The sequence below is a fragment of the Micromonospora sp. NPDC047812 genome (genome assembly GCF_040704175.1).
Classification (GTDB): domain Bacteria; phylum Actinomycetota; class Actinomycetes; order Mycobacteriales; family Micromonosporaceae; genus Micromonospora.
Genome location: NZ_JBEYRY010000002.1, coordinates 454,325 through 681,695, shown reverse-complemented (window position 1 = coordinate 681,695; position 227,371 = coordinate 454,325). Strand labels below are relative to the sequence as shown.

Genomic DNA, 227,371 nt, shown 5'->3' with positions numbered 1-227,371 from the left:
TGGTATAAAAATACCGCACAGGGGAGAGGGAGGCTGTCGTGATCGAACTCAAGTCCGCCGAGGAGATCGACCGGATGGCGGTGACCGGCCAGTTCGTCGGCGAGCTGCTCGCCGAGCTGGGTGGTGTCGCCGCGGTCGGCGTGAACCTGATGGACCTCGAACACCACGCCCGCCGCCGGATCAAGGAGCGCGGGGCCGAATCCTGCTACTGGGACTACGCCCCTTCCTTCGGCCGCGGCCCGTTCCGCAACGTGCTGTGCCTGTCGGTCAACGACGCGGTGCTGCACGGCCTGCCGCACGACTATGTCCTGCGCGACGGTGACCTGCTCAGCATCGACATGGCGGTCGGCATCGACGGCTGGGTCGCCGACTCCGCGCTCTCCGTCGTCGTCGGCACCCCCGACCCGGCTGACCTGAAGCTGATCGAGGCCACCGAGGTCGCGCTGGAGGCCGCCATCACCTCCGCCCAGCCCGGCGGCCGCCTCGGCGACATCTCCGCCGCGATCGGCGAGGTCGCCCGCTCCTACGGCTACGGCGTCAACGCCGAGTTCGGTGGGCACGGCATCGGCCGCACCATGCACGAGGCCCCGCACGTGTCCAACGACGGCCGCCCTCGCCGCGGCCTGAAACTCGACCCCGGCCTCACCATCGCCATCGAGCCCTGGTTCTGCCGCTCCACCAACAAGATCAAGTTCGACAAGGACGGCTGGACGATCCGCTCCGCCGACGGCTCCCGCACCGCCCACTCCGAACACACGGTCGCCATCACGCCTTCCGGCCCCCGGGTCCTGACCCGCCGCCCCACTCAGGGCGTCACCTCGGCCGACCCCACCAGGAAGCCCGCCACAACCTCCTGACCCACCGCCCGCCCCGGGGCGGCCATGGGCGTGCGGAGGAGTTCGCCTCAGGGGTTCCGAGGACCGACGGAGCGGGCTGTCGCCGTCGCGTCCCGCCCCGATGCCGATACGGAAGACCGCACCGTGCCGAAGAAGACCGTCGTGGACAAGGTTCTGTGCTACGTGGTGCGGGAGGGACGGTTGCTCGTCTTCCGGCACACCGACTACAGCTACGAGGAGGTGGGCATCCAGGTGCCGGGCGGCAGCGTTCGCCCGGGTGAGGACCCGGTGGACGCGGCGCTACGCGAGGCCCGCGAGGAGACCGGGCTGACGGGCTTCACCGTCGTGCGCAAGCTCGGGGAGGTCGAGTACGACATCAGCCCGCTGCGATTCGAGGTCCAGCGTCGTCACGTCTTCGAGTTGGCGCTGCACGGGGTGACGCCCGAGCGGTGGGCGAGCCGGGAGGACCACGACGGCGAGCGGGAGCCCACCCGCTTCGAGTGTTTCTGGATACCGTTACGGGCCGCGCACGTCCTGCAGTCCGGCCAGGGCGTCCTCGTGGGCCGGTTGTTCGACTGACCAGGAATTCCGACAGCGGCAACCAGGGGACACAATGCGGGAAGACGAGATGCGGGACCTGGTCCGGCGCAGCCCGTGGCTGATGCGGGCGCTGGGCGTCGTTCGGGACTGCGGCCTGCCGGACGCCTGGATCGGCGCGGGCGCCGTCCGCGACCTGGTCTGGGGCGAGCGGTACGGCGACGGCTTCGACCCGTCGTCGGTGCGTGACGTCGACGTCGTCTTCCTCGACCCGGCGGACCTGACCCGCGACAACGACGACCGGGCCACCCGGCGGCTGGTGGCCGCCTGGCCGGACCTGCCGTGGGAGGCGAAGAACCAGGCCGCCGTGCACACCTGGTATCCCGCGAAGTTCGGCGGCGGCCCGGTGGCCCCGCTGCGCACCATCGCCGACGCGGTCGCCACCTGGCCCGAGTACGCCACCGCGGTGGCCGTACGCCTCGACGCGCACGACCAGATCGCGGTGTGCGCGCCGCACGGCCTCGACGACCTGCTCGACGGCGTGTGGCGGCGCAACCCGGCCAGGGTCAGCCCGGAGATCTCCCGGCGACGACTCGCCCGCCACCGCCCCGCCGAACGCTGGCCCGGCGTCCGCGTCGTGGCCTGAGCCGGCACTCGAAGCCCGCCGAGGCCTGCGACCCTGGGTCTGGAGCCGCTTCGTACCGAACCCGGTCCTCGTTCGTGTCACCCCACGCCTCGAACGCGTTCTCAGACCGCTCGAACCTCGGCGAGCCGCCGGACTGCGTACTCGTCGTCCCAGCAGACGGCGGCTTCCCACGCGGCCGACGCTTGCCCGGCGATGTCGAGCGTGCCGTCGTCGAGGCCGGCGGCGTTGTCGGGCAGCACGAGGTCGAGGTCGGGAACGTCGACGTGCGCCTCGTCCCAGTCGATCAGCGCGACCTGACCCGTGGTCATGCGGACGTTGCCAGGGTTGTTGGGATTGCCGTGGACGACGCATGTCTGACGTCCGGCGAGCCGCGCCCACGCTGCTCGGCATCGAGCAACGCTCTCAGGGGGCATCGCGCCGAGGTCGATCTTCGTCCCGGTCTCGGCGTGCAGGAGGTCGGTCGACGATCGCCAGCCCGGGCGCTGCGGCCAGCCCCGCGTCAGCCGGTGCAACTCGCGGAGCGTGCCGGCCACGCGACGCCAGTCGGCCCGGGTCTCGGGCGGTCCGCCATCCAGGTAGGTCATCACCACCAGACCGTCGGCGAACAGCCGGCCGTCCGTGGTCGGGATCGGGACCGGCACGGTCAGGCCCTCACGGTCGAGGTGTTGCAGGAGTGCTGTCTCCCACGCGAGATCAGCGTCGCTCCTGGTGCCGAGACGACCGACCGCGAGGTGCCCGTTGACGCGTACGCTCCACACGTCGTTGGCGACTCCGCCCGCGAGCGGTTCGATGCGAGCGACGCCTTCACCCCATTGCCCGAGTGCCTCCCACCCCATTGGCCACACCTTACGGCTTCCCCACATCACTGTTCCCGGCATGAGCAGTCCGCTGACTCGTCGATCTCGCAGGTGCGGCCCTGACTCTCGCTCGACGGCAGGAAAGGACGTCGTGCTCCTCGTCGAGGAGCTTCTCTCGAAGAATGTCTGCGTGCCCGCAATGCTGGGTGAGTTGGCACTGCCGGGCGTCAGCCGTAGTTGCGGCCGGCCAGTTCGATCAGGGCGAGCCGCGTGTCGTGGCAGTCCTCGGCGTTCGTCATCACGGCGACCGCTGTGCCCGACTCCGGCCAGGCGAACGAGAAGCAGCTGTAGCCGGTGTTCTGCCCGGTATGCCCAAAGCGCCCGTCGCCAAGTTCGGTGCCGAGACCAAACCCGCCGGGCACCTGCGGGGTCAGCATCTGTGCGGCCAGATCCTGCGGCAGTAGCGCGGATTCGCCGGCGGCGGCACGACAGATCTCCAGCTCCAGCCGCACCAGGTCCGCCGGGGTGCTCCACAGCCCGGCGCCGGCCATCTCCGGCTGCGTATGCCAGCCGCCGTGCACGGGGGTGCCGCCGCAGTGGCCGCGGGCCGCACGGTCCCGGTGCCCGTTCGGGAATTGCTGGTCGTAGCTGCTGTCCGCCATGCCCACCGGTTCCAGCACGAGCGTCGCCATCAGCTTGTCGAACGGCGTCGAAGTCACGTCGGTCAGGAGCTGCTGGAGAACGGCGTAGTGGCTGCCTGAATAGCGGAATCGAGTGCCCGGCGGCAGCTCGCGCCGGACCCTCGGCGTGTTGGCCGGTGGTTCACCCCGCAGAATCTGCTGTAGCGATGGCACGGGCTCGCCCGCGGCGTACCCGGGGAACCAGTTCTCGGTCAGGCCCGCGGTGTGGGCCAGAAGCTGGCGTACGGTTACCGTGCCGGTGCCCGGCAGCTGCCAGGCGGACAGGTAGGTGTTGACGTCGGTGTCGAGGTCGAGGGTGGCGTCGGCGACCAGCCGCAGCGTGCCGAACGCGGCGACGTGCTTGCTGATCGAGCACGCCGGGAACAGCAGGTCGTGACCGTCGGTCCAGACGTTACCGTCGAGCCGGCCGACGGCGATCCCGATGCCGGAAATTCGGTCGGTACCCGGAACCAGGTCCTGCCACTCCTCTTCGAATCCCATGACTCCGGAGTATGCCGTGGCCAGACCACACCGATGAGTTTCAGTAGTCGGGCCACCGCCTGGCCGCAATCGCCCCGAGGGCGCGACGGACTGTCTGAAAGATTGGTTACCGCTGGCTGCGCCCGTCCTTTCGTCGCAAGGCGCGGGAAGCGTCGTTGAGACTCAACCGCCGGCGCTGGGGCGCCCGAGCGTCTTCAGGTTGGGCAGCGACCGTTCCGCCGTCACCACTCCAGCAGCGCTGTACCCGACCAGGACCGGCGGGTCGACGTTCTCGTTGGCGAGATACCAGAAGAAGAACAGATCTTCGGCGCGGACGGCTGACCGTACAGTGCCGTCGGGCAGTCGCAGTTCCGCCCGTACCGCATTCCCGGCGGTCGTCCACATCGTGTGTATTCCCTGGCCGTCCGCCGACCCGCCCATGCTGCTGAATGACTCCTTTCCCTGGTCGCCGTCAGCACACTGCCCACCGGCAAGCGTGAAACTTGTCGGGGCTGGCCGGTCGAGGTCACCGGGTGGCTCGAACATCGGAGCGATGCAGGTGGTGCCGCCCTGGCCCTTGGCTGACCAGACGGTCAGTACAGTGCCGTCGGGGCCCGGTGCCTGGGCAACTCGTCGTGCTGTCTGGACGTCCACCACGCCGCCGGTTTCTGTAGCCCAGAACGACAACGGCTTGGTAAACGACTCAGGCAGCAATCCTCCGGCGGCGGCGACGCTCGCACCCGACACGACAAGCCCGGCGGTCAACGCGGCAGTGAGCACGACTCGTCGCCTGCGCGACCGTTGAGGTGCCTCCGGCGGTTCGGCGGCGGTGGCGATCAACAGACGCTCCAGCGCCGCTTTCCTCGCCGATGCAGGCCAGTGGTCTTCGATCGTGGTAACCGGCCTGAGTTTCTCCACGATGATCATCGTGTCACGTTCCGTGGTCATTTGGTGCCTCCTGTGAGTGGCAGTGGACGTTGGGCGGCGTCGGCGTGGGGCGGCGCATCCGGCTCGCCATCAACGCGTAGTCGCCGCCGCGCCCTGAACAGACGCACGTGGAACGCCGGGAGTGAGCAGCCCGCCACTCGCGCCGCCTGCTCCGGGGTCAAGCCGTCCCAGGTGATCAGCAGTAGCGCCTCCCGCTCCTTGGGGGTCAGCGCCGCCAACTGGGTCAGTACGGTTGCGCGCTCCGTGGCGAGAACGTCGGCGGCGGCCGCCGGCTCCGCGACCTGCCGCAACCGTTCCAGTTCGAGGGCCACCCGCGCCTGCCGGCGTCCTGACCGACGCAGGTTGGAGATGGTGTTGCGGGCGACCACGAGCAACCACGGCAAGGGTTCGTCCGGGACGCTGGCAAGCTTCCGCCATGCCACCAGGAACGTCTCCGACACCACATCCTGCGCCGAATCGGAGTCAACATGTCGCAACGCGTACGCCATCACCCGTGGCCCGTGCTCGGTCCACAGCGCCACGAATCGCTGTTCATACCGCTCAGCCGTGTGGTCTTCTCTCACACCACGTAGTGTCCGGCCACACTCCGGAACTTACGGCGACAAACTCCGAGAGGTTGAGCCGGTGCAGGCCCTCAGGACAGTGATCATGCGGCGTTCCCGGCGGCTCTGACGCTGTATCAATCGATAAGCCACCAACGCACTCTCTCGACATGTGCGGACGCTGGGGACCGCCATGGTCAGAATCGCGGGATAGAGCACCGGTTCCTAAACCGACGCTCCGTTTGTGTCTGCGAGACGACGACCTGCGGCTCCTTTCTCTCGGTGCCCCTGCCCCGGTCGCATGCGCGGGGCGCTGTGACCGCCTGCTTGAGATCAGCAGAAGGAAACCGCCCTGCTGTCGGACGCTGGATCGGTACCGGCCTGAGTCATGGGCTCTTCTCGGAGGGTGATCCGCTCAGCGGAGGCCGCCCGGCCCGACCAGGCCCGTTTCGTAGGCGACGATGACCAGTTGTGCCCGATCACGTACCGCCAGCTTGGTCAAGAGTCGCCCGACGTGTGTCTTGACGGTGGCGAGGCTGAGACCGAGGTGCCCGGCCAACTCCGCGTTGGACAGGCCCCGGCCGATCAGCATGAGCACTTCCCGTTCCCGTTCGGTCACGCCCTCCAGCCGTCGCGGCAGCGGCCGGGCCGGCTCAGGCCGACGTGCGAACTCGTCGATGAGCCGGCGGGTCACCGTCGGCGCGAGCAGCCCTTCGCCGGCGGCCACCACCCGGATGCCGGCCAGCAGTTCCGCCGGCGGGGTGTCCTTGAGCAGGAACCCACTGGCTCCGGCGCGCAGTGCCCCGTAGACGTACTCGTCCAGGTCGAACGTGGTCAGGATGACGACCCGGGTGCCGGTGGTGGCGGGGTGGCCACAGATCCGTCGGGTCGCCTCGATGCCGTCCATTTCTGGCATCCGTACGTCCATCAGCACCACGTCCGGCCGGTGCTCGGCGGTCAGCGCCACAGCCTCCACGCCGGTGCCCGCCTCACCGACTGTGGTGAAATCCGGGGTCGAATTGACCAACAGCCGGAAACTGCCGCGCAGCAGGGCCTGGTCGTCGGCGATCAGCACCCGGATCACGCGGCCACCCGGTAGGGCAGTCTGGCCGTCACTGCGTAGCCGCCGCCGGAGCGTGGCCCGGCGTGGAACTCGCCCCCGTGCAACGTCACCCGTTCCCGCATGCCGATCAGCCCGTGTCCCTCCCGGCCGATCAGGACCGGGCGGCGGCCGTCGTCGGTCACCTCGACCCTGACCTCGCGAGGCGTGACGGTCACCGTTGCCTGGCAGGCGGCCGGTGCCGCGTGTTTCACCACGTTGGTCACCGCCTCCTGCACGATCCGGTACACCGTCAGTCCTACCGACTCCGGGACTGCCTCGGTCGGTTCCTCCCGACGTACGTCGAGCCGTACGTCGACACCGCCGATCGCCGCCTGCTGGGCGAGCACGGGCAGCTCGTCCAGCCCGGGCATCGGGGCGTACGGGGTGCCCTCCCGCAGGACGCCGAGCACCCGGCGTACGTCGGTCAGCGCGTTGCGGCCGGTCTCCTCGATCACCCGCAGTGCGGCCCCCGCCTCCCGCGGGTCGGCCGCGGCGACGTGGTTGGCGACAGCCGCCTTCACCACGATGAGGCTCAGCGTGTGCGCGACGACGTCGTGCAGCTCGCGGGCCACCCGCAGTCGTTCCTCGGTGGCGGCCTGACGGACCAGTTGGTCACTCTGCCGGGTGGCGAGGGCGCGTCGCTCGCGGAGCAGCCAGCCGATCACCCAGGCGGGCGCGATCATGACGGCGGCGTAGACGACGGCACCGGCCCGTGACCACAGATCGCCTGCGGTCAGCACCAGCGCGACGCTCACCAAAGCGAGACAAGCGGCGGCACTGAGCAGCGACCGGCGCGTGGTCGTCGACACAGCCACCGTGTAGAAGGACAGACCGATGGCGACCGCCGGCGCGGCAGCGGCGAAGTTGGGGATTACGCCGGTGACCAGGGTTGCGGCGGTGCTGCCGCTGATCACGGCGGCGACGGGGATCGGCCACCGTCGCCGGACGGCCAACGGCAGCCCGAGGAACATCCCGACGAGCACGGACACCCAGAGCGGCTCGCGTACGCCACCGTGCAGCGGCGATTCCAGGGCCGCGTACGGGCAGAGCAGCCCGCCGACCGCCATGGCGAGCACGGCGTCCACGATGTACAGGTCCACCGGCCGCAGCCGCCGGGTCAGCAGGGAAGCGGTCACCTGCAAGACGGTATCGGCCAGCCGGGTCGGACGCGTCCACCCGCGGGCGGTCATCCCGGAGGACGACGTACCGGCGATTCAGGGCCATCGCCTCCACCCGGGGGAGGGCCGGAAAGTGTCCGCGCCGGCACGACGCGCGGCACCCCGCAACCGGGCACCGTGGCGGTCATGACCACACAAACGGTGACCCTGACGGGGCTGCGCGCGGTGTACGGCACCGGGACCCGGCGGGTGACAGCGCTCGACGGCGTGACGACCGGCTTCGCGAGCGGCACGTTCACGGCGGTGATGGGCCCCTCGGGTTCGGGGAAGTCCACCCTGCTGCACTGCGCGGCGGGGCTCGACAGCCCGACCGAGGGGATCGTCACGATCGACGGCATCCGCCTCGACGACCTGGGTGAGGACGAGCTGACCCGGCTGCGCCGCGATCGGATCGGGTTCGTGTTCCAGACGTTCAACCTGGTGTCCACGCTGACCGCGGCGCAGAACGTCGAGTTGCCGCTGCGCCTGGCCGGCCACCGCCCGCCGGCTCGGGACGTCGCCGCTGTGCTCGACGCGGTGGGGTTGGCTGACCGGGCTGGGCACCGGCCGAGTGAGCTGTCCGGCGGCGAGCAGCAGCGCGTCGCCGTGGCCCGCGCGTTGATCACTCGCCCGGCGGTGGTCTTCGCCGACGAGCCGACCGGGGCGCTGGACAGCGCGGCATCCCGACAGGTGCTCCGACTGCTGCGCGCACTCGTCGACGACCACGGGCAGACCGTCGTGATGGTGACCCACGATCCCGCCGCAGCCGCGTACGCCGATCGGGTCCTGCTGCTCGCCGACGGCCGCGTCGTCGACGAGCTGGACGGCGGGATCACCGCGGCGGTGGTCGCCGCCCGGATCGCCGAGTGTGAGGCCGGCCCGTCCCGGCACGCGGCGACGCCAGCGGGGCCGTCGTGTTGAGCATCCGGCGGTCGGTCAGCGCGTTCGTGGCCGTGGCCATCGGGGTCACGCTGGTCGCGGCGGCCACCCTGCTTCTCGCCTCCGGGCGCCCACAGGTGCCGGACCGGCTCGCGCGGGCGGCGGTCGTGGTGCAGAGCCCCGAAGCGGGCGCGTCGGCCGACTCGTTCGTGCCGACGCGGCCCTGGTCCGCCACCGCGACGGCGGGGCTCGTCGGCCGGCTGGCCGCCCTGCCCGGTGTCGCGGCGGCCGTGCCGGACCGGACCTTCTACGCGCAGCCCCTCGTCGACGGTCGACCCGCGGGCACCGATAACCGGCGGGAGGACGCCCACCAGGGGCACGGCTGGTCCAGTGCCCAGCTCGGTGGACTGCGCCTCACGGCCGGCGAGCCGCCCCGCAGGCCCGGCGAGGTGGTCGTGGACCGCGCGCTCGGGCTGCGCACCGGCGTGCCGGTCACCCTGCTGACGGCGGTGGGTTCGGAGTCGTACACCGTCACCGGTCTGGTCGACGGGCCCGGCGTCCATGTCGCTGACGAGGTGGCCGCCACGTTCGCGCCCGGCGTCCGGGCCATCGGGCTGGTGCTCGCGGCGGGCGCCGACCCCGAGCGGGTCGCCACGGCGGCTCGCGGAGTCGTCGGCGCGGACGGACGGGTCCTGACCGGCGACGCGCGTGGCGCGCTGGAGCCTCGCAACGACGCCCGCACCCGCTGGATCGGCATGCAGGTACTCACCGCCACGGCGGCCCTCGCCGGCTTTGTCACGGTGTTCGTGGTCGCCTCCACCTTCGCGTTCGCCATCGCGCAGCGCCGTCGTGAGCTGGGCCTGCTGCGCGCCGTCGGCGCCACCCCACGTCAGGTCCGCCGCATGGTGTACGGCGAGGCGCTTGTCGTCGGCGCCTCGGGCGGAATCAGCGGCCTGCTGGTGGGGGGAGGGCTTGCGCCGCTGCTGGGTCGGCTTCTCGTCGACGCCGGCTTCGAACCATCGACCTTCCGGGTTGGGTACGAGCACTGGCCGGTCGCGCTCTCGCTCGTCGCCGGGCCGGTGATCTCGCTGCTGGCCGTCTGGTCGGCCTCGCGCCGGGCGGCGCAGGTTCGACCCCTGGAGGCGTTGCGCGATGCGGCGGTGGAGCAGCGACCGATCGGGCGGCTGCGCATCGCCACCGGCGCGCTGCTCGTCGCGGCGGGGGTCGCGCTCAGCGTCGGGACGGCGACCGCCGACGAGGCCCGTGTCGCGGCGCAGTACGCCCTGTACGCGGTGATGGCTCTGGTGGCCGGTGCCACCGTGCTGGCACCGGCGGTCGTCGGCCCGGTGGTGCGGATGCTGCGGTTGCCGGTGCGTCGACCGGGTGGCGCGATCGGGATGCTGGTCCGGGCCGGGGCATTGACCGCGACCCGACGGACAGCTTCGATCGCCGCCCCGGTGCTGCTCACGGTCGCGTTCGCGGTGCTGGTCTCCGGGATGGTGCGCACCACCACGGCTGCCTACGCGGCAGGCCGGGCCGACAACGTGAACGCCGGCTGGATCGTCGTGCCCGACCGTGCACCGGGCCTGTCGGACCAGGCCGTCGCGGCGACCGGGGGCACCGCCCTCCTACCGACTACGGTCTTCGAGAGCGACCCGAACTCGCGGCCGGAGAACCGGCCACTGACCGCGCTCGGCGTGGACCCGGCGGGCTTCGCCGCCGCGAACCGGGCGCTCACCGTCGTCGCCGGCTCACTAGACGACCTGAGCGGCGGCGACGCGGTGGTTCTTCCCGCCTCGGCGAACCGGCAGCCGTCCGAGCCGTACGCGCTGGTCTTCCCCGATGGCGAGGTGGTGTCGCTGCGCGTCGTCGCGGTCGTCACCGACGACTCGATCCCCGGCGACCTGCTACTACCCCGGCACGTGGTGCGAGCGCACGACCCCTCGGCGCTCACCTCCGCGGTGTACGTCCAGGACCGGATCGATCCTCCCATCGGAGCGCGGATCGTCGACGTTTCCGCGTGGGCGGCCGAGGCGGACCGCGCCGAGGATCGCCTCGTCTGGCTCTTCACGCTGCTACTGATCGGTGTCTCGGCCGGCTACGGGGCGGTCGCGGTGGCGAACACGCTGCTGATGGCCGCCGCCGGCCGGGTGGCTGATCTGCGGCTGATCCGGCTGGCCGGAGCGACCCGGAGGCAGGTCATCTGGCTGGTCACGGCCGAGTCCACCCTGGTGGTGCTGATCGGCGCGCTGCTCGGAGGGGCTGTCGCGTTCGTCGGTCTGCTGAGCATCCGTGCCGGCCTCGCCGAGCAGGCCGGCGTACCGGTCGACCTGGTGGTGCCGTGGTCGGTGGTCGGCGGGGTGGTGGGGCTCTGCCTGCTGCTGGCGGTGCTGGCGAGCGCACTGCCGACCTGGCGGTCACTGCGTCACCGTCCCGCGCGGTCTCCCGTCGGCATCGTGGGGTGAACCCGTACCACCGCCCTCCCCGGTGGGCGGTCGCGCCGCTACCGCCCAGGGACGCGACCCGTGCACCAATATCCCGCTCTCTCAGTCACCGTGCTCCTTCCCCCGCTCGACTCAGGGAACCGATGCGCCCCAGGCCGCACACCGGGTCCGAGACGCCCGGCGGCGGGTGCGGCAGACTGGCGCTGCCGCGCCTGCAGGCCGGGAGTGGGGATGGCTGAATTGTGTTCCGCCGTGGCTGTGGCTGAGCTTCGAGGGATCGGGTCGAGGGTGCTCAGGAACGTGGCCAGTTCGCGTGGCCGGTCGGTGGGTGGGTGCGGGTAGGCGGCCAGCACCGCGTCGGCGACCGGCCGCAGCCATCGCCGCCGGACCCCGAGGACGAGCCCACCCTGGCCGACGAGATCGGCGCGGCGCCAGCCGTCGCCGGCGAGGAACGCGTCGGCGAGCGCGGTGGCCAGGGCGTGGATGGTGGTCACGGGCAGGCCGGTAGGGGTGGCAGCGTGTCCCGACGATGCCCGGTCGTACGGGTGCACAGGCTCGCGGAGCGTGCCGACGCACCTGTGGTGTGGTGCCGAGGTGAGTGTCGCGTCCCCGGGGTTACCCCGGAGAGACCATGACCGGACCCCGCGTGGGGGAGCGGCCTGGTCAGCTCGGGACACGCTGCCGTGGGAGCAGCGCAGAGAACGGAGACCGTCATCGGTGTCCGCGATGCTCGTGGCGCGGTGGAGAGAACCGTGCAGGGCTGGGTCTCGCTGTCGTGGGACAACGGGCGTGCCGGCCGGAGTGCGTCGCGACCGTACGGCGCTGTTGATCGGTCGGTAGGCGGTACCGGTGTCGGGTCGATCTCGGCGCGGACCTCGCCGTGCCTGCCGGGACACGCCGGTGACCCTGACGACGGCGGACCAGAGAATCTAGGCTGAAACGACTAGAAATTCTCGGCGGCGTGGAATACTCTTCTGCGAGTCGAGAGAGAAGGTTCGTCAAGACGCAGACGGGGCCGCCCGGCCGTGAGGTCACGACGGACGGCAAGTGGTGGGGTTCGTCCCGCCAGAACGGCAGTAGGAGCACGTCAGCCCCAACGTGTGATGCGCGATGGGGCACGCAGGTGGGGCCGAGGCTTGCTCAGGGCTCCAGCTGATGTTCGCCGCACGTGTCGGGGCCATGAAGTCGCGTGGGCTCCGGCGCCGGCGGACCGCAAGGTAAGAAGAAGCAGAGGAAAGGGAGGGCCGTACACCGTTGGATCGCCCGCCAGTAGCCCGTCATTCCAGGCTCGGCGGACACCGCAGTTTCCATCGAACGAGAGGTGGTCTCCGGTCACGCATATGCGATCCTCGCACCCGAAGCCTTCAGCGGCTGGTGCGGATACGACAAGCCGACGTTCCTGTCGGTAGATGGTGTTCTGACCCGTAACCCTGGGCCCCGGCGCGTGAGCGCCGGGGCCCTCGACGTGGAGGTGACATGGGGCGAAACCCCGATGACATGTTCGGCGACGAGAACACTCCGGCCTACACCATCGGCCAGGCCGCGGAGATGCTCGGCACCACGCAGGACTTCCTGCGCCGCCTGGACGAGGCGAAACTGATCAACCCGCACCGCTCTGCCGGTGGGCACCGCCGCTACTCCCGCTACCAGTTGCGTCTGGCCGCCCGGGCCCGCGAGATGGTGGATCAGGGCACCGCCCTGGAAGCCGCCTGCCGGATCATCATCTTGGAAGACCAGCTCGAGGAAGCCCTGCGGCAGAACGAGAAGCAGTAGCGTGGGCCGTGGCGGCAGACTAGCCGGCCCGCTCTCGGCTGAGGTCGTCGGGCGATGAGCCGGCCGCCCGCCAGAGCGAGAGTCCCCCGTCCCCGGCTCGGTCCTGGTAGCCCCGTACTCCTGCTTGTCGCACCTCTTCGCATCCCGGGCCATCGGCCGGGATTGTTGCTGTTCGTGACCGGCGGTCCGAGGCGGCCGTCGGCCGCCGGTGCTCGGGGCGCGGCGGGCCGGCGGCGTGTAGCGTCCGACCATGGGCAGCGGCGGGACGGACGACGTGGGTGCCGGATGGCGCACCGCTCGTGGCGCCGACGAAGCGGCGTTGTTGTCGGAAGAGATCACCGCTGCGCGGGTGACCGCGCTGCGACACGCGGTCGCCGCGGCAGCCCGTTCGGCGGGTCTGGTGGGCCACGGGCTGGAGGACTTCGTGTTGGCGGTGCACGAGCTGGTCACCAACGTGGTGCGCCATGGCGGGGGTAGCGGCGAGGTGCGTCTGTGGCAGCACGCTGACCTGCTGACCTGCCAGGTCAGCGACGACGGGCCTGGGTTGGGTGACGTAGACGTCGCCCTGCCGTCGCCGGGGGAGGTCGGCCACCGGGGACTGTGGCTGGCGCAGCAGCTCACCGAAGGACTGATGGTCGACAACTCCGGTCAGGGCACGACCGCCTCGGTGACGGCGCGGCTGCCGGCCCGATCGATCGTGAACGAGGGACGGTGACAGTGGCCACGGAGCAGACCTGGCAATGGCGTGTCGACGTCGGTGCCGCTCGCCGTGTCGTGGCGCTGTCGGGTGAGATTGACATGTCGGGCGCCGACCGGCTCGACGACCTGCTGCACGAGACGATCGCCCAGACCGCGACGGTGGAGGTGGACCTGGCGGGGTTGACCTTCATCGACTCCACCGTGCTCAGCACCCTGGTCGGCGCGTACCACCATGCGGCTGACCGGGGAGTGGATCTCACCCTGGTCAACGCCGCTGGGCAGGTTCGCCGGGTCCTCGACATGACCGGCATCATGCAGATGTTCGGCCGGGTGGCAGATCCGCCACCCGCCGCGATCTGAACTCGCGAGGCTGGGGTTTCGTCGCGAGGGCTGCCGGCGCGACGCTGGGACCGTGGGATGGTCAGCCGCGGCCTGTCGTGGGCTCAAGGAAGCGGACCATGAGTACGGTGGCGTCGTCCTGTAGTTGGTCGTCCTGGTAGGCGAGGATCGCGTGGACGAGACGCCGGGCGGTCTCTGGCAGCGGAAGTCCGTCGGCCAGGGCCCGGACGGTGAAGTCGACCAGCCGCTCGGTGCCGAACCGCGTCCCGTCGGCCGACCGGGCCTCGATGATGCCGTCGGTGTAGAAGAGCACGTCGTCGCCGGGTTCGAGGGCTTCCTCGACCACCACAGGAGGACGCCGGTCGCCCAGGGCCACCGGTAGGGCGGTGGGGGTGGGCAGGACGGTGGCGACCCTGCCGTGGCGGAGCACCAGCCCGCCCGGGTGTCCGGCGGAGATGGCCCGCAGCCGGCCGGTGCGTTGGTCGAGTTCGGCCAACACGCCGGTGATCAGCCCGCGTGGGTCGTGGTCACGCACCGCGGTGTCGATGTGGTGGTACGTCTCGACCAGGTCGAACCCGCCCCGGCGGGCGTTGCGATACGCGGCCAGGGCCAGGCTGGCGAGCATCACGGCGCGCAGCCCGCCACCGGAGCCGTGCCCGACGGCGTCGAACAGGGCGAGGTGGGCGGTGTCGCCGTTGACCGCGTAGTCGAAGGCGTCGCCACCCACGTCGTAGCAGGGCTCCAGGATCCCGCTGATGATCAGGTTGCCGGTGGAGAAGGTAAGCGGCGGAAGTTGGGCGCGCAGCATCTCGGCGGGCAGGCGCATCGGCTCCCGGCGGCGGACCTGCTCGATCGTGTCGCTGTAGTGCGATCGCGTGATCACCAGCTCGGCGAGCAGGGAGGCGACCGCCTCGAACGCGGCCACCGCGGAGTCAGACACGGCAGCTGCGGCGACCACCTTCGCGACGCCCACGCGCTCCAGACCGTTGAGCAGCGGCAACCACAACCGCGCACCGTCGTCCACGGGCCCGCCGAACGGGCGCAGCATGCTGAACGCCCGGCCGGCCAGGGTTCCCTCGATGGGCAGCGAGTCCCGACGCGGTGCGTCCGGACCGGGCAGGGCAAGCAGCTGACGCTGCTCGTGGTCGACCACATAGAGGATCATGTCGTCGGCGCCGAGCTGCCGGGCGGCCCGCCGTGCCATCCCCGGCAGGTCCTCAGGCCGGGCGTGGTGCGACTGCCGCAGCAGACCTCGCAGTGCGTCCCGCTCGCTCATGCCCACCGACCTTCGCCCCGCCCACGCGGGGCTGCCCGAGCGGTCAGAGTACGCGGGCGCTTCACCCATCCCGCACCAGTACGACACGGTGGCCTCACCCGGCGCACGTCGCCGGGTCACGCGAGGGGGATGCGGTGCCAGTCGCCGCCGACCGGACCGAGCAGGCCGTCGCTGGCCAGGCGGCGGCGCTCAGTAGTGGGGCCGCCATGGCTGTGATCGTTGAGTTCGGCGCGGAGGGTGTTGGCGAAGCCCTCGGCCGTGGCGAGTTGGTCGCGTAGGGCAGTCACGCGGGTTGTGGCGGCGGGTGTGGAACGTGGCAAGCCTGTCGAGCAGGTCGGCGCGGTCGGTGCCGGTTGCGGTGTTGAGGGTGTCGAGGACGGTGAGGAGGTCGCGCATCTCGTCGAGGGGAGCGGCGTCACCAAGGTGAGCGCGTCCACGATCGCCAGGCGCGCCGGGTTCGCCGAGCGCGGCGTGGATCCGGGCGCGCCTCCGCAGGGAAGCAGCTCAGTGGCCAGGTCCACTTCCCGCCATGGGATCGACGACGGATCATGTGCTACGGTAGCCGGGTTGCAGTTTTGATTTCCGTAGACGTTTTCCGGCGCCTGATGGGGCATCTGAAACCCATCCAGGCGCTTTTCGTTTTTCGTGTCGTTTCGACGCGGGTGATCAACGCGGCGGCGTAAGAGTCCGCACAGTGCGGTCTCTAACAGCCTGCGAAGGAGCAGACATGACTACAGGTACCGTGAAGTGGTTCAACGCCGACAAGGGCTTCGGCTTCATCAGCCCGGACGACGGCGGCGCCGACGTCTTCGCCCACTTCTCCGCGATCTCGGCGAGCGGCTTCCGCAGCCTCGACGAGAATCAGAAGGTGGAGTTCGACATCACCCAGGGCCAGAAGGGCCCGCAGGCGGAGAACATCCGCCCGCTCTGATCCACATTCTGTGAGCGGCGGCCCGACTGGTTCAGCGGGCCGCCGTTCGGCGTTTCATGCGCTCACCACGGCATCGCGAAACCGTCTGATCGGCAGAAGGCCGGTCATCTCGGCGTGGAGCCAGCTCAGCATTGCCCCCGTGTTCTCCTCCCTGAATCGATTCGGACCTCGGGCGCCAGCCTGCCAAGCATCCACCCTCATCCCTGACGAGCCGAATACCGCATCGCCGCCCTGACGGTCGAGGCACGTACGGTCGCGGTCAGGTGGAACACACCATGGTCGGACTCGACGCCTTACCTCCTGATGACTGTCAGACATTCGGGACCCGGGGTGCACGGCGCTACATCCTGAAGGGTTGTTGACTATGACAACGACCTACTCCGGTCCTGCGAGGCTGATCCTGAGCCCTTTTCATTGTGGGTAGCGGTTGGCTTCGACGTGGTGCAGCACGAGGATGGCCTGCACAATCGAGTGGCGCGGCGTGGGCAGCACCGCAGTTTGGTTAGGCTCTTCCAGGTGTCGAGGGTGGCGATGGCGCGTTCGCCGAGGGCACGGATCCGGGCCTGGGACCGGTTCACCGCTCTCTGACGTCGGGATAGCTGCGGCCGGTGGCGGTGCCGTTTGAACGGGGTGCGGACCGCGCCGCCCGCGCCTTGGTAGCCCTTGTCGGCGATGACCTGCACGTCCACACCGTGTCGTTTGTGCTTTCCAGAGTAGTAGGGGTTCTGGTCGGCGACCCGGTCGATCGGGATCAGGCTGCCGTCGAGGATCGCGTAGCCAGCCGCGCGGCGCAACGGGTGGCCTCGGTCAGGTTGTCGGCATGCGCGGCGAGCAGGTCGACGGCCTCGCGTCCGTACCGCCACGCGGTGCTCGTGCCGATCTCGAACCCGGCGGCGAGCCTGGCATAGGTGTCGCCGTTGCGCAGATGCGCCAGGGCCAGTAACGCCTGCCGGCCCGGATCGAGTCGCCGCCACCTGCAGCGACGTTCGTCGCGACGACTACGAATCAGGTTCGCGAGGTGGTTAGGGCGCGAGTGGACAGCGCAATCGCCGCAGGGTGAGACAGCAACGAGGGCTCCCTCTTGGGACATGGGTTGTGGTCGACTGCTGTCTTACCCGGAGCCTCACCTCACGCCTATGCCGGCCATTGCACAGCCACCGAACCAGCACCGTCACGACGGACACCGTGAGCAGGCGAGCACGTCACCTGCACGTCCGATTCACAGAGATCGTCGGGCGTCACCCCTGCTGTCCCTGACCCTAGGAGCCAGTGAATGCGCATCAGCATGGCGACGAGCGTCGGTTGTGCCGGCCAGTCGAACGAGGACTTCGTCGGCGCTGCTCCCGGCGCTGCGGTGCTGCTAGACGGCGCCGGCATCCCGGGATCCAAGTCGATCTGCTCTCATGGTGTCGCCTGGTATACGCACCGTCTCGGCGGCGCACTGCTTGGCCGGCTGTCGCGTGACGACGGGCGAGGTCTCGCGGAGATCCTCGCCGCCACGATCGTCGAGATAGCCGCCCATCATCGCGGCACCTGCGATATCACGAACCCCAGCAGCCCACAGGCGACCGTGGTGATTGTCCGTGCCCACCGGGGCCGCCTGGACTATCTCTTGCTCGCGGACTCCTTTCTCGTCCTCGACCAGGTCAGCGGCGGCCTCCAGGTCATCACCGACGAACGTGAGGTCACCACCAGACGCGTCTGCTCAGTGCCATTAGATGGCGTTCCAAGGGGAACGCCGGAGTACGAGCGCATCCGAGACTCCTGCGTCGAAGCGTTGCGCGCTCGCCGGAACCAGCCGGGCGGCTACTGGATCGCCAAAGATGATCCCCACGCGGCGGAGGAAGCGGTAACAGGCAGCCGGCCCCTCCATGACCTGAACGGCGTCGTGCTACTCAGCAATGGCGCCAGCCGCATCGTCAGCCCATACGGCCTTACCGACTGGCCCGGACTACTGGAACTGCTCAACGCCAACGGGCCGGCCGACATCATCCGTCGCGTCCGGCAGGCCGAAGCCCTCGCCGCCGAAGGCCCCGATGCTCCGATCCCTGACGACGCCACCGTTGCGCACTGCACCGACCTACCGCGTTCCGAGATCGCGGTAGGTCGGTGCAGCGAGAACTAGCCCCTGATGCCCGCTAAATGACGACCAGGATGGAAAAGGCTCCCTGGTCGACGGCGCCTACATCTCCGGCATGGCTTGCCTCAGTACCAACTAGCGCGGAGGACTCAACGGCTGGGGCGGCACGTTCCGTCCGGACGAGATCACGACAGACCTTCGCAACGCAGTCCAGGGGCTGCAATCGGAGCTGCCCTACGACCGGGTGGGGACAGTCGCCGTCACCGGCATACGCAAGCTACTCGCCACGCAGGTATTGATGTCGTTGGCAGGCTGCGGACGCACCCAGGAACCGTCAACTCTCTAGCCGCTGACCGAGCGTGCCGGGTGCGTTACGAGAGTGCGTGCAACGAACAGTCGTTCCTTCCCAGGAGAGTGCGCGCACCCGACTCTGTCGGCCCCGCCTGAAAATGACCCCGTGGTTCCGGCTGACTCGACCGTCGCCAGCCTTCGGGGTGTCACTCGCGGGTCAGGCCCGGTGGCAGCGCGTCCTCGTCGGGTCGAACCCGGCGGGCGTTGGCCAGGGGATCTCGTTGGAGGGTGTTGATCAGCGCTTCCGAGCCCCCGACGCAGGTCCAGGTGTCGTCCCAGAGTGCGGAGACCAGCCATGATCGGTCTGCGGGAAACAACAGGTCGGGTAGCGATCCGCGGGGGTGGCGCATGTGACCACCGGTCCGCCAGGTGAGGGCCTGCTCGGGGCCGGCCTCGACCAGCACGTACGGCCAGTTCCAGTAGAGCGACACCCTGGGGGCGTGGGGGAAGACGACGTCGTGGGCGCCGGTGTCGAGGTAGGCCAGCCACCACGGCTGGTTGGGGGTGTGCGTGATGAGGTCTTCCACCAGGGTGTGCTCGTAGGCGGCGGCCGTGACGTCGTCGGCCTGGTACGTGGTGGCGTAGGCGTCGAAGACCGGCGGGATGGCGGTGGTGATCGAGACGCCGGCAGTGGTGTGACCAGCGATCCAGCCCACGTCGGCGGCGGCGCCGATGCGCCAACTCCGCCCGTCCTTGCTGACCTGCACACCGCTATTCAAGCCGCTGCGGTGATGGTTGGCGTGAAAATCGCGCCGGTCGCGGGGCGGTCGGCGGCCTCCGTCATGGTCAGTCACACCGAGCTCTTGCCCGCTCGATATGGGGCTGACGCTCCCGGACCTCGCACAGCGGGTCCGAGATTTCCGGGGGCGGGTGCGGCAGGCTGGGGTCGTCGTGCCCACTGGGCCGGGGGTGGGGATGGCCTCTGTGTGTTCCGCCGTTTCTGTGGCTGACCTTCGAGGTGCCATCCACTCCCGTCGTCGCGGGTGGACGGGTTGAACGGGCGCGGCCCTGGTGGCCGTAGTTCCTGATGCCCGGGAGCGGTGGGTATGGCTGCGTGTGTTTCGCCGAGATCGCTTGGCTGAGACGGTAGGAGATGCCACCCGCCGCTTCGTCGTCTGCGAGATTCGGTAGACCGCTGATGGAGACCCGCGACCTGCGTTCGCATCGTTAGAAGGTGCCGGCAACCCGAATCCACAGACGAGGACCATCCGAGAAAAGAGGGTTGCCGCCGAGCCGCGCCTACTGCCGGCCGGCGGGTCCTAAGCCCCGGGGAGCGCACATTATGACCTTCGATGATGTGCGCGGCGTGTGCTCTCCAGCGGATGCCAACCCGGGTGAACCGGTGCCACGCGGGTCACCGCGGCCGACCGCCGGTCGCAAACCGGGGTTCGTGTGCTCGGGGTGTGGTCCTGGGCTGGGAGAACAGGGTTCCGGGTGACGTGGGTGAACGTGGGCCACTCCCTGCCACCCCAGGTGAACCCCCAGGTCGCTAGACTAGGCCCTCGCGCCCTCGTAGCTCAGGGGATAGAGCATCGGTTTCCTAAACCGTGTGTCGCAGGTTCGAATCCTGCCGGGGGCACCTCGAAGATCAGCGATAACGCCATCTGGCCTGCGGGTACGCTCTCGCGTCGATGGCCTGCCTTGCGCAGTGGTATGCCGCCCGAAGCCGCCGCTTGTCGATGTCCACGGACTATTCACGGATTGATCTTGGCCCGTGATGCGAGGTGTTCGTGCAGCTCACAGTCTGTATGCGGCACCGCTACACCCGTTCCGCGGGCGTTGCGTCGCGTGCTGGCGGGGGATTGGGGCCTGTCCAGTCGGCGCTACGACTCGACGAGACGCGCCGTGGGTGCCTTCGGGGAGCGCGGACGGAGCTTCGCTGCTGCTAGGTGGCCTTGGATGTGTTCGACGAAGCTAGGGGCGCCACCGTTGCTGAGACACCCGAGTAACTCCTCAACGCTCAGTTGGGGCTTCCCAGTCGAGCGGCCGGTCTCGGCGCTCTGCCGTTTGATGATGTCCACAACCGCCGACGGAGCCAGGTCGTACTGCAAGCATAGAAATCGGTCGGGTGCCAGTACTTCGATATGCAGGGGACCTACGGCGGCCTGCGGGAAGTGTCTCAGGTTGTTCGTCACGATGACGTCCGCTCGGCCTGCGACGGCGGCAGCTAGAACGTGCCGGTCACCCATGTCGTTCGTCATGCCCTCGATGAGGGACTCGTAGCCCGTGACCAAGGGCGTCACTGAACGCTTCGTTCATGCACGCGAACATCGCGTCAAGTCGCTCGGGGTCAACGCTCGGGCGTAGCCGCAGGATCGTTCGCCGCGTCTCTGCGAGGATGTCCTGGCTCCAAAGCGGACGGTAGAAGTCCGCCTCTGCGACCCGTAGGAGAGTGTCGCGGAGCGCGTTTGGAACCAGGACGTTCGCATCGAGCAGGACAGAGAACGGCACCAAGTGAGCCTAAGTGCTAGGGGTGCCTCTTGGAAGCTTCGGCTTCACGTTCTGTTGTCGTTGCCTTCCTCAAGGTCGTTAGCTGGTAGGTCATAGAGCCCCATGTCAAGGCTCTCTACCGTCATGCGTTGAAGTAGCTGCCGCCGTTCCTGCCGTCGCTGCTCTTGGTACTTGAGTACATCGGCAAGCTTGATCCGGCGGTGGCTGTTGGGTCGCTCATGCGGAATCTTCCCCTCGTCGAGCAGCTTGGTGAGGGTCGGCCGCGACACCCCCAGCATGTCTGCGGCTTGCTGCGTGGTAAGTGTTGTGTGTTGCGGCGCGATCGTGACGGCGTAGCCGTTGGCCAGGGCTTCAAGTGCCTTGACCAAGATGTCGTGCAGGCCGTCGGGCAGGGGTTTAGAGCTGGAGCCGTCTGCGCTTACCAGGCGTGCTCTTGCCTCGGGCACATCGTGGCCACGGTCGCGTAGGACCTGAAGGAGGTCTACGACTTCCGCGCTGTTGGCGGCATCGGGCAGGATCGTCTGCTCGTCCATGACGCGGGCTGCGGCTGTCATGGCGTTAGCATGCGTCTAATTCGCAAGAAACGCAACGTGATCTAGGGTTGCTGCTCGTCATGTTGGATTACTGACAAAACGGACGATTCTTCACAGGCTGCAACTCGGGATCTTCGCTTTTCATACATCGACGGCGGACCTGAGCAACCTTCTGAGCTGCGCTCACGCCTTAGACTCGTTCGGCGGTAAGTCAGCCGTCTGTAGGCGTTGGAGTTGCGCGGCCCTCAGTACTCTCATAAGCAGGGCCCTGACTTACGATCTGGTCAGAGCCGCCTCAATCCGCTGGTTCACTGTCGCCTCCTGGCCGTCGATGCACTTGGCGTACACCTTGAGCAGGACGTCGACGGAGTGCCCGGCACGGGCGGCGACGTCGGTTGCCGGAACACCGGAGTTCAGCCACAGCGACACCGCCGCGTGCCGCAGGTCGTACGGTCGCCCGGCTAGCGGGGACGCCACCTGTGCTGGAGTGAGCGCCAGCTCCCGCGCTGCCTTCCACACCCGTGAGTATGTCGACGCGGCCACCACGTTGCCCTTGTCGCTGCGGAACAGCCGACCGTCATCGGCGACGTCGAACCGGTCGACGTGCCGCCGCAGGATGCCCACCAGCTCCGGCGGGATCGGCACGATTCGGGACTCCGCCGCCGCCCGGTGCTTCAATCCGCGCCGGTCGTGGACCTCGCCGCTGTCGGTCCACCGCTTGCCCGCCTGGGGCCGGTTGTCGACCAGCGAGAGCCGGCCCCACCCGGTTGCCGGAAGGTGGCAGTCATGCTTGCGCAGCGCCAGCGCCTCACTCGGGCGGAGCGCCGCGAAGTACAGGCACGCGAAGAACGCGACCAGGCGCTCACCGCGGCCGACCTGACCCCGCTCGCCGATGTACGGTACCTAGCCGCCGAAGGCTTCGGCCATCAGGGCAAGCCGGTCCTGCGACGCGCCTGAGTGGCGTGGGCTATGTACGCCGAGGCAGACAGGTAGGCCGTTCCGTTGGCCCCAGTCGCTGTCGCCCCAGAACCGATGGCTCGCGTTCAGTAGCTCCCGCGCAACGTTGTCCTGTCGGTGCTTGGCTCCGACGGCGGTGACGGCTGATGTCACGACATCATGAGCCTCGGGTGGGATACCGGAATCGCCTGCGGCGGGAAGAAGCAGGAGGAGACGTTCGGCCGGGCCGTGCTTCGAGTTTGGTTGCCTCGCAGTCTTGACCAGCTCCGACCAGGAGAGCGCCGGCCCCTGGAAACCACCTTCTAGGGCCGCAGCGGTGATCGCCGTGTCAGACCCGGCCGGCTGAACCAGGTAGTCCCACCCCGAATCGCCGTCGAAGTTGCGGAAGAGGATGTGCAGGCGGTGGCCTCGGGCCAGATCCAGGGAGATGACGGGCCAGTTGTCGTGCTGATGCATCTCCTCCGCGTAGACCTCGACATCCGCTGGGTCGGCGTCAAAGGCCACCGCAGCGGCCCAGGAGCCGCCCGGCGCGAGTAGGAAGGCTGGCCAGAACAAGGGGTCATCCAGCGACGGCGTGGCGTCTACAAGAACCGACGTGTCAACTGGCGGTTGGAAGCCATCGAGGTAGCCACGGAGAGGCATCCGGCCATCCTCGCAGACCGTGGTGGTCACGCTGATCCACGTCGTGACCTCGTCCGCGTCGCAGAGCTGCTGCATTCGCACGTGCCCCCTACGTGCCCGTCGCTGTGGGAAACCACGGGGAACCTCGTTCAACCATGGGCTGCATGACCAGGAACGCGACGCCTTGACCTTGAGTCATGCCCGCGCCCCAGCGAGTTCCCAAGCTGATGGCTCGCCCGTCACTTCGCGCTGCGGGTCACCCTGCGGGCGGCCTCCGGCCGTCCTCGGGCACCCGCAGCGCACGACATCGGGCTTGGAGGGATCCGGAGCGAGAACCGTGCCAACCACGTGCCATAGGCCGGTGCCGTAGACGGTCGCCAGCGGGCAGGTACGGGCACCGCGACACCGCCGACGACCAGGCACTCCGGGCAGATCAGGTCACTGGATCACGACCTTCCAAACTGACGCTCCCGAGCTCAAGATCAGGCCGTTTCCAGGCCGTCAGGCCGTTTCCAGGCCGTCAAACGCCGACCAAAGTTGACCAAGAACGACCATCGATGCCGGACATAGAAGCAGCTCAGAGCCTTGACCACAGCTCTGAGCTGATGGGCGACGGACGAGTCGACCTGTACGCCCGATACTGGTCACCCCTTGGTGCCTCGTAGCGTCGCTGTATGAGTGGAGTTTCGGCGGCGTGGGGGCTGCTGGCTGTTGTACTGGTGGGTGGGCTTGCCGCCGCCGGGGTGCTGTTGCGTCGTCGCAGGCACGCGGCTCAGCCGCAGGACCATGCGGAAGTGATGCGGGCAGCGCGGGTTGCTGCCCGCCAGATCTCGCGAGACCGGCGTCGAACCCAACGCGGCACGCTCCGTGGCAAGGGTGGCGGAGGCGACACCAGTCTTTCGCACGACGCCGCATACGGTAGCGACGGCGGGACGTCGAGCGGCATCTGACACCGAAGGCCAGTGATCTGGCGGGCCATCGACGGGTCATATGCCGGGGTAAATGCAGGCCAACCGAGGTCACCAGGGACCATGTCGACCTGGTGAAACGCCGTACGACGGCCGGATCTTGTGCGATTCCCAAGCTGACAGTTCACCGTATAGGGCGCATGCGGACCGCCCTGCGGGCGGCCTCCGGCCGTCCTCGGGCGTCCGCAGCGCCAACGGCTGCAGCTCGGCAGGGACGGCCCGAACCCACGGACTATCCATGGACTGATCTTGGAAGAGCTGTCCTGGGCTTTGCCCGCAGCAGCAGGTCATGCGCTCAGTGCGGCCGTTGGCTGTACTCCATTCCTAAATCGTGTGTCGCAGGTTCGAATCCTGCCGGGGGCACCTCGAAGATCAGACAGAACGCCATCTGAGCAGCGGATACGCTTTCGCCGTCTACCCCACTCGGCCGAGGCGGGCCGGTCGGAGGGTGCCCAACTGCTGCCGGCGGAGCCCGACGACGGCGAGTGCGGCAACCTCAGAGTCGCCTGCGAGCAGGCGGCCGAGGCGGCCTTGCCCGCCCGGGACGACGTCGGTCCGCGCGGGGATTGATCGGCGGTCCCAGTGATCCGTTCGGCGCGTCCATCAGCTGGGCACTCGCCCTGGCCGGCGCCGAGGGTTCCCGTGCGCGGCTCGGCCCTCACAGCCGCTGCAGGTGACCGACGTCCGTGACCTCGTCGCATTCCTTCTGCGGGTCGGTCCTGGGTCGTTCAACGTGATGCCGCCGCCGATGGCCTTCGACCAGATGCTCGACACCTGCCGTCGGGTCGGTGGTGGACGGCGAACGTCAGGTGGAGCGGGACGAGAACGTCGACGACCTCGGCGGGTTCATCGTGCAACCCCGCGACGAGAGTGAAGACGGTGTGTTCCGGCTCTCCGGCGATCGGGCATGGCTGGCGGGCTAACGGCCCCGGAGGAAAGCGGCCCGGGGAGCGGAGTGTTGGTCGGCCAGCGGCCGCATCACGGCGACGCCGTGCGCTTTGCGGACGAGCTGGTACGTCCTCCGCGCCCCGGGCGGATCACCGACGACCGGAAGGAGTGCGCCGGGCGGTGCCCGACGAACTCCTTCCAGCGATCGGCGAGCGATGGCTCAGCTGAAGGTGTAGCAGTACAGCTGCACGTTGGCGGTGTAGTAGTAGTCGCTGACCTTCGTGCTGCTGCTGTAGGTCGTGCGGCAGTCGAGGTACGTGTTGAAGCCGCCCATCTGGGCCTTCCACTTGGCGTCGTTCTCCGCCGACCAGATGGCGAGCGAGGCGGAGGATCCCGAGCCGTAACCCGTGTACCAGCCGACTGCGTTGGCTCCAGCGTCGGCGGACGCGGGGGCCGAACCCGCCAGCAGGGACACCGCGGTCGCGCCGGTGACGGCGGTGGCAGCGAGGACCTTTCGGATCGCGCGCATTGAAGCTCCGTTCTGTTCGAAGGGATGCCCCGAGCCTGCCACGAGAATCAATCACTGTCAATTAGTCACGCCTGCTGTCGGCCCTTGTCGAATCGTTGGCAGGGCGCGATGGTTGTTTCGAGGATGTCGTCTGCCGGATCGGTCCAGGTAGACGGCTTGAATGGGCGTTCCATGCCGCGATCCAGGCGGTTGCATCGGCTTTCAGGTCGGCGAGACTGTGGTAGGCCTACCGACGTGGTTTGCGGTAGGTTGGTTCGCGGAACCAGTTCGACCAGAGGGGCGCCACGACGAGTAGCTCAGAGTGAAGTCCAGGTGAAGCTGGCGTTCTCAATGAGCCCCTGTCGGGGCGGCGGGTGTCAAGTGGGTGGCATGGCTGCCAGGCGTGACACGTAGTTCCAGCTCGGTCGGGGCCTGGTCGGTCGATGGTGCACAGGAAGCCAGTAACCCCTGGTGGTGGCGTGTGCGAGGGGTCTGGCCGATGGGTCACGCCCAACGCGGCGAACAGGTTGTCGGTGCCGCGGCGGACGTAGTCGGTGGTCACTGCCCGTCGAATTGGGTCAACCCTCGAGGGTGTGACCACGGGGCGGCGATGGACGATTCGTAATTGGTCCTTCGACCTGGCGCACCATGCCGTTGTTGGCCGCGATCTGCTTCCTCTTGAGGTGGTGATGGCGATCGGTGTGGAGGCGAGTTTGCCGGGTCGCGGTCAAGCCGCCCGTGGGCGTGGACCCTTTGCAGATTGATTTGTCCTGCTCGTCTCAGGCGCCTTCCGTAGCAGCAGGTGAGCGGCCCGTACGAGGCGTGCTTCGTCCTGTATTCCTGACCGGGCTGGTTGTCGCAGGTTCGGATCCTCGCCGGGCGCAGGTAATTGGCCAAGGCGCGACAGCGCTCGCCTCGAAAGGCTGGTTGCCACGCGCGCCTGCACTCCGTCGTCGTACCCGAATCGCGGCCCCGCGCGGCGCGGGGATCGAATCGGGAACCGGACGATGACACACGTCGACGCGGCCCACCTGGTGCCGCCGCTGCTGGAGATCGACACCTGGCTGCGCGCGTACGACATCGGGGTGAGCCGGTGACGACGCGACCGGCGGACGCCACCGGGTGGGCGGCACGCCTCCCGTCCCTACGCGGCGGACGCCGCGGAAGGCGCCGCCGCGATCGACCGGTACGACCCGTGGAGATAGAGCAGCGGCGCCTTCGCCGGATTCAGCGTGCCGTAGGAGACCGCCTCCCCGATGACCACCGAGTGGTCGCCCTGGTCGGAGAGGTCGCGTACCCGGCAGTCGAAGTAGGCCAGTCCCTCGCTGAACACGAGGCAGCCGGTGGCCGGCGCCCGGTGGACCCGGACGCCGGCGAACGCGGCCGCGCCGGAGGGCCGCCGGGCGTCGGCGAACCAACGGGCGACGTCCCGTTGGTCCGCTGCCAGCACCGTGACCGCGAAGATGCCGGAGTCGCGGATCTGGGTGAGCAGTCGACTCCGGTGCTTCAGGCAGGTCAGGACCAGGGTGGGGTGCAGCGAGACGGTGGTGAACGAGTTGACCGTCATCGCCAGCGGGATGTCGTCGTGCACGCTGCTGACGATGCCGACGCCGGTGGCGAAGGCCCCGGCGGTACGGCGGAACTCCACTGCCCGGTCCTGGTTGGTCATGTCGTCAGTCCTGACCCCAGACCAGGCAGAACGGGTGTCCCACCGGGTCGGCGTAGACCCGGAAGCCCTGGTTGCGGCCCCCGCCGCCGCGCAGCAGGGTGGCGCCCAGCCGGAGCACCGCCTGCTCGGCCTCCTGGATGTCGTCCACCTCCACGTCGAGGTGGGCTTGCTGCGGGAAGGTCGGATCCGGCCACTGCGGCGGCTGGTAGTCGGCGACGCTCTGGAAGCAGAGGCGGGGGTGCCCGTCCGCGCCCTTCAACGTCACCCAGTACCCGTCGCTGTCCGCCCACTCCAGGCCGGTCAGCTCGACGTAGAACTCCGCCAACTTCTCGGCGTCCGGACAGTCCAGCACCACCGAGTGCAGTCGACCGATCATCCGACCTCTCCCGTCATCGTCGTGTGCGCGATGACCGGCGCCCCCGGCCACCGCGTCAGTGAAGGTACTCGCCGAAGGTGGTGAAGTAGTCGATGGCACGCACGGGTGGCCCGGTCTCGGTGCAGACCTGGAGCAGCACCACCCCGCGGTCGTCGCCGTCGCCCGGCCCGCCGCTGGCGACGACCACGCCGCCGTAGTCGGCCTTGACGATCCGGCCGGGCGTGCCGCCGTGCGCCCGGGTCGGCCGGGTGGCGGCCTTGACCCACAGCCGGAACCCGCGGTGCGTCGTCCACGCGTTCACGAACGGGTCCGACTGGCCACGCACCAGGTTGCAGATCGTGGTGGCGCTGTCCCGCCAGTCGATGCGGGTGTCCTCGACCCCGATCCGGTGGTAGAACGACGCCCCCTCGGGCGGCTGCGGCTCGCCCCGGTGCCCCTCGGCGACCCGGTCCAACGCCTCCAGCGTGACCGGCACGTACTCCGCGAGGAGCCGTTCCAGGATCTGGCCGGCGGTGTCGTGCGGGCCGATCTTCACGCGGGCCTGGGTGATGACCGGTCCGGTGTCCAGCTCCTCCGCCATGTAGTGCACGGTGAGGCCGGTCTCCTCCTCGCCGTTGCGGATCGCCCAGTTGACGGCGCCGAACCCGGCGTACGCGGGCAGCAGCGCGTCGTGCGTGTTGACCGCGCCGCGCTCCGGGATCCGCAGCACCTCCACCGGCACCCGGGTCCGCCAGTTGGTGGAGACGATGAGCTCCGGTGCGAGTTCGCGCAGCTGCTCGTGCAGGTCGGGCTCGCGGGCGGTGGCCGAATAGCGCACCGGCAGCCCCAGGTCGGCCGCGGCCAGCTCCACGTCCGGCTCGCCGAGGCCGCTGAACTCGGCCCGGTGGGTGAGCACGAGCAGCACCTCGTGGTGCGGCGCGATGCCCCGCAGCACGGTGGCGCCCAGCTCGCCGTACCCGAAGAAGACGATCCTCACGGCTTCGCCGTCCCGTTGGCCCGCCCGGCCCGGAAGCGGACGGTGTTGACCCGCAGCCAGCCGGAGGAGTCCCGCTGGTCGAACACGTCGTCGGCCTCGAAGGTGGCGAACGCGGTGTCGTAGCGGCTGTGCGGGGAGCGGCGGCCGATCACCTGGACCGTGCCCCGGTGCACCCGCAGGATCGCGTCGCCGGTGACGTCCTGCTGGCTGAAGTCGATGGCGGTCTGCAACATCAGCCGCTCGGGGGCGAACCACAGGCCCCGGTAGACCAGGGCGGTGTACTTCGGCATCAGCTCCTCCTTGAGCTGTGCCACCTCGGGGTCGAGCACCAGCGACTCCACGGCCCGGTGGGCGTGCCAGAGCAGGCTGCCCGACGGCGCCTCGTAGATGTTGCGGGTCTTCATGCCGAAGATCCGGTTCTCCACGATGTCCAGCCGGCCGATGCCGTGCCGGCGGCCGATCTCGTCGAGCGTCTCCAGCACGGCGCTGGCCGACAGCGGCGTCCCGTTGACGCCGACCGGGTTGCCGCCCTGGAAGTGGATCTCGACGGTCTCGGGCTCGTCCGGGGTGTCGGCGAGGTCGCGCACCCGGAACAGCAGGCCCTCCGGCGCCGGCTGCGCCGGGTCCTCCAGCGCCTCGCCCTCGTACGAGGTGTGCAGCAGGTTGCTGTCGATGGAGTACGGCCGCTCGCCGCTGCTGAGGTCCAGCTCGATGCCGTGCCTGCCGGCGTAGGCGAGCAGGTCGCTGCGGGAGGCCAGGTCCCACTCCCGCCACGGGCTGATCACCGTGAGGTCGGGGCGCAGCGCGGCGAAGGTCATCTCGAAGCGGATCTGGTCGTTGCCCTTGCCGGTGGCGCCGTGCGCCACGGCGTCGGCGCCGACCTCCTCGGCCACCCGCACCTGCGCCGCGGCGATCAGCGGCCGGCCGATGGAGGACCCCATCAGGTACTGCCCCTCGTACAGGGCGTTGGCCCGGTACATGGGGAAGGCGTAGTCGCGGGCGAACTCCTCGCGCAGGTCGACCACCCGCACCTCGTCGGCGCCGAGCTTCTCGGCCTTGCGGGCGGCGGTGTCCAGCTCCTCGCCCTGCCCCAGGTCGGCGATGAAGGCGGTCAGCCGGCAGCGGTAGCGCTCCTTGAGCCAGACCAGGGCCACCGACGTGTCGAGCCCGCCGGAGAAGGCGAGCACGATGTGCTGGGGGGCGATGTTGTTCCGAGCAGACATGATGGTCACACCTCTCCGGCGGGCACGGTCGCCCACAGCTGGTCCATGGTTTCGTGGGTGAAGTCGCGGGTCAGGTCGGTCGTCGAGGCGTACCCCATGTTGATGATCTTGCGACGGCCCTGACGGACCGGGGCGACCCGGTGCAGCGTGGTGTTGGTCCGCATCAGGTACAGGTCGCCGGGGAACAGCTCCATCGAGTAGATCGGGCGGCTGACCAGCGCCCGGTTGATCTCCGGACGCTCCTTGTTCCAGGTGGTGCCGGGCACGCACTGGACGAAGCCGCCGTGCTCCACCGGCGGGCACTCGACCACCCAGACCAGCGCGAAGGTGAAGTCGTCCCAGTGCCAGCCGTGGGTGTCGCCGTCCTTCTCCAGGCAGGTGATGACGAACTGCTCCGGCTCGTACGGGCAGGGGTGCACCGGCTCGCCGGCCACCTCCGACAACACCCGCAGGATCGGCTCCGCGGTGTAGATCGCGTTGATCACGGTGCCCAGTTCGGCGATCTCGGCCCGGGTCACGTTGCGCATCCGGCGCGGCGTGTAGTCGGTCTCGGCGAACCGCAGGTCCCGGCGCGTGCCGGCCTTGTCGATCAGCTCGTTGACCTCGTCGGCGACGGCCTTCTTGACGGTGTCGGGGGCGACGAAGGAGACCTTCGCGTGCCCCAGGTAGGAGAAGTCGCGGCGGGCCGTGGCGATGTCGTCCGGCGCCACGTCGCGCTCCACGTGCTCCCGCAGTTCCTGGTACAAGACTCTCGAGTCGAACACGGATCCTCCTTGGTTAACCTCGCGCCGCCGCGACGCGTGCGAAATCGATGACGGCCGCCGCCACCTGCGTCACGGCGGCGGAATGCAACACTCCGAAGTGGTCGGTGCCGATCCGCTGGGACCGGGCCGTCCCGACCCGCGCCGCCCACTGGGCGAGCTGCGCGTCGAGCAGGTCCGCGCCGATCACCAGCGCGGGAGTGTCGACCGGGCCGTCGTGGACGTACTCGGCGCTGGCCCGGAGGTGGCGCTCGTAGCCGCGCCACCGGTGCGTCAGCAGCGCCGTCGGCACGGGCTGCCCGACGGCGGCCAGGCAGGCCGCGAGCGTGCCGATGGCCAGCCGCCCGTCGAAGCCGGCCGGCTCCGGGTCACCCGTCACCCGGGGTCTCGGGGCGTCCGGCTCCAGGTCGAGGGCCCGGTGGATGTTCTCGGTGAAGGTGTCGAAGCGGTGCCGGACCTCGTCGGCCGGCAGCTCGTACCCGACCGGCGGGGCGGAGTCCAGCAGCACCAGCGCCGAGCGTCGCCCGACCTGGTCGGCGGCCATCTGGTAGGCGACCTGACCGCCGAAGGACCAGCCGCCGAGCAGGTCCGGGACCAGCCCCGCCGCGTCCAGGTCGGCCCGGTACCGGCGGGCCAGCGCCGCCACCGTCGGCAGCTCCGCGCTGTCGCGGGAGGCGGTCACCCGCCAGTGCTCCGGCAGCTCCGCCAAGAGGTCCCGGTAGTCCTGCGGGCTGCCCCCGGCGCCGTGCACGAGGTGCAGGTGCGGCCCCAGGCCCGCCCGCAACTCCACCAGCGTCGACTCCGTCGCCACCGGCTGCGACCCGTTGCCCAGCAGGTCGACCAACCGGCGGGGGGTCGGCTCGCCCAGCCACCGTACGACGTCCACCGCCGGTCGCCCGTCGGCCGTCAGCGCGTCCACGAGGCGGAGGGCGCTCAGCGAGTTGCCGCCGGCGGCGAAGAAGTCGACGTCCGCGCCGCCCGGCGGGCCGCCGAGCACGTCGGTCCAGGCGGCGACGACGTGCCGCCAGTCCGCCGACTCGGGCAGCGGGCCGGCCGCCCGGTCGCGGTCCACGGCGGCGGGGGCCGCGCGGCCGGCACGGGCGCGGGTGGCGACGTCGAACGAGCCGACCGTACGCTGCGGCTCGGCGCCGCCGTCGGCCAGCACCGCGTCCAGGTCGTGCAGCAGGGCCAGCACGCTGCTCTCCCGGTAGCGCCCGGTGTGGTACTCGATCTCGGCGAGGTAGCCGCCGTCGGCCTCCCAGACGGACATCGCCAGGTCGGCCCGGGCGGCCCGGTTCGGGCTGGGCAGCAGCGTCGCCGGGACCGGGCCGAGCCGCAGGTCGGTGCCGATCGGGCCGAGGTAGCTCAGCAGCAGCGGGGCGGGGTCGCCCAGGGCGGTCCGGGTCCGTTCCGGCAGCGCCCCGAACACCACCGGGTACGGCACCGCCTGGTGGGTCAGCATCTGCCACATCCCGTCCCGCGCGGCGCCCACCACCCCGGCGACGGTGTCCGCCCCGGTGACCGTGGCGCGGGCCACGCAGAGGTTGGCGGTGTACCCGAGCAGCGCCTGGTCGCGGGCGGTCATCCGGTTCGCGGTCACCACACCCACCGCCACGTCCGGCCCGGCACCGGCCCGGGCGAGCACGATCTGCGCCGCGCCGAGGATGATCGCGAAGGGGGTGGCGAAGGTGGCCTTCGCCAGGGCGGCGATCCCGGCGCCCGCCTCGGCGCTGAAGCCGTAGCGCAGGATCGCACCGGGCGCGCCGCTGGCCACCTCGCCCGGCAGGTCGGGCTCCAGGGAGACGGAGGCGGCGCCGGCGAGCGCGTCGCGCCAGTACGTCAGGCTCTTGTCCCACCGGCCGTCCGCGCGGGCCGCGGCCTGCTCCCGCGCGTACGTGCTGAACGGCACCGGGTCGGCCGGGAAGCTCACGGCACGTCCCTCCCGCGCGGCCGCGTACGCCTCGGACAACTCGCCGACGAGCAGCTGGACCGCCCAACCGTCCAGCACCACGTGGTGCACGGTCAGCAGCACCTCGTGCCGGTCACCGACCCGGACCAGGGTGATCCGGGCCAGCGGTGCCGCCTCCGGTTCCATCGGCCCGGCGTGCACCTCCTCGGCGACGAGCCGCAGCAGGGTGCCCGGGTCGGCCGGTCCCGGGTCGTCCACCTCCACCCGGTGCAGGCCCACGACGATCCGGGGCGCCACCACCAGCGTGACGGCGTCCGCCTGCCGTACGACCGAGGTCCGCAACGCCTCGTGCCGGTCGACCATCGCCTGCCACGCGACGGCCAGCGCCGCCTCGTCGAGCGGCTGGTCGACGGCGAGCCGCCAGGTGAGGTGGTAGACGGACCGGTTGCGGGCCCGCTGGTGCACCCACCACAGGGCCTCCTGCATCGGGGTGGCCGGGACCGGGCCCGGGGCGGCCCCGGCGGGCTGCTCAGCCACGGGTGGCGAGCAGCTCGGAGGTCAACCGCTTGCGGTCGACCTTGTCCACCTCGGTCAGCGGGATCTCCGCCCGGTAGTGGAACGCCCGTGGCCGCATGTACGGGGGCAGGTGTCCCACCAGCCGGGTGAGGTCGTCGTCGGCCAGCGACGCTCCGGTGTAGACGGCGTGCAGGTCCAGCTCCCCGTCGTCGCCGGCCACGGTGAGCACCACGGCCTCCACCACGTCCGCGTGGGCGCGCAGCGCGGCCTCGATCTCGGCCAGCTCGACGCGGTTGCCGCGCACCTTCACCTGGTGGTCGATCCGGCCCTGGTGCACCAGCTCGCCGAACTCCCGGCGGACCCGGTCGCCCGTGCGGTACCAGTGCTCGGCGGTCAACGGCCCGGTGCCGTCGTAGAGCCGGCCCCGGTCGCCGTCGAAGGAGACGAACCGGCCCGCGTTCTCCGTCGGGTCCAGGTAACCGGGGAAGCGCTGCTCACCGCGGACGCACAGCTCGCCGTCGTCGCACGGGCGCAGGTCCTCGTCGAGCAGCACGTAGTCGAGGTGCGGGTAGATGTCCCCGATCGGCACCGACCGGTTCGACGACTCGATCCGGGCGGCCGGATCGGCGGGCACCTCGTACGCGGTGACGATGACCGTGGTCTCGGTGGGGCCGTAACAGTTGATCACGGCGGTGTTCGGCGCGGCGGCCGTCCAGTCGTTCACCTGCTCGATGGTCAGCGGCTCCCCGCCGAAGGAACTCAGCCGCAGGGTCGGCATGCTCTCCGGCGCCAGCGCCCGCAGCCGCTTGGCGAACGAGATCAGCGACGGTACGGACAACCAGTGCGTGAGCCGCTTCGTGTTGATGAAGCGCACCGGCGTCAGCACGTCGCCGCGCTGCGCCACGCACAGCGTGGCCCCGGTGCCCCACGCGCCGAACATCGCCAGGATCGAGCCGTCGAAGCACATCTCGAAGGTCTGCGAGACCCGCGACTCGGGCCGGAACCGGTACCTCTTGATCACCTCGGTCAGGAACGAGTCGACGTTGGCGTGGGTCGCCGGCACCCCCTTGGGCTTCCCGGTGGTGCCGCTGGTGAAGATGATGTACGCGAAGTCGTCGCGGCCCCGCTCCACCTCCGGCGGGACCTCCGCCGCGTCGCCCGGGGCGAGGAACCGGCGCCAGCCCTCACCGGTCAGGTCGAGGACCCGGACGGTGGTCTGCGCGCGGAACTCGGCCAGCCCGTCGCCGGAGGTGTCGTCGACCATGACGAGGTCGAGCCCCGCCTCGTCGGAGATGGCGAGGTTGCGGGCCGCCGGGTTGGCGGGGTTGAGCGGCACCACCGTCGCGCCCAGCCGCAGGGCGGCCAGGTAGGCGACGTAGCCGACGAGGCTGCGGGAGGTGAGCAGCCCGACCCGTCGGGGTGGCCGTCCCGGCGCGCGCTGCATGGCGGCCGACAACCGCTCGGCCGCGGCCCGCAACTCGGCGTAGGTCAGTGCGTCCGAGGCGACCTCGATCGCCACGTTGTCCGGGTGCAGCCGGGCTGACGTACGGAACCAGTCGTAGAGGGTACGGGTCTGCATCGCACATCCTTCACAAGGTCTGCCGGTGCGGGCGTTCCGCCGCCGGCGCTGGGGTGGTCGACCGGTCTCGTTCCAGGTGCCGCAGGTGGTCGAATGTGGTCCGCACCAGCGCGGACCGGGGGCGCCCCCGGCGGGCCGACTCCACCGCGAAGCGCAGGGCCCGGGGCAGGTCCGCCCAGGCCCGCGCCGCCTCGTCGTCGCCGAGGTGGCGGTACCGGAACGTCCGGTGCTGCGCGACGGCCCACAGGTCGTCCAGGTGCGCCCCGGCGGCCTGCGGGTGCGCGACGACGTGGTCGCAGAGGAACTCCAGGGCCGCGTCCTCGCCGAGCAGCCAGTCACCGGGCAGCTCCGGCTCGGTCCCGGCGCTGCCCGTACGGACCAGCCAGTGCGGGTGCCCGCCGGCCGGCGGGGGCGTCCAGAAGCCGAAGGCCAGCGCGTTGCGTCGGTCCTGTTCCGGGCGCCACGCCAGCGGCGGGGTCATCGCGGCGAGCAGCCCGGCGGTGCCGAGCCAGCCGGCGTACGGCTCCTGCTCGCCGGCGGGCAGCAGCCCGCTGAACCCGTCGACGACGTGCCAGTCGTCGCCGCGCCGGCCGTCGACCAGCAGCCAGTGCGGCGCGTGCGCGGTGCCGTCGGTCGAGGGGGACCAGGGCAGCGCCGCGTTGTCGGTGACCACCAGCACCCGGCCGTGGCGGCGCAGTTCCGCGTCGACGGAGTCGACGACGCCGTCGGCGGGGGCGGTGGCCCACGCCAGCCGGGTGCCGTCCGGCAGCCGGTCGAGCGGCACCCGGTGGTGGGAGAAGGCGAGCTGCCGCTCCGGCAGGTCCGTGCGCACCGCGACGCGTACCGAGTCGGCGAACCGGTTCGGGGTGTCGGCGAACTCGCCGGCCTGGTAGCCGGCCAGGTTGGCGGTGTAGCAGCTCAGCCCGGCGAAGCGGGGGTCCGGGGCGGTCATCGCGTACCCACCCCGTGCGCCACGCTCGCCGGGACGCGGCTGTGCCCGCGCAGGCTCACCCACCGCAGGTCGGCCCACCGGCCCGTCCGCCGCCCCGACGGCACTGGAATGGCCCAGGGCCGGCCGCCGAGGCCCGCGCCGGTCGCCTTCACGCACGCCTCCTGCACCGTCCAGATCCAGGCGAACTCGCGTACCCGGGCCGGCCCGGGCAGCCGGTCCAGGGCGGCGCGGACCGTCGGGGCGCAGCAGCGGCGCAGCAGCGCCCGCGCGGCCAGCCGTTCGGCGCGCGGCCCGGCGGGGAGGTCACCGACGGTCGCCAGGTCCGTCGGGGCCGGCGGAAGGTGGGCGAGGAGCCGCTGCTCGGCCACGGCCACCCGCACCCGGGCGCCCAGCCGCAGCCGGACGATGCCACGGTGGCGGCCCGTCGGGTCCCGGCGTGGCCGCGCCCGGCGGGCCAGCGCCGCCCGCTGCCGGGCCGTCACCACGGTCGGCTCCCGAGCAGGTCGGGCACGTGCTCGGCGATCCCGGCGAGCATCGCGCCGGTGGCGCCGCCGGCCGTGGCGAACATGCCGGCCGCGGCCCGCAGCTGCGCCAGCCCGCCCTCGGCGTACGCCTCCGCGCCGAGCAGGGCGGCGCACTCGCCGAGCACCACGTCCAGGCCCTGCGCCACCGAGACCTTCAGCAGCATGCTGGTCACCAGGGGCTCGGTGCTCACCCGGTGGGCGTCGCAGGCCGCCTGGATCCGCCAGGCCTCCACCACGCACCGGGCGAACCGCTCCCGGATCGCCGGGTTGTCCCAGGCCCGGCCGCCGCTGAGGGGACGGTCGACCAGCCGGCGGTGGGTGTCGGCGAGCACCCGCCGGCACATCGCGGCGGCCCACACGCCGCCCGCGAAGCGTTCCGTGGCGATGTGCCGGGCGAAGCTGACCATCCCCCGGCCGGGCCGGCCGACCAGGTACGACCGGTCCAGGCACACCTGGTCGAAGTGCAGGTCGCCCAGGGCGGCGCCGGAGAGCGGGGTGCCCCGGGTCGCGGACACCCGGACGCCGGGGGCGTCCGTGGGCACCAGCACCCACACGAAGCTGGTGAAGTGCCGCTGCGGGCGGTGCCGGGCCAGCACGAGCGCGTGCCCGGCGGTGCGGGCGTTGGTGATCCACCGCTTCCCGCCGTCGAGCACCAGCGACCGGTCGTCGAGGCGTACGGTCGTGCCGAGCTCCATCAGGTCGGAGCCGGCGCCGTCGCGGTCCGTCGCGGCCAGCGCGAGCGTCGCGCGACCGGCGACCGCGTCGAGGTACGCGGCCCGCACCGGCCCGTCCTCCGGCGCCGCGTCGACCTGTTCGCGCAGGACGGGCAGGGCGCTGGCGACCTGGACGCAGACCGACAGCACCACCCCGACCGGGCAGTGCGCGTCGAGGGTGCCGAGCAGCCCCGGCAGGTCGGCCGGCCCGAGGTCGCGCAGCAGGCCGTGCTCGCCGAGCGCCCGCCACACCGCGCGGGCGTCCCCGGGCGTCGCCAGCCCGCGCAGCGCCGCCCCGGTACGCGCGGCCACGTCGCCGCCGGGGTCGGGTGCCGCCGGGCCGGGCCCGGTGCGGGCCGTCGCCGGTGCCGTCCGCAGCTCAGGCAAGGTGCACCTGCCGGTCGCGCAGCGTCAGCGCCCCGTTGACCAGCAGCAGCCGGTCGTTGGCGTAGTTCAGCGAGGCCGAGCGGAGGTCCCGGAAGACCCGCTCCAGGTACAGCGGCGACGACCTGAGGTAGCCGTGCCGGAGACCGACCAGCTCCACCATCTCGTCGGCGGCGGCGAAGCACTGCTCGGCGGCGTGCACCTTCAGGGAGTTGACCAGCAGCTGGGTCGACGGGTCGGCCACGTCGGGGGTGCCCTCCACGGCGGCGACGGTGTGCCGCAGCAGGGCGTTGACCAGGTCGAGCCGGCCCCGGACCCGGGCCAGCCGGGTCAGCAGCAGCTCCGACGACGGATCGAACTGGCCCCGGCCGGCGTCGCGGATGTGGTGCAGGATCCGCGACAGCGCGCCGGTCGCCGCGCCGAGCCACGCCGCCGACCAGCCGATGTGCGCCAGCGGGCCGAAGGTGGGGGCGACGATCTCGCGGAACTTCCCGGGGGCGCCGATCACCTGGTCGGCCGGCACCCGCCCGGTCAGCCGCATCGGCACGCTCTGGGTGGCCCGCATGCCGAGCGGCTGCCAACCGCCGCGCACCTCCAGCGTGAGCTGGTCGCGGCGGGCGTACACCAGGGAGACCTGGCTCGGCGAGGTGGCGTCCGGCGCCAGCGTGGTGATGAGGTACGCGTCGGCGTGCCGGCCGCCGGTCACGATGGGGGCGTCCCGGTCGATGGTCAGCGTCCCGGCGTCCTGCCGGACCGTCGACTCCGAGCTGAGCAGGTGCCCGCCCTTGCCGCGCTCCGTGGTGACCGAGGCGAGGTAGACGTCGCCCTTGCCGAGCTCCGGCAGGAGCCGCGCGGCGAGCGGGCCGTCGGCGTGCCGGACCACCGCCACGACCTGCTGGCAGTGCATCGCGAAGATCAACGCGACGGACATGTCCACCCGGGCCAGCCGCAGCGTCACGTCGACGAGGTCGCCGAGCCCGCCGCCACCGCCGCCGTGCTCCGCCGGCACGAGCAGACCGAGCAGGCCCGTCGCCCGCATCGCGTCCAGCGCCGCCGTGGGGAACTCCGCCGTCTCGTCGGCGTGCTCCGCGTGCGCGGCGGCGGCGGCCAGCACCTCCTCCAGCGCGCCCTCGTGGCGGGTCGCGGTGCTCACGCCGCCCGTCCCCGCAGCGACTCGATGGTGCTCCACAGGCTGCCCGCGGTGGCGAAGGTGCTGTCGGTCAGCAGCTCGTCGGGCATGGACACGCCGTAGGTGTCCTCGATGGTGAACAGCAGCTCGATCGCGCGCATCGAGTCCAGGCCCAGTTCGTTGAGCGAGGCCTCGGCGGTGATGGGCTGCGTCCCCGCGTACTTGAGGAACGGCTTGAGCAGGTCCGGAAAAGCGGCGTCCATTGTCAGATCAACCCCTGTCGCTGCCGATGACGGTGTGCCGGGTGAGCTCCAGCCGGGTCACGCCGGTGATCCGGCCCCCGGCGACGGTGACCTCGACCGGCATGGGATGCGCGAGGAAGGCCACCAGGCTGGCGTAGAGGCCGTACGCGCCCACGTTGGGCACGGCGACCAGCTGGCCTGGGACCAGTGGCGGGAGAGCGGCGGCGCGGGCCCACGTGTCCAGCGGCGTGCACAGCGGCCCGGTGACGATGGTCCCGGGCACCGGCGCGCCGGCCGCCGCGTCCACGGTGACCAGGTCCGGCACGATCGGCGGCAGCCTGCGCAGCCCGGACATCCCGCCGAGGTGGTGGATGCCCGACTCCAGCACCACCACGGTGGCGCCCTGCGACCGCTTCACGTCCAGGACCCGGGTGACCAGCGTGCCGCAGGTGCCGACCAGGTACCGGCCGGACTCGAAGGCGACCCCCGGCCCGCGCTCCGGCCAGCCCGGGAAGGCGTCGCCCAGCAACGCCGTCAGCCGGTCCGCCAGCTTCGGCAGCTCCGGCCGGTCGCCGGCCCGCGCGAAGGGTGCCCCGAAGCCGCCGCCCAGGTCGATCAGCTCCGGCTGCGTCCCGGTCGCCGCGGCCAGCCGCCGCACGGTGTCGACGGACTGGGTGAACTGGGCGAGCAGGGCGTCCTCGCCGTCGACGTTGCTGCCCATGTAGAGGTGGAACCCGACCGGGGTCACGTTCCGGCGCGGCCCGAACAGGTCGGGCCGGTCCAGCACCCAGCGCACGTCCGCGCCGAACTGCGAGGCGACGCCGGTCATGGTGAGCCTCTGCCCGGGGGCCGGGGTGTCGTCGTTGATCCGCACCAGCGCGCGTACCTCGACGCCGTGCTGGCGGGCCACCCGGTCGAGCTGGTCCAGCCCGTACGGCGAGTCGACGGAGAAGAGCCCGACGCCGGCCCGTACGGCCTCGACCAGGTCGACGTCCCGCTTGCCCGGGCCGGTGTAGAGGACCTCGGCCGGATCGCAGCCGGCCGCCAGCGCGACGCGCAGCTCGCCGGGGGAGCAGACCTCGGCCCGGCACCCGGCGGCGGTCAGGTCGGCGACGACCGTCGGGTGCGGGTTGGCCTTGAGCGAGTAGAACAGCTCGGCGGGCGCGGGCAGGGCGGCGCGCAGCGCCGCGTACGAGCGGGCCAGCTCGTCCAGGTCGTAGAGGTACGCCGGGGTCTGCGGCGCGTCCGGCCGGTCGAAGAGTCCCGCGAGCTCAGACACGGGCGCGCTCCGTCCACATCCGGTACAGCTCCGCCCGGTCGACCTTGCCGTTGCGGGTCAGCGGGATCTCCGGCACGACCAGGCAGGTCCGGGGCGTCTTGATCTCGTCGAGTTCGGTGCGCAGCGCGGCGAGCACCTCCGGCGCGGTCAGCTCGGTCACCGCGAACAGGGTGGCCGAGTCGCCGCCGTCCTCGGCGCGGGGCGGCAGCACGGCGGCGGCCTGCACCTGCGGTATCCGGTACGCCGCCGCCTCGACCTCGGTGACGCTGACGCGGATGCCGTGTTCCTTGTAGATGTCGTCGCGCCGGCCGACGAAGTAGAGGTAGCCGTCAGCGTCGAGCCAGCCGTGGTCGCCCGTGCGCAGCTGGGGGAAGAGCCCCTCGACGCGGGGGAAGCGCTGCGCGGTCAGTTCCGGGCGACGCCAGTAGCCGGCCATCACGTGCGGGCCCCGGACCACGATCTCGCCGACGGTGCCGGGCGGCACCGGCGCGCCGTCCGCGTCCACGATCAGGATCTCGGTGCCCGGCAGGGCCCGCCCGGAGGCGCCGGGCCGGCGCAGGTCCTCGTCGACCGGCATGATCGCGGCACGCTTGCACTCGGTGAGCCCGAACATCAGCTGTACGCGCAGGGTGGGGATCCGGGCGCGCAGGTCGCGCAGGACCTCGGGCGGCATCGCCGCGCCGGTGTTGGTGAGCAGGCGCAGCGCGGGCGTGGCCGTGCCCGGGCGGGACAGCATCCGGGCCAGGCCACGGGCGAGCGCGGGCACCGCGGGCAGCACGGTCGCGGCGCTGTTCACCAGGTGCCGGGGCAGCGTCGGGCCGGTGTCGGCGGGGGAGGCCAGGTGCAGCCGGGCGCCGGCCAGCGTGCTGAGGAAGATCTGGTACATGCCGTAGTCGAAGGAGAGCGGCAGGGCGCACCACACGACGTCGTCGGCCCGGTAGGCGAGCTGGGAGGCGATGGCGCCGACGGCGAAGACCACCTGCGCGTGGGTGGACACCACCGCCTTCGGCATGCCGGTGCTGCCGGAGGTGTAGATGAGGCAGACCGGGTCGACGGCCAGCGGGGCCGCCGCCGGCTCGGCGTCCGGGCCGTCCCGTACGACGCCGCGCAGCTCCGCCGTGCCGACGGTCGGCACCCCGTGATCGGCGGCCACGGCCAGCGCCCGGGGGCTGTCGGTGACGAGCAGCGCCGGCTCCGCGTCGGTCAGCACGTGCGCCAGGGCGATCGCGGGGGACTGGTCGTTGACCACGCTGAACACGGCGCCCGCCCGGGAGCAGGCGTACAGCAGGGCGGGCAGCAGCGGGTCGGTGGGCAGGCAGACGACCACCCGCTCGCCCCGGCGGACACCCCGCCCGGCCAGCCAGCCGGCGAGCCGCCGGCTGGCGGCGTCCAGCTCGCCGTAGCTCTGGACCAGGTCCCCGTGCGCGATCGCCGGCGCGTCCGGGCGGGCGGTCGCGGTGCGGTCCAGCAGGTCGTGCAGCAGCCCGCTCACCGGCCCGACACCCCCTGCGTCGCCGGCCGGGCCCGCTCGAACACGGCGCCCAGCGAGTCGAGGTCGTGCAGGGCCGGGCCGGTAAGGTCGTCCGGGTCCAGCTCCACCCCCAGCCGGGCCTCCGCCCGCTCGATCACCTCGACCAGCCGGAACGAGTTGAAGCCCGACAGCGTCCGCAGGGGACGCCCGTCGACCGGCACCTCCGGGCCGACGCCGAGCACGGCGCGCACCTCGTCGGCCAGCACCGCGCGGATCCGGCCCGGGTCGGCGGCCGGCCCGTCCTGCGGCGGCGGCACCGGCCCGGCGTCGGCGAGGCGCCCGGCGAGCGCCACGTCGTCGCGCAGCAGGCCGGCGAGCTGGTCGAGGACGGGGGCGGGGAAGACGCCGCCCCGGCGGACCCGGCGCATCGCCACGTAGCTCTGACCGGCGAGGGCGAGCCAGGCGTCGGCGCGTTCGGTGGCCTCCCGCGCCGCGTCGGCGGTGTCCGGGGCGCCGGCCAGCCAGGCGGCGTGCAGGGCCCGGGAGCGGCCGAGCAGCCACACGTCGAGCACCAGCTGGGCCGCCGCCGCCGCCTCGCCCGCCCGCCGCCGGACCGCCGCCAGGTAGTCCTCGATCCGGTCGGCCTGGGCACGCAGCGCGGCGGCGTTGTCGCGCAGGACCGCCGCCCGGTCGAGCACCGGGGCACCCTCGGCGACGACGGTCATCGCGGTCGCGCGGGGCACCGCCGCGTCGAAGTCGGCGGCCGACATCCGCCACGTCCCCGGTCGCGCGTCGCCCCACTGGGTGGAGTTGTGGTAGCCGTCGACCACGACGCAGTGCTCGCCGGCCTCGACCAGCAGGAAGCTGTGCTCCATGTGCTGGTGGCCGGCGTAGGGCAGCCAGCTCATGGTGAACGTGTCGGCGACCACGTAGAGCGGCGAGTGCTCCGCGAGCAGCTCGCGCAGCCGCGCGCCGGGCACGTCGTCCCAGCGCCGGGCGACCCGCAGGCCGAGCAGGTCGGCCGCCTCGGCCAGCCGCTGGTCCACCGACGCGGTCACCGCCGGCGTCCCGGCGGGCCCCTCGGCGGCGTGGAAGCGCAGGGTGGCGCCGAGCGCCAGGTGCGCGCCGGGCCGGTAGGCCCGGTCGGCCAGCGCGGCCAGGTTCACCTGGACGCAGTCCAGCAGGTCGGCGCGGAGACCGGTCAGCACCGGCGTCCACTCCCGGCTGCGCGTCGGCACCGCAGGCACAGCGACCATGTCACGCCCTTCACGTCGGGTGGACCGCGCGGAGCGACGCCGTCGCCGCCCGCAACGCGTCCGCGTCGGCCGGCCGGTCCTCGGGCAGACCGGCGAGGAGCTTGTCGTACGCGGCCAGGTCGAGCAGGCCGTGCCCGCTGACGCAGACCAGCACCCCGTGCCGCGCCGGGTGCCCGGGTTCGTGCCCGGTCGCCACGCGGGCGGCGGCGGCCAGCGCGTGACCCGACTCCGGCGCGGGCAGCACCAGCTCGGTCAGGGCGAACGTCCGGCCGGCGGTCAGCGCCTCCCGTTGGCCCACCGCCAGCGCCGAGATCTGGTCCCGGTGCCGCATGGCGGAGACCAGCTTCGCCGCGCCGTGGAAGCGCAGCCCGGCCGAGTGCGACGCGGGGATCGCGTACCCGCTGCCGATCGTGTACATCGGCTCCATCGGGCCGGTGCCGGTGGAGTCGGTGTGGTCGTAGGCGTACACCCCCCGGGTCAGCTTCGGGGTGGCGCTGGACTCGGCCGCGATCAGGTCGGCGGGCACGTCCAGCTCGCCGGCCCGCCAGGCGGCGAAGAACGGCAGGGCCAGCCCGCCGAAGTTGCTGCCGGCGCCCACGCAGCCGACCACCGCGTCCACGGTGGCGTCGAGGGCGGCGAGCTGGTCGATCGACTCCAGGCCGATAACCGACTGGTGCAGGATGCTGTACGTCTCGCCGCTGCCGATGCAGAACGCCCGCTTGGGGTCCGCCCGGGCGTACTCGACGGCCTCGCCGATGGCCAGCGCGAGGCTGTTGCCCTGCCCCGGCCGCTCGGCGGCGGCCCGTCCCACCCCGGTCAGCGGGCTGGGGCTGGCGTGCAGCTCCGCGCCGTAGAGCCGCATCAGGCTGCCCCGGTACGGCTTGTCGCGCAGGCTCCCGCCGACCATGAAGACGGTGCAGGCCATGCCGAACGCGGCGCAGGCGGCGGCGAGGGCGCTGCCCCACTGCCCGGCGCCGGTGCCGGTGACCAGCTCCCGGAAGCCCGCGCGGTGGTAGTAGTGGGCCTGCGCCAGCGCGGTGTTGAACTTGTGGCTGCCGGAGATGTTGCCGCCCTCGTACTTGACGTAGATCGGGACGGTGGCCCCGATCTCGGCCTCGAAGCGTCGGGCCCGCCACAGCGGCGCCGGCCGGTAGGCCCGGTAGCGTTCGGCCACCGGCTCCGGGACGGGCCAGAACTCCCGGGCCGACACGCTCTGCCGGATCAGCTCCAGCGGCAGGGTCGCGGTCACCGGGCCACCGGTGTCCGCCGGCGTCACGTCCGCGGGCAGCTCGTAGCCGAGGTGCGGCAGGACGCTGCGCCAGGCCCGGGGTGTCTCGGTCACGACTCCTCCTTCACCACGTCGGCGACGACGTCGACCAGGTCCGCGACGGTCGTGAAGGTCCGCCCGGCGAAGATGTCGTCCGGCAGCGTCACGTCCAGCTCGTCCTCCAGCCGGACGAGCATGCCGAGGAAGCCCAGCGAGTTGACCCGCAGCAGGTCGCCGTTGAGGGGCTCGTGGTCGTCGACCGTGCCGGGGTCGACCGTGAGCCGGGACTCGCGTACGACCAGCCGTTTCACGGCCTCGTTGATCAGGGACCGGTCCGTCATGCCGCCTCCGTCCCGTCGCCGCGCAGCCTGCCCCCGGCGTCGACGACCCAGCTCCAGGTCAGCAGGGCGGACAGGTCGACGGGCCCGCGCACGTGCAGCCGGCCCGTGCTGATGGACAGCTCCGGTCCCAGCGCCATCGTCGGACCGTCGTGCAGGCGCAGGGAGCCGTTGACCACCAGCGCGGCGGCGTCCACCCTGGCCAGGAACCCGGCCACGACCGCCGGGTCGGCGGCCACCACGCCCTCGGTGTGCCGGGAGCCGAAGCGGCGGATGTGGGCCGCCGCCTCGTCGAGACCGGCGACGGGCCGGATGCCGACCGCGCGTTCCAGGAACTCGCGGCCGTCGTCGGCGGCGGTCAGCTCGGCCACCGGCGCCCCGGCGGGCACGGCGGCGGTCAGCCGGGGGTCGACCCGCAGCAGCCACGGCTCGGCCAGCCCGGCGCCGGCCCGCAGCAGGGCCCGGGTCAGCTCCTCGGCCACGTCGGTGTGGGCCAGCACCAGTTCGAGGGTGTTGCACGCGGTCGGCTCGCCCAATTTGCTGTCGAGTGCGATCCGGGCGGCCAGTTCCAGGTCGGCGCTGCGGTCGACGTAGAGGTGGTTGACGCCGCCGCCGCTGGCGATGACCGGGATGGTGGAGCTGGTCAGGCAGTAGTCAATCAGGGACGGGCTGCCCCGGGGGATCAGCACGTCGACCGCGTCGTGCCGCTTCAGCAGGGCCCGCACCAGCCGGCGGTCCGGGTCGGTGACGATCCGTACGGTGCCGGCGGGCAGCCCCGCGTCCTTGAGCGCCTGCCCGACGACGGCGGCGAGGGCCCGGTTGGTGGCCGCGATCTCCGACCCGCCGCGCAGGACGGCCACGTTGCCGACCGCCACCGGGAGCAGGGCGCCCTCCACGGTCACCGTCGGCCGCGCCTCGAAGATCATCAGTACCACGCCGAGCGGCTTGGGCAGCCGGCGTACGGTGGCGCCGTTGCCGGCCCGGTGCCCGGCGGCCGGCGCGGTCACCGCCGGCAGCGCCGCGCGGGTCCGGGCGATCAGGTCGACCAGCGCGTCGAGGTGGCGCTTGCCGAGCGCCAGGCGGTCCACCAGCTCGGGGCCGAGACCCGCCTCGGTGCCCCGGGCCACGTCGGTGGCGTTCGCCGCCAGGACGTCGGCCCAGCCGGAGGAGAGCCGGTCGGCGAGCGCCTCGCAGTACCTGTCGTAGCGCCCGTCGCCGGGCGAGGGCAGCTCGGCCCGCGCCCGCGTCGCGCCGTCCAGGATCTCGTCCACATCGGTCACCACATGAACTGCCCACCGTCCACGATCAGCTTCTGCCCGGTCAGGTATCCGCTCGCCGGCCCGACGAGGAACTCCAGGGCGTCGGCGATCTCCTCGGTGGTGCCGATGCGGCCCCGGGGGATCTCCGCGACCACCGCCGCCCGGGCGGCCGGGTCGTCCAGCCGGAACCGGGTCACCAGCTCGTCGGTCTCGGTCATGCCCGGGATCAGGCAGTTGACCCTGATCCGGGGCGCCAGCTCCAGCGCCAGGCACTTGGTGAGCTGGAGCAGGCCGGCCTTGCTGGCGCAGTAGTTCACGCCGTTGCGGCGGGGGCGGATGCCGGTGGTGGCCCCCACGTTGACGATCACGCCGTCGCGCTCGGCCGCCAGCATCGCCGGCGCGAACCCCCGAGTGAGGTGGAAGACGCCGGAGAGGTTGGTGTCCAGCACCCGCCGCCAGTCCTCGGTCGACATCTCCAGGAACGGCCGGTCGATGTTGATGCCCGCGTTGTTGACCAGCACGGTCGGCGGGCCGTGCTCCGCGAGGACCGTCCGCACGGCGGCGTCGACCGCGGCGGCGTCGCCGACGTCGAGCCGGACGGGGTGGAACGCGTCGCCGAGCTCGGCCGCCGCCGACGCCGCCGCGACGGCGTCACCCCGGTACGGCGCGACCACCCGGTGTCCCAGCTTCACCAGCCGGCGGCTGAAGGTGAGGCCGATGCCCCGGGTGCCGCCGCTGACCACCGCCAACGGGCTCATCGCCGCACCGCACCGGAGGCCCGGCCGAGGAACGGCGTCACCTCGTCGACCAGCTGCGGCAGGCGGTCGGGGTCGAAGACGTCGAAGTGCCCGGCGTCGAGCTGCCCGGCGCGCAGGTCCGGTGCGAGTTCCCGCCACCGGGCCGCGGCCTCCACCCGGAACCCGAACTCCTCGTCGGTGCACATCAGCATCAGCACCCGACCGGCGTAGGGCCGGTCGGCCCGGTAGTCCGCGAGGGCGGCGACCTGGGTGTCGAAGACCCGCCGGACCCGCTCGACGGTAGCCGGGTCGGGGCGCGGCCCGAGCATCCCGACGACGGTCTCGCGAACCCGGGCGTCCTCCTCGGCCGTGGCGTGGCGCGGCAGCGGCGTCGCGTCCACCAGCACCAGGTCGGGCAGGTGCCCCCGCTCGGCCAGCCGGACGCACAGTTCCCAGGCGACCGAGCCGCCGAGGGACCAGCCGAGGACGGCCGCCGGGACGGTCCCGTCCTCGTCCAGCGCCCGCGCCGCCGCGTCGGCCATCTCGGCGATGCTGAGGTCCGGCTCCTCGTCGGGCAGCAGGCCGGCCGCGCGTACCGCCGCGACGTTGTGGGTCCTGCCGATGGCCGCGGCGAGCCGCAGGTAGGGGTGCAGGCCGCCGCCGGCGCCCGGCAGCAGCACGCACGCCGGTCGGGCGCCCTTCCGCAGCAGGGGAACCAGCCGGCCGGGCAGCCTGGCCGTCACGGCGTCACCGCCGGGTCCTCGCCGCGCGCCGAGCGGACGAGCCCCGCCAGGGTGGCCACGGTGGGCGCGGCGAAGAAGTCGACCAGCGGCACCGCCACCCCGTAGCGCTCCTGCACCTCGGCGAGGGTGGTGAAGATGTTCAGCGAGTGGGCGCCGTACTCGATGAGCGGGCGGTCCGGCCGGATGCCCTCGACGTCGAGCACCCCGCCCCAGAGCCCGGCCAGCTCCCGCTCCAGGTCGTCGGCGTACGCGACCTCCGTGCTGTCCGCGCTCTGCTGCTCGACCAGCAGCTCGTCGGCGAGCCGCAGCAGGGCGTCGCGGTCGGTCTTGCCGGTCGGCGTGGTCGGGACCCGGTCGACCGGGAAGATCCACAGGGGACGCATGTAGACCGGCAGCGCCGTGGTCAGCCGTTGGCGGACCTGTTCCGGGTCGACGGTGGAGCCCGCGTCGGGACGGACGAACAGCCCGAGTTCCCGGTCGGCCCCGGAGCCCCGGACCACCGCCACCGACTGTCGGACGCCGTCGACCTGGTTCGCGACCGCCTCGATCTCGCCCAGCTCGATCCGGTATCCCCGGATCTTGACCTGGGTGTCCATCCGCCCCAGGAAGACCAGGTCGCCCCGGTCGTCGCGGACCACGAGGTCCCCGGTGCGGTACGCGGTCGCGTCGGGCGCGCCGGAGAACCTGTCGGGCACGAACCGTTCGGCAGTGATCTCGGGGTCGTTGATGTAGCCGTCGGCGGGGCAGTCCCCGCCGAGGAGCAGCTCGCCGGCGACGCCGGGCGGGGCGAGGTGGCCGGTGGCGTCGACCACGTACGCGCTCACCCCCGGGTACGGCTGGCCGATCGGCACGTGGGTCGGCCAGACCGCGTCCCGGTAGGACAGCCGGTGCGAGGTGACCGCGTGGGTCTCGGTGGGGCCGTACAGGTTGACCAGGGTGCAGTGCGGGTGGGCGAGGAAGAACTCGCGGATCTCGTCGTCGACGATGAGCTGTTCGCCGGAGACGCACAGGTAACGCAGCGCGGGCAACCGGGTGCCCCGGCCCGCGGCGGTCTGCACCAGGGGGCGCAGCGCCGCGACCGGCAGGTAGACGTGGGTCACCTCGGTCCGGGCGATCCGGCTGAGCACGGCCGTGAACATCCGCCGGTCGGCCGGCTCGCGGGAGACCACCGTCCCGCCCGCCGCCAGGGTCGGCAGGATCTCCTGGAAGGAGACGTCGAAGCCGAGCGGGGCGTACTGCAGGAAGCGGGTCTCGGCGTCCATGCCGAGGGCCGCGATCTGCCAGCTGGTGAGGTTGGCCAGTGGGCGGTGCCCCATCTGGACGCCCTTGGGCTGCCCGGTGGAGCCCGACGTGTACATGACGTAGATCGGGGCGTCGGGATCGGCCAGCGGTTCGGGCACCGGCTCCGTCGCGGCGGCCAGGTCCGCCACCGCGACCGTGGGCACGTCGGGCACCAGCGCCTCGCCGACGACGAACTCGCAGCCGGCCCGCCGGACCATGTACTCCAACCGCTCGGCGGGCAGGCCCGGATCCAGGGGGAGGTACGCCGCGCCCCGGCGGAGGATGGCCAGGATGGCGGTCACCGTGTCGCAGAGGGTCGTCGCGGCGAGGCCCACCACGGCCCGGGGACCGACGCCGTGCGCGGCGAGCCCGGCGCTGATCCGCTCGGCCTCGGCCAGCAACTGCCGGTAGTCGAGCCGGCGGGTCGGGTCCTCGATCGCCGGGGCGTCGGGGCGCCGCCGGGCCGCCGCCGTCACCCAGTCCCACGGCGTGTCGCCGGTCAGCGGGCTGGTCCAGCCGTCGGAGCGGACGCTGGCCGCGGCGGAGGCGTCGGCGAAGAGGTCACCGAGCCGGCGCGAGCCGTCCGAGACCGCCCCGCGTACGGCGTCGCGCAGCGAGGTGAGCAGCCCGTCGGCGACGACCGGTGCGATGAGCTGCCGGTCGTACTCGAGTTCGAGCAGCCACCGGCCGTCGACGGGCGTGGCGCCCAGCCAGAGGTCGAACTTGGCGGTGCCGTTGCCGGGCTCCAGGACCCGCAGCACGGCCCCGCCCGCCTCCGGCGTGAAGGTGTCCTGCATGGCGAGCATCGCCGAGAACAGCGGGTTGCGGTTGCTGGAGCGGTCGGGCCGTACGTCGGCGACGAGCCGGTTGAAGGTGACGTCGACGTTCGCGCGGCAGAAGTCGATGGACTCCCGGACCACCTTGCCCAGATGCTCGTCGACGGTGCGGCCCCACTCCACGTCGACGGTGACCGGCAGCGTGTTGACGAAGAAGCCGCCGAGGTCGAACGCGCCGATCGTGCGGCGGGCCATGAACGGGCTGCCGACCAGGACGCTGGACACGTTGCCGTGCCGGGCCAGCACGGTGCCGTAGACGCCGGAGAAGAAGACGAAGGGGGAGATCTCCAGCCGCCGGCAGGTCTCCGACAGCGCGGTCGTCTCGGCCTGGCTGAGGTACCAGCTGACCCGGTCGCCGGTGAACTCCGTCTGCGCGGCGCGGCCGGGCAGTGGGGCCAGCACCAGGGGTGGGACCTCCCGCAACCGGGCCGCCCACTCCCGGGACCGGTCGACGACGCGGTCGGAGGTGGCGGTGCGGTTCTGCGCGGCCAGCTCCTTGACGAAGGCCTTCTCGCGGGCGGCGCGCCGCTGCTCGATCTCCGCCCCGACGAGGCGGCCGGACAGCGCCTCCTCCAGGTCGTGCACCAGCGGCCCCATCGACACGCCGTCGAGGATGATGTGGTGGTCGCACATGAGGACGGCCACGCGGGGCTCGTCGACGCAGCGGACCACGGCGAAGCGGTACGCGGGGCCGTTGGCCAGGTCGAACTCGGGCCGGCCGATCCGCCGCTGTGCCGCGCCGACCGCCTCCTCGAAGTCGCGCAGCCGGGCCGTGACCCGTTCGAGCGGGAAGTCCTCCGGCCCCGGCGGCGGGGTGAGCCGCGCGTGCATCTCCGGGAGCAGCCCGAAGACCTGGCGCATCGCCGGCTGGACGGCGACCACCGTGGCCAGCGCGCGCTCGATCGTCTCGTCGGGGATCGACGGGTCGATGTCGAACCGGACGAGCTGGTTGTAGACGGCGCGGCCGGGCGAGCGTTCGTTGACGACCAGCAGCCCCTTCTGCGACTCGGTGATGGGCAGTCGCACCGGCCCGGTGTCCGTCGCGGGTTCCGTCCCGGCCGTCGTGGTCACCGTGCGCCTCCGGTCTCGGCTGCCAGGCCGCTCAGCTCGCGTAGCCACTGCTTGAGGTCGCCCACGGTGCGGAGGTCCACCAGGCGGGTGGCGTCGATCTCCGCGTCGTCGTCGTCGGCCAGCTCGACGGCGAGCCGCAGCAGGGACAGCGATTCGAGGCCGGCCTCCAGCAGGGGGGTCGAGTCGTCGAAGGCCACCGACGCGTACTTCGCGATCGTCGTGTCGAGGTCAGCTGGAGTCGTCATCCCTGCTTCCCGTTCACCTGAGGTCGGCCGCGCCGCAATGATCGGAAACCGGACGAGGAGCCGTTCGCCGATCGAGGTGGGGTCGACTGAATTTGCGCTTGGAAGTTCTACGGGTCCGAGCATCCCGGCGCCGATGTTTTCTCGATGTTCCCGGGATGGAATGTCGTTGGTCGCTGATTCGGTCGGCACCCCGGTGCCCCCGTCCGGCTCCGGCCGGGGCGGCGCAAAAAGGGCGCTGGCCAGTGGCGGAGGCCGGGAGGCGGTGCGCGGCGGGGCGGCAATGCCGCCGTAATCGCCCAGATGCGGCACGGGGCGACAGAAACGCCCCGTACGCATTATTCGGGGCGGTGATGGCCGGTCGTGGCCGCCGCCGAGGGGCCGGCCGAACCGCTGAGTGAGGATGGACACGTCCCCTTGGATGACCTATGGTGCAACCAGCGCAACGCAGAGTATTCCCATAAGGTCCGAAACGGACTTTCCGCGATTGTTGGAGCCGCCTGCCGATATACGTACGACCACCCTGCCAACGCGGACCCCGATGACCTGCCACTCCACTTCGCCCCGGCGACCAGCCCGATCGGAATTGTCGGGGACGACCGGGACAAAAGTGCGGGATCGGTCGCTCACCCGCTCGGCATTGCGTGTCAGCTAATTGACATGCGCGACCGGGGGAATGCGCCTTTATCGTTTGTCCGGGTGGTGTGCGTACTTCGCGGCAGAGTTCCCATTCACTTCTCCTAATTCAAGACCGTGCGAGGGATTGTCGTGGCCACAGCTCACACCACAGCGCAGGCGGATCCGCCCGGAGCCAGGCGAAACGAATGGATTCTGGTCATCTTCACGGGCACCACGAACATCGCCGACGCGGTGGCCCGGATCGCCCTCCCGCTGCTCGCCGCCCAGATCAGTCGGTCGCCCGTCGTGGTCACCGCCGTCGCGGCCATCATGAGCCTGCCGTGGTTGGTGGCCGCGCTGCACGTCGGGGTCTTCGTCGACCGGATGGACCGGCGGGCCCTGCTGATGGCCGCCGAGATCGCCCGGATGGTCTCCGTCGGCGCGCTCCTCGTCGCCGTGCTCGCCGCGAGCCCCACCCTGGCGCTGATCTACGCCGCCGCCCTGGTGATCGGCCTGGCCGACGTGGTGGCCGGAATCGCGGGAGCCTCCATCGTCCCGTCGGCCGTGCCGAAACACCGCTGGGAGACCGCCAACGCGCGGATCACCGCCCTGGAATACCTGTTCAACGGCTTCGCCGGGCAGCCGATCGGCGGCTTCCTGGTGGCGATCGGATTCGGCCTGGCGCTCGGCGTCACCGGCTTCGCGTACGTGGCCGGCGCGGTCCTGCTGCTCCTGCTGGTCGGCAACTTCAAGGTGGCCGCCGCCACCCGCAAGCGCTCGGTCAACGAGGACATCCGTGAGGGCATCCGGTTCCTCTGGCAGCACCGGCTGCTCCGGACGATGGCGTTGCTCATCGCGATCATGGCCGGCTGCTGGGCGGCGTGGCTCGCCCTCATCCCGGTCTACGCCGTCGGCGGCCCGCTCGGCCTCGACGAACGGCAGTACGGCTTCCTGCTCACCTGCCTCGGCGCGGGCGGGGTGATCGGCACCGTCATCGTCGGGCCGGTCAACCGGTGGATCGGCCGACGCTGGTCCATGTTCACCGACATCGTCGGCGCCTTCGCCCTCGTCGCGGCCCCCGCGCTGCTGCCCGCCGCGCCGTCCAGCGCCTGGGTCATCGGCGCCGCGGCGTTCGTCGCCGGTGCCGGCGGCACGATGTGGACGGTCAACTCCCGGTTCATCACGCAGTCGCTGGTGCCGGCCGACATGCTCGGCCGGTTCAGCGCCGCGAGCCGCCTCGTGGCCTGGGGCATGACCCCGGTCGCCGCGATCCTCGCCGGCATCCTCGCCCAGGTCTTCTCCTACCAGGTGGCGTTCGGCTTCTTCGCGGTGCTCTGCGTGCTGCTGATCTACCCGTTCTTCAAGGTGGTCACGGCGGAGCGGATCGCCGAGGTCGACGGCCCGGCCGCCGCGCCGGCGCCCGGCGGCCCGGACGGAAGCGGGGGCGCCGGCACCGCCGACGACGGCGGGGACCTGCCGGAGGCGGCGACCACCGGCGGCTCCCGGTGAGCGCGGACGGCCGGACCCTCTTCCAGGGGTTCACCGACGCCGTCCGCCGGCATCCCGACGCCCCGGCGCTGCGCGTCGCCGGGCACGAGCTGACGTACGTCGAACTCCTGGACCGGGTCGAGCGGCTGGCCACCCGGCTGGTCGCCCTGCACGGCCGCCCGCCCCGGGTCGTCGGCCTCTGCGCGTCGCGCAGCCTCGCGGCGTACGTCGGCTATCTCGCCACGCTGCGGCTGGCCGCGACCGTCGTGCCGCTCGGCCCCGACGCGCCGGCGGAACGGATCCGGCGGACCTGCGCCCACGCCGGGGTGGACGCCCTGCTCGCCGACGACGCGGGCCGGCGGGTGGCCGACGAGGCGGCCGGGCCGGCCGGCGTCCTGCACCTGCCCGACACCCTGGAGCAGCGCTGGTACGACGTGCCGGCCGAGCGGTGGACGGACGCGTACGCCGGCGGCCCCGACGACGTCGCCTACACCCTGTTCACCTCCGGATCCACCGGCATGCCCAAAGGGGTGCCGATCCGGCACCGCAACCTCACCCCGTACCTCGCGCACTGCGTGCGGGCCTACCAGGTGGGGCCGGGGTCGCGGCTGTCCCAGACCTTCGAGCTGACCTTCGACCCGTCGGTGTTCGACATGTTCGTCGCCTGGCTGTCCGGCGCGCTGCTGGTGGTCGCCGCGCCCGGCGACACCCTGGCTCCCGTCCGCTACGTCAACGACAACCGGATCACCCACTGGTTCTCCGTACCGTCGGTGATCTCCCTGGCCCGCCGCCTGCGCACCCTGCGGCCCGGGAGCATGCCGGGCCTGCGGTGGAGCCTGTTCGCCGGTGAGCAGCTCACCCTGGCCCAGGCGCGGGCGTGGGCGGACGCCGCGCCGGGCAGCACCCTGGAGAACCTGTACGGGCCCACCGAACTCACCGTCACCTGCACCCGCTACCAGCTTCCCGCCGATCCGGCGCGGTGGCCCCGCACCAGCAACGACACCGTGCCGATCGGGCGGATCCATCCGCACCTGGAGGGGGTCCTGCTGGCGGCCGACGGGGCCGCCGGAGACGACGGCGAACTCTGCGTGCGGGGCGGCCAGCGGTTCGACGGCTACCTCGACGCCGCGCAGAACCACGGCCGGTTCGTCGACCACGACGGGCACCGGACGCTCCCGGTCGACGGCCCGCCCGGCCCCCGGAGCTGGTACCGGACGGGCGACCGGGTCCGTCGGGAGGACGGCGAACTGGTCCACCTGGGCCGGCTCGATGACCAGGTCAAGATCCACGGCTACCGGATCGAGCTGGGCGAGATCGAGTCCGTCCTGCGCCGGCACCCGGGGGTGCACGACGTCGTCGTCCTGGCGCTGCCCGGTGCCGGAGGGGTCGAGCTGCACGCGCTCTACACCTGCGACACCGTGGCGGAGGCGGCCCTGGCGGCCCTGGTGGCCGACCACCTGCCGCCCTACATGGCGCCGGCGCGGTACCACCGGGTCGAGTTCTTCCCGGTCAACGCCAACGGCAAGGTCGACCGCCGGCGGCTGGCAGCGGACGTCGGACTGGTCTGAGCGGCACCGACTCCCACCACGCTCACGAATCGAGAGCAGAGATGCCCATCCCGCCGCAAGCACCGCCCGCCCGCCTGCGTTTCCGGTTGATGGGGCCGGTGGAGTTCCACGACGGCGTCCAGTGGCGGGGGATCGGCTCGGCGAAACAGCGCGCGTTGCTGGCGATGCTGCTGCTCAAGGCCGACCAGGTGGTGTCGCTCGAACAACTGGTGGCCGAACTCTGGGACGACAAGCCGCCGGCCTCGGCCAGCGGCCTCGTCGCCGGGTACGCGTGGCGGCTGCGCCGCGCCCTCAACGACCGCGACGGCCGCGTCCTGACCACCCGCAGTCCCGGCTACCGCCTGGTGGTCGCCCCCGAGACGATCGACATCGGCGAGTGCGAGCGGCTGATCAGGCAGGCCCACGCCGATCTCGCGGCCGGCCTGCCGGACGCCGCCGTCGAGGGATTCGACGCGGCGCTGGCGCTGTGGCGCGGCGCCCCGCTGGCCGACGTCCGGCCGACCCCACTGGTGATGGCCGAGGTGGCCCGCCTGGAGGAGACCCGGATCGCGACGGTCGAGGCCCGCATCGGCGCCGAGCTGGAGCTGGGCCGGCACGGCATGCTGCTGCCGGAACTCAAGGTGCTCGTCAGCCAGCATCCCCTGCGGGAGCGCCTGCACGCCCACCTGATGACCGCCCTGTACCGCGACGGCCAGCAGGCGGTCGCCCTGGGCGCGTACCGCGACCTGCGGCGGTTGCTGGTCGACGAGCTGGGCATCGAGCCCAGCGAGTCCCTGCGCGACCTGGAACAGCGGATCCTGCGCAACGATCCGGCGCTGCGGCTGCACCACCCCGGGGCCCGTCCACCCGTCCGGGTGGTCACGCCGAGCCCGCCGGCCTCCCGGTTCCCCGCCGACCCGGTGCCCCTGTACGGGCGGGGCTCCGAGCTGGGCCGGCTGGTCAGGGGCGTGCGGTCGGGGCGGCCGGGCGTGGTCCAGGGCCTGGCCGGCGCCGGCAAGACCGCCCTGGCGGTACGCGCCGCGCACGAGCTGGCCGCGGAGCATCCGGGCGGGTCGGTGTTCGTGCCCATGGACGGGGGGACACCCGACGGGCCGGCGGAGGCCGCCCGGGCGGTGCGCGTCCTGGCCGAGGCGCTCGGGCTGTCGTCGCCGACGGCCGACCACCCCGCGTCGGGCTGGTCGGCCCTGTTGACCGGCCGTCGGGTCCTGGTCGTCCTCGACGACGTGGCGACCGCCGCGCAGGTACGCGTCCTCGGGCCGGTGCCGGTCGGCAGCGCCCTGATCGTCACCTCGCGGTCCGGGATGACCACCCTCGACGGCGCCACCCGGGTCTCCGTCGGCTCCCTGGACACGGACGACGCGCTCGACATGCTCCGGTACCACCTCGGCGCCGAGCGGGTGGACGCCGAGCCCGAGGCGGCGCGCGCGCTCGTGGCGTGCTGTGACGCGCTGCCCCTGGCCCTGCGGATCGCGGCCGCCCGGCTGGCGACGCGGCAGAACTGGTCTCTCGCCGCCTTCGCCGCCCGGCTGGCCGATCCCGCCGCCCGGCTCGACGCCCTGGTCTGCGAGTCGATGACGATCCGGGACTGCCTCGCCGGCGCGGTGCGGGTGCTGACCCGGTACGGCGACGGCGACGGTGTGGCGCTGCGGGCCCTGCGGCTGCTGAGCCGACTGGACCGGGGCCTGGTCAGCGTGGCGAACCTCGCCGCGCTGTCGGGCCAGCCGATGGCCGTCGCCGAGGTCGCCGCCGAACGCCTGGTCGACGCGGGGCTCGCCGAGGCCCTGCCGGACGGCCGCTACCGCATCCCCCAGATCGTCCGGGCCCACGTGCGCGAACTGGGCCGCAGCCCGGAGTGCGACCAGGTCGTCGCCCTGCAGGGGCAGCATCCCAGCACGACCGCCCGACCGCGCCGGTGAGCCGACCCCCGAGCGGGCCCGCGGTGCGGCGGCCCGGCTGTCCGCGGCCCGGATGCCGGCGGCTGATCGGCGGCGGGCCGGCCGTCGGAGGGGCCGGTCAGGCGACGGCGATCGCCTCGATCTCGATGATCCACTCCGGGTCGAAGATCCCGGTGACGATCACCGTCAGGGCCGGACGGTGCGCGCCGAGCACCTCGTTGCGGACCTTGGTGTTGACGTCGGCGTGCCGGCGGTCGGCCAGGAACGTGGTGACCTTGACCAGATTGTCGACGTCCATGCCGGCGTCGGCGAGGACGGCCCGGATGTTGTCCCAGACCAGTCGGCACTGGGCCTCGGGGGTGGCCGGGACGTGGCCGTCCCGGGTCTGGGGGATCTGCCCGCTGATGAACAGCATCCGGCCGGCGGTCTGGACCTCCAGCGCGTTGTGGTAACCGCCCGTGGCCTCCGGCACCGACTCGGGGTTGATCGGCCTCATCTGCATGGTCTCGATCACGTGAAGTCCTTCCGATTGTCCGGGGGAATCCGGATTACGGACTGTGACCTTAGTCTAAAGGTCGTCCCGGGGGACCGAATCCCGGACGGACCGGGACCGCGTCCCGTCCGGGCTCCTTCTGGTACCCGGAGCGGGGTCTCGCCCAACCTCCCCGCGTGCGGTCGGCCCACTCGGCGAGGCCGGTGGTGTCGCCGGGGTCGTGTGCCAGCGCCGGCGACCGGGACCCCGATGGTGGTGCCGACCGTCCAGCGCCCCGCGAGGGTTGACCTGAAGCGGGATTGAGGTTGTCGGATGGGGGCATGCGCGCCATTCGGCTTCACGAGTTCGGTCCCCCCGAAAACCTGGTGCTCGACGACCTGCCCGACCTGACACCCGACCCCGGCCAGGTCCGGATCGCCGTGTCGGCCAGCGGCGTGCACCTGCTCGACACGACCCTGCGCCGGGGCGAGGCCGGCGGCCCGCTCCCGCTGCCCGACCTGCCCACCGTCCCCGGCCGGGAGGTCGCCGGCGTCGTCGACGGGCTGGGTGAGGGCGTGGACGGGGCGTGGCGCGGCAGACGGGTCGTCGCGCACCTGGGCATGGTGCCGGGCGGCTACGCCGAGCAGGCGGTCACCGCCGTCGGGTCGCTGTTCGCCGTACCGCCGGGGCTGACCGACGCCGAGGCGGTGGCCGCCGTCGGCACGGGCCGGACGGCCCTCGGGATCTTCGAGCTGGAACCGCCGACGGCGGACGACGTCGTCTTCGTGCCGTCGGCGGCCGGCGGGGTCGGCTGGCTGCTGGCGCAGGCCGCGCGGACGACCGGCGCCACCGTGGTGGCGGCGGCGCGCGGGGCCGACCGGACGGCGAAGCTGCGCGAGCTGGGCGCGGACCTCGTGGTGGACTACGGCCGCCCGGACTGGGCCGACGTGGTGCGGGACCGGGTCGGCGGCCTGAGCCTGGTGTACGACGGGGTGGGCGGCGCGGTCGGCCGGGCCGCCCTGGAGCTGACGAGGCCGGGCGGCCGGTTCATGATGTTCGGCTGGTCGGCGGGCGAGGCGACCCGGATCGGCACCGACGACCTCGTCGGCCGGGGCCTGACCGTGGGCTGGCTGGGGCAGCGGATGCGCGCCCTGCCCGGCGGCATCCCGGCGTTGGCCGCCCGGTCGCTGGAGCTGGCCGGGCAGGGCTGGTGGCGACCGCTGGTCTCGACCTACCCGCTGGCCGACGCCGCCACCGCGCACGCCGACCTGGAGGGGCGCCGGGCGCTCGGCAAGGTGGTGCTGACCCTGCCGCGCTGACGACAGGGGAGAGGGCCGGGTCGGCGGCCCGGTGGCCGGCGCGGGGCTCAGCCGGCCGGCCGGCGGGCCAACAGGTACGCGTGCGGCGTGCGCTCCTGTTGGAAGGGGTACGTCTCCGGCTCGCGCACCAGCCGGGCGCGTACGTCCAGCCCGGCCTCGGTCAGCAGTTCGGCGACCCGGTCCGGTCGCCGACGCCGGAAGCTGAGCGAGATCGACTGGCCGAACCCCTCGGTCAGGTGCAGCGGTTCGTCGCCGACCTGGAACGCCAGGACCAGGTGACCGCCGGGCGCCAACACGCGGCGGAGGTCGGCGAAGGCGGCCGGGAGCAGTTCGTCCGGGACGTGGATGGTCGAGTACCAGGCCACGACGCCGCTGAGCGAGGCGTCCGGCAGCTCCAGGTGGGGCATCGCGCCCACCTCGAAGCGCAGGTCGGGGTGGGCGCGGCGGGCGATCTCGACCATCCGTGGGGAGAGGTCGATGCCGAAGGCGTCCAGTCCGAGCCCGTGCAGGTACCCGGTGAGCCGACCGGGGCCGCAGCCGACGTCGGCGACGGGCCCGTTCCCGGCGGCGCGTACGAGGTCGGCGAAGCCGGTGAGGACCGCCCGGTCCCACGGCATGTCGGCCAGCGCGTCCTGGAACTGCTCGGCGTACTCGGCGGCCATGGCGTCGTAGGAGGCCCGGGTGTCGTGCAGGTGGTCCGGTTCGGTCACGCCCACGCACGCTACCGGTCCCGGGTCGGGCGGCGGACACCTCCTCGAACGCCCCGGGTGCGCCGGCGCGGCGTCCGTGCCGCACCGGTTCGGGGCCTCGGCCGGGGGTGCTCGCCGCCGCCCTGCGCGCCCTCGTACGGGCGGCACCGCCGGACGCAGCGGGATTCGTGTAACGAGATTCGTGCACAAGACGCTGCGCCGGCAGCCCGAGCGGATTCCCACCGGCGGGAATAGGCTCCGTCGTATCGGCGGCCAGCACGGCGATGGCCATCGCGTACCGGAGGTCGGACGCGGATCGAGGGGGCGCGTCCGACGCCGGTGTCGCCACCTCCCGTCGCGGCCCGGTCCGTCAGCTCGCCGGGAGCTGCTCGGCCTTCGTGACCACCCGGTCGATCAGACCGTACTCGCGGGCCTCCTCGGCGGTGAACCACCGGTCGCGGTCCCAGTCCCGCTGGATCTCCTCCAGGCTGCGCCCGCTGTGCCGCGCGATCAGCTCCTGCATGGTCCGCTTCACGTGCAGCATGTTCTCCGCCTGGATCCTGATGTCGGCGGCGGTGCCGCCCATCCCGCCGGACGGCTGGTGCATCATGATCCGCGAGTGGGGCAGCGCGAAACGCTTGCCGGCCGTGCCCGCGCAGAGCAGGAACTGCCCCATCGAGCCGGCGAAGCCGAGCGCCACCGTGGCCACGTCGTTGCGGACGAACCGCATCGTGTCGTAGACGGCCATGCCCGCGCTCACCGAGCCACCCGGCGAGTTGATGTAGAGCACGATGTCCCGCTCCGGGTCCTCGGCGGCGAGCAGCAGCATCTGGGCGCAGATCTGGTTCGCCGAGGCGTCGGTGACCTCCGTGCCGAGGAAGATGATCCGCTCCTTCAGCAGCCGGTCGAACACCTGGTCGCCGAAGGACGGCTGCCCGCCGTCCAACATCCGCACGTCGAGACCGATCATCGCGTCCGCCCTTCCGGCACTGCCGGCGGGCGACCGGAGGGCGCCCGGGGGACCGGCCCCTCCAGCCTGCGCGGAACGCCACCCACGGGGCCAATGATTCTGCCGGCGGCAGATCAGCCGACGGCAGAACCGGCCGGCCTAGACGACGGTCAATGCGCGCGCGCCCACCCGCGCCCGTCCGCAGCCCAGCGCGACGCGGGTACGCGGGCCGGAGTGGCCGTGCACGGCGGAGGTGGGCCGCCCGGCCTGGAGGGTCGTGCCGCCCGGGCGCGGAGCCAGGTGGAGCAGTGGGCCGCCGGCCCGGGGCGCGACCCGCGCGGCCGGGGTGGCGGCGTCGGGCCGGCCGACCTCCGCCCGCTCCAGCCGGGCCAGGCCGGCCCGGGGCGCGGCCGGGATGCGTGGCTCGACCCGACGCAGGTCGTCGCGCGCCTCCTCCAGCAGGTCGGACAGGTGGATGCCGAGCGCCCGGCAGATCGCCGCGAGCACCTCCGAGGAGGCCTCCTTGCGACCGCGTTCGACCTCGGAGAGGTAGGGCACGGACACTCCGGCGGCCTCGGCCACCTCGCGCAGCGTGCGGCCCTGCCGCAGCCGGAGCCGGCGCAGCACCCCGCCGATCACTCGTCGCAGCAACGACATGCGGGCCTCACTTTCGGGCTCGTCGTCCGGGGGACACCCATCATCATGCCCCCTGTCGGCCGCGCGGGTCGTCCCGTCGCGCCGCGCGTCGTGGGTGAGCCCACGTGCCCCGGGTCGACGGCCCCGCCGTGCAAGATCCGCGCAGGCCGCTATGTTGTGCTCGTGCAGGCGACGACCGGGCCGGGGAAGGCCCTCACGTGATCCACTTTCCCGCCCAGCGACGGGGCCCACTGAGCGCGCTGAGTCTCCGGCTGGCCGCCGCCATCGGCCTGGTCTTCGCCACCGTCGCCGTGGTCTACCTCGACCGGGACGGCTACCGCGACGTCAACGAGGACGCGCTGACCCTCCTCGACTGCTTCTACTACGCGGTGGTCACCCTCTCGACCACCGGCTACGGGGACATCACCCCGGTCAGCCAGACCGCCCGGCTGATCAACGTCGTCTACATCACGCCGGCCCGGGTGATCTTCCTGATCATCCTGGTCGGCACCACCCTGGAAGTGCTGACCGAGCAGTACCGCACCGGGCGCCGCCTGTCGCGGTGGAGGAGAGCCGTGAAGGACCACGTCATCATCTGCGGCTACGGCACGAAGGGCCGCAGCGCGGTCTCCGCCCTGCTGGAGAACGGTCTCGACAAGTCCCGGATCGTGGTGGTGGAGCGCAGCGGTCCGGCGCTGCGGCAGGCCACCTCGGCCGGCCTGGTGGCGATCGAGGGCTCGGCGACCCGCTCGTCGGTGCTCAACGAGGCGCACGTACGCAACGCCAAGGCGGTGATCATCGCGACCGACAGCGACGACGCCTCGGTGCTGGTGGCGTTGACCGTACGGCAGCTCACCGCCGGGCAGGTGCGGATCATCGCCGCCGCCCGGGAGGCGGAGAACGCCCCGCTGCTCAAGCAGAGCGGCGCCCACCACGTGATCGTCTCCTCGGCCACCGCCGGCCGGCTGCTGGGCCTGTCCACCTCGGCCCCGCCGCTGATCGACGTGGTGGAGGACCTGCTCACCCCCGGCCAGGGCATGGCGCTGGCAATGCGCTCCGCCGAGCGCTCCGAGGTGGGGCGCTCCCCCCGGGAGCTGGAATCGCTGGTCATCGCCCTGGTCCGGCGGGGCAAGGTGGTCACCCTGGCCGACAAGGCCGGCGCGGTCATCGAGACCGGCGACATGCTCGTGCACGTACGCGACGACCGCCCGCAGGCGACCGCAGCCTCCTGACCGGCGGCCCGCCCTGACTCGGGCGGGGGCCGATACTGGTGTCGGTGCTGGTGCTGGTGCTGGTGCTGGTGCTGGTGCTGGGCCGGTGTCGGTGCGGTCGCGATGCCTCGCCGGCGCAGGTGCCGGCTGCGGGTCTCCCGTGCGTCGGGCCCGGCGCCCGCCCCCGGTGCGGCACAACGGGACGCCGAGCGACATGCGCAGCACGCCCGTCGGGGCCGCGCGGTCACGCACAGTGTTCGATCCGCAGGTCCCCGCCCCATGTCCTCCGGACGCTTTGCTCTGCACTCTCGTGCGCACCGGTAACCGTGGGTGCCTGTTGCGTATGATGATGCAGAGCAAAGGGCGGATGGGACTTAGTCGCTCCCGAGGGTGCGTCACGCTGAAGACGCTGGTCACGAGCTTTCGGCGTCAAGAGTGGCGAGCGCCCCGCCCTTCCGCGCCGACGCAACCGTCACTCATCGTAGTAACTGGCGGAAGGGTGGGTTCCCTTACTTACCGTAACCAGGGCGGGGTGCCGGCGGAGGCGGGCCAGGGTGCGTCGGCGGCTTGCGCAGGTGGTCGCGCGTGTTCCAAAGGGGAGGGCCCGCAACCCGGGATCGGATTGCAAGCCCCTCCTGTCGTTCCGGCAACGCGGCGGTGCGCCTGCCCGGCTCCCGCTCAGGGGCGGCCGGCCGCGTCGGTCAGAGGATGGTCCAGGTGTCCCCGCTGGCGAGCAGGCCGGCGAGCTGCTGCTCCGGGGTCTCGGTGACCTTCGCCTTCGCCTCGGCGAGCTGCTCCTGCACCACGCTGTCGTACGACGGCCGGTCCACCGAGCGGAACACGCCGATCGGGGTGTTCCGCAGGTCCAGGCCGGGCAGCCGGGACAGCGCGAAGGCGTACGCCGGGTCGGTGACCGTCGCGTCGTGCACGACGATCTCGCCCGGGTTCACCGACGCGGTCTCCCGGACCTCCAGGCCGAACCCGCCGGGCGGGTGCACGACGCAGAACTGCCCGTCCTTGCCGAACGTGATGGGCTGCCCGTGCTCCAGGCGGATCAGGAAGTCGTCGCGGGTGGCCGGCTCCTTGAGCTGGTCGAACGCGCCGTCGTTGAAGATGTTGCAGTTCTGGTAGATCTCCACGAACGCCGAGCCCTGGTGCTCCGCCGCCGCCCGCAGCACCGACTGGAGGTGCTTGCGGTCCGAGTCGATGGTGCGGCCCACGAAGGTGGCCTCGGCCCCGAGGGCGAGCGACAGCGGGTTGAACGGCGCGTCGGCCGAGCCGGCCGGGGTCGACTTCGTGACCTTCCCGACCTCGGAGGTCGGTGAGTACTGCCCCTTCGTCAGGCCGTAGATCCGGTTGTTGAACAGCAGGATCTTCAGGTTGACGTTGCGGCGCAGCGCGTGGATCAGGTGGTTGCCGCCGATCGAGAGCGCGTCACCGTCACCGGTGACCACCCAGACCGACAGGTCGGGCCGGCTCGCCGACAGGCCGGTGGCGATCGCCGGGGCGCGGCCGTGGATCGAGTGCATCCCGTAGGTGTTCATGTAGTACGGGAAGCGGGACGAGCAGCCGATGCCCGAGACGAAGACGATCCGCTCACGCGGGATGTTCAGCTCCGGCATGAACTGCTGGATCGCGGCGAGGATCGCGTAGTCGCCGCAGCCGGGGCACCAGCGCACCTCCTGGTCGGACTTGAAGTCCTTGGCGGTGAGCTTGAGGGCGACGGGCTCAGACATTCTTCAGGACCTCTTCCAGCATCGTCTCCAGCTCGGCGGCGGTGAACGGCAGGCCGCGGACCTGGTTGTAGCCGATCGCGTCGACCAGGTACTTCGCCCGGACCACGTGGGCGAGCTGGCCGAGGTTCATCTCGGGGATGACCACGCGGTCATAGGAGCGCAGCACCGTGCCGAGGTTGGCCGGCATCGGGGCGAGGTGTCGCAGGTGCGCCTGCGCGATGGCGTGGCCCCGCTGGCGCAGGCCCCGGCACGCCGCGCCGATCGGCCCGTACGTGGAGCCCCAGCCGAGCACCAGCACCCGGGCGTCGCCGTCCGGGTCCTCGACCTCGACGTCCGGCACCGGGATCGTCTCGATCCGGGCCGCCCGGGTGCGCACCATGAAGTCGTGGTTCGCCGGGTCGTACGAGATGTCGCCGGTCTTGTCGGCCTTCTCCAGGCCGCCGATGCGGTGCTCCAGACCGGCGGTGCCCGGGACGGCCCACGGCCGGGCCAGGGTCTGCGGGTCGCGCAGGTAGGGCAGGAACGTGGTGCCGTCGTCGCCGTTGGGCTTCGTCGCGAACTCGACCCGCAGGTCGGGCAGCGACTCGACGTCGGGCAGCAGCCACGGCTCGGAACCGTTGGCGACGTAGTTGTCGGAGAGCAGGATGACCGGCGTGCGGTAGGTCAGCGCGATCCGGGCCGCCTCGATGGCCGCGTGGAAGCAGTCCGCCGGCGACTTCGGCGCGATCACCGCGACCGGGGCCTCGCCGTGGCGGCCGTAGAGCGCCATGTTGAGGTCGGCCTGCTCGGTCTTGGTGGGCATGCCCGTGGAGGGACCGGCCCGCTGCACGTCGACGATGACCAGCGGCAGCTCCAGCGCCACCGCGAGGGAGATCGTCTCGCTCTTGAGCGCCACGCCCGGGCCGCTGGTGGTGGTGACGCCGAGCGAGCCGCCGTACGACGCGCCCAACGCCGCGCCGACCGCGGCGATCTCGTCCTCGGCCTGCATGGTGAGCACGCCGAAGCGCTTGTGCTTGCTCAGCTCGTGCAGGATGTCCGAGGCCGGGGTGATCGGGTAGGCGCCCAGGAAGACCGGCAGCCCGGAGCGGACGCCGGCGGCCACCAGGCCGAGCGACAGTGCCGCGTTGCCGGTGATGTTGCGGTAGGTGCCCGGCCGCATCTTCGCCGGCTTGACCTCGTAGCGGACCGCGAAGTCCTCGGTGGTCTCGCCGAAGTTCCAGCCGGCCCGGAACGCCGCGACGTTCGCCGCGACCAGCTCGGGGCGGGCGGCGAACTTGCGCTCCAGGAAGCGCAGCGTCGACTCGTAGGGCCGGTTGTACATCCAGGAGAGCAGGCCGAGGGCGAACATGTTCTTGGCCCGCTCGGCGTCCTTCTTGGACACCGCCTGCTCGGCGAGCGCGCCGACCGTCATCGAGGTCAGCGCCACCGGGTGCACCACGTAGCCGGCGAGGGAGTCGTCCTCCAGCGGGTTCGACTGGTAGCCGACCTTGGCCAGGTTGCGCTTGGTGAACTCGTCGGTGTTGACGATGATGTCCGCGCCCCGGGGCAGGTCGGCGAGGTTCGCCTTGAGCGCCGCCGGGTTCATCGCCACCAGCACGTTCGGCGAGTCGCCGGGGGTGAGGATGTCGTAGTCGGCGAAGTGCACCTGAAAGCTCGACACGCCCGGCAGGGTGCCGGCGGGAGCCCGGATCTCCGCCGGGAAGTTCGGCAACGTGGAGATGTCGTTGCCCAGCTGCGCGGTCTCCGAGGTGAACCGGTCGCCGGTGAGCTGCATGCCGTCGCCGGAGTCACCGGCGAACCGGATGACCACCCGGTCCAGTTGACGGATCTGCTTGGTCACGCCTGCACCTCGCTTCGCTGGGCGCGGTCGCGCGGGCGGCTGGACGTGATGGTGACCTCGCCTTGCCCGGCCACGTGACCTCCTTGACGCACCGCTGCACCAGACCCGCCGAGGCGGGCCCGGTCCGCTGTAGTTACCTCACCTGAGAGCCTACGTCGAATCGCCGCCCCAACATTCTCGGAGGCCGCCCTGTGGGATGGGATCCAGCGAGATTCCACCCCGTTTTGAGGTGTTTCCGTCCCGCCGCCGTAATCCAGATCACCGGTAGCGGGGGCGGGCGGGACGCCGGCCCGGTCGGACCGGTCGGACCGGCGCCCCGGGGCGGGCCGGGTCACTCGGTCGGTGCCGTGGACGGTCCGGCCGCCGGGACGGTCATCCGCCGCCGCAGGGAGGTGGTCGCCAGCGTGAGGGCGAACACCACCAGCAGCGTGGAGATCACGATCAGCAGGATCGCCGTCCGCCGTACCGAGCCGCCCCCGCCGTCGTCGCTGACGGCCGGGGCGTCGGCGGCGAGCACGCCCTGCGACCCGGTCGGCGCGGGCGGCGAGGCCACCGGGGTCGCCAGCGCGGCGGCGGCGGTGATCCGGAAGCTCATCTGCACCTGCCGGGCCCGGCCGCTGCGCGGGTCGAGCTGCCCGAGCACCGCGCCGGCCAGCGGGGCCTGCCGCTGGGCCTCGGGGGTCGCGGAGACCGGCAGCCGCAGCTGCGCGGTCCGGCCGGCGGCGAGGGTGCCCAGCTCACAGCGCGTACGGGTGGGGTCGACCGTGGTGCAGCCGGACGGGGGCGCGGGCACGGTCACCCCGGCCGGCAGGACCACCTCGATCCGGCCCTCGGCGTCCACCTTCCCGGTGTTGCCCAGGCGCACGTCGAGCCCGCTCGACCCGCCACTGATGTCGAAGGAGACCGCGTCGGCGTCCAGCCTGATCCCCGGCACCGGCGGGCCGGGCGGGAAGAGCACCGCGAAGCCCTCGTCGTCGCCCACCGCACCGGGCACGCTGGGCGCGGTCGCGGTGACCCGGACGGAGCCGCTGAGCGGCATCCGCTTCCAGGCGTCGCCGTCGACGCGTACCCGGATCAGGGTGCTGAACCGGGCACCGGGCGCGCTCGCCCACTCGCCGCAGCGGTGCTCCCCGCCGTCGACCTGGGCGCAGCCCCCGGTGCCGGCGTCGGTCAGCCCGGCCGGGAGCGTGTAGGCCAGCCCGATCCGGGCGGGCGTGGTGCCCGTGTTCGTGACGGTCACCCGCAGCGTGGTCACCGTGCTCGGCGCGTTCCAGTACGCGGCGGTCAGGGTGATGTCGTCGGTCGTGACGCTGACGCCGGCCAGGGGCGCCGGCGGGGTGGCGGCGGGCGCGGAGGGCCGGACCGGCGGCACCGACGGCGCCGGGAGCGGCGCGGCGGTGGTCGGCGCGGCGGTGGTCGGCGCCGGCTGCTCCGGGGCGGTGGTCGTCGGGGCCGGCTCGGTCGTCGCGGCCGGGGGCGTGGTCTCCGGCGGTGGCGCGGTGGTCGAGGGCGCCTCGGTGGGCACCGGAGCCGTGTCCGTCGGATCCGCCGTGGGCGGGTCCCCGCCCGGCTCGCCGGCCGGCTCGGTCGTGGGGGAGGCGGCCCGCGCGGCGGTCGGGGCGGCGGTCGCCCAGCCCGGCACCGCGGCGACGGCCAGTCCGACCGCGAGACCGATCGCCAGCAGGGGCACGGCGCGTCGGTTACGCGCCCGCCGGCCGGGCCGTACGTCCACGCGAGCCATCTGTCCTCCGGTGACGATGAGTGAGATCCCAATATTCGACAATTGTTGCCAGAGGGCACTAGTCCCGTCGGGAAACGAATCCGTAACGGGTTCGACCCGGGCGGCGACGAGGAGCGGTAGGCTCAGCGACCGTGACCGGTTACCTGGGCTCGTACGCGACGCTCGGGCTGCTGCTGCTCGCCAGCGTCCTCTTCTTCGTTACGGCGTTCTCGGCCAACCGGGTGTTACGTCCCGCCCGTCCGGCGGATCCGTTCGGCAAGCGCACCAGCTACGAGTGCGGCCTCGACCCCGTGGGCGCCGACTGGGCGCAGATGCAGATCCGTTACTACGTGTACGCGTATCTCTACGTGCTGTTCGCCGTGGAGTCGGTGTTCCTCTTCCCCTGGGCGGTCGTCTTCGACCGGCCGGGATTCGGCATGGTCACGGTCGTGGAGATGGCGGTCTTCGTCGCGGTGCTGGCGCTCGGCATCCTCTACGCCTGGCGGAAGAACATCCTGCGCTGGTCCTGACGGCCCCGGGCGGCCGACGGTCGCCCCGCCGTCCCCGTCCGGCCACGGTCAGGCGAGGCCGCGCCGGGTCAGCGTCGGGGGGCGGTCGCCCCGGATCGAGGCGACCATGTCGAGCACCCGCCGGGTGGGGCGGACCTGGTGCGCGCGGAACACCCGGGCGCCCAGCCAGGCCGAGACCGCGGTGGCCGCGAGCGTCCCCTCCAGCCGCTCGGCCACCGGCAGGTCCAGCGTCTCGCCGATGAAGTCCTTGTTCGACAGGGCCACCAGCAGCGGCCAGCCGGTGCCGGAGAGCTCGCCGAGCCGGCGGGTGATCTCCAACGAGTGGCGGGTGTTCTTGCCGAAGTCGTGGGCGGGGTCGATCAGGATCCCGTCGGCGCGTACGCCCAGGGTGACCGCGCGTTCGGCGAGCCCGGTCACCGTCGTGAGCACGTCGGCGACCACGTCGGCGAAGGCCGCGCGGTGCGGGCGGGTCCGGGGTGCCAGGCCGCCGGCGTGCGAGCAGACCAGGCCGGCACCCGTTTGCGCCGCCACCTGGGCCAGCGCCGGGTCGGCGCCGGACCAGGTGTCGTTGAGCAGGTCGGCCCCCGCCGCGACCGCCTCCACCGCCACCTCGGCCCGCCAGGTGTCGATCGAGATCACCACGTCGGGGAAGGCGGCCCGGACGGCGGCGATGGTCTCCACCGTGCGGCGGATCTCCTCGGCCACGTCGACCTCGGCGCCCGGACCGGCCTTGACCCCGCCGATGTCGATGATCTCGGCGCCCTCCTCGACCGCCCGTTCCACGGCGCGCAACGCGCTGTCCTGGGCGAAGGTCGCGCCCCGGTCGAAGAACGAGTCCGGCGTGCGGTTGACGATCGCCATCACCACCAGCTCGTCCGGGCCGAACGTGCGCCCACCGAGCCGAAGCGCCCCCGCCATGCCGCCTCCTGAAGGTCCGCCGCCGACCCGTCCCCGCCGGCGGCCGATGACGACGCTAGCCGGTCCGCCCGGGTCGGGCCCCGCCGGTCCGCCGTCGCCGCCTACCTGGACAAGCGGGAGCGCGGCTTCGAGCGGGTCGTGATCATGCTCCCGGACCGGTGCGTCGGGCGGAGGTCCTTCGGTACGGATCCGGGACGCGGCGGGTGGCGGGGTCGCTCCCGGCGGTTCGACATGCCACGATCTGTGCATGGGTCAGGTTCTGCTCCTGCTGGTCGTGGCGTTGACCGTCGCGGCGGTCGTGTTCGGGGTGACGGTGCTGGTCTCCGGCCGGGATCCCGGCCTGGTGCCGGCCGAGCCGGACGGACGGGCCGTGCCGTTGCCGGCGGCCCGCCCGCTCGCCGAGTCCGACGTGGGCGAGGTCCGGTTCGACACCGCGCTGCGGGGCTACCGCATGGCCCAGGTTGACCACGCGATGCGCCGGGCGGCCTACGACATCGGCTACAAGTCCGAGCTGATCGGCGTGCTGGAGGCGGAGGTCGCCGCGCTGCGCGAGGGGCGGACGGCGGATGCCGACGCCCTGCGCCGGGCGCGGGAGCAGGCGGCCGCCGCCACCGCGCCGTCGCCGCAGGCCCGGGGGACGGTGCCGGTCGGGGCCGACCGGGCGGACGCACCGGAGGACAGCGACGTGGTCGTCGCGCCGATCCCCGCGTTCGCGGGCCCGACCGTCGCCTCGGCGGCCAAGGACGCGCCGTCGGCCGGCCCCGCAGCCGCCACGCACCCCGGCGCCGTCCGGGCCGCGGACCGGACCGGTGCCGACCGCGCCGCGGACCGGACCGGCGAGGACGACGACGCCGCTGTGGACCGTGCCGCCGTGGATCGGACCGGCGAGGACGACGCCGCCGTGGACCGCGCCGCCGAGCAGCACGCCGCCGTGGACCGGACCGACGGGGGCGACGCCGCCGTGGACCGGGCCGGGGCGGGCGACGGCACGACGCGGCCGGCGGGCGACGCGACCAGCCCCGACCCGGTGGTCGGGTCGGAGTCGAAGTGACCGGACCGGAACCCGGCGACGACCTGCGCGACGTGGCGCAGCCCGGCGCGGGCGAGGTCACCGCCACGGTGATCGTCGACGCGCCGGCGGAGCGGGTCTTCGCGGCGCTGACCGCCTGGGAGCGGCAGTCGGACTGGATCCCCTTCACCACCGTCCGGGTGGTCGAGGGCGACGGCGGCGAGGGCAGCCTGATCGAGGCGGTCACGGCGCTCGGCCCCGCCGTGCTGCGCGACGAGATGCGGGTGGTCCGGGTGGACGCGCCCTACGAGGTGGGCGTCGTGCACTGCGGGAAGCTGCTGCGCGGCCCCGGCGTCCTCCGCTGTACGCCCCTGGAGCGGGACCGCACCCAGGTGGTCTGGCACGAGTGGTTCCACCTGCCCGGCGGGCCGGCGGGCCGGGTGGCCTGGCCGGTGCTGTGGCCCGGGTCCAAGTTCAGCCTGAGCCAGGCGTTGAGGAAGTTCGGTCGGCTGGTGGAGCAGGGCCGGCTCCCCTGACCGGGGCGGTCGGGGATCGTGCGTGCCCCGTGGGACGACCTGGCGTGATCGACTCGACGTCGCTGACATCGGGGTGACGGCGGCACCGGGACGCCCCGATGTCGTCGATCTCGGTCGGACCGGGCCCGGTTGTCCGGGCGCGGCGCGGGACCGCGGGCCACGGGCCCGTCGGGGCGGTGCCCTAGCGTGGACGCGTGACTGACCTGGTGATCGGCGCCGACGGGCTGCCGCGATGCGGCTGGGGGCACAGCACCCCCGACTACGCCGCCTACCACGACACCGAGTGGGGCCGGCCCCTGCGCGGCGACGACGCGCTCTACGAGCGGCTCACGCTGGAGGCGTTCCAGTCGGGGCTGTCCTGGCTGACCATCCTCCGCAAGCGTCCCGCGTTCCGGCTGGCCTTCGACGAGTTCCGGATCGAGACCGTGGCCGGCTACGACGACGCCGACGTCGCCCGGCTGCTCGGCGACGCCGGCATCGTCCGCAACCGGGCCAAGATCGAGGCGGCGATCGCCAACGCCCGGGCGGCGCTGGGGCTTCCCGAGGGGCTCTCCGCGCTGCTCTGGTCCTTCGCCCCGCCGCCCCGACCGGCCCGACCCACGTCGTTCGCGGAGGTGCCGGCGCTGACCGCCGAGTCCACCGCGATGGCCAAGGCGCTCAAGAAGCGGGGCTTCCGCTTCGTCGGCCCGACCACGGCCTACGCGCTGATGCAGGCCACCGGCATGGTCGACGACCACCTTGCGGGCTGCCACGTCGTGGCGGCGCGGTCGGCGTGATGGGATGGGGGCCATGACGACCGACACCGCGCACCGGGTGGACGGGGCGCGCCCCGCCGACGGCACGGGCGCCTGGGCGGTGCTGCTGCCCTCCGGGCGCTACGAAGCCGAGCGGCTCGTCCACCACGACACGCTCGAGTTGACCGGCCTCGCCGACGCCACCCGACCCCGCCCCGGCGACCGGGTGGCCGTGCTGGCCGACGCGCCGCCCAGGCTGGTGGCGCTGGGCCGGGTCACCGGGGCCGGCGGCCAGGAGCCGGAGGACCCGGACGACGCGCAGTCCGAGCGGGTCGAGGCGCCGCTGGTGGTGGTGTACACCCGGCGGGCCTTCGACGAGCCGGTGCCGGCCGACGCGCTGGCGCTCGACGGGCCGGTGACCGCGCTGGACCCGGCGGCCTTCCGGGCGCTGGCCGACCGGCTCGGCCCGCCGCCGCAGCGGCGTTCCTGGCTGGTCAGCCTCGACCTGCCGATCGAGGCCGCGTCGCCCGCCGAGGCGGTCCGCCTGTTCTGGGCCTACGTGCAGGAGCTGGGCCCCCGCGAGCTGCCCGCCTTCGTCTCGCCCTCCGGCGACGAGCTGGCCATGCAGGCGTTCGTGCTCGGCGCGGAGGCCAACCAGGATCCGGAGGAGGACGACTGACCCCGTCCCGGCGGGCGTCAGCGGCCCTCGTAGACCGGCTTCTGCTTGTTGACGAAGGCCAGGGTGGCGGCGCGGTGGTCGGCGGTGCCCCCGCAGATCGTCTGCGCCTGCGCCTCGGCGGCCAGGGCGTCGGCCAGCGTGCCGGCGTCGGCGATGGAGAGCTGCCGCTTGATCGCCCCGTACGCGACGGTCGGGCCGGCGGCCAGCCGGGCGGCCAGCTCCTGCGCCGTCGGCAGCACCTGCTCGTCGTCCTCCACCAGGCGGTTGAGCAGCCCGAGCTGGCAGGCGTCCGCCGCGCGTACCGGCTCGGCCAGCATCAGCAGCTCGATGGCCTTGGCGTGCCCGACGAGCCGGGGCAGCGTCCAGGAGGCGCCGGTGTCGGCGGCGAGCCCGACGTTGGCGAACGCCATCAGGAAGCTGGTCGACGGCCCGCCGATGCGGATGTCGGCGAGGAAGGCCAGCGAGGCACCGGCCCCGGCGGCCATCCCCCGCACGGCGGCGACCACCGGCTTGGGCAGGTTGGCCAGCCGGGCGGCGATCGGGTTGTAGTGCGCGCGGACGGTGTCCAGCGGGTTGCCGTCGGTGGACTCCAGGGTCTGCACGTGCTCGCGCAGGTCCTGGCCGGCGCTGAACGACCGACCCGCGCCCGCGAGCACCACCGCGCGGCAGGACCGGTCGGTCTCCAGCTCGGCCAGCGTGTCCCGCAGCGCCTCCTTGAGTGCGACGTCGAGCGCGTTCATCGCCGTGGGGCGGTTCAGCGTCAGGGTGACGACGGCGTCGGTGCGGTCGACGAGCAGCGGCTCGGTCACTTCTAACGACCCTTCTGTCGGGCGATGCGGTTGCCGGAGTCGAGGCACTGCTCGACGTACCGGTCGGCGGCCGGCCGCAGTCGCGCCGCGTGCCGGTCGAAGAAACTGGCCGCGGCGGTGCCGGGCCAACGCTCGGGGAGCAGCGCCGGGGGCAACTGCGGGTCCCGGAACAGGAAGGTACGCCACGCGTGCACGAGCCGGAACCGGGCGGCGTACGCCTCCTCGTCGAGGCTGCGCACGGTGACCCCGGCCAGCAGTGGGCGCTGCTCGGCGACGAACTGCTCGTACGCCTGGCCGATCTCCGCCAGGTCCCAGGCCCGGCGGACCACGCCCATCGCGCCGGGGGTGCCGGCGGTGTGCGCGGCGGTGAACCGCTCGTAGCGCACGCCCGCCTCGTCGAGCAGCACGTCCACGTCCTCACCGGGCCGGGTCGCCACCCAGGTGCACTCGTCGAGGGCGCCGTAGCCGAGGAAGGTCAGGTTGGCCGCGAGCCGCTGCCGGTCCCGCCGCGACAGGGGGGCCTCCAGCACCAGGAGGTCGAACCGTCCGTCCCAGGTGATCCGGCCGGTCCGGTAGATCCGCGCCGCCGCCTCGTCCAGCCGGCGGGCGGCTTTCGGGGTGATCGAATATCCCGGCCCGGAGGTCAGCCGGCACGGGTCGAGCCACCCCTGGCGGACCATCCGGGAGACCGCCGTACGCACGGCGGGCGGGGCGATCCCGAGCGGCGCCAGCAGCCTGACCAGGGCGGCAACGGGTGCCCGGCCGCCCCTCGCCCGGAGGTGGTCGCCGTACAGGTCGAAGAGTGCCGACCGTGCCTGCATGACCGCACATTGTGACAGGCCTTCTCAGGATAAGCTAGATGCTGTTACATCAATGCTGCTTCGGTTTGGGTCCGGCGGTGTTCATCAGGGAAAATCGTTGGTCGACACCCCCGCGTACGTTGCGGGTGGTCAAGACGAAGTGGCTGTGGGGCAACCCACCGACCCTGGTGTAGGTCTGAGGGGAGACAACATGGCGGCGATGAAGCCGCGGACGGGCGACGGTCCGCTGGAAGTCACCAAGGAGGGCCGGGGCATCGTCATGCGCGTCCCGCTGGAGGGCGGTGGCCGGCTCGTCGTCGAGATGACTCCCGACGAGGCCAACGCGCTCGGTGACGCACTGAAGGCAGCCGCCGGCTGACCGAGGAACGGCCCGCGCGCTCGCGCGGGCCTTTCGTCAACCCCTGAGCCACCGGCCCCGCCGGTGGCTCAGGGTCTTCATTCCCCGCGGAGCCACGCTCCGCGAGCTTCCTGGAGGTACGGCTCCGCGTGCTCGCCATCCGTCTGCTCGCCGAGCCGGACCGGCTCGACACCCTCGTTCTGCCCGTCCGGCCCGGTCCGGCCGACGATGACCAGGCCCGACCGGCCCCGACCGGGGCGAGGCTGCCCGACGGCGTGGCCGAGGAGGCCGCCGCCCTGGCGCCGGCGGCACGACTGACCGGGCGTCCCGGCGAGGTCCAGGCGCAGTTGCGGCCCGGGCGGGACCCCGGCCGGCTGCTGCTGCTCGGCGTCGGCGAGGGCGACGAGGCGGCCTGGCGGGCGGCCGGCGCGGCCCTGGCCCGTGCGGCGAAGGATGAGACACGCGTCACGTTGGCGATGCCGGCCGGCGTCACGTCGGCGGCCGTACGCGGACTGGCCGAGGGGCTGCTGCTGGCCTCGTACCGGTTCCGGCTGACCGACGCCGGCGCCGCTCCCGCCCTGGCGGAGGTCGACGTCGTGGTGGCCGACCCGGACGCGCACACCGCGGCCCTGGAGGTGGCCCGGACGACGGCCCGGATGACCCGGTTCGCCCGCGACCTCACCAACACCCCCTCGTCCGTCAAGAACCCCGAGTGGTTCGCCGACCAGGTCGCCGCCCTCGCCGCCGACGTGCCGGACCTGCACCTGAGGGTACGCGGCCCGGAGGAGCTGGCGGCCGAGGGCTTCGGCGGGATCCTCGCCGTCGGGGGCGGCTCGGCCAGCGGCCCGCGCCTGGTCGAGCTGGACTGGCGGCCGGCCGACGCGCGTACCCACGTGGTGCTGGTCGGCAAGGGGATCACGTTCGACACCGGCGGCATCTCGATCAAGCCGGTGGCGTCGATGAAGCTGATGCGCAAGGACATGGCCGGGGCGGCGGCGGTGGTCGCGGCGACCCTCGGCGCGGCGGCCCTGCGCCTGCCGGTCCGGATCACCACGCTCGCGCCGCTGGCGGAGAACATGCTCAGCGGCTCGGCGTTCCGTCCCGGCGACGTCATCCGCCACTACGGCGGCACGACCAGCGAGACCACCAACTCCGACGCCGAGGGGCGCCTCGTCCTGGCCGACGCGCTCGCGTACGCCGTCGCCGAACTCCAGCCCGACCTGCTGGTCGACCTCGCCACGCTGACCGGGGCGAACGCGGTCGCGCTGGGCAAGCGCCACGGCGCCCTCTACAGCGACAACGACGGGCTCGCCGCGGACGTGCTGGCCGCGATCGCCGCCGCCGGCGAGGCCGCCTGGCGGATGCCGCTGCCCGACGACTACGCCGAGCACCTCGGCAGCGAGCTGGCCGACCTGCACAGCTCGCCGGACCGGGGCGCCGGGTCCGTGATGGCCGCGCTCTACCTGCGGGAGTTCACCGGTGGGCTGCGCGACCGGTGGCTGCACGTCGACATGTCCGCGCCGTCGTGGGCCGACGGCGACGACGCCGAGCTGACCCGGGGCGCGACCGGCTGGGGCGTACGCTCGCTGCTGCGCTGGCTGGGCTCGCTGGGTTGACCGGCCGGCGGCGCCCGCCCCCGGCGGGCCCCCGGTCAGCGGCGGGTCAGCACTTGACGGCGGCGAGCAGCCCGTGGCCGACCGGCAGCAGCGCCGGGATCCAGTGCTCCGACTCCCGGATCGCCTTGATCGCCTCGCGGACGGTCACCGTCTCGACGTCGCGGGCGGCGGGGTCGCCGATCCGGCCGCCGGCCAGCGTGCCGTTGAGCGCGACCACGCCGCCCGGCCGCAGCAGCCGCAGCGCGGCGTCCACGCAGGCGGCGAACCCGGTCGCCTCCGCGTCCACGAAGACCAGGTCGTACGCGCCGTCGGCGAGCCGGGGGAGCACGTCCAGCGCCCGGCCGGTGATGATCCGGGTGCGGCCGGCGGCGAAGCCCGCCTCGGTGAAGATGCGTCGGGCGATCCGCTGGTGCTCGACCTCGACGTCGATGGTGGTCAGCACGCCGTCGGCGCGCATCCCGCGCAGCAGCCAGACCCCGCTGACTCCCGTGCCCGTGCCGATCTCCACCACGGCCCGGGCGCTGCCGGCGGCGGCGAGCAGCCGCAGCGCCGCGCCGGCGCCGGGGGTCACCGCCTCGAGGCCGACCTCGTGGGCCAGGCTGCGGGCGGTGCGCAGGACGAGATCCTCGGTCACGTACGACTCGGCGAAGTGCAGGGTCTGGGCCGTCGAATTGCCGGAACCGGCGACCGTGGCGATGGGACACCTCCGGGCGGCATGCGTGGTGCGGGGGCGGGTGGGCACTGTGAGCCTAGAGGCGACGTCGAACGGGCGCAGCCGCGCGTCCGCCACCCGACGATCACGGTCGGCAACCGGTGACTCCATCCGCGGCATCCGTGTAATCCTGGAAGCGGTGTTCCGGCGAGCGCGACCGGGCGACGCTGTCGCCGGGTCCGTGGAGCGCGGGAGCCGGGGATGGACTGGGAGGGCACCGACGTGACCGACGGCTGGGACTGGCGCCAGCCCGGGGGAACTCCGGCGCCGGCGCGACCGCCGGTGCCCGGACATCCGCCGGTGGGGTCGCCGCCGACGCCTCAGGGCGCCGGGGGCGGCACGACTTCGCCCTGGTGGTCCGACGCGCTGGCCGACCCGTGGCGCGACCCGACCGCGCCGGCCGCCGTGGTGCTGCCGGCCGCGCCGAGCCCCGGCACCGAGCCGGAGCCGGTCAGCGACCCGGACGCCCCGGGCCGGCCGACGCTGCGGCAGCTGCTGCTCATCCCGTTGATCACCGCGCTGCTCGCGGGCAGCCTGGGCGGCGCGCTCGGGTACGCCTTCGCGGTGCGCGGGGGCGGCGTGGCCGGCACGGTGCTCGGCGCGGACCCGCAGGCGCCCGGCCTGGCCCAGCGCAGGCCCGAGTCGCTGGCCGGGGTCGCCGAGCGGGTGCTGCCCAGCGTGGTGACCGTACGGGTGGCGGGGCTCGGCGGCACGAGCGAGGGCTCCGGCTTCATCGCCAGCGCCGACGGGCACGTGATCACCAACGACCACGTGGTGGCGGGGGCGACCGGCAAGGCGTCGGTGGTCTTCAACGACGGCAGTTCGGCCCCGGCGACCGTCGTCGGGCAGGACCCGGAGTCCGACATCGCGGTGATCAAGGTCTCCCGGACGGGCCTGCGGCCGGTCGAGTTCGGCGACTCCGACGCGCTGGCCGTCGGCGACCCGGTGCTGGCCATGGGTTCGCCGCTCTCGCTGGCCAACACGGTCACGGCCGGCATCGTCAGTGCCCTGGACCGGACGATGCGGGCCGGCGAGCCCGGCGGCCCGACGCGCTACTACGCGGCGATCCAGACCGACGCGGCGGTCAACCACGGCAACTCGGGCGGCCCGCTGGTCGACGGCGCGGGCCGGGTCATCGGGGTCAACTCGACGATCAAGTCGCTGGTCTCCGAGGGGCAGGAGGCGGGCAACATCGGCCTCGCCTTCGCCATCCCGATCAACCAGGCCAAGCGGATCACGCAGGACATCATCGGCACCGGCAAGGCCCGGCGCACGGTGATCGGCGCCCAGGTCGGCGGGTCCGGCGCGGGCACCGGGGGAGCTGGCGTACGCCTGGCGGCCGTGGAGCCGTCGGGCCCGGCGGCCGGCGCGGGGCTGCGGGCCGGTGACGTGATCCTGAAGCTCGACGGTCGGCCGATGACCGAACCGACCGACCTGATCGCCCTGGTCCGGAAGTTCGCACCCGGCGCGGTGGTGACCGTGGAGTACCGCCGGGGCGCCAACCGGCAGAACGCCTCCGTGACCCTGGCCGCCGACGCCAAGTAGGGACCGGTCACCCCCTCCCCGGGTGGTGCCCCACGTGCGTAGTCTTGCTGCTGACGCCGAAGGAGGCCCGCGCAGTGTTCGAGAACCTGAACTGGTGGGAGATCGGTGCGCTGCTGCTCCTGGCGCTGCTGATCTTCGGTGACCGGCTGCCCGCGGTGATCAGTGACGGCCTGCGCATGGTGCGCAACCTGCGCACGATGGCCAGCAACGCCACCACCGACCTCAGTCGCGAGCTGGGCACCGACATCCAGTTGGAGGATCTGCACCCGAAGGCGTTCATCCGCAAGCACCTGCTCAGCGAGGAGGACGAGCAGGCGATCCGGAAGCCCCTCCAGGGCGTCTACGACAACCTGCGGGCGGACGTCACCGGCGTGCACAACGAGCTGAAGGACGTGGCCTCCGCCGCCGACGTGCGCGCCAACGGCAGCCGCCCGGCCGCCGCCACCGGCAGCGCCCCGGCCCCCGCTCCCCGGGCCAGCTACGACGACGCGACCTGACCCCGCCCGCCGCGCCGGAGACGGCGACGGGGGCGGCGCTCCCGGAGGAACGCCGCCCCCGTGCGGGTGGCGACAGCGCCGGCCGTGGCCGGCGTACGGTCAGCGGCCGGCGGGCTTGAGGCCCAGCGGCTTGCCCAGCAGCGACTCCCGGCGCACGGCGAGCCGGTCGGCGACCTGGCCCAGTGCCTTCGCGGCCGGCGAGTCCGGCTCGGCCAGCACGATCGGGGTGCCCACGTCGCCGGCCTCGCGTACGCGGGTGTCGAGCGGGACCTGCCCGAGCAGCGGCACCTGCGCGCCGATGGTCTTCGTCAGCGACTCGGCCACCGCCTGGCCGCCACCCGCGCCGAAGACCTCCATCCGGGAGCCGTCCGGCAGCTCCAGCCAGGACATGTTCTCGATGACGCCGACCACGCGCTGGTGGGTCTGCAATGCGATCGCGCCGGCCCGCTCCGCCACCTCGGCGGCGGCGGTCTGCGGGGTCGTGACGATCAGGATCTCGGAGTTGGGCAGCAGCTGCGCCAGGGAGATGGCCACGTCGCCGGTGCCCGGCGGCAGGTCGAGCAGGAGCACGTCCAGCTCGCCCCAGTAGACGTCGGCGAGGAACTGCTGCAACGCCCGGTGCAGCATCGGGCCGCGCCACACCACGGCGGCGTTGCCGGCGGTGAACATGCCGATCGAGATGACCTTCACGCCGTGCGACTGCGGCGGCATGATCATGTCTTCGACGCGGGTCGGGCGCCCGTCCGCGCCGAGCATCCGGGGCACCGAGTGGCCGTAGATGTCGGCGTCGACCACGCCGACGGAGAGCCCGCGGGCGGCCAGCGCGGCGGCCAGGTTGACCGTCACGCTGGACTTGCCGACGCCGCCCTTGCCGCTGGCGACCGCGTACACGCGGGTGCGGGAGCCCGGCTGGGCGAACGGGATGACCGGCTCCTGGGAGGCGCCGCCGCCGCGCAACTTCGCCTGGAGTTCCTGGCGCTGCTCGGGGCTCATCACGCCGAACTCGATCGTCACGCCGGTCACCCCGGGCACCGCGCCGACGGCGGCCGTGATGTCCGAGCGCAGCTTGTCCTTCAGCGGGCAGCCGGCGACGGTGAGCAGCAGCTCGACCCGTACGACGCCGTCGTCGCCGACCTCGGCGGAGCGGACCATGCCCAGTTCGGTGATGGGCCGGCGGATCTCCGGGTCGTTGACGGTGGCCAGCGCGGCCTGGATCGCGTCGGAGACGGTGCTGACGGGTGCTGACATGCCCGCAATGCTACGTCGGCGGCCATGCCCCACCGCCGTCAGCGGGGGGCGGTGTGAGCGAATCGATGGCGACGGCTGGGGCGGACGGCATACCGGACGAAGCGGGACGATCGGGCCGGCCCCACTCGGCCGGCGCGCCCGGGGCGGGCGGCGTTCGGGCCGCTCAGGCCTCCGCCTCCCGGCCCTCCGGGTGGCCGCCGTGGGCCTGGTCGCCGTCCAGGTCGTCGCGGGGCTCCTCCAGCCCGTCGCCGTGCTGCGGGATCCTGTCCTGCTGCCGGCGCTCCAGCCGCTGCCGGCGCCGGCCCGCCTCGTCCAGCTCCTCGGCCAGCCTGGCCAGCTCCGAGCGGAGGAAGTCCCGGGTCGCGACCTCGCCCATCGCGTTGCGCAGCGCGGCGATCTCCCGGGCCAGGTACTCCGTGTCGGCCTTCTGCATGGTCGCCCGGCGGCGGTCCTCCTCCAGGGAGACCCGGTCCCGGTCGGCCTGCCGGTTCTGCGCCAGCAGGATCAGCGGGGCCGCGTAGCTGGCCTGGAGGGACAGCACCAGGGTCAGGAACGTGAAGGTGTACGGGTCGAAGCGCAGGTGCGCCGGGGCGAGGGTGTTCCAGCCGAACCACAGCGCGATCACGCCCGTCATGTAGACGATGAAGTTCGCGGTGCCCATCCCCCGGGCGATCCCCTCGGACCACCGGCCGAAGGCCTCCGGGTCGAACCGGGGCAGCTTGACGCCCCGGGGCTCGCGCGGCTGGTCGAGCCGCTGCGCCCGTCGCTGCTCAGCCATCCGCGCCGTCCAGCGTCGGTCCGGCGGTGGACGGGCGCTCGGCGGCGTCCCGGTCCCGCCAGTCGCGGGGCAGGAGGTGGTCCAGCACGTCGTCGACCGTGACCGCGCCGACCAGCCGGTTGTTGCGGTCGATGACGGGCATGGCGACTAGGTCGTACGTGGCCATCCGGCGGGTGATCTCCGGCAGCGGGGTGGTCGGCCGCAGCGGGTCGATGTCGTTGACCACGATGCCGCCGAGCAGGTCGGCCGGCGGTTCGCGGAGCAGCCGCTGGAAGTGCACCATGCCGAGGTAACGGCCGGTCGGCGTGGTCATCGGCGCCCGGGACACGAAGACCTGCGCGGCGATCGCGGGGGAGAGCTGCGGTTCCCGGATCCGGGCCAGGGCCTCGGCGACGGTGGCGTCCGGCGGGAGGATGACCGGCTCGGAGGTCATCACGCTGCCCGCCGTTCCCGGCGTGTACTTGAGCAGCTGACGCACCGGATCGGCCTCGCCCGGCTGCATGAGGTCGAGCAGCACGTCCTGCTCGGGCGGCGGCAGCTCGCTGAGCAGGTCGGCGGCGTCGTCCGGGTCCATCTCCTCCAGCACGTCGGCGGCCCGCTCGCGGTCCAGGGCGGCCAGGATCTCCACCTGGTCGCGCTCGGGCAGCTCGCTCAGCACGTCCGCCAGGCGCTCGTCGTCCAGCGCGGCGGCGACCTCGTTGCGCCGGGCGTCGGGGAGATCCTGCAGGGCGTTGGCGAGGTCGGCGGGGCGCATGTCCTCCAGCACCGAGAGCAGGTTGGCCGTGCCCCGGCTGTCGGCGATGCCGCTGAGCCCGCGTACCCGTTCCCACTCGACCTGGTGCAGGTGGCCCCGGCGGGTCAACCGGCCGGTCTGCTCGCGTACGGCGACCCGGGCCAGCGACCACTCGCCGCCCCGGCTGCACTCCATCGCCACGTCGACCACGGAGCCCGACTGCCCGCCGGGGTCGACCTGCACCCGGCGGTCCAGCAACTCCTGGAGCACGAGCAGCTCGTTCGGGCGCTTCTCGAAGCGCCGCAGGTTGAGCGTGCCGCTGCCGAGCACGACCGCGTCGGCGTCGATGGAGGTGATCCGGTTCAGCGAGAGGAAGATCCGCCGCCGCATCGGCATCTCGGCGACCAGACCGACCACCTCGGGCGGGCGTTGCGTCGGCCGCAGCCTGCCCACCGCGTCGCGGACCCGGCCCACCTGGTCGCCGTTGGGATCGAAGACGGCGACTCCGGCGAGCCGGGCGAGGTAGACCCGGGTCGGCGTGCTCACGGGCACCAGCCTAAGCGCCTAGTGTTTATCAACATGTCGACCTTGGCCTACGAGATCGTGGACGTCTTCACCGACCGCCCGTTCGCCGGCAACCCGCTGGCGGTGGTGTTCGGCGCCGAAGGGCTGGCCACCGAGCAGATGCAGGCGCTCGCGCTGGAGTTCAACCTCTCCGAGACGGTGTTCGTGCTCCCGCCCACACAGGTCGGCGCCACCTACCGGGCCCGCATCTTCACCCCGGCCGAGGAACTGCCCTTCGCCGGTCACCCCAGCGTCGGCGCGGCGGTGACCGCCAGCCGCCGTGGCATGTTCGGTGTGGGGCAGGTCACCCAGGAATGCGGGGCGGGCGTGCTGCCCGTCGAGGTGACCGCCACCGGGGCGACGCTGACGGGCGGCGTACCCACCCTCGGCCCCGAGCTGGACCCGGAGCCGCTGCTGGAGATGGCCGGGCTCACCGCGGGCGACCACGTCGGCCCGGCTCCCCGGGTGGCCGGCTGCGGGCTGGAGTTCCCTTACCTCCCGGTCCGCCCGGACGCGGTGGCCCGCGCCCGGGTCAACGCGGCGGCGGCGCAGCGGTACGGAGTGGAGCACGTCAGCGTCTTCTCCTGGGACGCCGCCGCCCAAACCGCGCACGCCCGGGTCTTCGTTCCCGGGCTCGGCGTGCCGGAGGACCCGGCCACCGGTTCGGCCGCCCTGGGCCTGGGGGTGTGGCTGGTCGCCAGCGGCCTGCTGCCCGCCGACGGGCGCGCGGAGTACACCGTCCACCAGGGCATCGAGATCAACCGCCCGTCCGTGCTGGCCTGCACGGTGACCGCCGCGGACGGTCAGGCGGTGGGCGCCACGGTGGCCGGCCACGTCGTGCCGGTGGCCCGGGGCGAGATCACCGTTCCCCCGTTCGTCGGCTGACCTCGGCGATCCGCGCCGCCCGCCCGGGCGGGCGGCGCTGACGGACGAGGGCGGATGCGGGAGGATGCGAGGGTGACCGACGCGGAGCGGACCAGCACGCCGCTGGTCGACGAGGCGATGAAGAAGGCCGCCGTGGCCTGGGTGAGCGTGCCCGGCGGGCCGGCGCTCGCGCTGTGGTGCCTGCCCCTGGAGGGGGCGCTCTTCGTGGTCAGCGGCCCCGGGGAGCAGTCCGCCCCGGGCCTGGCCGACGCGACCGAGGCGCAGGTCACCCTGCGCGGTGACCACGGCGGGCGGATCGTCACCTGGCCGGCCCGGGTGAGCCGCCTGGCGCCCGGCACCGAGCACTGGGAGACCACCGCGCCGCTGGTGGCCGCGAAGCGGCTCAACGCGCCGGGGCCCACGGCCGAGCTGGTGGAGCGCTGGGCGGCCGACGGCTGCGCGGTGAACCGGTTGGAGCCGGCCGGCGAGCCGGTCGCCGGCGCCGGGCTGCCCGCGGACTCGCTGGCCGAGGTGCCCCGCGAGACGCCGGCGGTCCGGGCGACCCGCAAGCCGTTCCGCCTGCACCGGGTCCGCCGCCGCTGAGGCACCCGGCCCGGGCCCGGGCTCACGCGGAGAGGCAACCGGCCGGCACGGGTGCGACCGCCGGCCCCGGCACCCGCTCGACGAGGCCGACCACCTCGTCGAGCGAACGCAGCACCGGCCCGTTCCAGGCGGCGTCGGCGTTGAACACCATGTGACCGGCCAGGTCCGGCGCGGCCAGCCGCACGGCGGTCATCCCGGCCCGCTCCGCCCCGGTCAGCTCCTGGCTGCCGCCGTCGCCGACGTAGAGGCAGTCCGCCGGCGCCAGGTCGAGCCGCCGGCACGCCGCCTGGTAGAGCGCCGGGTCCGGCTTGCAGCGCCCCACCAGCACGGAGAAGACCCGCACGTCGAGCAGCGGGGCGACCGGCAGTTGCGGCAGGAACGCCGGCAGCTCGTGCGTGCAGTCGCTGATCACCCCGGTACGCAGGCCGAGCCGGCGCAGCGCGGCCAGCGTCGGCACCGCCTCGTCCCGCAGCCGGGTGTCGGCGCGTACGGCCCGGTGCCGCGAGGCGACCGCCGAGCGGACCGCCTCGTCGGACGGGTGCACGCCGGCCTGCTCGCAGACCCAGCGCAGGGTCGCCTCGGCGCTGCCGTGTCGCCCGCAGGCCCGCTCGTAGTAGGTGCGGTCGAGCACGTCGACGAGCGTGCGTGGCGGGCAGCCGAGCAGCTCGGCGGTCGACCGGTGGGCCGCGCCCCGCTGGACGGAACGGGTCAGCGTGCCGAAGAAGTCGAACAGGACCGCCTGGTACGTGGGCATGGGGGAGCGCCTCCGGGCGGTAGGGAATCGCCGGCGCGGACATGCATGATCGTAACGGAGTGCTGACGTTACGTGGCGACTCCTGGCGTGTGAGGATTGCTCCTCGTGTCCCCCGCAGCGCACCGCCCGCCGTTCGACCCGGTGACCACCGGGGCGGTCGTTCTGGCCGTCGTCGCCGTCTCGTCGTCCGCGCCGCTGGTGGCCTTCGCGGCGGCGCCGGCGCTGGCCGTCGCGTTCTGGCGCAACCTGCTCTCGGTCGCGGTGCTCGGCCCCTTCTCAGCGGCCCGGCGACGCGCCGAGTTCCGGTCGCTGACGGTCGGCGCCGGGCGGCGCGAGGGCCTCTACTGCGTGCTGTCGGGGGTCGCGCTCGCCGCGCACTTCGCCACCTGGATGCCCAGCACCAAGCTCACCTCGGTCGCCGCGGCGACCGCCCTGTGCGCCACCCAGCCGGTCTGGCAGGGGCTGATCGCCCGCGCCCAGGGCCGCCGGCTGCCGGGCGTCGTCTGGGTCGGCATCGGGGTGGCGGTCGCGGGGGCGGGCGTGGCGACCGGGGCGGACTTCGCCGTCTCCGGCCGGGCCGTCGCCGGCGACCTGCTCGCGGTGGCCGGCGGCCTGTTCGCGGCGGTCTACACCGCGCTCGGCGAGCGGGCGCGCACGACGATCAGCACGACCACCTACACCACCATCTGCTACGGGGTCTGCGCCCTGGTCCTGCTCGTGGTCTGCCTGGTCGGCCGGGTGCCGCTGACCGGCCTCGACGCCGACACCTGGCTCGTCGTGCTGGCTCTGGTGGCCGGCGCCCAGCTGCTCGGGCACTCGATGTTCAACTTTGCCCTGAAGAAGGTCTCGGCGACCACGGTCAGCGTGCTGGCCCTGCTGGAGGCCCCGGGCGCGGCCCTGATCGGCTGGGCCTGGCTCGGGCAGCTGCCCGGGGTGACCGCCCTGGTCGGGCTGGCGCTGCTGTTGTCCGGCGTCGCGGTGGTGGTGCTCGGTGGCGCCCGCGCGGCCCGCCGCCTCCCACCGCTCGCCACCGCCGTCCCCGCCGACGCCGGCCCGCCGCCCAACTGACCCGGGTGGCCGCGGGTGGTGGCGTCGCGGGCCGGCCACCAGGGCGTCCCGGATCGCGAAGTAGTCGCGGGCGGTGGCGAAGACGGTCCGGTCCCTCCGCCGGGGCACCGGCGGCAGGCCGGCCACCCCCGGCCCCCTCGCGGCCGGGAGCCGGGCGGCGGCCGTCAGTCGCGTCGGGCGACCACCGCGACCCTGGGCAGCGCCTCCGGGTCCGGTACCGGGGTGAGCAGGTCGTCGATTGCGGCGACGTGGCTCGTCACCCAGCCGGCGTCCGCCAGGGCGGCGAGCACGTCGGCCACGGGATGGGCGGTGTTGGTGATCGTCGTGGCGAAGGGGGTCGCGCGGCCGTCGTCGGTGCGTAGCTCACCGGTGACGTGCAGCGGGCGGCGATCGCCGTCGAGCGGGCCCCGGGCCACCACGACCGAGACGGCCTCGTCCTGCCGGCTGACCGGTGGGACGTCGGCGAGGAGTCCCCTGACCGTGGACATGTCGAAGCCGAACCATCCGCCCGGGGCGACCGCCTGGTGGACGCGGCGCAGGTAGGCGCGGACCCGTTCGATCCCGCCGACGTGGTTGACGATGTCGTAGGTGGAGACCGCGAACGCGCAGGGCCGCGGCACCTCGAAGTCCACGGCGTCCGCGGCGATCAGCACCGCGTCGGCGCCGGCCAGCCGCTCGCGCGCGCGGGCGATCATCGCCTCGGAGACGTCGACGCCGACGATCCGGTAGTTGGCGGCGGCGAACCGGGCGGCCACGATGCCGGTGCCGCAGCCGACGTCGAGCAGGCTCCGCTCGGCTCCGGGTGCCACATGTGCGTGCAGCCGCAGCCACGCGTCGCCCATCCGCTCGGGGTACGGCGCCCAGAAGCGGTCATACGCCGTGACGAAGGCGTCAACGTACTCGGCCATCGGGTTGCCTTTCGTAGTGCCGGACGGGGGAACTGGCCAACGGGAGGAGCGCGGCGACGAAGATCACCGCGGCCAGACCGAGCAGGGTCGTCCGCACGCCGATCCCCGGTACGACGAAACCGGCGGCGATCATGACCGGCGGTCCCAGCCCCACCGCCCCCAGCCACTCGTACGCGCTCACGCGGGACATCGCCTCCGTCGGCACCTCGGACTGGACGGTCGTCTCCCACAGCACGCCGAAGACGTCGAAGGCGACCCCGGCCAGCACGGCGGCGAGGATCACGAACGGCAGCGCGGCACCGGCTCCGAGCAGCAACGCCGGCAGTCCCAGCATCGACACGGCGAGTACGGCCGTGCGCAGGGGACGGGTCGTGGTGATCCGCAGCGCGACCAGCACGCCGGCGAACATCCCCACCGCGTACCCGGCGAGGACGCCGGACCACGCGCCCGCGCCGCCCAGGTGCGCTCTGGCGAGCAACGGCCCCGCGAGCCCGAAGGTGACCCCGACGGCGGCGTTGATCACGGCCGCGCAGAGCACGATCTGCCACAGCCACCGCCGTCGGACGAACTCGCGCCAACCGTCGCGGAGTTCGGCGGGCAGGTTCCGCCTGGCCGTCCGGGTCGTCGCGGCGAGGCGCAGCCGCGCGAGAAGTCCGGCGGCGACGGCGAACGTCGCGGCGTCGAGGGCCAGCGCCCAACCCGGTCCCAGCCAGGTGATCAGCGCCCCGCCCGCGGTGAAGCCCGCCACCGTGGCGGTGTTCGTACCCAGCCGCAGCACCGCGTTGCCGCGCTGCCGCGCCCCGGGCGCGACGAGTTCGGCGGTCAGCCCGTTGAGCGAGGGCAGCAGCAGGGCGGAGGCGGTGCCGGCGACGGCCGCGCAGACGGCGAGGGCGGCGACGCTCGCCCGTCCGCTCAGCACGAGGACGGTCATCGCGGCGTACGCCGTGCCGCACATCAGCTCGGCCGCCACGATCACGCGGTGACGCGGCAGCCGGTCGCCGATGACGCCGCCGAGCAGCATCAGCGCGATCCTGGGCACCGAGATCGCGGCGAGCACCAGCGACAGCGCCGGAGGCGATCCGCCGGGCAGGTCGAGTACGGCGAAGGTCAGCGCGAGTGGGCCCATCGCGTTGCCGAAGACGGAGATCGTCCTGGCCGTGGCGAACAGGACGAACCGGCGCTCGCGCAGCGGGTCCGCCGGGCGGTCCACGGACGCGACGGTGTCGGTCATGCCCGGTCCGGGCGGACCAGCGCCTGCCACCGCGCCACCGGCTCGCCGTCGTCGAGCACGTGCAGCAGCGGCCGGCGGGCCACCACCGGGCACACGTGCCCGGGCAGCACCCGCAACTCGTCGCCCACCGACACCGAGTCCGCGGCGACCGGCGCGCCGTCCGGCCCGGTCAGCACGACACCGCTCATCCAGGTCTGGTCGGCGCCCGCGAGCAGCGTGTCGGCGTCGGTGCGCAGCGCCTGCCCGTCGTTTCCGGTGACGGTCGTGGTGACGGCGATCGCGACCGCCTCGGGACGGCACTCGCCCAGCCGGGCCAGCCCGCCGTCGAGCAGCGCGTACGCGCCCGCGCACACCTCGGTCACGCCGGCGACGTCCAGCGCGCCGGCGAGGGTCGGGGTGCCCCCGACGCTCACCTCCGGGCAGGGTGACCCGGCCGCGCGGATCCGCTGGGCCACCGACACCAGCAGCTGCGCCTGGCGACGGCCCAGCTCGACCCGGTCGTGCGCGGCGGCGGGATCGACGATCCCCACGTAACCGGTCACGCCCGCGAGGCGCAGCCCGCCGGTCTTCGCGACCGTGGCGGCCAGTTCCCCGGCCGCGTCCGGGTCGACGCCGACCCGGTGCAGACCGGTGTCGACCTCGATCCGTACGCCGAGTTCGACGCCGTGCGCCTCGGCCGCCGCGCCGAGCCCGGTCACCGCGTCCGGGTGGTCCACGTGCACCGTCACGGCGCAGTGCCGGGCGAGCCGGGCGAACCTGGTCCACCGCCACGGATCGCGCCACGGCCACGCCACCGTCACGTCCGTCACGCCCACCGCGACGTAGGCCTCGGCCTCTGCCGCCGAGTGGACCGCGACGCCCACCGCTCCGGCGGCCACCTGCCGGGTGGCGATCTCGGGGCTCCGGTGCCCCTTGACGTGTGCCCGTAGGGCCACCCCGGCCTCGGCCGCGCGCCTGCCGTACCGCGCGATGTTCGCGTCCAGCCGGGCCAGGTCGACGGTCACCCTCGGCGTCATTCGCCCCGTCCGTGCCAGGCGTCCGGGGGGAAGGAGAACGCCGCGTCGCCGCCGGCGAGCATCGCCGCCTGGCGGTCCCGCTCGGCGGGGTGCGGCACGCCGACGCCAGACACGCCGAGGAAGATCTCGTCCAGCCAGGACAGGCCGAGGGCGTCCTCGACGGGCGCGTCGCGGGTGGCGGCGGTGAAGAACGTCCCGAGACCGAGCGCGGTCGCGGTGAGGTACACGGTCTGGCTCAGGTGACCGACGTCGAGCAGGAGCGCACGGTACGCGCGCGCGGCCGGGTACTTCCACACGGTCCGGTCGAGCACCGCCGCGTACATCAGCAGGAAGTTTGCCTGGGCGGCGTGCGGCTGACCGCCGCACCACTCGCGCAGCTGGTCCTCGCCAGGAGCCGGCGTGAGCCGCACCAGCTCGTGGCGGCGCACCGCGTAGTGGTAGACGCCGGGCTCCAGCCCCTCGACGTCGCGGACCACCGGGTAGACCTCGACCGGGTGGCGGGCCCCGCCGGAGGGGGCGGTCTTGAGTAGCGCCGTACCGACTCCGGAGACGTCCACCTCGCGGCGGACCCCGGCCGTCCAGCGCAGCAGGGCGGCGAACGCCGACAGCGGCACCGGACGATCCGGGTCGAACCATCGCGTCGACCGCCGGGCGGCGAGGACCGCGGTGAAGTCGACGGCCGGCGGGTCGGCGGGGGGCAGGGCGATCCGCGGACCGTCGTGCTCCTTGACCGGCTCCGGCTGGCCGGTCTTGGCCCGGAGCACCGCGGCGTCCTCGGCGGCGGAGCGGAAGACGTCGCTGCCGAGCGTGCGGCTGGCCAGGTGGTAGTAGGTGGCCGCCGGTCCCAGGTCGCGCCAGGCGCCGAGGCGTTCCTCCCGGGCGTGCTCCGGCGAACCCTCGGCGACGAGAACGTGGGCGTCGAGGAGCTGCTGCGCGAGCCGGCCGTCGAGCTCGGCCCAGTCGGCGTAGTCGCGCAGCAGCCTCTCCGCCTCGACGGTCAACGCGAACTGCCGGTGCCTCAGCGGGTCGTCGCAGACCAGTTGGCCGTCACGCCACAGGAAGACGACCAGCCGCGACACACGGACACGCATGACCACTCAGGCTTCGACCGGTCAGGCCTCGACCGGAGGCTCCAGGCAGGTCAGTTCCTGGTCGTAGTCGTCGGACGCCACCGGCTCGAAGGCCTCGATCTGCTCGGTCATGCGGGAGCTCCCCTCATTAATCGGCGTTGATCACTGCAATGCACCGTATCAGACCGTCCACAGTGAACACACCCTCTGCAGGGGACGGGCCTGTCCGCGCCCGCGCCGGTTCAGACCTCGTGGACCTCCAGCACCCGGGTGGTCGGGGCGGCGTCGCCCAGTTCCTCCCGCAGCGCCACCCGCTCCGGGTCGGCCAGGAAACCGTCGTAGCCGTCGCGGGTGTCGAACCGGATCAGGTGCACCTCCGTACGCCCGTCGCCGGTGCGCTGCCGACGCTCCAGCCGCCCGCCGTGCCGCCCGAGCAGGCCGAGCACCGCGTCCTCGTACCGCTGGCCGGCCTCGACCGCGTCGGGGGCCAGCTCCACCAGCGCCACCAGGCGCACGGCGGCGGCCGGATCGGTGACCAGCGACTTGACGAAGTGGTGGTCGACGTGGCCGCCGGGGATGCCCTCGCGGCGGCCCGTGTCGAGGTAGCCGTGCCGGCGGTAGAACTCCGGCGCCTGGAACGAGAACGAGGAGACCGACATCTCCGTGCAGCCGCGCCGGCGGGCCTCGTCCTCGGCGGCGCGCAGCAGCCGCCCGCCCCAGCCCTCGCCGCGGCGGTCCTCGCGCACCCACACCATGTTGATGCCGGCGCAGCCGCCCCAGGACCAGCCGGTGAGGCCGGCCACCAGCTCACCGTCGGCGTCGTCGACCCGGACGTTGAGGGTGGCCTCGTCGTCCGCGCCGGTGGCCCGGTTGTTGAAGACGGTCAGCTCGGCGTCGAGCCGGCCCGGAAGCTCCTTGTCATCGCCGAGCACGCGCAGGATGGCGCCGGCGTCGTTCCCCGTGGTCGTCATGCGGCGGAGTATCGCAGCGCCCCGGCCTCCGGCGACACCGCAGATCCGGCGGCACCGCCTGCCGGGCGGCCCCGCTATCCGGCGATGCCGACGGCGTCGGCGCTGGCCGCCCAGAGCCGGGCGGCGAGCTGCGGGTCGGCCGCCTTGGGCCACGGTCGGCGCAGCCGCCGGTCGATGTGGTAGCCGCCCGTCACCAGCCGCTCCGGGTCCTGGTGGGCCAGCCAGACCAGCGTCTCCGCGCCCTTCTCCGGGCTGCGCAACGGCAGGATCCGCATGCCCAGGGCGACCAGTCGGTTGTCGTTGCCGAACCGGCTGCGCACCACCCCGGGATGGAAGGAGTACGCGGGGACGTCCGGCCAGCGTCGGGCCGCCTCGGCCGCGAAGAGGATGTTCGCCTGCTTGCTGGTGCCGTACGCCCGCATCGGCCAGTAGCGGCGCAGCGGGGCGTTCAGGTCGGCCGGGTCGAGCACGCCACTGCGGTGCGCGCCGGAGGCCGTCACCACCATCCGGCCGATCCGGTCGCGCAGCAGGTTGCTGAGCAGGAACGGGGCCAGATGGTTGGCCTGGATCGACAGCTCGAAGCCGTCGACCGTGGTGAGCGGCTGGAGCACGATCGCACCGGCGTTGTTGGCGAGCACGTCGATCCGGTCGTACGCCTCGCGCAGCTTCCCGGCCAGCCGGCGGACGTCGTCCAGCACCGCGAAGTCGGCCCGGAACAGCTCCGGCCGTTCGCCGGACGCCTCCCGCACCTGTTCCGCCGCGGCCTGGAGCCGGGCCGGGTCCCGACCGACCAGTACCACCTGGTCACCACGGCGCGCCAGGTCGACGGCGGCCGCCAGCCCGATGCCCGAACTGGCCCCGGTCACCACCACGAGCCGACGCCCAGTGAGATCTTCCACAGGTTCATTCACCCCGGTCACGGCACGAGGTTACCGTGGCGTCACAAAGACCTTTGGGATCGTTAAGTCCTCGTCAGGTGACGTCGGCGTGCCCGCCGCACGCTGGAAGGAGCACATCCATGGCCGCAGTCGGTCGCCCCCGCCGGTCCTGCCTCGCGGTACCCGGCTCCAGCGTCAAGATGCTCGGCAAGGCCCAGGGCCTCCCGGCCGACCAGGTCTTCCTGGACCTGGAGGACGCGGTCGCCCCGCTGGCCAAGCCCGACGCCCGGAAGAACATCGTCGCGGCGCTCAACGAGGGCGACTGGTCGGGCAAGACCCGCGTCGTCCGCGTCAACGACCTGACCACGCCGTGGACCTACCGCGACGTCATCGACGTGGTGGAGGGGGCCGGCGCCAACCTCGACTGCGTCATGCTGCCGAAGGTGCAGAACGCGGCCCAGGTGCAGTGGCTCGACATGACGCTGACCCAGCTGGAGAAGACGCTCGGCCTGGAGATCGGCCGGATCGGCATCGAGGCCCAGATCGAGAACGCCGCCGGCCTGGTCAACGTGGACGCCATCGCGGCCGCCTCGCCCCGGGTCGAGACCATCATCTTCGGTCCGGCCGACTTCATGGCCTCGATCAACATGAAGTCCCTGGTGGTCGGCGCGCTCATCCCGGACTACCCGGGCGACCCCTACCACTACATCCTCATGCGCATCCTGATGGCGGCCCGGATGCACGACAAGCAGGCCATCGACGGCCCGTTCCTGCAGATCCGCGACGTGGACGCGTTCCGCGAGGTGGCCAAGCGCTCGGCGGCGCTCGGCTTCGACGGCAAGTGGGTGCTGCACCCGGGCCAGATCGACGCCGCGAACGAGGTCTACTCGCCGGCCCAGGCCGACTACGACCACGCCGAGCTGATCCTCGACGCGTACGAGCACTACACGTCGGAGGCGGGCGGCAGGCTCGGCGCGGTGATGCTCGGCGACGAGATGATCGACGAGGCGTCCCGCAAGATGGCCCTCGTGGTGGCGGCGAAGGGCCGGGCCGCGGGCATGACCCGTACCTCGTCGTTCACCCCGCCGGCGGAGTAGTTCCGCCCTTCCGATCGTCCGTGCCGCCCCGGTCCGCGCCGGGGCGGCACCGTCGCGTCAGTAGGTGCTGCTGTTGCCGGACTGGGAGATCGCGAAGACGATGATCGCCACGTAGAAGAGGACCACCAGCAGGTACAGGCCGGTGACGATCCAGCCGACGATGATGCCGGCCTTCGCCATGCCCTCGCCGCCCTCGCCGGACTGCCGGATCTGGTTCAGCGCGACGTGGCCGAGGATCGCGCCGATCGGCGCGGTGATGCAGGAGCCGATGCCGACCAGCGCCAGCACCAGGGCGGCGATGGCGAGGCCGTTGGTCTTCAAGGCGGGGGCGTAGCCGTACGGCGGGTAGGCCGGCGGATAGGCGGCGGGCGCGGGCTGCCCGGAGGCCTGCTTCATCCCGGCGTACGGGTCGCCGCCCGCGTACGGGTCCGGGGCGTACGGATCCGCCGGCGCGTACGGGTCGGCGCCGGTGGGCTGTGCGGGGACGGGGTGACCGCTCACCGGGAGGGCGGGGTCGGCGGGCGGGCTCGACTGCTGGCCCGACCACGCCGGGTCGTTCCAGCCGCCGGAGGGCGGGGGATATGTCATTCGTCTGCTCCGTAGGGTCGGGGTGCGCCCGTCAGGGTAGTCAGCCCTGCCCAAACCCCGAGGTGCCGCCACCGGGTGTGCCGCGTTGCCCGCGCCCGGGGAAGCGGGCAGGATCCTGGCATGGTGATTGACGCGCGAGCCGCGGACCGCTCCGGCAGCCGACCGAGACGGGACGCGAGCCGCCCCGGCGTGGCCCGGCGCACCCGCGCCGCCGCCCCAACGGGCACCGCCGGCACCGACGAGCCCGCGCCGCTGCCGGACCCGGTGACCATGCGGCTCGACGGGAAGGTCGCCCTGGTCACCGGGGCGGGCAGCCCGGACGGCATCGGGTTCGCGACGGCCCGCCGGCTGGCCGACCTCGGCGCCCGGGTGGCCATCGTCTCCACCACCCGACGCATCCACGAACGGGCCGGCGAGTTGGGCGTGACCGGCTTCGTCGCCGACCTCACCGACGAGTCGGAGGTGGGCGCGCTCGCCGACGCGGTCGCCGAGCAGCTCGGGGACGTCGAGGTGCTGGTCAACAACGCCGGCCTGGCCAGCCGGGCCAGCCCCGAGGTGCTGCGCCCGGTCGCCCAGCTCAGCTACGACGAGTGGCGCGGCGAGATCGACCGCAACCTCACCACCGCGTTCCTGTGCAGCCGGGCCTTCATCGGCGGCATGGCCGAGCGGGGCTGGGGCCGGATCGTCAACCTGTCGGCCACCGCAGGGCCGGTCAACGCCCTGCCGACCGAGGCGGCCTACGCGGCGGCCAAGGCGGGCGTGGTCGGGCTGACCCGGGCGCTGGCGATGGAGATGATCGCCGACGGGGTGACCGTCAACGCGGTCGCGCCGGGCACCATCCACACCGCGGCCTCCACGGTGGCGGAGATCAGGCAGGGCCTCGGTACCCCGGTCGGCCGCCCCGGCACGCCGGACGAGGTGGCCGCGGCGATCGCCTTCCTCTGCTCGCCGGCCGCCTCGTACATCACGGGACAGATGCTGGTGGTGGACGGCGGCAACAGCGTCCGCGAGGCCGAGTTCCGCTGATCTGCGGGGCTCAGTAGTTGGGGCCGCTGTTGCCGGCGACGGCGAACAGCGCGATCCAGCCGCAGCAGGCCAGCAGGCCGAGCCCGGTGATGACGTAGCTGAGGATGAGGCCCCACGTGGCCAGCTGGTCGCCCTCCTCGCCGGTCGTGCGGATCTGCCGCTTGGCCAGGTGCCCGAGGACGATGCCGGCCGGGGAGAAGACGAACGCGAAGACGAGCGAGAGGATGGCCAGCACGTTCGTCCCGCCGGGCCGGTGACCGGACGGCGGGCCGTACTGCCCGTAGGGCACCTGCGGGGTGTACGGGGGCTGGTGCCCCCACTGCTGCCCGTGCGGCGGCTCCCCGGGCTGCTCGTAGCTCGGCTGCCCGTAGGAGGGCTGCTCGTGCGACGGCTGTCCGTAGCCGGGCTGCTCGTAGGACGGCGGTTCGGGGGCGGGTGGCGGCTCGTACCGTGACGGGTCGTGCCCCGGCGGGGGCTCCCAGGGCGACGGCGACCGGTCCGGATCGGGCGGCCCCGACGACGGTGGCTGGCTCACGGTCTCCTCCTGCCGGTGGCGGATCGCGTCCCCTCTTGCCGGACGCTACCCGCAGCGGTGAACCTTTTCACAGCGGTTGTGTGGACTGGTCACCTTGGCCTCGACCGCCGTGCGGCCAATACTGACGAAGCGTTCAGTTACCCATGAGTAAGGCGCCGACCCCCGGAGGCTGAGATGGCCCGACTCGCCCAGACGCCCGGCCTGACCGATGTGCAGCGGTCGATCCTGGAGACCGTCCGGGAGTTCGCCGACAAGGAGATCATCCCGCACGCGCAGCGGCTGGAGCACGCCGACGAGTACCCGAGCGACATCCTCGACGGGATGCGCGAGATGGGGCTCTTCGGCCTCACCATCGACGAGGAGTACGGCGGGCTCGGCGAGTCTCTGCTCACCTACGCGCTGGTGGTCGAGGAGCTGTCGCGGGGCTGGATGTCGATCTCCGGCATCGTCAACACCCACTTCATCGTCGCGTACCTGGTCTCCCAGCACGGCTCCGCCGAGCAGAAGGCCCGGCTGCTGCCGAAGATGGCGACCGGCGAGGTGCGCGGCGCTTTCTCGATGTCCGAGCCCGAGTGCGGCTCCGACGTCTCCGCGATCAAGTCGAAGGCCGTGCGCGACGGCGACCGGTACGTCATCAACGGCCAGAAGATGTGGCTGACCAACGGGGCGTACTCCTCCGTGGTGGCCACCCTGGTCAAGACCGAGACCGGCGCCGACTCCGTCTACGGCAACATGAGCACCTTCCTGCTGGAGAAGGAGCCCGGCTTCGGCGAGACCGCGCCCGGCCTGACCATCCCCGGCAAGATCGACAAGATGGGCTACAAGGGCGTCGAGACCACCGAGATGGTGCTCGACGGGGTGACCGTCGACGAGTCCGCCGTCCTCGGCGGCGCGGAGAAGGTCGGCCGCGGCTTCTACCAGATGATGGACGGCATCGAGGTCGGCCGCGTCAACGTGGCCGCCCGCGCCTGCGGCATCTCGATCCGCGCCTTCGAGCTGGCCGTCGCGTACGCCCAGCAGCGCCGCACCTTCGGCCAGCCGCTCGCGAAGCACCAGGCCATCGCGTTCAAGCTCGCCGAGATGGGCACCAAGATCGAGGCCGCCCACGCGCTCATGGTCAACGCCGCGCGGCTCAAGGACGCCGGCCAGCGCAACGACGTCGAGGCCGGCATGGCCAAGCTGCTCGCCTCGGAGTACTGCGCCGAGGTCGTCCAGGAGGCGTTCCGCATCCACGGCGGCTACGGCTACTCCAAGGAGTACGAGATCGAGCGGCTCATGCGGGAGGCCCCGTTCCTGCTCATCGGCGAGGGCACCTCGGAGATCCAGAAGACCATCATCTCCCGGGGCCTGCTCAAGGAGTACAAGCTCTGACGCCTGCGCCGCGCCGGCGGCACCGGCCCACGGGCGGTGCCGCCGACGGCCCCTGTCGAGCTGAGTCGTCTACGACATCGCCCGTGGCGTGCGGGCGTGAGTCGGCTGCGACATCACCCGGAACGCGGGCGTGAGCCGACCATGACATCCGCCCGGGGCCGTGCGGCGTGAGTCGTTCACGACATCAGCTCGACAGGGCCGACCCGACGGCACCGGCGCCGCCCGCCGTACGCCCGATCAGCCCAGTCGGGTCAGGCCGGCGGCGGCGCGCTCGACGATCAGGCAGCGGTCCTCGACGTAGTCGACGCCCGCCTCCGTGGCGATCCGCCGCGCCTCGGCCGAGACGATGCCGAGCTGCAACCAGACCGCCGGCGCGCCGATCGCCACCGCCTCGCGCACCACGTCGACCGCGTCCTGCGCCGGCCGGAACACGTCGACCAGGTCGACCGGGTGCGGGATGTCGGCCAGGGACCGGTAGACCCGCTCACCGAAGAGTTCGTCGGCCGTCGGGTTGACCGGGATGATGCGCCAGCCGTACCGCTGCATCTGCAACGGCACGCTGTGCGCGGCCTTGCGCGGGTCGCGGGACGCGCCCACGACGGCGATCACGGCGGAGTCGGCGAGGATCTGCTGAGCGGAGCGCACCCGTCGACTCTAACCCCGCCGCTCAGCCCCCGCCCGCGAGCGCGCGGCGCAGCCGGGCGTGCTCCTGCGGCGTGCCGATCGCCGCGCGGTGCGCGGGATGCGCGGCGTAGTGCTGGATCGCCGCGGCCAGCGCCTGCGGCGCGACGTCCAGCTCACCGGTCTCCACGACGACGTGGCGGCGCGAGCCGATCCCCCGGAGCCGGACCTGGTCCCGGCTGCGTACCGGCAGCCGCAGGACGTTGGAGTGCCGGTACGAAAGGCTCGGAACCGCCGGGTCCAGGGCCTCCCACGGCACCCCGACCTGCTGAAGCGGATGGCCGGCCTCGATCCCGGCCGGGGTCAGCGCGACGCTCGGCACCCGGCGCCAGAGAAGGACGGCCAGCAGCACGGCGAGCGGGCCCGCGAGGGCCGGGTAGAGCCACCACAGGTCCTCCCGGTCCGAGGCGAGCTGGTTGGTCGCCGTGTAGGTGAGGAAGGCGAGCAGGACCCAGCGGTAGCTCATCCGTCCCGTGGGCGGGACGAAGAAGACGCGCTCCCGCTCGTCCGCCCGCAGGTCGCCGTCGCCCGGCTTGCCGAAGGCGCGCATGAGGCTCCACAGCAGCGCGACCAACGGCACCAGCATGAGCAGGGCGGTCTGACCGCTGGTGCGCACCGACCCCGCCGCCAGCCCCCAGAGCAGCCCGACTGCCACCGCGACCGCCACCGCGACGCGCTGCCGGCGCAGCGCCCTTGCGATCGTCTCCCGCACACCGGCAGCGTATCGGTGGTCGTCTACAGGAGAGTGAGCTGCTCGGCGGCCGGCGGCGCGGGAACCGGGTCGGTCGGGCGGCGGTCGTCGCCCCGCTCGCCCCGGTGCAGCCCGTGCCGGCGGGCCGCGATGCGCACCCGCGCCGTCAGCTCCCGCTGGTAGGACTGCGGGGCGTACGCGCCGGAGCGGTAGAGCTCGCGGTAGCGGGGGACCAGGTGCGGGAACTCGCGGCCGAGCCAGCGCGCGTACCACTCCCGGGCCCCCGGTCGCAGGTGCAGGGCCAGCGGCGTCGCGCTGCTCGCCCCGGCGGCGGCGATGGCCGCCACGGTCGCGTCGATCGACTCGTCGTCGTCGCTGAGCCCGGGCAGGATCGGCGCCATCAGCACGCCGACGTCGAAGCCGGCGTCGGCCAGCGTCCGGACGGCGTCGAGCCGCCGCCTCGGGCTGGGGGTGCCCGGCTCGACCGCCCGCCAGAGCCGCTCGTCGACGAAGCCCACCGAGTACGACACGCCGACCCGGGTGACCTCGGCGGCCTGGCGCAGCAGCGGCAGGTCACGCAGGATCAGCGTGCCCTTGGTGAGGATCGAGAACGGGTTGGCGAAGTCGCGCAACGCCGCGATGATCTGCGGCATGAGCTGGTAGCGCCCCTCGGCCCGCTGGTAGCAGTCGACGTTGGTGCCCATCGCGACGTGCGCGCCCCGCCAGCGCGGTGCGGCCAGCTCCCGCCGGACCAGCTCACCGGCGTTGACCTTGACGATGATCTTCCGGTCGAAGTCCGCCCCGGCGTCGAGGTCGAGGTAGGTGTGCGTGTTACGTGCGAAGCAGTATTTGCACGCATGACTGCAGCCCCGGTACGGGTTGATCGTCCACTCGAACGGGACCCGGGACGTGCCGGGCACCTTGTTGATGATCGACTTGGCCTGCACCTCGTAGAACGTCATGCCGGCGAAGCCCGGCGTGTCGAAGGTGCGGGCGACGGCGCCGGGCAGCGCCAGCGGCAGGGGTGGTGTCGCCGGCGCTGCCCGGGCCGGGACCCCCTCGTCCGGGGGAGCGGCGAGGTTGTCCCAGCGCATGGCCCTCATTCGAACACGCGTACGAGCGAAGTGCAAGCGACCCGCCGTGTTCCCGACCACCTCGCCGCCGGAGGCACGGTCGGCGGGTGGAGGATGGAGGGCATGGAGAGGTCGACGTTCGTCTACGACGGGGACTGCGCGTTCTGCACCCGGTGCGCCGAGTTCATCGACCGGCGCATCCCGACCGGTGTGCGGGTGGTGCCGTGGCAGTTCGCCGACCTCGACGCGCTGGGCCTGAGCGAGGCCGAGTGCGAGGAGGCGGTGCAGTGGGTGGGCGCCGACGGTTCCCGCGCGGCCGGCCCGGACGCGATCGCGCGGCTCCTCGGCGACAGCGGTCCGCTCTGGCGGGTGGCGGGGGCCGGCCTGCGGTTCCCCCCGGTACGCGCCGCCGCGTGGCCCGTGTACCGCTGGGTGGCCCGCAACCGGCACCGGCTGCCCGGCGGCACGGCCGCCTGCGCGCTGCCGCAGGAGGCGCGGGAGCGCCTCTACGGACCGTCCGGTCGCCCGGCCGCGGACGCCTGACCCGCGAGTGCCGCCGCGGCGCCGGTGGGCGCTGCGGTGTCCCGCCCCCGGCGAGTGAGCAGCCGGCGTGCCCAGACCACCGGCCGGACCCGCTCCAGCGGCAGGAAGCTGGTCATCGCCGCGAGGTGCGGGGCGAACGAGATCGTGATGGTCGCGACGGTGACCAGGTGGAACGAGTAGAAGAAGCCCACCGTGGCCAGTCGCCAGCGTTCCCTGAGCAGGAAGACCACCGGGCTGAGCAGCTCGAACGCGACGATGCCGAACTGGGCGACGATCAGCAGGTACGGCACCGAGGCGAGCAGGTCGGCCAGTTCGGTGCCGCGCCGGAGGATGGCCCGCGCCAGCACCGAGCCGGTGAGCCAGTCCAGCCCGCCGAAGCGCAGCTTGGCCCAGGCGGCCAGGAAGTACGTGCAGATGACCGCGATCTGGGTGACCCGTAGCGCCCAGCCACCCGCCTCGGTGCGGGTGGTGTCGCCGTGCCGGGCGCGGCCGGCGGTGGGCAGCACGGCCAGCGCGACGAGCAGGCCGAACCGGTCGTGGTCGACCTTGCCGTAGCTCATCGCGACGATCATCCACTCGAAGTAGAGCGCGAAGACCGCCCAGCCGAGCAGGCGTGGTGCCCGGCCGGTCGCGGCGAGCAGGGCGAGCAGCAGCAGGGCCCAGAAGACGACGGTGACCAGCGTCTGGGTCGGCGTCGGCAGGGGCAGCACCCGGCCGACCAGCAGCGGCTGGTAGAGCTCGCCGGGCACCGCCACCCGGGTACGTACCCAGGGGGTGAAGACGACCAGGTCGGCGGCGACGAAGAGGTAGATCAGCGTGCGGAAGGCGGCCACCCGGCCGCGGGGCACCGCCTCGGTCAACCAGCGGCTCACCGGTCCGCCTGCCAGGCGACCACGGTCTCGTCGGTCCAGCGGCCGGTGGGTCGCCCGTGGCGGATGCCGTGCCAGCGGACGACGATGCGGACCTCGACCAGCTCCGCCGCGCCCGGGTGGCGCTCGGCGTACGCGTCGGCGACCTCGGCGAGCAGCGCGGGGTCGGCGGCGTAGCGGCTCTGCTGGCCCTCGATCTCGGCCCGGCGGATGCCGGTGGCCTGCTCGCCCAGGTCGACGACCGCTCCGCTGCTGTCCACGCCCTCGACGCGGGTGTCCGGGGCGGGGGAGTTCGGCGGGTTGGACGTGGAGTACATCCGGAACGGGCCGAACGGGAAGTGGTCGTCGGTGCCCCAGACGGTGCCGGCCAGCAGGACGGCCAGGCCGAGGGCGGTGGCGGCGAGCCGGGCGGCGCGACCGCGGGTGGTCAAGGTTTCCATCGGGTCGTGACGATACGGGATGTACCGCCCGCCCTGGCTCCCTCCGACGGCCACTTCCCGCTGGCCGGCGGGCCAGGGGCGCCGCGGGCACGGCCGTGGGACGGAGCGCGTGTGCCGGTCCTCTCCCCGTCACCCGGCGGATGGACGACGACGGCCGGGCCCGTCGGGCCCGGCCGTCGTGGAGCGCTGCGGGTCAGTGGCTGTGCCCGGCCAGCTTGTTACGGACGTCGTCCATGTCGAGGGCTTGGACCTGCTCGATCAGGTTCTCCAGGGCCGACTCGGGGAGGGCGCCGGGCTGGGCGAAGACGATGACGCCGTCGCGGATCGCCATGATGGTCGGGATCGAGCGGATGTCGAACTTGGCGGCCAGCTCCTGCTGCGCCTCGGTGTCGACCTTGCCGAACACGATCTCGGCGTGCTTGTCGGAGGAGCGCTCGTAGACCGGGGCGAACCTCTTGCACGGGCCGCACCACTCGGCCCAGAAGTCGACCAGCACGATGCCGTCGCTGCCGGTCACCTCGTCGAAGTTTGCCGTGGTCAGCTCTACGGTTGCCATGAAAGTCTCCGATCGGCGCGGAATAGCTACGTCTGGTGGAACCAGGGCGTACCGCGTGGAATTCCCGGCCCGCCCCCGCCGAAACGTGCTCGTCACGGCGTTGCGCAGGTCACGGTCGCATCGATCTCGGTTGTTCCCGCCCGCCGTTGCCGTACGCAAGTGCACGACGCATTTGCGTGACCGGTCGTGATGGGAGCGTTTCCAAGGAGATCGACACGATTGACCGGAACGAATGAGCAATCAGGCGGTTGACAAGCAGCTATCCGGCGTGCGGAGATCGCTGGGGGCCAGTCGTTCGAGCACGCACAGTAGTGTTACGAAAAGGTAAATGTGACCTCCGTCTCTGTTCGGGTCGCCTTGTCGTGCGGCAGAATCTTCCGCATCAGAGCGTGGGCGGCGGGTGCCGGGGAGGGCCCCGCCGCTCATTGCGTCTCCCCCCGGGTTGTGGCGGTGTGACATTTCCGCCGGCCACGCGCCCCGCGCCTCGCCTTAACACTCCATAAGGCATGCTGTGCCGAACTCCATCGCCGCCCGTCGAAGGGGACAAGGATGCAGTTCGGCCGCTACTACGAGGAGTTCGAGGTCGGCGCGGTCTACCGGCACTGGCCCGGCAAGACGGTCACCGAGTACGACGACCACCTCTTCTGCCTGCTCACCATGAACCACCACCCGCTGCACATGGACGCGCACTACGCCGGGACGGCGAGCCAGTTCAAGCGCAACGTGGTGGTCGGCAACTACATCTACTCCCTGCTGCTGGGCATGTCGGTGCCCGACGTCAGCGGCAAGGCCATCGCGAACCTCGAGGTGGAGTCCCTGCGGCACGTGGCGCCCACCTTCCACGGCGACACGATCTACGGCGAGACCACCGTGCTGGACAAGCGCGAGTCGTCCTCCAAGCCCGACCGGGGCGTGGTCTCCGTGGAGACCCGGGGCTACAACCAGGACGGCACGATGGTGTGCGTCTTCCGCCGCCGGGTGATGGTCCCGAAGAAGGAGTACGCGGCGACGACGGTGCCCGAGGGCGTCGACCCGGAACGGCCCAGCTTCCCCGAGCCGCGCTGACCGACGGGCCCCTTCTCATCCGGGTTCCGGGTGGTAGGGGCCCTTTTTCCGATCCGGGGCATATGCTGGCGCCGGAGGTCCCCATGAGCCACTCCGTCGCCGGAGAGCCGTCCTCTACCGGCCGCCGTGCCGCACCGCTGACCACCGCCGTCTACTCCGCCGCCGAGTGGGATCTGCTGACCAGCCTGCCCGGCCGCGTGATCGTGGCCGCCGCCGCGCCCGGCCCCGGGCGGCCCCACCCGGGAGTCGCCGCCGGGCTCGCGGGTTTGGACGCGGTCGCGGCCGGCCGGGCCTTCGACAGCGATCTCGTACGCGCGGTGGTCGCCGCCATCTACGCCCGGCACGACGGGGCGACCGACGCCGTCGAGCGCCTCACCGACGTGGTGGACCTGCTCGCCGCCTGCAGGGCCGCGACCCGGGTGCTGCGGCGGCGGGCCGACCCCGCCGACTCGGCCGCGTACCGGCAGTGGGTGCAGTCGGTGGCGGCCCGGGTGTGCAGGGCGGCGACGGCCGGGGCCCCGGGGCTGCCGCCGGCCCCCGCCGACCGTCGCTTCCTCGACCGGCTCGGCAAGGCGCTGGGGCTGCGCTGAGCCGCCCCGGTCGGTCCGGTCGCGCCAGCCGCCCCGGTTTCCGCGTCGGTCGACCCGGTGCCCGCGTCGGTCGGCCCGGGCCGGTCTTCGCGCCGCCCGGTCCGTCCGCGCCGGCCCGGGGCGGTGGCCGCGCCGGGGTGGCGACCCGGGCCGGGGCCCGCAGGCCGTACCCTGCGTGACCGTGACCGGAGACCAGCTCGACGTCGGCGTGGGACCGTGGCCCGGGGACCCGCCGGACGACCCGCGGTACGACCCCGAGCTGCTCGCCGAGGGCGACCGGCGCAACGTCGTCGACCGGTACCGCTACTGGCGGCGCGAGGCCGTGGTGGCGGACCTCGACCGGCGGCGGCACGACTTCCACGTGGCGATCGAGAACTGGCAGCACGACTTCAACATCGGCACGGTCGTCCGCAACGCCAACGCCTTCCTCGCCGCCGAGGTGCACGTCGTCGGCCGCCGGCGGTGGAACCGGCGCGGTGCCATGGTGACCGACCGCTACCAGCACGTCCGGCACCACGAGACCATCGAGGAGTTCGTCGCCTGGGCGGCCGGGCGGGAGCTGCCGGTCGTCGGCATCGACAACCTGCCCGGCTCCCGCCCGCTGGAGAGCACCACCCTGCCCCGGCGCTGCGTCCTGCTGTTCGGGCAGGAGGGCCCGGGCCTCTCGGACCCGGCGCGGGCCGCCTGCGACCAGCTCTTCTCGATCGCCCAGTACGGCTCCACCCGGTCGATCAACGCCGGCGTGGCCAGCGGCATCGCCATGCACGCCTGGATCCGTACGCACGCCGGCCCGCCGCCCGGCTGAGCGGGCCCGACGTGGTGCCGTCCGACGCGGTCCGACGCCACCGCTGAGCGGGCCCGAGACGGTCCCCACCCGACGCCGTACGGCGACACCGCTGAGCGGGCCCGATGCGGGCCCGCCTGACGCCGCCCGGCGGCACCGAAACGGGCGCTCCGCTTGACGGGGCGGCGTGCGGGGGTGACGGTGGGATGGTGAGTGTCGCGGTGAGTTGCCCGAAATGCGGTGGACCGGTGCGGGCGCCGGACCTGATGCACACCGAGTCGCGGTGCCTGGACTGCGGGCCGGTTTCCCCGTTGCACGTGCCCGAGCACATCGGGGCCGACATCGTGGCCAGCGTGGTGGACCGGATCGTCGCCGCCGCCGACCCGCCGACCCGGCCGAGGACGCCGCTGTGGTGCCCGTGGCCGCTGCCGACCGGCTGGACCATGACCGGCGTGGCGTACGCCGGCGACGACCGCACCGGGGTGCGCGCCACGGCCGTCGCCTGCGCCGGACCGGAGCCGCTCGGCGGGGGCCCCGCGGACCTGGTCTTCGTGGCCGAGGAGCCGGGCGTCGGACTGGGCACCCGGTTCGCGGGGCTGGCCGGCCCGGATCCGGGCCCGGAACTCGCGCAGGCGTTGACCGATCCCGGGCCGGGGCATCCGGAGCACGTCGGGCAGGCCAGGATCAAGGTGGCCGGTCATCCCACTCCACTGTGGCTCGTGAACTCGCCGACGGATCGAAGCGCGTACGCCGGCGAGGCTCGGGGATTGTGGCTCCATGCGATAGCCTGGCCGGCGAGTGCGGGTCACCTGCTCGCGGAAGATGTCGTGCTGCACGACCTGACCGAGTGGACACCGCCCGAACTCGTGTACGGCGCACCGTCTCCGTATCTGCACGGGAAGGCTTGACGGGCCTCAGGGCTTGACAGGCATCCCGGAATGTCGGAGAACGGACGCAGATATTCACTGTACGACACCACACTGATACTCTGGGTGCCGCTGCGGTAATGGGACCCGGCGCCGCGCGAGAGGATGGCCCGCCATGGTCAAGAAGGTCCTCACCTGGGCCGGAATCGCATTCTTGATCTTCTTCGTCGCATATCGGCCAAATTCTGCGGCGGACGTGTTCAAGTCACTGGGCGGCGGGATCATGGACATCGCCCAGGGGTTCGGCGACTTCTTCACCAGCCTCGTCGCCTAGCCGCCGATGGGAAACCCCTCCGGTCCACCCTTCGATCCCGACGATCCCGATCGGGAGCGCCGGGATCGAGACACGGAGCCGATCCCCCGGATCGGTCCCGACGACGGGCCGGGCTACGGCACCGGTCCGGGCCTCTCCGACGGCCCCTCCCTCTCGGACGACGCCGGCTTCGGCGACGGCCCGGCGTACGCCGGGGAGGGGCGGTCCGGGCGGGCCTGGGTCCGTGACCCGGAGGCCGGCTACCAGCCACCGCAGATCTCCGAGGACGAGCTGGCCGGTCTGCGGGCCGACGCCGCCGGCATGGCGCCGCGTCGGGTGCTGCCGTTGGAGGACGAGCCCAGCTCGCTGGTGGCCCGCTACCTCTTCCCGACCGAGCGCTACCGGGGCGAGTGGAAGCGGCACTGGATCCACCTCTCCACCCCGCTGCTGGTCGGCATCGCCGCCACCTTCGTGCTGGGCTACCTCTCCGGCTTCCTCGCCGGGCAGGACGTGGGCGCGCTCACCACGATCGCGGTGCTGCTCTGGTTCGCCGTGATGGGGTGGGTGGCCTGGAAGGTCGCCGACTGGTGGTACGACCGCTTCATCCTGACCAACAAGCGGGTGATGGTGGTCAACGGCATCATCACCCGGCGGGTCGCGATGATGCCGCTGGTGCGGGTCACCGACATGAAGTACGAGCAGACCCCGACCGGCCGGGCGCTCAACTACGGCACGTTCGTGCTGGAGTCCGCCGGTCAGGAGCAGGCGCTGCGTGAGATCAAGAACCTGCCCAACCCCAACGAGCTCTACCTGCGCGTCGTCGAGGAGATGTACGAGCCGCAGGCGGTCGAGGCGCGGCTGGGCAAGGAGGCCGACGAGGCCAAGGCCGACGACGGGGCGTGAAACTTTTCGTCCGAACATCGGAGGAACTGCGCACCGTTCGCCGTCGACCCGGGCACCCCGGGCATGGCAACCTGCCAGGGAAACGGGGTGCGGAGGTGGCCGGTGGTGAGCAGGGATCCCTTGGAGGAGGAGTTCCGCGACTTCGTCGCGGCCCGCTCCGGCGCCCTGCTGCGCACCGCCTACCTGCTCAGCGGGGACTGGGCCACCGCCGAGGACCTGTTGCAGACCGCGTTGACGAAGACGTACCTGGCCTGGAAGCGGCTCGGCGGGATCGAGGCGATCGAGCCGTACGCCCGCCGGGTCATGATCAACACTTCGACCAGTTGGTGGCGGCGGCGCTGGCACGGTGAACGCCCCACCGACGTGCTGCCGGAGCGGGCCGGGATCGACGAGATCGAGCAGCAGCTCGACCGGGACCTGCTCTGGCGTCACCTGAGCGCGCTGCCCAGCCGGCAGCGGGCGGTGCTCGTGCTGCGCTTCTACGAGGACATGTCCGAGGCACAGACCGCCGCGCTGCTCGGCATCTCGCCGGGCACGGTCAAGAGCCAGACGTCGCGCGCCCTGGGCACCCTGCGCCGCCGGATGGGCGCCGAGGCCGCTCTCGACCTGCCGACCGGGGCCGACCCGACCCCGGCCCTGCCCCGGGACGACGGCACCGACCGGTCCACCCCCGCCCGCGGCGGCGCCGACCGTCCCGCTTCCGCGCAGGGCGGCACCGACCGTCCCGCGCCGGCCCGCGACGGCGCGCCGTTCCGTCGGTCGACGGCCTACGGGGCGCCGACGATGGTGGTGGGCGAGGACGCGGCGGCCGTGGTCGCGGCGACGAACGCCAGGCCGCCGCTCGTCGCGCCGGCCGCGGCGGGCAGCGCCGCCGCCCGTGGCGGGTCGGGAGGCGCCGCCGTCCCGGGCGGGTCGGGAGGCGCCGCCGTCCCGGCTGGGTCGGGAGGCGCCACCGCCGCCGTCCCGGGCGGTGCCGCGACCGAACCTCCGGCGCAGGCGGCCACGGCGGCGGCCACCGTGCCTCCGGCGTCGGACACCGGGCGTCGTACGCCGGACGCCGAGCTGACCGACGAGTCGGCGGGCGATCCGGTGCCCGTCGCGTCGGGGGCGCGGGCCGGGGCGCGTACCGCCCGCGACGAGCAGCGCGGCCGGCAGGCCGCCTTCCCGGTCGTACCGGCCGGCACCGGGGAACACCGGTGAGCCGTCCCGTCGGCCGTGGTGACAACCGGACCGAAGGCCCGACGCGTCCATTCGCCGTGACCGAGGACGAGCTGGCGCAGGCGCTACGGGAGACGTTCGCCCGCCGGGTGTCCGTCGCGCGCCCGCTCGTCGCCGATCCGGCGGGACTGGCGATCCGGCGGGCCGACCGGTCCCGGCGCCGGCGGACGCTCACCGGGATCGCCCTCGCCGCCGTGGCCACCGTGACGGTCAGCGCCGGGATGGCGCAGCTGGGGCAGCAGCCCGGGCGACCCACCCATCCCACGGTGGTGCTCGGCGACCCGTACGCCTCGCCGTTGCCGGACCCGACCCCGCAGCTGTCTGCCGCCCCGAAGGCCGACCTGGGCCGGGGCGAGGTGGATCTCATCCTCCACGACGTGCTGGTCACCGCCGACGGGCAGCGGCTCCCCCTGTCCGACGTGGGCACGGCCGCCGAGCGGGCCCAGCGGCTTCCCGACGGGGCCGGCTGGGCGGTGGTGGGCGCGCCGACGGCGGCCGGCCGGTCGCTCTGGGTCGTGCTGCCGAACGGCACGGCGCACCTGCTGCTGGCCGGGGCGCGGGACGTCGTCCTCAGCCCGGACGGGCGGCAGGTCGCCTGGCGGGAGGGGGCGGATCTGGTCGTCGCGGGCATCGTCGGCACCCAGGTCGTCGCCGCCGCGCGCACCCCGGCACCGTCCGACGCGGCGCCGGTCGCCTTCGCCGGCGACACGGTCCTGGTCCGCCTCGACCCGGACCGGCCCGGTCACGCCCTGTGGCGCCCGGCGGCGGGTCCGCCGCGCGGCGCGGGCGACGCGGCCCTGCACGTCTACGGCACCCGCCCCGACGGGCTGGCGGTCGCGCTGGTCTCCGCCGGCACCCCCCGCCGACCCTGTGTAGCTCTGCTCGACCCGGCCCGGAACCTCGCGCCGGTGCGGACCGGGTGCGGGCCGACGCTGGCCGGCGACGGAGCCGGTGGGGTGTCCGCCGACGGGCGGTGGCTCCTGGCCAACGGGAAGGCGGGCCGGCAGGACCGCGCGTTGCTGGTCGACCTGGACCGGCTCGCCACCGCACCGGCGACCCGCCCGGCCGGTTCGCCCGTGGCCGGGCCGGTGGCGTGGACGCCGCAGGGGACGGCCCACTACCCGGCCGCGGACGGTGCCCTGGTGCGGGTCGAGGCGAGCCGGGCGCTCGACGGAGAGGTGTCCGTGTCCGTGCCCGTGACCGGCCTGCCCGACGGGGAACGCGCGGTGCCGGTGGGCGGCGACCGCCGTCCCTGACCGCGCCCGCGCGCCCGGGGCGGGCCGCCGGCCGGTAGCGTCGGGCCGATGAGCGCGGCACCGCGGATCGACCTGCACACCCACTCCACCGCCAGCGACGGCACCCTCAGCCCGGCCGAGCTGGTGCGGGCGGCGGCGGAGTCGGGGTTGGACGTCGTGGCGATCACCGACCACGACACCACGGCCGGCTGGGCGCCGGCCCTGGCGGCGCTGCCGGCCGGGCTCAGCCTGGTCCGGGGCGCGGAGCTCTCCTGCCGGTGGTACGGCGAGGAGCCGGCGCTGCCGCTGCACCTGCTGGCGTACCTGTTCGACCCGGACGCCCCGGAACTCGTCGCGGAACTGGCCCGGGTGCGGGCCGCCCGCGAGGAGCGGGGCGAGCGGATCGTGGCGCTGCTGCGGGCCGACGGGATCGACGTGAGCTGGCCGGAGATCCTCACCGGCGCGGGCGGCGGGACCGTGGGCCGGCCGCACATCGCGCAGGCGCTGATCCGGGCCGGCCTGGTGGCCACCACCACGGAGGCGTTCGGGCCGGACTGGCTGGGCGAGCGCTACCGGCTGCCCAAGGAGGACATCGACGTCTTCCGCGCGGTCCGGCTCGTCCGCGCGGCGGGCGGCGTGCCGGTCTTCGCCCACCCCCGGGCCACCCGGCGGGGACGGATCGCGCCCGACGAGCTGATCGCCGACCTGGCCGCGATCGGGCTGGCGGGGCTGGAGGTCGACCACGAGGACCACTCCCCGGCCGAGCGGGCGCACGTGCGGGCCCTGGCCGACGAGCTGGGCCTGCTGGTGACCGGCTCGTCGGACTTCCACGGCACCCACAAGACCGTCCGGCTCGGGGCGTTCACCACCGACCCCGGGGCGTACGAGCGGATCGTCGCCGAGGCGGGCGGAGTGACCGAGGTCGCTTCCGGCTGATCCGCGTTTCCGCCTCCGGCGGCGCGGCTACGTTGATCACGTGGATGCCAAGCTGTTCGGCGAGGTCTTCGTGACCCTGCTGGTGATCGTCGACCCGCCGGGCATGATGCCCATCTTCCTGGCGCTGACCGGCCCGCTGACGGCGCGGGACCGTAACCGTGCCGCCTGGCAGGCCGTCGCCCTGGCGCTGGGCGTGATCGTGATCTTCGCGGTGGCGGGGCAGACGCTGCTCGACTACCTGCACGTGGACCTGCCGGCCCTCCAGGCGGCCGGCGGGTTGCTGCTCATCCTGGTGGCGCTGGAGTTGCTGACCGGCAAGGCCGACGACCCGAGCCAGCAGGTCACCTCGAACATCGCCCTGGTGCCGCTGGGTACGCCGCTGCTGGCCGGCCCCGGCGCCATCGTGGCCACCATGCTCTTCGTCCAGCAGGCCGACGGCGGGGCGGACGTCACGGCCATCGCCGTCGCGATCGTGGCCGTGATGGTCACCGTGTGGGTCGTGTTGCGGTTCTCCGGCGGGATCGTCAAGATCCTGCGTCCCGGCGGGATCGAGGTGCTGACCCGGATCGCCGGCCTGCTGCTGGCCGCGATCGCGGTGCAGCTCATCGCGGACGCGGTGGCCGCGTTCGTGACCCAGTACGCCAACATGACCTGACCGGCGGCCGGTTCCGTCGGGGGTGGATGGCAGGATCGCGGTGTGCGACGAGCCTCTTCAGCGGGACGGCCCTCCACCGGCGGCGGCCGGGCGCCCCGGCAGCGCGGCGAGCAGCCCGAGCAGCTCGGCTTCGAGGGCATGCCGGAGCGGCTCTTCGTCTGCACCCCCAGCAAGCTTGGCGCCTACGCCGACTGTCCCCGGCGCTACCGCTACTCCTACGTCGACCGTCCGGCCCCGCAGAAGGGTCCGCCGTGGGCGCACAACTCCCTCGGCGCGAGCGTGCACACCGCCCTGAAGAACTGGTACGCGCTGAGCCCCGAGAAGCGCCGGCCGGAGGCGCTCGCCGCGTTGCTCAAGGGCACCTGGGTGCGCGAGGGCTACCGCGACGACGAGCAGGAGCGGGCGGCCTACCGGCGGGCCCTGGGCTGGCTGGAGTCCTACGTCGAGACCCTGGAGCCCGGTGCCGACCCGCTCGGCGTGGAGCGGGTGGTGGCGGTCAAGACCGCCGTGCTGGCCTTCAACGGCCGCGCCGACCGGATCGACTCCCGCCCCGGGCCCGACGGCCCGGAGCTGGTGATCGTCGACTACAAGACGGGTCGCACGGGGCTGGACGCCGACGACGCGCGCGGCTCGCAGGCGCTGGCGCTCTACGCGTACGCCGCCGAGCGGGTGTTCCGCCGGCCGTGCCGCCGGGTGGAGCTGCACCACCTGCCGACCGGCACGGTGGCCGCGCACGAGCACACCGTGGAGTCGCTGGCCCGGCAGCTCACCCGCGCGGAGGAGACCGCCCGCGACATCATGGCCGCCGAGCGGGCGGTCGCCGACGGGGCGGACCCCGACGAGGCGTTTCCGACCACGCCGGGCCCGCGCTGCGGCTGGTGCGACTACCGTCGCACCTGCCCGGTGGGGGCGCAGGCGCCGGGCAAGGAGCCGTGGGCGGCCGTCGAGCGCGCCGCCGACGCGGTGCCCGGCCAGGACTGAAGGCCCCGCGCCCGCACGGTCAGGCCGGCGTGCCGGCGAGCCGGGCGGCGCGTTCCTTGGCGGCCTGCTGCAACGGCCCCTCCCGCCACCGGCGGGGCACCGCGGCGAGGGTCAGTCGCAGCGCCCGGACGCTCAGGTCGGCCGAGAGCGCGGTCGTGGGCAGGCCCAGCCCGCCGTACATCCGCCGGGCCCAGGCCGGCAGCAGCGCGAGCGCCGTGCCGGCGATGCCGAAGTACGCCCAGCGGGGCGGCCCGAGGTTGAGCCCGATCCGGGCGGGCAGGCTGAGCTTCCACGGGATCGGCGGCGCGGTGAGGAACAGCGCGGTCTCGGCCGCCTCGCGGGTCATCCGCAGCTCCGGACGGATCCGCCGGTAGTAGTCGGCGATCTCGGCGGCGGTGCCCGGCACCGTCGCCGGGTCGAGGCCGACCAGGGCGGCGGAGCGCCGCTGCTCGGTGTAGTAGCCGTCGATCTCGTCGGCGGTCAGCGGCAGCCCGGCCCGGCGGGCCGTGTCGAGGAACGACTCGACCTCGGTGACGTGCACCCAGCGCAGCAGTTCGGGGTCGTCGACCCGGAACTCCTCCCCGGTGAACAGGTCGGTGGCCCGCAGGCGGGCGTGCCGGCGGCGCACCCGGAGCCCGGCGGCCTCCGCCTCGGCAGTGGTGCCGTAGATGGTGGTGCCCACGTAGGTGGCGGTGCGGACCAGGCGGCCCCAGGCGTCGGAGCGGTAGTTGCTGTTCTGGGCGACCCCGGCCATGGCCCGGGGGTGCAACGACTGGAGGTAGAGCGAACGCAGGCCGGCGACGATCAGGATCGGCTCCTCGTGCACCTTCCACGTGACCGAACCCGGACCGAAGAGGCCGAGGTCATCGGAGTCCACCGACCAAGCGTGCCACGCTGTGCCGCCGGGCGCCGCGCGGAGAGCCGCCGGCCGTCAGTCGTCGGCGGAGCGGCGGGCCTGGCAGGTGGGGCAGAGGCCCCAGAACGTCACTTCCGCCTCGTCGACCTCGAACCCGTGGGCGATGTCCGGGTCCAGGCAGGGCGCGCTGCCGACCGCGCAGTCGATGTCGGCGATCTCGCCGCAGCCCCGGCAGACGACGTGGTGGTGGTTGTCCCCGGCGCGGGCCTCGTAGCGGGCGGGGCTGCCGGCCGGCTCGATGCGCCGGGACAGCCCGGCCCGCGACAGCGCGCCCAACACGTCGTAGACGGCCTGGGTGGAGACCGAGTCGAGGCGCTGGCGCACCCGGCGGGTGATCTCGTCGACCTCGAGGTGACCGCCGGCGGCCAGGACGTCGAGCACGGCGAGACGCGGTCGGGTGACCCGCAGGCCCCTCGACCGGAGCAGTTCCTCGCCACCGGGCACGTGCCAATGACAGCACGCGGGCCGGGGACCGACAACCGGCCTCCGGGAGAGGGTGGCGACGGCCACAACCCGGGTCGCCGGTGCGGGCGGCGGGCGGCGGGCCTGTTCACGGCGCAACGGTGAACCTGACCGGTTCCGGGCGCGTGTTGTCGATCGAGACGAACTGGGCGGGTCGACCGGCGCACCGTACGCTGGCACCCCGCTACCCGTACCGCCGGAGGTGTGGATGTTCAAGGAGATCCTGGGTCTGCCGGCCCACGTGCTGGTGGTGCACGCGGTCGTCGTGCTCGTGCCGCTGCTGGCGCTGCTCTCCGCCGCGTACGTGGCGTTGCCCCGGTTCCGGTCACGGCTGGACTGGGCGGTGGCGATCCTCGCCGTGGTGGCGCCCGTGTCGGCCTTCGTCGCGGTCGAGTCGGGGGAGGAGCTGACGGACGCGTTCGTCGCCCGGGGCATGCAGGGCCCGATCGTGGAGCAGATCTTCGCGCACTCGCGCTACGGCGACATCCTGTTCCGCTGGGTGCTGCCGCTGGCCGTGGCGTCGCTGCTGCTGCTCGCGGTGACGAGCGGGCACCGGCGGGTGCCGAAGCTGCCGTCCTGGGTGACCGCGGTGCTGTCGGTCGCCGTGGTGGCGCTCGGCGTCGTCAGCCTCGTCTACGTCTACCTGACCGGGCACTCCGGGGCCGAGACCGTCTGGGGCAACACCCTCTGACGTCCCGCCGGTCGTGGCGGGCCGACGGGCCGCGGGAGGCCGGCGACCGGGCCCCGGTCAGAACACGAGCCGGGAGCAGAGCACGCAGACGAGGACCACCAGCACCACGCCGGCCACCGTGCCCACGCCGTACGTGAGCCGCTGCGCCCGCTGCTCCGCCGCGTCGAGTTCCGCCATGTCCTGCGGCGGCAGCCGCCGGGGCGGTGGCGGTCGTAGGTGCACCGGTGGGCGCCACCCGGCCGGGGGCGGGGTGGTCGCGGGCGGGCCCGCGTAGCCGCTGCCACGCGCCGGGGGCGACGCGGCCGGCCCCGGGGGCGCGCCGGTGGGCCGCTCGGGCGGGGCGTCGGGCCGCCGCCAGTAGTCGTCCGGGGAGCCGCCGGAGGTGGGGGTCGTCACGCCGTCCGACGCTACCAACGCGCCGGCCCGGCGGCCGGCCGGACGCGGCGGCCCGGCGGTTCGTTCGCCGCTCCCGCCGGTGGTGGCTGCGCTAGTCTTGCCGCTCGTGAGCATCACCCAGGATCCGGGCACGCCGACGGTACGCGGCGACGACGACCGCGCCGTCGACCTCAGCGACGACTTCGTGGTGCTGCCCGAGCAGACCGCCGACGACACCGACCGGGGCTGGGGCGAGCGCTCGGGCGGCAACGACGACTGGCTGCTCGCGGAGCGCCCCCCGCACTGGGACTGAACGGGTCACCGCCGCCCGGCTGCCGCTGTGGACAACCCGCGTCGGCCTGTGGACAGCGTCGCCGCCCGGTGGACACGCGGCCGGCCCGAGAACCGGCCCCGGTCGAGGAGCCGGCCCCGGGCCGGTGCGGCGTGGGTCAGGAGGCGCTGGCGGTGCTGGCGGCCGGGGCCTTGCCCCCACCGCCGGTGGAGCCGCCCGAGCCCGACGACGAGGACGAGCCCGACGACGGGGAGGCGGCGGACGAGCCGCCGGACGAGCCGGAGTCACCGCCGGAGGACGAGTCGGACTTCGCCGGCTTGGCGGCGGCGCCGGTCTTCGCGCTGTCCGAGCCGGACGAGCGCGAGTCCGTGCGGTAGAAGCCCGAGCCCTTGAACACGATGCCGACGGAGTTGAAGACCTTCCGCAGCCGTCCCTCACACGCCGGGCACTCGGTCAGCGGTGCGTCGGAGAAGGACTGCACCGCCTCGAGCTGGTGGCCGCACGCGGTGCAGGCGTACTGGTACGTGGGCACGTTCTCCTCCGGATCTGGCCACGGCCGGTTGGCACTCGACGTATTCGAGTGCCAATGGTGCGTCATCGCCCCCGGATTCGTCCAGCGGAAGTGTGGGGCGCGACACCCGCCACGCCCCCCGGGGCGGCGTCCAGCGTACGCAGGCCGTCGGCGGGCGTGACGACCGCGCGTACCGGTTGGTCGTGCGGCTCGGCGGGAAGGGCCTCCACCAGCTCGCCGTCGTGCAGCGGGACCACGGTCAGGGCGGTCGCGGGCACCCGGGCCAGCGCCCGGTCGTACGAGCCGCCGCCCCGGCCCAGCCGCAGCCCCCGGCGGTCCACCGCCAGCGCGGGCAGCACCACCAGCTGCGCCCCGGCGACCGCCGCCCGGCCCAGTCGCGGCCCGGCCGGCTCGCGCATCCCCCGCCCGGCGGCCACCAGCCCGGCCGGCCCGCTCCAGGCCGCCCAGTCCAGGTCGAGGTCGTCGCGGAGCACCGGCAGCAGCAGTTCCCCGCCCGGCGGCAGCGCCGCGTGCAGCACCGCCGGCAGGTCGGGCCCGCCCGGCTCGGAGCCGACCGGCACGTACGCCGTCATCCGCAGCGGGCGCAGGCGGCGTACGAGAGCCACCAGCTCGGCCTGGACCCGCCCGGCGGCGTCGGCCCGCCGCGGCGCGCTCAGCTCCCGGCGGCGGGCGAGCACGGCGGCGCGCACATCCCGCTTCGCCTCTTCCGCTCCATCAGAAAAATCGGGCACGCAACACTCCTGACGCAACGTTTGTCGCCTGGTGGCTCTGTGTCAGCATCGCAAGCAACGGCGGCGGAACTTCCGGGGGGACCGAGTGACGCTACGCGGGCGGTTGACCACAGCCTTCCTGGCGGTGGCGCTCGGCCCGGTGGTGCTCGGGGTGATGTTCGTCGGGGCGACCGTGGCGGCGGTCGACTCGAGCCGCTCCACCGAGCGGCTCGCCGTGGCCGCCTCGACCGTGCGCACCTCCGTCGACGCCCTCTGCCAGCAGCTGCGGGCCGCCGCCGACGCGGTCGCCCTGGCCGGCGACCGGCCCGCCGCCGCGAGCCAGGTGATCCGCCGTGGCCTGGCCGCCGCCGTGCGGGTCGCCGACGTCACCGGCCGGGTCACCTACGCCAGCCCCGGCGGCCCCGCCGCGCCCTGGCGGGACTGCGCCGACCCGCCGGCCGCCGGGCCGGTGCGGGCGCTCGCGGCCCGGGCCGACCTGCGCGACCGGGCCGGCGGGCCGCTCGGCACGGTCACCGCCGCGCAGCCGGTCGACCCGGCCTTCGTGGCGCGCCTCGCGGCCGTGACGGGGGTGGCGGTCACCCTGATCGACGACGCCGCGGCGCCCGTCCGGCTCGCCCACAGCACCGAGTCGACCGGCGTACGCGACGCCGTGCTCGCCGCCGCCGACACGCTGCACGGCGAGCGGGTCACCGAGACCCCCGACGGCCGGTACGTCCGTCTGGTCGGCCCGTCCTCCGGGCAGCCGCTGCCGCTGGTGCTCTCGGTTCCCAGCGAACGACCACGTGGCCTGTACGTCGCACTGGGCTCGGCGGTGCTGGTGGCGACCCTGCTGGCCGTGGTGGCCGCCTGGCGGTTGGCCCGGGTGACCACCCGCCCGCTGGTCGAGCTGGCGGGCGCGGTGGACCGGGTGGCGCGCGGCGACCTGACCGCCCGGGTGCCGGTGCGCAGCCGGGACGAGATCGGCCGGCTGGCCGGCGCGTTCAACCGGATGACCCGCGAGACGGGCACCTACGTGGCGGCGCTGACCAGCAGCCGCGACCAGCTGCGCGGGCACCTCGCGGTGCTGGGGGACACCCTGGCCAGCACGCACGACCTGCAACGCATCCTGCGGGTGATCCTGCACAGCGCGATCGCGGCGACCGGCGCCCGGGCCGGGGCGGTGCTGCTGGTCGACGACGGCGGAGTGCTCGTCGCGCAGTGCACCGAGGGGCTGGACGCGCCCGACCCGGAGGACGAACGCTCGGGCCCGTTGCGGGTGCCGCTGGGCAGCGGCGTGGTGGGCGCCGTCGCGGCCACCGGGGAGCCGCGCCGGGGCCGGGTGGAGCCCTCCGCCGCGCCGCCGGGGGAGCCGCACTGCCGGACGTACATCGCCGTGCCGTTCGCCGCCCCCGGCACGGCGGGCCCGCCCGACGCCACCGCCCGCGACGGGCCGGCCCCGCGCCCCGGGGTGGAGCCGGCCGCCCCGGCGGGGGCGCTCGGCGTGCTGGCCCTCTACGACCGGCTCGGCGCGGACGAGTTCGACGACGACGACCTCGTCACCCTGCGCACCTTCGCCGGCCACGCCGCGGTGGCGGTGGACAACGTCCGGGTGCACGAGGAGGCGCAACGGCTCTCGCTGACGGACCCGCTCACCGGGCTGTGGAACTACCGCTACCTGCGGGAGTCGATCCGCCGGGAGGTCGAGCGGGCGAGCCGGTTCGGCCGGATGCTCAGCGTCCTCGCCCTCGACCTGGACCGGTTCAAGGACGTCAACGACACGTACGGGCACGCGGCAGGGGACGCCGTGCTGGCCGAGTTCGCCCGCCGGGTGCGCGGCGAGATCCGCGAGGTCGACCTCGCCTTCCGGCAGGGCGGCGAGGAGTTCGTGCTGCTGCTGCCGGAGACCGACGCCCGGGGCGCGGCCATCGTCGCGGAGCGGCTCGGCGCGGCGATCCGGGGCGCCCCGATCGCCGCCGACGGGCACGGCGGGGCAGCCGTGGCCATCGGAGTCACCGTCTCCATCGGTATCGCGGTGCACCCCGACCACGGCAGCACCGGCCAGCAGGTACTGGACGCCGCCGACGACGCCCTCTACGCCGCCAAGGCGGCCGGCCGGGACACCTGGCGGATCGCCGAGGAGCGGGCCGGACCGCCGACGCGGGAGATCCCCGTTCCGCCCACGGCGGTCACCCCCGAGGACGGCCTGCCGCGTGCCGGCGCTCCCCGCCAGCCGGGGCGGGCACGCCCCGAACCGGCCGATCCGGCCGACGCCGCCCCGGGGAGCGTGCCGGCCGCGCCCGACCCGGTGCGGCCGCGTCCCTGCGGCGGCGCGTCTTCCGGTCCTCACCCTCCACGACAGAGCCGTGGCCGATAGTCTCGCGACATGTCGGAGCACTCAGCGAACCCCTCATCGGCGACCGCCGCAACCGGTCGCTCCCGCGCGGTCAAGGCCGTCATCCCGGCCGCCGGTCTGGCCACCCGGTTCCTGCCGGCCACGAAGGCGGTGCCCAAGGAGCTGCTCCCGGTGGTCGACCGGCCGGTGCTGCAGTACATCGTCGAGGAGGCCACCCAGGCCGGCATCGGCGACGTCCTGCTGATCACCGGGCGGGGCAAGACCTCGATGGTGGACCACTTCGACCGCCGCCCCGACCTGGAAGCACGGCTGGAGGCGAAGGGCGACAACGAGCGGCTGGCCGCCGTGCGCGGCCCCAGCGAGCTGGCCGAGATCTACACCTGCCGGCAGCCCGAGCAGCTCGGCCTGGGCCACGCCGTCGGCTACGCCGAGTCGCACGTCGGCGACCAGCCCTTCGCGGTGCTGCTGGGCGACGAGTTCGTCAAGCCGTCCGAGCCGCTGCTGCCGGCCATGCTGGAACTCCAGGCGCGCACCGGCGGCGTGGTGCTGGCCTTCTTCGAGGTCGACCCGGCCGAGACGAAGCGCTACGGCATCGCCTCGGTGGAGCCGGCGGAGGCGGAGCTGTCCGACATCGGCGAGGTCGTCCGGGTCACCGGCATGGTGGAGAAGCCCAAGCCGGAGGACGCCCCGAGCAACCTCGCCGTGCTGGGCCGCTACGTGCTGCCGAGCACCATCTTCGACGCGATCCGGCGGACGAAGCCGGGCAGCGGCGGGGAGATCCAGCTGACCGACGCGATGGAGCTGCTGCGCAGCGAGGGCACCCCGGTGCACGCGATCGTCTACCGGGGCACCCGCTACGACACCGGCATGCCGCTGGGCTACCTCCAGACCGTGGTGCAGATCGCCGCCGAGCGCGACGACCTCGGCGCCGAGTTCCGCAAGTGGCTGGCCGAGTTCGTCAACTCCGACGCGTCGGGCGTGACTGGTACATGACAGCGTCGGCCGACGCCGAGGCGGCCGCGAACGAGTTGACGCCGCTCGCCGAATACCTGGGCAGCGTGCTGCGCAGGTTACGCGCGCTGCCTCCGCTCGACCTCGACCTCACCCAGGCGCACGGCAACGTCCTCGCCGAGGACGTCGTCGCGCCGCACTCCTTCCCGGCCTTCGACCAGTCGGCCGTGGACGGGTACGCGGCCCGCTGGGAGGACATCTCCGGAGGCGGTCGGGGCGTGGGTTACGTCCCGTCCCAGTCCGGCGGGCCGGGCGGGCGCACCGTCCGGCTCAACGTCGTCGGCGACCTCGGCGCGGCGAGCTGGCGGCCGGTGCGGCTCACCCCGGGCGCCTGCTTCTCCGTCGCCGCCGGGGCGCCGCTGCCGCTCGCCGCGGACGTGGTCGTGCCGGTGGAGTGGACCGACCAGGGCATGGCCGCCGTGGAGATCTTCCGCGTGCCCAAACGGGGGTACGGGGTGCGCCGGGCCGGCGAGGAGCTGCCCGCCGGCACCCTGCTGGCCCGGGCCGGCACCTACGTCTCGCCGGCGCTGGTGGCGGTCTTCGCCGCCACCGGCATCGGGCACGTCGTGGTCCGTCCCAGCCCCCGCGTGGTCATCGTGGCCACCGGCGACGAGCTGGTCGACGTGGGCCGGGGCAGCCAGCCCGGCCAGACGGTCGACGCCAACTCGCACGCGCTGACCGCCGCCGCGGCCGAGGTGGGCGCCCTGGCGTACCGGGTGGGCATCTGCGACGACGATCCGGAGGGGCTGCGCGGGCTGCTGGAGGACCAGACGTTGCGCGCCGACCTGATCATCACCACCGGAGGCACCGGCACCGGGCCGGGCGACATGGTGCGGCGGATCCTCTCCCGGCGGGAGGGCAGCCGGGCCGGTCCGGTCACCTTCACCGAGGTCGCGCTCTATCCCGGCACCTCGCTCGGTTTCGGCACGGTCGGCGCCGAGGAGGTGCCGGTGGTCTGCCTGCCCGGCGACACGGGCTCGGCCCTGATCGGCTTCGAGGTGCTGGCCCGCCCGGCGATCAACCTGCTGGCCGGGGCGGAGCCGGTGTTCCGGCCCAGCGTCCGCGCGCACCTGCTGGAGACGATCTCGTCCCCGGTGGGGCTGCGCGAGTTCCGTCCCGCGCACGTCGCCGAGCGGCGCGGCGGCGGCTACACGGTGCAGCCGCTCAACGGTGGCCCGTACACCCTCTCCGGGCTGGCAGAGGCGAACGGGCTGATGGTGCTCGGCGAGCGGGTGACCACCGCGGCGGCCGGATCCACGGTGGACGTCCTCCTGCTGGACCGGCGCCGGTGAGCGCGAGGAGTGAGCTTGCGAGCCCCGCAGTCGCGAACGGAAGGTCAGCTCGGTGAGCGCGAGGAGTGAGCTTGCGAGCCCCGCAGTCGCGAACGGAAGGTCAGCCCGGTGAGCGCGAGGAGTGAGCTTGCGAGCCCCGCGGTCGCGAACGGAGGGGCGGCCCGGTGAGCGCGGCCCGGGCATCGGTTTCGTCGGTCGTGAGCGGAAGGTCTGGTTGGTGAGTCTGTTCGGGGTCGGGCGGGCGCCGGGGTGGCCGGCGGTGCTGGCCGACGGGCCGGTGCTGCTGCGGCCCTACCGACGTTCGGACGCCGCCGCGTGGTCGGAGGTACGCCGCGCCAACCGGGAGTGGCTCGCGCCGTGGGAGTCGTCCCTGCCGGGCAGCTGGTACGAGCTGAACTCGCCGGCCGCGTTCCGCTGGGTGTACCGCGACCAGCGCCGTTCGGCGCGCACCGGCGAGGGGATGCCCTTCGCCGTCTGCCTGCGCGAGGACGGCCGGGAGCGGCTGGTCGGCCACCTCAACGTGGGCAGCATCGTGCGGCGGGCGTTCTGCTCGGCGTACGTGGGCTACTGGGTGGACTCCCGGGTGGCCGGTCGCGGCGTCATCCCCACCGCGCTGGCGCTCGCGGTCGACCACGCGTTCGGCGTGGGTGGGCTGCACCGGGTCGAGGTGAACATCCGCCCCGAGAACCGGCCGTCGCGGCGGGTGGTGGAGAAGCTGGGCTTCCGCGAGGAGTCGTACCACGTGCGCTACATGCACATCGACGGTGCGTGGCGGGATCACATCGGATACGCGATGACCAGCGAGGAGGTCGCCGCCGAGGGTGGGCTGCTGGCCCGCTGGCACCGGGTCCGCGCCACCACGGGGTGAGCCGTCCCACGCACGGGATCGGCGCGGCGTGTCAGCATCCGCGTCCACGGCCCGTAACCTCAAGTAACTGCAAGCTGTGGCAAGCGCTGCTCCACCCGTACGATCCGCGCACCCGACCACCATCGGTGGAAGATCCTGCGGCCGGGCGGCGGTTGCTCCGAATTCGGTGACGGGAGGGGTGAGGGTGCCGACCTCGGTGCTCCTCGCCGTCCTCGCCGCCGCCGGTCTGCTCGCCCTCGCTCCGGCGCTGGTTCGCCGGTACGACGCCACCGAGCGGCTGGTGGCGGAGCGGGCGCAGTCGACGGCGCGGGTGCTCCAGCGCCGCCGGCGGCGCCGCACTGTGCCGGGGCGCCGCCCGGTGCACCCGCCCCGCAGCCTCGTCATCACCCTGAGTGAGGACGCGAACACGGGTGGGCTCTCCGCGCCGGTCTCCGCGCCCCCCGCCGCGCGTCGGTCGAAGCGGCTGCGCGCCGTGCCGCCGGCCCCCCGCAAGGGCCGCCGTCGGCCGCCGCCCCGCCGACAGCACGCCCCCGCCGTCTACCGGCGCCGCCGGGTGCTCGCCGCGCTGCTGCTGCTCAACTTCGTCGAGCTCATCGGCGTGATCGTGGTCAGCCCCGGCTTCTGGGTCAGCTTCGGGGTCACCGCCGCGCTGCTGGTCGCGTACGTCGTACACCTGCGGCGGCTGGCGGTGGCGGATCGCCGGCGGCGGCGGGCGCAGGCCCGCGAGGCGGCGTGGCTGGCCGCCCGGCAGGCCGAGGTGCGGCGGGAGCAGGCCCGCCGGGCGGCGGCCCGCCGCGAGGCGCAGCGCCGCCTGGCGGCCCAGCGCGAGGTGGTACGCCGCGCCGCGATGGGCCTGGACCGCCCGGCGGACCTGCCGGCGGCGGCCAACGGCGGCTCGGTCTCCTACCGCCGCTCGGGCGGCCTGCGTGGCCGCCCCTACCAGTCCGGCCGCGGCTCCCACTCGGCCTGACGCGGGGCCTGCCGCGCAACGTTCGTGGCCGGCGGCCGGCCTGGCGGGGCCGCGCCGGGGTGCGTCAGTTCGGGGTTGGCAGGCGGTAGACGGAGACGTGGGACCGCGAGTCGGCGGTGAACTCGGCGCCGGACCAGTCCGCGTGCCGGCTCTCCAGCTCGAACCCGGCCAGCTGGCCCATCAGGTCCAGCTCCGCCGGCCAGATGTAGCGGTGCGGCGACCGAAACAGCCGGGCGTGCGTGCTCTCGTCGAACTGGAAGTGGTGCGACACGACCCGCTGGTGCAGCACGTCGTAGGTGTCCAGGCCGATGTACCCCAGCTGGGACGACCAGACCGTCGCCTCCTGGCCCGGTGGGAGCTTGCGCAGCTCCGGCACCCACAGCTCGATCACGAACCGGCCGCCCGGGGCGAGGTGGCGGGCGGCGTTGCGGAAGCAGGCCACCTGCCCGGCCTGGGTGAGCAGGTTCGAGATCGTGTTGTAGACCAGGTAGACCAGCAAGAACTCGCCCGGGACGGTGGCGGTCGCCATGTCCCCGACCACCACCGGAATGGCCGCTTCATCCGCCTTCGTCCGGAGCTGCTTCACCATTGGGCGGGACAGCTCGATGCCGCTGACCGGCACCCCGCGCGCGGCGAGCGGAACGGCCACCCGGCCGGTGCCGACGGCGAATTCGAGCGCCGCCCCGCCATCGGCCAGTTCGGCGAGGCGGTCCACGGTCGGCCCCAGCACCTCGGGGGCGAACATGCCGGTGCCGGGGGTGTCGTAGCGGCGGGCGGTGTCGTCGTTCCAGACGTCTTCCTGTCGCATGTGCCCCACGCTGCTCACCGGTGCCCACGATGTCCATTGATTTTCGCGCCCGTGGGCCGCCGGGGGTCCTTCTACGAGATCTTGGTGGCTCACGGTCCCCTGGGGCCGTTCCGTGCCAAGATCTCGGCGCGCGGGGGGTGGATTCGCGGCGGGGGCGGTGAACCTGTTAACCTTGGCGCCGGCCCGCCCGGTGAAAGCCGGGTGGGACCGATGCCGGTCCGCCGGCGGAGGGGTTGTGGCGCAGTCCGGTAGCGCACCTCGTTCGCATCGAGGGGGTCAGGGGTTCGAATCCCCTCAACTCCACCCAGTTCAGGCCGTTTCCGCCAGTCGGAGACGGCCTTTTTCGATCTTGTGCAGCAGCTAGGGCTGTCGCCTGATCGGCGGGCCGCCGTACTTGAAGCACTGCCGGTGAAGGCAGAGAGTGTGGCAATGAGCGAAATCAGCCTCGTGGTGCAGGGACTACCTCCGGCCAAGAACGAAGCCAAGTCCATGCTCGCCTCGGGTCATGTCTACGCCGACCGGGTGTCAGCACTGCTTGAGGCTGCGAGAGATGCCCTCGGTGAAGGTCAGAAGCCGCCCTTCCCGGACGGGCCGCTCACGCTGGATGTTTCGCTGGAGAGCCCCACCGAGCCGCCGTCGGACGCGACCAACTACCTGGGCGGCGTCGCCGATGTGCTTGAGGCGAAGCAGCATCGGGGAGCCTTGGAACACTTGGGTGATCTTGCTTCCGTTGCCCTGTACGGGAACGACAGGCAAATCCAGGAGGTGCACTACCGGTGGGAGTCTGCCGCCCGGACGCGCTATTGCGTCCGACTCCGGCGGCGCTGAGGCGAGCAGCCGGGTCGAGCGACCTCACGACGGCCTATCACCGTTCCTGTTCGCCTTGCGGCAGAGCGACCTTCGCCGGTGCGACGTGCCATCCCGCCACGCCTCCGCCCATGGATCGGGCGGAGGGGTGTGCGTCACAGGAGCCCGTGCCGGTTCGCCCAGTCGTGTACCGCCGCCGCGATCGCTTCCGGCTGGTCTTCGGGCGCATGGTGCCCGGCGGGGCCGAGGTACGCGATTTCCAGCCCGGCGATGTTCTTCGCGCACCAGTCGAGCATCTCCGGTCCCATCATCGCCCCGGGGCCGGGTTGGAAGGCGAGCAGCAGCTTCGGCGTGGTGGCGTTCGTGGCCAGCCAGGCGTCGTACCGCTCGACCCTGGCCACCACGTCGGCGGGGTCACCGCCGAGGGGCATGGACCGAGGCCATTGCAGCAGGGGCCTGCGGCTTTGCGGTGTCGGGTACGGCTCCAGGTACACCTTGAGATCGTCGTCGCTGAGTCCGCTGGCGACGGTGAACGGCAGCATCTGGGTGAGGAACGCGTTGTCTTCGAGGATCATGGTTTCGCCGACGCCCGGTGTCTTGATCGACCGGAACAGGTCGCGGCCGCTCTCGGGGAACTCTTCCCACGCCATGGGCTTCACGATCGTCTCCATGAACGCCAGGCCCCGCACCCGGCCGGGATGCCGCGCGGCCCAGTCGAACGCGAGCGCGCCGCCCCAGTCATGTCCGACCAGCACGATCTCGTCCAGGCCGAGCGCGTCGAACCAGGCGTCCAGATATCGCGCGTGGTCGTCGAAGGTGTATGCGAGAACGGGCTTGCCCGACTCGCCCATGCCGATGAGGTCCGGTGCGAGCCGTCGGCCGGTGCTGACCGCCGGCATGATGTGCCGCCACAGGTGCGAGGAGGTGGGGTTGCCGTGCAGGAACACGATCGGGCGTCCGGCGCCGAGCTCCCGGTGGAACATTGTCGAGTCGAGAACACGAGTGGCAGGCATGACGTGACCTTTCAGAGGTTGAGGCTGAGGATGCGGTCGACCACGATGTCGATCACGACGCGGTCGGGTGGGGCTGGCGGCGCGGACAGGTATCTGTCGAGGTAGCGGTGTGCACCCTCGGCGACCCGCGCCGGATCGTCGTACACGGTCGCGGTGCCTTCGAGGGTGATCCAGCGGAACCCCTCGGCCTGGCATACCGCGACGCGGGCGCCGGGGCGGCGCGTTACGTTGCGGGCCTTGCGGCTGGACGCGACGGTCAGTACCCGGGCCACGCCGGCGACCGGGTCCCAGGTGAACCGGACGGCCGTGACATGCGGCGAGCCGTCCGGCCGCAGCGTCGTCAGCGTGCACAGGTGCGGCTCGGCGAGGAACGCCGCAGCCCGCGCCGACGGCGACTTCACCACGGCTCCGCGACGTGCGGGTGATGTCATTTCTTCTTCGCGACGGCCTCGCGCCAGATCAGGCCCACGATGCTCGGCCTGACCTCGGTGGTGATCACCGCCATCGCCCGCCGCACGAACCGGTCGTCGGACAGTTGCGCCACCATGCTCGCTGCCAGATCGGCCCGAGCCGTGAACAGCCCGTCCGCGACGTTCTCGGAAACGTGGTAGCGCGTGACCGTCGGGTGGTCGAACAGCCCCGACGGCCGGGCGATCGTCCAGTCCAGGTCGCTGTTGCCGACGAGGGCCTCCATCCGGCGCATGTCCTCGTGCGCGGTGCGGCCCATCCTGCGGTTGACCAGCGGGTCCGCGACGTTGTTGAAGAAGAACTCGCCGGTCGGTCGCCACGTCGGATCCATGACGCTGGAACTGACCGTGACGAGCCGCTTCACCCCGTGACGCTGCATGGCAGCCACGATGTTCGCGTTGCCCTGGGAGTACACCGTGATCGGTTTCGGGGACAGCGGGACCCCCAGACTGGACAGGACGGCGTCGCTGCCGACGACCGCACGTTCGACGGCATCGGGGTTGCCGACGTCAGCGGTGACCTCGGTGAGGCCGGCGCGGGGCTGGATGCTGCCCGCGCGGCGGGTGACGGCGGTGACCTCGTGGCCGGCGGCCAGGGCCTGCCCGGTGAGCTGACGGCCGGTCGGGCCGGTGGCGCCGAAGACGACGATACGCATGTGCCTCTCCCTGTCGTGGGGTTGATGGCGTTGACGGTGCGCAGGAAGAGGGCAATATTCAACCTTGATGAATAAAACGCGCGGTCGACCCCGCGGCAACCCCGACACCAAGGCCCGCGTCACCGAGGCGGCCCGCGAGCTGTTCCTTAAGCACGGCTACAAGGGCACGACGGTCCGCGCGGTCGCCGCCGCGGCGGGCGTCGACTCGGCGCTCATCAGCTACTACTTCGGCTCCAAGCAGGGCCTCTTCGGCCAGTCGCTGAACCTGCTGTGCGTCGAGTCCACCACTCTCGACCACGCTCTGCAGGGTGACCAGGCTGGCCTCGCCGACCGGCTCCTCACCGCCGTCACGAGCCTGTGGGACGCCACCGCGCCCACCGAGAACCGCATGGCGTTGCAGGACGACGACACGATGCGCGCCTTCCGCGGGTACCTGGAAAGTGAGCTACTCGTCCGTATCGCTGAATTTCTCGGCGGCCCCGACGCGACCGAGCGCGCCACCGCCGCGGTCGGTGTGATCGGCGGCCTGATCTTCACGCGGTACCTGAACCCGATCCAACCCATCGCCGCACTGCCCTCGGCGGAGGTACGCCGGATCTTCGGACCGGCACTGCGGGCCGCCCTGCACGCCCGGGCCCGCCAGCGCTGAGTCCGCTGTCGCGGCTTGGAACCGTTGACTCTTCGAATCTCCTCGACTCCACCGCGGAGCAGCAGGTCGAAGGCGGGTTCTCGGTCGACCGGGAACCCGCCTTCGATCATTGGACCACCCGCTCTGGATCAGCAGCCGGCGGTACGCGTGTAGTTCCGCGTCCCGAAGTAGAGGGCCAGGTTGCCGCTGAACCGCACCTTGATGTCGCTGCCGTTCAGCCGCTGCTCGTAGTGCAGGTGCGAGCCGGAGGAGCCGCCGCTGTTGCCCACGTACCCGATGGTCGTGGCGTAGCCGACGGACTGGCCGACCGAGACGTTGAACCCGCTCAGGTGGGCGTAGTAGGTGGTGTACCCGTTGCCGTGGTTGATCCGCACGTATCGGCCGTAGCTGGTGTCGCCGAGGTTGGCGACCACGTCCACGGTGCCCGGTGCGCTGGCCTTGACCGGCATGCCGTGGTCGCCGGCCCGGTTGAAGTCGATCGCGTACTGCGGGCTGTGGGTGGTGCGGGTCTGACCGGACCACGTCTGGTTGCACGGGAACGGCGTCCGGAACGACGGTGCGGCGGCGGCGGGCGACGCCGGAACCAGGAACGCGGCGGTCGCCAGCAGGGCGACGCTGAGGAGACTCGTCAGGCGGGAACGCATCCAGTCCTCCACGGTCATAATCTTCAACAATGTCGCTGGATGATGTCAGAAGGTTCCGATAGCCGAAAGGCCCTCATCGATCTGTTCCAGCGGGGCTCAGGCCGTTCCCCAGCTGGCTGCCCGGGTGGGTCTGCCGGTCACTCGCCGGACGGCGCGGTCAGGGTCACGCCGAGCCGTACGGGTGTGCCGAAGTTGGGGGTGCCGTCGGCGTTCCAGGTGAACTTCTGGGCGCGGGTGGAGCGGTTCATGTCGCAGCCGCCGCCGGCCGACTCGTTGGCGTGGTAGACGATCCAGTCCTCGGTACCGTCGGGCGACTTGAAGAAGCCGTTGTGGCCGGGGGCGAAGACGCCGTTGGCGTCGCTGCGCTGGAACACCGGCGTCGCCTTCTTCGTCCAGTGCGTCGGGTTCATCGGGTCGCTGCCTGTCAGCGTGAGCAGACCGAGCTTGTAGTCGGGACCCCAGCAGGCCGAGGCCGAGTACACGACCATGACCCTGCCGTTGTGGTACAGCGGTTCGGGGCCCTCGTTCACCGCGCCGGTCTGCCGCTCCCAGGACAGGGTGGGCGAGCTGAGCCGGGCCCGCGGCCCACTGAGTGTCCAGGGGTTGGTCAGCCGTTGGATGAAGTTGCTCTGCCCGGCGCCGTCGCCGCCGTAGGTGCCCATCAGGTAGAGGCTGCCGTTGACCTGGAGGACGCTGGCGTCGAGTTGCCAGTCGTCGCCCAGGTCGGCCTTGAACGTGTACGGACCCATCGGGTCCGTGCCGGCGGACTCCAGGACGTGCAGCCGCTGGGTCGGGTTGTAGTCCGGGACGTTCTGTCCGGCCGTGTAGTAGAAGTACCAACGCGGACCGTTGGGGCCGTCGAGCAGGTGGAACTCCGGCGCCCACATGTGGCAGCAGCCATTGGGCCGGCCGGACAGGTTGAAGATCACCTGATCGGCGGCCGTGGCGAGCCCGGCCAGCGTCGAGGAGCGCCGCATGGTGATGGTGGAGTTCCACGTCGTGGTGGCCAGATAGTAGGAGCCGTTGTGGTACCGGAGCCACGGGTCCGGGCCGTTGCGCTTGATCGGGTTGGCGAAGGTCCGGGCGGTGCCGCCCAGGGGCACCAACTGCCACTGCTGGTTGGCGCCGTCGAGATCCTGGTACTGCGAAACCTTGGCCCCGTCGGCCGTCGACCACTCCCACACGTCCAGCGCCTTGCCGCTGTTGCGGTTGATCAGCCGGACCTGCCCACCGGCCGAGTCGGCGAGCCGGAACTGCTGCCGGGCGTCGTTACGGTCGGCGTTCTGCACGAGTTGGATGCCGTCGTCGGCGGTGGGCAGGTCGAGCACCTTGCCGCTGTGCGCGGACTGGAGGCGGTACCAGCCGCCGCCGGAGTCGAGGAACCGCCACTGCTGCCAGGCGCCGTCGTTACGCGCGTACTGGTTGATCGGGGCGCCGTCGTTCGTGGCCAGGTCGTACACGTCCAGGGCCTTGCCGCTGTGCCGGTTGACCAGGACGTACGGGACGTCGGGCTGGACCGTGGCGGCCGACGCCTCGGGTGTCGCGACGGCGGTGCCCACGGCCGTGAGCACGGTGACCACCCCGGCGGCCAGAACGCCGCGAAGCTGTTGCTTGCGCATGAGGGGAAGTCCTTCCGGCTCAGTACACGAACGGCCAGCCGGCCGCGTCGTAGCCGATGAGGTTGATGCCGAGCAGGGAGGCGCCGTTGTCGGCGTAGTAGTGGTAGACGAGCACGTCCCCGTCGGCGTCGGCCAGGACCGCCTGGTGACCGGGGCCGTGGATGCCGCCGTGTCCCGCCAGCACCTGGGTGCCGCCGCCCGAGGTCATCGGCGTGAGGTCGCGGTCCAGGTACGGTCCGGTGATGCTGGTGGAACGGCCCACCACGACCCGGTACGTGCTCGACGCTCCCTGACAGCAGCGGTCGAAGGACACCCACAGGTAGTAGTAGGAGCCACGCCGGACGATGACCGGTGCCTCGATGGCTCCACCGCCGCGCCCGGCAATGCTGTGCAGGGTGGTGTCGGCCCGCATCCCGGTGCTCGGGTTCAACGCGATCATCTTGATCCCGGACCAGAACGAGCCGAAGCTCAGCCACCACCGTCCGGCCGAGTCCACGACCAGGTTCGGGTCGATGGCGTTGAAATTGTCCGAGGTCCGTGACTCGACCACCAGGCCCTGGTGGGTCCAGGAGCCGGACGCGCCCGTCGGGCTGGTTGCCAGGAATATCGCGGACCGGTTCGAGCCGAACGTCGAGGCCGAGTAGTACAGCCAGTATCTACCGTCGTGGTACGACAGGTCCGGTGCCCACAGATCGCGGCTGCCGCCGGTGTACGTGGTGGTCCACGGCGCGCCCCCGGGGAACGCCGCACCGGCGTTGCGGAACGCGGTCCGGTCGGGCGAGGTCTTCAGCGCGATGTTGTCCCCGGTGTGCGCCAACAGGTAACTGCCGTCGTCGCGGCGCACGATCGTGGGATCGTGCACCCCGACGTCGCCGGTCACCCGGCCCGGCATCGGGTACGCCGCCGGCGGTGTGGTCGGGGTTCCGGTGGGAGCCGGAGTGCCGGCCGGTGGAGTCGTGGGCGTGGGGCCCGCCACCCGGATGAGCTGCCACTGCTGGTTGGCGCCGTCGAGGTCGGTGAACTGGCTGACCCGTGCGCCGTCCGCGGTGGAGTGCTCCCAGACGTCGAGCGCCTTGCCGCTGTTGCGGTTGATCAGTCGGACGTGTCCGCCCGCCGAGTCGGCGAGCCGGAACTGTTGATTGGCGGCGTTCCGATCGGCCCACTGGATGACCTCGGCGCCGTCGGTGGTGGCGGAGTCACGGATGTCGAGGACCTTGCCGCTGTGCCGGGCGCGCAGGCGGTACCACCCGCCGCCGGCGTCGACGAACTGCCACTGCTGCCAGGTTCCGTCGTTGCGGGGCCACTGGACGATCCGCGCGCCGTCCGTGGTGGCACGGTCATACACCTCAAGGGCCTTGCCGCTGTGGCGCGCGGTCAGTACGTACCAGGCCGAGGTGTCCACCACGGCCGCCGATGCGGAGCGGACGGTGACGGCCACGCCGGCGGCCGCGACGGTCGTGACCAGGGTGAGGAGCGCGGCCCGGCGTCGCAGGGAGGGGCTTCGTGGCGAAGGGCTTCGTGACGGGGGAGCGGACGACATCATGGCGGTCCTTCTGGGGGCGGGTTCGACGGCCGGGACGGGCTCGTCGCGACCACGGACGACCGGCAGCCGGGAGGCGTCAATGCTCCACTGCGTCCACCCTCCAGCAGCGGCGGCCGATGTAGCGACCGACATCAATGTTTACGTTAACATTGAAGTCGCGTCAAGGCCCGAAGGGGGCATGCCCGAGCTGGAGATCAGGCCACTGGCCCAGATGGGCGGAGGCGGTCGATGCCGGGCCTGGGATGTTAACGGCAACATCACCAGATCGAATCGTCACCGGACGGCTACAGGGTGAAGTCGCCGGTGCGGCCGGCTCAGCTCTCCGACGCCGCCGCCAGGAACTGGTACGTGGCGTCGTCGAACGCGACCAGGCGGACATGCTCGACGGCGGTGGGTGTCGCCCTGATCGTCGCCACCGCGATCGTCGCCGCCTGGTCGGACGGGTAGCCGTAGACGCCGGTGCCGATGGCCGGGAAGGCGACGCTGCGGGCGCCGATCTCGTCGGCGACCTGGAGGCTGCGCCGGTAGCACGAGGCCAGGATCTCGGCTTCGCCGTGGCCGCCGCCCTCCCACACCGGACCGACCGTGTGGATGACGTGGCGTACGGGTGGATCAAGGTCGAATGCGGGGGTGGCGACGGCCTCGCCCGGGTGGCACGGCGCGAGGGCGGCGCCCGCCTGTGCCAGGCGCGGTCCCGCCGCCCGGTGGATCGCCCCGTCGACGCCACCGCCGCCCAGCAGCGACTCGTTCGCCGCGTTGACGATGGCGTCGACGTCCTCGCGGGTGATGTCACCGCGTACCACTTCGATCACGAGCATGGACCGATGATGCCATCGGGGCCGCGGAGGATCGGGCCTACTGCGGCAGGTCGAGCGAGATGTGCGCGGACAGGGCGCGGAGAAAGTCGGGCGCGTCGAAGATGGCGCCGGCGGAGGCGACACCGGTCGTCCTGATCCGTCCCGTGAGGATGCGGTGCACCGCTTCCACCGCGAGCGGCGCACTGACGGCGTAGATGTCCCGGCCGCCCGCCACCGCGTGCCGCTCCACGCCGCCGGAGCGCACGACGACGTCGACGAGGAAGGTCTGCGCGGACCGCCCGCGATCGTCGACGGCGGTCGGTGCCGGTGTCTCCGGAGCCGCCAGCTCGCCGGCCGCCTCGACCGTCATGTAGGTGCACACGTCGGGGATGGCCAGGTGGCTGGGGACGGTGACGACATCGGCCATGGTGAACTCGCCGATCACGGCCCGGGTCCCCATCGGCTCGGGGAAGGGCCACGTCAGGGCCGGCGGGGCGTCGTCGCGGTACTCCAGCCGCCCGTCGCGGTATCGGACGCGCCGGCCGTCCCTGCGCCGCCGGGAGACCGTGCCCGCCGCGCGGGTCCCGGCCGTGGGGTGCCAACCGCTCAGGCCGTACGCGACATGCGCCTCGTCGGCCGTCGTCCAGTCGCCCATCGCCGCGGTGACCAGCAGGTCGCCGAGGCCGCCGAAGAAGGCCATCGCGGGAACCACCGCCGTCCCCGCGGCGCGGGCGCGATCCGCGAAGTGCGTGAAGGTGTCGAGGTTGGCCTCGACCTCCGCCGCCACGTCCACGTACGGGATCCCGGCGCGCAGCGCCGCCTCGATCACCGGCGCGGCGGTCACGGCGAAGGGCCCGGCACAGTTCACCACCGCGGCCGCACCGGCCAAAGCTCGGTCGAGCGAGGCCGGATCGTCGACCGAGGCCGGCCGGGTACCGAGCCCCGGAAAGGACGCCGCGAGCGCCCGCAGTTTGTCCGCGTCGCGTCCGCAGAGCAGCGGGACGAACCCGCGAGCGCGCAACTCCGCCACCACGAAGCGCCCGGTGTGCCCGTAGGCGCCGAAGACCGCCACCGTCTGACCCGATCCCATCAGTTCTCCCCGCTCCAGTGCCCGAATGATCAACTGGGTACATCCTGGCGGCGGCGGTTCGCCGGGGCGAGTGTCTGGAACGCCACGTCCCGTACAGTTTCGGACATGAAAACCGTCGCCCTGGCCGTCACGGACGGGATGCTGCACTTCGAGCTGTCCCTGGCGTACGAGGTCTTCGGTGCCGACCTGGCCGGTGTAACCGACCCCTGGTACGGCGTCACCGTCTGCGGAACGGGCGCGGTGCGGGTCGGCCGGTTCCGGTTGGAGCCCGACTGCGGGCTCGACCAGCTCGCGCACGCCGACACGGTGATCGTCCCCGGGTGGGTCGACGTCGACGCAGAGCCGCCCGCCGATCTGGTCGACGCGGTGCGCGCGGCCCACGAGGCGGGTGCGCGGGTGGCCTCCCTGTGCACGGGCGCGTTCGTGCTCGCCGCCGCCGGCCTGCTGGACGGCCGACGGGCGACCACGCACTGGGCGCACACCGAGGCCCTGGCGGCCCGCTACCCACGGGTGCAGGTCGATCCGGACGTGCTCTACGTGGACAACGGCAGCGTGCTCACCTCCGCCGGCAAGGCCGCCGCGATGGATCTGTGCCTGCACCTGGTCCGCCTCGACCACGGCTCGGCGGTCGCCAACACGCTTGCCCGTCGCCTGGTCGTGCCCCCGCACCGGGCCGGCGGCCAGGCCCAGTACGTCACCGCCCCGGTGCCCGCCCAGGACGACCATCCGCTGGCCGAACTGTTCTCCTGGGCGATCGAACGGCTCGACCACCCGTTGACGGTGGAGGACCTGGCCCGTCAGGCGAACATGAGCTCGCGCAACCTGGGCCGCCACTTCAGGTCGGTGGCCGGCACCACCCCGCTGCGCTGGCTGCTGACCCAGCGGATCCGGCACGCCCAGGAGCTGCTGGAGACCACCGGCGACAGCATCGACGCCATCGCGGCGGCTACCGGCATGGGCACGGCCACGACGCTGCGCCGGCACTTCAACCGCACCATCGGCGTACCCCCGGACACCTACCGCCGCACCTTCCGCAGCTCCCGCTCCGGCGCTCGATGACGGTCACCACCGGGGCGGCGCGGCCCTGCTCCGGGCACCCGCCTGATCCGCTTACCGGTGGCCGCCTGCGGCCGCCGGGCAACGTCACACGCGCGCCGGGCCCTTCCGCGCCGCCGGCGTCAGGGACCGCAGGGTCAGCACCTCACCGAGCCCGTCGACGTGGGTCAACCTGGTGGCGAACGCGGCGCTCAGGGTGCGGCGCAGGTAGTCCAGCACCGCCGGCCCGGGGGTGAGCGGCGCCGATCCGGCATCGCCCGTGCCGACCAGGTGCACCTCGCGGGCGAGCCGTCCGGAGGTGTTGACGAACCGGCAGAGGTCGTCCCACCGCAGGTACCGCCAGAAGTCGACGCTGACCACCGCGTCGAGGCTGCCCGGCGGGATGGGCGGGTCCATGCCGACCAGGTGGTAGTTCGTCGGTCCCGGCGGGGCGGCGTAGTCGAAGGTCAGCGCCCCGGTCGGCAGGTCGACCTGGTCGCTGCCGGTGCCCACCCACAGCACGCGAGGGCCGGGCAGCCGGTCGGCGAGCCGGTCGAACGCCGGCCCGATCCGGCACGTCGCGCGCCGCGCGCAGTCGGTGGCCGCGGAGCGGTAGTACACGATGCGCTCCAGCGAGTCGTACACGTCCAGCAGGCCGTAGAACTCCCACTCGATCACGTGGTACTGCCCCGTCAGCAGGCTCCGGTTGGCCGCGAAGTCGGCGAAGTTGCGGTCGGTGTTGCGGTGGTGCGGGAGGTGGAAGGCGCGGGCCTCGTCGTCGAAGGCGAAGTTCAACCCGGTCACGCCCAGGTGCCGGTGCACCCGGTAGAACAGCTCGATGTCCTCCAGGCCCCAGCGCAGCCCGGAGCGTTCGTCGAACCCGCCGGTCCGGTCGAACAGGTCGCGGGCGAGCGAGATGTTGTGGGTGTAGGCGAGCGCCCAGCCCGCCCGGAGCCAGTCCGGCCCCGGCGGCTGGCCGTGCGGGAAGCGCAGGTCGCCGGCGCGGTCCGCGCGGCGGCGGGGCACGTCGGTCATCTCCCGGTCGTCGAGGGCGGCCTCGACGTGTTCCAGGCTCAGTTCGTCGCGCCGGCCCATCAGCACGGCGGGCCGGCCGGCGACCGCGTGGTGGGCCAGGTGGCGCTCCAGCAACTGCGGGGAGGCGTACGAGTCGGCGTCGAGGAACAGCAGCAGCGGCGCCCGGCTGTGCCGTACCGCCTCGTTGCGGGCCGCGGAGCGCCCCCGCCGCCTGGGAAACTCCAGCAGGCGGAGGTCGAGGCCGGCGGCCGCCTCGACGGCGTCGGCGTATCCGGCGGAGTAGCCGCCGTCGCGGATGACGACCACCTCGAAGCGCTCGGGGCTCACCGTCTGCCGGGTCAGCGACCGCAGCGTCAGCGCCAGGCACTGCGCGTCCTGGTAGGTGGGTATGACCACGCTCAGCTCGACCGCGTCGCTCGTCCGTGCCGCCATCCGACTTTCCTCCGTCATAGGTGATCCCCTGTGGGCCGGGGCGCCGGCACGTGCCGGCACCCCGACCGCGACGCCTTCGGCCCTGGACCGGCCGTCGTCGACGCTCGCTGGAAGCGCTTCCAGCAGCGAATGGGATTATCGATCACGGATAGTGGTGGTGCACGATTCCCATTGACGCACCTCGCGCGTGAGCGCGGCCGGGTGGGGTCACGCGTAGTAGTTCACGCTCACCGGCCAGGAGCCGGTGTACGGCGTCCAGCCCTGGAGGGTGGCGGGGATGCCCACCCGGGTGTTGCAGTTGATGACCTGGAAGTGCAGGTGCGGGCCGGTGGACGCGCCGGTGCTGCCCGACCAGCCGATGATCCGGCCCTGCGGCACCCAGGTGCCGGCGTTGTAGATCGCCCGGTTCAGGTGCGCGTAGTGGGTGCACTGGCCGTTCGAGTGCCGGATGATCACCTCGATGCCGTTCTGCCAGTACGGCGACCAGTTCGACATGATGATGGTGCCGGCCTGCGAGGCGGAGACCTCGTAGTTCGCCGGCAGCCCGAAGTCCCAGGCGTACTCGTTGTACGGGCCGACGTGCGAGTAGGTGCCCTCCGGCCCCTGGGTCACCAGGTAGGACTCGCCCGCCGGGTACGGCATCTCGTAGTAGTAGTTCGCGGCGGAGGCCGGAGTGGCCCCGACGACCGTGGCCCCGGCGACCACCAGCAGGGCGCTCGCGGTCGCGCCGATCCGGCGTAGGACGGTCCTCACTCTGTGCACTGTGGATCTCTCCCTGATGTGTCGGCAGAAGGTCGGCCCCGTCGTCGACGGTGCCGGTGGGAGCTAAACAGCGCGCCAGATGAGGATCAATCGATTCGTCGATGTCTGGGGTGGGGCCAGTGGGTCGACAGGGGTCCCGACGACACCGGGTGACGAACGTGAGGCGCGGCGTCGAGCGAACCCCACAACGCGGCCGGCAGCCGGATCCGCGACCGCGACCGTCCGGGAACCGGCGCGCGTGCGGCCGGTCACTACGCTGCCGCCCGTGGAGCGGATGGCGAGTGTGTTCTGGATGGGTGGCTGCGCGGCCGTCGCCGTCCTTCTCGTGGCGGGCATCGTCGCGCTGGTGGTGGCGGCCCACCGGCGCGAGCGGGAGCGGCGGGAGCACTGGCGACAGTGGGCCGCCCGGTACGGCTGGACCTTCGTCGAGCGGCCCGAGATCACCTGGACCGACCGGGTGCCGGGCCGCAGCCGGCGGGGCGTGCGGTTCGCGTTGACCGGGACGCTGCACGGCCGCCCCGTCTGCGTGGCCGAGTACGCGTACACCGAGACGCACAGCTCGACCGGCGCCGACGGCAACCAGACGACCACCTCGCAGACCCACACGTACGTCGTCAGCTCGGTGTGGTTGCGGCGGTCGTTCCCGGCGCTCGCGGTCGGACCGCGCCACGCGTTCTCGAAGCTGGGTCGCGCGCTGTTCGGCAGCGACACCTACGCCACCGGGCACGAGGAGTTCGACCGGCAGTGGCGGGTGGCCGCGGCGGCCCCGGGGCAGCAGGCGCTGGTCGGGCCGACCCTGATCGCCGCCCACCTGGCGGGGGCGGTGCCGAGCTGGAGCGTGCGGGGGGCGGAGCTGATCACCTACCGGCGCGGCCGGCTGGAGGACCCGGCCCTGCTGCCGTCGCTGGTGACCCCGCTGATCACGGTCGCCGACCTGCTGGAGCAGGGCCGCTGACGGGAGCCGGCCGCGCTGCGAGGGGCCGGCGGAGCGGCGGGCGGCGGCCGGCGGGTGGTCGGGAAGAGCGCGGGAGGCCGGCCCCCGAGGGGACCGGCCTCCCGTCACGAGCTGTGGATCACGGCTTCCAGGAGCCGCTGGTCTCGAACTTGTGCCGGTACTCCAGCGCGCCGTTCTTGTCGGCCACGTTGAACACCACCGTGCCCGCCCGCTTGCTGCCCTCGCGCAGGTTGTTGCCGGAGCCCAACGTGTCGCCGCAGCCGGAGAGCGCGCTCGCCAGGCCGTTGGCCGTGGTGCCGTTGTCGGCCACCCACTCGAAGTAGAACGGGTTGATGGAACTCTTGCCCTTGGTCACGGTCGCGGTGACGTGAGCGATCAGGTACATGCCCTTGTCCGGGGCCGGGGCGTACGGCCGGCAGCCCTTGGTCTCCGTGGTGAACCGGGTGACCGTGATCTCGATGGTCCCCTCGTCGTCGGAGACCACCAGGGTCGCGCCGGGCTTCATGTTGAAGGTCTCGCCGTCCTTCGCCGACGGGGACGGACCGTCCGGCTGCAGCGTGATGCCCGGGGCGGCGGCCTTCTCCAGGTCGTTCGCCGCCTTGTTGGCGCCGGCGACGAGCGCGACGACACCGCCGACGCAGCAGAGCAGGGCCAGCACGGCCACCACGGCCACGACGATCAGGACGGTCTTGTTCTTCTTCGGCGGCGCGACCGGATGGGGCGCGCCGAGCGGGTAACCGGGCGCGCCGCCCGGGTAACCGGGCCCACCGGGCGGCGGGTAGCCGGGCCCACCGGCCTGATAGCCGGGCGTGCCGGACACCGGCGGGTACGGCGTACCCGAGGTCGGCTGGTGCGGGGCGGCCCACGGCTCGCCCGGCACCCCGGAGACCGGCGGCTGTGGCATACCGGACACCGGGGGCTGCGGTACGCCGGAGACCGGCGGCTGTGCCCACGGCTCGCCGGGCATGCCGGACACCGGGGGCTGCGGCGCGCCGGAGACCGGCGGCTGTGCCCACGGCTCGCCGGGCATGCCGGACACCGGGGGCTGCGGCGCGCCGGAGACCGGCGGCTGCGGCGCGGCCCACGGGTCGCCGGCCGGCTGCTGCTGCGGCGGCACGGGCGGAAGGGGGGCCCACGGGTCGCCCGTGGTCTGCGGGGCGCCGGAGGTCGGCGGCTGCGGCGGGTAGCCGCCCTGGTCGGCGGGGAACTGTGGCATCGGTGCCGGCGGCTGCGGCTGCGGCTGCGGCTGCTGCTCCGGGTTCGGTTGGTTCGGATCCTGAGGCCCGTATGGGGGCGGGGGGTGACTCACCGTACTCCTAGGCACCTGACGACGACGGCAAACGCGGCTGACGCTACCGTGCGCGGACGACGGACCATCTTCGCGTCTCCGGCAGCGCCGCGCCGTCCCCTGTTCGGATTCCCTGCCCGGTCAACCGGGCAGCAGCACGGCGGCGGTGCGGACCAGGGACTCGTCGACGCTGAACCGGCCGGTGACCAGCGCGGGCGGATCGGGCACCGGGGCGGCGTCGCGCGGCGCCGACGCGATGCGGGCGGTGAACGTGCCGGCGTCCGGATCGAGCTCCACCAGGGCGTCGTGGAAGCCCAGCCACGTGCCGACGACCGGGTGCCACACCTTGTAGATCGTCTCCTTGACGCTGAACACCACCGCCGGCCAGGAGGTCCCCGCCGGCAGGCGGGCGCACCGCTCGTCCTCCTCGGGCAGGCAGATCAGCCGGCGTACGCCCGCGTTGAGCTCCCGGTGCCCCTCGGCGTCGATGCCGACCGACCGGATCTCGTCGGCGCGGGCCGCGACCGCCGCGCAGTAGCCGTGGGTGTGGGTGATGGCGCCGACCACGCCGGCCGGCCAGACCGGCGACCGGTCGGCGGCCGACGGCACCGCGACCGGCGGCACGCCGAGGGCGGCCATCGCCCGGCGGGCGCAGACCCGCCCGGCGGTGAAGTCGCGGCGACGGCTCTCCACCGCGCGTTCGCCCAGGCAGGCCCGCTCGGCCGGCAGCAGCTCGCCGGCCCAGTCCGACGCCCCGGCCACGGCCACCGCCACGGCCGGCGGCAGCAGGTCACGCATCGCCGCCTCCCGACAGGTACGCCCGCCCGGCGTCGAGCCCGTCGGCCGGCGCCCGGTGCGGCGGTTGGCGACCGGACCGCCGGGCCGGTAACCGCTCCACGGTCGGCGTCGCGAGGGCCATGGTGGTGAACGTACCGCAAGGCGTAACGCCGCAGCGTCCCGCGGCGCTGACAGGGCGTCGCCGGTGGGCGAGGCCGGTCCACTGTCGACCGGCCTGACGGGGGCGGGTCGCCACGTGGACCGGAGAGGGAGAGCGATGACCGATGGTGCGGAGTCCTCGGCGTCCGGGGCGGACGAGCACGCTCCACTGGCTCCCGGCTGGACGTGCGGCACGTGCGGCGCCGACTGGCCGTGCGCGGACAAGCGGTCCCGTCTGCTGGAGGAGTACCGGCTCGACCGGGCCATGCTGAGCGTGTACCTGGGGTCCTGCCTCGCGGCCGCCGCACAGGACCTGCCGCCGTCGCCCGGCACGTCCCTCCAGGACCGGTTCATCGGCTGGCTGCCCCGCAACCCCCGGGCGTTCTGACCGCACCCCGGAGGCGACCGGCCGGCCGCCCCCGGGGTGCCCGGCGGTCAGTACGCGTGCGTCACGGTGATCGTGATGTTCGTGCAGGAACTCGCCCGGCTGGTCAGCGCGCTCTTCTCGGCGCTGTCGACGCTCAACCGCCAGCGGGTCTTGACCGCCACCCACTCGCCGACGTACCGGCACTTCTCGTTGGTCGGCATCCAGGTCGCCGGGTCCTGGTCGCCCTTGGCCTGGTTGACGTTGTCGGTCACCGCGACCAGCGACCTGACGTCGCCGAGGTCGTTGGCGAACGCCTGCCGCCGCGTCGTGGTCCAGTTGCGGGCGCCCGAGTCCCACGCCTCGGCCAGCGGGACCAGGTGGTCGATGTCCAGGTCGGACGGGTCGGTCCAGTAGGCCGCGTCGTAGTAGGAACGCCAGCGCCCGCCGGTCAGCTGGCAGCCGGAGCCCACCGTGGGACCGGTGGTGGCCTCGGCGATCAGCACCTCGTTGCGGGTGTTGCAGCCGTCGGAGTCCGCGTCGGTCCAGTGCGGGAACAGGTCCCGCGAGTAGCCGGTGCGGCTCTCGGTGGCCACCGGGAGGTCGGCGACGAGGGTGCGCAACGGTACCGAGACGGTGGCCGCGTGGGCGGGGGCGGACAGGCCGAGGGTGGCGGCGGTGACGGTGGCCAGCAGGCCGCCGGTCCAGCGGAGGGTACGGGTCATCGTGAACTCCGTCCGATCGATCGGGGGGTGGCTGACAGTGCAACCGGCCCGGGTGCCGACGGACCGGACCCAGGGTGACTGGAGAACCAAATCGATCGATACGTTACGGGAACACTCCCGTTGGTGGGAATCCCGATGGATGCAAAATATGGCGGATGCCGGCCCCGCTGACGTGGCCGATCCGTACCGTTTGCGCGAGATGACGGACCGTAAGATGTCGGATGTAAACCATCCGTGCCGTGTCGCGTAGGTCGGAAATCTGACCGAAGTCGACCCGTTGTGCCAGTGGTATGTCGTGGTTAAGCTCTTGATGCGCGCCCCAATCGCCCGCTTCCCCCGTGGCAGGCGATCGGGGCGCGCTTCTACGTCGAACGGGCCCGCACGCCACCGCGTGCGGGCCCGTTCTCCGTGCACCCGCCGCGCCGCCCGGGGCGCGCGGCGGGTGCCGTGCCGTCCGTCAGATCCAGCGGCCGTCCAGCCACATCCGCGCCGACCACTCGGCGTACGGCAGCACCTTCCCGACGAAGATCGGATAGAAGTACGCGAAGCAGAGCGCGACCAGCAGGACGTACGCCCCGGCGATCACCCCGCCGACCAGCCTGCGGTCCCGGGCCTCGTCCGACTCCCGGCCCTCGGTGACAGCCCCGGCATCGCCCGGCTGCGCGGCGACGGCGCCCGGTGGAGCGCCCGGTGGAGCGGCCGGCGTGATGATCGCGCCGAGCACGTAGACCACCGCCAGCACCAGGAACGGCAGGGCCGGCGCGGTGTAGAAGGAGAACATCGTCCGGCCGTCGAGCGCGAACCAGAACCAGGGCAGCAGGCCGGCCGCCACGACGAGCAGGATCGCCCCCGCCCGCCAGTCCCGCCGGGCCAGGCCCAGCCAGGCCAGCGCCGCCAGGGCGGGCAGGAACGACCACCAGAGCAGGGGGGTGCCGAGCAGCAGGATCTCCGAGGCGCAGCTCGGCGCCCCGCAGGACCCGTCGCCGGACCAGTAGAAGGCGACCGGCCGGCCCAGCAGCAGCCACTGCCACGGCCACGACTGGTACTTGTGCGAATCGTCGAGTCCGGTGTGGAAGCCGTACGCCGCCTTGTGGTACTCGATCAGGTTGTTCAGCGCGCCGAACACCGGGGTGTCGCTCAGCGGGGCGTTCGGGTAGCGCTCGGCGAGCCGGTAGTAGCCGTCGTCGCCGAGCAGCCAGCCGGACCAGGTGCCGACGTAGGTGAGCACCATCAGCACCCCGGCCAGCACCAGCCACGGCACCTCGTCGAGGAGGGTGTCCCGCCACGGCCGGCGTACGCCGGCGGAGCGGCGGACCCCGACCTCCCACAGGACCACCAGCAACGCGAAGACGGGCAGGAAGTAGAGCGCGCTCCACTTGACCGCGCACGCGCAGCCGAACAGGACCCCGGCGGCGAGCCGCCACCACGGCCAGTTCCGCCAGCCGCCCGCCGGCCGTCCGGCCCGCCCGGGCCGGCCCGGGTCCAGGCCGGCCTCCAGCGCCCGGGCCCACCGGCGGCGCCGGGCGTCCCGGTCGAGCACCAGGGCGCCGAAGGTGGCCAGCACGAAGAACAGCAGGAAGATGTCGAGCAGCGCGGTGCGGGACAGCACCAGGTGGAAGCCGTCCAGCGCGAGCAGCAGGCCGGCGGCGCAGCCCAGCGCGGTCGAGTGGAACATCCGCCGGCCGATGCGGACCAGCAGCAGCACCGACAGGGTGCCGACGACCGCCGCCGCGAACCGCCAGCCGAACTCCGGCGCGGTCGTCGTCAGGTGCCCCGGCACGGAGATGCCGTGCTCGGCGTCGGAGTAGCCGAAGGCCCACTCGCCGAGCCCGATCAGCCACTTGCCCAGCGGGGGGTGGACCACGTACGACGGGCCGCCGTCCTTGTAGTTCCACTCGACGCCCTTGTCGACCAGCCCCCAGGCGTCCCGGGCGTAGTAGGTCTCGTCGAAGATCTTGCCCGGCGGGTGGCTCAGGCCGACGAAGCGCAGGATCGCCGCGATGGCGACGATCACGCCCGTGGCGAGCCAGGAGCGCCCGTCCAGCCGGGCCTCGACGGTGGCCAGCCGCCGCCGGACCACGCCGGGGATCCCGCCGGCAGCCGGGGACGCACCCTCCGGCGGGCCCCCGTCCGTGAGATCCCGCTCCGCCTGGTCCGCGCTCTGTGCTGTCGACGCACTCGTCACCCGGCGATCGTAGGCTGCGAAGGTGCCCGGTGGCGCCCGTCGTCTCCGATACCGGGCAAGCCGTCGATGAAGGAGTGGCATCTCGTGGGTGAAAAGTCCGAAACCGGGCGCCTGGTCCTGCTCGGCGCCCCGCTCGGCAACCCCGCCGACGCCTCCGCCCGGTTCCGCGAGGTGCTCGCCGCCGCGGACGTGGTGGCCGCCGAGGACACCCGCCGGCTCACCCGGCTGGCCCGGGACCTCGACGTCACCGTCGGCGGCCGGATCGTCTCCTACTTCGAGGGCAACGAGGAGCGGCGCACCCCCGAGCTGGTCGACGTGCTGACCGCCGGCTACCTGGTCGCCCTGGTCACCGACGGCGGCATGCCGAGCGTCTCCGACCCGGGCTACCGGCTCGTCACCGCCGCCCTGGACGCCGGTGTGCCGGTCACCGCCGCGCCCGGCCCGAGCGCGGTCACCACCGCCCTGGCCCTGTCCGGCCTGCCCTGCGACCGGTTCTGCTTCGAGGGCTTCCTGCCGCGCACCGGCGGCGCCCGCCGCTCCCGCCTGCGCGCCCTCGCCGCCGAGGAGCGGACGCTGGTCTTCTTCGAGGCGCCGCACCGGATCGCCGCCGCCCTCACCGACCTGGCCGCCGCGTTCGGCGCCGACCGGCCCGCCGCGCTCTGCCGCGAGCTGACCAAGACGTACGAGGAGATCGTCCGCCGCCCGCTCGGCGAGCTGGCCGACTGGGCGACCGAGGGGGAGCCGCGCGGCGAGATCACCCTCGTCGTGGCCGGCGCGCCCGAGTCGGCCCCCGAGCGGCCCGACGACGACACGCTGCGGGCCGCCGTCGCCGCCCGCGAGGCCGCCGGGCTGTCCCGCCGGGACGCGATCACCGAGGTCGCCACGGAGTACGCCCTGCGCCGCCGCGACGTCTACGCCGTCGTGCACGCCTGACCCCCGACAGCAGCCTGCCGAAGGTCACCAGGCGGCGACGAGGAAGCCGGCGGTGATCACCAGCGGGCCGGTCAGCGCGCCGGCGACCGCCCAGCGGCGGGCGCGGGGGTCGGCGAGGCGGGTCGAGCCCGTCCACCGGGCGATCCCGACGGCGCAGCCCAGCACCACCAGCAGGCCGAGCAGCCAGCGCAGGTGCGCGGCCGGGCCGGTGTCCGCGTACGCGGTGCCGCCGTCCGGGCCGGTCATCCGGGCCGGCAGCGTCGTGCCGGTCGCGGCGCGCTCGGCGGCCACCCCGCTCACCCGCACGCCGTACGCCGTCCACGTCTCGTCGGCGGGGGCGAAGTTGCCCCGACAGCGTTGCGTGAGGCCGCCTCCGGTGCAGTCGGCGATCACCACCGTGCCCCGCGTGGCGTGTCCCACCGCCAGCCAGAACGGGCCCGCGCTGACCCAGGCGAAGAACGCCGTCACCAGGCTCAGCGCCAGCAGCGCGGCCAGCCCCGGCAGCGGTTCGGGTGGGCGCGGGGTGCGTTGGGTCCGCCGCCGCGCCGCGTCGTCCCGGGCCGACCGCTGCCGCTCGTGCGGCGGCTCCTCCCGGATCGGCGTGCCGTCCCAGTGCACCAGCTCGATCGGCGGCCAGTACGCGCCGTCGCCTCCGTCGGACGCATCCCCGCCGCCCCCGCCGTCGGGCGTGACCCGACCCTCCGGCGTACGCCCGGCGTCGTCCCGGTCGGGCGTGCCGGCGGGGGAGCGACCCCGGCGGGGCCAGCGGTTCGGCTGCCGGACGGGGGCCCGGCGCGGCAGGGCGTCGACCGGCGCCCCGGTCGTGGGCTCCACCTCGACGGCGGGCGCGGGGGACGGCGGGGCCGCCACCGCCCCGGCGGCCTCGGCGGGCGGTTCCGGCGGCGACTCCGGCGGCGCGGCGGCCGGGACCACCCGGGGGTGCGGCGCGCGGGTGCCGCGCGGCGCCCTCCCCGCGTCGCCGTCCGTCGGGCCGGAGGGACGGTCGTCACGATCCCGGGCCGCTCGTCTGCCAGTCACGGCGTTCATTGCACCCCGCGACCGGGGCCTTGGCCGGCAGCTCAGGCCGCGTGTCGGCGACAAATCGGGCAAACAGCGGACCCGGTCCGGCCGGGCCGCCGACCCGGGGGCCCTATTGGTTCGCGGTCACCGCGAGCGGGTCACTAGGCTTGCTGGTCATGAGTCACGTTCTCGCGGCGGTCGCCTGGCCGTACGCCAACGGCCCGCGCCACATCGGCCACGTCTCCGGTTTCGGCGTTCCCTCCGACGTCTTCAGCCGGTACATGCGGATGGCCGGGCACGACGTGCTCATGGTGTCGGGCACCGACGAGCACGGCACTCCCATCCAGGTGCAGGCGGACGCCGACGGGGTCACCCCGCGCGAGCTGGCCGACCGCTACAACCGGGTGATCGTGGAGGACCTGCACGGCCTCGGGCTCTCCTACGACCTGTTCACCCGCACCACCACCCGCAACCACTACGCGGTGGTGCAGGAGCTGTTCGAGGGGATGCACCGCAACGGCTACATCGTCCCGAAGACCACGATGGGGGCGATCTCCCCGTCCACCGGCCGGACGCTGCCCGACCGCTACATCGAGGGCACCTGCCCGATCTGCGGCTACGACAGCGCGCGCGGCGACCAGTGCGACAACTGCGGCAACCAGCTCGACCCGATCGACCTGATCGACCCGAAGTCGCGGATCAACGGGGAGACCCCGAAGTTCGTCGAGACCGAGCACTTCTTCCTCGACCTGCCCGCCCTCGCCGACGTGCTGCGGCAGTGGCTCGACACCCGCGAGGGCTGGCGGCCCAACGTGCTGCGCTTCTCGAAGAACCTGCTCGACGACCTCCAGCCCCGGGCCATCACCCGCGACCTGGAGTGGGGCGTGCCGATCCCGCTCGACGGCTGGCGGGACCGCCCCGACAAGCGCATCTACGTCTGGTTCGACGCGGTGATCGGCTACCTCTCCGCCTCGATCGAGTGGGCCCGCCGCTCGGGCGACCCCGAGGCGTGGCGCAGGTGGTGGTCCGCCGACGCCGAGGGCAAGGACGCCCGCGGCTACTACTTCATGGGCAAGGACAACATCGTCTTCCACTCGGTGATCTGGCCGGCGCTGCTCTCCGGCTACTCCGGCGAGGGCAGCCGGGACGGCGAGCCGGGCAGCCTGGGCCGGCTCAACCTGCCCACCGAGGTGGTCTCCAGCGAATACCTGACCATGGAGGGGAAGAAGTTCTCCTCCTCCCGCCGGGTCGTCATCTACGTCCGGGACTTCCTGGAGCGCTACGACGCCGACGCGCTGCGCTACTTCATCGCCGCCGCCGGCCCGGAGAGCAACGACACCGACTTCACCTGGGCCGAGTTCCTCCGCCGCAACAACGACGAGCTGGTCGCCGGCTGGGGCAACCTGGTCAACCGGTCCGTCTCCATGGCGGCCAAGAACTTCGGCGCGATCCCGCCCGTCGACCCGGCCGGCCTCACCGAGGCCGACGAGGCGCTGCTCGCGGTCGCCCGGGCCGGCTTCGCGACGGTTGGCGACCTGATCGCCCGGCACCGCCAGAAGCAGGCCATCGGCGAGGCGATGAGGGTGGTCGCCGAGGCCAACCGGTACCTCTCCGAGCAGGCGCCGTGGAAGCTCAAGGGCGAGGACGACAAGCCGCGGATGGGCACCGTCCTGCACGTCGCCCTCCAGGTGGTCAGCGACGCCAACACGCTGCTCACCCCGTTCCTGCCGCACTCCGCGCAGAAGGTGCACGAGCTGCTCGGCGGCACCGGCGTACACGCCCCGATGCCGGTCATCGAGGAGGTCGAGGACCTCGACGGCGGGCCCGCGTACCCGGTGCTGACCGGCGACTACACCGTCGGCGCGCGCTGGGAGTCCGTGCCGCTGGAGGCGGGTCGGCCGCTGGCCGCGCCGAAGCCGGTCTTCCGCAAGCTCGACCCGTCGATCGTCGACGAGGAACTCGCCCGCCTGGCCGGCTGACGGCCGCCCCCGTGCCGACGGGCGCGACCCCCGAGGGGGCCGCGCCCGTCGCCGTCGTGCGCGTCAGGCCCGGGCCATCGCCGGTGCCCCGATGAAGTCCATGATGCTGCGGTTCACCTCGGCCGCGTTCGTCCACGGGGTGCCGTGCGGGGCGCCCTTCAGGGTGACCAGCTGGCTGCCGGGCAGCATCGGCTGCAGCCGCTGACCGGTCTTCGGGTACGGCAGCACGGCGTCGGCGTCGCCCTGCACGATCAGCACCGGCACGTCGATGCGGGACACGTCGCCCCGGAAGTCGGTCTGCCAGGCGTCCACGCTGTCGTGGGTGCCCTTCGCCGAGGCCCGGGCGCCGATCTCCCAGTGCGCCCGGAACGCCTCCTCGCTGACCAGCTTGCCCTTGTTCTCCTGGTAGTTGAAGAACGCCTCGCAGAAGGTGGTCAGGTAGGCGAACCGGTCGTCGATGATGGCCTGCTGGAAGCCCTGGAAGAGGCTCTTGTCGACGCCCTCCGGGTTGTCCGAGGTCTTCAGCAGGAACGGCGCGAGCGGGGCCAGCAGCACCGCCCGGTCGACCCGCTGCGAGCCGTACACGCCCAGGTAGCGGGTCACCTCGCCGGTGCCCATCGAGTGGCCGACCAGGATCGCGTTCCGCAGGTCCAGCTCGGTCATCAGCACGTCGAGGTCGGCGGCGAACGTGTCGTAGTCGTACCCGGTCGCCGGCTGGGCGGAGTTGCCGAAACCCCGCCGGTCGTACGTGATCGTCCGGTACCCGGCGGCCTGCAACGGCCCGGTCTGCTTCTCCCAGGTCGACCCGCTGAACGGGAAACCGTGGATCAGCACGATCGGCTGACCGGAGCCGTGGTCCTCGTAGTACAGGTCGACGGGGGCGGAGTTCTCCGTCCCCACGGTGATGAAAGGCATGCGCGTCTCCTGGTCACGTGACGGTCGGACGCCCGCGCTTTCCCGCCCCGCCCTCGGTTATGCCGCCGGAGGCGGGCGCCGGGCCTGCTCAGAGCGCGTACGGCAGGTCCACCACCCGGTCGTCGGTGACCTCGGCCGCGGGCGCCCACGTCTCGTAGACGCCCCGCTCCTGGCACTGCGCCCCGGTCTCCGCCACCGCGTCCGGACCGGGCCGGCGCAGGCGCAGGCGCAGCCACCCGGACTCCTCCCGCAGCACCAGGCAGGGCACGCCCCGCCAGTCGGCCAGCCGCAGCCGGCGGGCCGCCGACTCCACCGGGTACCGGGCGGCCCGGGTCATCGCCAGCACCCGGAACCCGCCCGGCAGGTCGGCCACCGCCTCGTACTCGCCGCCGGCGTAGCCGCCGACCAGCCGGGTGGAACGGGGCGTCTCGCCGGTCGGCACGTACTCCTGGTCGGGGGAGAGCCCCGGCACCGCCGCCAGCAGGTGCCGCCACTGCGGGCCGACCATCCGCAGCCAGCCGCGCTGCTCGGCCTGGTAGCCGTAGAGCACCACCTCCACGCCGTCGGACGGGTAGGCGAGCAGGGTGGCGTTCGCCGGCATCGGCAGGTCCGCGAAGTCCCGGGTGACGAACTCCGGGACGAGCTGGGCGCTGCTGGGCACGAAACCGGTGCCGAGGACCGCCCCGCCCAGCCGGTCCCGGGGCGCGAGTCCGGTCAGCCCCCGGTGCGCCCCGCCGACCGGCACGTCGTAGTCGGCCGGGTCGGCGGCCCGCCAGCGCAGCGCGTACGTCACGTCCGCCCCGTCGGGACCGTCCGTGCCGTCGGTGCGCAGCACGGCCGTCGCCGCCGGCGTACGCAGGTGCGCCACGTCGTGCTCCCGGTAGCAGAAGCCGTGCGGGAGCCACCCGCGCACGTATCCGGCGAGCTGCCGCGCGGAGAGCACCTTCACCATCCGGGTGCCCCGCCGCAGCACCGCCGAGGCCCGCACCGCCGCCAGCGTCGGGTCACCGGCCGCCGTCGGCTGCTGGCTGAGCTGCTGCACGTACGCCCAGCCCCGCTCCCGGTGCAGCGGCACCAGCAGCGGGGACTCCGCCTCGTCGCCCGGCTCGGCGGCGGGATGCACGACGGTGACCTCGGTGGCGTGCACGAACCTGCGCCACGGCAGCGGGGCGCCGGGCCGGGGCGCCCAGTCGAAGCCGGGCGCCTCCTCGGCACTGAACAGCTCGTAGGCCGCGCCCCGGGCGATCTCCTCCGCCGGGTACACCACGCCCCCGTACGTCACGCGCGGGCTGTTCCCGCCGGCCTGAGGGGTGAGGGTCACGCCGACGACGCTAGGCGCGCGATGTGCCGCCCTGGTGAACAGGCGGTGGCGTCCCCACGACGCGGACCACCGGCGGTGTGTGATGCTGGCCGCGATGAGCGAGCCCACCGAAACCCGCAAGCAGCGCGCCGCCCGCCGGGCCGGGGAGTTCCCGCCCGTGCCCGAGCCGCTGCCCCGCCCCGTGCTGGACAGCCACACCCACCTCGACATCACCGTCAGCCAGGCCGGCGTGCCCCCGCAGCCGCAGGCGGACGGGGACCCGGGCGTCGTGCCCGTCGGGGACCCGGTCGCCGTGGCGGTCGCCGTCGCCGCCTCGGTGGGCGTCGACCGGCTGGTGCAGGTCGGGGTGGACGTCGCCTCCTCCCGCTGGGGGGCCGACGTCGCCGACAGCCACCCTGCCGTGCTGGCCACGGTGGCGCTGCACCCGAACGAGGCCCCCCGCCTGCCCGACCTGGACGAGGCGCTGCGCGAGATCGAGGCGCTCGCCGCCCGGGACCGGGTGCGTGGGATCGGCGAGACCGGGATGGACTTCTTCCGCACCGGCGAGGAGGGACGTGCCGTCCAGGAGGAGAGCTTCCGGGCCCACATCGCCATCGCCAAGCGGTACGGCAAGGCCCTGGTCGTCCACGACCGGGACGCGCACGCCGACGTGCTGCGGATCCTCGACGACGAGGGCGCGCCGGACACCGTGGTGCTGCACTGCTTCTCCGGCGACGCCGACTTCGCCCGCGAGTGCGTCCGCCGGGGCTACCTGCTCAGCTTCGCCGGCACGGTCACCTTCGGCAGCGCCGCCGCGCTGCGGGAGGCCGCCGCGCTCACCCCGGTCGAGCAGATCCTCGTGGAGACCGACGCGCCCTACCTGACCCCCATGCCGCACCGGGGCCGGCCGAACGCCTCGTACCTGATCCCGCTGACCGTACGGTCGCTGGCCGGGACGACCGGCACGGACCTGGACGAACTCTGCGCCGCCATCTCCGCCACCGGCGACCGCGTCTTCGGCCCGTGGTGACCGGGAGGGCCCCTGGCACGCGCGCCCCCGCGGCGGCCCGCATAGGCTACGGGGCGTGACCGGTCTCCTCGGCCCGGCGGAGATCCGGGAACTGGCCGCCCGGCTGGGCGTCACCCCCACCAAGAGGCTCGGCCAGAACTTCGTGCACGACCCGAACACCGTCCGGCGCATCGTCACCGCCGCCGGGCTGGCCCCGGACGACGTGGCGCTGGAGGTCGGCCCCGGCCTCGGCTCCCTCACCCTCGCCCTGCTGCCGGCAGCCGCGCACGTGCACGCCGTGGAACTCGACCCGACGCTGGCCGGCGCGCTGCCCGACACCGCCGCCCGGCACGCCGGGCCCGATGCCGCGCGGCTGAGCGTGCACCACGCCGACGCGCTGCGCGTGCGCGCCGCCGAGCTGGCCGACCCGCCGCCGACCGCGCTGGTGGCGAACCTGCCCTACAACGTGGCCGTGCCGGTGGTGCTGCACCTGCTCGCCGAGCTGCCCAGCCTGCGCCACGGGCTGGTGATGGTGCAGAAGGAGGTCGCCGACCGGCTCGTCGCCGGCCCCGGCTCCAAGGTGTACGGCGTGCCGTCGGTCAAGCTCGCCTGGTACGCCTCGGCCCGCGCCGCCGGTAAGGTCCCGCCGAACGTGTTCTGGCCCGTGCCGAACGTCGACTCCGGGCTGGTCGCCTTCGCCCGCCGCGAGCCGCCCCGCGCCGACGTACCCCGGGAGCGGGTCTTCGCCGTGGTGGACGCGGCCTTCGCGCAGCGCCGCAAGACCCTGCGCGCCGCGCTGGCCGGCTGGGCCGGCGGCGCGGACCGGGCGGCCGAGGCGCTCACCGCCGCCGGCGTCGACCCCGGCGCGCGCGGGGAGTCGCTCACCGTCGCGCAGTTCGCCGCCATCGCCGCGTCGGCCCCGGCCGCCCCACCCGCCGCGCAGTAGGCTGACGCCCGTGACCGAGGCCTGGGGACCGGACGACGAGGACGAGCAGCGACGGCGTGGCGCCAGCGGACCGGTGCGGGTCCGGGTGCCCGCCAAGGTCAACCTGCATCTCGGGGTGGGACCGCTGCGCCGCGACGGCTACCACGAGCTGAACACCGTCTACCACGCGATCTCCATCCACGACGAGCTGACCGCCCGTCGGGGCGACACGCTCACCCTCACCATGGAGGGCGAGGGCACCGGCGAGCTGGCCCTGGACGACACCAACCTGGCCATCCGGGCGGCCCACGCCCTCGCCGGCTACGCCGGGGTGCCGCCGCACGCCCGGCTGCACCTGCGCAAGCAGATCCCGCTGGCCGGTGGGCTGGCCGGGGGCAGCGCCGACGCGGCCGCGGCGCTGGTCGCGTGCGACACGCTCTGGGGGACCGGGCTGTCCCGCGACGAGCTGGCCCGGATCGCCGCCGACCTCGGCTCCGACGTGCCGTTCCTGATCCAGGGCGGCACCGCGCTCGGTACGGGCCGGGGCGAGTCCGTCAGCCCCGTGCTGGCCCGCCCCACCACCTGGCACTGGGTGGTGGCCGTTGCCGACGGCGGCATCTCCACCCCGGCCGCCTACCGGGAACTGGACCGGCTGCGCGAGGCCGGCGCCGCCGGTGAGCCGCTGGGCAGCACCGACGCGCTCTTCGCCGCGCTGCGCCAGCGGGACCCGCAGGTGCTCGCCGCGGCCCTCGGCAACGACCTCCAGGACGCCGCCCTGGCCATGCGCCCGTCGCTGGCGGAGACGCTGAAGGCCGGCGAGGCGGCCGGCGCGCTGGCCGGCATCGTCTCCGGTTCGGGGCCGACCTGCGTCTTCCTCGCCGCGGACGCCGCCGACGCCGAGCGCATCGCCGCGGAGCTGACGTCCGCCGACGTGTGCCGCGAGGCGCGTACCGCCCACGGGCCGGTGCCCGGCGCGCGGATCGTCTGACCAGCCCACCCTTCCCCGACCCCGCACGCCCGGTCCCGGGTACCGCTTCTCCCCGGGGCCACGGGTGCGGGATCGCGGGAGCCCGCGCCCGGCGGCCGGCGGGGCGGTCCGCGTACGCTGGGAGGCTCAGGCGTCCCAGGTGCCGGCCGGCACCGGGACGCCTTGATCATGGGAGGTGAGGTCGTGGCCAACATCGTCAACCTGGACCGGGTGTCCAAGGGCTACGGCGCCGCCGGGCCGCTGCTCACCGACGTCTCGCTCGGCCTGGACGACGCCGACCGGATCGGCGTGGTCGGCCTCAACGGCGCCGGCAAGTCCACCCTGCTGCGGCTGCTCACCCGGATCGAGGAACCGGACGACGGGCGGGTCACCCACCGCCGCGACCTGCGGGTCGCCTGGCTGCCGCAGAGCCTCCAGCTCGCCCCCGACGCCACCGTCCGGGACGTGGTGCTCGGCACCGCCTGGCTCGGCGAGAGCATGGGCGCCGAGCACGAGTGGGCCGGCGACGCCGGGGTCCGGGCCATCCTCGACGGCCTCGGCATGCCCCACCTCGGCCTCGACCAGCCCGTCGGCCCGATGTCCGGCGGCGAGCGGCGGCGGGTCGCGCTGGCCGCGCTGCTGGTCCGCGAGTCCGACCTGCTCATCCTCGACGAGCCCACCAACCACCTCGACGTCGGCGGCGTCGACTGGCTGGCGAGGTACCTCGTCGGCCGCAAGGGCGCCCTGGTCGTGGTCACCCACGACCGGTGGTTCCTCGACGCCGTCTGCACCACCACCTGGGAGGTCGCCGACCAGACCGTCCGGGCGTACGAGGGCGGCTTCGCCGCCTGGACCCTCGCCCGGGTCGAGCGGGAGCGGGTCGCCGCGGCCACCGAGGCCCGCCGGCAGAACCTGCTCCGCAAGGAGATCGCCTGGCTGCGGCGCGGGCCGCCCGCCCGCACCTCCAAGCCGCGCTTCCGCATCGACGCCGCCAACGCGCTCATCGCCGACGTCCCGCCGGTGCGCGACACCATGTCGCTGCAACGGCTCGCCACCGCCCGGCTCGGCAAGCAGGTGTACGACCTCGAGCACGTCACCCTGCACGCCGGCCCGAAGGAGATCCTGCGCGACGTCACCTGGCAGGTCGGCCCCGGCGACCGGATCGCCGTCCTCGGCCGCAACGGGGCGGGCAAGACCACCCTGCTGCGGATGCTGGCCGGCATCACCCGCCCCGACGGCGGGCGCTTCGCCACCGGCTCGACCGTCCGGCCGGCCTTCCTCTCCCAGGAGCTGGCCGAACTGCCCGGCCACCTGCGCGTGCTCGAAGCGGTCGAGGAGGTCGCCCGGCGGGTGCAGCTCGGCGACCGGGAGGTCTCCGCCGCCCAGCTCGCCGAGGTCTTCGGCTTCGACGACCGGCGGCTCTGGACGCCGGTCAGCGACCTCTCCGGCGGCGAGCGTCGCCGGTTGCAGATGCTCCGGCTGCTCGCCGGGGAGCCGAACGTGCTGCTGTTCGACGAGCCCACCAACGACCTGGACACCGACACCCTCGCCGCGCTGGAGGACCTGCTCGACTCCTGGCCCGGCACCGTCATCGTGGCCAGTCACGACCGGTACCTCATCGAGCGGGTCACCGACGTCGCGTACGGGATGTTCGGCGACGGCCGGCTGGTGCACCTGCCCGGCGGCGTCGACGAGTACCTCGCCCGGGCCGCCGGCCAGCCCGGCCCCGCGATGCCGGGGCCGGCCCCCGGGGCCGGCGCCGACACCTCCGCCGCGACCGGCATGTCCGCCGCCGAGGCGCGGCAGGCCCGCAAGGAACTGGCCCGGCTGGAACGGCAGGTCGCCAAGCTGGAACAGAAGGAGGCGACGCTGCTCGACCAGCTCGCCACGCACGCCACCGACTACGCCAAGGTCGCCGAACTCGACGCCCAGCTCAAGGAGCTGCGGGCCGAGCGGGAGCGGACCGAGGAATCCTGGCTGGCCCTGGCCGACGAGATCCCGGCGATCTGAGCCGCCCCTGGTCGCGGCGCCGCACGGGGAGGCCCCCGTGTGCGGCGTCACACCTCGGGGTGCGGGACAATCGTCGGCGACCCCTCACCCGAACGGCGTTGGAGACTCAGACATGGCCCACACCCCCGTCAACCACCCCGCGCGGCCGGTCTACCGGGCGATCGGCGGGCTGACCGGTCTGTACCTGGTGGCCTTCGGCGTGCTCGGCATCATCGCGAGCGCCGGCAACGAGGCCCTCGCCCAGGATGACACCCAGGTCCTCGGCCAGGGCACGAACCTCGGTTTCTCGCTGCTCAGCGCCCTGCTGGGGGCCGCGGTGCTGGCCGGCACCGCGATCGGCCGCAACATCGACGTCATGATCAACCAGTGGCTGGCGTACGCCCTCATGGTGATCAGCCTCGCCGGCCTCGCCTTCATCCAGACCGAGGCCAACATCTTCAACTTCAGCATCTTCACCGTCATCGCGCTGATGGTGGTCAGCCTGGTCCTGCTGATGGTCGGCATGTACGGCAAGGTCGGCTCGGACGAGGAGCAGGAGGCCTGGCAGAAGGCCCGCCTCGTGCTCTGAGTGGTTTGGTGGGTTTTCGCCGGAGCCCGACCCGCTCCGGGCGGTCAGGCTTGATCCCTGCACGGGTCGGGCTCCGGCGAAGACCGACGTGGTCCCGCTCCGTCCGGCCGTTGCGGCCCGGTGGGGTGGGATCTTTTCGTTCCGCCGTTGTCGGCTGCGCCTTGAGCGGTTTGGCGGACGGATGACCTCCTCCGAGGGACAATCGGGATGAATGTCCTGATTGGTGGAGGGGTCATGCCGCACTTTCCCGTGAACCATCCGGCGCGTCCGGTCTACCGGGTCCTCGCCGGCCTGGTGGGGCTCTACATCCTGGTCTTCGGGGTCTGGGGCGTCGCCCTGACGGCCGGCGACCCGCTCTTCGACCGGGGCGACAACTGGGCCCTCGGGCTCCGCACCAACCTGGCCTTCTCGCTGGCCTCCGTCGCCTTCGGGATCGTGCTCATCGTCGGGGCGTCACGGCGCGGCAACCTCGGCCACTACATGAACCTGACCGCCGGGGTCGTCTTCCTGGTCACCAGCATCCTCATGATGGCCGTGCTCCAGACCGAGGCCAACTTCCTCAACTTCTCGATGTCCACGGTCATCGTGTCGATGCTCTTCGGCCTGCTCCTGCTCGGCACCGGCCTGTACGACAAGGTCGGCACCGACGAGCACGCCGAGGAGGAACGGCGGCTGCGGCACCACCCGGTCTCCGAGGCCCACGGCCGCTGACCGACGTCAGGGTCAGCGCCCCCGCACCGTGATCAGGCTCGGCTTCGCCTCCAGGTGCGACAGCCCGCTCCAGGCCAGGTTGACCAGGTGCGCCGCCACCGTCTCCTTGCGCGGCTTGCGCACCTCCAGCCACCAGCGGCCGGTCAGCGCCACCATCCCCACCAGCGCCTGCGAGTAGAGCTCGGCCAGCTTCGGGTCGTAGCCCCGGCTGGAGAACTCGGCGCCCAGGATGTGCTCCACCTGGTGCGCCACGTCGTTCATCACGCTGCTGAAGTTGCCCGCCGCCGACAGCACCGGCGACTCCCGTACCAGCACCCGGAAACCGCTGGTCTCCTCCTCGATGTACGTCAGCAGGGCCAGCGCCGCCTGCTCCAGCAACTCGCGCGGGTGCCCGGCGGTCAGGGCCGTGGTGATCCGGTCCAGCAGGGCGCGGACCTCCCGGTCCACGACCACCGCGTAGAGCCCCTCCTTGCCGCCGAAGTGCTCGTAGACCACCGGCTTGGAGACCTTCGCGCGGGCCGCCACCTCCTCGATTGAGGTGGCGTCGAAGCCGCGCTCGGCGAAGATCTGCCGGGCGATCGAGATCAGCTGCTCCCGGCGCTGGGCCGCCGACATGCGTACGCGTGAGGAGGGTTTGAGGGCCGCGGCGGGAACCGCCCGCCGCCGGCCGGTCGTGCCGTCGCTGCCAGGAACATCCGCCATGTCTCGTCACTCCGCCGGCGCTCGGTGACGCCCTGTCGTCCGATGGTGCCGCCGCCGTGCTGGGTCACGTCGCCCCTCGCCGGTCGTCGGTCGGGTGGCGCCGCCGCCCCCTGCGACCGTATCCGCGTCGGGCCCCGCCCCCGTGCCGCCGGACCGCCCGGCGCCGCACCCGCTTCGCTCGGTCACCCGGCCATCCTGCCAGGCGACCTCCACGCCCACTGCCCGCTCTACCGCCCGGTGGCCGGTTCGACGAGCTTCGCCGCGATGCGCTCGGGCTTCGGCCAGCGCACGTCCCACGCCGCGCCGAGCTTCTCGAACAGCCAGATCACCCGGGCCGAGATGTCCACCTGGCCGCGCAGTACGCCGTGCCGGGCGCTGGTCGGGTCGGCGTGGTGCAGGTTGTGCCAGCTCTCGCCGAACGACACGATCGCCAGCGGCCAGAAGTTCGACGCGCGGTCGCCCTGGCGCATCGCGAAGGGCCGCTCCCCGTAGACGTGGCATACCGAGTTGATGGACCAGGTCACGTGGTGCAGGAGCGCGATGCGCACCAGGCCGGCCCAGAAGAGCGCGGACAGCGCTCCCCGCCACGACCAGGTGAGCAGGCCGCCCATCAGCGCGGGGCCGAGCACCGAGACCACCACCAGCAGCGGAAACAGCCGGTCCACCCGGTTGATGTCCCGGTCGGCGAGCAGGTCCGGGGCGAACCGCTTCCGGTTGGACAGCTCGCGGCCGAAGAGCCAGCCGACGTGCGCGTGGAACAGGCCCTTCGCCAGGCCGCGGACGCTCTCCCCGAACCGCCACGGCGAGTGCGGGTCGCCCTCCAGGTCGGAGAAGGCGTGGTGACGCCGGTGGTCGGCCACCCACTGGATGATCTCGCCCTGCACCGCGAGCGAGCCGGACACCGCCAGCGCGATCCGCAGCCAGCGCTTCGCCTTGAACGACCCGTGCGTGAAGTACCGGTGGTAGCCGACCGTGATGCCCAGCCCGGAGACCACGTACCAGAACCCGGCGACGGCCGCGTCGGTCCAGCTCAGCCAGCCACCCCAGGCGACCGGTACGGCGGCGAGGAGGGCCAGGAAGGGGATCACCACGAACGCCCAGAGGGCGATGAGGATGCCCCGCGACTGGGTGCCCTGGGTGAGGGGCTTCGGGCCGGCGGTCGGGTCGAGGGACGTGGCGGACATGGCACCTCGCAGAGGGACGCGATGATCACGAAGCTACGCCTACGTCACCGTAACTTAGGTTCCTCGCGTTCGCACGGGACAGCGTCGGAGATGAATGCCTGGAGTGTCGTACGTCCGTTCTAAATTGCTGCTCATGACCGATCCGATCGCCGACGAGGTGCGGCGGCTGCGCACCGCCGAGCAGCTCTCCGTCCGGGAGATCCGGGCGCGCACCGGGCTCGGCCGCAACCGCGTCCGCGAGTTGCTCCGGGGCGTCCCGGCGCCCGAGCGGTCCCGTCGACCCAACGCCAAGGACGATCTCAGGGCGGCGGCGGTCGAGCTGCGCGCCGAGGGGCACTCCGTCAACGACATCGCCCGTCAGCTCGGCGTGGCGAAGTCGACCGCCTACCAGTGGGTCCGGCACCTGCCGTTGACCGAGGACGGGCCGGGCGCCGAGCGCCGCCGGGCCCATGCGGCGCTGATGACCGAGGCGCGGTGGGCGGCGCACCGCGAGGCCCGGGACGCGGCCCGGGACGCGGAGCGCGAGCGGGCGGCCGGCCTGGTCGGGTCCCTCGCCGACCGGGATCTCCTGCTCCTCGGTGCGGCGGTCTACTGGTGTGAGGGGACGAAGTCGAAGCCGTGGCGGCGCGACGACCGCCTCCAGTTCGTCAACAGCGATCCGGGGCTGCTCGCGCTCTTCCTGCGTTTCCTCGAGGTGTGCGGGATCGATCGGGCCGTCCCCGGCTATCGCGTCAGCATTCACGAGACGGCCGACCTCGACGCGGCGGTGAAATGGTGGGTGCGGAGACTCGACCTGCCGGTCGAGCGTTTCCAGCGCGCCAATCTCAAGAAACACCGTGCGGCCACGGTGCGACGCAACGTCGGGGACGACTATCGTGGCTGCCTGGTGATCACCGTGCCCCGCAGCCGCGAGCTCTACTGGCGGATCGAAGGTATGATCGCCGAGCTGTTCCAGACCGTCGGGCAACGCGAACCGGAATTGACGGCAAGCGAAGCTTGACATTTTATGGGGTGTGGGGTAACGGCAACCCGCAGGCCTTTGGAGCCTTGAGCTCCTGGTTCGAATCCAGGCACCCCAGCTCACACCGCATCTCCCGGCATTCCTGTGGCCGTGCCGAACGGCGGCTCGCCGTCTGGTTAGCATGGCCGCGAGACTGTTCGCCGTCCCGACGGGAGCCCTTGTCGTGTCCCAGCCCCACCTCCGCACCGTTGTCGTGCTCGCCGCCGGTGAGGGCAAGCGGATGAAGTCGGCGCTGCCCAAGGTGCTGCACCCGCTGCTCGGCCGTACCCTCGTCGGCCACGTGCTCGCCGCCGCCGCGCCGCTGGCCGCGGACCGCACCGTGGTCGTGGTGGGCCACGGCGCCGACCAGGTCCGCGCGCACCTCGCCGAGATCGCCCCCGACGCCACCCCGGTGCTCCAGGCCGAGCAGCTCGGCACCGGGCACGCCGTCCGGATCGCGCTGGACGCCGCGCCGGAGGCCACCGGCACCGTGGTCGTCATCAACGGCGACGTGCCGCTGCTGCGCCCGGAGACGGTGGCCGCGCTCGTGGAGGCGCACGAGGGCGCGGGCGCGGCGGCGACCGTGCTCGCGGCCGAGGTGCCCGACCCGACCGGCCTGGGCCGGATCGTGCGCGACGCCGACGGGCGGCTCGAGCAGATCGTCGAGGAGCGCGACGCGACCGGGGCGCAGCGGGCGATCCGGGAGATCAACGCCGGCATCTACGCGTTCGACGCCGCCCGGCTGCGCGACGCGCTGGGCAAGCTGTCGACCGACAACGACCAGGGCGAGGAGTACCTGACCGACGTCTTCGCCCTGCTGGGCTCGGCCGGCGAGCCGGTGGCGGTGCACGTGGCGGCGGACCACGTGGAGACGCTGGGCTGCAACGACCGGGTCGAGCTGGCCGCCCTGCGCCGGCTGCTACGCGACCGGGTCAACGAGGCGTGGATGCGTACCGGGGTCAGCCTGCTCGACCCGGACACCACCTGGATCGACGTGACGGTCGCGCTGGACCGGGACGCCGTGGTCGACCAGAACACCCAGCTGCGCGGCGGCACGGTGGTCGGCACGGGCGCCGTGGTCGGGCCGGACGTCACGCTGATCGACACCGTCGTCGGCCCGGGCGCCACGGTGCTGCGCAGCCACGCGGTGGGCGCGGAAGTCGGTCCGGGCGCCAGCGTCGGGCCGTACGCGTACCTGCGGCCGGACGCCCGGCTGGCCGAGAAGGCCAAGGTCGGCACGTTCGTCGAGGTGAAGAACTCGGAGGTGGGTGCGGGCGCGAAGGTGCCGCACCTGTCGTACGTGGGGGACGCGACGATCGGCGCGAAGGCGAACATCGGCGCGGCGACGATCTTCGTGAACTACGACGGGGTGAACAAGCACCGCACCACGGTCGGCGAGGCCGCGTTCATCGGCTGCGACACGAGCCTCATCGCGCCCGTCGAGGTGGGCGCCGGGGCGTACGTGGCGGCGGGCAGCGCGATCACGCAGGACGTGCCGCCGGGTGCGCTCGGGGTGACCCGTGCGCCGCAGCGCAGCATCGACGGCTGGGTGGCTCGCAAGCGGGCCGGTACGGCCTCGGCGGAGGCGGCGGCGCGGGCCCGGGCGGCCGATGAGGATGCGTCGGCGCCGGGATCCCGGGCAAGTGAAGGTGAGGCAATCCACGGGGATGCCGAGCCGGTCAGGTCGGCCTCGGGCGCGGGGGATACTGCAACCGAATAGTCCCCGGTCCACCACCACCGCCGGGTACCACCGACCAACGGGAGCAGACGGGCCCATGGGCAGCATCGTCGCCGAAAACCGCAAGAGCCTGATGCTTTTTTCCGGACGTGGCTTTCCGGAGTTGGCCAAGGAGATCGGTGAGGTGCTCGGCGTCGCGCCGACGCCGGCCGACGCGTACGAGTTCGCCAACGGTGAGATCTTCGTACGGTTCAAGGACTCGGTGCGCGGTTCGGACGCCTTCGTGGTGCAGTCCGTCACGCACGGGGTCAACACGTGGGTCATGGAGACCCTCATCATGATCGACGCGCTGAAGCGCGGTTCGGCCAAGCGGATCACCGTGGTCCTGCCGTTCTACCCGTACGCCCGGCAGGACAAGAAGCACCGTGGCCGGGAGCCGATCTCGGCCCGCCTGGTGGCGGACCTGCTGAAGACGGCCGGGGCGAACCGGATCCTCACCGTCGACCTGCACACCGCGCAGATCCAGGGCTTCTTCGACGGCCCCGTCGACCACCTCTTCGCGATGGACATCCTCGCCGAGTACGTCGAGCACAAGTACGCCGGCCGCCCGATGACGGTGGTCGCGCCGGACTCGGGCCGGGTGCGGGTGGCGGAGCGGTGGACGGACCGGTTGGGTGGCTGCCCGCTGGCGTTCATCCACAAGACCCGGGACCCGCTCAAGCCGAACCAGGTCGTGGCGAACCGGGTGGTCGGTGAGGTCGAGGGGCGGGTCTGCCTGATCGTCGACGACATGATCGACACGGGCGGCACGATCTGCAAGGCGGCGGACATCCTCCGGGAGTCCGGCGCGGCGGACGTCATCGTCGCCTCGACCCACGCGCTGCTCTCCGACCCGGCGACCGAGCGGCTGAAGAACAGCCCGATCAGCGAGGTCGTGGTGACCAACACGCTGCCGCTGCCGCCGGAGAAGCAGCTCGACAAGATCACCGTGTTGTCGATCGCGCCACTGCTGGCGCGGGCGATCCGCGAGGTCTTCGACGACGGCTCGGTGACCACCCTCTTCGGCGGCCTGAGCTGACCGTCTGACGCCGGGCCGGGCGGGCACCGCCCCCGGTCCGGCGTCGGCCGCCCCGGCGGCGGCGTCGCCGCGCCGATCGGCAGCCGGCGCGGAGGCCGGCACCGGCGGCACCTCCGGCGGCGGCGCGCGACGCCCGGCGGCGGTGTCGCCGGGGACGGCGAGGCGGCGGGCAGGTCCCGGTCGGCGCGGGCCCGGATCGCCCTGCGGGCCTGCGGGAACGGTGATAAGGGGACTGCCGGAACGCGCGGAATCAGCTCGGGTAGACTGGTGCGGTTGCCACGGCGAGGGTGCCCGGCGGGCCGCTGAGAAGCGCCGCACGGAGGCACCGTCATCGACGCGGTGCTCCGGGCAGTCGTTCTCGACGCATGAGCCCCAGCGAGCCCCTCGCCCCAGCACCGCCAGTCGACAAGCCGCCGCAGCGAAAGCATCAGGAGTTTCCCCGTGTCCGAGGTAAAGATCAGCGCCGAGCCCCGTACCGAGTTCGGCAAGGGTGGTGCCCGTCGTACCCGCCGGGCCGGCAAGGTGCCCGCCGTGCTTTACGGCCACGGCGAGAAGCCCAAGCACATCGCGCTGCCGTCCCGCGAGTTCGCCGCCGCGATCCGCAAGGGCGGCGCCAACCAGCTCTTCGCGATCGAGGTCAGCGACGGCACCCAGGTGCTGGCGCTGCCGAAGGCGATCCAGCGTGACCCGATCAAGGACACCTTCGAGCACGTGGACCTGCTGCTGGTCCGCCGGGGCGAGAAGGTCACCGTCGAGGTCCCGGTCCAGCTGACCGGCGAGGCCGCGAAGGACACCCTGATCGTGCACGACCACGACACCCTGTCGGTCACCGCCGACGCCACCAAGGTGCCGGACCACCTGGAGGCCTCGATCGAGGGCCTGGAGGCCGGCACGCAGGTCACCGCCGCCGACGTGGAGCTGCCGGCCGGCGTCGAGCTGGCCGCCGACGCGGAGCAGACCGTCGCCTCGGTGACCGCCGCGCCGACCGCCGAGCAGCTCGAGGCCACCCTCCCCGAGGTCGAGGAGGCCGCCGAGGAGGCCGAGGCCGGTGTCGGCGAGGAGACCGCCGAGGGCGCCGAGGCCCCGGCCGCCGAGGGCGAGGAGAACGCCGAGGCCAAGACCGAGGCCTGATCGGTTCGCATCGTCGTGACAGGCGTCCCCGCGCGGTCGGGGGCGCCTGTCGGCGTATCGGTGTCCGGGCGGATGAGCGTGGGCGAGCAGCGGGAGGGGCGGGGCGTGACGGACGAGGCGGGGCCGTGGCTGGTGGTCGGCCTGGGCAACCCGGGTCGGGAGTACGCCGGCAACCGGCACAACGTCGGCTTCATGGTGGCCGACCTGCTGGCGGGCCGGCTCGGTGCGAAGTTCGGCCGGCACAAGCGCGCGGTGGCGGAGGTCGCCGAGGGGCGGCTCGGGTTCGGCGGGCCGAAGCTGGTGCTGGTCAAGCCGCTGACGTACATGAACCTCTCCGGCGGGCCGGTGACCGGCCTGGCCCAGTTCCACAAGGTGCCGCCGGGCCGGGTGGTCGCGGTGCACGACGAGCTGGACATCGGCTACGGCCAGCTGCGGGTGAAGTGCGGCGGTGGCGAGGGCGGGCACAACGGCCTGCGGTCGATGTCGAAGTCGCTGGGCACGAAGGAGTACGTCCGGGTGCGGTTCGGCATCGGTCGGCCGCCGGGGCGGCAGGACCCGGCGGACTACGTACTGTCGGATTTCGGCGCGGCGGAGCGCAAGGAGCTGGAGTTCCTGGTGGACCGGGCCGCGGACGTGGTGGAGTCGGTGATCACCAGGGGCGTGGAGCCGACGCAGAACCTCTACCACGGGGTGTGAGCGCCGGGTCGGGTGCCGGAGGCCGGTAGTCTTCGCCTTTCGGCGCGACGCGACCGTGGGGGCGGGGCGTCGGCGGCGGCGGCGTGCCGGGCGTGGAGCACGGCGAGGCGACGGGAGCAGGAGTCATGGGCAGTCCTCCGATGGTCGACGGCGCTTTCGCCCGGTGGCTGGCGGCGCGGGCCGGTCAGGCGCTGCTGGCCCTGCGGTCCGAGATGGGCTTCGCCGACGCGGGGGCGTTGAAGTCGGCGGGCGACAAGGTCTCGCACGACCTGATCCGCACCGAGCTGGCGAAGTGGCGGCCGGGTGACGCGGTCCTCTCCGAGGAGGACGAGGGTTCGCGGCTGGCGTGGGCGGCGGAGGTGAACGCCGAGGCGGTGTCCCGGCTGACCGCCGACCGGGTGTGGATCATCGACCCGCTGGACGGCACGCGGGAGTTCTCCGAGGAGGGCCGTTCGGACTGGGCGGTGCACGTGGCGCTCTGGGCGCGCAACGCGCCGACGCCGCACGGGCTGGTGGCGGGCGCGGTGGGGCTGCCGGCGCAGCAGCGGGTGCTGGGTACCGACTATCCGCCGGCGTACCCGCCGCTGACCCCGGAGGCGGCGGCGGCCCCCGGCGGGCGGACGATCCGCCTGGCGGCGAGCCGGAGCCGGCCGCCGGTGTTCCTGACCGACCTGGCGGAGGACGTCGGGGCGCACCTGGTGCCGATGGGCTCGGCCGGGGCGAAGATCGCCGCGGTGGTCACCGGCGAGGTGGACGCCTACATCCACGCGGGCGGCCAGTACGAGTGGGACTCGGCCGCGCCGGTCGCTGTGGCGACGGCCACCGGGCTGCACGCTTCCCGGATCGACGGTTCTGCGCTGAGATACAACGAGGCGGATCCGCGCCTGCCGGACCTGCTGGTCTGCCGCAAGGATCTCGCCAGTCGGTTGCTTGCAGCGTTGCAGCGTCATTCCGGGTAGCCTGAGCGGCACTTCTTGGCATGCCCGACCGGAAAGGTCTGGAATACGATGAGCGGATTCGAGCGAAGCGAGCCCGTGTCATGACCGCCCCCGCCGCCTACCAGGTGTCGCACCTCGACGCGCTGGAGGCCGAGAGCATCTTCGTGATGCGCGAGGTGGTCGCCGAGATGGAGCGGCCGGTGCTGCTCTTCTCGGGCGGCAAGGACTCGATCGTGATGCTCCGGCTGGCCCAGAAGGCGTTCGCCCCGGCCAACATCCCGTTCCCGGTCATGCACGTGGACACCGGGCACAACTTCCCCGAGGTCCTGGAATACCGGGACCAGCGGGTCGCCGAGCTGGGGCTGCAACTGGTGGTGGCGAGCGTGCCGGAGGCGCTGGCCAGCGGGCTGGTGCGGGAGTCGGCCGACGGGATGCGCAACCGGATCCAGACGCCGGTGCTGCTGGAGGCGGTGGAGAAGCACCGGTTCGACGCGCTCTTCGGCGGCGCCCGGCGCGACGAGGAGAAGGCCCGCGCCAAGGAGCGGGTGTTCAGCTTCCGCGACGAGTTCGGCCAGTGGGACCCGAAGAACCAGCGCCCGGAGCTGTGGTCGCTCTACAACGGCCGCCACCACCCGGGCGAGTCGATCCGGGTCTTCCCGCTGTCCAACTGGACCGAGCTGGACGTCTGGCACTACATCGCCCGCGAGCGCATCGCCCTGCCGTCGATCTACTACGCCCACGAGCGCGAGGTCGTCGAGCGCGACGGGATGCTCTACGCGGTCAACGAGTTCTTCCGTCCCCGGGCGGGCGAGGACCGGTTCAAGGCGCGGGTGCGCTACCGGACGGTGGGCGACGCGTCCTGCACGGCGGCGGTCCGTTCCGACGCCGACACGGTCGAGAAGGTCATCGAGGAGGTCGCCGCCACCCGGATCACCGAGCGCGGCGCGACCCGGGGCGACGACCGGGTCAGCGAGGCCGCCATGGAGGACCGCAAGCGGGAGGGCTACTTCTGATGACCACCGAGACCGTCGCGCCCGCGGCCACCGAGACGCCCGGCAGGCCGATGGACCTGCTGCGCTTCGCCACCGCCGGCAGCGTCGACGACGGCAAGTCGACCCTGATCGGCCGGCTGCTCTACGACACGAAGTCGCTCTTCACCGACCAGCTCGCCGCCGTGGAGGCGGTCAGCGCCGCCCGGGGCGACGAGTACACCAACCTGGCGCTGCTCACCGACGGCCTGCGGGCCGAGCGCGAGCAGGGCATCACCATCGACGTGGCGTACCGCTACTTCGCCACCCCCCGGCGGAAGTTCATCATCGCGGACACCCCGGGGCACATCCAGTACACCCGGAACATGGTCACCGGGGCGTCGACGGCCGACCTGGCGCTGATCCTGGTGGACGCCCGCAAGGGCCTGGTCGAGCAGTCCCGCCGGCACGCGTTCCTCTGCTCGCTGCTGCGGGTGCCGCACCTGGTCCTCTGCGTCAACAAGATGGACCTGGTCGACTGGTCGCAGGAGGTCTTCGAGCGGATCGCGGACGAGTTCACCGCGTTCGCCGCGAAGCTCGACGTGCCCGACCTGACGGTGGTGCCGATCTCGGCGCTGCGCGGCGACAACATCGTCTCCCGGTCGGAGAACATGCCCTGGTACGAGGGCCCGTCGCTGCTGCACCACTTGGAGCGGGTGCACATCGCCAGCGACCGCAACCTGGTCGACGTCCGGTTCCCGGTGCAGTACGTGATCCGCCCGCAGTCGACCACCGTCACCGACTACCGGGGCTACGCCGGCCAGGTCGCCTCCGGCGTGCTCAAGCCGGGCGACGAGGTGATGGTGCTGCCGTCCGGGTTCACCAGCCGGATCGCCGCCGTGGAGACCGCCGACGGGCCGGTCGCGGAGGCGTTCCCGCCGATGTCGGTGACCGTACGCCTGGAAGACGAGATCGACATCTCCCGGGGCGACATGATCTGCCGTCCGAACAACGCCCCGGCGGTGTCCCAGGACATCGAGGCGATGGTGTGCTGGATGGACGAGACCCGTCCGCTCCAGGTCGGCGGCAGGTACGCGATCAAGCACACCACCCGCGCGGCGCGGGCGATCGTGCGCGGGCTGCACTACCGGCTGGACGTCAACTCGCTGCACCGCGACGAGTCCGCCGACGGGCTCAGGCTCAACGAGATCGGCCGGGTGCGGTTGCGGACCACCGTGCCGCTGCTCGCGGACGAGTACCGCCGCAACCGCACCACCGGCGGCTTCGTGATCATCGACGAGGCCACCAACCGTACGGTCGGCGCGGGGATGATCGTCGAGGCGCAGTGACCCCCACGGTGGGCGGGTGACCGCCCACCGTGGTCAGTCCAGCCGGGTCGCGCCCGGGCCGGGCAGGACGGTGACGTGGCCGGGCGCGGCGAAGCCCCGCTCGGCGTACGCGGCCGTGACGGCGGCGGCGACCGCCTCGGCCCGCTCCGCGTCGACGAGGGCGAGGACGCAGCCGCCGAAGCCGCCGCCGGTCATCCGCGCACCGAGCGCCCCGGCGGCCAGGGCCGCCTCGACGGCCGTGTCGATCTCCGGGACGGTGATCTCGAAGTCGTCCCGCATCGAGGCGTGCGAGGCGGTCAGCAGCGGGCCGATCTCGCGTGCCCGCCCGGCGCGCAGCAGCGCGACGGTGTCGAGCACCCGCTGGTTCTCGGTGACGACGTGCCGTACCCGGCGGCGGGTCTCGTCCTCGTCGAGTCGGGCGAGGGCGGCGGCCAGCCCGTCGGCCGGGACGTCCCGCAGCGCCGCGACGCCGAGCAGCCCGGCCGCCCGCTCGCAGGAGGCGCGGCGGGCGGCGTACTCGCCGTCGGCGTGCCGGTGCGGGGCCCGGCTGTCGACGACCAGCACGGCGAGGCCGGCGGCGTCCAGGTCGAAGGGGACCTGCTCGACGGACTCGTCGCGGCAGTCCAGGAAGAGCGCGTGCCCGGCGCGGCACCGGATCACCGCCGACTGGTCCATGATCCCGGTCGGCGCGCCCACGTAGTCGTTCTCCGCGCGCTGGGCCAGCCGGGGCCGCCGCTCGGCGGGCAGGTCCAGCCCGCCCAGGTCGACCAGGGCGGCCAGCACGGCGGCCTCCAGCGCGGCCGAGGAGGACAGCCCGGCGCCCAGCGGCACGTCGGAGGCGATCGCCAGGCGCGCGCCGGGCACCGCGTGCCCCGCCTCCCGCAGCGCCCAGACGACCCCCGCCACGTAGGCCCCCCAGCCGTCGACGCGGCCGGGCCCGGCCAGCTCGTCGGCGCCGAAGGTGACCGTCTCGCCGGTGAGTTCCGAGCAGACCGTCCAGGTGTCGCCGGGCTGCGGGGCAGCTGCCACCACCGTGCGCAGCGGCAGGGCGAAGGGGAGCACGAAGCCGTCGTTGTAGTCGGTGTGCTCGCCGATGAGGTTCGCCCGCCCGGGAGCCGCCCAGCGGCCGGCGGGCGGCTCGCCGTACGCCGAACGGAAGCCGGCGGCGGCGCGGGTCGCGACGTCGTCGGTCATCGCGGTCCCACGACGTGCGTGCGGTAGAAGGCCCAGGCGTCGGCGACGATGTCGGGCAGGGTCGGCTTCTGCGGCACCCAGCCCAGCTCCTCGCGGGCGAGCGCGGACGACGCGACCAGCTCGGCGGGATCGCCCTCGCGGCGCGGCGCCACCTCGACGGGCACGGGGTGCCCGGTGACCTCGCGGACCACGTCGACCACCTGCCGGTTGGTGAAGCCGTTGCCGTTGCCCAGGTTGTAGATCCTGTGCCGGCCGGCGGTCGCGGCGTCGAGCGCCAGCAGGTGGGCGCGGGCCAGGTCGGCGACGTGGATGTAGTCGCGCACGCAGGTGCCGTCGACGGTCGGGTAGTCGTCGCCGAAGAGCTGGAGCTTCTCCCGCCGGCCGGCGGCCACCTCCAGCGCGATCGGGATCAGGTGGGTCTCGGGGTCGTGCCGCTCGCCGAGCGCGACGTCGCCGTCGAGGTACGCGCCGGCGACGTTGAAGTAGCGCAGCGAGACGGCGGCCAGGCCGTGCCCGATCGCCTCGGAGGTGAGGGCCATGTCGACGGCGAGTTTGGTGGCGCCGTACGTGTTGGTGGGGGCCTTGACCGCGGTCTCCGGGATCGGCAGCTCGGTCGGGTTGCCGTAGACGGCGGCGGTGGAGGAGAAGACGAGGCGGGGCACGCCGGCGGCCCGGACGGCGTCGATCAGGGCGATCGAGCTGACCGTGTTGCCGTGCCAGTAGAGCTCGGGCCTGGTCATCGACTCGCCGGCGGCGATCAGCGCGGCGAAGTGCAGCACCCCGTCGAAGCCCGCGCCGGGGGTGAGCACCCGCGCGGCGTCGTGGACGGGCGCGTCGACGTACGTCGCGTCGGGGGCGAGCGCCTCCCGGTGGCCGGTGCGCAGGTCGTCGAGCACCACCACCTCGTGGCCCGCGTCGAGCAGCATCCGGGTCACCACGCTGCCGATGAAGCCGGCGCCGCCGGTGACGAGCAGTTTCACGTCGGTCTCCTCCTGCCTGGCCGCCCGGTCGCGGCCCGTGTCGTGATCACCCTACGGCCGGTCGCGCGGGGACCGCCCTCCGTCGGCGACCTTGCCATTCCATCATGATTCCCCAACTTCGAACAGACCCGAACATGGGCAGCCTGCCGGCCCGGTGCTGTCTACCATCACTGTCATGCGGGAAGCGGGTGCTCCCGGGCTGCGGCGACGCGCCCGGAGCCGGCCACGCCGCGAGCCGGGGCCGCTGCCCCGGGCCGTCGCCCGGATGGTGGTGCGGGCCGCCGACGCCGCCACCCGTGCGGTGACGGCCCTGCTCGGCGCCAGCCCGGCGGCCGGCCGGGAGCGGATCAGCGAGGCGGAGCTGCGCGACCTGGTCGCCGCCAACACCGTGCTCGACCCGGTCGAGCGCCGGATCATCGACGAGGTGCTGGTCGCGGGCGCGAGCCTCGTCCGCGAGGTGATGATGCCGCGCACCGAGGTCGTCTTCCTCTCCGCCCGGCTCACCATCGCCGAGGCGGAGCGGCTGGTCCGGGCCGAGACGCACACCCGCTACCCGGTGGTCGACGGCACCCACGACGACGTGGTCGGCTTCGTGCACCTGCGCGACGTGCTGCTCCAGCCCGACCTCGACCCCCGGACCACCGTCGGCGAGCTGACCCGGGAGGTGAAGCGGCTGCCCGGCAGCAAACGGGTGCTCGCCGCGCTCAGCGAGATGCGCCGGGAACGCCACCACCTCGCCGTGGTGGTCGACGAGTACGGCGGCACCGCCGGCATCGTCACCCTGGAGGACCTGATCGAGGAGCTGATCGGGGAGATCCACGACGAGTACGACACCGCCCCCGACCCGGTGCACGCGGGCCTGCCCGCCGTGGTGGACGGCCGGCTCAACCTCGCCGACTTCGCCGAGCACACCGGCGTGAGCCTGCCGCCCGGCCCGTACGAGACCGTCGGCGGCTTCGTGATGGCCGCGCTGGGCCGGCTCCCGGTCGCCGGCGACGAGGTGCCGGTGACCGCCGGCCCGGCCGGCGTCGGCCGCGCGGAACCCGACGACCCCTCCGGCGGATGGCTGCTGCGGGTGCTCACGCTGGAGGGACGACGGGTGGCCCGGCTCACGGTCACCGCCGGGCGCCTGCCGGAGCCACGGCGCGAGGTCGCCGCTCCGACGCCGACGGGGCGGAGCCGACCCGCCGGCCCGTCATGACGCGCACCGGGTCTTGCTGACAGAATTGCCGCCATGTCCGACGTACCCGCCCGCCCCCGCGTCTTCTCCGGCATCCAGCCGACGGCCGACTCGTTCCACCTCGGCAACTACCTGGGCGCCGTGCGGCACTGGGTGGCGTTGCAGGACACCCACGACGCCTACTACTGCGTGGTCGACCTGCACGCGATCACCGCGGGGCACGACCCGAAGACGCTCGTGCAGCGCTCCCGGATGGCGGCCGCCCAGCTCTTCGCCGTCGGCCTCGACGCCGAGCGCAGCACGGTCTTCGTGCAGTCGCAGGTGCCCGAGCACTCGCAGCTCGCCTGGGTGCTGGGCTGCATCACCGGGTTCGGCGAGGCGAGCCGGATGACGCAGTTCAAGGACAAGTCGCAGAAGCAGGGCGGCGAGCGGGCGAGCGTCGGCCTGTTCACCTACCCGATCCTGCAGGCCGCCGACATCCTGCTCTACCAGGCCAACGCCGTGCCGGTGGGCGAGGACCAGCGCCAGCACCTGGAGCTCTCCCGCGACCTGGCCCAGCGGTTCAACTCGCTGTTCGGGCCGACCCTCACGGTGCCCGCGCCGCACATCGTCAAGGACACCGCGAAGATCACCGACCTCCAGGACCCGACGGCGAAGATGTCGAAGTCGTCCTCGTCGCCGGCCGGCATCGTGAACCTGCTGGACGACCCGGCCCGTTCGGCCAAGAAGATCCGTTCCGCGGTCACGGACACGGGGCGGGAGATCGTCTTCGACACCGAGACCAAGCCCGGCATCTCCAACCTGCTGACCATCTACTCGGCCCTGAGCGGGCGCAGCGTCGACGACCTGGTCGCCGCGTACGCCGGCAAGGGCTACGGCGACCTGAAGAAGGACCTCGGCGAGGTGGTGCGGGAGTTCGTCGGCCCGATCCAGGAGCGCACCCGGACCTACCTCGACGACCCGGCGCAGCTGGACAAGCTGCTCGTCGCCGGCGCGGAGAAGGCCCGCGCGTCCGCCGACGCGACGCTGCGCACCGTGTACGAGCGGGTGGGCTTCTTCCCGCCGGTGCGCGGCGAGTAGCGCCCCGGCGCGACGGGTGAGGGCGGACGGGCCGGTGGCCGGAGGGATGACGCACAGCGTGGATCGCAGGGACGGGGCGCCGGACGCCGGTGACACCATCGAGATCGGCATCGCGGTCGACATCCCGGAGCCGTGGGGCGGCACGCTCACCCGGCGGCGCGTCGAGGCCGGCGACCCCCGGGTCGTGCCCGCCCACGTGACCCTGCTCGGGCCGACCGAGATCCCGGTGGCGACGCTGCCGGCGGTGGAACGGCACCTCGGCGCGGTCGCCGCCGCCCACCTGCCGTTCACCCTGCACCTGCGGGGCACCGGCACGTTCCGGCCGGTGACCCAGGTCGTCTTCGTGGCCGTGGCCGCCGGGATCAGCGAGTGCGAGCTGCTCGCCGCCGCGATCAGGTCCGCCCCCGAGCTGCACCGCGAGACGCGCTTCCCGTACCACCCGCACGTCACCGTGGCGCAGGACGTCGCGCCGGAGGCACTGGACCGGGCCTACGAGGACCTGGCCGACTTCTCGGCCATGTTCGAGGTCGAGGCGTTCACCCTCTTCTCGCACAGCGGGCAGACCCGGTGGCAGCCGCGCCGGGACTTCCGGCTGGGCGGCTGAGCGGTCGCCCGGGTGCGCCACGAGCGCCACGGCGTCCACCGCGCCGACGCCGACCCACGCCGTACGACCGACGCCGACCCACCCCGCGTGGCCGCCGCCAGGCGCGGGCCGGCTGCCGGTTGCCCGCGCGGGGGCGGGAGATCGGCGAGGATGACGGCGTGAACGTGCTGGGCCGCATCGAGGCGGGCATCGACCGCCGGATCAGCGCCGCGCGCCGCCGGTGGGGCGTCGCCGACCACCTGTGGCGGGCCGGCGTGCTCTACACCGACGTGCTGGGCGGGCGGCTGGCCGCCGCGATCGCCTACTACGGCTTCTTCGCGGTCTTCGCGCTGGCGCTGGTCGGTTACTCGATCTTCGGGGCCATCCTGGAGGACAACGACGAGGTCAGCGCCGCCGCCGCGGACTTCCTCCGGGAGAACCTGCCGTTCCTCGACCCCGTGCAGATCGCCGACAGCAGCGGCACGGTCGGGGTGGTCGGCCTGATCATCCTGGGGTTCACCGGGATCGGCTGGGTGGAGGCGATCCGCTCCTCCCAGCGGCTCATGTACGGGCTCAACCAGCAACCGGGCAACCTGGTGGTCCGCCGTCTGGTCGACCTGGGCGTGCTGGTGGTCATCTTCGTGCTGCTCGGCGTCTCGGTGGCGGCGGTGGACGCCCTGGAGTCGCTGCTGCGCTTCCTGCTGCGCAGCACCGGCTCGGTCGGCCTGACCACGATCAGCGCGGTGCTCAGCGTGGTGGTCAACGCGGTGCTGGCCACCCTGCTGCTGGTGGCGGTGCCGAGGCTGCGGATGACCCGGTCCCGGCTGCGCCCGGTGGTGCTGCTGGTCGCGGTCGGCATCACGCTGCTGAACACCGTCGGGCGCTTCTACGTGGTGCGCACCGAGCGGAACCCGGCGTACACGGTGGTGGCGGGCGCCGTGGGCCTGCTGCTCTACCTCTACCTGCTCAACCAGCTGGTGCTCTTCGGCGCGGCGCTGGCCGCGACCAGCCCGCGCGGTCGGGTGGTGGACCTCGCGGAGGGCCCGGCGCCGGCCGACCTGGACTCGGACACGGATCCCGGCACCCCGGGCGGGGCCGGATGAGCGGGGGAGCGGGCGTGCGGATCTCGGTCGACCAGGCCTCGGCGGTGCCGCCGTACGAGCAGGTGCGCGGGCAACTCGCGGAGCTGATCGGGACGGGCCGGTTGGCGGTGGGCACCCGGCTGCCCACCGTCCGACGGTTCGCGGCCGACCTCGGGCTGGCGGCCAACACCGTGGCCCGGGCCTACCGGGAGCTGGAGGCGGCCGGTCTGCTGGAGACCCGCGGCCGGCACGGCACTTTCGTCGCACCCGGGCGCGATGATGCGACGGACCGGTTGCAGCGGGTGGCGGCCGACTACGCCGCCGAGGCCGCCCGGTTGGGCGTGCCGCCCGCGGCGGCGCTGGCCCTGGTCCGCGCGGCGTTGGACGCGACGCGACCGGGCTGACGCGCGGCGGCGCTCCGGCCGCCGCCGACGACAGCAGGAGGAGACACCGATGTCCGAGACGCACACCATCCCGGTCGAGACGGCGGTGTCCGCCCCCGCCGACCGGCTCTGGCGGGCCCTGACCGAGCCGGAGCAGGTGCGGCAGTGGTTCGGCTGGGACCACGAGGGCCTGGCCGACGAGATCCGCTTCATCTTCGTCGACCACGCCGAGCCCGCCCCGCCGGACCGGATAGCGCTGGCCGCCGGGCAGGAGCTCCAGCTCGTGGACGAGGGCGACCGGACGCTGCTGCGGCTGGCCGTCCCCGCGTCGGACGACGCCGGCGCGTGGGACGCGATCACGGAGGGCTGGCGGGCGTTCTTCGAGCAGCTGCGCTTCCTGCTGGAGCGGGCACCGGCGGGGCGGCGGCACACCGTGCACCTGACGGGCACCGCGACCGGGGCGCAGGCGCTCGCCGTGCTCGACGCGGCGGGCCCGACGCAGCGGTGGCACGACAGCCCGCGCCAGCGGATCGTGGTCGACGCCGAGGGCCGGCTGCTCGCCGTGGCCGCCGGCACGCCGCTGGGCGACGGTGCGGCCTCGCCGGTCAGCCTGACGGTCAGCGCCTACGGCCTGGACGATGCGGGGCTCGACCGCCTGCGCCGGGACTGGTCGGCCCGCTGGCAGGCCGCCGTCGGCGTTCCCGCCGCCTGACCGCCGACGGCGCGGCGGCATCCCGACAGCCACGGCGGCGGTGAATAGGGGCGAATGCCTCCCGGCGCCGCGGCGCGACGGACCATGATGGGCGCGTGGGCGCACTCGTGACACTGGACCTGCCGGACGACTCGCCGATGCTCGGCCTGCCGTGGATCATCACCTTCGGGCCGCTCGGCGACGCCGACGAGTGGGAGCCGGTGGTCTGCGGCCCCTACGAGCGGCCGCACGCCCTCGCGCTGGCCGAGGCGATCGTCGCCGAGGAGCAGCTGATGGCGGTGGTCGAGCCGCTGCTGCCCGCGGTCTCGGCCGAGGAGATCCGGGGCGAGATCGCCGCGGCGCAGGTCGCCGCCGAGGACGAGGCGGCGCAGCTCGACCAGGCCGACCTCTACGGCGACTTCGAGGACACCATCGACGAGGAACTGGAGGCGGCGGCCGAGGAGGCCGACCGGGCGCAGCCCCTCGCCCCGCCCACCGAGGCCGAGCTTCGGGCGGGCTTCGGGCGCATCGCCGCCAAGCTCACCGGCGGCGCCTGAGCTGGTCCGGGCGGAGCCGGGCCGCCCGGGCGGCGCAGGTCAGCGGCGGTGGGGCGACCGGTGCAGCACGCAGAACTCGTTGCCCTCGGGGTCGGCCAGCACCGTGAACCCCTCGTCGCCGCGCTGCCCCACGTCCGTGGGCCGGGCGCCGAGCCCGATCAACCGGCTCACCTCGTCCGCCGGATCGCCGTCGGCGACCACGTCCAGGTGCAGCCGGTTCTTTCCGCGCTTGGCCGTGCCGGAGCCCTGCAACCAGACGGTGGGAGCCCCGACCCGGTCGTCCGGGGGATGGAGCTTCGCGCTGCCGTCGCCGCCGGCGTCGACGGCGTAGCCGAGCGCCGCCGCCCAGAAGCCGGCCATCAGGTCGAGATCGACGACGTCGAGGGTGTACTGCGCGACGCGAACCACCATGGGCCCGTCGTACCCGCAGGGGCCGGGGGCGACACGTGCCCCGATGGACGCCGGCGCCGCCGGAGCGGACTCCGGTGGCGCCGGCGCCACCTCACCCCCCACCACAAGGGGTCGGTAGCCCAGTCGCCCGTCGGCGCGGGGCACAACGGACGACCAGGTCGATGACGGGTTACCCGCTCAGCGCCGTTCGAACCAGGCCGCCGCGTCGACTCCGAGCAGGTGGCCGGAGCCCTGCCCGGTGAGCGGCTCGCTGGCGGCGATCGGCGCGCCGTACCCGTCGATCAGGGCCGGCGCACCGCTGATGTTGACCACGCAGGTCAGCACGGTGTCGCCGGCGGTGCGGCTGAAGGCGAGCACGCCCGGCCCGGCCTCCAACCAGGTGACCCCGCCCGCGTCGGCGGCCAGCGCCGGGTGTTCCCGGCGGATCCGCAGCGCGGTGCGGTAGAGCTCCAGCGTCGAGCCGGGCACGCCGGCCTGGGCGGCGACCGAGAGGCCACGCCAGGTCGCGGGGGCCGGCAGCCAGCTCAGCTCGCTGCCCTCCGGCCCGAAGCCGTACGGGGCCAGCTCGCCGCTCCACGGGATCGGCACCCGGCACCCGTCCCGGCTCTCGCCGGTGCGCAGGAACGCGGGGTCCTGGCGCAGCTCGTCCGGCAGGTCGAGCACCTCCGGCAGGCCCAGTTCCTCGCCCTGGTAGATGTAGGCGCAGCCGGGCAGGGCGAGCATCAGCAGGGTGGCGGCCCGCGCCCGGCGCAGCCCCTCGGCGCCGTCGCCGTAGCGGGTGACGTGCCGCTGCTTGTCGTGGTTGGACAGCACCCAGGTGGTGGGCGCGCCGACGATCGTCGACTCGGCGAGCGCGGTGTCGATGACCTTGCGGAACGAGTCGGCCGACCAGGTCGCGTCGAGGAAGTCGAAGCTGAACGCCTGGTGCAGCTCGTCGGGGCCGATGTAGCGGGCGAGGCGCTGCGGGGTCTCGGCCCACGCCTCGGCGACGGCCATCCGGCCGCCCGGGTAGCTGTCCAGGATCGGTCGCCAGGCGCGGTAGATGTCGTGCACCTCGTCCTGGTCGAAGTAGGGGAGCCGGCCCTTGCCGAGCAGCTCCGCCTGGCGCTGGCCGGTGGTCATCGAGTTGAACCCGACGTCCGGCAGCCCCTCGGCCTTGATCATGCCGTGCGCCACGTCGATCCGGAAGCCGTCCACGCCCCGGTCGAGCCAGAAGCGCAGGACGCCCTCGAACTCGGCCCGGACCTCCGGGTGGCGCCAGTTCAGGTCCGGCTGGGCCGGGTCGAACAGGTGCAGGTACCACTGGCCGTCGTCGATCCGCGTCCAGGCGGGGCCGCCGAAGATGCTCTCCCAGTCGTTGGGGGGCAGCTCGCCGTGCTCGCCGGTGCCCTCGGCGAAGAGGTAGCGCGCGCGCTCGGGGGAGCCCGGGCCGGCGGCCAGCGCCGCCTGGAACCACGGGTGCGCGCTGGAGGTGTGGTTGGGCACCAGGTCGACGATGATCCGCAGGCCGAGGGCGTGCGCGTCGGTGATCATCGCGTCGAAGTCGGTGAGGGTGCCGAACATCGGGTCGACGTCGCGGTAGTCGGCGACGTCGTACCCACCGTCGATCATCGGCGAGGTGTAGAACGGGGTCAGCCAGAGCGCGTCCACCCCGAGGTCGCGCAGGTACGGCAGGCGCTCACGGATGCCCTGGAGGTCGCCGACGCCGTCGCCGTTGGAGTCGGCGAAGCTGCGTACGTAGACCTGGTAGACGACCGCGGAGCGCCACCAGTCGTCGTCGGAGGCCAGCGGCTTGGGGTTGCTGACGGTCATGGGTGGCGTTCCCCGTTCTGTGGCGCGGGACGGCGGCACCCGAGCGCGGCGCGGGTGCGGGAGCGGTGTCTGAGCAGAATGCCGTCCGCGACTGCAAGAGTCAAGCATTCCTTGCGCAAGAAATGCCAATGATCACGCGAAGATTCTCCCGGATCACGCCCGGTCAGCCCATCCGAGGGCCTGCGGCCAGGCCGGAGAGGCCGGCCGGGCGGGCGGGAGGCCGGACGGGAGCCGGGACGGTCGGGCCGGGACGGCGGCGGCGGCCGGGCCGGGCTGGGACGGCGGCGGCCGGGCTGGGACGGCGGCGACGGTCAGGCCGGGACGGCGGCGACGGTCAGGCCGACGGCGGCGGCGGTCAGGCCGGGACGGCGAGCGCGGGCGGGGCCGGGCGCTGCCGGGTCGGGCCGCCCGGGGCCGGGCGCGCGGCGTCGGTGGGGGCGACCGCGGTGGAGCCGCGCACGACCAGTTCCGGGCGGAACACGTACTCCGAGTGCGGGGCGGCGTGCCCGTTGATCTCGTCGACCAGGGCTCGGACGGCGGCGACGGCCATCGCGGCCACCGGCTGCCGCATGGTGGTCAGCGGCGGGTCCGTGAAGGCCATCAGCGGGGAGTCGTCGTAGCCGACCACCGACAGCTCGCCGGGGACCGACATGCCGCGCTGCCGGGCGGCCCGGATCGCGCCGAGCGCCATCAGGTCGGAGCCGCAGACGAGGCCGGTGACGCCGCGGTCCAGCAGCCGGGCGGCGGCGGCCTCGCCACCCTCCACACCGAACAGCGACAGCTCGGCCAGTTCGTCGAGGCCGGCCGCGTCGACGCCGACCAGCCGGCCCATCGCGGCCCGGAAGCCGGCCACCCGGCGCTGCACCGGCACGAACCGGTCCGGGCCGGTGATCAGCCCGATGCGGCGGTGTCCGAGCGCCACCAGGTGGGCCACGGCCAGCTCGGTGGCCTCGCCGTCGTCGCAGGAGACGAAGGGCGCGGGGATGCCGGGCGCGTACCCGTTGATCATGACGACGGGCAGCGGCCGGGCGATCAGGGCCCGGTAGCGGTCGTGGTTGGCGGCGGTGTCGGCGTGCAGGCCGGAGACGAAGACTATTCCGGAGACCTGCCGGTCCAGCAGCATCTCGACGTACTCGTCCTCGGTGACGCCGCCGGCGGTCTGGGTGCAGAGCACGGGGGTGAAGCCGCTCTGCGCCAGGGTCGACTCGATCACCTGGGCGAAGGCGGGGAAGATCGGGTTGTCGAGCTCGGGGACCACCAGACCCACGAGGCCGGCGCTGCGCTTGCGCAGCCGGGCCGGGCGCTCGTAACCGAGCACATCGAGGGCGGTCAGTACGGCTTGCCGGGTCTCGGGGGCCACTCCCGGGCGGTCGTTGAGCACCCGCGACACCGTGGCCTCGCTGACTTCGGCCTGTTGGGCGATGTCGGACAGTCGAGCGCGCATGGGCGCACTTTAGCTCACTGGCAAGTTCTTGCGTACACTTCTGCAAGCCCTTCCATTCTCTGCAACCTCTTGCTAACGTCCCCGCAACACGCGAGAGCAGCGGCGCAGCACGCCGAGCGCCGGTTGGCAAGAAACTTACAGAGCTTCCACTGGCGGGACCGCCCTTCCCCCGGCGTGCCGCCATGACGACAGGAGTACCGATGCGCATCCGTACCGCGGGTGTGGTCGCCGTCCTCGGCCTGGCGCTCGCCGCGTCGGGCTGCGGCAGCGACAGCAGCGAAGAGCCGGCCGCGAAGGAATCCACCAAGGCCGCCGCCGGCGGCAAGCTGGTGATCTGGGCCGACGACAAGCGCGCCGCCGCCCTCAAGCCGTTCGGCGAGAAGTTCGGCCAGGAGAACGGCGTCACGGTCGAGGTCCAGGCCGTCTCCAAGGACCTCCAGACCAACTTCGTCACCGCCTCCCAGCAGGGCAGCGGCCCGGACGTCGTGGTCGGCGCGCACGACTGGATCGGCAACCTGGTGCAGAACGGCGCCATCGACCCGGTCCAGCTCGCCGCCGAGCAGAAGAGCGCCTTCAACGAGACCGCCGTCAAGGCCGTCACGTTCAACGGCCAGCTCTACGGCGTGCCCTACGCCATGGAGAACCTGGCGCTGATCCGCAACACCGAGCTGGCTCCCGAGGCGCCGAAGACCATCGAAGAGCTGGTCGCCACCGGCAAGAAGCTCAAGGCCGAGAAGAAGGCCAGCGAGATCCTCTGCCTCCAGTCCGGCCAGAACGGCGACGCGTACCACATCTACCCGCTCTACACCTCGGCCGGCGGCTACCTCTTCGGCACCGGCGCCAACGGCGACTACGACCCGAAGGACCTGGGCGTGGGCAAGCCGGAGTCGATCGCGGCGTTCCAGAAGATCGCCAAGCTGGGGGAGAAGGGCGAGGGTGCGCTGAAGCGCTCCATCACCGGCGAGAACTCCATCGCCACCTTCACCGGCAAGAAGTGCGCCTTCCTGGTCTCCGGCCCGTGGGCCATCGCCGACGCCAAGAAGGCCAACATCAAGTACGACATCTCCCCGGTCCCCGGCTTCGCCGGTGGCAAGGAGGCCCAGCCGTTCGTGGGCGTCCAGTCCTTCTACGTGGCGTCCAAGGGGCAGAACAAGGCCCTGGCGCAGGAGTTCGTCGCGAACCACGTGACCACCCCGGACCTCGCCGTGGCGCTCTACAACGCCGAGCCGCGTCCCCCGGCGCTGACCGCCGCGCTGGACCAGGTCAAGGGCAGCGACCCGGACCTGGCCAAGTTCCAGGAGGCCGGCAAGAACGGCCAGGTGCTCCCGGCGATCCCGGCCATGGCCGCGATCTGGGACCCGTTCGGCAAGGCGGAGGCCGCCATCATCGGCGGTGCCGACCCGGCCAAGACGATCACCGCAGCCGGTAAGACGATCGCCGGCCAGATCAAGTAATGAGCACGTCGTCATCCGGCCCGGGGACTGCCACGCAGCCCTCGGGCCGGGGGCCCGTACGGTCCGGGTCCCCGCGCAAGTCCCGTGCCGCGCGGAACCACGCGCCGATCACCCTGACCGGCCTGCTCGTCAAGGTGGTCCTGCTCGGCCTCGTGGCCGGGATCGCGGTCTGGGCGGCCTTCCCGCTCATCGAGGCCGAGCTCTGGGTCGGGTTGGCGATCCTGCTGGCGACCACCGCCGGACTCTTCTACCTCTACCTGACCCCCCGCCACATCCCGGTCAAGTACCTCATCCCGGGCACGCTCTTCCTGGTGGCGTTCCAGATCATCCCGGTGCTCTACACCGCGAGCACCGCCTTCACGAACTTCGGCGACGGTCACCGGGGCAGCAAGGACGACGCCATCGTCGCCATCCAGAGCGGCTCGGTGACGCAGGTCCCCGGCTCGATCCAGTACCCGCTGACCGTCGCCACCAAGGGCGACCCGGCCACCGGCGCGCTGGTCTTCTTGATCACCGACCCGCAGACGAACACGGTCTCCGTCGGCGACACCGAGGGACTGCGCCCGCTCGACGCCGGCAGCGTCACCGTCGCGCCGGGCGGCAAGGTCACCGCCGCCGACGGCTACCAGATCCTCAACTTCGGCGAGGCCAGCACGCGGAGCAAGGACATCACCGACCTGGTGGTGCCGACCTCCGGGGGCGCGCTGCGCTCGTCCGGCCTGTCGCGCGCCTACGAGGGCAAGGCGGTCCGGGCGTACGACGCCGGCTGCGACTGCATCCGCGACAGCGAGACCGGTAAGACCTGGACCGCCGACGGGGAGGTCGGCTCCTTCGTCGCCGCGGACGGCGAGACGCTGGCCCAGGGCTGGCAGGTCAACGTCGGGCTGCGGAACTTCGCCAGCGTGCTCACCGACCCGGCCATCTCCGGCCCGTTCTTCAGCACGTTGATCTGGAACTTCGCCTTCGCGCTCGGCTCCACCGGCTTCACGTTCCTGCTCGGCATGGGCATCGCGCTGGCGCTGCACTCGCCCCGGATGCGGGGCACGAACTTCTACCGGGTGTTGCTGATCCTGCCCTACGCCATGCCGTCCTTCGCGATGCTGCTGGTCTGGCGGGACATGTTCAACACCGACTTCGGCCTGATCAACAACCTGTTCGGGCTGGGGGTGGACTGGTTCGGTGAGACCTGGTCGGCCCGGCTCGCGGTGCTGCTGGTGCAGCTCTGGCTCGGCTACCCGTACATGTTCCTGGTGACCACCGGCGCGTTGCAGGCCATCCCACGCGAGTTGACCGAGGCCACCTCGGTCGACGGGGCGTCGCCGTTCCAGTCGTTCCGCGCGGTGACCATGCCGCTGCTGCTGGTGGCGATCTCGCCGCTGCTGATCGCGTCCTTCGCGTACAACTTCAACAACTTCAACGCGATCCAGTTCGTCACCGAGGGCGGACCGTTCCCGGCGGACAACCCGACGGCCGGCGCCACCGACCTGCTAATCACCTACACCTACCGGCTCGCCTTCGGCGCCCAGGGCGCCGAGTACGGCCTGGCCGCCGCTGTCTCGATCTTCATCTTCGCGATCGTGGCGACGGTGTCGGCGATCAGCTTCTCCCGGACCCGCAAGCAGGAGGAGGTGTACTCGTGAGCACCCGCACGGACGCGCCCGTCGCCAACCGCAACGCGACCGGACGGAGGAACCGCTGGTTCGCCCAGGTGGGATGGCGGCACCTGGTCGGCATCCTGGCGGTGGCGTTCAGCCTCTTCCCGATCCTGTTCGTCATCTCGGCGGCGCTCAACCCGCTCGGCACGCTCTCCTCCACGGAACTGGTGCCGACCGGCGCCTCGCTGGAGAACTTCACCAACCTCTTCGAGCGGACCGCCTTCGCCCGCTGGTTCCTCAACTCGCTGCTCCTGGCGGGGGTGGCCAGCTTCGCGTCGATCTTCCTGTCGGCGCTGGCGGCGTACGCCTTCTCCCGGATGCGGTTCGCCGGCCGTCGCGTCGGGCTGCTCTCCCTGCTGCTGATCCAGATGTTCCCGCAGTTCCTGGCGATCGTGGCGATCTTCCTGATCTTCACGAAGGTCACCGAACTGTGGCCGGTGATCGGCTTCAACACCCCGTGGGGCCTCTTCCTGCTCTACATGGGTGCCGCCCTCGGCGCGAACACCTGGCTGATGAAGGGCTTCTTCGACACGCTGCCGAAGGAGCTGGACGAGTCCGCCACCATGGACGGCGCCTCGCACGCCCAGGTCTTCTTCCGGATCATGCTGCCGCTGGTGGCGCCGATCCTGGCGGTGACCGGCCTGCTCGCCTTCATCGGTTCGATCAACGAGTTCGTGATCGCCAACGTGTTCCTCACGAACACCAACTCGAAGACCCTCGCGGTCGGAATGTTCGGGCTGGTGGCCGGCGAGCGCAACAACAACTTCGGGATCTTCGCGGCGGGCACCCTGCTCACCGCGATCCCGACGGTGCTGGTGTTCCAGCTCCTCCAGCGCTACATCGTCAACGGCCTCACGGCCGGGGCGGTCAAGGGCTGAGCCTCCTCGGCTCACCGCTGCGGCAAGGGCGTCGGCGTCCGACGTACACCGGAGCAGTCACGGATCGACCGCCACGGCCGGGCAACCGGCCGTGGCGGGAGACCCCTTTCTCTCCCAGTCCGACCGACGCGAAAGGCGCCACCATGTCCCTGTTGCCGCACCACGACGGCTCCGCCCTGTACGTCCCCGAGCAGGAGCCCGCCCTCGGCGACGTCGTCGACGTCTTCGTCCGGGTGCCGGCCGGCGCCGACGTCCGGCAGGTGCACGCGCGCACCACCGGCGACGGCGAGCCCCGGTTCACCGAGGCGGTCGTCGACCGCACCGACGGCGCCGACGTCTGGTGGCGGGTCCCCGTCGAGGCCCGCAACCCGGTCAGCAACTACCGGTTCATGCTCACCGGCAGCCGGGGCTACCGCTGGCTTAACGCCGCCGGCGTGGTGGGCCACGACGTGCCCGACAACGGCGACTTCAAGCTGGTCACCCACGCCCCGCCGCCCGCCTGGGCCCGCGACGCGGTGATCTACCAGATCTTCCCGGACCGGTTCGCCCGCTCCGCCGCCGCCGAGGGCCGCGAGCTGCCGGACTGGGCGATCCCGTGCGACTGGGACACCCCGGTGATCGGGCGCGGCCCCGAGACCCCCCGGCAGTTCTACGGCGGCGACCTGGACGGCGTCACCGAACGGCTGGACCACCTGGACCGCCTCGGCGTCAACACCGTCTACCTGACGCCGATCTTCCCGGCCCGCTCCAACCACCGCTACGACGCCGCCAGCTTCGACACCGTCGACCCGCTGCTCGGTGGGGACGCCGCCCTGGCCCGCCTCGCCGACGCCGTACGCGCCCGGGGCTGGCGGCTGCTCGGCGACATCACCAGCAACCACACCGGCGACGCGCACGAGTGGTTCACCAGGGCCGCCTCCGACGTCTCCGCGCCCGAGCGGGAGCTGTACTACTTCGACGAGGTGACCGGGGACTACGAGTCCTGGAACGGGGTCAGGTCGCTGCCGAAGCTGAACTGGGGCAGCGCCGAGCTGCGCCGGCGCTTCGCCACCGCCGGGGACTCGCTGCTGCGCCGCTGGCTGCGACCCCCGTACGGGCTGGACGGCTGGCGGGTGGACGTGGCGAACATGACCGGGCGGCGGGGCGCCGACGCGTACACGCACGAGGTGGCGGCGCTGCTGCGCGAGGTGGTCGCCCGGACGCGCGCCGACGCCCTGCTGATGGCCGAGCACGGCCACGACCACACCGGCGACCTCGACCGGAACGGCTGGCACGGCACGATGAACTACGTCGGCTTCACCGACCCGGTCTGGTCCTGGCTGCGGCACGGCGACCAGCCCGTGCCGAACTTCCTCGGCACCCCCGGCGGGGTGCGCCGGCGGGACGCGGACGCGGTGCTCGCGACCATGGACGCCTACCGCTCGCTGGTCTCCTGGCGGTCGTACACCCACTCGTGGCAGCTGCTCGGGTCGCACGACTCCGCGCGGATCCGCACCGTGGTCGGCGACGCCGCGCGGCAGGAGGTCGCCGCCGGCCTGCTCGCCACCATGCCCGGCACCCCGATGGTCTTCGCCGGCGACGAGCTGGGCCTGACCGGCACCAACGGCGAGGGCTCGCGTACGCCGATGCCGTGGCACCGGCCGGAGAGCTGGGACGACTCGACGTTCGCCGCGTACCGCGCCCTGATCGCGCTGCGCCGGGCCGAGCCCGCGCTGCGCCACGGCGGCCTGCGCTGGCTGCGCGCCGACGCGGACGCGCTGGTCTTCCTGCGGGAGGCCCCGACCGGCACGGTGCTGGTGCTGGCCCGCCGCGCCGCCGGCCCGCCGCTGCGCCTGAGCGGGCTGGGGCCGGCCGAGAACCTGTACGGCGGCGCCCCCGCCCTGCGCCCCGACGCCGACGGCGCGGTCACCCTCCCGGGGGACGGCCCCACCTTCCAGGCGTGGCGCCTGAGCTGACGGCCGGTGGCGGGCGGAACCCCTACCCGCCCCACTACTACGATCCGTCGTTGATGGGGGAGGATGGTGCCCGTGGAAGCTCTGAGACTGATACTTCGCTACGTCCATCTGATCGGTTTCGCACTGCTGCTCGGCGGGGCGATCGTCCAGTACATCAGCGGGAAGCTGCGGATCAACCCGGCCATGCTCTGGGGGTCCGTGATCATGCTGGCGACCGGGATCGGCCTCTCCGCGCCCCTGCGTGACGGCGACGAGCCCGACCCCGCGAAACTTGTTACCAAGTTGGTGCTCGCCATACTGATCTTTGTCATGGTGTTCTTTTCCCGGAAGCGCGACGTGGTCAACCGTGGGCACTTCCTGGCAACCGTGGGGTTGACCCTGGTCAACGCGGCGGTGGCCGTCTTCTGGCGGTAACGTCGTCGGCGGGGGACGACGCGCAGAACCGGACGTTCCGCGATGCCCCGCCGCGCACCTACCAGCACTGAGAGTGATCTGCCCCACCTAAGGGTTACGTAGGGGTAACAGGCGCTCAACAGTCGTGCACGATTGTCGGCCGGTGGGTGGGCGCGGGCGTACGCTCCCGTCCGTAACGTGGGACGCCGGCGGCGCAGCGCAGGCCGGCTCAAAGGGCTGCCACCGTGCAGGACGCGGTGTGCAATGGGAAGGAGACGTCTTGCGCTCTGTGCGTGGGATGCGGATTGCCTCCGTCTTCGCGATGGGTGGGCTCGTGCTGAGCGCCGCCGCGTGTGGCGAGGCTCCCGAGGAGAACAACAACGCCGGCAGTGGCGACAAGAAGTACAGCGCCTGCATGGTGACCGACGTCGGCGGCATCGACGACAAGTCGTTCAACACCTCCGCCTGGAAGGGCCTGGAGGAGGCCAAGAAGGCCAACGACAACATCGACATCAAGTACGTCGCGTCGAAGGCCGAGGCCGACTACGAGGTCAACCTGACCCAGTACGTCAACCAGAAGTGCGACTTCATCCTGGCCGTCGGCGGCCTGATGGGTGACGCGACCTCCAAGATCGCCAAGGCGAACCCGAACCAGCAGTTCGGCATCGTCGACGCGAAGATCCCGGAGACCAACGTCTACCCGATGCAATTCGACACCGCCCAGGCCGGCTTCCTCGCCGGTTACCTGGCCGCCGGCATGTCCAAGAGCGGCACGGTGGGCACCTACGGCGGCCTGCCGATCCCGCCGGTCACCATCTTCATGGACGGCTACGTCGACGGCGTCGCGCACTACAACAAGACCAAGAGCAAGTCGGTCAAGGTCGTCGGCTGGGACAAGGCCACCCAGAAGGGCTCCTTCACCAACGACTTCGTCAAGCAGGACGAGGGCAAGAAGGTCAGCGACGCGCTGGTCGCCCAGGGCGCCGACATCGTCATGCCGGTCGCCGGCGGCGCCGGCCTCGGCACCACCGGTGCGGCGAAGGCGTCGGGCGGCAAGTACAACACCATCTGGGTGGACGTCGACGGCTGCGAGAGCACCCAGGACTGCGCGGCGATCATCACCACCGTCGAGAAGAACATCCCGGACGCCGTCAAGGAGGCCGTCGTCAAGGCCGCCGGCGGCGAGAAGCTGTCGGCCACCCCGGGCTACCTCGGCAACCTGTCCAACAACGGTGTCGGGCTCGCCCCGTACCACGAGTTCGACAGCAAGGTCCCGGCCGAGCTGAAGGCCGAGATCGACAAGCTGAAGGCGGACATCGCCGCCGGCACCGTCACCGTCACCTCCGCGGCCCAGCCGAAGTGAGGCTCCGCCGGCCGCCCGCGGTGAGACGATCACCAGGGTAGGCCGGCGGGCGGTACAGCACGACGATCCGGCCGCCCCGGCGTCGCGGGGAAACCCCACGGCGCCGGGGCGGCCGATCCACACCCACCCGACGACGGCCCCGCGCCGCGAGCGGTACACCGGCAGCTACGCTGCACCATCGCTTCGCACTCCAGGAGGTTGCGCTGAGACTCGAACTGCGCGGCATCACCAAACGGTTCGGTGACCTGGTCGCCAACGACCACATCGATCTGACGGTGGAGCCTGGAGAGATCCACGCCCTGCTCGGCGAGAACGGCGCGGGCAAGTCGACCCTGATGAACGTGCTCTACGGGCTCTACCAGCCCGACGAGGGCGAGATCCTGGTCGACGGCGCGCCGCTGAAGCTGCGCGGGCCGTCCGACGCGATCGCGGCCGGGATCGGCATGGTGCACCAGCACTTCATGCTGGTGCCCGTCTTCACCGTGACCGAGAACATCATGCTCGGCGCCGAGCAGGTCCGGGGCGGCATCGCCGGCTTCCTGGACCGGCGGCGGGCCCGGCGCGAGGTCGCCGAGGTCTCCGAGCGGTACAACCTGCGGGTCGACCCGGACGCGGTGATCGAGGACCTGCCGGTCGGCATCCAGCAGCGGGTGGAGATCGTCAAGGCGCTCACCCGCGACGTCGACCTGCTCATCCTCGACGAGCCGACGGCCGTGCTCACCCCGCAGGAGACGGACGAACTGCTCACCGTGATGCGGTCGCTCAAGGCCGCCGGCAAGTCGATCGTCTTCATCACCCACAAGCTGGGCGAGGTCAAGGCCATCGCCGACCGGATCACCGTGATCCGGCGCGGGAAGACCGTCGGCACCGCCTCCCCGGAGGCGAGCCGCGACGAGCTGGCCGCGCTGATGGTCGGCCGCAGCGTGCGGCTCACCGTGGAGAAGGAGCCGGCCGCCCCCGGCAAGCCGGTCCTGGAGGTCTCCGGCCTGGTCGTCGACGACGACCGGCAGATCCGCGCGGTCGACGGGGTGGACCTGACCGTACGGGCGGGCGAGGTGCTCGGCGTCGCGGGCGTGCAGGGCAACGGCCAGACCGAGCTGATCGAGGCGATCATGGGGCTGCGCCCGACGCTCGCCGGCACGGTCACCCTCGACGGGCAACAGGTCAGCGGCTGGTCGACCAAGAAGGTGCTCCGCGCCGGCGTCGGCTACGTGCCCGAGGACCGCAGCGTCGACGGCCTGGTCAAGGAGTTCTCCGTCGCGGAGAACCTGGTGCTCGACATCTACGACCGGCCGCCCTTCGGCAAGGGCCTGGCGCTGAAGCCGGACGCCATCGCGAAGTCGGCGAAGGAGCGGATCGCGCAGTTCGACGTCCGCACCTCCTCGGCCGACGCGGCCGTCGGCACCCTCTCCGGCGGCAACCAGCAGAAGGTCATCGTGGCCCGGGAGCTGTCCCGGCCGCTGAAGCTCCTCATCGCCGCCCAGCCGACCCGCGGCGTCGACGTCGGGTCGATCGAGTTCATCCACAGCCAGGTCATCCGGGAGCGGGACGTCGGCACCGCCGTCATGGTGGTCTCCAGCGAGCTCGACGAGGTGATCGGCCTGGCCGACCGGATCGCGGTCATGTACCGCGGCCGGATCATCGGCATCGTCGGCCCGGACACCCCCCGCGAGGAGATCGGCCTGCTGATGGCCGGCATCACCCCCGACGCGGCACCCGCCGGCGCGCCCGGCACGACCCCGGCCGACGGCGGCGCGGCGGCCCCCGCCGCCGAGGGCCCTGGTAGCAAGGACGAGGCATGACGAACCCGAACCCCGAGTCGGGCTCCCCGGGCAACCCGAAGCCCCCGTCGGGCTCCCCGGACAAGGAGCCGGCGACCGAGGCGCAGGCCGCGCGGACCGCGCTGGGCAACACCGAGCGCGCCGGGACGGCCACCGCCCCGAAGGGCCCCGCCCCGGAGGCGAAGCCCTCGCTGGGCCGGCTGTTCCTGGACAACCTCTGGGCGGCCAACACCTTCACGGTGACCCTGCTGTCGCTGGTGCTGGCGATGATCGTCGGCGCGATCCTGATGATCGTGTCCGACCCCGACGTGCTCGCCACCTACAGCTACATCACGGCCCGGCCGGCCGACGCGCTCAACGCGAGCTGGACGCTGGTCAGCGAGGCGTACGGCAACCTGTTCAAGGGCGCGATCTTCGACCCGGACGCCGTGGGCTTCCAGGCGGTGATGAGCCCGATCTCGGAGACGCTCACCTACACCGCGCCGCTGGTCTTCACCGGCCTGTCGGTGGCGCTGGCCTTCCGGGGCGGCCTGTTCAACATCGGCGCCCAGGGCCAGGCCACCATGGGCGTGATCCTGGCCGCGCTGGCCGGCTTCCTGCTGCCGCTGCCGCCCGGCCTGCACCTGCTCGTCGCGGTGCTCGCCGGCGCGCTCGGCGGGGCGATCTGGGGCTTCGTCCCGGGCATCCTCAAGGCGCGTACCGGCGCCCACGAGGTGATCAACACGATCATGCTCAACTACGTCGCCACGTACTTCCTGACCTGGATCATCGTGCAGAACGGCGTCCAGGACCCGAACCGCACGGACGCGATCAGCCGCCCGGTGGACGGGTCGGCCCAGCTGCCCCGCCTCCTCGGCGACGGGCTGCGGGTGCACGCCGGCATCATCCTGGCGGTGCTGGCCACCTGGGCGGTCTGGTGGCTGCTGAACCGGTCCACGCTCGGCTTCGAGCTGCGCGCCGTCGGCGCCAACCCCGACGCCGCGCGGACCGCCGGCATCAGCGTCACCCGGACGTACGTCCTGATCATGGTCTTCGCCGGGATCCTGGCCGGCCTCGGCGGCTCCAACATGGTGCTCGGCTCCACCGCGAGCGCGCTGACCCCGCTGGTGGTCGCGCAGATCGGCTTCGACGGCATCCTGGTGGCGCTGCTCGGCCGGGTGAAGCCCTGGGGCGTCGCGCTGGCCGCGCTGCTCTTCGGCGCGCTCCAGGCCGGCGGCAACCGGATGCAGTCGTACTCGGGGATCTCGTTGGAGCTGGTCACCGTGCTCCAGGCGCTGATCGTCATCTTCATCGCCGCGCCGGCCCTGGTGAAGGCGATCTTCCAGCTCCGGGCCGCCCGCGCCGCCCGGTTGCAGACGAGCCTGGCGAAGGGCTGGTAACTCATGTCCACCATGGCTGTCGAAGACGTCGCGGTCGCCCCCGTCGACCAGGGCTTCTGGACCCGTACCCGCAAGGTCGGCGCCGTGCTGCTCGCCCTCGGCCTGCTGGCGACGGTGGTGTTCGGGGCGCTCGCCACCGGCGAGCAGGCCCGCTTCACCCTGAGCGAGGACGCCGCCGGCGCCGCGCTCGAGATCCACGGCACCCTCGGCGCGATCCTCTTCGGCCTCGTCGCGGTCGCCGCCGGCGTCGCGATGCTCGCCGGGCTGCCGAAGCGCTGGTTCACCCTCGTGCTCGGCGTCGGCCTGGTCGGCTTCGTGCTGTCGTTCCTCTGCTGGCAGGTCTCCGACGCGCCGGCCGGGCAGAACTTCATGCCGTTGGTCAACATCCTGCGGGGCACGTTCATCCTGGCCCTGCCGCTGGTCTTCGGCGCGCTGGCCGGCGTGCTCTGCGAGCGCTCCGGCGTGGTCAACGTGGCTATCGAGGGGCAGCTGCTGATGGGCGCCTTCAGCGGCGCGCTCTTCGGCAGCCTCTCCGGCAACGTCTGGGTGGGCCTGGTCGCGGCGGCGATCGGCGGCGCGTTCATCTCGCTGCTGCTGGCCGTCTTCTCGATCCGCTACCTGGTCGACCAGGTCGTCATGGGCATCGTGCTCAACCTGCTGGCCGTCGGCGTCACCGGCTTCCTCTACGAGCGGCTGATGCAGACCGACGCGCAGAAGTACAACAGCGCCCCCCGGTTCAGCAACTGGGAGATCCCGCTGCTGTCGGACATCCCGCTGCTCGGCCCGGCGCTGTTCCGGGGCAACATCTTCCTCTACCTCGGCCTGCTGCTGGTGCTGGTCATCCACATCGCGCTGTTCCGCACGCGGTGGGGCCTGCGCACCCGCTCGGTCGGCGAGCACCCCACCGCCGCCGACACCCTGGGCGTCAGGGTGCTCGGGCTGCGCTACCGCAACGTGCTGCTCGCCGGGGTGGTCGCCGGCATCGGCGGCGCCTCCTACACGCTGGCGCTCTACTCGTTCACCAAGAACATGATCGGCGGCAAGGGCTTCATCGCCCTGGCCGCGCTGATCTTCGGCCGGTGGAGCCCGACGGGGGCGCTGCTCGCGGCGCTCTTCTTCGGCTTCGCCGACCAGCTCGCCACGTACCTGGGCGCCATCAACAGCGTGATCCCGAACCAGTTCCTGGCCATGCTGCCCTACCTGGCGACGATCCTGGCGGTGGCCGGGCTGGTCGGCCGGGTCCGGGCGCCGGCCGCCGACGGCAAGCCGTACATCAAGGGCTGACGGGGGAGTACCACATGGAGATCGACTGGGAGCGGCTGCGGGCCGCCGCCACCGAGGTGATGCGGCACGCGTACGTGCCGTACTCGAAGTTCCCGGTCGGGGCGGCCGCGCTGGTCGACGACGGCCGGGTGGTGGTGGGCTGCAACGTGGAGAACGCCGCGTACGGCGTGGTGCTCTGCGCCGAGTGCGGGGTGGTCTCCTCGCTGCACGCCACCGGCGGCGGCCGGATCGTGGCCCTGTCCTGCGTCGACGCCACCGGCGAGCCGCTGATGCCGTGCGGCCGGTGCCGCCAGCTGCTCTGGGAGCAGGGCGGGCCGGAGTGCCTCATCGAGGCCCGGGGCGGGCCGCTGCGGATGGCCGAGCTGCTGCCGCACGCCTTCGACGTGACCGACCTGGAGGCCGTGACCGGGGAGGCTCCAGTGCCCGTGGTGCCGGAGCGGCTGGCCGCCTGGCGCGGGCGCGGCACGGTCTTCGTGCATCCCGACCTCTCCGCCGGCCAGCAGGTGTGGACGGCCTACTGGGAGCGGTCGGCGGGCGACAACGAGGGCGCCGAGACCGGGGTGCTGGAGGAGGGCCCGAGCTGGGACGAGCCGGCGGAGGCGATCGCCTGGGGCCTGGCCCGTACGCCCCGGGTGGTGGTCGTGGACGCGTCCGGCGGCATCTTCTGGGCCGGCGAGGGCGAGCCGCCGATGGAGATCCCGGTTCGCTGGGGTTGAGCTCCGGGGCCGGGGCCGACGTGCCTGGCTTTGGGCGGTCAGGCTTGATCCCTCCGCCGGGCACGGTCGGCCCCAGCCCTCGGTGGTCGCGGTCCGCGTGCCGTTATCTGCATACGACTAGGAAGATCTCTTGTGATGAGTGGTTTCGCGGCGGTTGATGTCATCCGGGTGAAGCGGGACGGGGGTGTGCTCTCCGACGCGCAGATCGACTGGGTGGTGGACGCGTACACCCGGGGGGTGGTCGCCGACGAGCAGATGTCCGCGCTGGCCATGGCGATCCTGCTGCGCGGCATGACCGGTCCGGAGATCGCCCGGTGGACCGCCGCGATGATCGCCAGCGGGGAGCGGCTCGACCTCTCCGCCGTCGACCGGCCGACCGTCGACAAGCACTCCACGGGCGGCGTCGGTGACAAGATCACCCTGCCGCTCACCCCGCTGGTGGCGGCGTGCGGCGCTGCCGTGCCGCAGCTCAGCGGCCGGGGCCTCGGGCACACCGGCGGCACCCTGGACAAGCTGGAGTCGATCCCGGGCTGGCGGGCAACGCTGAGCAACGACGAGTTCACCGCCCAGCTCCGCGACGTCGGCGCGGCGATCTGCGCGGCCGGCGCGGGGCTCGCCCCCGCGGACCGCAAGCTGTACGCGCTGCGCGACGTGACCGGGACCGTCGAGGCCATCCCGCTGATCGCCAGCTCGATCATGAGCAAGAAGATCGCGGAGGGCACCGGCGCGCTGGTGCTCGACGTCAAGGTCGGCTCGGGCGCGTTCATGAAGTCCGTCGAGCAGGCCCGCGAGCTGGCCCGGACGATGGTCGAGCTGGGCGGCGCGCACGGCGTACGGACGGTCGCCCTGCTCACCGACATGTCCACCCCGCTGGGCCTGGCCATCGGCAACGCCGTCGAGGTGACCGAGTCCGTCGAGGTGCTCGCCGGGGGCGGCCCCGCCGACGTGGTCGAGCTGACCCTGGCGCTGGCCCGCGAGATGCTCGACGCGGCTGGGTTGCCGGACGCCGACCCGGAGGCCGCCCTGCGCGACGGCCGGGCGATGGACTCCTGGCGGGCGATGATCCGCGCCCAGGGCGGGGACCCGGACGCGGCGATGCCCACCGCGAACGAGGTCGAGGTGGTCCGCGCCGACGCCGACGGCCACGTCGCGGCGATCGACGCGTACGCCATGGGGGTGGCCGCGTGGCGGCTCGGCGCCGGCCGGGCCCGCAAGGAGGACCCGGTCAGCGTGCCGGCGGGGATCGTGCTGCACCGGCGCCCGGGTGACCCGGTGCGGGCGGGCGACCCGCTCTACGAACTGCGCGCGGAGGACGCCGCCCGGATCCCGGCGGCGCGGGACGACGCCGCGCGGGCGGTACGGATCTCGCCGGTCGCGCCCGCCGCGACGCCGCTGGTCATCGAGCGGATCGGCTGAGCGCGGCGGTCCCCGGGGCGGGCATGGTGCCCGCCCGCTCGGACCGCTATCCTCCCTGGCCAAGGGGGGACAACCGGCGCCGAGTCGTCGCGAGCAGACAGGATCTTTCGCCGTGACCGTACCTGCCCCCGACCCACGGGAGGTGCGTGAGGCGAGCCTGGACGAGTTGTCCCGGCTGCGTCTCCCGTTGCCGCCCGCCCAGTTCCCGCTCGTGTGGGAGCCGGGCGACCAGATCGAGCTGCGCCCCACCGTGGAGATCGAGGCCCGCATCGCGGTGCTGCACCTGATCCTGGCCCGCTGCTTCGGGATGCCGCCGCAGGCGGCGATGAGCTGGCTGCTCGCCTCGCACCTGGTCGACATGGTCACGCCGCCGGAGTTCCAGTTCGTGACCGGCGGCAAGGGCGACCACCGGTCGTTCGTGCTGCACCACGACGCGCTCTTCGCGCTGGCCTGGGTGCTCGGCCTGACCAAGCAGCTCGACCCGACGCTGCCGGTCGACGAGCGGCTGGTGGAGCGGATGCCGCACATCCACGGCGGGGAGACCTTCGGCCAGTGGCGGGCCCGGATCCTCACCGCCCCGCAGCACCCCGCCGACGCGGCCGCCCTGCTGGACCTGCACTACTGCCTGGACTGGGCGTACCTGGAGACGGAGCGGGCCGGTCGTACGCCCCCGGGGCTGGTGGACGCCAACGCGATCGGCCAGCGCCGGTGGGCCCTGGAGTGGGCGGTGATGCTGCGCGGGCCGTACCACGACGAGCCCCCCGGCTGGGAAGAGGTCGACCTCTCCACCTGAGGGCCGTCAGCGCGGGGCGGGGCGCCAGACGGTCAGCCGCACCGCGAGGGTCACCCGGACCGGCTCGGCGAGGGCGGCCACCCGGGCGGCGAGCCCGGCCGGGTCGGTGTGCCAGGCGCTGGGGCCCATCCCGACCAGCGTCGCGACCTCCGGGCCGGTCAGCGCCAGATCCCGCCGGTGCACGGTGGACGCCGCCGGGGTGAAGTGCCCGCCCAGGCTCTCGGCGACCCGGTCCGCCTTGGCCGGGTCCACCCGCAGCAGGCCGAGGGCACCGACCAGCTCGGTGAGGTGGTCCTCGGCCGGCGTGACCACCAGCAGGCTGCCGGCCGGGTCGAGGACCCGGTGGAACTCCGCGCCGTTGCGCGGCGCGAAGACGTTCAGCAGCACGGCCGTGCCGGCGTCGGCCAGGGGCAGCCGCTGCCAGGTGTCGGCGAGCGCCGCCGCCGCGCGCGGGTGCGCCCGGGCGGCCCGGCGCAGCGCCGGCTTCGACACGTCCAGGGCGAGACCCGCCGCCTCCGGCAGCGCCGCCAGCACCGCCGCGAGGTGCCGGCCCGTCCCCGCCCCGGCATCCACCACCAGGGGGTACGCCCCGTCGGCGCGCGCCCCGGCCTCGTTCCCGTCCGGGACGCGCCGGGGAGCCGCCAGGTGGCCCACGGCCTCCGTCGCGGCGGCGGCGAGGGCGGCCGAGATCAGGTCGTAGTGGCCGGCGGCCAGGAAGTCGGCGCGGGCGGCCACCATCTCGGCGGTGTCCCCGGTGTGCGGGGCGCGGCCGGCGAGCAGGTTCACGTAGCCCTGGCGGGCCACGTCGAAGCTGTGCCGGCGCGGGCAGCGCAGCGCGCCGGCGCCACCGGTGGCGACCTCGGCCAGCGGCTCGGCGCAGACCGGACAGCGGAGCCGGTCGACGATGCGGGGATCCACGTCAGGCGTCCAGGAAGGTCAGCACCGCGCGTACCCGGCGGTGGTCGTCGTCGCAGTCGCGCAGGTCGAGCTTGGCGAAGATCGAGTTGATGTGCTTGCTGACCGCCTTCTCGGTGACCACCATGCGCTGGGCGATCGCGCCGTTGGAGCGCCCCTCGGCCATCAGCGCCAGCACCTCGTGCTCGCGCGGGGTGAGCCGACGCAGCGGCGCGGCCCGGGTCGGCCGGGCCAGCAGTTGCGAGACGACCTCCGGGTCCATCGCCATCCCGCCGTCGGCGACCCGGTGCACCGCGTCGACGAACTGCGTCACGTCGGCCACCCGGTCCTTGAGCAGGTAGCCGACCGATCCCGCCCCGTCGGAGAGCAGTTCCCGGGCGTAGAGCTGCTCGACGTACTGGGAGAGGACCAGCACCGGCAGTCCGGGGATCCGCTCCCGGGCGGCCAGCGCGGCGCGCAGCCCCTCGTCCGTGTGGGTGGGCGGCAGCCGGACGTCCACCACCGCCACGTCGGGACGGTGCTCCAGCAGGGCGGCGAGCAGCTCGTCGCCGGTCTCCACGGCGGCCACCACCTCGTCGCCGTACGCGGTGAGCAGCCGGATCAGCCCGTCGCGAAGCAGCGCCAGGTCCTCGGCGATCACGATTCGCACGGCAACTCCACGTCGACCACCGTAGGCCCACCCGGGGGCGAGTCGATCCGGACCCGGCCGTCGAAGACGGCGAGCCGCCGCCGGATGCCGGCCAGCCCGGTGCCCCGCTGCGGGTCGGCGCCGCCCCGGCCGTCGTCGGAGACGGTCAGCCGGACCGTCGTGCCGGCCCGCCGCAGTCGCACCGCCACCCGCGTCGCCCCGCTGTGCCGGGCCGCGTTGGTGATCAGCTCGGCGGCGGTGAAGTAGAGCGCCGACTCCAGCGGGGGCGCCAGCCGGCCGGGCAGGTCGACGTCCAGGTCGACCGGGAGGGCCGCGCCGAGGGCGAGGGCGGCGAGGCCGCCGGCGAGCCCCCGGTCGGCGAGCACCGGCGGGTGGATGCCGCGTACCACGTCGCGCAGCTCGGACAGGGCGGTGCCGGCGTTCGTACGGGCCTCCGCGACCAGCCCACGCGCCGCCTCGGGGTCGCGGGCCAGCAGCTCCTCGGCGAGGCCGAGGTTCATCGCCATCGCGACCAGCCGCGCCTGCGCGCCGTCGTGCAGGTCCCGTTCGATCCGGCGCAGCTCGGCCGCCTGCGCGTCGACGCTCTGCGCACGGGTGTCGGCCAGTTCCACGACCCGCTCGGCGAGGGCCGCCCGCGCGGTCGGTCCGAGCAGCGCACGGGTCAGCGTCTCGTCGAGGTGGACCAGCCCTCGGGGCAGCCAGTAGGCCCCCACTCCGACCAGCAGCGCGGGCACCACGGCCAGCGCGGCGTTGCGCAGCGAGTCGATCGGCAGGCCCAGGTAGTTGTCGACCGCGCCGGGGGCGACCGCGTGGATCACCGGCAGGGCGAGGCCCTGCGCGACGCCGAGCCAGAGCCCCACGGCGAGGACCAGGGCGGCCGGGGCGTAGGTGAAGTGCGCGAACAGGTAAGCCACGTCCCGGTAGGTCGCCGGGTCGCCGGCCATCGTCCGCAGCCGGGCCGCCAGCGGGCCGGACACGGGCCGGTAGGGGGAGCGGACCGGCGGCCCGGGCACCCGGTGGCGCTGCCGGCGCAGCAGCGTCCGGGTGCCGGCGAGGGTGCGGTCGAGCAGGGGCAGGCCGACGCCGAGCAGGCTGAGCCCGGCGGTGAGGAGCGTGGCCAGCGCGAACAGGATGCCCGCACAGGCCAGCCCCGCCGCGACAGCCAACTGGTTCAGCTCGCGCCGAGCCCGCCGCACCCCGCTCATCGGGCCATTGTCCCAGCCGTCGCGGCGTCCTCCGCCGGCGTGGGGGCCGAGGCGGCCGCCAGCGGGACGTGTGCCGCCGACGGCGACCCGACCACGGCCGGCTCCGGGCGGCTACGGGCCGGCCAGAAGGCCACCCGGCCGGTGAGCGCGGTCGACGCCGGCACGAGCAGCCAGGAGAGCGCGAACGTGGCGATCAGCACGCCGACGGCGACGGCGAGCCCGATCTGGGCCATCATCGGCGACGCGACAAGCACCCCGAAGCTGCCGGCCAGGATCACCCCGGCCGCGGCGACGGCCGGTCCGCTGCGGCGTACCGCCTCCTCGGCGGCCTGGCGGGGCGGGCGTCCCGCGCGCAACTCCTCACGGAGCCGGGCGACCATCAGGATGTTGTAGTCGGTGCCGATCGCCGTGACGAAGAGGAACACGACCAGCGGCAGCTGGAAGTTGAGCCCGTCCTGCCCGCCGAGGACCTGGAACACCAACACGCTGGTGCCCAGGGTGGCGGCGAAGCCGAGCGCGACGGCGGCGAGGAGACCCAGCGAGGCGAGCAGCCCACGCAGCATCAGCAGCAGGAGCAGCCCGATCAGCCCGGCGGCCACCGGGAGGACCAGCCGCAGGTCCTCGTCGAGGACGGCACGGATGTCGGCGAAGGTGGCGGTCTCCCCGCCCACGTACGCCCGGGTGCCGGGCGGCGCCGCCGCGTGCGCGGCGGGCCGCAATCCGGTCTCCACGGCGTCGATGGCCCGCTGCGAGTACGGCGGCTCGGCGAGCAGCACCCGCACCCGGGCCACGCCGTCGGTGACCTCGACGCCGGCCGGGGCCGCCACGATCGGTACCTCGGCGAGTCGCCCGGCGAACCGTTCGGCGGCGGCGTCGTCGACGCCGGGGCCGGTGAGGTAGACATCGGTCGGGGAGAGGGTCCCGGCGGGCAGCCCGGAGCGGAGCCAGTCCAGGGCCCGGGCCGACTCGGAGCCGGGCGGCAGCGCGTCGAGTTCGTAGCTGGGCCGGTGGTGCAGCGCGCCGAGACCGAGCAGCAGGAGCACGGCGAGGGTGGTCAGCACGACCCGGGCGGGCCGGCGGGCGACAAGCCGGCCGGCGCGGGCCGCCAGCCCCGTCGGCGCAACCCCGTCGTCGTCCGCCGCGACGAGCTTCGTCGGCCAGTACGCCCGGCGGCCGAGCAGCGAGTAGACGGCGGGGAACAGCGTCAGCGCGGCGGCCACCATGAGCAGTACGGCGACGGCCAGGGCCGGCCCGAGCACCTGGAAGGAGGCCAGCCGGGAGAGCACGAGGGCGCCGAACGCGACGGCCACGACCAGGGCGGACACGGTGACCGGGCCGCCGATACGGCCGACCGCGTGGATCATCGCGGCCCGGCGGTCCTCGCCGGCCCGCAGCCGTTCCCGGTAGCGGAAGAGCAGGAAGACCGCGTAGTCGGTGCCGATGCCGAGCAGCACGACCGGGAGCAGGCCCGTGGTCGAGGCGTCCAGCGGATACCCGAAGACCTTCGCGCCCAGCGCGAGCAGGCCGGTGGCGGCCTGCGCGACCAGCAGCACCAGGAACAGGTTGACCAGCGCGATCGTCGGGCTGCGGAACACGACGAGCAGCAGGACCAGGATCACCAGCATCATGGCCCCGTTGACGATCATGTCGAGCAGGAAGCTGTCGGCGGCGCCGGCCGCCTGACCGGTCCAGCCGGCGACCAGTCCGCTGCCCGCCAGCGCGTCGTCGGTGGCGTCCCGCAGCCGCCCGACCGCCTGCACGGTGGACTCCTCGTGCGCGTCGCCGACCAGGCGGGCCTCGGCCAGGCGCAGCCGCCCGTCCGGGGCCGCCGCGCCGGGGGTCACCTCGGTGACGCCGGCGACCCGGAGCTCCTGCGGCAGCCGGTCGATCCGGGCGCTGTCGTCGGCGGTCAACGGCGCCCCGTCGGAACGGCGCACGACCAGCACCGCACTGCTGCCGGGCGGCTCGGGAAACATCCGCGCCGCGATGGTGGCGGCCTGCGCGGACTCGTACCGGGCCGGCAGGATGCCGGCCTGGCTGTCGGCGGGGCGCGGTCCGTCCGGCCCGTAGACGGCGAAGGTGACGGCGGTCAGCGCGGCGATGGCGAGCAGCCAGCCGGCGATCACCCGCCCCGGACGGCGGACCACCGCTGTGGCCAATGTCGTGAACACGTGCAACTCCCCGCGTCGACTTCTGTGTGTGCCGTTGACGCTAGGGAGCCGGGCGGGGCGCTTCGATGGTGCGCGTACGCCGGTTCGATGGTGGTGCCTGCACCACCCCGGTCAGCCGCGCGCGGTGTCGCGGCCGGTGAGGTGGTCGACCACCCGGTGCGTGAGCGCGTCCAGCGCGGCGACCTCGTCGGGGGTGAGCAGATCGATGAGGTTCCGGCGGACGGCCGCCACGTGGCCGGGGGCGGCGGCCTCGATCGCGCGCCGGCCCTCGGCGGTGAGCACGACGACCGCGCCCCGGCCGTCGGTGGCGCACTCCTCGCGGGTGACCAGGCCGCGCTGCTGCATGCGGGTCAGGTGGTGGGAGAGCCGGCTGCGGGACCAGAGCATCCGGTCGGCCAGCTCGCTGAGCCGCAGCCGCTGGTCGGGTGTCTCCGAGAGGTCGGAGAGGACGTCGTAGTCGGGCTCGGAGAGCCCGGCGTCACGCATCAGCTCCCGGGCCAGCTCCAGGTCGAGCAGGCGGCGCATCCGCCGGTAGCCCCGCCAGGCGCGCTGCTCCCGCTCGTCCAGCCAGCGTGGTTGCTCCATGCCGGCCATCCTAGCCATCTTGTTGACATGTCATCAATGTGTTCCCTAGGGTGAGTGACATGTCAACCAAACTGCCGGGCCGGTTGGCCCGCCTGCTGGGCGGTCCCGTGCTGTTCGGCGTCAGCGTGGCCCTGACCGCCGCCCTCGCCCCGCTGCGGGTGACGGCGTGAACGCCCGGCTGTGGGAGCTGTTCGGCGGGCGCGGCCGGGGCGTGCTGGTGACCCTGCGCCGCGACGGGCGGCCCCAGCTGTCCAACCTCGACTTCCTCGCCGAGCCCGGCCTGATCCGCTGCTCCACCACCGGCGACCGGGCCAAGGTGCGCAACCTGCGCCGCGACCCCCGGGCCAGCCTGCACGTCACCACGGCGGACGGCGGGGCGTACGCGGTCGCGGAGGGGACGGTCACGCTCACCGCGCCGGCGGCGGCGTCCGACGACGCCACCGTCGAGGAGCTGGTCGAGGTCTACCGGCGGATCCGCGGCGAGCATCCCGACTGGGCCGACTACCGGGCGGCGATGGTCGCCGACGGCCGCCTGGTGCTCCGGCTCGCCGTCGACCGGGTGTACGGCTGGCGCCCCTGACCCCTGCCCGCGGTTCCGCCCGGGCGACGCGGGGCGTCCGGCCGGAACGGGCCGCCCGTGGCGTGGGGCGGCGCGCCGGGCGCGGATCCGTGCCGGTCCCGTCGGCCGGCCCGGCGGCGCCGACTAGGGTCTGTGCATGGTCGCGACAATCCGTTACGAGGACATCGTCAAGGTCCCGAAGGCGCTGCTGCACGATCACCTCGACGGCGGCCTGCGGCCGGCGACGATCGTCGAACTGGCCGCCGAGGTGGGGCACGAGCTGCCCACCACCGACCCCGAGGCGCTCGGCCGGTGGTTCGTCGAGGCGGCCGACTCCGGTTCCCTGGAGCGCTACCTGGAGACGTTCGCGCACACCGTCGCCGTCATGCAGACCGCGTCGTCCCTGCGGCGGGTGGCCCGGGAGTGCGCCCAGGACCTGGCCGCCGACGGCGTGGTCTACGCCGAGGTGCGCTTCGCCCCCGAGCAGCACCTGGAGCGGGACCTCACCCTGGACGAGGTGGTCGAGGCGGTGCTGGCCGGCTTCGTCGAGGGCAGCGCGCTGGCCGCCGGGGAGGGCCGGCAGATCCGGGTCGGCACCCTGCTCACCGCGATGCGGCACGCCGCCCGGTCGCAGGAGATCGCCGAGCTGGCCGTCCGGCACCGGGATTCCGGGGTGGTCGGCTTCGACATCGCGGGCGCCGAGGCGGGCTTCCCGCCCACCCGGCACCTGGACGCCTTCGAGTACCTCCAGCGGGAGAACTTCCACTTCACCATCCACGCCGGCGAGGCGTTCGGCCTGCCGTCGATCTGGCAGGCGATCCAGTGGTGCGGGGCGGACCGGCTCGGCCACGGGGTGCGGATCGTGGACGACATCACGCCCGGCGCGGAGCCGGTGCTCGGCCGGCTGGCCGCGTACGTGCGGGACAAGCGGATCCCGCTGGAGCTGTGCCCGTCATCCAACGTGCAGACCGGCGCCGCCCCCTCGATCGCCGAGCACCCGATCGGGCTGCTGCGGGACCTGCGGTTCCGGGCGACGGTGAACACCGACAACCGGCTGATGAGCGGCACGTCGATGTCCCGGGAGATGGCCCTGCTGGTGGACGCCTTCGGCTACGGCTGGAAGGAGCTCCAGTGGTTCACCATCAACGCCATGAAGAGCGCCTTCATCCCGTTCGACGAGCGGTTGAAGATCATCGACGAGGTGATCAAGCCCGCGTACGGCAAGCTGCTGGGCTGACCACGGCGGGCCGCCGCGTTCCGGCGGCCGGAGTCAGGAGCGGTGCGGGTGGCCGGCGAGCATGCCGGCCACCGCGCGCAGCACCTCGCCCGCCCGGGCCGCCTCGGCGCCCAGGCCGGTCTGCCGCCGCAGCACCGCCGGCTCGGCGCGCAGCAGCGCCAGGCCGCGGCGCACCAGCACCCGGGGCGCCTTGCGCTGTTCGGCGAGGTCGCGGGCGAGCCGGCGGACGAAGGTCGCCCCCCGGGGTCGCCGCAGGGCGTACGCCCCGGCGAGGACCCCCCGTCGACGGCACTCCTCGACGATCTCGGCCGCGAAGATCCCTTCGGCCACGAAAAGTGGCGAATCGGCGACCTCGAATGGCCGGGTGGCCACCCGACGGTCCGCACCGATCGCATAAACCGGCACATCGGCCTTGCCCTCCCTGGCCAGACGGACAATCGTCTCCACGGCTGCCGGAGCGTCCCAGGAGTGGGGCGACTCCCAGTTCACCAGGCCGTTTTGTCGCGGCAACGTGGGGTCGTCACCGTCCTTGTAGAAGTCGTCCAGGCAGAGCACCGGAAGACCGGTTCGCTGCGCTATGTACGACTTTCCGGAACCGGAAGGGCCGGCGAGCAGAACAACGCGATGAGGGTGCTTCATTACCTTCAGTGACTCCGGCCAGACGGATTGCTATCAAATTGCACCAACATCTCATCACACCGCTGGCTGCGGCCAACCTGGGCTTTCTCTTTCGCAGGTGGCGTGATGGAATCTCGGATGGTCCGACCCGCGGGGTCGGTTGCTGGGCGTTGTCCAGGGGCAACGCAGTCCCAGAATTTCGCGAGGGCGGTGACGTGAGCAAACGGCCAAAGGCGGCGGGCTCCTTCCTGTCGCGTCTGCGCCGGCCGACCGGTCGGCTCCGCGACATGCCGATCTGGTCGAAGCTCGGTCTCATCATGATCGTGCCGACCATCGCCACGGTGGTCGTCGGCACCAGCGGTCTGGTCGACCACCTGGAGACCCTCAACAACGCCAACCGGGCCGGCGACCTGGCCAACCTCGTCGGCTACTCGGGTGACCTGGTCGACACCCTCCAGAACGAGCGGACCAACGCGCTGCGTCTGCTCGGCGTGCCGCGCGGCCAGGACAACGCCCGCTACAAGCAGGCGTACGAGCAGGCCAACGCCAGCGTGGACAAGGCCAAGGGGCCGTACTCGCAGCAGCGGGCCGAGGTCGAGGACCTCCCGGCGAACCTCGACAGCCTGCTGGGCGAGATCGACCAGACGCTGACCGACCTGCCCGGCACCCGCAGCCAGGTCTTCAACGGCAAGCTCGGGCTCGTCCCGGCCATGCAGGCCTACGACGGCCTGATCGACGACCTGATCAGCATCCGCGACTCGGCCACCCAGCTCGCCGGCGACAACGAGCTCAGCGACAAGATGCGCGCGTCGACCGCCACCGCCCGGAACAAGGAGTTCCTCTCCCGCCGCCGCGACGTGGTGCACCGGGCGTTCATCCAGCAGCGCCTCACCCCGAACCTGCGCAACGAGTACATCGCCACCAGCACCGGCTCCAGCCAGTGGCTGCAGAGCTTCCAGGTGGTGGCCAGCCAGCCGGAGCAGGAGTACTACGCCCAGGTGGTCGCCGGCCCCGACCTGCGCGAGGCGAACACCTACAACAGCTGGCTCAACGGCATCACGACCGCCGACAGCCTGACCGGCGCCCCGTTCGACGCGGACCAGTGGGACGCGGCGATGGTGGCCAACGCCAAGCTGATCCGCACGGTCGAGACGAAGATCGACCGCGAGGTCGTCGCGGGCGCCGAGAAGCTGCGCTCGGACGTGCAGCGCCAGGTGTTCCTGGAGACCGGCCTGCTGCTCAGCATGCTGCTCCTGGCGATCCTCTTCGCCTACCTCGTCGCCCGCTCGATGGCCCGCTCCCTGCGCGACCTGCGTCAGGGCGCCCTCTCCATCGCCCAGTACGGCCTGCCCCAGGCCGTGGCCCGGCTGCGCGACCCCAAGGTGACCGGTCAGCTCTCCCCGGTGCAGCTCGCCAACCAGATCGCCGAGCCGCTGCCGGTGCGCAGCAAGGACGAGTTCGGCCAGGTGACCGAGGCGTTCAACGCCGTCCACCTGGAGGCCGTCCGCACCGCCGCCGAGCAGGCCGCGCTGCGCGCGTCCGTCGCCACGATGTTCGTCAACCTGGCCCGCCGGTCGCAGATCCTGGTCGACCGCCTGATCGGTCACCTCGACCGGCTGGAGCGCGGCGAGGAGGACCCGGACCGGCTGGCCGAGCTGTTCCAGCTCGACCACCTGGCGACCCGGATGCGCCGTAACGACGAGAACCTCCTGGTGCTCGCCGGCGCCGACTCCACCCGCGTGCAGCGGGAGCCGGCCGCACTGATAGACGTGCTCCGGGCGGCCCAGTCCGAGGTCGAGCACTACACCCGGATCGAGTTCGGGGTGATCGACCGGGACATCGAGGTCGCGGCGCACGCCGTCAACGACCTGGTCCACCTGGTCGCCGAGCTGTTCGACAACGCCACCGCCTTCTCGCCGCCGGACTCGCACGTCATGGTGGAGGCCCGGCGCGTCGGCGACCGCGCGTCGCTCTACGTGGAGGACCGGGGCATCGGGATCAGCACCGACCAGCTCCACGACCTCAACGAGCGGCTCGCCACGCCGCCGCAGGTGGACGTGGCCGTCTCGCGGATGATGGGCCTGGTCGTGGTCGCCCGGCTGGCGTCCCGGCACGGCGTCAAGGTCGAGCTGCGTTCGGGCACCGACCGGGGGACCGTCGCCGAGGTGGTCATGCCGACCTCGGTGCTCGTGCCCCGGGCGCTCTCCGGCCGACCGCAGTCGTCACCCGCGCTGCCGGCGCCCGGCCCGCAGTCGTACGGCCCGGCCCCGGCCTTCGGCGCGCCGCCGGCGCTCGGCAACGGCCCGGCCAGCCCGATGCCCACGCAGCGCTCCGGCGAGTCCGGCAACCAGGTCACCCTGGGCGGCCGGCCGTTCGACCCGGCGCCACGCAACGGGGCCGGCACGCCGGCCTCGGCCGGCTCGACGCGGTCCATGCCGGCCTGGTCGGACCTGACCGGCGCCAGCGGCTTCAACGGCGGCGAGGCCTTCCGGCCGCGCACGACGAACGGCGAGCCGTTCGACCCGCTGCCGCAGCGGCGGTCGGCCGACGACCAGGACGCCACGGGCCAGCAGCAGGCCGTTCCGCGGCAGCTGCCCAGCAGCCCCGAGGACCGGCCGTACTCCGTCCCGCCGGTCTCCGCGCCGCCCGTGCCCTACGCGGGCCCGCCGGTGTCCACCCCGCCGGTTCCCTACTCCGCCCCGCCGGTGTCCGGCCCGCCGGTCTCCGGCATGCCGGTCTCGGCGTCACCCGTCTCCGGTCACCCGTACTCCGGCCCGCCGGTCTCGGCCGCGCCGTACTCCGGCCCGCCGTACTCGCCGCCGTCGACCGGCCCGCTGCCGCAGCGCCCGGCCCCCGGCACGCAGGGTCCGGCCACGCCGGCGCCGCCGGCCTGGCCGCCGGTCGCCGGTGCCGACCGGGACGTGGCGACCCCGCCGGTGCCCGAGCGGCTGGCCGCCGCGCTGGACATGACCACCGAACTGCCGCGGGTGCCGCGCTCCGGCGCGCCGACCCCGGCGGCCCAGGCCCCCGCGCCGACGGAGCGGCCGGCGCAGGCCGCCCCGCAGGCGCGGCCGACCACGCCGCCGGCCCAGACCCGGCAGCGGTACGCGGACGAGACGATGGAGCTGCCGATCTTCCGGGAGCTCGAGTCGGCCTGGTTCCGTACCCGCCGCCCGGGGCCGGAGGAGGCGGCGCCGGCCGCCGAGAAGACGCCGACCAACGGTGCACCGACCCAGCAGTTCGCCCGGGTCGACGCCGGCGGTCGGGCCGTGCAGCCGACACCACCCGGGACGACAGGTAACGCACCGATGGCAGACACCCCGGCGGCCGGAGGAGCGCCGCGCGAGAACGGACCGACGGTCAACGGGGGTGCCCGCCCCGGCCTCGCCGACAGCTTCGGTCACCGCCGGTCCGCGCAGCAGACCGGGGGTTGGCAGACCGCGGCCGACGACGGGTGGCGCGCCGCCTCGGCGGCGACCGAGGTGCCCGTCGCGGCGACCACCTCGACGGGCCTGCCCAAGCGCACCCCGATGGCGCAGTTGGTGCCCGGCGCGGTGGAGAAGCCCACCACGTCGGTGCAGCGACGTACGCCGGAGGGTGTCCGAGGCCTGCTTTCGGCCTACCATCGGGGCGTGCAGCGGGGGCGTACGAACCCGTCGGACAGCAACCCGACCAGCCCGGAGGCGACTCCGGGAGGGCAGCAATCCTCGCAGTCTGGCTCAGGCCCGGTGGCCGGGAGCGGGCAGAAGGAGCAAGAACGATGACAACTACGCAGGATCTCGGTTGGCTGCTGGCCAACTTCGCCGACCGGGTACCCGGTGTCGCGCACGCGGTCGCCGTCTCCGCGGACGGACTGCTCCTCGCGTCGTCACGGGACCTCCCGCGGGACCGGGCCGACCAGCTGGCCGCGATCGCGTCCGGCCTGGTCAGCCTCACCCAGGGTGCGGCCCGCTGCTTCGAGGGAGGCGCGGTGCTGCAGACAGTGGTGGAGATGGACAATGGCTTCCTGTTCCTGATGTCCATCTCGGACGGCTCGTCGTTCGCGGTGCTCGCCGCCCGCAGCTGCGACGTGGGACAGGTCGGCTACGAGATGGCCCTGCTGGTCGACCGGGTGGGTGACGCGTTGACCCCGCAGCCACGTGCGGCCGCGGGAATGCTGGGCTGACGACCCGTTGACCCGTGAGGTCGGCGGGGTGACAACGACAACGACGACGGGCTCCACCGGAGCCGGTGCAGGGTGCGAGGGAGGTGAGCGGCGACATGGCCGATCGTGACGAACCGACCGGAGCGTTGGTCCGTCCATACGCCGTTACCCGTGGTCGTACCCGCCCGCGCCTCGACATCGCGCTGGAGGCGCTCGTCGAGACGACGGTGCGCGGCCGCGCCGCTGCCAATGGCAACGGCGGTCAGGGCCGCGAGCACCAGTACATCGCTGCGCTGTGTGACGGACGTGTGCAGTCGCTCGCCGAGATCGCGGCGCGGATGCAGCTTCCGCTCGGTGTGGCCCGGGTGCTCATCGCCGACATGGCGACGGACGGCCTGGTCGCGGTCCACGAGCCGACCATTCTGGACGACTCGGACGACGCGGTGGGCACTGAACTGCTGGAGAGGGTGCTGAGTGGACTTCGCAGGCTCTGACATGTCGCACCGCCCGCCGACCCCGAGTGGGCGCGTGACGTCGGCGAAGATCGTTATCGCCGGTGGATTCGGCGTCGGCAAGACGACGCTGGTCGGCTCGGTCTCGGAGATCACGCCGCTGACGACCGAAGCCATCATGCTCTCCGCCGGCGTGGGCGTCGACGACACCCGGCAGGTGCCGGGCAAGACGACGACCACGGTGGCGATGGACTTCGGCCGCATCTCGATCGACCGTGACCTGATCCTGTACCTGTTCGGTACGCCGGGTCAGACCCGGTTCTGGTTCATGTGGGACGAGTTGGTGCGCGGCGCGATCGGCGCGGTCGTGCTGGTGGACACCCGCCGGCTGGCCGACTGCTTCGCGGCGATCGACTTCTTCGAGCACCGGCGGCTGCCGTACCTGGTGGCCATCAACTGCTTCGACGGGATGCAGTACCACGACCCGCAGGACGTCCGGGACGCGCTCGCGATCTCCGGCGACGTGCCGGTGGTGGCCTGCGACGCCCGTAACCGGGAGTCGACGAAGCACGTGCTGATCTCGCTTGTCGAGTACGTGCTGACCATGCGGCGCTCGCGCGCCGTGGCGCCGGCCTGATCGACGCGACCGCGCCCGGTGACGGCTTCGGCCACCACCGGGCGCTCGTCGCTGCCCGCGCCACGGCGGCGCGGGGTCAGGACACCCGCGTCCAGGCACCCGCGCTGACGGTGTAGACGCCCAGCGAGCCCTGGTCCATGCCGCCGTGCCGGATGGGGGTGAAGGAGTACATCCCCGCCATCCCCTCGGTGACCTGGTTCTGCAGGAACGCCCTGATCCGGCCACGGTCGACGCTGGTGGACAGCCGCGCCGCGTCGGCGACCAGCTGCACCGCGTCGGACGCGTACGGGGCGAAGCCGCTGAACCCGCCGTGCAGCTGGACGTAGCGGTAGACGAACTCCTTGCGGTCCAGCGCCGACATGGTGGTGTTGGCGAGCATCGCCCCGCCCAGCGAGGTCGGGTGGACGGCGTACGCGCCCTCCATGAGGGCCGCGTTGCCGCCCTCCAGGGTCTGCTCGGCGACCGCTCCCGCGTCGAGGAACACCGGCCCGTCGTAGCCGGCCCGGCGCAGCGCGCCGACCGCGGCGGCCGAGTCCGGGGCGGTCGCCCACACCAGCACCCCGTCGGGGCGGGAACCCGTCGCCGCGCGGGCCGCCCGGCGGAGGTCCCCGCCGGTGCGGGGCAGTCGGGCGGTGGTGCTCAGCGCCACCCCGGCCGTACGCAGGGCCCCTGTCATGGCCCGTACGCCGGAGTCGCCGTGCAGGCCGTCCGCGGCCAGCAGCGCCACCCGGGAGAGCCGCTGCGAGGCGATGAGCCGGGCGAGCCGCCGGGCCATGTCGCCGGCGTCCGGAGTCATCTTGAAGACGTACGTCCGCTGCGCCAGCGGCAGCACGATCCCGTCGCCGAAGGCGAGCGAGAGGAACGGGACCCGCTCCCTCTGCGCCACCCCGGCCAGGGCCATCGAGGTCTCGGAAACGGTGCCGCCGACCAGGGCGTGTACGCCGCCCTCGCGGGCCAGCGCGGTCGCCTGCCGGGCCGCCAGCGCGGGGTCGCCGGCGTTGTCCCGCACCTCCAGCCGTACCGTGCGGCGGAGGTTGCCGATCGGCACACCCTTGGCGTTGAGTGATTCGAGGGTGATCTCCAGCGCCCGCTGCTGGAGGACGCCGAGCGCGGCGCCGGGACCGGTCAGCTCCAGGCTGACCCCGACCAGCAGTTCCTGACCGCCCGGCGCGACCGTCGTGGCGCGGTCGCCCCCGCCCGCCTCGTCGCGCCCGCAGGCGCTGAGCAGGAGCGTGCCGGCCGTCGCGGCCAGCAGGCCCCGACGGGTGAACACGGAGGGGCCGTTCGCCGATGTCGCCATGAGTCGCCTTCCCACCCGGCGACCCCTGCCGCCGGCTGTTCCGCCGGTATGCTCCCGGCCGCCGCGACGTGGCGTCAAATTATCCGGGTGTGGGCAGGAACACCCAGGTGGGAGGCGGTTTCCCGGCGGTCAGGAGCGGTAGCCGGCGGAGCGGTACTCGTATTCCCGGTCGTCGTCGCGGTCACCCGTGTCGCGGGTGAAGTCCCAGCCGCCGGCGGCCTCCCGACCGGGTCGGCCACCGACCGCGAACCCGCCGATCTCCTGTCCACGGCGCCAGCCGCGGAAGTAGCCGGTGGTGTTCTCGGCGAGGCTCGCCGCGTCGCGGACGATCCGCAGTGGCCGCTCGTCGCGCAGCGGTGAGCCGGGGACGAGGTTGGCCTGGGGGACCCGCTTCGGCAGCCCCGCCGGGGTCTCGGCACCGACCGCCGGGCGGGCGGCCTGCTCGGCCGCCTGCCAGCCGGTGTCGGCCGTGGTGGACCACTCCAGGTCGGACTCGTCGTCGTGCCCCACGAACCAGGCGGACTTGGCCTGGGCGAAGATCAGCAGGTCGCCGTCGCCCTCGTCGGACACGGGCGGCGGGCGGCGCTCCATCGGGGGCGCCGGTCGGTAATCGGCCGCCGGCCGCTCGTCACGCGGTGCCGGCCGGTAGTCGGCCGCCGGCCGCTCGTCACGGGGCGCGGGTCGCTCGTCGCGGGGTGCCGGCCGGTAGTCGGTCGCCGGCCGCTCGTCACGCGGTGCCGGCCGGTATTCGGTCGCCGGCCGCTCCTCACGAGGGGCGGACCTGCCGCTGCGGGCGGCCTCCTCGCGGTCGACCAGCCGCAGCGGGGGCGTCTCGGGCTGGGCGTCGGCGGCCGGGCCCGTCCCGCCGCGCAGTGCGCGGTCGGCCAGCGGCGGCGGCTCGACCAGCCGCAGCACCGGAGGCTCCTGGGGCAGGTCGTCGGCCAGCCACGGCGGGGTCACCCGGCGCTCCGCCCCCGGATCGGTCGGGGCGTCGACGCCGCGCCCGCCGCGGTCACCGTAGGAGCCGGCGACCGGGTTCTTGGCGGAACTGTCGGCCGGGTCCTCCGGGTTGTTGACCAGCGGCCAGTTCGCCCGGGATCCGGGGGGAGCGGGCTCCGCCCGGGCGGCCGGGGAGGTGGTTTCCTGGCCGGGGCGTGGCGTGGGCACGGGAACGCTGAGGTCGGTGGCGCTGAAGCCGCCCGTGGGCGTGGCCGACTCGCCGTTGGTCTTCGGGCGGGGCGGGATCACGGTGCGCTGGCGCTCCGCGCGGGCGTTCTGGATCGCCGCGGTGGTCAGGGTGGGGCGGAACGGCTCTCCCGCCTCGGCCGGCGGCACCGTGCCCCGCTGCGTTGGAGCGATGGGGGTGATGCCTGGCGGCGGAGGCGGCGGCGCGGACACCGGGCGGTTGGTCGGGCCGTCGATCCGGCTCGGCAGCGATCCGGGTCGTGCCGGGGGCGCGGAGACCGGGGGACCGGCGACCGCGGCCGGCGTCACCGGCATCGGCGCGACCGGCGGCGGGGTGACGGGGGCGGGTGCGACGGGCGGCGGGCCGAGCGGCCGGGGTGCCGGGGGCGGCGTCACGCCGGAGGCGGGCTCGGGCCGGCTGCGGCGGCCACCGCCCGGGGCGGGCTCGGGCTCGGCGGGCCGGAGGGCACGCAGGCCACCGCCGGTGGGGCTGAGGCCGGGCAGCGCACCGCCGGTGGGGGTGCGGCCGGGCGCGTCGCCGAGGGATTCGCCGTGTCGGACCGCGGCACGGCGCCCGGGGGCCGGGGTGGCGGGCGCGCCGACCCGGTCGTTGAGCGCGCCGACCAGCGCCTGACAGCCGGCGTCGCAGGCCCGGACGGAGGCGACCGCCTGCCGCACGGTGTCCGCCACGGCGGAGGTGAGGGCGCGGTTGACGGTGGCGCGCCGGGGCGTCTCGCTGATGGCCACCCGCAGTGCGGTCACCGCTGAGGTGAGCTCGTCGGCGTCGGCGACCCCGTCGGTGGCGAGACGCGCCGCGACCGCCTCGGCGGAGACCGGGGCGTCGTCGCCGCGCCCCACGGTGCCGCTGAGCATCCCGGGCTCGGGCAAGGCGTCCAGCACGGCCAGTGAGACCGGCTCGGCCGGGTCCGGGTATGCCCGCAACGCGGCCGGGTAGAGCTCGCGGAGCACCTCCCGCAGCGCGACGGCGGCGGAGTGCCGGCCGCTGGACAGGGCGGCGTGCGCGGCGAGGACCTGCTTGTAGCCGGCGAGGTCCCGGGGGGCCGGGAGGGTGACGGCGGAGAGGGCGCCGGCCTGCAGGGCGCGGGCCAGGCCGACGGCGCGCCGCTCGGCCGGGGGCGACTGCATCTCCTCCAGGGAGTCGTCGTCGGCGAAGCGCTCGGCGAAGTCGTCGACGGAGTCGTCGTCGGCGATCGCGAGTGGACGCCCGGCGGCGCTGAGCAGCGAGGTGACCGTGTGGTCGTCGCTGTCGGCGGCGATGGCCGCACCGCTCGGCCCGCCCGACCGCTCCACGAGCAGCGCGACCAGCTGGGCGTAGCCAGCGGGGTCGTCGCCGATCTCGCAGACATGCAGCAGACGGCCTGCGTCGTCGACCACAGCGGACGTCAGCGTCGAACCGGCCGAGACCGGTCGGTCGGCCGGATCCGCCGAGGCCAGACCGCAGTACACGCGCACGAGCGCCACGGCGTCGTCCTCCTCCCGGGACACAAGGCTTTCACTGCCAGAGACTGATGCTCCCCGTAAAGGGTCAGTCGCGCCAGTCCACCGTCGCAGAGATCTTCCCGACAATGGTGCGCCAACCCAGACTTGCGGTTTGTGCCCCGATTTTCTTCAGTCGGCGCCGACCGAAGAACCCGCCGACGCCGCCGTCGACGGTGGCGCGCAGCGCCTCGTCCAGGTCGTCGAGGCTGGAGCCGGCGGAGAGCATGTCCAGCACCGCGGGCAGCCGCAGCGCGTACGCCAGGTCGCGGGCCACCTCGCCGGCCTCGATGAGCAGCGTCGGGTCCCAGGTGTCGTGCCCGCCGCGGAGGTTCTCCACCACCAGGTCGAGCTCGTAGATGTCCTCGTCGAGCGGCGCGATGTCGGCCGGCTCCACCCGTTCGGACAGTTCATTCCAGCTGTCCAGCTGAGACAGGTCGTTGGGCGCCCCGGAACGGATGAAGCTGACCAGCGACTCGGGCGTCTTGAAGAGCAGCAGCTTTCCGCGGTGGCTGAGGAAGATCGGCACCTCCTCGTCGCCCGCCTCGTCCTCGTCGTCCTCGGCGGCGGTCCCGGCGTCCTCGTCGTCGGTCGCGTCGCGGCGGCGGCCCTTGGCCTCCTCCTCGTCGCTCTCGGCGAACTCCTGGGCGACCTCCTCGTCGAGGATGACGACGGCCTCGTCGTCGTCCTCCTCGTCGACCTCCGTCACCTGGCGACGGGCCAGGAACGGGTCGTCCTGGTCGCGCTCGGCGACGTCGGTCGGGGTCAGCTCCCGAGCCGGCCGGTAGGCCCGCAGGGTGTAGCCGGTGCCGGCGGGCAGCGCGATCTCCACCGGGTCGATCCGCAGCTCGTCCCAGAGGGCGCGGGCGGCCTCTGCCGAGACGGTTGCGGTGCCGGACTCGGCCGGGGCGTCGGCGTCGTCGAGCTCGGGCTCGTCGGCGTCGGGCCGTTGGGGCGACTGGCGGGCCACGCTGACCTCCGTGTGCTTCGGGTTGCCCACCCGCTGGCGTCCGCCGCCGGCGAGTGACTCTGGGCACATACCCTAGTGGGCGTCTCCGGGAGACCGTGCCCGCACCCCGGTGGCGGCGCGGGCCGCCGACAAGTAGCGTTGCTACACATGAAGGCCCAGGCGCTGCACGGACACCTCGACGCGCTGCTGCTCGCGGTGCTCGAGCAGGGTTCGCTGCACGGCTACGCGATCATCGAGGCGCTGCGCAACCGCAGCGACGGGCAGCTCGACCTGCCGACCGGCACCATCTATCCCGCGCTGCGCCGGCTGGAGCGGGCCGGCCACGTGGCCAGCACCTGGAGCACCGTCAACGGGCGGGAACGGCGGACGTACCAACTCACCGACGAGGGCCGGCGCGCGCTGGCCGGCGAGCGGTCCGGGTGGCACGAGTTCCGCTCCACCGTCGGCCGGTTCCTCGACACCGACACCCCGCCGGCCGCGCCGGCCTGACCGGGCCCCCCGGTGGTGCCGCCCGCCCGAGGGCGGCCACCCCGGCGAAGCCGACCCACGGCGGCGAAGCCGACCCACGGCGGCGGAGCCGACCCACGGCGGGGATCAGCGGGTGGCGAGCAGCCAGGTGTGGGCGGCCCGGCCGAGCCAGAGATAGCCGGCGGCGGCCACCGTCGCGCCGATGATCATGGGGGGCCAGGTGAGCGCGGCGTCCCAGAGGCCGATCGACCACGCGAAGAGGGCCGAGCCGGTCAGTACGCCGAGAGCGAGAACGCCGGTGAGGGCCGTCCCCACCGCCCGGTCGGCGGCACCGCCGCGCAGCGCCGACCGGCCGGCCAGCAGCAGCCCCGCCGCGGCCAGCACGAACGCCGCCGCCCAGACCCAGCCCACCGACGCCGACAGCACCTGGTAGCCGGCCGGCGGCGGGGATCCGCCCCAGCTCGACCCCTGCCAGGTGAGGTCGCCGGCGACGAACGCGACCGTGGCGAGCGCGATGACCCGCAGCGACAGCCCGCGCAGCGCGCCCGCCGCCAGCTCCGCCTGGTAGGCCGGGGCGAGCTGTGCCGGGGAGCCGAACTCGGCCACCGCCCGGCGCTGCGCCTCCGTCGCCGGCAGCCCGTCCGCCCGGTACGCGTCGACCGCGTCCAGCAGCCCGTGCCGTGCCTCGGTCAGCAGGTCGGACTTCAGCCGGGGCGACCCCCGCAGGTGCGCGCCCAGCTCCCGCAGCCGTTCCTCCACCATCGTCGCGTCGTCCTCGCCCCGCATGGCCCCACCCTGTCACGGGTCGCCGCCGGACGTCGTCGGGGACAACCCTGGCCCGACCCGGAACCGGGCGGGCGCGACGGGCCGGGCGGGGTCAGGGGCGCAGCGCCAGGTATCCGCGTTCGGCCGCCTCCTGGATCAGCCACTGGTCCCGGTACCAGCCGGGGGCGGCGACCAGCTCCGCGTGCCGGCCGCGCTGGGCCACCCGCCCGCCGTCCAGGACCACGATCTCGTCCAGCTCGGCGAGCCCGCTGAGCCGGTGACTGATCAGCAGCACGGAGTGCCCGGCCGGGGTGGCCGCCAGCGCGGAGGCGAGCACCGCGTCGGCGGCGGCGGGGTCGAGCCCCTCGGTCGGCTCGTCGAGCACCAGCACACCCGGCGCCGCGAGCAGCGCCCGGGCCAGCGCGAGCCGCTGCCGCTGACCGCCGGAGAGCTGGCCGCCCTCCTCGCCGACCACGGTGTCCCAGCCGTCCGGCTGCTCGCGTACCCAGTCCAGCAGCCCGGCCGCCGCGGTCGCCGCCGCCAGCTCCTCCTCGCCGGCGGCGGGCCGCCCGAGCAGCAGGTTCTCCCGCACCGAGGCGTGGAACACGTACGCCTCGGCGAGCAGTCCCCCGACGGCGCGCGGCAGGTCGTCGGCCCGGTACGCCGACAGCTCCCGCCCGTCGAGGGTGACCCGTCCGTGCGCGGGGCGCACCGCGCCGGTGAGGACGGCGGCCAGGGTGCTCTTGCCGGCGCCGCTGGGCCCGACCACCGCGACCCGGCGGCCGGGCGGCAGGTCCAGGCTGAACCCGTCCAGGGCGGGCGGGGCGCCCTCCCGGTACCGGACGGTGACCTCCTCGAACCGGACGTCGTACGGCCCGGGGCCGACCTCCGCGCCGTCGGAGGCGGCCGGACCGGCCGGGGCGTCCAGCAGGGCGGCGACCCGGGTCAGGCCGGTGCGCAGCTGGGTCCACTGCCGGGCGGCCCCGACCAGCGCCAGCGCGATTTCGACGGCGGCGAGCGTGCCGACCGCCAGGACGCCGACCAGCACCCCGTCCACGTCGTCGGCGAGCGCGGCGAGCACCACCGCGCCGGCGGTCAGCCCGGCCACCAGCACCCCGGCCGCGTCGACCGCGAAGCCCGTGGCGGCCAGTCGCCGCTCCAACCGGGCCAGCCGGCGGGCCCGTACCCCGGCCGCCTCCAGCGCGTGCCCGGTGGCGCCGAACGCGGCCAGGTCGGCGGCGCCGTGGGTGAGGTCGACCGCGTCGGTGGCGAGGGCGCCGCGCAGCGGCGCCAGCTCGGCGGCGGCGCGCCGGGTCAGCGTGGTGGCCAGCGCGGGCAGCGCCACCCCGGCGACCAGCAGCCCGACCGCGAGCACCCCGGCGGCGGCCGGCGACATCAGCGCCGCCCCGCCCACCGCGAGCACACTGACCAGCGCCGCCGCCGAGGCCGGCACCAGCACCCGCAGCAGCAGGTCCTGGACGGCCTCCACGTCGGAGACGAGCCGGCTCAGCGCGTCGCCGGAGCGCTGCCGTGCCGTCGGGCGGGTGGCGAGGGTGCCGAAGACCCGGGCCCGGACGTCGGTGATCAGCCGCAGCACGGCGTCGTGCCCGGCGAGCCGTTCGGTGTAGCGCAGCACGCCCCGGCTGATCGCCAGCGCCCGGACCGCCACGATCGCCACGGTGAGGCGGTCCAGCGGGGGCTGGCCGGCGGCGCTCATCAGCAGCCAGGTCGCCGTGGCCATCAGGGCGAGGCCGGCGAACTCGGTGGCGGCGGCGAGCAGCCCCGCGCCGAGCAGCCGGTTCAGGTACGGCCGGGCCAGCCGCAGCACCGCCCGCTCGGCGGAGCCGGCGCGGCCCGGCGCGGCCCGCCCGCCGGACAGGGGCTCGTCGGTCATCGGGTCGCCTCCCCGGCCGCCGTGGGCGTCAGCTCGGTGACCCGACCGTCCTCGACGCGCAGGATCCGGTCCGCGTCGGCGAGCAGCGCCGGCCGGTGCGCCACCAGCAGCGCCGTCCGCCCGGCCACCAGCCGGCGGGTGGCGTCGAGGACGACCGCCTCGGCGGCGGTGTCCAGCCGGGCGGTGGGCTCGTCGAGCAGCACCACGGGCGCGTCCCGCAGGAACGCGCGGGCCAGCGCGACCCGCTGCCGCTGCCCGCTGGAGAGGCCGTGCCCGCGTTCGCCGAGGACGGTGGCGAGCCCGTCGGGCAGCCCGGCGACCACGTCGTCCAGGGCGGCGTCGTGGACCGCCGTGGCGAGCGCGGCGTCCGGGGTGTCGGGGGCGCCGAGCCGGATGTTGTCGGCCAGCGAGGCGGCGAAGAGGTGGGCCCGCTGCGGCACCCAGGCCACCTGGCGGCGCCAGCCGTCGGCGTCGGCGTCGGCCAGGTCCACCCCGCCCACGGTGACCCGGCCGGCGGTCGGGGTGACGAAGCCGAGCAGCAGGCCGAGCAGGGTGCTCTTGCCGGCGCCGCTCGGCCCGATCACGGCGACGCGCTCGCCCGGCCGGATGGTCAGCGTGACGTCGCGCAGGGCGGTGGTCCGCTCGTACGCCACGGTCACCGCCTCGAACCGGAGCTCGCCGCGGCCGTCGGGGACGCCCGCGCCCGCGCCGGGCGTCGGCGCGGGCGCGGCGGCCGACAGGGTCAGCGCCTCGTCCAGCGCGGTGAGCCCCTCCATGCTGGCGTGGAACCGGGCGCCGGCCGCCCGCAGCGGCAGGTACGCCTCGGGGGTGAGCAGCAGCACCAGCAGCGCGGTCTGGAGGGTCAGCCCCCCGCCGAGCAGCCGTACGCCGACCGGCACGGCGACCAGCGCCACCGAGAGGGTGGCCACCAGCTCCAGCACCAGGGCGGACAGGAACGCGATCCGCAGCGTCTTCATGGTCGCGACCCGGTGGCCGTCGGCCATCCGACGGACCACCTCGGTCTGCGCCCGGGCCCGGCCGAACGCGCGCAGCGTGGGCAGCCCGGCGACCATGTCGAGGAAGTGCCCGCCGAGCAGGGAGAGCCGCCGCCACTGCCGCTCGGTGGCGGCCTGCGCCTGCCAGCCGAGCAGCGCGCCGAAGATCGGGATCAGCGGCAGGGTGACCGCGATGATCAGCGCCGAGCTCCAGTCGGCGACGAAGATCCGGGCCAGTACGGCGAGCGGCACGGTGACGCTGAGCACCAGCTGCGGCAGGTAGCCGGTGAAGTAGGCGTCCAGCGCGTCCAGCCCGCGCCCGGTCAGCGTGGCGAGCTGCCCGGCGCGCTGACCCGCGACCCAGCCGGGGCCGTGCCGGCCGACCGCCGCGAGCAGGTCGGCCCGCAGCGCCGCCTTGACCGTCGCCGCGACCCGCGCCGACGCGGTGCCCTGCGCCCAGACCAGCAGCGACCGGGCCGCCACCGCGGCCGCGAAGCCGGCCAGCGCGGGCCGGTCGAGCCGTCCTTCGAACGCGGTCGCCAGCAGCGCGGCCAGCGCCGTGGCCTGCGCGACGACCAGCCCCGCGGCCAGCACGCCGAGCAGCGCGAGCATGGCGAGGTCGCGTCGGGCCCCCGGGACCCGACGCAGCAGACGCGGGTCGAAGGGACGGCGGTTCACCAGTACACCGGTGCCCTGCCGTCGGTCCGTCCCCGGAACACCCACCAGCACATCGCCTGAAAGCCTAGTAGGGCCGGCAGGAGCGGCAGCGTCACCCAGCCCAGCAGCCGCAGCGTGGGTGTGCTCGCCGCCGCGTCGGCCACGGTCAGTGACGCGCCCGGGTCGACCGTGGAGACGAGCGCGTAGGGCCAGATGGTCGCGCCGGCCAGCGCCACCGGCAGCGCCAAGGACGCGCAGGTGGCGGCGAAGGCCAGCCCCGGACGCCGCCGGGCGAGCGCCGCCCGGGCCGTCAGCAGCGCCGCGACCAGCAGCGACAGCAGCAGTACGCCCACCACCGGCTGCCGTGCGGCGGCGCGTACGTCGGCGGAGAGCAGGCCCAGGACGGTGGCCGCGCCGACGGTGGCCAGCGCCACCGGGACGAGCCGGGCGGCCAGTCGCCCGACCGGCGCGGCGTCGGCAGCGGGCAGCCGGAGCGTGAGGAAGGTCGCACCGTGCAGCGCGACCAGCGCGACGACGGCGAGCCCGGCGGCGGCCACGAACGGGGTGAAGAGGTGGGTCACCCCGGCGACGTGGCCGTCGGCGTGCAGCGGTACGCCCTGGAGCAGCCCGGCCAGCACGGCGCCCCAGCCGAGCGCGGCGAGCACGCTGCCGACGACCACGACCCGGTCCCACCAGGCGCGGGCCCGCTGCCCGTCGGGGCGGCTGCGCAGCTGCACGCCGGCGGTCACCAGGACGACCCCGGTCAACGCGCCGAGCACCGCCGGGTAGAAGCCGGAGAGCAGTTCCCCCTCCAGCACCGGGAAGGCGCCGAACAGGATGCCGACGGCGGCCACCAGCCAGACCTCGTTGCCGAGGAAGAACGGGCCGACCGCGTTGAGCGCGGCGCGGCGGCGGGCGGGGTCGGCGCCCCGGGCGAGCAGCAGGCCGACGCCGTAGTCGTAGCCGCCGAGCACCAGGTAGACGGCGAAGAAGAGGCCGAGCAGGGCGTACCAGGCGAGTTCCACGGTCGTCTCCTCAGGCGAAGGCGGGCTCGGGGTGGGGGTCGGCCGGCGGCTGGTCCGGTTGCCGGCCCAGGGCCGGGTCGTGCGCGCCCCGGGCGGCGTGCCGGGCCAGCAGCACCCAGTTGGTGACGGCGAGGGCGCCGAGCAGCAGGCTGAAGCCGATCAGCGAGGTGAGCATCAGCCAGGGGCTGACCGGCGACACCGCCTGGTCCACGGGCAGCAGCCCGTACGCGGCCCAGGGCTGGCGGCCGACCTCGCGGGCGATCCAGCCGAGGATCATCGCGACGAACGGCAGCGGCAGGGCGAACTGGAGGATCCACAGCGGGACGCGCAGCCGGATCACCCAGTCCCGCCAGAGCAGCGGGAGCATCAGCCAGAGCAGGCCGAGGGTGAAACCGATCAGGATCATGAAACCGAGGCCGACGTTGGCGAGGGCCGGCGGGGTGTAGTCGCCGGGGCCGAACCGGGCGGTCCAGTCGGCGATCAGCGGCGCGGCGGCGGGGTCGTCGCCGAACTTGGTGGGCTGCACGTCCCCGATCGCGAAGAACTGGGCGAAGCCGAAGGCCTGCACGAAGAAGATCGCGACCGCCGAGGTGATCAGGCCGATGCGTAGCCCCTTGCGGTGCAGGGCGAAGTCGTCGGTGCGCCGGACCAGGTGCCACGCGCTGACCGCCGCCATCAGCATGCCGCCGACGAGCAGCGCCGCCGTGACGACGTGCCCGAGGGCCATGCGGAAGGTGGGGTTGTCCAGCAGCGCGGAGAAGTCGGTGAGGTGGGCGACCCCGTCGCGCACCTCGTAGCCGACCGGGTTCTGCAGCCAGGAGTTCGCCACCATGATCCAGAACGCCGAGGCGTACGCGGTGATCGCGACGCCCCAGAGCAGGGCGAGGTGGACGCCCCGACGTAGCCGGTGCCAGCCGAAGATCCACATGCCGAGGAACGTCGACTCCAGGAAGAAGGCGACGAGCGTCTCAATGGCCAGCGGCGCCCCGAAGACGTTGCCGACGTAGCGCGACAGCCCGCTCCAGTTCAGCCCGAACTGGAACTCCATCACGATGCCGGTGGCGATGCCGAGCACGTAGTTGATCACGTAGAGCTGGCCCCAGAATCGGGTCAGCCGCTCGTAGACCGGCTTGTTCGTGATCACCCAGGCGGTCTGGAGACCGACCAGCAGGGTCACCAGGCCGAGGGTCACCGCCACGAAGAGGAAGTGGATCGACGTGGTGGTGGCGAACTGCAGGCGGGCGAGGAGCAGGGTGTCCATGGCCGGCTCTCCGTACGGTTGGCTCACTTGTCGTAGCGAGCCTACACGTAGGTTCCCTACGCATGACTACTATGGCCCGTCGTAGATGATGCTACGACGAGTTGTAGTAGCTGTGGGGGAGGGTGGGGCGCCGGGCGGGTCGCGTACGCGGGCGTCCGGCCCCAGCATGTCCGGACGCGATCCACGCGGCGGTAACTCCACCGTGCGCCAGAGGGCGCTTCGAGGGGCCGCGCGCCGCCGGCGGGCCCGCCCGGTCAGCTCAGGAAGAGGGAGACCGGCAGGGCGGCCACGTTGGTCGCCACGACCAGCGCGGCGGCCCCGAGCAGCCGGGGCGGCCGGTCGGCGACCAGCAGCCGCTGCACCCGGACGTCGAGGTCCCGGTCGCCCAGCCCGAGCGTGCCGGCCGGAGTGATCCGGTTGCCGGCCGCGGCGAACCGGCGCAGCGCACCGGCCAGCGGGGCGTCGGCGTGCGCCTCCCGCGCCTTGTCGTCGGCCCGCATCTCGACCAGCAGGGCGACCCGGTCGTGTGCCTCGCGGACCCAGGCGAACCAGGGCAGCGCCCGGCTGAGCGCGGTGAACGGCAGCAGCACCAGGTCGTGCCGTTCCTGGGCGTGCGCCCGCTCGTGGGCGAGCACGGCCGCCAGCTCGGCGCTGTCCAGCAGGTCGAGCGTGCCCGCGCTGACCACCACCCGGGGCTTCATCCCGGGCAGGCAGTACGCCGCCGCGCTCGGGTGGTCGAGCACCAGCGCCCCGGGCACCGTCGGGTCCCGGCGGGCGACCAGGGCGAGCAGGTCCCGGTGCCGGCGCTGGGCGCGTACGGTGCCGTGGATGCTGCGGACGGTCGTGGTCAGCAGGACCGCGCCGATGCCGAAGCCCACCCCGACGGCGGCCAGGTGCGGCGCGCCCAGCCCGACGGGCAGGGTGCCGTGGGCGAGGTCGGTGGCGAGGGCGACCAGCGCGCTGCCGGTCGGGCGGTCGTACGCGGACAGGCCCAGCGCCATCGGCACGCCCATGGCGGAGAGCCCGAGGGCCAGCCCGACCGCCTGCCAGCAGACGATCGCGACCCGGGGGCTGCGCCACGTCCAGGTGGAGCGGGCCAGCACCTGCGCGGTCAGCCAGCAGGCCAGCATCGACGCGGCGAAGTGCAGGGCGTACGCCACGACCGCCGCCCTACCGGTCCGCTGCCGTGTCGGCCCGGGGCGGTCGGCCGACCCCGTCGACCGACGGCGCCTCGACGCGACCGGTCAGCGCGTCCCCGTCGTGCCCGGCCCCTTCGGCCTCGGCCCCGAGGGCGGCGCGCAGCACCTCGGCCTCGGTGCCGGTCACCGAGCGGGCGAAGCGCACCAGCGCGGCGTCCCGGCTGCCGCCGAGGTCGAGGGCGTCGAGCATGAGCTGGGCGATGTACTGCTCGCGGCTGGCGGCGGCCCGGTAACGCCAGGCCCGCCCCTCCCGCTCGCGCTGCACCATGTCCTTGCCGGCGAGCCGGTCCAGCACGGTCATCACCGTCGTGTACGCCAGCTCGCGGCCGTCCAACGCGTCGGCGACCTCGCGCACGGTGATCCCGCCCGACGTGCCCGGGACCGAGTCCCACAAGACGTCCATCACCGCACGTTCGAGATCACCAAGCCGAGTCACGCCGCAATCCTACCCCCGGTAGTAGACCCGCCCCGCCCCGCACACCACAGCAGCCCACCGAGGCAACACCTGAGAGCTGAACCCTCCCACGAACCTGTCCGCGGACGGTCTTCCGGGGAGCCCGCCCGCGCAGGGATCAAGCCTGACCGCCGGAGCGGGCGGGGCTCCCCGGAAACCCAGGACAGCGAACCGTCACACCCCCTTGGGGTGCCAGACGGTCTTCGTCTCCAGCAGCGTGGTCATCCGGGTGACGCCCGGGTCGGCGGACCAGTCGTGGTCGGCCGGGGCCGGCCGGAGCACCCGCTTGAGGTTCTGCGCCGCCTTGATCTCCAGCTCCGTGGCCAGTTCGGCGTCGGCCACCCCGGTCAGGTCGATGGCGTTGACGTCCATGTGGGCGGCCAGCGCCGGCACGGTCTCGGCGATCCGGCCGGTGAGCAGGTTGACCACGCCGCCGGGCAGGTCGGAGGTGGCGAGCACCTCCGCCAGGGTCACCGCCGCCAGGGGCTGCGTCGGCGAGGTCGCCACCACCACGGTGTTACCGGTGACGATCGCCGGGGCGATCACGCTGACCAGGCCGAGCAGCGCCGGGGCCTCGGGGGCGACCACGGCCACCACGCCGGTCGGCTCGGGCGCCGACAGGTTGAAGTACGGCCCGGCGACCGGGTTGGCGCCGCCGTACACCTGGGGGAGCTTGTCGGACCAGCCGGCGTACCAGACCCAGCGGTCCACGGCCGCGTCGACCTCGTCGCCGGGCACGCCGAGGGCGACGAACTGCTCGCGCCGGCCCTCCAGCATCTCGGCGACCCGGTAGAGGATCTGACCCCGGTTGTACGCGGTCGCCCCGGCCCAGCCCTTCACGGCGGCGCGGGCGGCGACGACGGCGTCCCGCGCGTCCTTGCGGGAGGCCAGGGAGACATTCGCGTCCTGCACGAGATACGACCGTCCCGACTCGCTGCGCGGGAACTTCCCGCCGATGAAGAGCTTGTACGTCTTGCGTACCGCGACCCGCTCAGACATTGAGGTAGCCCTCCAGCCCGTGCCGGCCGCCCTCGCGACCGTAGCCCGACTCCTTGTAACCGCCGAACGGCGAGGTGGGGTCGAACTTGTTGAACGTGTTGGCCCAGACCACCCCGGCGCGCAGCCGGTCGGCCATCCACAGGATCCGGGAGCCCTTGTCGGTCCAGATCCCCGCCGACAGCCCGTACGGCGTGTTGTTGGCCTTCTCGACGGCCTCCGCCGGGGTGCGGAACGTCAGCACGGACAGCACCGGGCCGAAGATCTCCTCGCGGGCGATCCGGTGCGCCTGGGTGACCCCGGTGAAGATCGTCGGCGCGAACCAGAAGCCGCGCTCCGGCAGCTCGCACGGCGGCGACCAGCGCTCGGCGCCCTCGGCGGAGCCGGCGTCGGACAGCTCGCGGATCCGCGCCAGCTGCGCGGCCGAGTTGATCGCGCCGATGTCGGTGTTCTTGTCCAGCGGGTCGCCGACGCGCAGCTGGGCCATCCGCCGCTTCAGCGACTCCAGCACCCGGTCGGCGACGTTCTCCTGGATCAGCAGCCGGGAGCCGGCGCAGCAGACGTGCCCCTGGTTGAAGAAGATCCCGTTGACGATGCCCTCGACCGCCTGGTCGACGGGGGCGTCGTCGAAGACGATGTTGGCCGCCTTTCCGCCCAGCTCCAGGGTGAGCTTCTTGCGGGTGCCGGCCACGGCGCGGGCGATGGCCCGCCCCACCTCGGTCGAACCGGTGAAGGCGACCTTGTCCACGCCCGGGTGCTCGACCAGCGCGCGGCCGGTCTCGCCGGCGCCGGTGACGATGTTGACCACGCCGGCGGGCAGGTCGGCCTGCTGGCAGATCTCGGCGAAGAGCAGCGCGGTCAGCGGGGTCGTCTCGGCCGGCTTCAGCACCACCGTGTTGCCGGCGGCCAGCGCCGGGGCGATCTTCCACGCCAGCATCAGCAGCGGGAAGTTCCACGGGATGACCTGCGCGGCCACGCCCAGCGGCTTCGGATCGGGGCCGAAGCCGGCGTACGGGAGCTTGTCGGCCCAGCCGGCGTAGTAGAAGAAGTGCGCGGCGACCAGGGGCAGGTCGACGTCGCGCGACTCCTTGATCGGCTTGCCGTTGTCCAGGGACTCCAGCACGGCCAGCTCGCGGGAGCGCTCCTGGATGATCCGGGCGATCCGGAAGAGGTACTTGGCCCGGTCCCGGCCGGACATCGGGCCCCAGACCTTCTCGTACGCCTGGCGGGCGGCGCGGACGGCGCGCTCCACGTCCTGCGCGCCGGCCTCGGCGACCTCGGCGAGCACCTCCTCGGAGGCGGGGTTGACCGTCTTGAACGTGCCGCCGTCGGTGGGGTCGACGAACTCACCGTCGACGAAGAGCCCGTAGGAGGCTTTCAGGTCCACCACCGAGCGGGACTCGGGGGCGGGTGCGTATTCGAACATCGGCTCTCAGTCCAGGGTGAAGTAGTCGGGACCGGAGTAGGTGCCGGTCGTCAGCTTGGTGCGCTGCATGAGCAGGTCGTTGAGCAGGCTGGATGCGCCGAACCGGAACCAGTCCGGGTCCAGCCAGTCCGCGCCGACGGTCTCGTTGACCATCACCAGGTACTTGATCGCGTCCTTGGTGGTCTTGATGCCGCCGGCCGGCTTCACGCCGACCTGCCGCCCGGTGGCGGCCCGGAAGTCGCGCACCGCCTCCAGCATCACCAGGGTCACCGGCGGGGTGGCCGCGACCGGGACCTTGCCGGTGGAGGTCTTGATGAAGTCGCCGCCGGCCAGCATCGCCAGCCAGGAGGCGCGCCGCACGTTGTCGTACGTGGCCAGCTCGCCGGTCTCCAGGATGACCTTGAGGTGGGCGTCCCCGCAGGCCTCCTTGGTGGCCACGATCTCGTCGTAGACCTCCTGGTAGCGCCCGGCGAGGAAGGCGCCCCGGTTGATCACCATGTCGATCTCGTCGGCGCCGGCCGCCACGGCGGCGCGGGTGTCGGCGAGCTTGACCTCCAGCGGGGCCTGGCCGGACGGGAAGGCGGTCGCCACGCTGGCCAGGTGCACCTTGCTGCCGCGCAGGACCTCGGCCACGTGCCCGACCATCGCCGGATAGACGCAGACCGCGCCCACGTGCGGGCAGGACGGGTCGGCCGGATCGGGGCGCAGCGCCTTGGCGGCGAGGGCCCGCACCTTGCCCGGGGTGTCCGCCCCTTCGAGGGTGGTCAGGTCGACCATCCGGATCGCCAGGTCGATGGCCTGGGCCTTGGCGGTGGTCTTGATGGAGCGGGTGCCAAGCTGTGCCGCCCGCTGCTCCGCGCCGACCTGGTCCACGCCGGGCAGGCCGTGCAGGAAGGTCCGCAGAGCGGTCTCGGATCGTCCCAACTCGGAGAGCTCCGACCGGGCCGACGTCGCTGTCGCCGTCATGCCCCGAAGTCTACGCACCCGGCCGGACAGTGATCTTGGTCACCGTGCCGCCGGTGGCGCGGTGGTGAGCGAGGTCGCCCGTCCGGCCGCACCCGCAGTGCCGGGACCGGTGGACCGGTAGGTTGAGCGATCGTGGACGTACACGTCATTGACCATCCGCTCGCCCAGTCGCGGCTGACCGCCATGCGGGACGCGCGCACCGACTCCTCCTCGTTCCGGGCGGCGCTGCACGAACTCACCACCATGCTGGTGTACGAGGCCGCGCGCTCGTTCCCCGTCGAGAAGTACCCGGTGCAGACCCCCGTCACCGGCACCGAGGGCACCCGGCTGGCCAACCCGCCGCTGCTCGTGCCGGTGCTGCGGGCCGGCCTGGGCATGGCCGACGCCGCGCTCGGCCTGCTGCCGGAGTCCTCGATGGGCTTCGTGGGCCTGGCGCGCGACGAGGAGACGTACGAACCGCGCGCCTACATGGAGTCGCTGCCGCGCGACCTCAGTGGCCTGCCGGTGCTGGTGCTCGACCCGATGCTCGCCACCGGCGGCTCGCTGGAGCACTGCTGCCGGCTGCTGGCCGACCGCGGCTGCACCGACATCACCGTGCTCTGCGTGCTCGCCGCGCCCGTCGGCATCGAGCGGCTGGAGCGCTCCGGCCTGCCGCTGCGCCTGGTCACCGCCTCGATCGACGAGGGGCTCAACGACCGCATGTTCATCGTGCCGGGGCTCGGCGACGCCGGCGACCGCCAGTTCGGTGGCATGCCCCGCTTCTGAGGTCCGTCGCGCGGCTGCGCGTGAATCCGTGCGCGAGTCCGTGCGCGGGATGCGCGCAGCCGCTACCGTCTCCGGCCATGACTGGTGTTGCGCTCGCCGAAGAGCTGCTTCTCCTCGCGTACGACGACGAGACCGGCAAGGCGACCATGCCGCGGATCAGCCTCGACCTGGGGATGGCCGCCGCGGTGCTGATCGAACTGGCCCTGGCCGGCCGGATCGTGTACTCCGAGGGGTCCCTGGCGGTGGTGGACCCGACGCCCACCGGCGAGCCGCTCGTCGACGGGGTCCTCGCCCGCATGGCCGCCGACACGCCGCACAGCCCATCGTCATGGGTGCAGCGGCTGCGGCACGGCCTGCGCGACAAGATCCTCGGTGACCTGTGCGCCCAGGGCGTCGTGCGCGACGTCGACGAGACCGAGCTGGGCTTCATCCACGTGCACCGCTACCCGACGGTGGACCCGGCCGTCGAGGCGGACACCCGCCGCCGGCTCGCCGAGGCGCTGGCCAGCGGGGAACTGCCCGACGAGCGGACGGCGGCCCTGGCGACCCTGGTCGCGGTGCTGCGGATGGAGCCGGCGCTCGGCCTGACCGGTGACGCGGCGCGGGAGGCCCGGCAGCGGCTGGAGGAGATCGCCGGCGGGGCCGGCTTCTCCGGCACCGTCAGCATGGACGACTCCGTGGTCCGCCCCTCGGTCGGCCTCGTCGTGGCCGCCCTCGGCAGCGCCGTCGACGCCGCCCTGGGCCCCCGCCGCTGACCCACCCGGCTGGCCCACCCACCCCGGCCCCACCCACCGACTGCGGGCGGCTGCCGCCGCCCGGCCCCCCGGGCCGCCGCAGGCGCTGGTCCCCGACCACGGCAGGTCGCTGGCTCCGACCACCGCGGTCGCTGACTCCTGTCGATCAAGAGGTTCACGTCCTGGGAGGACGCTTTCCCTAACGCAAACCTCTTGATCGACAGGGTGGGGGCCGGGGTGGGGGTGGTGGTCAGAGGCCCAGGGCGTTGGCCATTTCGGTGCGGAGGGTGGCGATCGCGTCCCCTGCGCGGGTGCGGGCCGCGGCTACGTCGCCGTCCGCCACCGGCTCCACCACCTCCAGGTACGCCTTGAGCTTCGGCTCGGTGCCCGAGGGGCGGATCACCACCCGGGCGGCGCCGGTACGCAGGATCACCACGTCCGCCTCGGGGAGCAGGTCCTGCGCCTCGGTGACCGGCTGCCCGAGCAGCGTCGTCGGGGTTGCGGCCCGGATGCGGGCCATCGCGGCGGCGATCTCCCGCAGGTCGTCCACCCGCACCGAGAGCTGGTCGGTGTGGTGCACGCCGAACTCGGCGGCCAGCTCGTCCAGCCGGTCGGTCAGGGTGCGCCCCCGCGCCTTCAGCCCGGCGGCCAGCTCCGCCACGGTCAGCGCGGCGGTGATGCCGTCCTTGTCGCGTACGTGCTCGGGGGCGACGCAGTAGCCGAGCGCCTCCTCGTAGCCGAAGACCAACGGCTCGGCCCCGCCGCCGGCCCGGACGATCCACTTGAAACCGGTCAGCGTCTCGTCGTACGGCAGGCCGCGGGCGGCACACATCGCCCGCAGCAGGGACGACGACACGATCGTGGTGGCGTACAAGCCGGTCACGCCGCGCCGCATGAGATGGTCGGCCAGCAGCACGCCCACCTCGTCGCCGCGCAGCATCCGCCAGCCGGGCGGGTTCCCGTCGGGCTGGGCCGGGCCGGCGACCTCCGCCCCCGTACTCGCCGCCGGACCGGTGTCCCGGACGGCCACCGCGCAGCGGTCCGCGTCCGGGTCGTTGGCGATGGCGATGTCCGCGCCCGTCGCCTCGGCCAGCGCGACCAGCCGGTCCACGGCCCCCGGCTCCTCCGGGTTGGGGAAGGAGACGGTCGGGAACGCCGGGTCCGGCTCGGCCTGCTCGGGCACCACACCGGGCACGGGGAAGCCCGCCCGGGCGAACGCCGCGGTGAGCACCGCCGCACCCACCCCGTGCAGCGGCGTGTACGCCACCGCCAGGTCACGCGACCCGTCCGGGTCGATCACGGCGGTGGCCCGCTCCACGTAGGAGGCCACCAGGTCGTCGCCGAGCACCTGCCCGGCCGGTCCGAGCGGCACCTCGGCCAGCGGCCCGACCGACCGGATCGCGGCCTCGATGCCGGCGTCCGCCGGCGGCACGATCTGGGCGCCCGCGCCGAGCGCCCCGCCCAACTCGGCTCCGAGGTAGACCTTGTAGCCGTTGTCCTGCGGCGGGTTGTGGCTGGCGGTCACCATCACCCCGGCGACCGCCCCGAGGTGGCGCACCGCGTAGGCGAGCACGGGGGTGGGCAGCGGGCGGGGCAGCAGCAGCGCCGGGCGTCCCGCGCCGGTGGCGACCTGGGCGGTGCGCTCGGCGAACTCGCGGGAGCCGTGCCGTGCGTCGTACCCGATCACCAGCGGGCCGGTGCCGCCCTGGGCGGCGAGCCAGCCGACCAGCCCGGCGGCGGCCTGGGTGACCACCGCGAGGTTCATCCCGTTGGGGCCGGCGCGCAGCGGGCCGCGCAGCCCGGCGGTGCCGAAGGTCAGCGGGCCGGCGAACCGGTCGGCCAGCTCAGGGGCGCTCGCCGGCAGGCGGTCGAGCACCGCCCGCAGTTCCTCCCGGCTGGCCGGGTCGGGATCGTCGTCGAGCCAGCGCCGCGCTTGCTCGCGAATGTCGTCGATGTCAGTGGTTTCCGCCGGCATGTCTCTTGATAGCACGCCGGCGGATCACCACCGCGCTTCCCCCGGGGCTCAGCCGGCCTCGGTGAGCTGGAACGACTTCACCATCTCGTCGAAGATCGGCCTGCTGTCGGCGAACTTCGCGTCGGTCGAGGTGAGATAGAACGAGTAGACCTTGCCCTCGTGGACCACGCCGCGCCACACGCCGTGCCGCTTGGCCTCGCCCTCGCCGCAGGTGTACTCGAACTCGGCCGCCGACTTGCCGACCCACTGCACCTCGTTCATGGCGAGCTGGGCGTACGGCTTGGCGCAGGACTTGGAGCGGTTCTTCAGACCGTCCTCGGCGACCTCGGCCCAGCGCATCGAGTTGGTGCGGAAGTCCTCCACCAGGATCCGGACCTTGCGGCCCTCGTCCTCCGGGTCGACGTAGTCCACCCAGTTGCCGGCGCTCTTGATCTCCCAGCCCTGCGGCACCATGACCCGCACGCCCTTGCCGGCGTGCTCCTTCATCTCGGGTACGCCGGCGGCCGGGGCCTGCGAGGTCGGGGCGGCCTGCGGGACGGTCGGCGCCGGGTCGTCGCCGCCGGTGAACAGGACGACCGCCCCGATCAGCAGCAGCACGGCCAGGCCGCCCGCGGCGGCGAGCTGCACCTTGCGCGGCCAGCCCTTGACCGTGCCGACGAGCTGGTTGCCGACGGCGCCGACCCGACCGCCGATGCCGCCGCCCGAGCCGCCCGTGGCGGGCGCGGTGGCGGGAGTCGCCCACGGCTGTCCGGTGCCCGGCACCGACCACTGGCCGCCGCCGTACGTGCCGCCGAGGTGCTGGGTCGCCTCGGGCGGCGGTGCGCCGAAGACGGGAGGTCCGGCGCTCACCCGCTGGGTGGCCTCCGGCGGGGTGCCGAAGGTGGGCGTGCCCGCCTTCACCCGCTGGGTCGCCTCGGTCGGGCCGCTGAAGCCGACCAGGCCGGCGGCGTTGGTCCGCAGCTGCTGGGTGGCGTCCGACCCGCCGGACGCCATCCGCTGGGTCGTCTCGGCGCCGCCGTAGGTGCGGCCGGCCGGCGTGGACCCGCTCGGCGCCGGCATCGCGCCGGTGGGGGTGTGCAGCGGCCCGGCCAGGGCGTCGGCGCTGGTGTCCTCCATCGCCGCGGGGCTGGCGGGGAGCGCGGCCTGCGCGGGGCGCTCACCCCGGCGCAGCGCCGCCAGCCGGTCGGTGAGCGACTCGCCGGGATTGAGCATCGCCCGCCCGCCGATCTGCCCGCTCGGCTTCGGCTGCTCCGGCGCGGCGGCCGGCGGGGTCGGCACGGGCCGCTGCACCGGCACCACCGAGTAGGGGTCGGTCACCGAGTTCACCGCGGCGGCGTTGCTGGTCAGCGGGCCGGCGAGCAGCTCGCGCAGCATGGCCCGGGCGGTGTGCACGTCGAGGCGGCGGGCCGGGTCCTTCTCCAGCAGGCCCATGAGCACCCGGTCCAGCGGCCCGCTGCGCTGCGGCGGGGCGGGCGGGTCCTCGACCACGGCGTGCATGGTCTCGATCGGGTCGCCCTTGTCGAACGGGGGCCGCCCCTCCACCGCCGTGTAGAGCGTGACGCCCAGCGAGAAGAGGTCGCTCGGGGGGCCGAACTCCTGGCCCATCGCCCGCTCGGGAGAGATGAAGTGCGGCGAGCCGAGCACCATCCCGGGGGTGGTGAGCTGCACGTCGGTGGGCATCCGGGCCACGCCGAAGTCGGTGAGCACGCAGCGCCCGTCGGCGCAGATCAGCACGTTGGCCGGCTTGACGTCGCGGTGCAGCACGCCGATCGCGTGCGCCACCTCCAGCGCGCCGAGCAGCGCGATGCCGATCTTGGCGACCACCCGCTGCGCGACCGGCCCGTCCTCGATCACCATGTCGGCGAGGCTGCGGGCGTCGAGCAGCTCCATCACGATCCACGGCCGGCCGCCCTCGGTGACCACGTCGTAGACCTGGACGACGGCCGGGTGCTGGATCGCGGCGGCGGCGCGGGCCTCGCGCAGGGTGCGCTCGTACATGGCGTCGCGGTCGCTCGGGGCCAGCCCCGGGGGCAGGACGACCTCCTTGACGGCCACGTCGCGCCGCAGGAGTGTGTCCGTGGCACGCCAGACCGTGCCCATGCCGCCGTTGCCCACCGTCGAACGCAGCGAGTAACGGCCACCGATCGTCGTGCCGGGCGTCGCGCGTCCGTTGGGGGGACTGACTGGTCCGCCGCTCCACGTCGGGATCTGAGTCACAGAAAAGCCACCGGGGGAATTCGAGGGGGGCTGGGACACAACCCCCCTATCTTGCTGGTTCCGACGCCCGATGCGAAACCCGACGCGGCGGACGTTTACCGAACTGGACAGTACGTACCCGAACGTTCACCTCTCGTCGATGTCCGTCGACCGGTGTGCGGTATCCCTCACCCGCCGACGCCGTCGCGCGTCCTACCATCCGCTAATGAGCGAACCGCGGTCAAGCGAGTCCGGTTTCCCGATCAAGGGCGTCTACACGGCGGCGGACCTTCCGGACGACCTGGACTCCCGGCTCGGCGGCCCGGGCGAGTTCCCGTACGCGCGCGGGGTCTACCCCACCATGTACACCTCCCGCCCCTGGACCATGCGCCAGTACGCCGGTTTCGGCACCGCCACCGAGTCCAACGCGCGGTACCACCAGTTGTTGCGGGCCGGCACGATGGGTCTCTCCGTGGCCTTCGACCTGCCCACGCAGATGGGCTACGACTCCGACGACCCGATCGCGCACGGCGAGGTGGGCAAGGTCGGGGTGGCCATCGACTCGATCGACGACATGCGGCTGCTCTTCGACGGCATCCCGCTCGACAAGGTCTCGACGTCGATGACCATCAACGCCCCCGGCTCGGTGCTGCTCCTGCTCTACCAGTTGGTGGCCGAGGAGAACGGCGTCCCCGGCGCGGCCCTCAACGGCACGATCCAGAACGACATCCTGAAGGAGTACATCGCCCGCGGGACGTACATCTTCCCGCCGAAGCCCTCGCTGCGGCTGGTCGCCGACACCTTCGGCTACTGCCGCAAGGAGGTGCCGAAGTGGAACACCATCTCCATCTCCGGCTACCACATGGCCGAGGCCGGCGCGTCGCCCGCGCAGGAGATCGCGTTCACCCTGGCCAACGGCGTCGAGTACGTCCGGGCCGCGCTGGAGGCCGGGCTGGCCGTGGACGACTTCGCGCCCCGGCTGTCGTTCTTCTTCGTCGCCCGCACCACCCTGCTGGAGGAGGTGGCCAAGTTCCGGGCCGCCCGCCGCATCTGGGCCCGGGTGATGCGCGACGACTTCGGCGCCAGGAACCCGAAGTCGATGATGCTGCGCTTCCACACCCAGACGGCGGGCGTGCAGCTCACGGCCCAGCAGCCGGAGGTCAATCTGGTCCGGGTGGCGGTGCAGGGTCTCGGCGCGGTGCTCGGCGGCACCCAGTCGCTGCACACCAACAGCTTCGACGAGGCGATCGCGCTGCCCACCGAGAAGGCGGCCCGGCTGGCGCTGCGCACCCAGCAGGTGCTGGCGTACGAGACGGACCTGACCGCCACCGTCGACCCGTTCGCGGGCTCGTACGTGGTGGAGGCGATGACCGCCGAGATCGAGGCGGCGGCGACCGAGCTGATGGAGCGGGTGGCCGACCACGGCTCGGCGGTCGACGCCATCGAGGCGGGCTTCCAGAAGCGGGAGATCGAGCAGTCCGCCTACCGGATCGCGCAGGAGATCGACTCCGGCGAGCGGGTGGTGGTGGGCCTCAACCGGTTCACGGTCGACGAGGAGGAGCCGTACGAGCCGCTGCGGGTCGACCCGACGATCGAGGCGGCGCAGGCCGAGCGGCTGGCCCGGCTGCGTGCCGAGCGTGACGCCGGGGCGGTCGAGCGGGGGCTGGCCGAGCTGCGCGCCGCCGCGGAGGGCACCGAGAACGTGCTCTACCCGATGAAGGAGGCGCTGCGGGCCCGCGCCACCGTGGGCGAGGTCTGCGGCACCCTGCGCCAGGTGTGGGGGCTCTACCGCCCGACCGACCGGTTCTGATCATCCCGTCCGACGGCCGCCCGATCTCCCGCCGCGCCGGGGCAGGCGGCCGGCCGTCGGTGTCGGTCCGCCCTGTCGGCGGCGCTGTCCGCCGTCGGCGGCGGCCCGGGACGACACGGCGGTGGCCCGGGGCGGCACGGCGGCGGTGGGACCGATCTTCGCCGACCGCGTCGTAACCGGCCGGCCCACGTGCCGGTAACGACCGGCCCACGGGGCGTTTTCGCTGGTCGCGGGCGTACGGACGGAGCGCTACAGTCGGAGGAGGAGCTGCCGCCGACCGGCGGCGGCAGACGCGCGGAGCGGGCCCCGGCGACGCCGCCGGAGGGCTCGGCGCGCGACGCGGAGCGCCGTGGCCCACCGGCCGAGGCGTGTGCCGGACGGGTTCGGGGGTAACCCGACCGGGTGGACGTGGACGCACACGGTGTGCGGTTGGTCGGGGACGGAGCGTGTGACCGTCTCGGGTGCCCGCGGTTCGGGCGTGGTCGGGTAATTGTCGGAGTGTCAGTTCACCTGACCGACTAATGCGACAATTCGGAACGACGGTCCTTGAGATCGACACCGATTTCGAGGCCGCCGGTCCGGTTACGCGTTGTAGGAGGTGTGGGGCAGATGACGGCGTTCGACCGCGATCTACCTGCTGTCCCGCAGATCTGCGAGCGCTCCGAGCAGGGCATACGTGACGCTGTGCGGTCCGACCACTACCGGAACGAGGTTGCCCAGCGTCACCGTCGGAGGTCTAGGCTGTCTGCTGTTCCTGATGATCCATCCATCTCTAGCGAACGAGAATTCGACGTGACGAGTGCGTTGACGCTGCCCACCGGCAACCAGCTGGCGTCGTCCTGGCCGGAGGCGCCGTCCGGGTCCCAGCCCCTGCCGTTCGAGCTGGACCACCTGCTCGCCCTCCGGGTGCCCGGGCTGATCGCCACCCGTCGCCACCTCCACTCGCACCCGGAGCTCTCCGGCGAGGAGTTCGAGACGGCCGCCCTGATCGCCCGGGAGCTCACCCTGGCCGGGCTGAGGCCGCGGCTGCTGCCGAAGGGCAACGGGGTCATCTGCGACATCGACGGCCGCCCCGACGGCCCGGTGGTCGCGCTGCGCGCCGACATCGACGC

Annotated in this window: 215 protein-coding genes, 3 tRNA genes and 3 pseudogenes (1 of these 221 only partly in view); 104 read left to right on the top strand and 117 right to left on the bottom strand. The window is 73.3% G+C overall.

The genetic code is table 11. The features are described 5' to 3' along the window. Positions 1–38 precede the first annotated feature (38 nt). From map to AB0883_RS10850, 3 genes are all read left to right on the top strand, one after another. Positions 39–857 carry a type I methionyl aminopeptidase gene (gene map / locus AB0883_RS10860; RefSeq protein WP_366641026.1) on the top strand — a complete coding sequence of 273 codons (819 nt, stop codon included), beginning with the start codon at positions 39–41 and terminating at the stop codon, positions 855–857. 123 nt (positions 858–980) lie between these two features. Beyond that, positions 981–1,415, top strand: coding sequence for an NUDIX domain-containing protein (locus tag AB0883_RS10855; RefSeq protein WP_366641025.1), 435 nt, complete (start codon positions 981–983; stop codon positions 1,413–1,415). A 34-nt stretch (positions 1,416–1,449) separates the two neighbouring features. Then, positions 1,450–2,019 (top strand): nucleotidyltransferase family protein, encoded by a 570-nt coding sequence (locus AB0883_RS10850; RefSeq protein ID WP_366641024.1) that lies wholly within the window; start codon positions 1,450–1,452, stop codon positions 2,017–2,019. A 101-nt stretch (positions 2,020–2,120) separates the two neighbouring features. Here AB0883_RS10850 and AB0883_RS10845 read toward each other — a convergent pair whose 3' ends face one another. The 6 genes from AB0883_RS10845 to AB0883_RS10820 all read right to left on the bottom strand — a co-directional run bounded on the left by AB0883_RS10845 (position 2,121) and on the right by AB0883_RS10820 (position 7,704). Then, a complete protein-coding gene (locus AB0883_RS10845) occupies positions 2,121–2,855 on the bottom strand; it encodes a phosphotransferase (RefSeq protein WP_366641023.1) in 735 nt (244 codons plus the stop codon). 188 nt (positions 2,856–3,043) lie between these two features. After that, positions 3,044–3,997 carry a serine hydrolase domain-containing protein gene (locus AB0883_RS10840; RefSeq protein ID WP_366641022.1) on the bottom strand — a complete coding sequence of 318 codons (954 nt, stop codon included), beginning with the start codon at positions 3,995–3,997 and terminating at the stop codon, positions 3,044–3,046. 162 nt (positions 3,998–4,159) lie between these two features. Continuing rightward, the gene (locus AB0883_RS10835; protein WP_366641021.1) at positions 4,160–4,924 is read right to left on the bottom strand and encodes a hypothetical protein; all 765 of its coding nucleotides are present in this window, start codon (positions 4,922–4,924) and stop codon (positions 4,160–4,162) included. After that, positions 4,921–5,445 (bottom strand): RNA polymerase sigma factor, encoded by a 525-nt coding sequence (locus AB0883_RS10830; RefSeq protein ID WP_366641020.1) that lies wholly within the window; start codon positions 5,443–5,445, stop codon positions 4,921–4,923. The genes AB0883_RS10835 and AB0883_RS10830 overlap by 4 nt, the downstream gene beginning before the upstream one ends. A 436-nt stretch (positions 5,446–5,881) precedes the next feature. Then, positions 5,882–6,550 carry a response regulator transcription factor gene (locus AB0883_RS10825; protein ID WP_366641019.1) on the bottom strand — a complete coding sequence of 223 codons (669 nt, stop codon included), beginning with the start codon at positions 6,548–6,550 and terminating at the stop codon, positions 5,882–5,884. After that, on the bottom strand, positions 6,547–7,704 hold the full coding sequence (locus AB0883_RS10820) for a histidine kinase (protein ID WP_366641018.1): 1,158 nt from the start codon (positions 7,702–7,704) through the stop codon (positions 6,547–6,549). The genes AB0883_RS10825 and AB0883_RS10820 overlap by 4 nt, the downstream gene beginning before the upstream one ends. Before the next feature lie 168 nt (positions 7,705–7,872). On the opposite strand from AB0883_RS10820, the gene AB0883_RS10815 reads away from it, so the two are divergent. From AB0883_RS10815 to AB0883_RS10795, 5 genes are all read left to right on the top strand, one after another. Continuing rightward, entirely contained in the window at positions 7,873–8,646 is a 774-nt protein-coding gene (locus AB0883_RS10815; protein ID WP_366641017.1) for an ABC transporter ATP-binding protein, read from the top strand. Continuing rightward, complete coding sequence (locus tag AB0883_RS10810) at positions 8,640–11,069, top strand: FtsX-like permease family protein (protein ID WP_366641016.1); 2,430 nt, start codon at positions 8,640–8,642, stop codon at positions 11,067–11,069. Before AB0883_RS10815 ends, AB0883_RS10810 begins: the two co-directional genes overlap by 7 nt. A 1,455-nt stretch (positions 11,070–12,524) precedes the next feature. Further along, positions 12,525–12,821 carry a helix-turn-helix domain-containing protein gene (locus AB0883_RS10805; protein WP_043326983.1) on the top strand — a complete coding sequence of 99 codons (297 nt, stop codon included), beginning with the start codon at positions 12,525–12,527 and terminating at the stop codon, positions 12,819–12,821. Between the two features lie 250 nt (positions 12,822–13,071). Then, positions 13,072–13,536, top strand: a complete 465-nt coding sequence (locus tag AB0883_RS10800) for an ATP-binding protein (RefSeq protein ID WP_366641015.1) — start codon at positions 13,072–13,074, stop codon at positions 13,534–13,536. Between the two features lie 2 nt (positions 13,537–13,538). After that, positions 13,539–13,880 (top strand): STAS domain-containing protein, encoded by a 342-nt coding sequence (locus AB0883_RS10795; RefSeq protein ID WP_366641014.1) that lies wholly within the window; start codon positions 13,539–13,541, stop codon positions 13,878–13,880. 61 nt (positions 13,881–13,941) lie between these two features. Here AB0883_RS10795 and AB0883_RS10790 read toward each other — a convergent pair whose 3' ends face one another. Both AB0883_RS10790 and AB0883_RS10785 read right to left on the bottom strand, forming a co-directional pair. Then, positions 13,942–15,135, bottom strand: coding sequence for a PP2C family protein-serine/threonine phosphatase (locus AB0883_RS10790; RefSeq protein WP_366641013.1), 1,194 nt, complete (start codon positions 15,133–15,135; stop codon positions 13,942–13,944). A 212-nt stretch (positions 15,136–15,347) separates the two neighbouring features. Continuing rightward, positions 15,348–15,540, bottom strand: a pseudogene (locus AB0883_RS10785) (MerR family transcriptional regulator); the annotation flags it as partial. Between the two features lie 322 nt (positions 15,541–15,862). Here AB0883_RS10785 and AB0883_RS10780 point away from each other — a divergent pair. Then, complete coding sequence (locus AB0883_RS10780; RefSeq protein ID WP_013283833.1) at positions 15,863–16,066, top strand: cold-shock protein; 204 nt, start codon at positions 15,863–15,865, stop codon at positions 16,064–16,066. Positions 16,067–16,477: 411 nt separating this feature from the next. Here AB0883_RS10780 and AB0883_RS10775 read toward each other — a convergent pair. Beyond that, positions 16,478–17,134 (bottom strand): annotated as a pseudogene (locus tag AB0883_RS10775) (transposase family protein). Between the two features lie 205 nt (positions 17,135–17,339). On the opposite strand from AB0883_RS10775, the gene AB0883_RS10770 reads away from it, so the two are divergent. Continuing rightward, on the top strand, positions 17,340–18,191 hold the full coding sequence (locus AB0883_RS10770; RefSeq protein WP_366641012.1) for a hypothetical protein: 852 nt from the start codon (positions 17,340–17,342) through the stop codon (positions 18,189–18,191). 452 nt (positions 18,192–18,643) lie between these two features. Here the strand turns inward: AB0883_RS10770 and AB0883_RS10765 are convergent, their stop codons facing one another. Next, positions 18,644–19,204 carry a hypothetical protein gene (locus AB0883_RS10765; RefSeq protein ID WP_366641011.1) on the bottom strand — a complete coding sequence of 187 codons (561 nt, stop codon included), beginning with the start codon at positions 19,202–19,204 and terminating at the stop codon, positions 18,644–18,646. 799 nt (positions 19,205–20,003) lie between these two features. Here AB0883_RS10765 and AB0883_RS10760 point away from each other — a divergent pair. After that, positions 20,004–20,076: transfer RNA gene (locus AB0883_RS10760), tRNA-Arg, on the top strand. Between the two features lie 244 nt (positions 20,077–20,320). Here AB0883_RS10760 and AB0883_RS10755 read toward each other — a convergent pair. The 4 genes from AB0883_RS10755 to AB0883_RS10740 form a co-directional block, all read right to left on the bottom strand. Beyond that, a complete protein-coding gene (locus AB0883_RS10755) occupies positions 20,321–20,740 on the bottom strand; it encodes a hypothetical protein (RefSeq protein WP_366641010.1) in 420 nt (139 codons plus the stop codon). A 252-nt stretch (positions 20,741–20,992) separates the two neighbouring features. Next, entirely contained in the window at positions 20,993–21,502 is a 510-nt protein-coding gene (locus AB0883_RS10750; RefSeq protein ID WP_366641009.1) for a helix-turn-helix domain-containing protein, read from the bottom strand. A 252-nt stretch (positions 21,503–21,754) separates the two neighbouring features. Beyond that, positions 21,755–22,339 (bottom strand): tyrosine-type recombinase/integrase, encoded by a 585-nt coding sequence (locus AB0883_RS10745; protein ID WP_366641703.1) that lies wholly within the window; start codon positions 22,337–22,339, stop codon positions 21,755–21,757. 45 nt (positions 22,340–22,384) lie between these two features. Continuing rightward, the gene (locus tag AB0883_RS10740; protein ID WP_366641008.1) at positions 22,385–23,161 is read right to left on the bottom strand and encodes a hypothetical protein; all 777 of its coding nucleotides are present in this window, start codon (positions 23,159–23,161) and stop codon (positions 22,385–22,387) included. A gap of 1,654 nt (positions 23,162–24,815) precedes the next feature. Here AB0883_RS10740 and AB0883_RS10735 point away from each other — a divergent pair. Beyond that, complete coding sequence (locus tag AB0883_RS10735; RefSeq protein ID WP_366641007.1) at positions 24,816–24,950, top strand: hypothetical protein; 135 nt, start codon at positions 24,816–24,818, stop codon at positions 24,948–24,950. Between the two features lie 185 nt (positions 24,951–25,135). Here the strand turns inward: AB0883_RS10735 and AB0883_RS10730 are convergent, their stop codons facing one another. The 23 genes from AB0883_RS10730 to AB0883_RS10620 all read right to left on the bottom strand — a co-directional run bounded on the left by AB0883_RS10730 (position 25,136) and on the right by AB0883_RS10620 (position 50,159). After that, entirely contained in the window at positions 25,136–25,444 is a 309-nt protein-coding gene (locus tag AB0883_RS10730) for a hypothetical protein (protein WP_366641006.1), read from the bottom strand. A gap of 1,123 nt (positions 25,445–26,567) precedes the next feature. Beyond that, positions 26,568–27,092 (bottom strand): flavin reductase family protein, encoded by a 525-nt coding sequence (locus tag AB0883_RS10725; RefSeq protein WP_366641005.1) that lies wholly within the window; start codon positions 27,090–27,092, stop codon positions 26,568–26,570. 4 nt (positions 27,093–27,096) lie between these two features. Then, complete coding sequence (locus AB0883_RS10720; RefSeq protein ID WP_121396787.1) at positions 27,097–27,468, bottom strand: VOC family protein; 372 nt, start codon at positions 27,466–27,468, stop codon at positions 27,097–27,099. Between the two features lie 55 nt (positions 27,469–27,523). Continuing rightward, on the bottom strand, positions 27,524–28,444 hold the full coding sequence (locus AB0883_RS10715) for a methionyl-tRNA formyltransferase (RefSeq protein WP_366641004.1): 921 nt from the start codon (positions 28,442–28,444) through the stop codon (positions 27,524–27,526). After that, positions 28,441–29,667 carry an argininosuccinate synthase gene (locus AB0883_RS10710; RefSeq protein WP_366641003.1) on the bottom strand — a complete coding sequence of 409 codons (1,227 nt, stop codon included), beginning with the start codon at positions 29,665–29,667 and terminating at the stop codon, positions 28,441–28,443. The genes AB0883_RS10715 and AB0883_RS10710 overlap by 4 nt, the downstream gene beginning before the upstream one ends. Before the next feature lie 5 nt (positions 29,668–29,672). Next, positions 29,673–30,431, bottom strand: coding sequence for a hypothetical protein (locus AB0883_RS10705; RefSeq protein ID WP_366641002.1), 759 nt, complete (start codon positions 30,429–30,431; stop codon positions 29,673–29,675). 13 nt (positions 30,432–30,444) lie between these two features. Beyond that, positions 30,445–32,874, bottom strand: coding sequence for a condensation domain-containing protein (locus tag AB0883_RS10700; protein WP_366641001.1), 2,430 nt, complete (start codon positions 32,872–32,874; stop codon positions 30,445–30,447). Beyond that, positions 32,867–34,432 (bottom strand): amino acid adenylation domain-containing protein, encoded by a 1,566-nt coding sequence (locus AB0883_RS10695; protein WP_366641000.1) that lies wholly within the window; start codon positions 34,430–34,432, stop codon positions 32,867–32,869. Before AB0883_RS10695 ends, AB0883_RS10700 begins: the two co-directional genes overlap by 8 nt. Before the next feature lie 10 nt (positions 34,433–34,442). Next, the gene (locus tag AB0883_RS10690) at positions 34,443–35,384 is read right to left on the bottom strand and encodes a hypothetical protein (protein WP_366640999.1); all 942 of its coding nucleotides are present in this window, start codon (positions 35,382–35,384) and stop codon (positions 34,443–34,445) included. After that, on the bottom strand, positions 35,381–35,869 hold the full coding sequence (locus AB0883_RS10685; protein WP_366640998.1) for a 4'-phosphopantetheinyl transferase superfamily protein: 489 nt from the start codon (positions 35,867–35,869) through the stop codon (positions 35,381–35,383). Before AB0883_RS10685 ends, AB0883_RS10690 begins: the two co-directional genes overlap by 4 nt. Further along, the gene (locus AB0883_RS10680; RefSeq protein WP_366641702.1) at positions 35,863–36,999 is read right to left on the bottom strand and encodes an acyl-CoA dehydrogenase family protein; all 1,137 of its coding nucleotides are present in this window, start codon (positions 36,997–36,999) and stop codon (positions 35,863–35,865) included. Before AB0883_RS10680 ends, AB0883_RS10685 begins: the two co-directional genes overlap by 7 nt. 1 nt (position 37,000) lies before the next feature. Then, complete coding sequence (locus tag AB0883_RS10675; RefSeq protein ID WP_366640997.1) at positions 37,001–38,158, bottom strand: acyl-CoA dehydrogenase family protein; 1,158 nt, start codon at positions 38,156–38,158, stop codon at positions 37,001–37,003. After that, entirely contained in the window at positions 38,155–38,397 is a 243-nt protein-coding gene (locus tag AB0883_RS10670; RefSeq protein ID WP_091623462.1) for a phosphopantetheine-binding protein, read from the bottom strand. Before AB0883_RS10670 ends, AB0883_RS10675 begins: the two co-directional genes overlap by 4 nt. A gap of 7 nt (positions 38,398–38,404) precedes the next feature. Beyond that, positions 38,405–39,655 (bottom strand): type III PLP-dependent enzyme, encoded by a 1,251-nt coding sequence (locus AB0883_RS10665; RefSeq protein WP_366640996.1) that lies wholly within the window; start codon positions 39,653–39,655, stop codon positions 38,405–38,407. Continuing rightward, a complete protein-coding gene (locus tag AB0883_RS10660) occupies positions 39,648–41,147 on the bottom strand; it encodes a class I adenylate-forming enzyme family protein (RefSeq protein WP_366640995.1) in 1,500 nt (499 codons plus the stop codon). Before AB0883_RS10660 ends, AB0883_RS10665 begins: the two co-directional genes overlap by 8 nt. Further along, positions 41,144–42,382 carry an acyl carrier protein gene (locus tag AB0883_RS10655; protein ID WP_366640994.1) on the bottom strand — a complete coding sequence of 413 codons (1,239 nt, stop codon included), beginning with the start codon at positions 42,380–42,382 and terminating at the stop codon, positions 41,144–41,146. The genes AB0883_RS10660 and AB0883_RS10655 overlap by 4 nt, the downstream gene beginning before the upstream one ends. 10 nt (positions 42,383–42,392) lie before the next feature. Then, positions 42,393–43,724 (bottom strand): TrpB-like pyridoxal phosphate-dependent enzyme, encoded by a 1,332-nt coding sequence (locus AB0883_RS10650; RefSeq protein WP_366640993.1) that lies wholly within the window; start codon positions 43,722–43,724, stop codon positions 42,393–42,395. Next, positions 43,721–43,990: a phosphopantetheine-binding protein gene (locus AB0883_RS10645; RefSeq protein WP_366640992.1), complete on the bottom strand. Its 270-nt coding sequence runs from the start codon at positions 43,988–43,990 to the stop codon at positions 43,721–43,723. Before AB0883_RS10645 ends, AB0883_RS10650 begins: the two co-directional genes overlap by 4 nt. Beyond that, complete coding sequence (locus AB0883_RS10640; RefSeq protein WP_366640991.1) at positions 43,987–45,267, bottom strand: glutamate-5-semialdehyde dehydrogenase; 1,281 nt, start codon at positions 45,265–45,267, stop codon at positions 43,987–43,989. Before AB0883_RS10640 ends, AB0883_RS10645 begins: the two co-directional genes overlap by 4 nt. Then, positions 45,264–46,004: an SDR family oxidoreductase gene (locus AB0883_RS10635; RefSeq protein WP_366640990.1), complete on the bottom strand. Its 741-nt coding sequence runs from the start codon at positions 46,002–46,004 to the stop codon at positions 45,264–45,266. The genes AB0883_RS10640 and AB0883_RS10635 overlap by 4 nt, the downstream gene beginning before the upstream one ends. Continuing rightward, on the bottom strand, positions 46,001–46,726 hold the full coding sequence (locus AB0883_RS10630; protein WP_366640989.1) for an alpha/beta fold hydrolase: 726 nt from the start codon (positions 46,724–46,726) through the stop codon (positions 46,001–46,003). Before AB0883_RS10630 ends, AB0883_RS10635 begins: the two co-directional genes overlap by 4 nt. Next, a complete protein-coding gene (locus AB0883_RS10625) occupies positions 46,723–49,914 on the bottom strand; it encodes an amino acid adenylation domain-containing protein (RefSeq protein ID WP_366640988.1) in 3,192 nt (1,063 codons plus the stop codon). Before AB0883_RS10625 ends, AB0883_RS10630 begins: the two co-directional genes overlap by 4 nt. Continuing rightward, positions 49,911–50,159: a phosphopantetheine-binding protein gene (locus tag AB0883_RS10620; protein ID WP_366640987.1), complete on the bottom strand. Its 249-nt coding sequence runs from the start codon at positions 50,157–50,159 to the stop codon at positions 49,911–49,913. The genes AB0883_RS10625 and AB0883_RS10620 overlap by 4 nt, the downstream gene beginning before the upstream one ends. Before the next feature lie 765 nt (positions 50,160–50,924). Between AB0883_RS10620 and AB0883_RS10615 the strand changes: the two genes are divergently transcribed. From AB0883_RS10615 to AB0883_RS10605, 3 genes are read left to right on the top strand one after another with little or no spacing between them, the layout of a single operon-like run. Beyond that, complete coding sequence (locus AB0883_RS10615) at positions 50,925–52,283, top strand: MFS transporter (RefSeq protein WP_366640986.1); 1,359 nt, start codon at positions 50,925–50,927, stop codon at positions 52,281–52,283. Then, the gene (locus AB0883_RS10610; protein WP_366640985.1) at positions 52,280–53,830 is read left to right on the top strand and encodes an amino acid adenylation domain-containing protein; all 1,551 of its coding nucleotides are present in this window, start codon (positions 52,280–52,282) and stop codon (positions 53,828–53,830) included. Before AB0883_RS10615 ends, AB0883_RS10610 begins: the two co-directional genes overlap by 4 nt. A gap of 41 nt (positions 53,831–53,871) precedes the next feature. Then, on the top strand, positions 53,872–55,746 hold the full coding sequence (locus tag AB0883_RS10605) for a BTAD domain-containing putative transcriptional regulator (protein ID WP_366640984.1): 1,875 nt from the start codon (positions 53,872–53,874) through the stop codon (positions 55,744–55,746). Between the two features lie 97 nt (positions 55,747–55,843). On the opposite strand, the gene AB0883_RS10600 is transcribed toward AB0883_RS10605, so the two are convergent. Then, positions 55,844–56,239, bottom strand: a complete 396-nt coding sequence (locus AB0883_RS10600) for a RidA family protein (RefSeq protein ID WP_282313121.1) — start codon at positions 56,237–56,239, stop codon at positions 55,844–55,846. A gap of 299 nt (positions 56,240–56,538) precedes the next feature. On the opposite strand from AB0883_RS10600, the gene AB0883_RS10595 reads away from it, so the two are divergent. Continuing rightward, complete coding sequence (locus tag AB0883_RS10595; RefSeq protein WP_366640983.1) at positions 56,539–57,516, top strand: zinc-binding dehydrogenase; 978 nt, start codon at positions 56,539–56,541, stop codon at positions 57,514–57,516. A gap of 47 nt (positions 57,517–57,563) precedes the next feature. Here AB0883_RS10595 and AB0883_RS10590 read toward each other — a convergent pair whose 3' ends face one another. From AB0883_RS10590 to AB0883_RS10580, 3 genes are all read right to left on the bottom strand, one after another. Beyond that, entirely contained in the window at positions 57,564–58,226 is a 663-nt protein-coding gene (locus AB0883_RS10590; RefSeq protein ID WP_366640982.1) for a methyltransferase domain-containing protein, read from the bottom strand. 349 nt (positions 58,227–58,575) lie between these two features. Next, the gene (locus AB0883_RS10585; RefSeq protein ID WP_366640981.1) at positions 58,576–59,175 is read right to left on the bottom strand and encodes an ATP-dependent Clp protease proteolytic subunit; all 600 of its coding nucleotides are present in this window, start codon (positions 59,173–59,175) and stop codon (positions 58,576–58,578) included. A gap of 138 nt (positions 59,176–59,313) precedes the next feature. After that, positions 59,314–59,811, bottom strand: coding sequence for a helix-turn-helix transcriptional regulator (locus AB0883_RS10580; RefSeq protein ID WP_366640980.1), 498 nt, complete (start codon positions 59,809–59,811; stop codon positions 59,314–59,316). A gap of 197 nt (positions 59,812–60,008) precedes the next feature. On the opposite strand from AB0883_RS10580, the gene AB0883_RS10575 reads away from it, so the two are divergent. Continuing rightward, positions 60,009–61,022 carry an NAD-binding protein gene (locus tag AB0883_RS10575; RefSeq protein ID WP_366640979.1) on the top strand — a complete coding sequence of 338 codons (1,014 nt, stop codon included), beginning with the start codon at positions 60,009–60,011 and terminating at the stop codon, positions 61,020–61,022. Between the two features lie 680 nt (positions 61,023–61,702). On the opposite strand, the gene AB0883_RS10570 is transcribed toward AB0883_RS10575, so the two are convergent. From AB0883_RS10570 to AB0883_RS10560, 3 genes are all read right to left on the bottom strand, one after another. Beyond that, on the bottom strand, positions 61,703–62,737 hold the full coding sequence (locus AB0883_RS10570; protein WP_132231668.1) for a 2-oxoacid:ferredoxin oxidoreductase subunit beta: 1,035 nt from the start codon (positions 62,735–62,737) through the stop codon (positions 61,703–61,705). Further along, positions 62,730–64,577, bottom strand: a complete 1,848-nt coding sequence (locus AB0883_RS10565) for a 2-oxoacid:acceptor oxidoreductase subunit alpha (protein WP_366640978.1) — start codon at positions 64,575–64,577, stop codon at positions 62,730–62,732. The genes AB0883_RS10570 and AB0883_RS10565 overlap by 8 nt, the downstream gene beginning before the upstream one ends. Before the next feature lie 331 nt (positions 64,578–64,908). Beyond that, positions 64,909–66,318, bottom strand: coding sequence for a hypothetical protein (locus AB0883_RS10560; protein ID WP_366640977.1), 1,410 nt, complete (start codon positions 66,316–66,318; stop codon positions 64,909–64,911). Between the two features lie 131 nt (positions 66,319–66,449). Here AB0883_RS10560 and ndhC point away from each other — a divergent pair, with 131 nt between their 5' ends. Further along, entirely contained in the window at positions 66,450–66,827 is a 378-nt protein-coding gene (gene ndhC / locus AB0883_RS10555) for an NADH-quinone oxidoreductase subunit A (RefSeq protein WP_121396759.1), read from the top strand. Between the two features lie 48 nt (positions 66,828–66,875). Here ndhC and folP read toward each other — a convergent pair whose 3' ends face one another. Next, entirely contained in the window at positions 66,876–67,745 is an 870-nt protein-coding gene (gene folP / locus AB0883_RS10550; protein ID WP_366640976.1) for a dihydropteroate synthase, read from the bottom strand. Positions 67,746–67,992: 247 nt separating this feature from the next. Between folP and AB0883_RS10545 the strand changes: the two are divergent. From AB0883_RS10545 to AB0883_RS10530, 4 genes and pseudogenes are all read left to right on the top strand, one after another. After that, positions 67,993–68,349: pseudogene (locus AB0883_RS10545) on the top strand (DivIVA domain-containing protein); the annotation flags it as partial. A 443-nt stretch (positions 68,350–68,792) separates the two neighbouring features. Next, positions 68,793–69,290 carry an SRPBCC family protein gene (locus tag AB0883_RS10540; RefSeq protein WP_366640975.1) on the top strand — a complete coding sequence of 166 codons (498 nt, stop codon included), beginning with the start codon at positions 68,793–68,795 and terminating at the stop codon, positions 69,288–69,290. 194 nt (positions 69,291–69,484) lie between these two features. Beyond that, entirely contained in the window at positions 69,485–70,066 is a 582-nt protein-coding gene (locus AB0883_RS10535) for a DNA-3-methyladenine glycosylase I (protein ID WP_366640974.1), read from the top strand. Positions 70,067–70,079: 13 nt separating this feature from the next. Then, positions 70,080–70,703, top strand: coding sequence for a hypothetical protein (locus tag AB0883_RS10530; RefSeq protein ID WP_366640973.1), 624 nt, complete (start codon positions 70,080–70,082; stop codon positions 70,701–70,703). Positions 70,704–70,720: 17 nt separating this feature from the next. On the opposite strand, the gene AB0883_RS10525 is transcribed toward AB0883_RS10530, so the two are convergent. Next, complete coding sequence (locus tag AB0883_RS10525) at positions 70,721–71,512, bottom strand: enoyl-CoA hydratase-related protein (RefSeq protein ID WP_366640972.1); 792 nt, start codon at positions 71,510–71,512, stop codon at positions 70,721–70,723. A 2-nt stretch (positions 71,513–71,514) separates the two neighbouring features. Next, complete coding sequence (locus AB0883_RS10520; protein WP_089002167.1) at positions 71,515–72,333, bottom strand: PaaX family transcriptional regulator C-terminal domain-containing protein; 819 nt, start codon at positions 72,331–72,333, stop codon at positions 71,515–71,517. A gap of 190 nt (positions 72,334–72,523) precedes the next feature. Here AB0883_RS10520 and AB0883_RS10515 point away from each other — a divergent pair, with 190 nt between their 5' ends. Together AB0883_RS10515 and AB0883_RS10510 are read left to right on the top strand one after the other, a co-directional pair. Beyond that, positions 72,524–72,691 (top strand): DUF3117 domain-containing protein, encoded by a 168-nt coding sequence (locus AB0883_RS10515; RefSeq protein WP_007455245.1) that lies wholly within the window; start codon positions 72,524–72,526, stop codon positions 72,689–72,691. Positions 72,692–72,819: 128 nt separating this feature from the next. Then, on the top strand, positions 72,820–74,286 hold the full coding sequence (locus tag AB0883_RS10510) for a leucyl aminopeptidase family protein (protein ID WP_366640971.1): 1,467 nt from the start codon (positions 72,820–72,822) through the stop codon (positions 74,284–74,286). Positions 74,287–74,332: 46 nt separating this feature from the next. Here AB0883_RS10510 and AB0883_RS10505 read toward each other — a convergent pair whose 3' ends face one another. Further along, entirely contained in the window at positions 74,333–74,920 is a 588-nt protein-coding gene (locus AB0883_RS10505; protein ID WP_089003702.1) for an O-methyltransferase, read from the bottom strand. A 279-nt stretch (positions 74,921–75,199) separates the two neighbouring features. Between AB0883_RS10505 and AB0883_RS10500 the strand changes: the two genes are divergently transcribed. Both AB0883_RS10500 and AB0883_RS10495 read left to right on the top strand, forming a co-directional pair. Further along, positions 75,200–76,543: a trypsin-like peptidase domain-containing protein gene (locus AB0883_RS10500; protein ID WP_366640970.1), complete on the top strand. Its 1,344-nt coding sequence runs from the start codon at positions 75,200–75,202 to the stop codon at positions 76,541–76,543. A gap of 74 nt (positions 76,544–76,617) precedes the next feature. After that, positions 76,618–77,040: a preprotein translocase subunit TatB gene (locus AB0883_RS10495; protein WP_366640969.1), complete on the top strand. Its 423-nt coding sequence runs from the start codon at positions 76,618–76,620 to the stop codon at positions 77,038–77,040. A 99-nt stretch (positions 77,041–77,139) separates the two neighbouring features. Here AB0883_RS10495 and AB0883_RS10490 read toward each other — a convergent pair whose 3' ends face one another. From AB0883_RS10490 to AB0883_RS10480, 3 genes are all read right to left on the bottom strand, one after another. After that, entirely contained in the window at positions 77,140–78,288 is a 1,149-nt protein-coding gene (locus AB0883_RS10490; protein WP_366640968.1) for an Mrp/NBP35 family ATP-binding protein, read from the bottom strand. A 163-nt stretch (positions 78,289–78,451) separates the two neighbouring features. Beyond that, entirely contained in the window at positions 78,452–79,066 is a 615-nt protein-coding gene (locus tag AB0883_RS10485; RefSeq protein ID WP_366640967.1) for a DUF1003 domain-containing protein, read from the bottom strand. After that, complete coding sequence (locus tag AB0883_RS10480; protein WP_366640966.1) at positions 79,059–80,345, bottom strand: CBS domain-containing protein; 1,287 nt, start codon at positions 80,343–80,345, stop codon at positions 79,059–79,061. The genes AB0883_RS10485 and AB0883_RS10480 overlap by 8 nt, the downstream gene beginning before the upstream one ends. Before the next feature lie 33 nt (positions 80,346–80,378). Here AB0883_RS10480 and AB0883_RS10475 point away from each other — a divergent pair, with 33 nt between their 5' ends. Together AB0883_RS10475 and AB0883_RS10470 are read left to right on the top strand one after the other, a co-directional pair. Further along, positions 80,379–81,248 carry a PhzF family phenazine biosynthesis protein gene (locus tag AB0883_RS10475; RefSeq protein WP_366640965.1) on the top strand — a complete coding sequence of 290 codons (870 nt, stop codon included), beginning with the start codon at positions 80,379–80,381 and terminating at the stop codon, positions 81,246–81,248. A 72-nt stretch (positions 81,249–81,320) separates the two neighbouring features. Then, positions 81,321–81,830 carry a hypothetical protein gene (locus AB0883_RS10470; protein WP_121396745.1) on the top strand — a complete coding sequence of 170 codons (510 nt, stop codon included), beginning with the start codon at positions 81,321–81,323 and terminating at the stop codon, positions 81,828–81,830. Positions 81,831–81,852: 22 nt separating this feature from the next. Here AB0883_RS10470 and AB0883_RS10465 read toward each other — a convergent pair whose 3' ends face one another. Continuing rightward, positions 81,853–82,584 (bottom strand): HAD family hydrolase, encoded by a 732-nt coding sequence (locus AB0883_RS10465; protein WP_366640964.1) that lies wholly within the window; start codon positions 82,582–82,584, stop codon positions 81,853–81,855. Positions 82,585–82,689: 105 nt separating this feature from the next. On the opposite strand from AB0883_RS10465, the gene AB0883_RS10460 reads away from it, so the two are divergent. Further along, a complete protein-coding gene (locus AB0883_RS10460; RefSeq protein WP_366640963.1) occupies positions 82,690–83,652 on the top strand; it encodes a DMT family transporter in 963 nt (320 codons plus the stop codon). A 164-nt stretch (positions 83,653–83,816) separates the two neighbouring features. Here the strand turns inward: AB0883_RS10460 and AB0883_RS10455 are convergent, their stop codons facing one another. From AB0883_RS10455 to AB0883_RS10430, 6 genes are all read right to left on the bottom strand, one after another. After that, positions 83,817–84,560, bottom strand: coding sequence for a class I SAM-dependent methyltransferase (locus AB0883_RS10455; protein ID WP_366640962.1), 744 nt, complete (start codon positions 84,558–84,560; stop codon positions 83,817–83,819). Continuing rightward, positions 84,544–85,791, bottom strand: a complete 1,248-nt coding sequence (locus AB0883_RS10450) for an MFS transporter (protein ID WP_366640961.1) — start codon at positions 85,789–85,791, stop codon at positions 84,544–84,546. Before AB0883_RS10450 ends, AB0883_RS10455 begins: the two co-directional genes overlap by 17 nt. Beyond that, positions 85,788–86,807 carry an alanine racemase gene (locus AB0883_RS10445; protein ID WP_366640960.1) on the bottom strand — a complete coding sequence of 340 codons (1,020 nt, stop codon included), beginning with the start codon at positions 86,805–86,807 and terminating at the stop codon, positions 85,788–85,790. Before AB0883_RS10445 ends, AB0883_RS10450 begins: the two co-directional genes overlap by 4 nt. Beyond that, the gene (locus AB0883_RS10440) at positions 86,804–87,898 is read right to left on the bottom strand and encodes a SagB family peptide dehydrogenase (protein WP_366640959.1); all 1,095 of its coding nucleotides are present in this window, start codon (positions 87,896–87,898) and stop codon (positions 86,804–86,806) included. The genes AB0883_RS10445 and AB0883_RS10440 overlap by 4 nt, the downstream gene beginning before the upstream one ends. A 221-nt stretch (positions 87,899–88,119) precedes the next feature. After that, a complete protein-coding gene (locus tag AB0883_RS10435) occupies positions 88,120–88,848 on the bottom strand; it encodes a GNAT family N-acetyltransferase (protein WP_366640958.1) in 729 nt (242 codons plus the stop codon). 74 nt (positions 88,849–88,922) lie between these two features. Further along, positions 88,923–89,747: an SDR family NAD(P)-dependent oxidoreductase gene (locus tag AB0883_RS10430; protein WP_366640957.1), complete on the bottom strand. Its 825-nt coding sequence runs from the start codon at positions 89,745–89,747 to the stop codon at positions 88,923–88,925. A gap of 119 nt (positions 89,748–89,866) precedes the next feature. Between AB0883_RS10430 and AB0883_RS10425 the strand changes: the two genes are divergently transcribed. Next, positions 89,867–90,823, top strand: coding sequence for a CoA ester lyase (locus tag AB0883_RS10425; RefSeq protein WP_366640956.1), 957 nt, complete (start codon positions 89,867–89,869; stop codon positions 90,821–90,823). A 57-nt stretch (positions 90,824–90,880) separates the two neighbouring features. Here AB0883_RS10425 and AB0883_RS10420 read toward each other — a convergent pair whose 3' ends face one another. After that, positions 90,881–91,411 (bottom strand): DUF4190 domain-containing protein, encoded by a 531-nt coding sequence (locus AB0883_RS10420; protein ID WP_366640955.1) that lies wholly within the window; start codon positions 91,409–91,411, stop codon positions 90,881–90,883. Between the two features lie 120 nt (positions 91,412–91,531). Between AB0883_RS10420 and AB0883_RS10415 the strand changes: the two genes are divergently transcribed. Continuing rightward, entirely contained in the window at positions 91,532–92,437 is a 906-nt protein-coding gene (locus AB0883_RS10415) for an SDR family NAD(P)-dependent oxidoreductase (RefSeq protein ID WP_366640954.1), read from the top strand. Between the two features lie 10 nt (positions 92,438–92,447). Here AB0883_RS10415 and AB0883_RS10410 read toward each other — a convergent pair whose 3' ends face one another. Next, positions 92,448–92,972: a DUF4190 domain-containing protein gene (locus AB0883_RS10410; RefSeq protein WP_366640953.1), complete on the bottom strand. Its 525-nt coding sequence runs from the start codon at positions 92,970–92,972 to the stop codon at positions 92,448–92,450. 174 nt (positions 92,973–93,146) lie between these two features. On the opposite strand from AB0883_RS10410, the gene AB0883_RS10405 reads away from it, so the two are divergent. Then, positions 93,147–94,343, top strand: coding sequence for an acyl-CoA dehydrogenase family protein (locus AB0883_RS10405; RefSeq protein ID WP_366640952.1), 1,197 nt, complete (start codon positions 93,147–93,149; stop codon positions 94,341–94,343). A 237-nt stretch (positions 94,344–94,580) separates the two neighbouring features. Here the strand turns inward: AB0883_RS10405 and AB0883_RS10400 are convergent, their stop codons facing one another. The 3 genes from AB0883_RS10400 to AB0883_RS10390 are packed head-to-tail and all read right to left on the bottom strand — an operon-like array spanning position 94,581 to position 96,809. Next, a complete protein-coding gene (locus tag AB0883_RS10400) occupies positions 94,581–94,988 on the bottom strand; it encodes a CoA-binding protein (RefSeq protein ID WP_121396731.1) in 408 nt (135 codons plus the stop codon). Between the two features lie 22 nt (positions 94,989–95,010). After that, on the bottom strand, positions 95,011–95,736 hold the full coding sequence (locus AB0883_RS10395) for a hypothetical protein (protein ID WP_366640951.1): 726 nt from the start codon (positions 95,734–95,736) through the stop codon (positions 95,011–95,013). 23 nt (positions 95,737–95,759) lie between these two features. Beyond that, the gene (locus AB0883_RS10390) at positions 95,760–96,809 is read right to left on the bottom strand and encodes an Rv2578c family radical SAM protein (protein WP_366640950.1); all 1,050 of its coding nucleotides are present in this window, start codon (positions 96,807–96,809) and stop codon (positions 95,760–95,762) included. A gap of 102 nt (positions 96,810–96,911) precedes the next feature. Here AB0883_RS10390 and AB0883_RS10385 point away from each other — a divergent pair, with 102 nt between their 5' ends. Further along, positions 96,912–97,331, top strand: a complete 420-nt coding sequence (locus AB0883_RS10385; RefSeq protein ID WP_366640949.1) for a DUF393 domain-containing protein — start codon at positions 96,912–96,914, stop codon at positions 97,329–97,331. Here the strand turns inward: AB0883_RS10385 and AB0883_RS10380 are convergent. The 3 genes from AB0883_RS10380 to trxA form a co-directional block, all read right to left on the bottom strand. Further along, complete coding sequence (locus AB0883_RS10380) at positions 97,295–98,203, bottom strand: HTTM domain-containing protein (RefSeq protein ID WP_366640948.1); 909 nt, start codon at positions 98,201–98,203, stop codon at positions 97,295–97,297. The two genes, AB0883_RS10385 and AB0883_RS10380, sit on opposite strands and share 37 nt — an antisense overlap. Further along, positions 98,200–98,640, bottom strand: a complete 441-nt coding sequence (locus tag AB0883_RS10375) for a hypothetical protein (RefSeq protein ID WP_366640947.1) — start codon at positions 98,638–98,640, stop codon at positions 98,200–98,202. Before AB0883_RS10375 ends, AB0883_RS10380 begins: the two co-directional genes overlap by 4 nt. Positions 98,641–98,833: 193 nt before the next feature. Then, positions 98,834–99,196 carry a thioredoxin gene (gene trxA / locus AB0883_RS10370; protein WP_366640946.1) on the bottom strand — a complete coding sequence of 121 codons (363 nt, stop codon included), beginning with the start codon at positions 99,194–99,196 and terminating at the stop codon, positions 98,834–98,836. Positions 99,197–99,745: 549 nt separating this feature from the next. Here trxA and AB0883_RS10365 point away from each other — a divergent pair. From AB0883_RS10365 to AB0883_RS10315, 11 genes are all read left to right on the top strand, one after another. Then, the gene (locus tag AB0883_RS10365) at positions 99,746–100,261 is read left to right on the top strand and encodes a MaoC family dehydratase (protein WP_357083779.1); all 516 of its coding nucleotides are present in this window, start codon (positions 99,746–99,748) and stop codon (positions 100,259–100,261) included. A 62-nt stretch (positions 100,262–100,323) separates the two neighbouring features. After that, the gene (locus AB0883_RS10360) at positions 100,324–100,851 is read left to right on the top strand and encodes a hypothetical protein (RefSeq protein ID WP_366640945.1); all 528 of its coding nucleotides are present in this window, start codon (positions 100,324–100,326) and stop codon (positions 100,849–100,851) included. Between the two features lie 181 nt (positions 100,852–101,032). Next, the gene (locus AB0883_RS10355; protein WP_366640944.1) at positions 101,033–101,656 is read left to right on the top strand and encodes an RNA methyltransferase; all 624 of its coding nucleotides are present in this window, start codon (positions 101,033–101,035) and stop codon (positions 101,654–101,656) included. 185 nt (positions 101,657–101,841) lie between these two features. Beyond that, a complete protein-coding gene (locus AB0883_RS10350) occupies positions 101,842–102,543 on the top strand; it encodes a DUF6758 family protein (protein WP_366640943.1) in 702 nt (233 codons plus the stop codon). Between the two features lie 133 nt (positions 102,544–102,676). Beyond that, positions 102,677–102,835 (top strand): hypothetical protein, encoded by a 159-nt coding sequence (locus AB0883_RS10345; protein WP_007455302.1) that lies wholly within the window; start codon positions 102,677–102,679, stop codon positions 102,833–102,835. 6 nt (positions 102,836–102,841) lie between these two features. Then, positions 102,842–103,717: a PH domain-containing protein gene (locus tag AB0883_RS10340; RefSeq protein WP_366640942.1), complete on the top strand. Its 876-nt coding sequence runs from the start codon at positions 102,842–102,844 to the stop codon at positions 103,715–103,717. Between the two features lie 105 nt (positions 103,718–103,822). Beyond that, positions 103,823–104,917, top strand: coding sequence for a SigE family RNA polymerase sigma factor (locus AB0883_RS10335; RefSeq protein ID WP_366640941.1), 1,095 nt, complete (start codon positions 103,823–103,825; stop codon positions 104,915–104,917). Positions 104,918–104,973: 56 nt separating this feature from the next. Continuing rightward, on the top strand, positions 104,974–106,191 hold the full coding sequence (locus tag AB0883_RS10330; protein WP_366640940.1) for a hypothetical protein: 1,218 nt from the start codon (positions 104,974–104,976) through the stop codon (positions 106,189–106,191). A 48-nt stretch (positions 106,192–106,239) separates the two neighbouring features. After that, a complete protein-coding gene (locus tag AB0883_RS10325) occupies positions 106,240–107,106 on the top strand; it encodes a PHP domain-containing protein (RefSeq protein WP_366640939.1) in 867 nt (288 codons plus the stop codon). A 40-nt stretch (positions 107,107–107,146) separates the two neighbouring features. Then, positions 107,147–107,761, top strand: coding sequence for a MarC family protein (locus AB0883_RS10320; protein ID WP_366640938.1), 615 nt, complete (start codon positions 107,147–107,149; stop codon positions 107,759–107,761). A gap of 42 nt (positions 107,762–107,803) precedes the next feature. Further along, positions 107,804–108,742 (top strand): PD-(D/E)XK nuclease family protein, encoded by a 939-nt coding sequence (locus AB0883_RS10315; protein WP_366640937.1) that lies wholly within the window; start codon positions 107,804–107,806, stop codon positions 108,740–108,742. Between the two features lie 19 nt (positions 108,743–108,761). On the opposite strand, the gene AB0883_RS10310 is transcribed toward AB0883_RS10315, so the two are convergent. Together AB0883_RS10310 and AB0883_RS10305 are read right to left on the bottom strand one after the other, a co-directional pair. Next, positions 108,762–109,619: an oxygenase MpaB family protein gene (locus AB0883_RS10310; protein WP_366640936.1), complete on the bottom strand. Its 858-nt coding sequence runs from the start codon at positions 109,617–109,619 to the stop codon at positions 108,762–108,764. A 54-nt stretch (positions 109,620–109,673) separates the two neighbouring features. Further along, complete coding sequence (locus tag AB0883_RS10305; protein ID WP_089002133.1) at positions 109,674–110,102, bottom strand: Fur family transcriptional regulator; 429 nt, start codon at positions 110,100–110,102, stop codon at positions 109,674–109,676. Positions 110,103–110,328: 226 nt separating this feature from the next. Here AB0883_RS10305 and AB0883_RS10300 point away from each other — a divergent pair, with 226 nt between their 5' ends. Then, positions 110,329–110,811, top strand: coding sequence for a DUF2231 domain-containing protein (locus AB0883_RS10300; RefSeq protein ID WP_366640935.1), 483 nt, complete (start codon positions 110,329–110,331; stop codon positions 110,809–110,811). A 57-nt stretch (positions 110,812–110,868) separates the two neighbouring features. Here the strand turns inward: AB0883_RS10300 and AB0883_RS10295 are convergent, their stop codons facing one another. Continuing rightward, a complete protein-coding gene (locus tag AB0883_RS10295; protein ID WP_366640934.1) occupies positions 110,869–111,207 on the bottom strand; it encodes a hypothetical protein in 339 nt (112 codons plus the stop codon). A 97-nt stretch (positions 111,208–111,304) separates the two neighbouring features. Here AB0883_RS10295 and AB0883_RS10290 point away from each other — a divergent pair, with 97 nt between their 5' ends. After that, a complete protein-coding gene (locus AB0883_RS10290; protein ID WP_366640933.1) occupies positions 111,305–111,499 on the top strand; it encodes a hypothetical protein in 195 nt (64 codons plus the stop codon). A 136-nt stretch (positions 111,500–111,635) separates the two neighbouring features. On the opposite strand, the gene AB0883_RS10285 is transcribed toward AB0883_RS10290, so the two are convergent. Next, positions 111,636–112,010, bottom strand: coding sequence for an FmdB family zinc ribbon protein (locus AB0883_RS10285; RefSeq protein ID WP_366640932.1), 375 nt, complete (start codon positions 112,008–112,010; stop codon positions 111,636–111,638). A 62-nt stretch (positions 112,011–112,072) separates the two neighbouring features. Next, on the bottom strand, positions 112,073–112,741 hold the full coding sequence (locus AB0883_RS10280) for a 5-formyltetrahydrofolate cyclo-ligase (protein WP_366640931.1): 669 nt from the start codon (positions 112,739–112,741) through the stop codon (positions 112,073–112,075). A gap of 85 nt (positions 112,742–112,826) precedes the next feature. Here AB0883_RS10280 and AB0883_RS10275 point away from each other — a divergent pair, with 85 nt between their 5' ends. The 5 genes from AB0883_RS10275 to AB0883_RS10255 all read left to right on the top strand — a co-directional run bounded on the left by AB0883_RS10275 (position 112,827) and on the right by AB0883_RS10255 (position 119,214). After that, positions 112,827–115,094, top strand: a complete 2,268-nt coding sequence (locus AB0883_RS10275) for a diguanylate cyclase (RefSeq protein ID WP_366640930.1) — start codon at positions 112,827–112,829, stop codon at positions 115,092–115,094. A 9-nt stretch (positions 115,095–115,103) separates the two neighbouring features. Further along, positions 115,104–116,066, top strand: coding sequence for a UTP--glucose-1-phosphate uridylyltransferase (locus AB0883_RS10270; RefSeq protein WP_366640929.1), 963 nt, complete (start codon positions 115,104–115,106; stop codon positions 116,064–116,066). Beyond that, the gene (glp, locus tag AB0883_RS10265) at positions 116,063–117,376 is read left to right on the top strand and encodes a gephyrin-like molybdotransferase Glp (protein ID WP_366640928.1); all 1,314 of its coding nucleotides are present in this window, start codon (positions 116,063–116,065) and stop codon (positions 117,374–117,376) included. The genes AB0883_RS10270 and glp overlap by 4 nt, the downstream gene beginning before the upstream one ends. A gap of 217 nt (positions 117,377–117,593) precedes the next feature. Next, positions 117,594–118,244 carry a GNAT family protein gene (locus AB0883_RS10260; protein ID WP_366640927.1) on the top strand — a complete coding sequence of 217 codons (651 nt, stop codon included), beginning with the start codon at positions 117,594–117,596 and terminating at the stop codon, positions 118,242–118,244. Positions 118,245–118,422: 178 nt separating this feature from the next. Then, complete coding sequence (locus tag AB0883_RS10255) at positions 118,423–119,214, top strand: hypothetical protein (protein WP_366640926.1); 792 nt, start codon at positions 118,423–118,425, stop codon at positions 119,212–119,214. Positions 119,215–119,278: 64 nt separating this feature from the next. Here AB0883_RS10255 and AB0883_RS10250 read toward each other — a convergent pair whose 3' ends face one another. Continuing rightward, positions 119,279–120,022 carry a class I SAM-dependent methyltransferase gene (locus AB0883_RS10250; protein ID WP_366640925.1) on the bottom strand — a complete coding sequence of 248 codons (744 nt, stop codon included), beginning with the start codon at positions 120,020–120,022 and terminating at the stop codon, positions 119,279–119,281. 229 nt (positions 120,023–120,251) lie between these two features. Here AB0883_RS10250 and AB0883_RS10245 point away from each other — a divergent pair. Both AB0883_RS10245 and AB0883_RS10240 read left to right on the top strand, forming a co-directional pair. Next, positions 120,252–120,325: transfer RNA gene (locus AB0883_RS10245), tRNA-Ala, on the top strand. Positions 120,326–120,451: 126 nt separating this feature from the next. After that, complete coding sequence (locus AB0883_RS10240) at positions 120,452–120,850, top strand: hypothetical protein (protein WP_366640924.1); 399 nt, start codon at positions 120,452–120,454, stop codon at positions 120,848–120,850. Between the two features lie 134 nt (positions 120,851–120,984). Here AB0883_RS10240 and AB0883_RS10235 read toward each other — a convergent pair whose 3' ends face one another. The 3 genes from AB0883_RS10235 to AB0883_RS10225 are packed head-to-tail and all read right to left on the bottom strand — an operon-like array spanning position 120,985 to position 122,965. Further along, positions 120,985–121,842: a haloalkane dehalogenase gene (locus tag AB0883_RS10235; RefSeq protein WP_366640923.1), complete on the bottom strand. Its 858-nt coding sequence runs from the start codon at positions 121,840–121,842 to the stop codon at positions 120,985–120,987. Between the two features lie 11 nt (positions 121,843–121,853). Continuing rightward, entirely contained in the window at positions 121,854–122,243 is a 390-nt protein-coding gene (locus tag AB0883_RS10230) for a PPOX class F420-dependent oxidoreductase (protein WP_366640922.1), read from the bottom strand. Between the two features lie 26 nt (positions 122,244–122,269). Next, positions 122,270–122,965 carry an NAD(P)H-binding protein gene (locus AB0883_RS10225; protein ID WP_366640921.1) on the bottom strand — a complete coding sequence of 232 codons (696 nt, stop codon included), beginning with the start codon at positions 122,963–122,965 and terminating at the stop codon, positions 122,270–122,272. Between the two features lie 67 nt (positions 122,966–123,032). Between AB0883_RS10225 and AB0883_RS10220 the strand changes: the two genes are divergently transcribed. Then, positions 123,033–123,614 carry a TetR family transcriptional regulator gene (locus tag AB0883_RS10220; protein ID WP_366640920.1) on the top strand — a complete coding sequence of 194 codons (582 nt, stop codon included), beginning with the start codon at positions 123,033–123,035 and terminating at the stop codon, positions 123,612–123,614. Positions 123,615–123,742: 128 nt separating this feature from the next. Here the strand turns inward: AB0883_RS10220 and AB0883_RS10215 are convergent, their stop codons facing one another. The 5 genes from AB0883_RS10215 to AB0883_RS10195 form a co-directional block, all read right to left on the bottom strand. Then, positions 123,743–124,258, bottom strand: a complete 516-nt coding sequence (locus AB0883_RS10215) for a M23 family metallopeptidase (protein ID WP_366640919.1) — start codon at positions 124,256–124,258, stop codon at positions 123,743–123,745. Between the two features lie 137 nt (positions 124,259–124,395). Further along, entirely contained in the window at positions 124,396–125,877 is a 1,482-nt protein-coding gene (locus tag AB0883_RS10210; RefSeq protein WP_366640918.1) for a family 43 glycosylhydrolase, read from the bottom strand. A 19-nt stretch (positions 125,878–125,896) separates the two neighbouring features. Beyond that, on the bottom strand, positions 125,897–127,315 hold the full coding sequence (locus tag AB0883_RS10205) for a family 43 glycosylhydrolase (RefSeq protein WP_366640917.1): 1,419 nt from the start codon (positions 127,313–127,315) through the stop codon (positions 125,897–125,899). A 419-nt stretch (positions 127,316–127,734) separates the two neighbouring features. Then, positions 127,735–128,238 carry an O-acetyl-ADP-ribose deacetylase gene (locus tag AB0883_RS10200; protein WP_366640916.1) on the bottom strand — a complete coding sequence of 168 codons (504 nt, stop codon included), beginning with the start codon at positions 128,236–128,238 and terminating at the stop codon, positions 127,735–127,737. 37 nt (positions 128,239–128,275) lie between these two features. After that, positions 128,276–129,307: a saccharopine dehydrogenase NADP-binding domain-containing protein gene (locus AB0883_RS10195; protein WP_366640915.1), complete on the bottom strand. Its 1,032-nt coding sequence runs from the start codon at positions 129,305–129,307 to the stop codon at positions 128,276–128,278. Positions 129,308–129,412: 105 nt separating this feature from the next. Here AB0883_RS10195 and AB0883_RS10190 point away from each other — a divergent pair, with 105 nt between their 5' ends. After that, on the top strand, positions 129,413–130,366 hold the full coding sequence (locus AB0883_RS10190; RefSeq protein WP_366640914.1) for a helix-turn-helix domain-containing protein: 954 nt from the start codon (positions 129,413–129,415) through the stop codon (positions 130,364–130,366). An 84-nt stretch (positions 130,367–130,450) separates the two neighbouring features. On the opposite strand, the gene AB0883_RS10185 is transcribed toward AB0883_RS10190, so the two are convergent. Continuing rightward, positions 130,451–131,809, bottom strand: a complete 1,359-nt coding sequence (locus tag AB0883_RS10185) for a glycosyltransferase (protein ID WP_366640913.1) — start codon at positions 131,807–131,809, stop codon at positions 130,451–130,453. A gap of 207 nt (positions 131,810–132,016) precedes the next feature. After that, entirely contained in the window at positions 132,017–132,562 is a 546-nt protein-coding gene (locus tag AB0883_RS10180) for a M23 family metallopeptidase (RefSeq protein WP_366640912.1), read from the bottom strand. Positions 132,563–132,836: 274 nt separating this feature from the next. Here AB0883_RS10180 and AB0883_RS10175 point away from each other — a divergent pair, with 274 nt between their 5' ends. Next, positions 132,837–133,526, top strand: a complete 690-nt coding sequence (locus tag AB0883_RS10175; protein WP_366640911.1) for a hypothetical protein — start codon at positions 132,837–132,839, stop codon at positions 133,524–133,526. 118 nt (positions 133,527–133,644) lie between these two features. On the opposite strand, the gene AB0883_RS10170 is transcribed toward AB0883_RS10175, so the two are convergent. Then, positions 133,645–134,742: a hypothetical protein gene (locus tag AB0883_RS10170; RefSeq protein WP_366640910.1), complete on the bottom strand. Its 1,098-nt coding sequence runs from the start codon at positions 134,740–134,742 to the stop codon at positions 133,645–133,647. Positions 134,743–134,955: 213 nt separating this feature from the next. Further along, a complete protein-coding gene (locus tag AB0883_RS10165) occupies positions 134,956–135,612 on the bottom strand; it encodes a 4'-phosphopantetheinyl transferase superfamily protein (RefSeq protein ID WP_366640909.1) in 657 nt (218 codons plus the stop codon). A 256-nt stretch (positions 135,613–135,868) separates the two neighbouring features. On the opposite strand from AB0883_RS10165, the gene AB0883_RS10160 reads away from it, so the two are divergent. Continuing rightward, positions 135,869–136,138, top strand: coding sequence for a hypothetical protein (locus AB0883_RS10160; RefSeq protein ID WP_366640908.1), 270 nt, complete (start codon positions 135,869–135,871; stop codon positions 136,136–136,138). Positions 136,139–136,185: 47 nt separating this feature from the next. On the opposite strand, the gene AB0883_RS10155 is transcribed toward AB0883_RS10160, so the two are convergent. Next, positions 136,186–136,839, bottom strand: coding sequence for an HNH endonuclease family protein (locus AB0883_RS10155; protein WP_366640907.1), 654 nt, complete (start codon positions 136,837–136,839; stop codon positions 136,186–136,188). Between the two features lie 457 nt (positions 136,840–137,296). Beyond that, complete coding sequence (locus AB0883_RS10150; RefSeq protein ID WP_366640906.1) at positions 137,297–139,105, bottom strand: phospholipid carrier-dependent glycosyltransferase; 1,809 nt, start codon at positions 139,103–139,105, stop codon at positions 137,297–137,299. A gap of 3 nt (positions 139,106–139,108) precedes the next feature. Here AB0883_RS10150 and rsmI point away from each other — a divergent pair, with 3 nt between their 5' ends. Then, a complete protein-coding gene (rsmI, locus tag AB0883_RS10145) occupies positions 139,109–139,957 on the top strand; it encodes a 16S rRNA (cytidine(1402)-2'-O)-methyltransferase (RefSeq protein ID WP_366640905.1) in 849 nt (282 codons plus the stop codon). 24 nt (positions 139,958–139,981) lie between these two features. Here rsmI and AB0883_RS10140 read toward each other — a convergent pair whose 3' ends face one another. Continuing rightward, positions 139,982–140,995, bottom strand: coding sequence for a hypothetical protein (locus tag AB0883_RS10140; protein ID WP_366640904.1), 1,014 nt, complete (start codon positions 140,993–140,995; stop codon positions 139,982–139,984). 158 nt (positions 140,996–141,153) lie between these two features. Between AB0883_RS10140 and metG the strand changes: the two genes are divergently transcribed. Further along, complete coding sequence (gene metG, locus AB0883_RS10135) at positions 141,154–142,956, top strand: methionine--tRNA ligase (RefSeq protein ID WP_366640903.1); 1,803 nt, start codon at positions 141,154–141,156, stop codon at positions 142,954–142,956. 63 nt (positions 142,957–143,019) lie between these two features. Here metG and AB0883_RS10130 read toward each other — a convergent pair whose 3' ends face one another. Beyond that, positions 143,020–143,871: an alpha/beta hydrolase gene (locus AB0883_RS10130; RefSeq protein WP_366640902.1), complete on the bottom strand. Its 852-nt coding sequence runs from the start codon at positions 143,869–143,871 to the stop codon at positions 143,020–143,022. Positions 143,872–143,959: 88 nt separating this feature from the next. Further along, positions 143,960–145,192, bottom strand: a complete 1,233-nt coding sequence (locus AB0883_RS10125; RefSeq protein ID WP_366640901.1) for a hypothetical protein — start codon at positions 145,190–145,192, stop codon at positions 143,960–143,962. Between the two features lie 82 nt (positions 145,193–145,274). Here AB0883_RS10125 and AB0883_RS10120 point away from each other — a divergent pair, with 82 nt between their 5' ends. The 6 genes from AB0883_RS10120 to AB0883_RS10095 all read left to right on the top strand — a co-directional run bounded on the left by AB0883_RS10120 (position 145,275) and on the right by AB0883_RS10095 (position 151,361). Next, on the top strand, positions 145,275–146,201 hold the full coding sequence (locus AB0883_RS10120) for a TatD family hydrolase (protein WP_366640900.1): 927 nt from the start codon (positions 145,275–145,277) through the stop codon (positions 146,199–146,201). Between the two features lie 55 nt (positions 146,202–146,256). Further along, positions 146,257–147,126, top strand: coding sequence for a 16S rRNA (adenine(1518)-N(6)/adenine(1519)-N(6))-dimethyltransferase RsmA (rsmA, locus tag AB0883_RS10115; protein ID WP_366640899.1), 870 nt, complete (start codon positions 146,257–146,259; stop codon positions 147,124–147,126). A gap of 10 nt (positions 147,127–147,136) precedes the next feature. Next, positions 147,137–148,093, top strand: a complete 957-nt coding sequence (locus AB0883_RS10110; RefSeq protein ID WP_366640898.1) for a 4-(cytidine 5'-diphospho)-2-C-methyl-D-erythritol kinase — start codon at positions 147,137–147,139, stop codon at positions 148,091–148,093. Between the two features lie 183 nt (positions 148,094–148,276). Next, entirely contained in the window at positions 148,277–150,082 is a 1,806-nt protein-coding gene (locus AB0883_RS10105) for an ABC-F family ATP-binding cassette domain-containing protein (protein WP_366640897.1), read from the top strand. Between the two features lie 112 nt (positions 150,083–150,194). Continuing rightward, complete coding sequence (locus AB0883_RS10100; protein ID WP_366640896.1) at positions 150,195–150,650, top strand: DUF4383 domain-containing protein; 456 nt, start codon at positions 150,195–150,197, stop codon at positions 150,648–150,650. A gap of 234 nt (positions 150,651–150,884) precedes the next feature. Then, positions 150,885–151,361 carry a DUF4383 domain-containing protein gene (locus AB0883_RS10095; RefSeq protein ID WP_121396693.1) on the top strand — a complete coding sequence of 159 codons (477 nt, stop codon included), beginning with the start codon at positions 150,885–150,887 and terminating at the stop codon, positions 151,359–151,361. A gap of 12 nt (positions 151,362–151,373) precedes the next feature. Here AB0883_RS10095 and AB0883_RS10090 read toward each other — a convergent pair whose 3' ends face one another. Then, complete coding sequence (locus AB0883_RS10090; protein WP_366640895.1) at positions 151,374–152,063, bottom strand: TetR/AcrR family transcriptional regulator; 690 nt, start codon at positions 152,061–152,063, stop codon at positions 151,374–151,376. A 227-nt stretch (positions 152,064–152,290) separates the two neighbouring features. Next, on the bottom strand, positions 152,291–153,247 hold the full coding sequence (locus tag AB0883_RS10085; RefSeq protein ID WP_366640894.1) for an acyl-CoA desaturase: 957 nt from the start codon (positions 153,245–153,247) through the stop codon (positions 152,291–152,293). Positions 153,248–153,380: 133 nt separating this feature from the next. Here AB0883_RS10085 and AB0883_RS10080 point away from each other — a divergent pair, with 133 nt between their 5' ends. From AB0883_RS10080 to AB0883_RS10040, 9 genes are all read left to right on the top strand, one after another. Then, positions 153,381–154,247 carry a helix-turn-helix domain-containing protein gene (locus tag AB0883_RS10080; RefSeq protein WP_366640893.1) on the top strand — a complete coding sequence of 289 codons (867 nt, stop codon included), beginning with the start codon at positions 153,381–153,383 and terminating at the stop codon, positions 154,245–154,247. Between the two features lie 7 nt (positions 154,248–154,254). Beyond that, positions 154,255–154,326, top strand: a tRNA-Gln gene (locus AB0883_RS10075). Between the two features lie 63 nt (positions 154,327–154,389). Next, positions 154,390–155,967 carry a bifunctional UDP-N-acetylglucosamine diphosphorylase/glucosamine-1-phosphate N-acetyltransferase GlmU gene (gene glmU / locus AB0883_RS10070; RefSeq protein ID WP_366640892.1) on the top strand — a complete coding sequence of 526 codons (1,578 nt, stop codon included), beginning with the start codon at positions 154,390–154,392 and terminating at the stop codon, positions 155,965–155,967. A gap of 55 nt (positions 155,968–156,022) precedes the next feature. Further along, on the top strand, positions 156,023–157,003 hold the full coding sequence (locus AB0883_RS10065) for a ribose-phosphate diphosphokinase (protein ID WP_121396689.1): 981 nt from the start codon (positions 156,023–156,025) through the stop codon (positions 157,001–157,003). 441 nt (positions 157,004–157,444) lie between these two features. Continuing rightward, complete coding sequence (locus tag AB0883_RS10060) at positions 157,445–158,134, top strand: 50S ribosomal protein L25/general stress protein Ctc (protein WP_366640891.1); 690 nt, start codon at positions 157,445–157,447, stop codon at positions 158,132–158,134. Positions 158,135–158,239: 105 nt separating this feature from the next. After that, positions 158,240–158,830: an aminoacyl-tRNA hydrolase gene (gene pth / locus AB0883_RS10055; RefSeq protein WP_366641701.1), complete on the top strand. Its 591-nt coding sequence runs from the start codon at positions 158,240–158,242 to the stop codon at positions 158,828–158,830. A gap of 125 nt (positions 158,831–158,955) precedes the next feature. After that, entirely contained in the window at positions 158,956–159,789 is an 834-nt protein-coding gene (locus tag AB0883_RS10050; RefSeq protein WP_366640890.1) for a 3'(2'),5'-bisphosphate nucleotidase CysQ, read from the top strand. Positions 159,790–159,869: 80 nt separating this feature from the next. After that, positions 159,870–160,781 carry a sulfate adenylyltransferase subunit CysD gene (gene cysD, locus AB0883_RS10045; protein WP_121396686.1) on the top strand — a complete coding sequence of 304 codons (912 nt, stop codon included), beginning with the start codon at positions 159,870–159,872 and terminating at the stop codon, positions 160,779–160,781. After that, positions 160,781–162,085 carry a GTP-binding protein gene (locus AB0883_RS10040; protein WP_366640889.1) on the top strand — a complete coding sequence of 435 codons (1,305 nt, stop codon included), beginning with the start codon at positions 160,781–160,783 and terminating at the stop codon, positions 162,083–162,085. The genes cysD and AB0883_RS10040 overlap by 1 nt, the downstream gene beginning before the upstream one ends. Positions 162,086–162,118: 33 nt before the next feature. Here the strand turns inward: AB0883_RS10040 and galK are convergent, their stop codons facing one another. Further along, positions 162,119–163,279, bottom strand: coding sequence for a galactokinase (gene galK, locus AB0883_RS10035; protein WP_366640888.1), 1,161 nt, complete (start codon positions 163,277–163,279; stop codon positions 162,119–162,121). Next, positions 163,276–164,259, bottom strand: coding sequence for a UDP-glucose 4-epimerase GalE (galE, locus tag AB0883_RS10030; RefSeq protein WP_366640887.1), 984 nt, complete (start codon positions 164,257–164,259; stop codon positions 163,276–163,278). Before galE ends, galK begins: the two co-directional genes overlap by 4 nt. A gap of 265 nt (positions 164,260–164,524) precedes the next feature. On the opposite strand from galE, the gene AB0883_RS10025 reads away from it, so the two are divergent. The 7 genes from AB0883_RS10025 to AB0883_RS09995 all read left to right on the top strand — a co-directional run bounded on the left by AB0883_RS10025 (position 164,525) and on the right by AB0883_RS09995 (position 169,815). Beyond that, positions 164,525–165,460 (top strand): hemolysin family protein, encoded by a 936-nt coding sequence (locus tag AB0883_RS10025; protein WP_366641700.1) that lies wholly within the window; start codon positions 164,525–164,527, stop codon positions 165,458–165,460. A gap of 33 nt (positions 165,461–165,493) precedes the next feature. Beyond that, positions 165,494–166,519, top strand: coding sequence for a tryptophan--tRNA ligase (trpS, locus tag AB0883_RS10020; protein WP_366640886.1), 1,026 nt, complete (start codon positions 165,494–165,496; stop codon positions 166,517–166,519). 46 nt (positions 166,520–166,565) lie between these two features. Continuing rightward, positions 166,566–167,123 carry a 2'-5' RNA ligase family protein gene (locus AB0883_RS10015; protein ID WP_366640885.1) on the top strand — a complete coding sequence of 186 codons (558 nt, stop codon included), beginning with the start codon at positions 166,566–166,568 and terminating at the stop codon, positions 167,121–167,123. A 158-nt stretch (positions 167,124–167,281) separates the two neighbouring features. Beyond that, complete coding sequence (locus tag AB0883_RS10010; protein WP_366640884.1) at positions 167,282–168,205, top strand: YihY/virulence factor BrkB family protein; 924 nt, start codon at positions 167,282–167,284, stop codon at positions 168,203–168,205. A 14-nt stretch (positions 168,206–168,219) separates the two neighbouring features. Beyond that, positions 168,220–168,588: a GntR family transcriptional regulator gene (locus AB0883_RS10005; protein ID WP_366640883.1), complete on the top strand. Its 369-nt coding sequence runs from the start codon at positions 168,220–168,222 to the stop codon at positions 168,586–168,588. 49 nt (positions 168,589–168,637) lie between these two features. After that, the gene (locus AB0883_RS10000) at positions 168,638–169,279 is read left to right on the top strand and encodes an SRPBCC domain-containing protein (RefSeq protein WP_366640882.1); all 642 of its coding nucleotides are present in this window, start codon (positions 168,638–168,640) and stop codon (positions 169,277–169,279) included. Positions 169,280–169,374: 95 nt separating this feature from the next. Further along, positions 169,375–169,815: a hypothetical protein gene (locus AB0883_RS09995; RefSeq protein ID WP_366640881.1), complete on the top strand. Its 441-nt coding sequence runs from the start codon at positions 169,375–169,377 to the stop codon at positions 169,813–169,815. A gap of 39 nt (positions 169,816–169,854) precedes the next feature. On the opposite strand, the gene AB0883_RS09990 is transcribed toward AB0883_RS09995, so the two are convergent. The 3 genes from AB0883_RS09990 to AB0883_RS09980 form a co-directional block, all read right to left on the bottom strand. Beyond that, complete coding sequence (locus AB0883_RS09990; RefSeq protein WP_366640880.1) at positions 169,855–170,226, bottom strand: VOC family protein; 372 nt, start codon at positions 170,224–170,226, stop codon at positions 169,855–169,857. Between the two features lie 177 nt (positions 170,227–170,403). Continuing rightward, entirely contained in the window at positions 170,404–172,038 is a 1,635-nt protein-coding gene (locus AB0883_RS09985) for a glycoside hydrolase family 13 protein (RefSeq protein ID WP_366640879.1), read from the bottom strand. 355 nt (positions 172,039–172,393) lie between these two features. Next, entirely contained in the window at positions 172,394–173,482 is a 1,089-nt protein-coding gene (locus AB0883_RS09980; protein ID WP_366640878.1) for a LacI family DNA-binding transcriptional regulator, read from the bottom strand. Between the two features lie 200 nt (positions 173,483–173,682). Here AB0883_RS09980 and AB0883_RS09975 point away from each other — a divergent pair, with 200 nt between their 5' ends. From AB0883_RS09975 to AB0883_RS09920, 12 genes are all read left to right on the top strand, one after another. Next, positions 173,683–174,936, top strand: coding sequence for a maltose ABC transporter substrate-binding protein (locus AB0883_RS09975; protein ID WP_366640877.1), 1,254 nt, complete (start codon positions 173,683–173,685; stop codon positions 174,934–174,936). Then, the gene (locus AB0883_RS09970) at positions 174,936–176,576 is read left to right on the top strand and encodes an ABC transporter permease subunit (RefSeq protein ID WP_366640876.1); all 1,641 of its coding nucleotides are present in this window, start codon (positions 174,936–174,938) and stop codon (positions 176,574–176,576) included. Before AB0883_RS09975 ends, AB0883_RS09970 begins: the two co-directional genes overlap by 1 nt. Beyond that, the gene (locus tag AB0883_RS09965) at positions 176,573–177,469 is read left to right on the top strand and encodes a sugar ABC transporter permease (RefSeq protein ID WP_366640875.1); all 897 of its coding nucleotides are present in this window, start codon (positions 176,573–176,575) and stop codon (positions 177,467–177,469) included. Before AB0883_RS09970 ends, AB0883_RS09965 begins: the two co-directional genes overlap by 4 nt. A gap of 143 nt (positions 177,470–177,612) precedes the next feature. Then, positions 177,613–179,424 (top strand): glycoside hydrolase family 13 protein, encoded by a 1,812-nt coding sequence (locus tag AB0883_RS09960; RefSeq protein WP_366640874.1) that lies wholly within the window; start codon positions 177,613–177,615, stop codon positions 179,422–179,424. A 72-nt stretch (positions 179,425–179,496) separates the two neighbouring features. After that, positions 179,497–179,838, top strand: a complete 342-nt coding sequence (locus AB0883_RS09955) for a hypothetical protein (RefSeq protein ID WP_121399067.1) — start codon at positions 179,497–179,499, stop codon at positions 179,836–179,838. A 277-nt stretch (positions 179,839–180,115) separates the two neighbouring features. Then, entirely contained in the window at positions 180,116–181,180 is a 1,065-nt protein-coding gene (locus AB0883_RS09950) for a BMP family ABC transporter substrate-binding protein (protein ID WP_366641699.1), read from the top strand. A gap of 170 nt (positions 181,181–181,350) precedes the next feature. Beyond that, positions 181,351–182,982: an ABC transporter ATP-binding protein gene (locus tag AB0883_RS09945; protein WP_366641698.1), complete on the top strand. Its 1,632-nt coding sequence runs from the start codon at positions 181,351–181,353 to the stop codon at positions 182,980–182,982. Beyond that, positions 182,979–184,340, top strand: a complete 1,362-nt coding sequence (locus AB0883_RS09940; protein ID WP_366640873.1) for an ABC transporter permease — start codon at positions 182,979–182,981, stop codon at positions 184,338–184,340. The genes AB0883_RS09945 and AB0883_RS09940 overlap by 4 nt, the downstream gene beginning before the upstream one ends. A 3-nt stretch (positions 184,341–184,343) precedes the next feature. Beyond that, on the top strand, positions 184,344–185,624 hold the full coding sequence (locus AB0883_RS09935) for an ABC transporter permease (RefSeq protein WP_366640872.1): 1,281 nt from the start codon (positions 184,344–184,346) through the stop codon (positions 185,622–185,624). 14 nt (positions 185,625–185,638) lie between these two features. Continuing rightward, the gene (locus tag AB0883_RS09930) at positions 185,639–186,340 is read left to right on the top strand and encodes a cytidine deaminase (protein ID WP_366640871.1); all 702 of its coding nucleotides are present in this window, start codon (positions 185,639–185,641) and stop codon (positions 186,338–186,340) included. A gap of 135 nt (positions 186,341–186,475) precedes the next feature. After that, positions 186,476–187,756 (top strand): thymidine phosphorylase, encoded by a 1,281-nt coding sequence (locus AB0883_RS09925; protein ID WP_366640870.1) that lies wholly within the window; start codon positions 186,476–186,478, stop codon positions 187,754–187,756. Positions 187,757–187,868: 112 nt separating this feature from the next. Further along, positions 187,869–188,549 (top strand): DUF4272 domain-containing protein, encoded by a 681-nt coding sequence (locus tag AB0883_RS09920; protein ID WP_121396665.1) that lies wholly within the window; start codon positions 187,869–187,871, stop codon positions 188,547–188,549. Between the two features lie 6 nt (positions 188,550–188,555). Here AB0883_RS09920 and AB0883_RS09915 read toward each other — a convergent pair whose 3' ends face one another. The 5 genes from AB0883_RS09915 to AB0883_RS09895 all read right to left on the bottom strand — a co-directional run bounded on the left by AB0883_RS09915 (position 188,556) and on the right by AB0883_RS09895 (position 194,074). Next, on the bottom strand, positions 188,556–189,467 hold the full coding sequence (locus tag AB0883_RS09915; protein WP_366640869.1) for a putative RNA methyltransferase: 912 nt from the start codon (positions 189,465–189,467) through the stop codon (positions 188,556–188,558). Between the two features lies 1 nt (position 189,468). Beyond that, positions 189,469–190,113: a response regulator transcription factor gene (locus AB0883_RS09910; RefSeq protein ID WP_366640868.1), complete on the bottom strand. Its 645-nt coding sequence runs from the start codon at positions 190,111–190,113 to the stop codon at positions 189,469–189,471. Beyond that, positions 190,101–191,318, bottom strand: coding sequence for a sensor domain-containing protein (locus tag AB0883_RS09905; RefSeq protein WP_366640867.1), 1,218 nt, complete (start codon positions 191,316–191,318; stop codon positions 190,101–190,103). The genes AB0883_RS09910 and AB0883_RS09905 overlap by 13 nt, the downstream gene beginning before the upstream one ends. Further along, complete coding sequence (locus AB0883_RS09900) at positions 191,315–193,489, bottom strand: MMPL family transporter (protein WP_366640866.1); 2,175 nt, start codon at positions 193,487–193,489, stop codon at positions 191,315–191,317. The genes AB0883_RS09905 and AB0883_RS09900 overlap by 4 nt, the downstream gene beginning before the upstream one ends. Positions 193,490–193,600: 111 nt before the next feature. Continuing rightward, on the bottom strand, positions 193,601–194,074 hold the full coding sequence (locus AB0883_RS09895) for a MarR family transcriptional regulator (protein WP_366640865.1): 474 nt from the start codon (positions 194,072–194,074) through the stop codon (positions 193,601–193,603). Positions 194,075–194,240: 166 nt separating this feature from the next. Here AB0883_RS09895 and AB0883_RS09890 point away from each other — a divergent pair, with 166 nt between their 5' ends. Together AB0883_RS09890 and AB0883_RS09885 are read left to right on the top strand one after the other, a co-directional pair. Next, positions 194,241–194,654 carry a PPOX class F420-dependent oxidoreductase gene (locus AB0883_RS09890; RefSeq protein ID WP_366640864.1) on the top strand — a complete coding sequence of 138 codons (414 nt, stop codon included), beginning with the start codon at positions 194,241–194,243 and terminating at the stop codon, positions 194,652–194,654. Positions 194,655–194,790: 136 nt separating this feature from the next. Continuing rightward, positions 194,791–195,870: an adenosine deaminase gene (locus tag AB0883_RS09885; protein ID WP_366640863.1), complete on the top strand. Its 1,080-nt coding sequence runs from the start codon at positions 194,791–194,793 to the stop codon at positions 195,868–195,870. A 33-nt stretch (positions 195,871–195,903) separates the two neighbouring features. On the opposite strand, the gene AB0883_RS09880 is transcribed toward AB0883_RS09885, so the two are convergent. Then, entirely contained in the window at positions 195,904–196,425 is a 522-nt protein-coding gene (locus tag AB0883_RS09880) for an ATP-binding protein (RefSeq protein ID WP_366640862.1), read from the bottom strand. A gap of 278 nt (positions 196,426–196,703) precedes the next feature. Here AB0883_RS09880 and AB0883_RS09875 point away from each other — a divergent pair, with 278 nt between their 5' ends. From AB0883_RS09875 to AB0883_RS09860, 4 genes are all read left to right on the top strand, one after another. Continuing rightward, the gene (locus AB0883_RS09875; protein ID WP_366640861.1) at positions 196,704–200,252 is read left to right on the top strand and encodes a nitrate- and nitrite sensing domain-containing protein; all 3,549 of its coding nucleotides are present in this window, start codon (positions 196,704–196,706) and stop codon (positions 200,250–200,252) included. After that, entirely contained in the window at positions 200,249–200,653 is a 405-nt protein-coding gene (locus tag AB0883_RS09870) for a roadblock/LC7 domain-containing protein (RefSeq protein WP_067370442.1), read from the top strand. The genes AB0883_RS09875 and AB0883_RS09870 overlap by 4 nt, the downstream gene beginning before the upstream one ends. Positions 200,654–200,748: 95 nt before the next feature. Continuing rightward, on the top strand, positions 200,749–201,126 hold the full coding sequence (locus AB0883_RS09865) for a DUF742 domain-containing protein (RefSeq protein ID WP_030329021.1): 378 nt from the start codon (positions 200,749–200,751) through the stop codon (positions 201,124–201,126). 1 nt (position 201,127) lies between these two features. Next, on the top strand, positions 201,128–201,721 hold the full coding sequence (locus AB0883_RS09860) for an ATP/GTP-binding protein (protein ID WP_366640860.1): 594 nt from the start codon (positions 201,128–201,130) through the stop codon (positions 201,719–201,721). Between the two features lie 76 nt (positions 201,722–201,797). On the opposite strand, the gene AB0883_RS09855 is transcribed toward AB0883_RS09860, so the two are convergent. The 3 genes from AB0883_RS09855 to AB0883_RS09845 form a co-directional block, all read right to left on the bottom strand. Further along, positions 201,798–203,021 carry an ABC transporter substrate-binding protein gene (locus tag AB0883_RS09855; protein ID WP_366640859.1) on the bottom strand — a complete coding sequence of 408 codons (1,224 nt, stop codon included), beginning with the start codon at positions 203,019–203,021 and terminating at the stop codon, positions 201,798–201,800. A 129-nt stretch (positions 203,022–203,150) separates the two neighbouring features. Next, the gene (locus tag AB0883_RS09850) at positions 203,151–205,712 is read right to left on the bottom strand and encodes a transposase (protein WP_366640858.1); all 2,562 of its coding nucleotides are present in this window, start codon (positions 205,710–205,712) and stop codon (positions 203,151–203,153) included. A 40-nt stretch (positions 205,713–205,752) separates the two neighbouring features. Beyond that, positions 205,753–206,703 carry a DNA primase gene (locus AB0883_RS09845; RefSeq protein WP_366640857.1) on the bottom strand — a complete coding sequence of 317 codons (951 nt, stop codon included), beginning with the start codon at positions 206,701–206,703 and terminating at the stop codon, positions 205,753–205,755. A 117-nt stretch (positions 206,704–206,820) separates the two neighbouring features. Here AB0883_RS09845 and AB0883_RS09840 point away from each other — a divergent pair, with 117 nt between their 5' ends. After that, a complete protein-coding gene (locus AB0883_RS09840) occupies positions 206,821–207,162 on the top strand; it encodes a helix-turn-helix transcriptional regulator (RefSeq protein ID WP_366640856.1) in 342 nt (113 codons plus the stop codon). Between the two features lie 105 nt (positions 207,163–207,267). Here the strand turns inward: AB0883_RS09840 and AB0883_RS09835 are convergent, their stop codons facing one another. The 10 genes from AB0883_RS09835 to deoC all read right to left on the bottom strand — a co-directional run bounded on the left by AB0883_RS09835 (position 207,268) and on the right by deoC (position 218,779). Further along, entirely contained in the window at positions 207,268–207,927 is a 660-nt protein-coding gene (locus AB0883_RS09835) for a permease prefix domain 1-containing protein (RefSeq protein WP_366640855.1), read from the bottom strand. Between the two features lie 91 nt (positions 207,928–208,018). Beyond that, on the bottom strand, positions 208,019–209,800 hold the full coding sequence (gene cydC / locus AB0883_RS09830; protein WP_366640854.1) for a thiol reductant ABC exporter subunit CydC: 1,782 nt from the start codon (positions 209,798–209,800) through the stop codon (positions 208,019–208,021). Then, positions 209,797–211,473, bottom strand: coding sequence for a thiol reductant ABC exporter subunit CydD (gene cydD, locus AB0883_RS09825; protein WP_366640853.1), 1,677 nt, complete (start codon positions 211,471–211,473; stop codon positions 209,797–209,799). Before cydD ends, cydC begins: the two co-directional genes overlap by 4 nt. Continuing rightward, the gene (locus AB0883_RS09820; protein WP_366640852.1) at positions 211,470–212,477 is read right to left on the bottom strand and encodes a cytochrome d ubiquinol oxidase subunit II; all 1,008 of its coding nucleotides are present in this window, start codon (positions 212,475–212,477) and stop codon (positions 211,470–211,472) included. Before AB0883_RS09820 ends, cydD begins: the two co-directional genes overlap by 4 nt. A 10-nt stretch (positions 212,478–212,487) precedes the next feature. Beyond that, positions 212,488–213,738 carry a cytochrome ubiquinol oxidase subunit I gene (locus AB0883_RS09815; RefSeq protein WP_366640851.1) on the bottom strand — a complete coding sequence of 417 codons (1,251 nt, stop codon included), beginning with the start codon at positions 213,736–213,738 and terminating at the stop codon, positions 212,488–212,490. 254 nt (positions 213,739–213,992) lie between these two features. Then, entirely contained in the window at positions 213,993–214,898 is a 906-nt protein-coding gene (locus AB0883_RS09810) for a M56 family metallopeptidase (protein ID WP_366640850.1), read from the bottom strand. Positions 214,899–214,908: 10 nt separating this feature from the next. Further along, positions 214,909–215,373: a BlaI/MecI/CopY family transcriptional regulator gene (locus AB0883_RS09805; RefSeq protein ID WP_366640849.1), complete on the bottom strand. Its 465-nt coding sequence runs from the start codon at positions 215,371–215,373 to the stop codon at positions 214,909–214,911. A 192-nt stretch (positions 215,374–215,565) separates the two neighbouring features. After that, positions 215,566–216,390: an aldehyde dehydrogenase family protein gene (locus tag AB0883_RS09800; protein WP_366640847.1), complete on the bottom strand. Its 825-nt coding sequence runs from the start codon at positions 216,388–216,390 to the stop codon at positions 215,566–215,568. Then, a complete protein-coding gene (locus AB0883_RS09795) occupies positions 216,383–217,813 on the bottom strand; it encodes an aldehyde dehydrogenase family protein (RefSeq protein ID WP_121396645.1) in 1,431 nt (476 codons plus the stop codon). Before AB0883_RS09795 ends, AB0883_RS09800 begins: the two co-directional genes overlap by 8 nt. A gap of 6 nt (positions 217,814–217,819) precedes the next feature. After that, a complete protein-coding gene (gene deoC / locus AB0883_RS09790) occupies positions 217,820–218,779 on the bottom strand; it encodes a deoxyribose-phosphate aldolase (RefSeq protein WP_366640846.1) in 960 nt (319 codons plus the stop codon). 132 nt (positions 218,780–218,911) lie between these two features. Between deoC and upp the strand changes: the two genes are divergently transcribed. Both upp and AB0883_RS09780 read left to right on the top strand, forming a co-directional pair. Further along, positions 218,912–219,544, top strand: coding sequence for a uracil phosphoribosyltransferase (gene upp / locus AB0883_RS09785; RefSeq protein WP_089002050.1), 633 nt, complete (start codon positions 218,912–218,914; stop codon positions 219,542–219,544). 77 nt (positions 219,545–219,621) lie between these two features. Then, the gene (locus tag AB0883_RS09780) at positions 219,622–220,299 is read left to right on the top strand and encodes a GPP34 family phosphoprotein (RefSeq protein WP_366640845.1); all 678 of its coding nucleotides are present in this window, start codon (positions 219,622–219,624) and stop codon (positions 220,297–220,299) included. Between the two features lie 229 nt (positions 220,300–220,528). Here AB0883_RS09780 and AB0883_RS09775 read toward each other — a convergent pair whose 3' ends face one another. Beyond that, a complete protein-coding gene (locus AB0883_RS09775) occupies positions 220,529–222,253 on the bottom strand; it encodes a phospho-sugar mutase (protein ID WP_366641697.1) in 1,725 nt (574 codons plus the stop codon). Between the two features lie 48 nt (positions 222,254–222,301). Beyond that, entirely contained in the window at positions 222,302–224,470 is a 2,169-nt protein-coding gene (locus AB0883_RS09770; protein ID WP_366640844.1) for a protein kinase, read from the bottom strand. Between the two features lie 205 nt (positions 224,471–224,675). Between AB0883_RS09770 and AB0883_RS09765 the strand changes: the two genes are divergently transcribed. Together AB0883_RS09765 and AB0883_RS09760 are read left to right on the top strand one after the other, a co-directional pair. Continuing rightward, positions 224,676–226,259: a methylmalonyl-CoA mutase family protein gene (locus AB0883_RS09765; RefSeq protein ID WP_366640843.1), complete on the top strand. Its 1,584-nt coding sequence runs from the start codon at positions 224,676–224,678 to the stop codon at positions 226,257–226,259. Positions 226,260–227,051: 792 nt separating this feature from the next. Continuing rightward, a protein-coding gene (locus tag AB0883_RS09760) for an amidohydrolase (RefSeq protein WP_366640842.1) crosses the window boundary here: on the top strand, positions 227,052–227,371 show its beginning. The gene runs 940 nt beyond the window's last position; 320 of the gene's 1,260 nt are visible here — the first part of the coding sequence; its start codon is at positions 227,052–227,054; its stop codon lies beyond the right edge, outside the window.

Excerpts from the sequence above, each read along its gene's own strand:
- AB0883_RS10850 (WP_366641024.1), top strand. The coding sequence starts at position 1,450 with ATGCGGGAAGACGAGATGCGGGACCTGGTCCGGCGCAGCCCGTGGCTG.
- AB0883_RS10845 (WP_366641023.1), bottom strand. The coding sequence starts at position 2,855 with ATGGGGTGGGAGGCACTCGGGCAATGGGGTGAAGGCGTCGCTCGCATC.
- AB0883_RS10840 (WP_366641022.1), bottom strand. The coding sequence starts at position 3,997 with ATGGGATTCGAAGAGGAGTGGCAGGACCTGGTTCCGGGTACCGACCGA.
- AB0883_RS10835 (WP_366641021.1), bottom strand. The coding sequence starts at position 4,924 with ATGACCACGGAACGTGACACGATGATCATCGTGGAGAAACTCAGGCCG.
- AB0883_RS10815 (WP_366641017.1), top strand. The coding sequence starts at position 7,873 with ATGACCACACAAACGGTGACCCTGACGGGGCTGCGCGCGGTGTACGGC.
- AB0883_RS10805 (WP_043326983.1), top strand. The coding sequence starts at position 12,525 with ATGGGGCGAAACCCCGATGACATGTTCGGCGACGAGAACACTCCGGCC.
- AB0883_RS10800 (WP_366641015.1), top strand. The coding sequence starts at position 13,072 with ATGGGCAGCGGCGGGACGGACGACGTGGGTGCCGGATGGCGCACCGCT.
- AB0883_RS10790 (WP_366641013.1), bottom strand. The coding sequence starts at position 15,135 with ATGAGCGAGCGGGACGCACTGCGAGGTCTGCTGCGGCAGTCGCACCAC.
- AB0883_RS10780 (WP_013283833.1), top strand. The coding sequence starts at position 15,863 with ATGACTACAGGTACCGTGAAGTGGTTCAACGCCGACAAGGGCTTCGGC.
- AB0883_RS10770 (WP_366641012.1), top strand. The coding sequence starts at position 17,340 with ATGCGCATCAGCATGGCGACGAGCGTCGGTTGTGCCGGCCAGTCGAAC.
- AB0883_RS10750 (WP_366641009.1), bottom strand. The coding sequence starts at position 21,502 with ATGACAGCCGCAGCCCGCGTCATGGACGAGCAGACGATCCTGCCCGAT.
- AB0883_RS10730 (WP_366641006.1), bottom strand. The coding sequence starts at position 25,444 with ATGCGCGCGATCCGAAAGGTCCTCGCTGCCACCGCCGTCACCGGCGCG.
- AB0883_RS10725 (WP_366641005.1), bottom strand. The coding sequence starts at position 27,092 with ATGACCAACCAGGACCGGGCAGTGGAGTTCCGCCGTACCGCCGGGGCC.
- AB0883_RS10720 (WP_121396787.1), bottom strand. The coding sequence starts at position 27,468 with ATGATCGGTCGACTGCACTCGGTGGTGCTGGACTGTCCGGACGCCGAG.
- AB0883_RS10710 (WP_366641003.1), bottom strand. The coding sequence starts at position 29,667 with ATGTCTGCTCGGAACAACATCGCCCCCCAGCACATCGTGCTCGCCTTC.
- AB0883_RS10695 (WP_366641000.1), bottom strand. The coding sequence starts at position 34,432 with ATGCAGACCCGTACCCTCTACGACTGGTTCCGTACGTCAGCCCGGCTG.
- AB0883_RS10690 (WP_366640999.1), bottom strand. The coding sequence starts at position 35,384 with ATGACCGCCCCGGACCCCCGCTTCGCCGGGCTGAGCTGCTACACCGCC.
- AB0883_RS10670 (WP_091623462.1), bottom strand. The coding sequence starts at position 38,397 with ATGGACGCCGCTTTTCCGGACCTGCTCAAGCCGTTCCTCAAGTACGCG.
- AB0883_RS10655 (WP_366640994.1), bottom strand. The coding sequence starts at position 42,382 with ATGGTCGCTGTGCCTGCGGTGCCGACGCGCAGCCGGGAGTGGACGCCG.
- AB0883_RS10645 (WP_366640992.1), bottom strand. The coding sequence starts at position 43,990 with ATGACGGACCGGTCCCTGATCAACGAGGCCGTGAAACGGCTGGTCGTA.
- AB0883_RS10635 (WP_366640990.1), bottom strand. The coding sequence starts at position 46,004 with ATGAGCCCGTTGGCGGTGGTCAGCGGCGGCACCCGGGGCATCGGCCTC.
- AB0883_RS10620 (WP_366640987.1), bottom strand. The coding sequence starts at position 50,159 with ATGACGACTCCAGCTGACCTCGACACGACGATCGCGAAGTACGCGTCG.
- AB0883_RS10605 (WP_366640984.1), top strand. The coding sequence starts at position 53,872 with ATGCCCATCCCGCCGCAAGCACCGCCCGCCCGCCTGCGTTTCCGGTTG.
- AB0883_RS10595 (WP_366640983.1), top strand. The coding sequence starts at position 56,539 with ATGCGCGCCATTCGGCTTCACGAGTTCGGTCCCCCCGAAAACCTGGTG.
- AB0883_RS10585 (WP_366640981.1), bottom strand. The coding sequence starts at position 59,175 with ATGATCGGTCTCGACGTGCGGATGTTGGACGGCGGGCAGCCGTCCTTC.
- AB0883_RS10580 (WP_366640980.1), bottom strand. The coding sequence starts at position 59,811 with ATGTCGTTGCTGCGACGAGTGATCGGCGGGGTGCTGCGCCGGCTCCGG.
- AB0883_RS10570 (WP_132231668.1), bottom strand. The coding sequence starts at position 62,737 with ATGTCTGAGCCCGTCGCCCTCAAGCTCACCGCCAAGGACTTCAAGTCC.
- AB0883_RS10560 (WP_366640977.1), bottom strand. The coding sequence starts at position 66,318 with ATGGCTCGCGTGGACGTACGGCCCGGCCGGCGGGCGCGTAACCGACGC.
- folP (WP_366640976.1), bottom strand. The coding sequence starts at position 67,745 with ATGGCGGGGGCGCTTCGGCTCGGTGGGCGCACGTTCGGCCCGGACGAG.
- AB0883_RS10530 (WP_366640973.1), top strand. The coding sequence starts at position 70,080 with ATGACGACCGACACCGCGCACCGGGTGGACGGGGCGCGCCCCGCCGAC.
- AB0883_RS10520 (WP_089002167.1), bottom strand. The coding sequence starts at position 72,333 with ATGCAGGCACGGTCGGCACTCTTCGACCTGTACGGCGACCACCTCCGG.
- AB0883_RS10515 (WP_007455245.1), top strand. The coding sequence starts at position 72,524 with ATGGCGGCGATGAAGCCGCGGACGGGCGACGGTCCGCTGGAAGTCACC.
- AB0883_RS10500 (WP_366640970.1), top strand. The coding sequence starts at position 75,200 with ATGGACTGGGAGGGCACCGACGTGACCGACGGCTGGGACTGGCGCCAG.
- AB0883_RS10490 (WP_366640968.1), bottom strand. The coding sequence starts at position 78,288 with ATGTCAGCACCCGTCAGCACCGTCTCCGACGCGATCCAGGCCGCGCTG.
- AB0883_RS10485 (WP_366640967.1), bottom strand. The coding sequence starts at position 79,066 with ATGGCTGAGCAGCGACGGGCGCAGCGGCTCGACCAGCCGCGCGAGCCC.
- AB0883_RS10475 (WP_366640965.1), top strand. The coding sequence starts at position 80,379 with ATGTCGACCTTGGCCTACGAGATCGTGGACGTCTTCACCGACCGCCCG.
- AB0883_RS10465 (WP_366640964.1), bottom strand. The coding sequence starts at position 82,584 with ATGCCCACGTACCAGGCGGTCCTGTTCGACTTCTTCGGCACGCTGACC.
- AB0883_RS10455 (WP_366640962.1), bottom strand. The coding sequence starts at position 84,560 with ATGGCCGAGTACGTTGACGCCTTCGTCACGGCGTATGACCGCTTCTGG.
- AB0883_RS10450 (WP_366640961.1), bottom strand. The coding sequence starts at position 85,791 with ATGACCGACACCGTCGCGTCCGTGGACCGCCCGGCGGACCCGCTGCGC.
- AB0883_RS10445 (WP_366640960.1), bottom strand. The coding sequence starts at position 86,807 with ATGACGCCGAGGGTGACCGTCGACCTGGCCCGGCTGGACGCGAACATC.
- AB0883_RS10440 (WP_366640959.1), bottom strand. The coding sequence starts at position 87,898 with ATGCGTGTCCGTGTGTCGCGGCTGGTCGTCTTCCTGTGGCGTGACGGC.
- AB0883_RS10435 (WP_366640958.1), bottom strand. The coding sequence starts at position 88,848 with ATGACGACCACGGGGAACGACGCCGGCGCCATCCTGCGCGTGCTCGGC.
- AB0883_RS10425 (WP_366640956.1), top strand. The coding sequence starts at position 89,867 with ATGGCCGCAGTCGGTCGCCCCCGCCGGTCCTGCCTCGCGGTACCCGGC.
- AB0883_RS10420 (WP_366640955.1), bottom strand. The coding sequence starts at position 91,411 with ATGACATATCCCCCGCCCTCCGGCGGCTGGAACGACCCGGCGTGGTCG.
- AB0883_RS10415 (WP_366640954.1), top strand. The coding sequence starts at position 91,532 with ATGGTGATTGACGCGCGAGCCGCGGACCGCTCCGGCAGCCGACCGAGA.
- AB0883_RS10405 (WP_366640952.1), top strand. The coding sequence starts at position 93,147 with ATGGCCCGACTCGCCCAGACGCCCGGCCTGACCGATGTGCAGCGGTCG.
- AB0883_RS10390 (WP_366640950.1), bottom strand. The coding sequence starts at position 96,809 with ATGCGCTGGGACAACCTCGCCGCTCCCCCGGACGAGGGGGTCCCGGCC.
- AB0883_RS10385 (WP_366640949.1), top strand. The coding sequence starts at position 96,912 with ATGGAGAGGTCGACGTTCGTCTACGACGGGGACTGCGCGTTCTGCACC.
- AB0883_RS10375 (WP_366640947.1), bottom strand. The coding sequence starts at position 98,640 with ATGGAAACCTTGACCACCCGCGGTCGCGCCGCCCGGCTCGCCGCCACC.
- trxA (WP_366640946.1), bottom strand. The coding sequence starts at position 99,196 with ATGGCAACCGTAGAGCTGACCACGGCAAACTTCGACGAGGTGACCGGC.
- AB0883_RS10365 (WP_357083779.1), top strand. The coding sequence starts at position 99,746 with ATGCAGTTCGGCCGCTACTACGAGGAGTTCGAGGTCGGCGCGGTCTAC.
- AB0883_RS10360 (WP_366640945.1), top strand. The coding sequence starts at position 100,324 with ATGCTGGCGCCGGAGGTCCCCATGAGCCACTCCGTCGCCGGAGAGCCG.
- AB0883_RS10350 (WP_366640943.1), top strand. The coding sequence starts at position 101,842 with ATGGTGAGTGTCGCGGTGAGTTGCCCGAAATGCGGTGGACCGGTGCGG.
- AB0883_RS10345 (WP_007455302.1), top strand. The coding sequence starts at position 102,677 with ATGGTCAAGAAGGTCCTCACCTGGGCCGGAATCGCATTCTTGATCTTC.
- AB0883_RS10340 (WP_366640942.1), top strand. The coding sequence starts at position 102,842 with ATGGGAAACCCCTCCGGTCCACCCTTCGATCCCGACGATCCCGATCGG.
- AB0883_RS10325 (WP_366640939.1), top strand. The coding sequence starts at position 106,240 with ATGAGCGCGGCACCGCGGATCGACCTGCACACCCACTCCACCGCCAGC.
- AB0883_RS10300 (WP_366640935.1), top strand. The coding sequence starts at position 110,329 with ATGTTCAAGGAGATCCTGGGTCTGCCGGCCCACGTGCTGGTGGTGCAC.
- AB0883_RS10270 (WP_366640929.1), top strand. The coding sequence starts at position 115,104 with ATGTCGGAGCACTCAGCGAACCCCTCATCGGCGACCGCCGCAACCGGT.
- glp (WP_366640928.1), top strand. The coding sequence starts at position 116,063 with ATGACAGCGTCGGCCGACGCCGAGGCGGCCGCGAACGAGTTGACGCCG.
- AB0883_RS10250 (WP_366640925.1), bottom strand. The coding sequence starts at position 120,022 with ATGCGACAGGAAGACGTCTGGAACGACGACACCGCCCGCCGCTACGAC.
- AB0883_RS10240 (WP_366640924.1), top strand. The coding sequence starts at position 120,452 with ATGAGCGAAATCAGCCTCGTGGTGCAGGGACTACCTCCGGCCAAGAAC.
- AB0883_RS10235 (WP_366640923.1), bottom strand. The coding sequence starts at position 121,842 with ATGCCTGCCACTCGTGTTCTCGACTCGACAATGTTCCACCGGGAGCTC.
- AB0883_RS10225 (WP_366640921.1), bottom strand. The coding sequence starts at position 122,965 with ATGCGTATCGTCGTCTTCGGCGCCACCGGCCCGACCGGCCGTCAGCTC.
- AB0883_RS10220 (WP_366640920.1), top strand. The coding sequence starts at position 123,033 with ATGAATAAAACGCGCGGTCGACCCCGCGGCAACCCCGACACCAAGGCC.
- AB0883_RS10215 (WP_366640919.1), bottom strand. The coding sequence starts at position 124,258 with ATGCGTTCCCGCCTGACGAGTCTCCTCAGCGTCGCCCTGCTGGCGACC.
- AB0883_RS10210 (WP_366640918.1), bottom strand. The coding sequence starts at position 125,877 with ATGCGCAAGCAACAGCTTCGCGGCGTTCTGGCCGCCGGGGTGGTCACC.
- AB0883_RS10200 (WP_366640916.1), bottom strand. The coding sequence starts at position 128,238 with ATGCTCGTGATCGAAGTGGTACGCGGTGACATCACCCGCGAGGACGTC.
- AB0883_RS10195 (WP_366640915.1), bottom strand. The coding sequence starts at position 129,307 with ATGGGATCGGGTCAGACGGTGGCGGTCTTCGGCGCCTACGGGCACACC.
- AB0883_RS10190 (WP_366640914.1), top strand. The coding sequence starts at position 129,413 with ATGAAAACCGTCGCCCTGGCCGTCACGGACGGGATGCTGCACTTCGAG.
- AB0883_RS10185 (WP_366640913.1), bottom strand. The coding sequence starts at position 131,809 with ATGGCGGCACGGACGAGCGACGCGGTCGAGCTGAGCGTGGTCATACCC.
- AB0883_RS10170 (WP_366640910.1), bottom strand. The coding sequence starts at position 134,742 with ATGCCACAGTTCCCCGCCGACCAGGGCGGCTACCCGCCGCAGCCGCCG.
- AB0883_RS10165 (WP_366640909.1), bottom strand. The coding sequence starts at position 135,612 with ATGCGTGACCTGCTGCCGCCGGCCGTGGCGGTGGCCGTGGCCGGGGCG.
- AB0883_RS10160 (WP_366640908.1), top strand. The coding sequence starts at position 135,869 with ATGACCGATGGTGCGGAGTCCTCGGCGTCCGGGGCGGACGAGCACGCT.
- AB0883_RS10155 (WP_366640907.1), bottom strand. The coding sequence starts at position 136,839 with ATGACCCGTACCCTCCGCTGGACCGGCGGCCTGCTGGCCACCGTCACC.
- AB0883_RS10150 (WP_366640906.1), bottom strand. The coding sequence starts at position 139,105 with ATGCCACTCCTTCATCGACGGCTTGCCCGGTATCGGAGACGACGGGCG.
- metG (WP_366640903.1), top strand. The coding sequence starts at position 141,154 with ATGAGTCACGTTCTCGCGGCGGTCGCCTGGCCGTACGCCAACGGCCCG.
- AB0883_RS10130 (WP_366640902.1), bottom strand. The coding sequence starts at position 143,871 with ATGCCTTTCATCACCGTGGGGACGGAGAACTCCGCCCCCGTCGACCTG.
- AB0883_RS10120 (WP_366640900.1), top strand. The coding sequence starts at position 145,275 with ATGCTGGCCGCGATGAGCGAGCCCACCGAAACCCGCAAGCAGCGCGCC.
- AB0883_RS10100 (WP_366640896.1), top strand. The coding sequence starts at position 150,195 with ATGGCCCACACCCCCGTCAACCACCCCGCGCGGCCGGTCTACCGGGCG.
- AB0883_RS10095 (WP_121396693.1), top strand. The coding sequence starts at position 150,885 with ATGCCGCACTTTCCCGTGAACCATCCGGCGCGTCCGGTCTACCGGGTC.
- AB0883_RS10090 (WP_366640895.1), bottom strand. The coding sequence starts at position 152,063 with ATGGCGGATGTTCCTGGCAGCGACGGCACGACCGGCCGGCGGCGGGCG.
- AB0883_RS10085 (WP_366640894.1), bottom strand. The coding sequence starts at position 153,247 with ATGTCCGCCACGTCCCTCGACCCGACCGCCGGCCCGAAGCCCCTCACC.
- AB0883_RS10080 (WP_366640893.1), top strand. The coding sequence starts at position 153,381 with ATGACCGATCCGATCGCCGACGAGGTGCGGCGGCTGCGCACCGCCGAG.
- glmU (WP_366640892.1), top strand. The coding sequence starts at position 154,390 with ATGGCCGCGAGACTGTTCGCCGTCCCGACGGGAGCCCTTGTCGTGTCC.
- AB0883_RS10065 (WP_121396689.1), top strand. The coding sequence starts at position 156,023 with ATGGGCAGCATCGTCGCCGAAAACCGCAAGAGCCTGATGCTTTTTTCC.
- AB0883_RS10050 (WP_366640890.1), top strand. The coding sequence starts at position 158,956 with ATGGGCAGTCCTCCGATGGTCGACGGCGCTTTCGCCCGGTGGCTGGCG.
- cysD (WP_121396686.1), top strand. The coding sequence starts at position 159,870 with ATGACCGCCCCCGCCGCCTACCAGGTGTCGCACCTCGACGCGCTGGAG.
- AB0883_RS10040 (WP_366640889.1), top strand. The coding sequence starts at position 160,781 with ATGACCACCGAGACCGTCGCGCCCGCGGCCACCGAGACGCCCGGCAGG.
- galK (WP_366640888.1), bottom strand. The coding sequence starts at position 163,279 with ATGACCGACGACGTCGCGACCCGCGCCGCCGCCGGCTTCCGTTCGGCG.
- AB0883_RS10025 (WP_366641700.1), top strand. The coding sequence starts at position 164,525 with ATGGTGGTGCGGGCCGCCGACGCCGCCACCCGTGCGGTGACGGCCCTG.
- trpS (WP_366640886.1), top strand. The coding sequence starts at position 165,494 with ATGTCCGACGTACCCGCCCGCCCCCGCGTCTTCTCCGGCATCCAGCCG.
- AB0883_RS10015 (WP_366640885.1), top strand. The coding sequence starts at position 166,566 with ATGACGCACAGCGTGGATCGCAGGGACGGGGCGCCGGACGCCGGTGAC.
- AB0883_RS10000 (WP_366640882.1), top strand. The coding sequence starts at position 168,638 with ATGTCCGAGACGCACACCATCCCGGTCGAGACGGCGGTGTCCGCCCCC.
- AB0883_RS09990 (WP_366640880.1), bottom strand. The coding sequence starts at position 170,226 with ATGGTGGTTCGCGTCGCGCAGTACACCCTCGACGTCGTCGATCTCGAC.
- AB0883_RS09985 (WP_366640879.1), bottom strand. The coding sequence starts at position 172,038 with ATGACCGTCAGCAACCCCAAGCCGCTGGCCTCCGACGACGACTGGTGG.
- AB0883_RS09980 (WP_366640878.1), bottom strand. The coding sequence starts at position 173,482 with ATGCGCGCTCGACTGTCCGACATCGCCCAACAGGCCGAAGTCAGCGAG.
- AB0883_RS09975 (WP_366640877.1), top strand. The coding sequence starts at position 173,683 with ATGCGCATCCGTACCGCGGGTGTGGTCGCCGTCCTCGGCCTGGCGCTC.
- AB0883_RS09970 (WP_366640876.1), top strand. The coding sequence starts at position 174,936 with ATGAGCACGTCGTCATCCGGCCCGGGGACTGCCACGCAGCCCTCGGGC.
- AB0883_RS09960 (WP_366640874.1), top strand. The coding sequence starts at position 177,613 with ATGTCCCTGTTGCCGCACCACGACGGCTCCGCCCTGTACGTCCCCGAG.
- AB0883_RS09950 (WP_366641699.1), top strand. The coding sequence starts at position 180,116 with ATGCGGATTGCCTCCGTCTTCGCGATGGGTGGGCTCGTGCTGAGCGCC.
- AB0883_RS09940 (WP_366640873.1), top strand. The coding sequence starts at position 182,979 with ATGACGAACCCGAACCCCGAGTCGGGCTCCCCGGGCAACCCGAAGCCC.
- AB0883_RS09935 (WP_366640872.1), top strand. The coding sequence starts at position 184,344 with ATGTCCACCATGGCTGTCGAAGACGTCGCGGTCGCCCCCGTCGACCAG.
- AB0883_RS09930 (WP_366640871.1), top strand. The coding sequence starts at position 185,639 with ATGGAGATCGACTGGGAGCGGCTGCGGGCCGCCGCCACCGAGGTGATG.
- AB0883_RS09925 (WP_366640870.1), top strand. The coding sequence starts at position 186,476 with ATGAGTGGTTTCGCGGCGGTTGATGTCATCCGGGTGAAGCGGGACGGG.
- AB0883_RS09905 (WP_366640867.1), bottom strand. The coding sequence starts at position 191,318 with ATGAGCGGGGTGCGGCGGGCTCGGCGCGAGCTGAACCAGTTGGCTGTC.
- AB0883_RS09895 (WP_366640865.1), bottom strand. The coding sequence starts at position 194,074 with ATGGAGCAACCACGCTGGCTGGACGAGCGGGAGCAGCGCGCCTGGCGG.
- AB0883_RS09885 (WP_366640863.1), top strand. The coding sequence starts at position 194,791 with ATGGTCGCGACAATCCGTTACGAGGACATCGTCAAGGTCCCGAAGGCG.
- AB0883_RS09870 (WP_067370442.1), top strand. The coding sequence starts at position 200,249 with ATGACAACTACGCAGGATCTCGGTTGGCTGCTGGCCAACTTCGCCGAC.
- AB0883_RS09865 (WP_030329021.1), top strand. The coding sequence starts at position 200,749 with ATGGCCGATCGTGACGAACCGACCGGAGCGTTGGTCCGTCCATACGCC.
- AB0883_RS09860 (WP_366640860.1), top strand. The coding sequence starts at position 201,128 with ATGTCGCACCGCCCGCCGACCCCGAGTGGGCGCGTGACGTCGGCGAAG.
- AB0883_RS09855 (WP_366640859.1), bottom strand. The coding sequence starts at position 203,021 with ATGGCGACATCGGCGAACGGCCCCTCCGTGTTCACCCGTCGGGGCCTG.
- AB0883_RS09840 (WP_366640856.1), top strand. The coding sequence starts at position 206,821 with ATGAAGGCCCAGGCGCTGCACGGACACCTCGACGCGCTGCTGCTCGCG.
- AB0883_RS09835 (WP_366640855.1), bottom strand. The coding sequence starts at position 207,927 with ATGCGGGGCGAGGACGACGCGACGATGGTGGAGGAACGGCTGCGGGAG.
- cydC (WP_366640854.1), bottom strand. The coding sequence starts at position 209,800 with ATGACCGACGAGCCCCTGTCCGGCGGGCGGGCCGCGCCGGGCCGCGCC.
- AB0883_RS09815 (WP_366640851.1), bottom strand. The coding sequence starts at position 213,738 with ATGGACACCCTGCTCCTCGCCCGCCTGCAGTTCGCCACCACCACGTCG.
- AB0883_RS09800 (WP_366640847.1), bottom strand. The coding sequence starts at position 216,390 with ATGTCTGAGCGGGTCGCGGTACGCAAGACGTACAAGCTCTTCATCGGC.
- AB0883_RS09795 (WP_121396645.1), bottom strand. The coding sequence starts at position 217,813 with ATGTTCGAATACGCACCCGCCCCCGAGTCCCGCTCGGTGGTGGACCTG.
- deoC (WP_366640846.1), bottom strand. The coding sequence starts at position 218,779 with ATGACGGCGACAGCGACGTCGGCCCGGTCGGAGCTCTCCGAGTTGGGA.
- AB0883_RS09780 (WP_366640845.1), top strand. The coding sequence starts at position 219,622 with ATGACTGGTGTTGCGCTCGCCGAAGAGCTGCTTCTCCTCGCGTACGAC.
- AB0883_RS09775 (WP_366641697.1), bottom strand. The coding sequence starts at position 222,253 with ATGCCGGCGGAAACCACTGACATCGACGACATTCGCGAGCAAGCGCGG.
- AB0883_RS09765 (WP_366640843.1), top strand. The coding sequence starts at position 224,676 with ATGAGCGAACCGCGGTCAAGCGAGTCCGGTTTCCCGATCAAGGGCGTC.